This window comes from Caproicibacterium lactatifermentans (assembly GCF_013315815.1).
GTDB lineage: Bacteria > Bacillota > Clostridia > Oscillospirales > Acutalibacteraceae > Caproicibacterium > Caproicibacterium lactatifermentans.
This window is the reverse complement of record NZ_CP046051.1, coordinates 518,734-749,419: the sequence shown is the minus strand read 5'-3', so window position 1 is coordinate 749,419 and position 230,686 is coordinate 518,734. Positions and strand designations below refer to the sequence as shown.

At 49.7% G+C, this 230,686-nt stretch carries 211 protein-coding genes, 8 tRNA genes, 4 pseudogenes, 1 CRISPR repeat array and 1 riboswitch (2 of these 225 running past the window's edge); of the genes and pseudogenes, 43 read left to right on the top strand and 180 right to left on the bottom strand.

The window, feature by feature from the left end:
• The 3 genes in view from GJQ69_RS03640 to GJQ69_RS03630 are tightly spaced (at most 19 nt apart) and all read right to left on the bottom strand, a layout consistent with a single transcriptional unit that may run on beyond the window.
• Window positions 1-434 carry the 5' portion of a sugar ABC transporter ATP-binding protein gene (locus tag GJQ69_RS03640; protein ID WP_086036012.1) on the bottom strand. 1,081 nt of this gene lie to the left of the window's left edge, so the window shows 434 of its 1,515 coding nt (coding positions 1-434); it begins with the start codon at window positions 432-434; its stop codon lies beyond the left edge, outside the window.
• Between the two features lie 17 nt (window positions 435-451).
• Window positions 452-1,351, bottom strand: a complete 900-nt coding sequence (locus tag GJQ69_RS03635; RefSeq protein ID WP_086036013.1) for a ribokinase — start codon at window positions 1,349-1,351, stop codon at window positions 452-454.
• Between the two features lie 19 nt (window positions 1,352-1,370).
• On the bottom strand, window positions 1,371-2,411 hold the full coding sequence (locus tag GJQ69_RS03630; protein WP_174192960.1) for a LacI family DNA-binding transcriptional regulator: 1,041 nt from the start codon (window positions 2,409-2,411) through the stop codon (window positions 1,371-1,373).
• 317 nt (window positions 2,412-2,728) lie between these two features.
• Between GJQ69_RS03630 and rbsD the strand changes: the two genes are divergently transcribed.
• Entirely contained in the window at window positions 2,729-3,124 is a 396-nt protein-coding gene (gene rbsD, locus GJQ69_RS03625; RefSeq protein ID WP_174192958.1) for a D-ribose pyranase, read from the top strand.
• A gap of 61 nt (window positions 3,125-3,185) precedes the next feature.
• Here rbsD and GJQ69_RS03620 read toward each other — a convergent pair whose 3' ends face one another.
• The 5 genes from GJQ69_RS03620 to GJQ69_RS03600 form a co-directional block, all read right to left on the bottom strand.
• On the bottom strand, window positions 3,186-3,953 hold the full coding sequence (locus GJQ69_RS03620; protein ID WP_086036016.1) for a glycerophosphodiester phosphodiesterase: 768 nt from the start codon (window positions 3,951-3,953) through the stop codon (window positions 3,186-3,188).
• A 125-nt stretch (window positions 3,954-4,078) separates the two neighbouring features.
• Window positions 4,079-4,489, bottom strand: coding sequence for an Hsp20/alpha crystallin family protein (locus GJQ69_RS03615; RefSeq protein WP_086036017.1), 411 nt, complete (start codon window positions 4,487-4,489; stop codon window positions 4,079-4,081).
• Between the two features lie 290 nt (window positions 4,490-4,779).
• Complete coding sequence (locus tag GJQ69_RS03610; RefSeq protein WP_086036018.1) at window positions 4,780-5,355, bottom strand: nitroreductase family protein; 576 nt, start codon at window positions 5,353-5,355, stop codon at window positions 4,780-4,782.
• 45 nt (window positions 5,356-5,400) lie between these two features.
• The gene (locus GJQ69_RS03605; RefSeq protein ID WP_174192951.1) at window positions 5,401-6,891 is read right to left on the bottom strand and encodes a phytoene desaturase family protein; all 1,491 of its coding nucleotides are present in this window, start codon (window positions 6,889-6,891) and stop codon (window positions 5,401-5,403) included.
• Between the two features lie 29 nt (window positions 6,892-6,920).
• On the bottom strand, window positions 6,921-8,057 hold the full coding sequence (locus GJQ69_RS03600; protein WP_086036020.1) for an aldo/keto reductase: 1,137 nt from the start codon (window positions 8,055-8,057) through the stop codon (window positions 6,921-6,923).
• 184 nt (window positions 8,058-8,241) lie between these two features.
• Here GJQ69_RS03600 and gluQRS point away from each other — a divergent pair, with 184 nt between their 5' ends.
• A complete protein-coding gene (gene gluQRS / locus GJQ69_RS03595; RefSeq protein WP_174192949.1) occupies window positions 8,242-9,237 on the top strand; it encodes a tRNA glutamyl-Q(34) synthetase GluQRS in 996 nt (331 codons plus the stop codon).
• A 14-nt stretch (window positions 9,238-9,251) separates the two neighbouring features.
• Here gluQRS and GJQ69_RS03590 read toward each other — a convergent pair whose 3' ends face one another.
• From GJQ69_RS03590 to GJQ69_RS03580, 3 genes are all read right to left on the bottom strand, one after another.
• Complete coding sequence (locus GJQ69_RS03590; RefSeq protein ID WP_174192947.1) at window positions 9,252-10,358, bottom strand: DUF362 domain-containing protein; 1,107 nt, start codon at window positions 10,356-10,358, stop codon at window positions 9,252-9,254.
• A 104-nt stretch (window positions 10,359-10,462) separates the two neighbouring features.
• Window positions 10,463-10,552 (bottom strand) — tRNA-Ser (locus tag GJQ69_RS03585).
• Between the two features lie 48 nt (window positions 10,553-10,600).
• Window positions 10,601-10,689: transfer RNA gene (locus GJQ69_RS03580), tRNA-Ser, on the bottom strand.
• A 276-nt stretch (window positions 10,690-10,965) separates the two neighbouring features.
• Between GJQ69_RS03580 and GJQ69_RS03575 the strand changes: the two genes are divergently transcribed.
• Both GJQ69_RS03575 and GJQ69_RS03570 read left to right on the top strand, forming a co-directional pair.
• Window positions 10,966-11,541, top strand: coding sequence for a chromate transporter (locus tag GJQ69_RS03575; protein WP_086036023.1), 576 nt, complete (start codon window positions 10,966-10,968; stop codon window positions 11,539-11,541).
• A gap of 32 nt (window positions 11,542-11,573) precedes the next feature.
• Window positions 11,574-12,104 carry a chromate transporter gene (locus GJQ69_RS03570; RefSeq protein ID WP_420808735.1) on the top strand — a complete coding sequence of 177 codons (531 nt, stop codon included), beginning with the start codon at window positions 11,574-11,576 and terminating at the stop codon, window positions 12,102-12,104.
• A gap of 27 nt (window positions 12,105-12,131) precedes the next feature.
• Here GJQ69_RS03570 and GJQ69_RS03565 read toward each other — a convergent pair whose 3' ends face one another.
• A complete protein-coding gene (locus GJQ69_RS03565) occupies window positions 12,132-12,542 on the bottom strand; it encodes a peptide deformylase (protein ID WP_174192945.1) in 411 nt (136 codons plus the stop codon).
• Between the two features lie 193 nt (window positions 12,543-12,735).
• Window positions 12,736-12,811 (bottom strand) — tRNA-Pro (locus GJQ69_RS03560).
• A 174-nt stretch (window positions 12,812-12,985) separates the two neighbouring features.
• Here GJQ69_RS03560 and GJQ69_RS03555 point away from each other — a divergent pair.
• Window positions 12,986-13,420 carry a GtrA family protein gene (locus tag GJQ69_RS03555; RefSeq protein WP_157658954.1) on the top strand — a complete coding sequence of 145 codons (435 nt, stop codon included), beginning with the start codon at window positions 12,986-12,988 and terminating at the stop codon, window positions 13,418-13,420.
• 26 nt (window positions 13,421-13,446) lie between these two features.
• Window positions 13,447-14,829 (top strand): glycine--tRNA ligase, encoded by a 1,383-nt coding sequence (locus GJQ69_RS03550; protein WP_174192943.1) that lies wholly within the window; start codon window positions 13,447-13,449, stop codon window positions 14,827-14,829.
• Between the two features lie 94 nt (window positions 14,830-14,923).
• Here GJQ69_RS03550 and htpG read toward each other — a convergent pair whose 3' ends face one another.
• From htpG to GJQ69_RS03520, 6 genes are all read right to left on the bottom strand, one after another.
• A complete protein-coding gene (gene htpG / locus GJQ69_RS03545) occupies window positions 14,924-16,846 on the bottom strand; it encodes a molecular chaperone HtpG (protein WP_086036862.1) in 1,923 nt (640 codons plus the stop codon).
• A gap of 195 nt (window positions 16,847-17,041) precedes the next feature.
• On the bottom strand, window positions 17,042-17,599 hold the full coding sequence (locus GJQ69_RS03540; protein WP_174192941.1) for a GNAT family N-acetyltransferase: 558 nt from the start codon (window positions 17,597-17,599) through the stop codon (window positions 17,042-17,044).
• 16 nt (window positions 17,600-17,615) lie between these two features.
• The gene (locus tag GJQ69_RS03535) at window positions 17,616-17,759 is read right to left on the bottom strand and encodes a hypothetical protein (protein WP_157658956.1); all 144 of its coding nucleotides are present in this window, start codon (window positions 17,757-17,759) and stop codon (window positions 17,616-17,618) included.
• Between the two features lie 381 nt (window positions 17,760-18,140).
• Window positions 18,141-18,935: an ABC transporter ATP-binding protein gene (locus GJQ69_RS03530; protein ID WP_086036029.1), complete on the bottom strand. Its 795-nt coding sequence runs from the start codon at window positions 18,933-18,935 to the stop codon at window positions 18,141-18,143.
• 4 nt (window positions 18,936-18,939) lie between these two features.
• The gene (locus GJQ69_RS03525) at window positions 18,940-19,926 is read right to left on the bottom strand and encodes an ABC transporter permease (RefSeq protein ID WP_086036030.1); all 987 of its coding nucleotides are present in this window, start codon (window positions 19,924-19,926) and stop codon (window positions 18,940-18,942) included.
• Between the two features lie 93 nt (window positions 19,927-20,019).
• Window positions 20,020-21,042: an ABC transporter substrate-binding protein gene (locus GJQ69_RS03520; protein ID WP_174192939.1), complete on the bottom strand. Its 1,023-nt coding sequence runs from the start codon at window positions 21,040-21,042 to the stop codon at window positions 20,020-20,022.
• A gap of 189 nt (window positions 21,043-21,231) precedes the next feature.
• Here GJQ69_RS03520 and GJQ69_RS03515 point away from each other — a divergent pair, with 189 nt between their 5' ends.
• Window positions 21,232-21,648 carry a helix-turn-helix domain-containing protein gene (locus GJQ69_RS03515; RefSeq protein ID WP_086036032.1) on the top strand — a complete coding sequence of 139 codons (417 nt, stop codon included), beginning with the start codon at window positions 21,232-21,234 and terminating at the stop codon, window positions 21,646-21,648.
• 83 nt (window positions 21,649-21,731) lie between these two features.
• Window positions 21,732-21,808 (top strand) — tRNA-Arg (locus tag GJQ69_RS03510).
• Between the two features lie 91 nt (window positions 21,809-21,899).
• On the opposite strand, the gene GJQ69_RS09940 is transcribed toward GJQ69_RS03510, so the two are convergent.
• The 3 genes from GJQ69_RS09940 to GJQ69_RS03495 are packed head-to-tail and all read right to left on the bottom strand — an operon-like array spanning window position 21,900 to window position 25,545.
• On the bottom strand, window positions 21,900-22,244 hold the full coding sequence (locus GJQ69_RS09940; protein ID WP_433407008.1) for a hypothetical protein: 345 nt from the start codon (window positions 22,242-22,244) through the stop codon (window positions 21,900-21,902).
• A gap of 13 nt (window positions 22,245-22,257) precedes the next feature.
• A complete protein-coding gene (locus GJQ69_RS03500; RefSeq protein ID WP_174192937.1) occupies window positions 22,258-24,006 on the bottom strand; it encodes a cache domain-containing sensor histidine kinase in 1,749 nt (582 codons plus the stop codon).
• Window positions 24,007-24,024: 18 nt separating this feature from the next.
• Complete coding sequence (locus GJQ69_RS03495; protein ID WP_174192935.1) at window positions 24,025-25,545, bottom strand: response regulator; 1,521 nt, start codon at window positions 25,543-25,545, stop codon at window positions 24,025-24,027.
• Window positions 25,546-25,750: 205 nt separating this feature from the next.
• Between GJQ69_RS03495 and GJQ69_RS03490 the strand changes: the two genes are divergently transcribed.
• The 5 genes from GJQ69_RS03490 to GJQ69_RS03470 all read left to right on the top strand — a co-directional run bounded on the left by GJQ69_RS03490 (window position 25,751) and on the right by GJQ69_RS03470 (window position 33,755).
• On the top strand, window positions 25,751-27,460 hold the full coding sequence (locus tag GJQ69_RS03490) for an extracellular solute-binding protein (protein ID WP_174192933.1): 1,710 nt from the start codon (window positions 25,751-25,753) through the stop codon (window positions 27,458-27,460).
• 108 nt (window positions 27,461-27,568) lie between these two features.
• Window positions 27,569-28,453: an ABC transporter permease gene (locus GJQ69_RS03485; RefSeq protein ID WP_236849747.1), complete on the top strand. Its 885-nt coding sequence runs from the start codon at window positions 27,569-27,571 to the stop codon at window positions 28,451-28,453.
• Window positions 28,454-28,471: 18 nt separating this feature from the next.
• Entirely contained in the window at window positions 28,472-29,365 is an 894-nt protein-coding gene (locus tag GJQ69_RS03480) for a carbohydrate ABC transporter permease (protein ID WP_174192925.1), read from the top strand.
• Between the two features lie 48 nt (window positions 29,366-29,413).
• On the top strand, window positions 29,414-30,961 hold the full coding sequence (locus GJQ69_RS03475; RefSeq protein ID WP_086036038.1) for an alpha-amylase family glycosyl hydrolase: 1,548 nt from the start codon (window positions 29,414-29,416) through the stop codon (window positions 30,959-30,961).
• 445 nt (window positions 30,962-31,406) lie between these two features.
• Window positions 31,407-33,755 carry a hypothetical protein gene (locus tag GJQ69_RS03470; protein ID WP_174192923.1) on the top strand — a complete coding sequence of 783 codons (2,349 nt, stop codon included), beginning with the start codon at window positions 31,407-31,409 and terminating at the stop codon, window positions 33,753-33,755.
• Window positions 33,756-33,948: 193 nt separating this feature from the next.
• Here GJQ69_RS03470 and GJQ69_RS03465 read toward each other — a convergent pair whose 3' ends face one another.
• The 5 genes from GJQ69_RS03465 to GJQ69_RS03445 all read right to left on the bottom strand — a co-directional run bounded on the left by GJQ69_RS03465 (window position 33,949) and on the right by GJQ69_RS03445 (window position 37,123).
• On the bottom strand, window positions 33,949-34,623 hold the full coding sequence (locus GJQ69_RS03465) for a hypothetical protein (RefSeq protein WP_174192921.1): 675 nt from the start codon (window positions 34,621-34,623) through the stop codon (window positions 33,949-33,951).
• 69 nt (window positions 34,624-34,692) lie between these two features.
• The gene (locus GJQ69_RS03460; protein ID WP_236858917.1) at window positions 34,693-35,265 is read right to left on the bottom strand and encodes a TetR/AcrR family transcriptional regulator; all 573 of its coding nucleotides are present in this window, start codon (window positions 35,263-35,265) and stop codon (window positions 34,693-34,695) included.
• A 158-nt stretch (window positions 35,266-35,423) separates the two neighbouring features.
• Window positions 35,424-35,510 (bottom strand) — tRNA-Leu (locus GJQ69_RS03455).
• A gap of 69 nt (window positions 35,511-35,579) precedes the next feature.
• On the bottom strand, window positions 35,580-36,389 hold the full coding sequence (locus GJQ69_RS03450) for a polysaccharide deacetylase family protein (RefSeq protein WP_174192919.1): 810 nt from the start codon (window positions 36,387-36,389) through the stop codon (window positions 35,580-35,582).
• Window positions 36,390-36,445: 56 nt separating this feature from the next.
• Window positions 36,446-37,123 carry a sugar transferase gene (locus tag GJQ69_RS03445; RefSeq protein WP_236849730.1) on the bottom strand — a complete coding sequence of 226 codons (678 nt, stop codon included), beginning with the start codon at window positions 37,121-37,123 and terminating at the stop codon, window positions 36,446-36,448.
• 224 nt (window positions 37,124-37,347) lie between these two features.
• On the opposite strand from GJQ69_RS03445, the gene GJQ69_RS03440 reads away from it, so the two are divergent.
• Together GJQ69_RS03440 and GJQ69_RS03435 are read left to right on the top strand one after the other, a co-directional pair.
• The gene (locus tag GJQ69_RS03440; protein WP_086036043.1) at window positions 37,348-38,307 is read left to right on the top strand and encodes an ROK family protein; all 960 of its coding nucleotides are present in this window, start codon (window positions 37,348-37,350) and stop codon (window positions 38,305-38,307) included.
• Between the two features lie 33 nt (window positions 38,308-38,340).
• On the top strand, window positions 38,341-39,399 hold the full coding sequence (locus GJQ69_RS03435; protein WP_086036044.1) for an aldose epimerase family protein: 1,059 nt from the start codon (window positions 38,341-38,343) through the stop codon (window positions 39,397-39,399).
• A 91-nt stretch (window positions 39,400-39,490) separates the two neighbouring features.
• Here the strand turns inward: GJQ69_RS03435 and GJQ69_RS03430 are convergent, their stop codons facing one another.
• The 6 genes from GJQ69_RS03430 to asnS all read right to left on the bottom strand — a co-directional run bounded on the left by GJQ69_RS03430 (window position 39,491) and on the right by asnS (window position 46,307).
• The gene (locus tag GJQ69_RS03430) at window positions 39,491-40,381 is read right to left on the bottom strand and encodes an IS3 family transposase (protein ID WP_236849745.1); all 891 of its coding nucleotides are present in this window, start codon (window positions 40,379-40,381) and stop codon (window positions 39,491-39,493) included.
• Window positions 40,330-40,695, bottom strand: a complete 366-nt coding sequence (locus GJQ69_RS03425; RefSeq protein WP_086035182.1) for a helix-turn-helix domain-containing protein — start codon at window positions 40,693-40,695, stop codon at window positions 40,330-40,332. Before GJQ69_RS03425 ends, GJQ69_RS03430 begins: the two co-directional genes overlap by 52 nt.
• Before the next feature lie 122 nt (window positions 40,696-40,817).
• Entirely contained in the window at window positions 40,818-41,813 is a 996-nt protein-coding gene (secF, locus tag GJQ69_RS03420; RefSeq protein WP_174192917.1) for a protein translocase subunit SecF, read from the bottom strand.
• Window positions 41,800-43,245, bottom strand: coding sequence for a preprotein translocase subunit SecD (locus tag GJQ69_RS03415; protein WP_086036046.1), 1,446 nt, complete (start codon window positions 43,243-43,245; stop codon window positions 41,800-41,802). Before GJQ69_RS03415 ends, secF begins: the two co-directional genes overlap by 14 nt.
• A 170-nt stretch (window positions 43,246-43,415) precedes the next feature.
• Entirely contained in the window at window positions 43,416-44,693 is a 1,278-nt protein-coding gene (locus GJQ69_RS03410) for an aspartate aminotransferase type Ic (protein WP_086036047.1), read from the bottom strand.
• Window positions 44,694-44,912: 219 nt separating this feature from the next.
• The gene (gene asnS, locus GJQ69_RS03405; RefSeq protein ID WP_086036048.1) at window positions 44,913-46,307 is read right to left on the bottom strand and encodes an asparagine--tRNA ligase; all 1,395 of its coding nucleotides are present in this window, start codon (window positions 46,305-46,307) and stop codon (window positions 44,913-44,915) included.
• Window positions 46,308-46,512: 205 nt separating this feature from the next.
• Here asnS and GJQ69_RS03400 point away from each other — a divergent pair.
• A tRNA-Ser gene (locus tag GJQ69_RS03400) sits at window positions 46,513-46,599 on the top strand.
• Window positions 46,600-46,991: 392 nt separating this feature from the next.
• Here GJQ69_RS03400 and GJQ69_RS03395 read toward each other — a convergent pair.
• From GJQ69_RS03395 to GJQ69_RS03375, 5 genes and pseudogenes are all read right to left on the bottom strand, one after another.
• Window positions 46,992-47,330: a metal-dependent transcriptional regulator gene (locus GJQ69_RS03395; RefSeq protein WP_086036049.1), complete on the bottom strand. Its 339-nt coding sequence runs from the start codon at window positions 47,328-47,330 to the stop codon at window positions 46,992-46,994.
• Between the two features lie 46 nt (window positions 47,331-47,376).
• A complete protein-coding gene (locus GJQ69_RS03390; protein ID WP_174192915.1) occupies window positions 47,377-47,529 on the bottom strand; it encodes a FeoB-associated Cys-rich membrane protein in 153 nt (50 codons plus the stop codon).
• A gap of 27 nt (window positions 47,530-47,556) precedes the next feature.
• A pseudogene (feoB, locus tag GJQ69_RS03385) lies at window positions 47,557-49,721 on the bottom strand (ferrous iron transport protein B).
• An 81-nt stretch (window positions 49,722-49,802) separates the two neighbouring features.
• A complete protein-coding gene (locus tag GJQ69_RS03380) occupies window positions 49,803-50,024 on the bottom strand; it encodes a FeoA family protein (RefSeq protein WP_086036052.1) in 222 nt (73 codons plus the stop codon).
• Between the two features lie 11 nt (window positions 50,025-50,035).
• Window positions 50,036-50,248: a FeoA family protein gene (locus tag GJQ69_RS03375; RefSeq protein ID WP_086036053.1), complete on the bottom strand. Its 213-nt coding sequence runs from the start codon at window positions 50,246-50,248 to the stop codon at window positions 50,036-50,038.
• Window positions 50,249-50,754: 506 nt separating this feature from the next.
• Here GJQ69_RS03375 and GJQ69_RS03370 point away from each other — a divergent pair.
• A complete protein-coding gene (locus tag GJQ69_RS03370; RefSeq protein ID WP_174192913.1) occupies window positions 50,755-51,969 on the top strand; it encodes a YibE/F family protein in 1,215 nt (404 codons plus the stop codon).
• Window positions 51,970-52,279: 310 nt separating this feature from the next.
• On the opposite strand, the gene GJQ69_RS03365 is transcribed toward GJQ69_RS03370, so the two are convergent.
• The 16 genes and pseudogenes from GJQ69_RS03365 to GJQ69_RS03290 all read right to left on the bottom strand — a co-directional run bounded on the left by GJQ69_RS03365 (window position 52,280) and on the right by GJQ69_RS03290 (window position 63,042).
• A complete protein-coding gene (locus GJQ69_RS03365) occupies window positions 52,280-52,654 on the bottom strand; it encodes a NifB/NifX family molybdenum-iron cluster-binding protein (RefSeq protein WP_086036055.1) in 375 nt (124 codons plus the stop codon).
• 240 nt (window positions 52,655-52,894) lie between these two features.
• Window positions 52,895-53,782: an ATP-binding protein gene (locus GJQ69_RS03360; protein ID WP_086036056.1), complete on the bottom strand. Its 888-nt coding sequence runs from the start codon at window positions 53,780-53,782 to the stop codon at window positions 52,895-52,897.
• On the bottom strand, window positions 53,779-54,618 hold the full coding sequence (locus tag GJQ69_RS03355; RefSeq protein WP_086036057.1) for a nucleotide-binding protein: 840 nt from the start codon (window positions 54,616-54,618) through the stop codon (window positions 53,779-53,781). Before GJQ69_RS03355 ends, GJQ69_RS03360 begins: the two co-directional genes overlap by 4 nt.
• A complete protein-coding gene (locus tag GJQ69_RS03350) occupies window positions 54,615-54,977 on the bottom strand; it encodes a NifB/NifX family molybdenum-iron cluster-binding protein (RefSeq protein WP_086036058.1) in 363 nt (120 codons plus the stop codon). The genes GJQ69_RS03355 and GJQ69_RS03350 overlap by 4 nt, the downstream gene beginning before the upstream one ends.
• On the bottom strand, window positions 54,974-55,351 hold the full coding sequence (locus GJQ69_RS03345) for a DUF134 domain-containing protein (protein WP_086036059.1): 378 nt from the start codon (window positions 55,349-55,351) through the stop codon (window positions 54,974-54,976). The genes GJQ69_RS03350 and GJQ69_RS03345 overlap by 4 nt, the downstream gene beginning before the upstream one ends.
• A 58-nt stretch (window positions 55,352-55,409) precedes the next feature.
• The gene (locus GJQ69_RS03340; RefSeq protein ID WP_086036060.1) at window positions 55,410-55,613 is read right to left on the bottom strand and encodes a DUF5320 domain-containing protein; all 204 of its coding nucleotides are present in this window, start codon (window positions 55,611-55,613) and stop codon (window positions 55,410-55,412) included.
• 594 nt (window positions 55,614-56,207) lie between these two features.
• Complete coding sequence (locus tag GJQ69_RS03335) at window positions 56,208-56,543, bottom strand: DDE-type integrase/transposase/recombinase (RefSeq protein ID WP_236849744.1); 336 nt, start codon at window positions 56,541-56,543, stop codon at window positions 56,208-56,210.
• Window positions 56,544-56,600: 57 nt separating this feature from the next.
• Window positions 56,601-56,939 (bottom strand): IS3 family transposase, encoded by a 339-nt coding sequence (locus GJQ69_RS03330; RefSeq protein WP_157659010.1) that lies wholly within the window; start codon window positions 56,937-56,939, stop codon window positions 56,601-56,603.
• Window positions 56,940-56,998: 59 nt separating this feature from the next.
• A pseudogene (locus GJQ69_RS03325) lies at window positions 56,999-57,276 on the bottom strand (transposase).
• A 270-nt stretch (window positions 57,277-57,546) separates the two neighbouring features.
• Window positions 57,547-57,861, bottom strand: a complete 315-nt coding sequence (locus tag GJQ69_RS03320) for a hypothetical protein (RefSeq protein ID WP_086036062.1) — start codon at window positions 57,859-57,861, stop codon at window positions 57,547-57,549.
• Window positions 57,862-58,301: 440 nt separating this feature from the next.
• Complete coding sequence (locus GJQ69_RS03315) at window positions 58,302-59,192, bottom strand: IS3 family transposase (RefSeq protein ID WP_236849743.1); 891 nt, start codon at window positions 59,190-59,192, stop codon at window positions 58,302-58,304.
• Window positions 59,141-59,506, bottom strand: coding sequence for a helix-turn-helix domain-containing protein (locus GJQ69_RS03310; RefSeq protein WP_086035182.1), 366 nt, complete (start codon window positions 59,504-59,506; stop codon window positions 59,141-59,143). The genes GJQ69_RS03315 and GJQ69_RS03310 overlap by 52 nt, the downstream gene beginning before the upstream one ends.
• The gene (locus GJQ69_RS03305) at window positions 59,449-59,763 is read right to left on the bottom strand and encodes a type II toxin-antitoxin system Phd/YefM family antitoxin (RefSeq protein ID WP_086036063.1); all 315 of its coding nucleotides are present in this window, start codon (window positions 59,761-59,763) and stop codon (window positions 59,449-59,451) included. The genes GJQ69_RS03310 and GJQ69_RS03305 overlap by 58 nt, the downstream gene beginning before the upstream one ends.
• Before the next feature lie 69 nt (window positions 59,764-59,832).
• Window positions 59,833-60,399, bottom strand: coding sequence for a hypothetical protein (locus tag GJQ69_RS03300; protein ID WP_157658958.1), 567 nt, complete (start codon window positions 60,397-60,399; stop codon window positions 59,833-59,835).
• A gap of 152 nt (window positions 60,400-60,551) precedes the next feature.
• The gene (locus tag GJQ69_RS09915) at window positions 60,552-61,415 is read right to left on the bottom strand and encodes a DUF3991 domain-containing protein (RefSeq protein WP_236849729.1); all 864 of its coding nucleotides are present in this window, start codon (window positions 61,413-61,415) and stop codon (window positions 60,552-60,554) included.
• 802 nt (window positions 61,416-62,217) lie between these two features.
• The gene (locus GJQ69_RS03290) at window positions 62,218-63,042 is read right to left on the bottom strand and encodes a carbon-nitrogen hydrolase family protein (protein WP_086036066.1); all 825 of its coding nucleotides are present in this window, start codon (window positions 63,040-63,042) and stop codon (window positions 62,218-62,220) included.
• Window positions 63,043-63,309: 267 nt separating this feature from the next.
• Between GJQ69_RS03290 and GJQ69_RS03285 the strand changes: the two genes are divergently transcribed.
• Genes GJQ69_RS03285 through GJQ69_RS03270 form a run of 4 tightly spaced genes read left to right on the top strand, consistent with a single transcriptional unit; the run spans window position 63,310 to window position 68,431 of the window.
• Window positions 63,310-64,857 carry a Ppx/GppA phosphatase family protein gene (locus GJQ69_RS03285; RefSeq protein ID WP_086036067.1) on the top strand — a complete coding sequence of 516 codons (1,548 nt, stop codon included), beginning with the start codon at window positions 63,310-63,312 and terminating at the stop codon, window positions 64,855-64,857.
• Between the two features lie 33 nt (window positions 64,858-64,890).
• The gene (locus GJQ69_RS03280) at window positions 64,891-67,029 is read left to right on the top strand and encodes an RNA degradosome polyphosphate kinase (RefSeq protein ID WP_086036069.1); all 2,139 of its coding nucleotides are present in this window, start codon (window positions 64,891-64,893) and stop codon (window positions 67,027-67,029) included.
• 50 nt (window positions 67,030-67,079) lie between these two features.
• Window positions 67,080-68,153, top strand: coding sequence for a 6-phosphofructokinase (locus GJQ69_RS03275; protein WP_086036071.1), 1,074 nt, complete (start codon window positions 67,080-67,082; stop codon window positions 68,151-68,153).
• A 14-nt stretch (window positions 68,154-68,167) separates the two neighbouring features.
• The gene (locus tag GJQ69_RS03270) at window positions 68,168-68,431 is read left to right on the top strand and encodes a hypothetical protein (RefSeq protein WP_086036072.1); all 264 of its coding nucleotides are present in this window, start codon (window positions 68,168-68,170) and stop codon (window positions 68,429-68,431) included.
• A 399-nt stretch (window positions 68,432-68,830) separates the two neighbouring features.
• A CRISPR array of direct repeats spans window positions 68,831-71,765; the repeat unit is 30 nt; unit sequence ATTTACATTCCAGTATGGAGAGATTAAAAG.
• A 162-nt stretch (window positions 71,766-71,927) separates the two neighbouring features.
• Here GJQ69_RS03270 and cas2 read toward each other — a convergent pair.
• Genes cas2 through cas6 form a run of 8 tightly spaced genes read right to left on the bottom strand, consistent with a single transcriptional unit; the run spans window position 71,928 to window position 80,084 of the window.
• A complete protein-coding gene (cas2, locus tag GJQ69_RS03265) occupies window positions 71,928-72,209 on the bottom strand; it encodes a CRISPR-associated endonuclease Cas2 (protein ID WP_086036074.1) in 282 nt (93 codons plus the stop codon).
• 5 nt (window positions 72,210-72,214) lie between these two features.
• The gene (gene cas1b / locus GJQ69_RS03260; RefSeq protein WP_086036075.1) at window positions 72,215-73,207 is read right to left on the bottom strand and encodes a type I-B CRISPR-associated endonuclease Cas1b; all 993 of its coding nucleotides are present in this window, start codon (window positions 73,205-73,207) and stop codon (window positions 72,215-72,217) included.
• Window positions 73,208-73,214: 7 nt separating this feature from the next.
• Window positions 73,215-73,688, bottom strand: coding sequence for a CRISPR-associated protein Cas4 (locus GJQ69_RS03255; RefSeq protein ID WP_338031364.1), 474 nt, complete (start codon window positions 73,686-73,688; stop codon window positions 73,215-73,217).
• A 35-nt stretch (window positions 73,689-73,723) separates the two neighbouring features.
• Window positions 73,724-76,036 carry a CRISPR-associated helicase Cas3' gene (gene cas3, locus GJQ69_RS03250; protein WP_174192911.1) on the bottom strand — a complete coding sequence of 771 codons (2,313 nt, stop codon included), beginning with the start codon at window positions 76,034-76,036 and terminating at the stop codon, window positions 73,724-73,726.
• A gap of 59 nt (window positions 76,037-76,095) precedes the next feature.
• A complete protein-coding gene (gene cas5 / locus GJQ69_RS03245; RefSeq protein ID WP_157658959.1) occupies window positions 76,096-76,875 on the bottom strand; it encodes a CRISPR-associated protein Cas5 in 780 nt (259 codons plus the stop codon).
• The gene (gene cas7i / locus GJQ69_RS03240) at window positions 76,862-77,737 is read right to left on the bottom strand and encodes a type I-B CRISPR-associated protein Cas7/Cst2/DevR (protein ID WP_086036080.1); all 876 of its coding nucleotides are present in this window, start codon (window positions 77,735-77,737) and stop codon (window positions 76,862-76,864) included. Before cas7i ends, cas5 begins: the two co-directional genes overlap by 14 nt.
• Window positions 77,734-79,395, bottom strand: a complete 1,662-nt coding sequence (gene cas8a1 / locus GJQ69_RS03235; protein ID WP_174192909.1) for a type I-B CRISPR-associated protein Cas8b1/Cst1 — start codon at window positions 79,393-79,395, stop codon at window positions 77,734-77,736. Before cas8a1 ends, cas7i begins: the two co-directional genes overlap by 4 nt.
• A 17-nt stretch (window positions 79,396-79,412) precedes the next feature.
• Window positions 79,413-80,084: a CRISPR-associated endoribonuclease Cas6 gene (gene cas6 / locus GJQ69_RS03230; protein ID WP_086036083.1), complete on the bottom strand. Its 672-nt coding sequence runs from the start codon at window positions 80,082-80,084 to the stop codon at window positions 79,413-79,415.
• Between the two features lie 495 nt (window positions 80,085-80,579).
• On the opposite strand from cas6, the gene GJQ69_RS03225 reads away from it, so the two are divergent.
• Complete coding sequence (locus GJQ69_RS03225; protein ID WP_086036087.1) at window positions 80,580-80,801, top strand: hypothetical protein; 222 nt, start codon at window positions 80,580-80,582, stop codon at window positions 80,799-80,801.
• A gap of 418 nt (window positions 80,802-81,219) precedes the next feature.
• Here GJQ69_RS03225 and GJQ69_RS03220 read toward each other — a convergent pair whose 3' ends face one another.
• The 42 genes and pseudogenes from GJQ69_RS03220 to GJQ69_RS03020 form a co-directional block, all read right to left on the bottom strand.
• Window positions 81,220-82,419: a cation diffusion facilitator family transporter gene (locus GJQ69_RS03220; RefSeq protein WP_086036090.1), complete on the bottom strand. Its 1,200-nt coding sequence runs from the start codon at window positions 82,417-82,419 to the stop codon at window positions 81,220-81,222.
• Between the two features lie 134 nt (window positions 82,420-82,553).
• Window positions 82,554-83,090: a FumA C-terminus/TtdB family hydratase beta subunit gene (locus tag GJQ69_RS03215; protein WP_274379844.1), complete on the bottom strand. Its 537-nt coding sequence runs from the start codon at window positions 83,088-83,090 to the stop codon at window positions 82,554-82,556.
• 42 nt (window positions 83,091-83,132) lie between these two features.
• Window positions 83,133-84,059 (bottom strand): magnesium transporter CorA family protein, encoded by a 927-nt coding sequence (locus tag GJQ69_RS03210; RefSeq protein ID WP_086036092.1) that lies wholly within the window; start codon window positions 84,057-84,059, stop codon window positions 83,133-83,135.
• 304 nt (window positions 84,060-84,363) lie between these two features.
• Window positions 84,364-85,554 carry a cell division protein FtsZ gene (gene ftsZ / locus GJQ69_RS03205; RefSeq protein ID WP_174192907.1) on the bottom strand — a complete coding sequence of 397 codons (1,191 nt, stop codon included), beginning with the start codon at window positions 85,552-85,554 and terminating at the stop codon, window positions 84,364-84,366.
• Between the two features lie 172 nt (window positions 85,555-85,726).
• Window positions 85,727-86,641, bottom strand: coding sequence for a cell division protein FtsQ/DivIB (locus GJQ69_RS03200; protein WP_157658960.1), 915 nt, complete (start codon window positions 86,639-86,641; stop codon window positions 85,727-85,729).
• A gap of 46 nt (window positions 86,642-86,687) precedes the next feature.
• A complete protein-coding gene (murA, locus tag GJQ69_RS03195; RefSeq protein WP_086036099.1) occupies window positions 86,688-87,956 on the bottom strand; it encodes a UDP-N-acetylglucosamine 1-carboxyvinyltransferase in 1,269 nt (422 codons plus the stop codon).
• Window positions 87,957-88,026: 70 nt separating this feature from the next.
• Window positions 88,027-89,157, bottom strand: coding sequence for an undecaprenyldiphospho-muramoylpentapeptide beta-N-acetylglucosaminyltransferase (murG, locus tag GJQ69_RS03190; RefSeq protein ID WP_086036101.1), 1,131 nt, complete (start codon window positions 89,155-89,157; stop codon window positions 88,027-88,029).
• Window positions 89,158-89,240: 83 nt separating this feature from the next.
• On the bottom strand, window positions 89,241-90,566 hold the full coding sequence (locus tag GJQ69_RS03185) for an FtsW/RodA/SpoVE family cell cycle protein (RefSeq protein WP_236849728.1): 1,326 nt from the start codon (window positions 90,564-90,566) through the stop codon (window positions 89,241-89,243).
• Between the two features lie 63 nt (window positions 90,567-90,629).
• The gene (mraY, locus tag GJQ69_RS03180; protein WP_338031363.1) at window positions 90,630-91,679 is read right to left on the bottom strand and encodes a phospho-N-acetylmuramoyl-pentapeptide-transferase; all 1,050 of its coding nucleotides are present in this window, start codon (window positions 91,677-91,679) and stop codon (window positions 90,630-90,632) included.
• Between the two features lie 79 nt (window positions 91,680-91,758).
• A complete protein-coding gene (locus GJQ69_RS03175) occupies window positions 91,759-92,214 on the bottom strand; it encodes a hypothetical protein (protein ID WP_157658961.1) in 456 nt (151 codons plus the stop codon).
• A 96-nt stretch (window positions 92,215-92,310) separates the two neighbouring features.
• Window positions 92,311-94,683: a penicillin-binding transpeptidase domain-containing protein gene (locus GJQ69_RS03170; RefSeq protein WP_086036107.1), complete on the bottom strand. Its 2,373-nt coding sequence runs from the start codon at window positions 94,681-94,683 to the stop codon at window positions 92,311-92,313.
• A gap of 204 nt (window positions 94,684-94,887) precedes the next feature.
• Window positions 94,888-95,400 (bottom strand): hypothetical protein, encoded by a 513-nt coding sequence (locus GJQ69_RS03165; protein WP_086036110.1) that lies wholly within the window; start codon window positions 95,398-95,400, stop codon window positions 94,888-94,890.
• 80 nt (window positions 95,401-95,480) lie between these two features.
• Window positions 95,481-96,437 (bottom strand): 16S rRNA (cytosine(1402)-N(4))-methyltransferase RsmH, encoded by a 957-nt coding sequence (gene rsmH, locus GJQ69_RS03160; protein WP_086036113.1) that lies wholly within the window; start codon window positions 96,435-96,437, stop codon window positions 95,481-95,483.
• A gap of 20 nt (window positions 96,438-96,457) precedes the next feature.
• A complete protein-coding gene (mraZ, locus tag GJQ69_RS03155; protein ID WP_086036116.1) occupies window positions 96,458-96,877 on the bottom strand; it encodes a division/cell wall cluster transcriptional repressor MraZ in 420 nt (139 codons plus the stop codon).
• Window positions 96,878-97,130: 253 nt separating this feature from the next.
• Entirely contained in the window at window positions 97,131-98,765 is a 1,635-nt protein-coding gene (gene groL, locus GJQ69_RS03150) for a chaperonin GroEL (RefSeq protein WP_086036118.1), read from the bottom strand.
• 64 nt (window positions 98,766-98,829) lie between these two features.
• On the bottom strand, window positions 98,830-99,114 hold the full coding sequence (locus GJQ69_RS03145; RefSeq protein WP_086036120.1) for a co-chaperone GroES: 285 nt from the start codon (window positions 99,112-99,114) through the stop codon (window positions 98,830-98,832).
• Window positions 99,115-99,352: 238 nt separating this feature from the next.
• Entirely contained in the window at window positions 99,353-100,477 is a 1,125-nt protein-coding gene (locus GJQ69_RS03140) for a THUMP domain-containing class I SAM-dependent RNA methyltransferase (RefSeq protein WP_086036123.1), read from the bottom strand.
• Between the two features lie 79 nt (window positions 100,478-100,556).
• Entirely contained in the window at window positions 100,557-101,105 is a 549-nt protein-coding gene (hpf, locus tag GJQ69_RS03135) for a ribosome hibernation-promoting factor, HPF/YfiA family (RefSeq protein ID WP_086036126.1), read from the bottom strand.
• A 158-nt stretch (window positions 101,106-101,263) separates the two neighbouring features.
• Window positions 101,264-102,103, bottom strand: coding sequence for a fumarate hydratase (locus GJQ69_RS03130; RefSeq protein WP_086036128.1), 840 nt, complete (start codon window positions 102,101-102,103; stop codon window positions 101,264-101,266).
• A gap of 16 nt (window positions 102,104-102,119) precedes the next feature.
• Window positions 102,120-103,286 carry an amidohydrolase gene (locus tag GJQ69_RS03125; RefSeq protein ID WP_174192905.1) on the bottom strand — a complete coding sequence of 389 codons (1,167 nt, stop codon included), beginning with the start codon at window positions 103,284-103,286 and terminating at the stop codon, window positions 102,120-102,122.
• 112 nt (window positions 103,287-103,398) lie between these two features.
• On the bottom strand, window positions 103,399-103,893 hold the full coding sequence (locus tag GJQ69_RS03120) for a S1 RNA-binding domain-containing protein (RefSeq protein WP_086036133.1): 495 nt from the start codon (window positions 103,891-103,893) through the stop codon (window positions 103,399-103,401).
• Window positions 103,894-103,932: 39 nt separating this feature from the next.
• Complete coding sequence (locus GJQ69_RS09750; protein ID WP_086036135.1) at window positions 103,933-104,241, bottom strand: FtsB family cell division protein; 309 nt, start codon at window positions 104,239-104,241, stop codon at window positions 103,933-103,935.
• A 268-nt stretch (window positions 104,242-104,509) separates the two neighbouring features.
• Window positions 104,510-104,743 (bottom strand): annotated as a pseudogene (gene yabQ / locus GJQ69_RS09905) (spore cortex biosynthesis protein YabQ); the annotation flags it as partial.
• 23 nt (window positions 104,744-104,766) lie between these two features.
• Window positions 104,767-105,063: a sporulation protein YabP gene (yabP, locus tag GJQ69_RS03110; RefSeq protein WP_086036141.1), complete on the bottom strand. Its 297-nt coding sequence runs from the start codon at window positions 105,061-105,063 to the stop codon at window positions 104,767-104,769.
• Between the two features lie 60 nt (window positions 105,064-105,123).
• The gene (locus tag GJQ69_RS03105; RefSeq protein WP_086036143.1) at window positions 105,124-105,369 is read right to left on the bottom strand and encodes an RNA-binding S4 domain-containing protein; all 246 of its coding nucleotides are present in this window, start codon (window positions 105,367-105,369) and stop codon (window positions 105,124-105,126) included.
• 40 nt (window positions 105,370-105,409) lie between these two features.
• Window positions 105,410-105,829: a YjdF family protein gene (locus tag GJQ69_RS03100; protein ID WP_086036146.1), complete on the bottom strand. Its 420-nt coding sequence runs from the start codon at window positions 105,827-105,829 to the stop codon at window positions 105,410-105,412.
• 211 nt (window positions 105,830-106,040) lie between these two features.
• The gene (locus tag GJQ69_RS03095; protein WP_086036148.1) at window positions 106,041-106,316 is read right to left on the bottom strand and encodes an HU family DNA-binding protein; all 276 of its coding nucleotides are present in this window, start codon (window positions 106,314-106,316) and stop codon (window positions 106,041-106,043) included.
• Between the two features lie 19 nt (window positions 106,317-106,335).
• Entirely contained in the window at window positions 106,336-107,025 is a 690-nt protein-coding gene (mazG, locus tag GJQ69_RS03090) for a nucleoside triphosphate pyrophosphohydrolase (protein WP_086036150.1), read from the bottom strand.
• Window positions 107,026-107,071: 46 nt separating this feature from the next.
• Complete coding sequence (locus tag GJQ69_RS03085) at window positions 107,072-108,814, bottom strand: putative polysaccharide biosynthesis protein (protein WP_174192901.1); 1,743 nt, start codon at window positions 108,812-108,814, stop codon at window positions 107,072-107,074.
• A 128-nt stretch (window positions 108,815-108,942) separates the two neighbouring features.
• Window positions 108,943-109,446, bottom strand: a complete 504-nt coding sequence (locus GJQ69_RS03080) for a zinc ribbon domain-containing protein (protein WP_174192899.1) — start codon at window positions 109,444-109,446, stop codon at window positions 108,943-108,945.
• 97 nt (window positions 109,447-109,543) lie between these two features.
• Entirely contained in the window at window positions 109,544-110,503 is a 960-nt protein-coding gene (locus GJQ69_RS03075; protein WP_157658965.1) for a uridine kinase family protein, read from the bottom strand.
• On the bottom strand, window positions 110,481-111,956 hold the full coding sequence (hemZ, locus tag GJQ69_RS03070) for a coproporphyrinogen dehydrogenase HemZ (protein ID WP_086036158.1): 1,476 nt from the start codon (window positions 111,954-111,956) through the stop codon (window positions 110,481-110,483). The genes GJQ69_RS03075 and hemZ overlap by 23 nt, the downstream gene beginning before the upstream one ends.
• Window positions 111,940-112,575, bottom strand: a complete 636-nt coding sequence (locus GJQ69_RS03065) for an MBL fold metallo-hydrolase (protein WP_086036161.1) — start codon at window positions 112,573-112,575, stop codon at window positions 111,940-111,942. Before GJQ69_RS03065 ends, hemZ begins: the two co-directional genes overlap by 17 nt.
• A 97-nt stretch (window positions 112,576-112,672) precedes the next feature.
• A complete protein-coding gene (locus tag GJQ69_RS03060; RefSeq protein WP_086036870.1) occupies window positions 112,673-114,796 on the bottom strand; it encodes a RelA/SpoT family protein in 2,124 nt (707 codons plus the stop codon).
• 88 nt (window positions 114,797-114,884) lie between these two features.
• On the bottom strand, window positions 114,885-116,942 hold the full coding sequence (recJ, locus tag GJQ69_RS03055) for a single-stranded-DNA-specific exonuclease RecJ (RefSeq protein ID WP_157658966.1): 2,058 nt from the start codon (window positions 116,940-116,942) through the stop codon (window positions 114,885-114,887).
• Window positions 116,943-117,164: 222 nt separating this feature from the next.
• Window positions 117,165-118,484, bottom strand: coding sequence for a CdaR family protein (locus tag GJQ69_RS03050; RefSeq protein ID WP_086036166.1), 1,320 nt, complete (start codon window positions 118,482-118,484; stop codon window positions 117,165-117,167).
• The gene (gene cdaA / locus GJQ69_RS03045) at window positions 118,474-119,358 is read right to left on the bottom strand and encodes a diadenylate cyclase CdaA (RefSeq protein WP_174192897.1); all 885 of its coding nucleotides are present in this window, start codon (window positions 119,356-119,358) and stop codon (window positions 118,474-118,476) included. Before cdaA ends, GJQ69_RS03050 begins: the two co-directional genes overlap by 11 nt.
• 83 nt (window positions 119,359-119,441) lie before the next feature.
• Complete coding sequence (locus tag GJQ69_RS03040) at window positions 119,442-120,593, bottom strand: aminotransferase class V-fold PLP-dependent enzyme (protein WP_086036172.1); 1,152 nt, start codon at window positions 120,591-120,593, stop codon at window positions 119,442-119,444.
• On the bottom strand, window positions 120,590-120,823 hold the full coding sequence (locus GJQ69_RS03035) for a putative Se/S carrier protein (RefSeq protein WP_086036175.1): 234 nt from the start codon (window positions 120,821-120,823) through the stop codon (window positions 120,590-120,592). Before GJQ69_RS03035 ends, GJQ69_RS03040 begins: the two co-directional genes overlap by 4 nt.
• An 89-nt stretch (window positions 120,824-120,912) precedes the next feature.
• The gene (gene ispF / locus GJQ69_RS03030) at window positions 120,913-121,380 is read right to left on the bottom strand and encodes a 2-C-methyl-D-erythritol 2,4-cyclodiphosphate synthase (RefSeq protein ID WP_086036871.1); all 468 of its coding nucleotides are present in this window, start codon (window positions 121,378-121,380) and stop codon (window positions 120,913-120,915) included.
• A complete protein-coding gene (gene ispD, locus GJQ69_RS03025; RefSeq protein ID WP_174192893.1) occupies window positions 121,380-122,717 on the bottom strand; it encodes a 2-C-methyl-D-erythritol 4-phosphate cytidylyltransferase in 1,338 nt (445 codons plus the stop codon). Before ispD ends, ispF begins: the two co-directional genes overlap by 1 nt.
• Window positions 122,718-122,765: 48 nt before the next feature.
• Window positions 122,766-123,695: a glycoside hydrolase family 25 protein gene (locus GJQ69_RS03020; protein WP_086036177.1), complete on the bottom strand. Its 930-nt coding sequence runs from the start codon at window positions 123,693-123,695 to the stop codon at window positions 122,766-122,768.
• Window positions 123,696-123,842: 147 nt separating this feature from the next.
• Here GJQ69_RS03020 and GJQ69_RS03015 point away from each other — a divergent pair, with 147 nt between their 5' ends.
• The gene (locus tag GJQ69_RS03015; RefSeq protein ID WP_086036179.1) at window positions 123,843-124,472 is read left to right on the top strand and encodes an HAD family hydrolase; all 630 of its coding nucleotides are present in this window, start codon (window positions 123,843-123,845) and stop codon (window positions 124,470-124,472) included.
• Between the two features lie 111 nt (window positions 124,473-124,583).
• Here the strand turns inward: GJQ69_RS03015 and GJQ69_RS03010 are convergent, their stop codons facing one another.
• The 6 genes from GJQ69_RS03010 to GJQ69_RS02985 form a co-directional block, all read right to left on the bottom strand.
• Entirely contained in the window at window positions 124,584-125,204 is a 621-nt protein-coding gene (locus tag GJQ69_RS03010) for a DUF47 domain-containing protein (protein WP_236849727.1), read from the bottom strand.
• An 82-nt stretch (window positions 125,205-125,286) separates the two neighbouring features.
• Window positions 125,287-126,342 carry an inorganic phosphate transporter gene (locus GJQ69_RS03005; protein WP_086036182.1) on the bottom strand — a complete coding sequence of 352 codons (1,056 nt, stop codon included), beginning with the start codon at window positions 126,340-126,342 and terminating at the stop codon, window positions 125,287-125,289.
• 243 nt (window positions 126,343-126,585) lie between these two features.
• On the bottom strand, window positions 126,586-127,689 hold the full coding sequence (locus GJQ69_RS03000) for a polysaccharide deacetylase family protein (RefSeq protein WP_157658967.1): 1,104 nt from the start codon (window positions 127,687-127,689) through the stop codon (window positions 126,586-126,588).
• A gap of 226 nt (window positions 127,690-127,915) precedes the next feature.
• A complete protein-coding gene (locus GJQ69_RS02995; protein WP_086036188.1) occupies window positions 127,916-128,677 on the bottom strand; it encodes an NYN domain-containing protein in 762 nt (253 codons plus the stop codon).
• 32 nt (window positions 128,678-128,709) lie between these two features.
• Window positions 128,710-129,807, bottom strand: a complete 1,098-nt coding sequence (gene mutY / locus GJQ69_RS02990; protein WP_086036874.1) for an A/G-specific adenine glycosylase — start codon at window positions 129,805-129,807, stop codon at window positions 128,710-128,712.
• Window positions 129,808-129,907: 100 nt separating this feature from the next.
• Window positions 129,908-131,413, bottom strand: a complete 1,506-nt coding sequence (locus tag GJQ69_RS02985) for a 4Fe-4S dicluster domain-containing protein (RefSeq protein WP_086036875.1) — start codon at window positions 131,411-131,413, stop codon at window positions 129,908-129,910.
• Between the two features lie 312 nt (window positions 131,414-131,725).
• Between GJQ69_RS02985 and dinB the strand changes: the two genes are divergently transcribed.
• The gene (gene dinB, locus GJQ69_RS02980; protein ID WP_086036191.1) at window positions 131,726-132,973 is read left to right on the top strand and encodes a DNA polymerase IV; all 1,248 of its coding nucleotides are present in this window, start codon (window positions 131,726-131,728) and stop codon (window positions 132,971-132,973) included.
• Between the two features lie 177 nt (window positions 132,974-133,150).
• On the opposite strand, the gene GJQ69_RS02975 is transcribed toward dinB, so the two are convergent.
• From GJQ69_RS02975 to GJQ69_RS02945, 7 genes are all read right to left on the bottom strand, one after another.
• Window positions 133,151-133,903 (bottom strand): ABC transporter ATP-binding protein, encoded by a 753-nt coding sequence (locus GJQ69_RS02975; protein WP_086036193.1) that lies wholly within the window; start codon window positions 133,901-133,903, stop codon window positions 133,151-133,153.
• Complete coding sequence (locus tag GJQ69_RS02970; protein WP_086036196.1) at window positions 133,896-134,930, bottom strand: FecCD family ABC transporter permease; 1,035 nt, start codon at window positions 134,928-134,930, stop codon at window positions 133,896-133,898. The genes GJQ69_RS02975 and GJQ69_RS02970 overlap by 8 nt, the downstream gene beginning before the upstream one ends.
• Window positions 134,878-135,951: an ABC transporter substrate-binding protein gene (locus GJQ69_RS02965; protein WP_236849726.1), complete on the bottom strand. Its 1,074-nt coding sequence runs from the start codon at window positions 135,949-135,951 to the stop codon at window positions 134,878-134,880. The genes GJQ69_RS02970 and GJQ69_RS02965 overlap by 53 nt, the downstream gene beginning before the upstream one ends.
• Window positions 135,952-135,985: 34 nt before the next feature.
• Window positions 135,986-136,849: a 4Fe-4S binding protein gene (locus tag GJQ69_RS02960; RefSeq protein WP_174192891.1), complete on the bottom strand. Its 864-nt coding sequence runs from the start codon at window positions 136,847-136,849 to the stop codon at window positions 135,986-135,988.
• Between the two features lie 220 nt (window positions 136,850-137,069).
• On the bottom strand, window positions 137,070-137,933 hold the full coding sequence (locus GJQ69_RS02955; RefSeq protein ID WP_086036202.1) for an NAD(P)/FAD-dependent oxidoreductase: 864 nt from the start codon (window positions 137,931-137,933) through the stop codon (window positions 137,070-137,072).
• A gap of 95 nt (window positions 137,934-138,028) precedes the next feature.
• A complete protein-coding gene (locus GJQ69_RS02950) occupies window positions 138,029-138,511 on the bottom strand; it encodes a gamma carbonic anhydrase family protein (RefSeq protein ID WP_086036205.1) in 483 nt (160 codons plus the stop codon).
• Window positions 138,505-139,770 (bottom strand): AfsR/SARP family transcriptional regulator, encoded by a 1,266-nt coding sequence (locus GJQ69_RS02945; RefSeq protein WP_086036207.1) that lies wholly within the window; start codon window positions 139,768-139,770, stop codon window positions 138,505-138,507. The genes GJQ69_RS02950 and GJQ69_RS02945 overlap by 7 nt, the downstream gene beginning before the upstream one ends.
• 230 nt (window positions 139,771-140,000) lie before the next feature.
• On the opposite strand from GJQ69_RS02945, the gene GJQ69_RS02940 reads away from it, so the two are divergent.
• Window positions 140,001-140,087 (top strand) — tRNA-Leu (locus GJQ69_RS02940).
• Window positions 140,088-140,431: 344 nt separating this feature from the next.
• Window positions 140,432-142,525: a glutamine synthetase III family protein gene (locus tag GJQ69_RS02935; RefSeq protein ID WP_174192889.1), complete on the top strand. Its 2,094-nt coding sequence runs from the start codon at window positions 140,432-140,434 to the stop codon at window positions 142,523-142,525.
• Window positions 142,526-142,632: 107 nt separating this feature from the next.
• Here the strand turns inward: GJQ69_RS02935 and lepB are convergent, their stop codons facing one another.
• The 22 genes from lepB to GJQ69_RS02825 all read right to left on the bottom strand — a co-directional run bounded on the left by lepB (window position 142,633) and on the right by GJQ69_RS02825 (window position 160,712).
• Window positions 142,633-143,235, bottom strand: coding sequence for a signal peptidase I (gene lepB / locus GJQ69_RS02930; protein ID WP_174192887.1), 603 nt, complete (start codon window positions 143,233-143,235; stop codon window positions 142,633-142,635).
• A gap of 33 nt (window positions 143,236-143,268) precedes the next feature.
• Window positions 143,269-144,090 carry an ABC transporter permease gene (locus GJQ69_RS02925; RefSeq protein WP_086036215.1) on the bottom strand — a complete coding sequence of 274 codons (822 nt, stop codon included), beginning with the start codon at window positions 144,088-144,090 and terminating at the stop codon, window positions 143,269-143,271.
• Complete coding sequence (locus tag GJQ69_RS02920) at window positions 144,087-144,995, bottom strand: ABC transporter ATP-binding protein (protein ID WP_086036217.1); 909 nt, start codon at window positions 144,993-144,995, stop codon at window positions 144,087-144,089. The genes GJQ69_RS02925 and GJQ69_RS02920 overlap by 4 nt, the downstream gene beginning before the upstream one ends.
• 178 nt (window positions 144,996-145,173) lie before the next feature.
• Window positions 145,174-147,804, bottom strand: coding sequence for an ATP-dependent chaperone ClpB (clpB, locus tag GJQ69_RS02915; RefSeq protein WP_174192885.1), 2,631 nt, complete (start codon window positions 147,802-147,804; stop codon window positions 145,174-145,176).
• Window positions 147,805-147,995: 191 nt separating this feature from the next.
• Window positions 147,996-148,814 carry a hypothetical protein gene (locus GJQ69_RS02910; RefSeq protein ID WP_086036223.1) on the bottom strand — a complete coding sequence of 273 codons (819 nt, stop codon included), beginning with the start codon at window positions 148,812-148,814 and terminating at the stop codon, window positions 147,996-147,998.
• On the bottom strand, window positions 148,808-149,506 hold the full coding sequence (locus GJQ69_RS02905) for an ABC transporter ATP-binding protein (protein WP_086036225.1): 699 nt from the start codon (window positions 149,504-149,506) through the stop codon (window positions 148,808-148,810). Before GJQ69_RS02905 ends, GJQ69_RS02910 begins: the two co-directional genes overlap by 7 nt.
• Entirely contained in the window at window positions 149,506-149,883 is a 378-nt protein-coding gene (locus GJQ69_RS02900) for a GntR family transcriptional regulator (protein WP_086036229.1), read from the bottom strand. The genes GJQ69_RS02905 and GJQ69_RS02900 overlap by 1 nt, the downstream gene beginning before the upstream one ends.
• 154 nt (window positions 149,884-150,037) lie before the next feature.
• Window positions 150,038-150,655 (bottom strand): HD domain-containing protein, encoded by a 618-nt coding sequence (locus tag GJQ69_RS02895; RefSeq protein ID WP_086036230.1) that lies wholly within the window; start codon window positions 150,653-150,655, stop codon window positions 150,038-150,040.
• Window positions 150,656-150,897: 242 nt separating this feature from the next.
• Entirely contained in the window at window positions 150,898-151,380 is a 483-nt protein-coding gene (locus GJQ69_RS02890; protein WP_086036233.1) for a hypothetical protein, read from the bottom strand.
• The gene (locus GJQ69_RS02885) at window positions 151,367-151,975 is read right to left on the bottom strand and encodes an ATP-binding cassette domain-containing protein (protein WP_086036236.1); all 609 of its coding nucleotides are present in this window, start codon (window positions 151,973-151,975) and stop codon (window positions 151,367-151,369) included. Before GJQ69_RS02885 ends, GJQ69_RS02890 begins: the two co-directional genes overlap by 14 nt.
• On the bottom strand, window positions 151,960-152,502 hold the full coding sequence (locus GJQ69_RS02880) for a hypothetical protein (RefSeq protein ID WP_174192883.1): 543 nt from the start codon (window positions 152,500-152,502) through the stop codon (window positions 151,960-151,962). The genes GJQ69_RS02885 and GJQ69_RS02880 overlap by 16 nt, the downstream gene beginning before the upstream one ends.
• 55 nt (window positions 152,503-152,557) lie before the next feature.
• Window positions 152,558-152,794 carry a hypothetical protein gene (locus GJQ69_RS02875; protein ID WP_086036242.1) on the bottom strand — a complete coding sequence of 79 codons (237 nt, stop codon included), beginning with the start codon at window positions 152,792-152,794 and terminating at the stop codon, window positions 152,558-152,560.
• Window positions 152,791-153,531 (bottom strand): hypothetical protein, encoded by a 741-nt coding sequence (locus GJQ69_RS02870; RefSeq protein ID WP_174192881.1) that lies wholly within the window; start codon window positions 153,529-153,531, stop codon window positions 152,791-152,793. The genes GJQ69_RS02875 and GJQ69_RS02870 overlap by 4 nt, the downstream gene beginning before the upstream one ends.
• The gene (locus tag GJQ69_RS02865; protein ID WP_174192880.1) at window positions 153,528-154,406 is read right to left on the bottom strand and encodes a hypothetical protein; all 879 of its coding nucleotides are present in this window, start codon (window positions 154,404-154,406) and stop codon (window positions 153,528-153,530) included. Before GJQ69_RS02865 ends, GJQ69_RS02870 begins: the two co-directional genes overlap by 4 nt.
• A gap of 342 nt (window positions 154,407-154,748) precedes the next feature.
• On the bottom strand, window positions 154,749-154,904 hold the full coding sequence (locus tag GJQ69_RS09900; RefSeq protein WP_157658969.1) for a hypothetical protein: 156 nt from the start codon (window positions 154,902-154,904) through the stop codon (window positions 154,749-154,751).
• The gene (locus GJQ69_RS02855; protein WP_157658971.1) at window positions 154,904-155,500 is read right to left on the bottom strand and encodes a LytR/AlgR family response regulator transcription factor; all 597 of its coding nucleotides are present in this window, start codon (window positions 155,498-155,500) and stop codon (window positions 154,904-154,906) included. Before GJQ69_RS02855 ends, GJQ69_RS09900 begins: the two co-directional genes overlap by 1 nt.
• 202 nt (window positions 155,501-155,702) lie before the next feature.
• A complete protein-coding gene (gene asnB / locus GJQ69_RS02850; protein WP_086036254.1) occupies window positions 155,703-157,541 on the bottom strand; it encodes an asparagine synthase (glutamine-hydrolyzing) in 1,839 nt (612 codons plus the stop codon).
• Between the two features lie 139 nt (window positions 157,542-157,680).
• Window positions 157,681-157,953, bottom strand: a complete 273-nt coding sequence (locus GJQ69_RS02845) for a spore coat protein (protein ID WP_086036255.1) — start codon at window positions 157,951-157,953, stop codon at window positions 157,681-157,683.
• Between the two features lie 13 nt (window positions 157,954-157,966).
• Complete coding sequence (locus tag GJQ69_RS02840) at window positions 157,967-158,140, bottom strand: hypothetical protein (protein ID WP_174192878.1); 174 nt, start codon at window positions 158,138-158,140, stop codon at window positions 157,967-157,969.
• An 83-nt stretch (window positions 158,141-158,223) separates the two neighbouring features.
• Window positions 158,224-158,844: a hypothetical protein gene (locus GJQ69_RS02835; protein ID WP_086036257.1), complete on the bottom strand. Its 621-nt coding sequence runs from the start codon at window positions 158,842-158,844 to the stop codon at window positions 158,224-158,226.
• 27 nt (window positions 158,845-158,871) lie between these two features.
• The gene (locus GJQ69_RS02830; protein WP_086036259.1) at window positions 158,872-160,158 is read right to left on the bottom strand and encodes an O-acetylhomoserine aminocarboxypropyltransferase/cysteine synthase family protein; all 1,287 of its coding nucleotides are present in this window, start codon (window positions 160,156-160,158) and stop codon (window positions 158,872-158,874) included.
• A gap of 65 nt (window positions 160,159-160,223) precedes the next feature.
• Window positions 160,224-160,712 carry a hypothetical protein gene (locus GJQ69_RS02825; RefSeq protein WP_174192876.1) on the bottom strand — a complete coding sequence of 163 codons (489 nt, stop codon included), beginning with the start codon at window positions 160,710-160,712 and terminating at the stop codon, window positions 160,224-160,226.
• Window positions 160,713-160,985: 273 nt separating this feature from the next.
• Between GJQ69_RS02825 and GJQ69_RS02820 the strand changes: the two genes are divergently transcribed.
• Together GJQ69_RS02820 and GJQ69_RS02815 are read left to right on the top strand one after the other, a co-directional pair.
• Entirely contained in the window at window positions 160,986-161,369 is a 384-nt protein-coding gene (locus GJQ69_RS02820; RefSeq protein WP_174192874.1) for a helix-turn-helix domain-containing protein, read from the top strand.
• An 85-nt stretch (window positions 161,370-161,454) separates the two neighbouring features.
• On the top strand, window positions 161,455-162,033 hold the full coding sequence (locus GJQ69_RS02815) for a DUF4364 family protein (RefSeq protein WP_086036265.1): 579 nt from the start codon (window positions 161,455-161,457) through the stop codon (window positions 162,031-162,033).
• 86 nt (window positions 162,034-162,119) lie between these two features.
• On the opposite strand, the gene GJQ69_RS02810 is transcribed toward GJQ69_RS02815, so the two are convergent.
• The 15 genes from GJQ69_RS02810 to GJQ69_RS02740 all read right to left on the bottom strand — a co-directional run bounded on the left by GJQ69_RS02810 (window position 162,120) and on the right by GJQ69_RS02740 (window position 181,963).
• The gene (locus GJQ69_RS02810; RefSeq protein ID WP_236849725.1) at window positions 162,120-162,350 is read right to left on the bottom strand and encodes a pro-sigmaK processing inhibitor BofA family protein; all 231 of its coding nucleotides are present in this window, start codon (window positions 162,348-162,350) and stop codon (window positions 162,120-162,122) included.
• Window positions 162,351-162,414: 64 nt separating this feature from the next.
• Window positions 162,415-164,556 carry a ribonuclease R gene (rnr, locus tag GJQ69_RS02805; RefSeq protein WP_086036266.1) on the bottom strand — a complete coding sequence of 714 codons (2,142 nt, stop codon included), beginning with the start codon at window positions 164,554-164,556 and terminating at the stop codon, window positions 162,415-162,417.
• An 88-nt stretch (window positions 164,557-164,644) separates the two neighbouring features.
• Window positions 164,645-164,896 carry a preprotein translocase subunit SecG gene (gene secG / locus GJQ69_RS02800; RefSeq protein ID WP_086036268.1) on the bottom strand — a complete coding sequence of 84 codons (252 nt, stop codon included), beginning with the start codon at window positions 164,894-164,896 and terminating at the stop codon, window positions 164,645-164,647.
• Window positions 164,897-165,061: 165 nt separating this feature from the next.
• Complete coding sequence (locus tag GJQ69_RS02795) at window positions 165,062-165,829, bottom strand: amino acid ABC transporter ATP-binding protein (protein WP_086036269.1); 768 nt, start codon at window positions 165,827-165,829, stop codon at window positions 165,062-165,064.
• Between the two features lie 17 nt (window positions 165,830-165,846).
• Entirely contained in the window at window positions 165,847-166,497 is a 651-nt protein-coding gene (locus GJQ69_RS02790) for an amino acid ABC transporter permease (RefSeq protein WP_086036271.1), read from the bottom strand.
• Between the two features lie 36 nt (window positions 166,498-166,533).
• Window positions 166,534-167,373, bottom strand: a complete 840-nt coding sequence (locus GJQ69_RS02785) for an amino acid ABC transporter substrate-binding protein (RefSeq protein WP_174192872.1) — start codon at window positions 167,371-167,373, stop codon at window positions 166,534-166,536.
• A gap of 310 nt (window positions 167,374-167,683) precedes the next feature.
• The gene (locus GJQ69_RS02780; RefSeq protein ID WP_086036273.1) at window positions 167,684-169,927 is read right to left on the bottom strand and encodes a DNA gyrase/topoisomerase IV subunit A; all 2,244 of its coding nucleotides are present in this window, start codon (window positions 169,925-169,927) and stop codon (window positions 167,684-167,686) included.
• A gap of 32 nt (window positions 169,928-169,959) precedes the next feature.
• The gene (locus GJQ69_RS02775) at window positions 169,960-171,939 is read right to left on the bottom strand and encodes a DNA gyrase/topoisomerase IV subunit B (RefSeq protein WP_086036274.1); all 1,980 of its coding nucleotides are present in this window, start codon (window positions 171,937-171,939) and stop codon (window positions 169,960-169,962) included.
• Between the two features lie 110 nt (window positions 171,940-172,049).
• Window positions 172,050-173,954 carry an ATP-dependent zinc metalloprotease FtsH gene (gene ftsH, locus GJQ69_RS02770; protein WP_086036275.1) on the bottom strand — a complete coding sequence of 635 codons (1,905 nt, stop codon included), beginning with the start codon at window positions 173,952-173,954 and terminating at the stop codon, window positions 172,050-172,052.
• Window positions 173,955-173,968: 14 nt separating this feature from the next.
• Entirely contained in the window at window positions 173,969-174,508 is a 540-nt protein-coding gene (gene hpt, locus GJQ69_RS02765) for a hypoxanthine phosphoribosyltransferase (RefSeq protein ID WP_086036879.1), read from the bottom strand.
• Complete coding sequence (gene tilS, locus GJQ69_RS02760; RefSeq protein ID WP_086036277.1) at window positions 174,498-175,880, bottom strand: tRNA lysidine(34) synthetase TilS; 1,383 nt, start codon at window positions 175,878-175,880, stop codon at window positions 174,498-174,500. Before tilS ends, hpt begins: the two co-directional genes overlap by 11 nt.
• Window positions 175,881-175,904: 24 nt before the next feature.
• Window positions 175,905-177,281, bottom strand: a complete 1,377-nt coding sequence (gene dnaB, locus GJQ69_RS02755) for a replicative DNA helicase (protein ID WP_086036279.1) — start codon at window positions 177,279-177,281, stop codon at window positions 175,905-175,907.
• 138 nt (window positions 177,282-177,419) lie between these two features.
• Entirely contained in the window at window positions 177,420-177,866 is a 447-nt protein-coding gene (gene rplI, locus GJQ69_RS02750) for a 50S ribosomal protein L9 (protein WP_086036280.1), read from the bottom strand.
• Between the two features lie 14 nt (window positions 177,867-177,880).
• The gene (locus tag GJQ69_RS02745) at window positions 177,881-179,863 is read right to left on the bottom strand and encodes a DHH family phosphoesterase (protein ID WP_086036282.1); all 1,983 of its coding nucleotides are present in this window, start codon (window positions 179,861-179,863) and stop codon (window positions 177,881-177,883) included.
• A gap of 120 nt (window positions 179,864-179,983) precedes the next feature.
• Complete coding sequence (locus tag GJQ69_RS02740; protein WP_236849724.1) at window positions 179,984-181,963, bottom strand: ribonuclease J; 1,980 nt, start codon at window positions 181,961-181,963, stop codon at window positions 179,984-179,986.
• 764 nt (window positions 181,964-182,727) lie between these two features.
• Here GJQ69_RS02740 and rnhA point away from each other — a divergent pair.
• A complete protein-coding gene (rnhA, locus tag GJQ69_RS02735; RefSeq protein ID WP_086036881.1) occupies window positions 182,728-183,171 on the top strand; it encodes a ribonuclease HI in 444 nt (147 codons plus the stop codon).
• Window positions 183,172-183,177: 6 nt separating this feature from the next.
• On the top strand, window positions 183,178-184,323 hold the full coding sequence (locus GJQ69_RS02730; RefSeq protein WP_174192870.1) for a cysteine desulfurase family protein: 1,146 nt from the start codon (window positions 183,178-183,180) through the stop codon (window positions 184,321-184,323).
• 78 nt (window positions 184,324-184,401) lie between these two features.
• On the opposite strand, the gene GJQ69_RS02725 is transcribed toward GJQ69_RS02730, so the two are convergent.
• Window positions 184,402-186,930, bottom strand: a complete 2,529-nt coding sequence (locus GJQ69_RS02725; protein WP_174192868.1) for a L,D-transpeptidase — start codon at window positions 186,928-186,930, stop codon at window positions 184,402-184,404.
• 190 nt (window positions 186,931-187,120) lie between these two features.
• On the opposite strand from GJQ69_RS02725, the gene GJQ69_RS02720 reads away from it, so the two are divergent.
• A complete protein-coding gene (locus GJQ69_RS02720; RefSeq protein WP_157658973.1) occupies window positions 187,121-187,390 on the top strand; it encodes an acylphosphatase in 270 nt (89 codons plus the stop codon).
• Here the strand turns inward: GJQ69_RS02720 and GJQ69_RS02715 are convergent.
• Window positions 187,380-187,652 (bottom strand): hypothetical protein, encoded by a 273-nt coding sequence (locus GJQ69_RS02715; RefSeq protein ID WP_157658974.1) that lies wholly within the window; start codon window positions 187,650-187,652, stop codon window positions 187,380-187,382. The two genes, GJQ69_RS02720 and GJQ69_RS02715, sit on opposite strands and share 11 nt — an antisense overlap.
• 202 nt (window positions 187,653-187,854) lie before the next feature.
• On the opposite strand from GJQ69_RS02715, the gene GJQ69_RS02710 reads away from it, so the two are divergent.
• Entirely contained in the window at window positions 187,855-188,286 is a 432-nt protein-coding gene (locus GJQ69_RS02710) for a DMT family transporter (RefSeq protein ID WP_086036293.1), read from the top strand.
• Window positions 188,287-188,579: 293 nt separating this feature from the next.
• Window positions 188,580-189,191 (top strand): histidine phosphatase family protein, encoded by a 612-nt coding sequence (locus GJQ69_RS02705; RefSeq protein WP_086036295.1) that lies wholly within the window; start codon window positions 188,580-188,582, stop codon window positions 189,189-189,191.
• 138 nt (window positions 189,192-189,329) lie between these two features.
• Here GJQ69_RS02705 and GJQ69_RS02700 read toward each other — a convergent pair whose 3' ends face one another.
• The 6 genes from GJQ69_RS02700 to GJQ69_RS02675 all read right to left on the bottom strand — a co-directional run bounded on the left by GJQ69_RS02700 (window position 189,330) and on the right by GJQ69_RS02675 (window position 197,964).
• On the bottom strand, window positions 189,330-191,657 hold the full coding sequence (locus GJQ69_RS02700) for a glycogen/starch/alpha-glucan phosphorylase (protein ID WP_086036297.1): 2,328 nt from the start codon (window positions 191,655-191,657) through the stop codon (window positions 189,330-189,332).
• A 13-nt stretch (window positions 191,658-191,670) separates the two neighbouring features.
• On the bottom strand, window positions 191,671-193,272 hold the full coding sequence (gene malQ / locus GJQ69_RS02695) for a 4-alpha-glucanotransferase (protein ID WP_338031359.1): 1,602 nt from the start codon (window positions 193,270-193,272) through the stop codon (window positions 191,671-191,673).
• A gap of 45 nt (window positions 193,273-193,317) precedes the next feature.
• Window positions 193,318-194,190: a carbohydrate ABC transporter permease gene (locus GJQ69_RS02690; protein ID WP_086036298.1), complete on the bottom strand. Its 873-nt coding sequence runs from the start codon at window positions 194,188-194,190 to the stop codon at window positions 193,318-193,320.
• A complete protein-coding gene (locus GJQ69_RS02685) occupies window positions 194,190-195,035 on the bottom strand; it encodes a carbohydrate ABC transporter permease (RefSeq protein WP_086036300.1) in 846 nt (281 codons plus the stop codon). The genes GJQ69_RS02690 and GJQ69_RS02685 overlap by 1 nt, the downstream gene beginning before the upstream one ends.
• Before the next feature lie 177 nt (window positions 195,036-195,212).
• Entirely contained in the window at window positions 195,213-196,616 is a 1,404-nt protein-coding gene (locus tag GJQ69_RS02680) for an ABC transporter substrate-binding protein (protein ID WP_174192866.1), read from the bottom strand.
• Window positions 196,617-196,923: 307 nt separating this feature from the next.
• Window positions 196,924-197,964, bottom strand: coding sequence for a LacI family DNA-binding transcriptional regulator (locus tag GJQ69_RS02675; RefSeq protein WP_086036302.1), 1,041 nt, complete (start codon window positions 197,962-197,964; stop codon window positions 196,924-196,926).
• A 431-nt stretch (window positions 197,965-198,395) separates the two neighbouring features.
• Here GJQ69_RS02675 and pta point away from each other — a divergent pair, with 431 nt between their 5' ends.
• From pta to GJQ69_RS02650, 5 genes are all read left to right on the top strand, one after another.
• Window positions 198,396-199,370 (top strand): phosphate acetyltransferase, encoded by a 975-nt coding sequence (pta, locus tag GJQ69_RS02670; protein WP_086036304.1) that lies wholly within the window; start codon window positions 198,396-198,398, stop codon window positions 199,368-199,370.
• A gap of 170 nt (window positions 199,371-199,540) precedes the next feature.
• A riboswitch (M-box (ykoK) riboswitch) is annotated at window positions 199,541-199,700 on the top strand.
• A 310-nt stretch (window positions 199,701-200,010) separates the two neighbouring features.
• Window positions 200,011-202,713, top strand: coding sequence for a magnesium-translocating P-type ATPase (mgtA, locus tag GJQ69_RS02665; RefSeq protein ID WP_086036308.1), 2,703 nt, complete (start codon window positions 200,011-200,013; stop codon window positions 202,711-202,713).
• Window positions 202,714-202,892: 179 nt separating this feature from the next.
• On the top strand, window positions 202,893-203,447 hold the full coding sequence (locus tag GJQ69_RS02660; protein WP_086036310.1) for a helix-turn-helix domain-containing protein: 555 nt from the start codon (window positions 202,893-202,895) through the stop codon (window positions 203,445-203,447).
• Window positions 203,448-203,455: 8 nt separating this feature from the next.
• A complete protein-coding gene (locus GJQ69_RS02655) occupies window positions 203,456-204,169 on the top strand; it encodes an ABC transporter ATP-binding protein (RefSeq protein ID WP_086036884.1) in 714 nt (237 codons plus the stop codon).
• Entirely contained in the window at window positions 204,159-205,742 is a 1,584-nt protein-coding gene (locus tag GJQ69_RS02650; RefSeq protein ID WP_086036312.1) for a hypothetical protein, read from the top strand. Before GJQ69_RS02655 ends, GJQ69_RS02650 begins: the two co-directional genes overlap by 11 nt.
• Before the next feature lie 90 nt (window positions 205,743-205,832).
• On the opposite strand, the gene GJQ69_RS02645 is transcribed toward GJQ69_RS02650, so the two are convergent.
• The 4 genes from GJQ69_RS02645 to GJQ69_RS09740 form a co-directional block, all read right to left on the bottom strand.
• Window positions 205,833-207,281: a carbon starvation CstA family protein gene (locus tag GJQ69_RS02645; protein WP_086036314.1), complete on the bottom strand. Its 1,449-nt coding sequence runs from the start codon at window positions 207,279-207,281 to the stop codon at window positions 205,833-205,835.
• 230 nt (window positions 207,282-207,511) lie between these two features.
• Entirely contained in the window at window positions 207,512-208,702 is a 1,191-nt protein-coding gene (gene alr, locus GJQ69_RS02640) for an alanine racemase (protein ID WP_086036316.1), read from the bottom strand.
• The gene (locus GJQ69_RS09745) at window positions 208,695-209,681 is read right to left on the bottom strand and encodes a phosphoribosylformylglycinamidine synthase subunit PurQ (RefSeq protein ID WP_236849723.1); all 987 of its coding nucleotides are present in this window, start codon (window positions 209,679-209,681) and stop codon (window positions 208,695-208,697) included. The genes alr and GJQ69_RS09745 overlap by 8 nt, the downstream gene beginning before the upstream one ends.
• Window positions 209,665-209,889 (bottom strand): AIR synthase family protein, encoded by a 225-nt coding sequence (locus tag GJQ69_RS09740; RefSeq protein ID WP_236849722.1) that lies wholly within the window; start codon window positions 209,887-209,889, stop codon window positions 209,665-209,667. The genes GJQ69_RS09745 and GJQ69_RS09740 overlap by 17 nt, the downstream gene beginning before the upstream one ends.
• 87 nt (window positions 209,890-209,976) lie before the next feature.
• Between GJQ69_RS09740 and GJQ69_RS09735 the strand changes: the two genes are divergently transcribed.
• Window positions 209,977-210,135, top strand: a complete 159-nt coding sequence (locus GJQ69_RS09735; protein ID WP_236849721.1) for a hypothetical protein — start codon at window positions 209,977-209,979, stop codon at window positions 210,133-210,135.
• Window positions 210,136-210,233: 98 nt separating this feature from the next.
• On the opposite strand, the gene GJQ69_RS09730 is transcribed toward GJQ69_RS09735, so the two are convergent.
• The 3 genes from GJQ69_RS09730 to GJQ69_RS02630 all read right to left on the bottom strand — a co-directional run bounded on the left by GJQ69_RS09730 (window position 210,234) and on the right by GJQ69_RS02630 (window position 213,933).
• On the bottom strand, window positions 210,234-210,410 hold the full coding sequence (locus GJQ69_RS09730) for a hypothetical protein (protein WP_236849720.1): 177 nt from the start codon (window positions 210,408-210,410) through the stop codon (window positions 210,234-210,236).
• Window positions 210,411-210,734: 324 nt separating this feature from the next.
• Complete coding sequence (locus tag GJQ69_RS09725; protein ID WP_236849719.1) at window positions 210,735-212,459, bottom strand: AIR synthase-related protein; 1,725 nt, start codon at window positions 212,457-212,459, stop codon at window positions 210,735-210,737.
• A gap of 214 nt (window positions 212,460-212,673) precedes the next feature.
• Complete coding sequence (locus GJQ69_RS02630) at window positions 212,674-213,933, bottom strand: radical SAM/SPASM domain-containing protein (RefSeq protein ID WP_338031358.1); 1,260 nt, start codon at window positions 213,931-213,933, stop codon at window positions 212,674-212,676.
• Between GJQ69_RS02630 and GJQ69_RS09865 the strand changes: the two genes are divergently transcribed.
• Window positions 213,905-214,195 (top strand): hypothetical protein, encoded by a 291-nt coding sequence (locus GJQ69_RS09865; protein ID WP_338031357.1) that lies wholly within the window; start codon window positions 213,905-213,907, stop codon window positions 214,193-214,195. The two genes, GJQ69_RS02630 and GJQ69_RS09865, sit on opposite strands and share 29 nt — an antisense overlap.
• 251 nt (window positions 214,196-214,446) lie before the next feature.
• Here the strand turns inward: GJQ69_RS09865 and GJQ69_RS02625 are convergent, their stop codons facing one another.
• From GJQ69_RS02625 to GJQ69_RS02615, 3 genes are all read right to left on the bottom strand, one after another.
• A complete protein-coding gene (locus GJQ69_RS02625; protein WP_086036320.1) occupies window positions 214,447-214,722 on the bottom strand; it encodes a hypothetical protein in 276 nt (91 codons plus the stop codon).
• A gap of 17 nt (window positions 214,723-214,739) precedes the next feature.
• Window positions 214,740-215,345, bottom strand: coding sequence for an HD domain-containing protein (locus tag GJQ69_RS02620; RefSeq protein ID WP_174192864.1), 606 nt, complete (start codon window positions 215,343-215,345; stop codon window positions 214,740-214,742).
• Window positions 215,346-215,515: 170 nt separating this feature from the next.
• Window positions 215,516-215,589: transfer RNA gene (locus GJQ69_RS02615), tRNA-Gly, on the bottom strand.
• A gap of 88 nt (window positions 215,590-215,677) precedes the next feature.
• Between GJQ69_RS02615 and GJQ69_RS02610 the strand changes: the two genes are divergently transcribed.
• The 3 genes from GJQ69_RS02610 (at window position 215,678) to GJQ69_RS02600 (ending at window position 217,559) form a co-directional block, all read left to right on the top strand.
• A complete protein-coding gene (locus GJQ69_RS02610; protein WP_174192846.1) occupies window positions 215,678-215,818 on the top strand; it encodes a hypothetical protein in 141 nt (46 codons plus the stop codon).
• A 155-nt stretch (window positions 215,819-215,973) separates the two neighbouring features.
• On the top strand, window positions 215,974-216,495 hold the full coding sequence (locus tag GJQ69_RS02605) for an HTH domain-containing protein (RefSeq protein ID WP_174192708.1): 522 nt from the start codon (window positions 215,974-215,976) through the stop codon (window positions 216,493-216,495).
• A gap of 2 nt (window positions 216,496-216,497) precedes the next feature.
• Window positions 216,498-217,559: an IS3 family transposase gene (locus GJQ69_RS02600; RefSeq protein ID WP_174192710.1), complete on the top strand. Its 1,062-nt coding sequence runs from the start codon at window positions 216,498-216,500 to the stop codon at window positions 217,557-217,559.
• Window positions 217,560-217,932: 373 nt separating this feature from the next.
• On the opposite strand, the gene GJQ69_RS02595 is transcribed toward GJQ69_RS02600, so the two are convergent.
• The 8 genes and pseudogenes from GJQ69_RS02595 to GJQ69_RS02560 form a co-directional block, all read right to left on the bottom strand.
• Entirely contained in the window at window positions 217,933-219,993 is a 2,061-nt protein-coding gene (locus tag GJQ69_RS02595; protein ID WP_086036326.1) for a glycoside hydrolase family 31 protein, read from the bottom strand.
• A 104-nt stretch (window positions 219,994-220,097) separates the two neighbouring features.
• Window positions 220,098-220,958: a carbohydrate ABC transporter permease gene (locus tag GJQ69_RS02590; RefSeq protein WP_404352242.1), complete on the bottom strand. Its 861-nt coding sequence runs from the start codon at window positions 220,956-220,958 to the stop codon at window positions 220,098-220,100.
• Window positions 220,958-221,821 carry a carbohydrate ABC transporter permease gene (locus GJQ69_RS02585; RefSeq protein ID WP_086036328.1) on the bottom strand — a complete coding sequence of 288 codons (864 nt, stop codon included), beginning with the start codon at window positions 221,819-221,821 and terminating at the stop codon, window positions 220,958-220,960. Before GJQ69_RS02585 ends, GJQ69_RS02590 begins: the two co-directional genes overlap by 1 nt.
• A gap of 94 nt (window positions 221,822-221,915) precedes the next feature.
• Window positions 221,916-223,286: an ABC transporter substrate-binding protein gene (locus GJQ69_RS02580; RefSeq protein ID WP_086036330.1), complete on the bottom strand. Its 1,371-nt coding sequence runs from the start codon at window positions 223,284-223,286 to the stop codon at window positions 221,916-221,918.
• Window positions 223,287-224,438: 1,152 nt separating this feature from the next.
• Window positions 224,439-225,485, bottom strand: coding sequence for a LacI family DNA-binding transcriptional regulator (locus tag GJQ69_RS02575; RefSeq protein ID WP_086036334.1), 1,047 nt, complete (start codon window positions 225,483-225,485; stop codon window positions 224,439-224,441).
• An 899-nt stretch (window positions 225,486-226,384) separates the two neighbouring features.
• Entirely contained in the window at window positions 226,385-226,891 is a 507-nt protein-coding gene (locus tag GJQ69_RS02570; RefSeq protein WP_174192844.1) for a DUF4358 domain-containing protein, read from the bottom strand.
• Window positions 226,892-227,328: 437 nt separating this feature from the next.
• A pseudogene (locus tag GJQ69_RS02565) lies at window positions 227,329-229,208 on the bottom strand (ABC transporter ATP-binding protein).
• A protein-coding gene (locus tag GJQ69_RS02560) for an ABC transporter ATP-binding protein (RefSeq protein ID WP_174192842.1) crosses the window boundary here: on the bottom strand, window positions 229,205-230,686 show its 3' portion. The gene runs 741 nt beyond the window's last position; the window shows 1,482 of its 2,223 coding nt (coding positions 742-2,223); its start codon lies off the right edge, out of view — the gene reads right to left on this strand; its stop codon occupies window positions 229,205-229,207. The pseudogene GJQ69_RS02565 and the gene GJQ69_RS02560 overlap by 4 nt, the downstream one beginning before the upstream one ends.

Genomic DNA, 230,686 nt, shown 5'->3' with positions numbered 1-230,686 from the left:
TGCTGTCCAACGGAGAGTTCGGACATAGTCCGGTCCACCGGTATGCTGACACCCAAGCGGTCCAGCACCTGACGTGCCTTCTTGTCCATCGCCGCCTTATCCAAAATACCGAATTTGCCGTGTATTTCTTTGCCGAGGAACAAATTTTCACGCACAGTCAAGTCCGGTACGGAGTTCAGTTCCTGATAAATAAAAACAATACCGGCTTCCTCTGCCTGTTTTGGGTGCGTGTAATTCACTGGTGTGCCATTCACCAGCACTTCACCGCTGTCCCGCGTATAAACACCGGTCAGGATTTTCATCAGCGTGGACTTGCCGGCGCCGTTTTCGCCCATCAGGGCGTGAATCTCGCCTTCTGCAATATCAATCTCTGCATTTTTCAGGACCTGATTGCCGGAAAAACTTTTGTTGATGCCTGTCATTGTAATATGCACAATATCACCTCAAATCCTTACCGCTGCAGCGCAAGACGGGTATGCTGGACTTCTTCGATGGTTGGTATGGCAACCGCCGCACCCTTACGGGAAACCGCTATGGAGGAAGCCACGGAAGCCAGCCGCAGCGATTCTTCCACTGGACAGCCGCCGGTCACGCACGCCAGGAAAAAGCCCGTGAAGGTGTCCCCCGCTCCTGTGGTATCCACAACAGGGACCTTATAAACACCGTGTTTGACCGCTTTCTGGTGGTTCTGATACAGGGCACCGCCTTTGCCCAATGTCAGAACGATTTTTGCCCGCGGATACTTTTTCAGCAGCGCACCGGTTATCTTTTCCGGTTCCTTTTCGCCGGTAAGACATCCGCCTTCAATTTCATTCAAAATAAAGTAATCGACTTTGTTCAGTGGTGCCTGCAAAACAGCGTTATCAATCGGAGAAGGATTCAACGCAATTTTCATTTTTTGTTCAAACGCTTTATCAATGATGTGTGAAACAGCATTGGTTTCGTTCTGCAGCAAAAGGATGTCATCTTGACCAAAATGACTGAAAACAGAGTCAATAAATGCATCCGTCAGTTCCCCGTTCGCGCCATGACTGATAAGGATGCAGTTCTGTCCGGAGGGGTTCACCTGAATCATGGCCATGCCGGTTGCTGTACCGGTGCGGTCAATATAGTCCGTATGTATGCTGTCCTTTTCCAGCAGTTCCACAAGCCGCCCACCGTCCGGACCAATTTTGCCGGCCTGATAGACCTGTGCACCGGCCCTTGCAAGTGCCACGGACTGATTCAGTCCCTTGCCGCCCGGCAGCAGGTCCAAGTGTTTGGCCGCCAGTGTTTCGCCCGGCTGAACGAAATGGTCTACTTGGTAAACATGGTCGATATTCAGGGAACCAAAATTCAGTATTTTTCGCATATTCGACTCATTTCCTCCCTTATGTGCTTTCTTTCGGTGCCGGACCCGTACTGCTGCGGACAACCAGTTCTGGTTTAAAAATCAGGTTGTCTTGTGGCTGGTCCGGATGATCAAGCATCTGAATGAGTTTTTGTACAGCACCCGCGCCAATATCATAGGCCGGCTGTTTCATGGTGGTCAGCGGCACCCGCATAAGCTGTGAAAACTGCAGGTCATCAAAGCCAACAACTGAAAGCTGCCGCGGAATTTGAATGCCCTGTTGGTCTGCCTGCTGAAAGACACCGTACGCCATCATATCGTTGCAGGCAAAAATACCGGTTACATGCTGTTCCAACAGTGCCTTCGCAAGCTGATAGCCTGTAGAGGTATGGTAGTCGCCCACTTTCATCAGCATAGGGTCAAACGTTATACCATACTCCTGCAAAGCACGGATATAGCCAAACAGACGCTTTTGTGAGGAAAGTTCCCCCATTGGGCCGGAAATAAAGCCGATTCTCCGATGCCCAAGTTCCAGCAGGTGCCGAGTAGCCAAATAGCCGCCCAGTTCGTTGTCCACCAACACACTTGGAGCGGCAGAACCGCCCTCAGGTGCTTCCACCGTGCGGTCAACCAGCACAAACGGCTTTTCTACCTGCTGCAAAATCCGAAAGCACTGTGTGTCTTTGCTTACCTGTGAGCTGACCGACATGGTAAACAGAATGCCATCCACGCCGCGGCTGGCCAGCACATTGATGTAATCCGCATCTTTCTGTGGGTTATCGTTAGTGTTGCACAGCATCAGACTGTATCCGCTTTTTTGGCATGCCTCCTCGGCACCTTTGGCAATCTCAGCAAAAAACGTATTGGTAATGTCCGGTATAATCAGCCCCAGCGTCTTTGTTCGCCGAGTAATCAGCCCAACTGCCATTTGATTGGGGTGATAGTTCATCTCTGCCGCAACTTTCAAAACAAGGTCACGCGTTTTCTGTGAGATTCGCTCACACTTATTGTTTAGGACCAGTGAAACTGTAGAGGGCGACAGCCCCGTTTTTCGGGCAATATCCCGAATTGTAACACGCATACCCGTTGTTTCACCTCTGTTCAAAGCAGACAGCCATGCAGACATATCCGACTGTCCAACTTACACAATTTTAAAATACAGCGGAAAATATATTTGGTAATACGTTTGAATTAAGAATACAGCGTACAAGCTGTTTTGTCAACATCTTTTATAAATTTTTCTGTGGAAGTTTGTACTTTTATGCACTATGTAAAACATTGAAGTCGAAAATTTGTTATCTATGCCCTATATTCCTTTGGCTGAAAATGCTGTATAATGGTGTAAATTTATTATTAAAACGTTTTATCTTGTTTGTTGAAAGGAAAGTTTTCATTCTCATGACAAAAAACGGTATTTTAAACCCACAGCTTTGTTCGGCGATTGCTGGTGCCGGACATACTGACTATTTCGTGATTGCTGACCCTGGTCTGCCCATTCCGGAAGGCATAAATGTCATCGACCTGTCGCTGGTGCGCGGCGTTCCCTCTTTTCTGGACACTTTAAAAGCCGTTTCCGGAGAACTGGTTGTGGAATCCTACATACTGGCGGAAGAAATGAAAAATATCAGCCCTCGGCTGCACGACGAAACCTGCTCCGTTTTGCATGGGCTGCCGCACAAATACGTTCCGCATGAGGAGCTGAAACAGCTGCTGCGCCGCGCAAAAGCGGTTGTTCGCACGGGAGAAACTACTTCTTTTGCCAATGTCATTCTTGTCTGCGGCGTCAATTTCTAAAATACAACACAAAAAATCTCAGCGGATTTTACACAACTGCTGAGATTTTTTATTTCCGTATTTACTTTGAATAGGCATGTGAGGCGGCCATGGGAACCGTATCTATACGCAAATGCAGTGCCTGTTCCGGACAGTTTGTGATAACCGCATCGACCTGCTGCCGAAACAACTCCTCCATCACCGCCGGTTCATCCGCCGTCCATGGGCGCACCGCCAAACCGCGGGTATGGCACTGCGACACCAAAGCCGTATCCCGCAGCAAACTGTCTTTGGGGTGAATGGCATCTGCCACCAGCCGTGCGGCCAGCTTCCAGACGCGTGCAAGCGGCACTTTATAAAGCAACGCTGTTTTGCTCTGTGGGGAACGGCGCTTCAGCTCCCGCAGAAGAAACGGATTAAAAGAGGAATAGAAGACGCGTCCGCTCATACCGGCAGATTCCTCCAGTGCAAGCACTTTTGGGATAACCGCATAGCCGTCGCGGCTGCGTCGATTTTCTTTCAGCTCCACATTCACCAACAAATGGGTAGGCTCCAGCAGACGGTATACTTCCGCCAGTGTCGGAATGCGTACACCACCATATCCCTGCCGCCCCGCGGAAGCGTCCAGTGCGCGCAGCTGTTCCAGCGTCATTCGGTTCACCCTGCCTTGCCCGTTGGTTGTACGGTCCACAGTATCGTCGTGAATGACCACCAAGCGGCCATCGGTGGTCAAGTGTACATCCAGCTCCACGCCGTCCACGTGAAGAGCAGCGGCCTTTTCAAACGCTGGCAAAGTATTCTCCGGTGCCGCAAAGGAAGCACCTCGGTGTGCAAAAATCTGTACTGCCAAATTTGTCCCTCCTTATCCGTTTCATTTTATTATAACACGAATTGGTAAAAAAGACCGCCGCTAAGGGCTGTTGTTACCCTCGGCGGCGGAGTCTTTTATCTATCTGTCATGGCTGAAAAACAGGTTTATTCAATGGTGATTTCGGTCGGCAGCGGCTTTGCCGCTTCTTTCTTCGGCATGGTCAGTGTCAAGACGCCGTTCTCAAAGCGTGCGGAAATTTTATCTGCCTGTACGTCAGAAACATCGAACGAACGGCCCATACTGGTCACACGGCGCTCACGGCGCACATACTGGCCCTCGTTGTTTTTCTGTTCATTTTCTTCTTTGTGCTGTGCGGTCAGTGTCATGCAGTTATCCTTGACGTTGACCTTGATTTCGTCCTTGCGGAAACCAGGCAGTTCCGCTTCCAGAACATACTGGCTACCCTCGTCACGGATATCCGTGCGGCACGGCAGGACGCTGTTTGCGTGGGCGCCAAAGAAGTCGTCATCGAAAGGACGGAAGAACTGCTGCTCGAAAGGAATTAAGTCAAACATGATGAAAACCTCCAGTTTTTGCTCTGTCTGCCCGGTCTGGCGGGCGACACAAGTGATTTTGTTTTGTCTTTTGGGTCTTTCCCTTTGACAACTTCTATAATACGCAGAAACTGTGAAGTTTTTTTCTCTATTTTATGAACCGATTGTAAATATTAGCAGTCATCATTTACGAGTGCTAATATTTTGCGACTTTTCTGCGGGTCTGCCGGACCGAATTGAAAAAGGCATAAAACAAGCCGGACATACATTCTGCGGTATGTCCGGTTTGTTTTTAAGTCTTCTTTGTAAAGTCAGTTGATAATGAGGTCCTCTAAGCGGCGCTTCGGGACGTAATGCACGTCGTTTTCATCCCGATAATAATTGGTGTCATCGTTCTTGACTTCGGTAAGAATAATCGTTTCGTCCGGCTTGCCAATGGCAACAACCAGCATAGGAACCAAATTGGGTTTGAGGTCCAGTGCTTTGGCAACTTCTGCGGGGCTGAAGTTGCCAATCATACAGCCGCCCAGTCCCTTTTCCACAGCCACCAGCAGCATAGTCTGCGCAACGATTCCGACATCCCGCTGATACCGCTGCAGAGAACTGTCAACATTTGTATCCTGACAAATGATAATAAATGCCGGCGGGCAGTGACCGGGATGTGGCAGCTGTATGGGCTGCAGTGCGCGTGCCCAGTGCGTCAGCGGCTGAATCTTTGCCGTCTGCTCTGGTGTACAGGCAAGATAATAGCGCAGCGGCTGACGGTTGACACTGGAAGGAGTCAGCCGGGCGCAGTCTACCAGCTGCAGCAGCTCGTCCCGAGAAACACGGCGGCTCTGGTCATAGCCGCGGTAGCTTCTGCTTTTTTCAACCAAATCTCGAATCATGGTGCTTCCTCCTGTCTATTTGGATAGATTATCTTAAATGGATTCTCATGGTATATGTTCGTCCCGACAAATGCGCTGTACGGTAAATTTGCCCTGCAGCAGCGCTGTATGCATACCGGCTGTTGGTCCAAGCCACTGGCCCGTCAGCAGCAGGTGAGAAAGTCCCGGCAGGCGGCCGGTCAGCGGTGCTGGACGTGCCTGTGCAGTTGGAATAAATGCCGTACAGGAGCCGTGAAAATTGTGGAACCGCCGGGCATAGTCTGCCGGTGTATGGCAGCCGAGGAACTGTACCAGCCCCTGCATTTGCGGAAAATGTTTTTCCAGCGCCTGCCGTGTACTGTCTGCCAGCAGGCGGATTTCTTCCCGATAAGCCGCCTGCTGGCCAGCCAGTGCCTCCCAACGGCGGAATGCCTGCCGTCCCGCAATGGGGAAATCAACCGCCAGTTCTGCCCGGCCGTTGAATACAAAAGTCGGGTCATTGCTGAACTGTGTCACCCTCAGGCGGCTGATGCCGTCCCCCTCCGCCGGAATGACATCGGTTGGAAACGACAGCGTCCGTTCTATCGGCAGGGACTCCTCCGGCGCGGAAAAGAATAGGCGCACCAGGGAGCAGGTTGTATATTTTTCCGGCATGCAGTATCGGTCCTGCAGCTTTTTCTCCATACCGTACCGGTCCTGCAGCAGGACACGGCAGGCATAGGCCGGGTCACACGCCGCAATCACCCAATGCGTCAGCATATGTTCTCCGCCTGCCAGCACAATGCCGCGTGCCGCGCCGTTGGCCGCAATGATTTTTTTCACGGGGTCTTTACAGCGCAGCTGTCCGCCCTCTGCCAAATAGCGTTTCGCCATACGGTGTACAATACCCGCGGAGCCTCCCACCGGCACGGCCAAATCGCCGCTGAGAAAACGAGAATAGGAAAAGACCAGCTGTGCCAATGTACTGCCCGGCGGCAGCACTTCCCGAAAAGCACAGCGCAGTGCCGGATGATGAAACTGCTGCGCGTAGTCCTGCAGAGAAACTGTCCGCAGCCGCAGCAGCAGACGGCCGCTTTCAGTGCCGGCCGCACCAGCCAATGCTTTCAAAGGTGAAAGCAGATCCGGCGGGCACTCCGTTGCCGGGCGGAATGCCCCTGCCTTTTCGACCGCCGTACAAAACCGCTTCAGCTGTTCCCTGTCCTCCGGACTGCATGCCGCTGTGCTTTCCAGAAATTCATTGATGTCCCCGCAAAAGTTCACGGTGGCACCGGCCTCTTCCGCCGTGAAAAAGCTGTCCGGTGTAACAGGCAAAGTATCCTGCAAACCGCCGGTTTCCTGCCAGCAGCGGTACAGCGGCGTATCTTCCCGCACACCGTTCAAAAAACGCAGTGTCGGTTCCAGCGATACACCGGCGGTACGCAGCGGTGCACACACGCCGCCAATCTGTGGTAGCGCCTCATAAATCGTTGTACGAAATCCGTGCTTCTGGGCATAAATGCCCGTGGAAAGGCCCGCGATTCCGCCACCGATAATTGCGATTCGCTTTTGTCCCTGCAAGAGAGCTTCTCCCCTCTCTCCATATACGGTCAGTCGTTCAGAATTTTTTCAATGGTGGCACAGATTTCCTTCATCTTTGCCGGAATATCAATATGCTGCGGGCAATGCTGCGCACAGTTCCCACAGCCGATGCAGGCGGAAGCACGCTGTTTTTCTGTCAGCGCTTTGTAAGCGGTCAGAAAATCAGTTTCCCGATGAGAAACTTTATATTCGTTGTACAGTCGGAACAGTGTCGGAATTTCCACACCAGAGGGACATTCCATGCAGTATCGGCAGCCCGTACAGGGAATGGTCAAATACGCCCGATACAAATCCACCGCCTGTCCCAATGTGCGGCGCTCGTCCGCGGTCAGCGGGTGAAAATCGGACAAAAGCTGCACATTATCCCGAACCTGTTCCGCACTGTTCATGCCGCTCAGCATGGTCATCACGCCCGGCAGAGAAGCCACAAAGCGAATTGCCCAGGAAGCCAGGCTCGCCTGCGGTTCCGCCGCTTTCAGCAGTTTTTCCGCCGCCGGACACAGCGCAGCCAGCGCACCGCCGCGCACCGGCTCCATAACGACCACAGGAATGCCGCGCTCGGCCAACAGACGATACTGCTTTTCCGCGTTCTGTGCTATCCAGTCAAAATAGTTGAGCTGTATCTGGGCAAAATCCCAGTCGTAGGCCTCCAGAATCTGCTCCAATACCTCCGGCGTATCGTGAAAAGAAAATCCCAGCTGCCGGATAGTACCCTCCGCCTTTTTCTGCTTCAAATAGTCCAGAATATGAAATTTACGAAACTTTTCCAGCATATGCCGGTCCAACCCATGACAAAGGTAAAAATCAAAGTAGCTGACGCCGCAGCGCACAAGCTGTGTCTGAAAAATTTTGTCTACCTGTGACTGGTCCGTCATACTCCATGCGGGCATTTTGTCCGCCAGAAAGTAGCTTTCCCGCGGGTATTTGCGCAGGGCCTGCCCGATAAATTCCTCCGACAAGCCGTCGTGGTACATATAAGCCGTATCATAATAATTGACACCGTGGGCATAGGCGTAGTCAATCAATTCCTGTGCACGCGGCACGTCAATCTCCGGTTTGTCGGACTGCAAACGGGGTAGGCGCATAGTGCCAAAACCCAGCAGTGACGGGTGTGCGTCCGTATTTCGGTATCCTCTGGAAATCATACAATTCCTCCGTTCTCTTCAAGAACAGACAGCGGCCGACTGATGTGCCTGCCACATTCTTTTGCTGCCATTTAACTGTATTGTATCGCTCACCCGCCCTGTTTGCAAGCGGAATCCTTTGCTTTTTTAAGCAGCCGCATTATAATAATGAGCAGGAATATTAGAGATACAGGAGTGAACGATTTTGTCAAAAAATATCTGCGGGCGTTTTGCCCCTACCCCCAGCGGACGAATGCACCTTGGCAATGTGCTGTGTGCCCTGCTGGCATGGCTTTCTGTTCGGCAGCAGGGCGGGCGCATGGTGCTGCGCATAGAAGACTTAGACGCCATGCGCTGTCCCAGGCAGTACGCCGACTTGCTGGAAGAAGACATCCTCTGGCTGGGGATTGACTGGGACGAGGGTGGGAGCAAAGGCGGACCGCGTGGCCCCTATTATCAGAGTGAATGTGCACCGCTGTATGAAAAAGCGCTGCAAAAGCTGCGGGAAAAAGGGCTGCTGTACCCCTGCTTCTGTTCTCGTGCACAGTTGCACGCGGCCAGTGCTCCCCATCTTTCAGACGGACAGGTTCTTTATAACGGACACTGCCGTTCCCTTTCCGCCGAAGAAGCCGCGCAACTGTCCAAAATCCGCCGGCCGGCCGACCGTCTGCGGGTACCGGACCGAACCATTACCTTTGTGGACGGCTGTCAGGGGCCTTACACCGAAAGCCTGCCGCTGGAATGCGGCGATTTTCTGGTGCGGCGTTCAGACGGTGTATTCGCCTATCAGCTGGCAGTGGTGGCGGACGATGCACGAATGGGTGTTACGGAAGTCGTGCGTGGAAAAGATCTGCTCTCTTCCACAGCACGGCAGATATACCTGTTTGAACTGCTGGGATACCCGCCGCCGCACTACCGCCATATTCCACTGCTGCTTGCGCCGGACGGACGGCGGCTTTCCAAACGTGACCACGATTTGAGTTTGGAAGTACTGCGCCAAAGTCTGCCGGACGCTCGCCCGCTCATCGGACTGCTGGCTTTTTTGTGCGGTCAGCTGCCCCGGCCGGAGCCAATTTCTCCGCGGGAACTGCTACCGCTGTTTTGCTGGGACAACGTACCAAAGGAAAATATCCGTATTCCAGCGCAGTGGTACCAGACGCCGCCGCAAAACTGGAACATTTCTGCACTGCGAAATCGTTAGTACATCTTTATTCTTTATACACGAATTAGTTCATAGTCACTGCTGCCGAGCCCCATTTTTACGCCATGCTGAATCATCACTTTCCAGTTGGTTGTGGGGTGCAGCGCCGTAAAGTAATCGCCGCAGGAACGGTCACTCTGGTCCAGCAGGCTGCCGGGGATAACTGGCTGACTGTTGACCGCGCGGGCACAGGCGAGGTCCAGCGCCACCGGGTCGAATGATGCAAACATACCCACATTTGGCACGATAGGCAGGTCATTTTCCGCATGACAATCGCAGTTCGGCGAAACGTCCACAACCAGACTGATATGGAACTGCGGGCGGTTGTGCAGCACGGCCCATGAATATTCTACAATTTTCTTATTTAGAATATCATTGGATTCGTCTGAAGCCGGCAGAACCGCGTCCCGCGGGCAGGCACCAATGCATCGACCACAGCCAACACATTTGCTGTGGTCGATGGACGCCTTGCGGTCCGCAATGGTAATGGCACTGTGTGCGCAGTTCCGCTGGCAGGAACCGCAGCCGACACACAGGCTTTGGTCTACATGGGGCTTGCCGCTGCTGTGCATCTCCATTTTTCCCACGCGTGAACCGCAGCCCATGCCGATATTTTTCAGTGCGCCGCCAATGCCGGTAGCTTCATGTACCTTGAAGTGTGACAGTGAAATCACCACGTCTGCATCCATGACCGCGCGGCCGATTTTTGCCTCTTTGACATATTCGCCACCCTCTACCGGCACCAACTCTTCATCCGTTCCCTTCAGGCCATCCGCAATGATTAACTGGCAGCCAGTCGTCATTGGGGAAAATCCGTTTTCATTGGCCGAGTCCAAATGGTCCAGCGCATTTTTCCGGCCGCCAACATACAGGGTATTGCAGTCAGTTAAAAAAGGCTTGCCGCCCAGTTCCCGCACGGTGTCGGCCACCACTTTTGCATAGTTTGGCCGCAGGAAAGCCAAATTTCCGGGCTCGCCAAAGTGAATTTTAATCGCGGCAAACCGCTTTTCAAAGTCGATATTTCCAATGCCGGCCGTTTTCAGCAGCCGGTGCAGCTTCTGCGGCAGATTTTCCCTCAGTGTTACGCGCATATCCGTAAAATAGACTTTTGATTTTTCCATGGTGCAAAAGCTCCTTTCCTTTTCAAAGCATCTTTATATTATTTTTATGTACAAAAAGGCCCGCATAAAATCGGCAAATAGCCGGTCTTATGCGGGTTTTACTTTGGCGGAGAAAGAGGGATTTGAACCCTCGCGCCAGTTTCCCGACCTACTCCCTTAGCAGGGGAGCCCCTTCACCACTTGGGTATTTCTCCATGGGTGAAAACACTAAAAACTGTTCAATTTATAACAGAAGAATTCTATGGCGGAGAGGAAGAGATTCGAACTCTTGGTCCCTTGCGGGATCACTGGTTTTCAAGACCAGCTCCATAAACCACTCGGACACCTCTCCATAACATCACAAGTGCGTAATAAATAATACCATATCACATAGGTTTCTGTCAAGCCTTTTTTCGTTTTTTTCCGTAAAAGACTGAAAGAAGTACTTTGCCATTTCCTCCACAGAAAAACGGTGCCATCAAAAGGTCAATTCTTTGTACAGCTCAACAAAGTCACTGCAGACTCTCAATTGATATAAATGTCACATAGATAACTCATGAATTAGATGTTTTCAATATAATTGTTTTGTGTTATACTGTGAGTGAAGAAAACAACGGGAGGAATTGTTTTGAAAAGGGACTTTCATTTTTACAGGCAACTGTTTGCGGCCACTTTTTCCGTAAGCGCCTTTACATTTGGCGGCGGATATGTGATTGTGCCGCTGATGAAGCAAAAGTTCTGTGATACACTACACTGGATTGACGAAGATGAAATGCTGGACATCGTCGCTATTTCGCAGTCACTGCCCGGGCCAATGGCGGTAGATGCCTCCGCGCTGGTCGGTTATCGGCTGGCTGGAATTCCCGGCGCGCTGACCGCGCTGCTGGCAACTGCCCTGCCGCCGCTGGTGATTTTGTCAGTTGTTTCCCTGTTCTATCAGGCATTTAAGTCCAACCGAATTGTGAACGCGGTTTTGAAAGGAATGCAGGCAGGCATCGCCGCAGTCATTGCAGATGTTGTCATTTCCGGTGCAGTGAAAACGGCTCGGTCCAAAGAGACACTTTCCATTCTGATTATGGCGGCCTCTTTTATTGCCATCTATTTCTTAAACATAAATGTTATCTGGGTAATTCTCGCGTGCGGTGCTCTCGGCGGCATTTTGGCCATGGTACAGATGAAACGGAAGAAGGCGCCAAAGGCATGATTTATTGGAAACTCTTATGGAGTTTTTTGCAGGTGGGGTTGTTTAGCTTTGGCGGCGGCTATGGCATTTTGCCGGTCATTCAGCAGCAGGTGGTTACAGAGAACCACTGGCTTACGATGCAGGAATTTACGGACGTCATCACCATTTCGCAAATGACGCCGGGACCTATCGCGCTAAACGCCTCTACTTTCGTCGGTATGCGTATGGCCGGCGTTTTGGGGGCCATTCTTGCAACATTTGGGTGTATCTTCCCCACTGCCGTGCTCGCACTGATTGTCGGCCATTACTACTATAAATACCGCAGTCTAACGCTGGTGCAGGGAATATTCAGTGGGCTGCGGCCGGCCGTCGTGTCGCTCATCGCTTCCTCCGGGCTGGCCATTTTGTTCCTTGCACTGCTGGGAACCAGCACGCTGTCTCTCGGCGCTTTTTCGCATATTGACTGGCGGGCAGTCATCCTTTTTGCCGCCTCTCTGTTTGTTCTGCGCAAGTGGAAGCCGAACCCTGTGTACATCATGCTGGCTACCGGTGCAGCTGGTGTTCTGCTTTATCTGTGGAAATAAGCACACTTGACAGCACAAAGTGAAAAATTATATCAAAATTCCCTCGCAGTGGTTGATTTCATGCTGAATGATTTGCGCCGTCCATCCGGTAAAGGTCTTATAGCGCGTCTGGAACTCCGCAGTCTGATACTGTACCTTAATGGACTTCCAGCGCTTAGTTGTGCGTATGCCGGTAAGGGACAGACAGCCTTCCTCGGTTTTATATGGTTCGGATTTTTTGATAATCTTCGGATTGAACATCACCATATATGTACCGCCATTATCGAAGGCAATAATGCGCTTATTCACTCCAATCATGTTGGCCGCCATACCGACACAGATGTCCTTATGGGCTTCCAACGTTTCCAGTAAATCCGCTGCCACACCCAAATCATCTACCGCGGCCGGTTCTGCCCTTTGTGTCAAAAACGCTTCGTCTTTCATAATTTCCCGAATCATTTGTTTTCTCCTATCTGCTGTAGGGCTGCCAACAAAAAGGCAGCTTGTCGCTTTCACAATATTGCTAAGTCCGCACAGCGCAACTCCCCTGCCGGATAAATCTATTCTATCTCACACCGCCCCAAACGGCAAGAATCTTCTTGGAATCAGACAATAGGAAAGCCCCGGAATCGCATGATTCCGGGGCTTCTGTTGGTCGAGGTGACAGGACTCGAACCTGCGACATCATGGTCCCAAACCATGCGCGCTACCAACTGCGCTACACCTCGATATAACAACAACGATATCTATTATAGAAAAAAAACAGACAAATGTCAAGATATAAAATTCTTCACACACTTTTCATGCGAAAACTTATAAACTTCTTGAAAGGTGTTCACTGGAATGGTAAACTAATATTGTACGTCTGTATTCAACGTATTGGGGAAAGGAATGCTGTGCTTATGGCAACCAAAGAAAAAATCCGGGTTGTCTGGAAATATCTTACTTCCCGGGAAATGATTTTGTATATCGTTTTTGGGTTAATAACAACCGCACTGAACCTTGCCATTTACTTTGTGCTGACGGACATTGTCCTAATGGACAAGTCACTGGCCTACTTTTTCGCGTGGCTGATCGCCATGCTCTTTGCCTTTGTTACGAACAAAAAGTTTGTCTTTGAAAGCAAAGCAAGGAAGCTGAAGGCCGTTCTGTACGAATTGGGCACCTTTACCGGCGGGCGGCTCCTCACTTTCGCAATCGGCGAAATCCTCATCACCGTTTTCGTCAAACAAATGGGACAGTCCAATTTAATTTGGAAACTGATTACCAATGTTATTGAGATTGCCGGTAACTGGCTGATAAGCAAACTAATTACTTTTCGAAAAAAAACGGACTGAGGTCCGGTTTGGAGGATAAGAACATTATGAAAGCAACAGAAAAAACAATGGACACAATTGTGTCCCTGTGCAAAAACCGCGGTTTTATCTATCCGGGCAGCGAAATTTACGGAGGCCTATCCAACACCTGGGACTACGGTCCGCTGGGTGTGGAATTCAAAAACAACGTGAAAAAGGCATGGCTGAAAAAATTTGTACAGGAAAGCCCTTACAATGTCGGCCTCGACTCCGCTATTCTGATGAATCCGGAAGTTTGGGTGGCTACCGGCCATGTGGGCGGATTTTCCGACCCGCTGATGGACTGCAAAGACTGCAAAACACGCCACCGTGCGGACAAACTGATTGAGGACTTCACCGGCAAGCCGGCCGATGGCTGGAGCAACGAAAAGATGATGCAGTTCATCAAGGAAAACCACATCAAATGCCCCAACTGCGGCAGTGAAAACTTCACGGACATTCGTCAGTTTAACCTGATGTTCAAAACCTTTCAGGGCGTCACAGAGGACGCAAAGAACACCGTTTATCTGCGTCCGGAAACCGCGCAAGGTATCTTTGTGAACTTTTCCAACATTCAGCGCACCACACGCAAAAAGCTGCCTTTCGGCGTATGCCAGATTGGCAAGAGCTTCCGCAACGAAATTACCCCCGGCAACTTCACGTTCCGCACCCGTGAATTTGAGCAGATGGAATGTGAATTCTTCTGCAAGCCGGACACGGATCTCGAATGGTTCAAGTACTGGAAAGACTTCTGCGAAAACTGGCTGCATTCTCTCGGCCTGACCAAAGAGAACCTGCGTCTGCGCGACCATGAGAAAGAAGAACTCTCCTTCTACTCCAAGGCAACGACCGATATTGAGTATCTGTTCCCATTCGGCTGGGGCGAACTGTGGGGGGTTGCCGACCGCACAAACTATGACCTGACTCGTCATCAGGACCATAGTGGCAAAGACCTGACCTATTTTGACGCGGAAACAAATGAGCACTATATCCCCTATGTCATTGAGCCTTCTCTGGGTGCGGACCGTGTAGCGCTTGCTTTCCTGTGCGACGCCTACGACGAAGAAGTTGTCAACGCAGAAAAGAAGGACACCCGTGTTGTTCTGCATCTGCACCCGGCACTGGCCCCCTTTAAAGCTGCTGTGCTGCCGCTTTCCAAGAAGCTGAAGGAACCCGCACAAAAGATTTATGCGGACCTGTCCAAGCACTTCATGATGGATTACGACGAGACTGGCTCCATCGGCAAGCGCTACCGCCGTCAGGACGAAATTGGCACGCCGTACTGCATTACCTATGACTTTGATAGCGGCGATGACGGCTGCGTCACTATCCGTGACCGTGACTCCATGAATCAGGAGCGCATTTCTATCGACAAACTGACCGACTGGCTGCAGGAAAAGATTGATTTCTAAAATACAACATAAATAAGAAAGCAGAGAGGCCGCTGTACCACAAAATGTGATACGGCGACCTCTTTTATCATACTGTCTGTTTTATAAGAACGATTTATGCTTTAACCATCAAATCGCAGATGTCATTGCTGAAAGAAACCGGGTCCTCAATCTGTACGCCCTCAATCAGTAGTGCCTGTGTATACAGCAGCTTCGTATACTTTTTCAGCGTATTCTGGTCCAGCTTGTACAGCGCTGTGAGCTTCTGGAAAACCGGATGATTTGCGTTGATTTCCAGCACCCGCTGTGCCTTGACCTTTTCCCCACCATTGTTCGGCATCTGATTCAGCACCTTTTCCATCCCCATGGACAGGGCACCATTTGTGGACAGGCAGACAGGGTGGCTCTTGAGCTTTGTGGAAAGGATAACTTCCTTCACTTCACCATTCAGGGCGTCCTTCATGAAGTTAAGCATATCCTTGTTTTCTTCCACTTTCTTCTTAGCGGCCGCTTTTTCCTCTTCGGTCTGCAGGTCAAGGTCATCGTCTGAAACAGACTTGAACTCTTTGTCGTCGTACTTCATCAGAGCACGCAGAGCAAACTCGTCCACGGGGCTGGTCAGGTACAGAATCTCGTACCCCTTGTCCTTAACCGCCTCGGTCTGCGGCAGCATATCCACTTTGGCGGTCGTTTCACCGCAGGCATAGTAAATGTTCTTCTGGTCCGGCTTCATACGGTCCACATACTCCTGCAGGGTAACCAGTTTCTTTTCACTGCTGGAGTAGAACAGCAGCAAGTCCTGCAGCAGTTCTTTGTGCTGACCGAAGTCGCTGTAAACACCGTACTTCAGCTGCAGACCAAAGGCTTTATAGAACTGCTCGTACTTTTCGCGGTCGTTTTTCAGCATATTCAGCAGTTCAGACTTAATCTTCTTTTCCAGACGGCCCTCAATAATATGCAGCTGGTGGTCATGCTGCAGCGTTTCACGGGAAATGTTGAGGCTCAGGTCCTGGCTGTCGACAAGGCCGCGTACAAAGCTGAAGCAGTCCGGCAGCAGGTCGGAACATTTGTCCATAATGAGCACGCCGTTGCTGTACAGCTGCAATCCCTTTTCATAGTCACGGGTGTAGTAGTCATAGCTGGCGCGTGCCGGAATAAACAGCAGTGCTGTGTAAGTAGCTACACCTTCGTTGTAGCTGTGAATCACCTTAAGCGGGTCCTCATAGTCGCCGAACTTGTTTTTATAGAAGCTGTTGTACTCTTCCGGCTTTACCTCGTTTTTGTTCTTCCGCCATAAGGGGACCATGGAGTTCAGTGTTTCCACTTCGGTATAGTCCTCATACTCCGGCTTATAGTCCTTAGGAGCATTTTCCGGCTTTGGTTTTTGGCGGCTCTTCTGCATATCCATGCGAATAGGATAGCGGATATAGTCGCTGTATTTCTTAATGAGGTTCTTAATCGTGTACTGGTCAAGGTATGTGTCGTAATTGTCGTCGTCTGTATTGTCCTTCAGGTCCAGTGTGATTTTTGTGCCGCGCTCTGCTTTTTCACAGGGGTCCACAGTGTATCCCTCCGCACCGCTGCTCTGCCAGCACCATGCTTCATCGCTGCCGTAGGCTTTGCTTTCCACTGTAACCTGCTTTGCCACCATAAAGGCCGCATAAAAGCCAACACCGAACTGACCGATGATATCGATGTTATTATCGTTCTTTTTGTCTTTGTTTTCCTGCTTAAAGGCGAGGGAGCCGGACTTGGCGATAGTGCCGAGGTCCTTTTCCATGTCGTCCTTTGTCATGCCGCAGCCGTTATCCTCAATAATAATTTTGCGGCCCGGTTTGTCCAGTGCAATGTGAATTTTGAAATCGTCACGGGAAAGGCCCGTGTCGTTTTCCTGCAGGGACCGATAATACATCTTATCTATCGCATCACTTGCGTTGCTGATTAGTTCGCGCATGAAGATTTCCTTGTGCGTGTAAATAGAGTTAATCATCAAGTCCAAAAGACGTTTTGACTCTGCCTTAAACTGTTTCATTGCAATACCGCCTCTGATTCTTGTTTTTAGCACTCTGCTTCGTCAAGTGCTAAATCCATTGTAAACCATTCGCTGGAAAATTTCAATAAACAAATTGTGAATACTTCGTCAAAAACGATTTTTGCCTTTTTATGCCGCTGCATTTTGCTGCGGCGCGAACATTCTGCGGAACACAAAACGCACCAGCGTTCCCTTGTTATTTTATTTCTGTTCGGAAAATTTGCATACCATCTCATATTCACCGGCATAGCTGCCGTCCCGATAGCGAAATGCATTGGGCAGCATCCCATAAATTTGGAACCCAAACCTGCGGTACAGGTGAAAAGCGCGCAGGTTAGTATCCACCACACCCAGCTCCACCTGTTCCAGTCCGGCTCTCTGGGCTGCCTCCAAACACGCCTGCAGCAGCGCGGAGCCAATGCCCTCATTCCAGTATTTCTGTTTTACGGAAATGCCGAAATCACCGCGGTGACCACAGCGGGAATGCACTTTATCCGTAAAAACACTCGCACTGCCCGCCAGATTTCCGCTGACAAAAGCAGACAGCATAATGCTGTGCGGGTCTGCCTCCACGGCTTGCAGAAGGTATGCTTCCTTTTCCGGTGTATCGCATATCTCGTCCGGATAACGCGCCATAAAGTCTGTTTCTGCGGAAGTAATACGCTGATGCTCTAAAATCTCCTGTGCATCTTCTGCAACAGCGCTGCGCAGAAGGCAGTCCTGTCCGTCTTTTAAAGTAATTTCCTTTTTGTACCGCAATGGCATTTCTCCTCTCTTACAGGACCTTTTCAATTTCGTGACGAATGGGAATATCAAAGTCGCCGGTCAGTGGAATAGACGGCTTTAACCGGCATGATGCCTGCACGGCATTGCGGAAAATCTGCACCATGTCAAAGCCGCGCTTTTGATAAAAGCACATGGCATGGAGGTTGTCATTGGTTGTTATCCGCGTCAGCCGGCCGCATCGCCGAGGTCAAACAGTCTGCATCGCACCGCCATTTTGGTGGAAATTCCCCTCTCATAGCATTTCCCCTTTCGTACCTTTTACTTAATTGTCTTATAGGAATTAAAAGACGCGATGTGCGGACGGTGGCAGTTCCGGGTCGTAGCAGCGGCCGGTTAGGCGGTGACAAATGCATTTTTACTGTCTGCTTCGTTTTGCATCTTCTGCAGCACAGTCATTTCCAAAAGGAACTTTCTTTCTGCCCATGATATGTGTGATGTCAGCGCAGAAAAAAAGGCCGCTGTGACTTTTTCCCTCGTCACAGCGGCCTTTTCTATACAAGACAAGAAAGAAAAATCAGGAAAGCAGCATGCGGTCGTTGTCCAGCTCATGGCCTTCTGCTGTCTGAAAGCGTTTAAGAAGGTCATCCACTTTCAGATGCTTTTTCTCTTCCCCGCCAATATCGAACAGAATATGTCCGCTGCCCATCATGATGATACGGTTTCCCAGTTCAATGGCCTGCCGCATATTGTGCGTCACCATCATCGCTGTTAAATTCTGTTCTTCTACAATTTTTTTGGTCTGCTGCAACACCGTATCCGCCGTTTTCGGGTCCAGTGCCGCAGTGTGTTCATCCAATAGCAGCAGCTGCGGCTTCTGCAGTGTTGCCATCAACAGTGTCAGTGCCTGCCGCTGGCCGCCGGAAAGCAGTCCAACTTTACTGGTTAGGCGATTCTCTAGTCCGAGGTCCAAAACTTTCAGTCTTTCTTTATACAAAGTGCGTTCTTCACTGGTAATGCCCCAGCGCAGGGTGCGGGATTTTCCACGGCGGTAGGCCATTGCCAAATTCTCTTCAATATTCATATCTCCGGCTGTACCGCGCATAGGGTCCTGGAACACGCGCCCCAAATACTTTGCACGCTTGTGCTCCGGCAGGCGGGTAACATCGACGCTGTCCAGCACGATGCTGCCGCTGTCGCATGGGAAAGCACCTGCAATTAAGTTCAGCAGCGTACTTTTTCCAGCGCCGTTGCCGCCAATAATGGTCACAAAATCGCCGGGCTGCAGGTGCAGGGTAATATTTGTAAGCGCACGCTTTTCATTGACAGTCCCTTTGTTAAATGTCTTGCATACATTTGTCAGCTGCAGCATCTTCTCACTCCCTTTCGTCCGGTTTGTTCGCTTTGTACAGGCCGTCTGTGCCGTCCGGCACGGGTACCGGTTCCTGCTTTTCCCTGCGGATAGCATTCCAGCGGGTAACGTCCTTTTTCACTTTCGGCACAAACAGTGCCACTGCTACAATGATAGCGGTAATCAGCTTCATGTCCGTGCTGCGCAGACCAAAGAACAGAACAATGGCAATCACCGCACGGTAAATAATCGAGCCCAGCACCATACAGATCAGCCGCAGCATAAAACTGACGCGGCGCCCCAGCACCACTTCGCCGATAATGACGGACGCCAAGCCGATAACGATGGTGCCAACGCCCATATCCACAGAAGCGGAACCCTGTACCTGTGCGAACAGGCCGCCGGAAAGCGCCACCAGTCCGTTGCTGATAACCAGCGCAATCATCGTCATACTGTCAGTGTTAACACCCAGAGAGCGCACCATGTAGGGGTTGTTGCCCGTTGCACGGATGGAACTGCCCAGCTCCGTACCGAAGAACCAGTACAGAAGCACAATAATGGCTGCCGCCAGAATGCCGCCCAGAAGCAGCTGGCAGTTTTTGGGGCTTAGGCTGGGAATCCAGTGCCGCACAATGGTATCCACCGTATCTACACCGTTCAGCGGAACCATGGCACCGCCCATAACGCGGATATTGATGGAATACAACGCTGTCATTGTCAGGATACCGGCAAGAATGCCCGGTATTTTCATTTTTGTTGTTAAAAAGCCTGTAATAAAGCCGCACAGCATACCGGCACCCATCGCCGCCAGCAGTGCCACAAATGGGTTGACACCATGCAGCCCGACCAGCATGGCCGCCACGGAACCGCCTGTGGCGAAGCTGCCGTCAACGGTCATATCCGGAAAATCCAGAATTCGGAAGGTAATGTATACGCCCAGCGTCATAATGCTCCATATGACGCCCTGCGCCACTGCGCCGTGCAGTGCACCGAAGAAATTTGCAATATCCATAAAACTGGTCTCCTCATTTTGTAAAAATTCCTGTATGGCAATGGAAATACCCCGCAGCCGCAGCCGCGGGGCACCCCTATGTGACTTTCTAAGTTATGCAGCGCTGCTTACGTCCTTGCCGGTTTTCATCACGCTGTCCGGCAGAGTAATATTCAGCTGTTTTGCAACAGCGGAATTATAAGAAATATCATAGTTTTTCAGGTATTCAATCGGCATATCCGCCGGCTTGCTTTCGCCTTTCAGGATTTTGGCCGCCATGGCACCGGTCTGCTTGCCCAGCGCTTCATAGTTAATGCCAATCGTCATCAGGCCGCCGTTGGAAACCATGCCGCTTTCTCCAACGAAGACCGGCAGCTTAGCCTGTGTTGTTACGCCGGTGACCACTTTCATACCGGAAGCCAGCATATTATCAGTCGGAATATACACCGCCTGCACCTTGCCAGCCATGGACTGTGCCACCTGCTGGATTTCATTCGCCGCAGAAACAGTGAATTCCTTATACTGCAGACCATTTGCCTTACAGGCGGCTTCTGCCCAATCCGCCTGCAGCTTGGAGTTGGTTTCACTGGAGCAGTACATAATGCCGACGGTCTGCACCTTCGGAACAACCTGCTTCATCAGTTTAATCTGCTCATTAACCGGCGTTTTATCGCTGGTACCGGTGATATTGCCGCCGGGCTTTTCGTTGCTGTCCACCAATTTGGCCTCTGCTGGGTTCGTAACAGCAGTGACAACAACCGGTGTATCTGTAACAGCCTTAGCGACAGCCTGTGCAATCGGTGTTGCGATGGCGAGGATAAGGTCCGGTTTCTTGCTGGACAGGGTATTTGCCACGGTAACGCAGTTGGGCTGGTCCCCCTGTGCGTTCTGTACATCATATATAACGTTGCTGCCCTCTTTAAAACCAGCAGCCTCCATGCCCTCTTTAAAGCCTTTCAGGGAAGCGTCCATCGCCGGATGGGTCATGTACTGTGCCACACCAATGGTATACTGTTTTGCGGTGCTGCCAGATGCTGCCGTGCTGCCGGATGCGGAGCTGCTTCCACCGCAGGCTGTCATGCCTGTCAGCACTGCGGCCGCCAAAATGGCCGCAAGAACTTTTCTTCTCTTTTTCATCATGATACCTCCAGTTTTCTGCTGGCCGCGTTTTCAGGCGCTTTAACGTTTCAATGGCATAAAGTCATTTACATATTACACAACATTCCACAGAATGTCAAGCATAGGTACTTTGCTTTTTTGCCGGAATACCGATATAATAGAAACAGAATTACCGAAAATACCGTAAAAATAAGGAGTGCCTTGCTTATGACTGCCAGAATTTATATTTACGATACACAGGGACAGAACGAACCGGTGTGCTCTCTGACTCCCGAACCAAGCGGCGCTGACGATGGCGGCCGTGACTACACCCTGCCGAAGGGCTACACGCTGCAGGAAGGCCAGTTTTCCGCACCCAACGGCAGCACCTGCTACCTGCAGATGCATAACGGTGCACCGCTTCTGGTGGACAACGCAAACAAGCTTGCTTTCCTGCTGGAGCAGGAGCGAAAAATGGAGCAGCGGCGCAAAGCCGCCGGCCTGACACGCCTGCAGCTGGCGGACCAGGTGGGGCTGACCCAATACGATATTTACAGAATGGAGCACCACGAAGTGGAGCCGAGCACAGCGGCTCTTGGAAAAATTGCCGCTGTACTGCACTGTGACACAATCGACTTAATTTAAGACTTGTCACTGCTTAAAACTTGTGCTATAATAAAAAAGCTGTTCTGGCAGAGGTTTCATTCCTCTGTTGAAAACTTTTTTATGCGCTTGTAGCTCAGCTGGATAGAGCGTTGGACTCCGACTCCAAAGGCCCCCGGTTCGAATCCGGGCAGGCGCACCAAAACGAAACCCGCATGGTTAAGCCATTTTTATGGTTTGACCATGCGGGCTTTTTTGCCCATAATGCGGTTTGACTACAGTTTGACTACTTTTCAAATAAAATGCCCCCAGCAGGCAGCCGCAAAGACCGTTCCCTGGAAACAAGGGGCGTCAACAGAAAAATTGAACTGGGGAAAGATAGCCCAAACGTTTTTGAACTCGACGGCGGTTGTAAAAGACCTCAATATATTCAAATATGGCTTGGCGGGCAGCTTCTCTCGTAGGATAGACATGCCAGTGGACAATTTTCTTTTTTGAGAATAGAAAAAAGCTTCCACCCCAGGCACTACCTCCCAAAGTGCCAAGTCGTGAAAAGCTTTATTTCCAACTATAATTCCGGTATGCGCCCGTACATTCATCATGTACTTCCGTTTTGAATGCGAAACTTCATTTAACAATCCAGCATTCTTCTCAAGGTGAAATTTGTTCAAAGCCAGAAATATTCGTTAATGTTTCTTGTGCAGGGATTCGCAGTGTTACGGTTGTTCCTTTATTTTCAGTGCTTGCAAATGTCAGGCCGAAACTTTTTCCAAAATAGAGCTGAATACGGCGCTGTATGTTTTTTATGCCATATCCATTGCTCTTAGCAGTCAAAATATTTTTGAGCTTATCCGGTGCAATTCCGCATCCATTATCCTTAACTATAAATTCTATCTGGTCATTTATTACTTTACAAGAAATTTCCAGCAACCCGGGGCCGGGCATCGTCCGCTGGTCTATCCCATGAATAATGGCATTTTCCGCTAAAGGCTGCAAAATGAGATTTGGCATTTTATAATTTAAAACAGAAGGATCCAAAGTTTCAACAAACTGGAATGACCGGCTATGCATCATTATTTGTATTTTAATGTAAGAAACTGTGTTTTTCCATTCGTCCTCTACAGATATTTCAGAATTCCCCCGATTTAGTGTAGTACGATAATAAGTGGAAAGCAGCTGTGCCATTTCGCTGATATCTTCCTGCCCTGAAACAAGTGCTTTGCTGTTGATTAGTGAGAGGCTGTTATAAAAGAAGTGCGGATTTATTTGAGCCTGCAGGGCCTTAATTTCATATTTTTGCTTTTCAATGTTGGTTTTATAAATTTCATCGACCAGCCGCTGCAGCTTTCGGACCATTATGCGGAACTGCTTGGCCAGTACGCCTATTTCATCATTGCAGGGTTCGTCCGGCGGTAAATCCACAAAAAGTCCCTTGCTCCCAATCAGCTTCATATTGCGTGTCAGTGTTTCCAATGGACGTACAATTACATAGGATAAATTTCGTGTGAGCAGGTTCAGTAGGAACGCGCAGCCAAGAACTACTAACACAACCATCAGCAAAATGGGTGCTATGTTTTTCCATATGGTACTCATAGGGCGATATAAGAATAAAGTCCAGCCTTCCTCTGTCAGAACATTTCCCATGCTGTAGTTTTTCGGCAGCTTTTTGTCTTTTGCAAAGGCTTGAATTTGTTTCTCCGGTATCTGATTTCTGAAGTTTTGATAAGAATACAGAATCGTGCCGTGCTTGTCCAACAGTAAAACACCGAAATTATTGTCAAATAACGTGTTGAACTGTGAGAAAATCCCCTTATAGTTAAGGTCAAAAGCAATATAATTCTCTGATTTTAAGGATGAGGAAAAAATCGGACAGCACACAGCCATGTCTTCTTTTTCCCTTGAGATATAAAAAGATGGTTTTCTGGCATGCACCGCTGTCTGATACCAAGGTTCTTTTTTGGCGTCTTCCAGGGTTTTGACTGTGTTTCCATGCGGATATAAATTGCGGGAAATATACAGTGTTTCAGAACTGATGTCGCCATTCAGCATAGATATGGCTGCTAAAGGCGGGTCAACTTCATCTCTATAGGCAAGATACATTTCGTAATTATTGGTGTAATTGCGCGTTACTGCTTGTCTGATACTGTTGTTCCATGCAACATTTGAAACTGTGTTTCGGTATGTGTCGAGTTTGTTTTGAAAAACAATAGCGGCCTGTTTGAGGGTGTCCTGCTCTGCCTGTTTTTCACGGTTCACCAGTAGATTATCAATTTGTAGGTAGCAGAAGACACCAAGTACAAGAACCGGAATCAGTCCGGCTAAAATACATACCATATAAATTTTTTGACGAAAATTTATATTACGATACCATTTTAATAGAACTTGCTTTAACTGCCGCATAGGTATTCTCCTTTTGGCCTAGTGTGCTGACTGCCGGTAGGATTCCGGCGTTTGCCCGAAAGTTTCCCGAAAACTTCTGCAGAAGTACGAAAAGTTTGTGTAGCCGACGCTTTTGCAGATATCCTGGATTTTTTCATTTGTATTTAATAATTGTTCTTTCGCTTTTTCCATGCGCATGGTTTTTATGTACTTATTAATTCCACAGCCGGTTTCACTAATAAACAAATCACTTAAATAATGCGGGGATAGGTAAAACTGTTTTGCAAGCCGGGAAAGGCTTAATTCCTCGCCATAATGATTTTGAATAAATTGCTTAAGCATACGAATCGTATGCCCTGTGGATTCGGTATCAGCGGCAAGAGTTGCAACAACTCTTTTCGTGACGTCCAATATAAGAGCTTTGCTTTCCTCAAAGTACTGACAGAAATACAGGCGCTCAATCACTACCTGCAGGTCTTCTTTGTCAGCAGGCAGTGCACTGTATAAAATAGTAGCCAGCTGAGACAGGATATAGCTCACATTGATGTGCGACTGGTTGCGTTTGTGCTGATACTTTGTCAAAAGCATATTAACGCTTTTCTGCAAACTGTAGCTGTCCTTGAACCGAATGGCATCCGCGGCGGAACGAAGCAAGGCATCATCATCCTCATAAGATTCCAAGCTGGTTGAAATTTTATCAGGAATCGGATATACATAGCAGTTTCTAAAAAAGAATCGGTCATCCAGTGCTTTTTCTGCCTGTGCATATGCCGCTGCAATGGAATCTGCTCCTGTTAGTGGGCTGCTGATGGAAATGTAACAAGGCTCACCCGCATCCGCAGAAATTTGTTTTTGAAGAATTTGTGCCATTGCAGCAACTGATGAATCTGTTTCTGTATCTTGCAGGAATAAAACACTTTGATAAGTGTTCAGATTGAGGAAGTGATGCGGCCATCCTCTCAGCACGCCTGCAATGGATTTTTCGAAATGGTCCTGAGGGATACTTCCAAAAATAGGATTATCAAATTGAAGCAGAAGCAGCTGTTTGAATTTTTCTAAAAAAGCGAGGTCAATATCTCTATATTCACTGCAAAGCATTTCTGCCTTGGCCCCGTACAGCAGCCGGGACAAAACATGATTCTGCAGATAAGCAGCGGCAAATTGCTTCTGCATAATGATTTGCTTTCGTGCATTCAGTTTTTGAATTGCTTTTTCCAACACTTTTCTCAGTTCCTCAGGGTTAATGGGTTTCAGTATGTAATCGACAGCCCCCAAAGTAAGTGCTTTTTTAACATAGGGAAAGTCATTATAGCCACTGAAAAATATAATTTGTACATTCGGATACAATTCCCGCGTTTGAGATGCAAGTTCTGTTCCCAACAAAAAAGGCATTCGTACGTCCGTAAGCAAGATGTCAGTTCCTTGTTTTTTTGCTTTTTGTAGGGCGTCATGGCCATTTTCGGACTCCACAATGTCCAGTTCGAATTTATATTTCTTCAAAAGAAATTTTACTGCTTCCCGCTCATCCTTTTCGTCATCCGCAATCAGAATCCGGTACATAAGGGCACCTCCACTTAGAATTCAAGGTCAAATTAAGTATAATTGTTTTATTTGATGCTTTCAATAAAATTCAGGATATTTGTACAGATATCTGGATTCTTTGCTATTTACAGCAACTGTATAGATAGATTATACTAAATTTGCGTTTAAAATTCACTGAGATTGTGAATATTAGGGAACGCAAAAACAAATGGGAGGTTCAGTAATGAAAAGAAAACATATTGTCAAACGCTCTGTAGCTTTTGCTTTGGCAGCATCACTTGCGGTTGGGTTATCCGCCTGCGGCGGTTCCACTCCAAGCGCCTCATCTAAGCCAGCTACCGCATCTAAGGTAACAAACCCAATGGCTAAGTATGATCAACCAATCGTAGTCAACACGGGACGGCAAACGGCTACCAATGCACGGTTGCCAAAGGGCGATACTTATGAAAATAACGAATACACACGGATTTTAAAAGAAAAGTTGAATATTGTAATTAAAGATGCATTTGAGGCAAACGGTGCGGATTATGACCGTCAGGTTTCACTGGCGGTAGCAAGCAGTTCCTTGCCGGACATGATGCTGGTTAATCACAATGACCTAAAAGAAATGGTAGACAATGACCAGATTATGGACTTGTCAGATGTCTATAACCAATATGCCTCTGATAAAATAAAAGAAATTTATAATTCGTTCAAAGATGTTTACGATGGCGGTGCCTTTAAAAAATGCACTTTTGACGGAAAAATCATGGCAATGCCGGACGTAGGCGGCGATGCGGGTTCCAATGCGGCTTGGATTCGTCAAGATTGGGCCGACAAACTTGGTATTAAGTTGGATCCAGACGGGGATGGGTGCCTCACACCGGATGAACTGAAAAATGTAGCAAAGCAGTTCATTGCGAAGGATCCCGGTAAAACTGGGAAACCAGTTGGCATTCCCGTACAGCAATTCCCGACTGATGGCTCCAATGACGGCGGTTCCTTCACTCTAACCGGCATAGCCAATTCCTTTAATGCTTTCCCGAAACATTGGCAGAAAGATAAGGATGGGAAAATTGTGTATGGCTCCCTTACCAATGAGACAAAGGAGTTCCTTACTACCATGGCAAGTTGGTTTAAGGAAGGAATCCTTGATCCACAAACCGGCACGCGCACATGGAATGACTGCCAGGGCCTTTTGGTAAACAATCAGTCTGGTATCGCTTTTGGACCATGGCATATGCCCGACTGGTGCTTCAACCTGGTAAAAGAGAAAGACCCGAACGCAGAATTCAGATGCTATGCAATCGCCGACAAAAACGGTAAAGTTAATTTTATGCACGTTTCACCGTCGGACAAGTATTTAGTGGTACGCAAAGGGTATCAGCATCCTGAGGCTGTTATGAAAATCTTGAACTTGTTCTATGATACTCTGAATGGAAAAGATGCAGCCAAAGCCATGCCGAATATATCCAAAGCCATGCAGATGGACAATTCCACAAAACCAGTCAATATGGAAATATTGGACGCAAAATTGAATCTTCGCAGTTACGAACAGATTTCGGCAGCTGTAAAAGATCCCTCCAAAGTCAACGATATTGATATGGCGGAAGACCGTATGATTGTCACCGAGATTAACGAGTATAACAAAAACAAGAAGTCCGCGCCGGTGGAAGACTGGTCACATTATACCTCTCGAATGTTCGGTTTAGGACTGTACTATAAACTTACTGAGAAAAACCTGTTTAACTGGCAGGTGCCGGGCTTTACAGGAACAACCGATTCCATGGAATCCATGTGGACAAATCTGGATAAACTGGAGAGCGAAAATGTTATAAAGATTATAACAGGAGCAGCTCAGCCAAACTCCTTTGATAAGTTTGTTAGCGACTGGAAGGCACAGGGCGGCAGTCAAATAACGAGCGAAGTAGAATCCCAAGCTTCTGGGAAATAAGAAAAGTGGTGGGGCTGTGTCATTAAAAAACACGGTCCCATTTTATTAAGGAGGATATCGATGGAATTGCTTCATAAAACCAAAGTGCAGAATGCTGTTTCCGGCAGAATGCGCTCGCAGAATGCGATGTTTCACTTCATGATGCTGCCAGGTATGATATTCCTGATTGTTTTCAGTTATATTCCTATGGTAGGCATCATCATGGCGTTTGAAAATTTCACTGCAGCCAAGGGAATTTTCGGATCGCCGTTTGTGGGATTAAAACACTTTCAGTATATGTTTTCACTGCCGGATATTTGGGTAATCATTCGAAATACGCTGTGTATCGCTATCGGCAAAATGCTTCTTACCACACTGCTTGCCATTATATTTGCTATACTGCTCAATGAGATTCGCGTAAATTGGATGAAGAAAACCATACAAACCGTTGTTTACCTCCCACATTTCCTTTCATGGGTTATTCTTGCGACAGTTGTGGTCAATATGTTCAACCTTGACGGATCCGTAAATCAGATTCTTAATAAAATCGGTATCGGTTCAATGAACTTTTTAGGCAGCAATACGCTGTTTCAGCCACTGCTGATTATGACCGATGTTTGGAAAGAATTCGGCTATTCCTCTATTGTTTTTCTGGCAGCTATCACCTCGATTGACCCAGGGCTTTATGAGGCAGCTGCGATTGATGGAGCCAACTGGTGGCAAAAGACGTGGCACGTCACATTGCCCGGTATGCTGAGCATTATTCTGCTGATTTCGGTAATGAATATTGCCAATGTGCTCAATGCGGGTTTTGACCAAGTATATAACTTGTACAGCCCAATGGTCTATGAAACGGGCGACATTATCGATACTTACGTTTATAGGATGGGCCTGCTGAACCATCAATACAGTTTTTCAACAGCAGTCGGCCTTTTCAAGTCTTTCGTAGGCATGTTCTTGATGCTTTTCGTCAATGGACTTTCCAAGAAGTTTACAGATGCCCGTATTTTCTAGAAGGGAGGAAAATGGTATATGAAACAATGCAACAATGGATGGGCAAAAGCAGGAAAAATAATCATTTATGTAATTATTATTTTAATGGGACTTACCTGCTTGCTGCCTTTGCTTAATATCGTGGCAATTTCCTTTAGCGGCAGTGCGGCTGTTACAGGAAATCAGGTTGGATTCATTCCGGTGGACTTTACGCTTGCCCCCTACCAAAAAATGCTGGCTGATTCCCAGTTTTGGCGTTCTTTTCTCATCTCAGCCGTTCGCGTTGTCCTGCAGCTTGCGTTAAATATGGTGCTGATTGTGCTGATGGCTTATCCACTTTCTAAATCAAAGCGTGAATTCCATGCACGTGGTACATATATGAAACTTCTGATTTTTGCAATGCTGTTTAACGGCGGCATGATCCCCACTTATCTCCTTGTAAAAGATTTAGGACTTCTGAATACGATTTGGGCTCTGGTTTTACCAGGCGCGGTTCCGATTTTCAATGTAATACTGGTCATGAACTTCTTTGCCGGTGTACCGAAATCGCTGGAGGAAGCCGCGGTGATGGACGGCGCAAATCCTATGCAGGTCTTGTGGAAAGTCTATCTCCCCTGTTCAGTGCCAGTGCTTGCAACGATTGCGCTGTTCAGCATTGTTGGAAGCTGGAATGACTTTTTCAGTGGTTTGATTTATATCACCAAAGTAAACAATTTCCCGCTAATGACATATATTCAGTCTTTGAATGTCAATATTGCCGACTTGTTAAAAGCCGGAGCCAGTTCAAGTACCCTTACAAATATTGCTGAACTGACCAATAAAAATTTGAATGCTGCAAAAATTGTAGTGTCCACAATTCCGCTCATTGTAATTTATCCTTTCCTGCAAAAATATTTTGTTACCGGCATTGTAGTTGGAGCTGTAAAGGAATAAATTTATAGAAGTAATTAAGTGATTGAAAGAACAAATGGAGGAATCTCAATGCCCAAATGGCTGAATGACGCAGTATTTTATGAAATTTATCCGCAAAGTTTTTATGACACAAATGGTGATGGTATTGGAGATATAAACGGCATAACAGAAAAGCTCGATTATATCAAATCTTTGGGATGCAATGCAATCTGGATTAACCCCTGCTTTGAATCCCCCTTTATGGACGCGGGCTATGATATAAGTGATTATAAAAAGGTTGCCCCGCGTTACGGCACAAACGATGACTTAAAGCACTGCTTTAACGAAGCACACAAACGTGGAATGCATATCCTGCTTGATTTGGTGCCCGGTCACACCTCTGATAAACACCAGTGGTTTCGGGAAAGCCAGAAAGCATGCCAAAATGAATATACAAACCGGTATATTTGGACTGACTCCGTGTGGAACCGCCCCGCCGGATTCAACAGTATGTGCGGGGTCAGCGAAAAGGACGGCTGCTATTTGCTGAATTTCTTTTCGTCCCAGCCGGCGCTCAACTATGGGTTCAATAAAATAACCGCACCATGGCAAATGCATTACACCCAGCCTGACTGCGTTGCAACACGGGAAGCCCTGAAAGATGTAATGCGCTTTTGGCTGGATGCGGGCTGCGACGGTTTCCGAGTGGATATGGCGGATTCGTTGGTAAAAAACGATGATAATAAAGAGGCAACCTGCGAAGTATGGAGAAACATCCGTGGGATGCTTAACCGGGAGTATCCGGAAGCTGCCATGGTATCAGAATGGTCAGACCCTGCTAAGGCGATTGGAAAAGCCCAGTTTGATATGGACTTTTATTTGGACCATCAGGAAAATGGATACCATGCACTATTCCGCAAGACAGGCAGCGACGGCAGCCAACAGAACTTTTTCAGCAAGCAGGGCAATGGCGATATTATGGAGTTTCTGGATGATTATCTGCCGCGATATCATGTGGCGGAATCAGCAGGTTACGTCAGTATGATGACCTGCAACCATGATACCCCCCGCATGACACTTGGCTTTGATGAATTGGAATGTAAAATTGCCTATGCTTTTCTATTGACCATGCCGGGGGTTCCTTTCATTTACTACGGTGATGAAATCGGCATACAGTATTTTCGGCTTAACAGTGTTGAAGGCGGGTATCATCGTACCGGGACGCGTACGCCCATGCAGTGGACAAATGGAAAGAATCTTGGGTTTTCCACCGCAGAAAAAGAAAAACTGTATTTGCCGGTGGATGAAAGAGATTGTGCACCGACAGTGGAAAGCCAGAACAAGGATACCAATTCTCTGCTGAATACGGTTCGAAAAGTTCTAAAACTACGCCACGAAAATCCAGATTTGCAGGCACAGCCGAATTTTGAAGTCGTTTATGCAGAAAAAGGAAAATATCCATTTGTGTTCCGCCGCGGTCAGTTTTTAATAGCGGTCAATCCGTCGTGGCGGTCGGTATCAATACCGATGAAGCTGCTTGGTGAATCGATATTCCAGCTTGGTCACAGCACATTAGAAAACGGTAACCTTTCTATGAAAGGTCAGTCTTTTTCAATATTTCATATGAATTCAATTTGACAGAACTGTTGCAAACAAAAATCTACATAGCATAAAAAAGCCGGAAGATTTCCATGAGAATGGTCATCTTCCGGCTTTTATGCTGTAGGCACAACCGAAACACGCGCTCCCTCCGCCTGTTCCCCTCTCTAAGGCTCGTTTCATAAAGACATAAAAACGGGGAACACCTCCCATGGATGTCCCCCAAACAACCCCGCTCTGCACAGCATGATAGTCTCCTTTCCCATGCTGCTCCAATGAAATCCATGTTTCTTTTTTGTCAAAAAAGCAGTATAATGAGGGCGAATAGAAATTCTGCGGGAACTCATACTTTCTGCAAACGGTCCTATGTGGTCCTGCCAGTCAGCCGGTCCGGTTCCGTGTATCGGCATATACAGCGGCATCACCGGCTCCCTATGTTTCCGCATTTTTACAGGCAGAGTTCCGCCGAAAGGAGAAATACGCAATGGCGAAAAAACAAACCGTGCAGCGAATTTTTTCAGTCGTGCTTGCACTGACAGTCATAACGTCTTTATGTATCGCTGTACCCGCAAGTGCCGCAGATACAGACACTTCCCAAACCGAGCAGAGTGTTTCCTCTAATCTCTCTCTTTCTTCTACGCCGCTTGTCCGGACGGCCGGATTGGACGGCTCCTCTTATTACGGGTATTACGCAAATTCGGACCAGGTGTATTACTATGCGGACCCTGCAGGACAGCTGCGCATTGTCATCAATACACATGACCCGGCAACTGGAAATCCCCAGCTGGATATTCGCACCTGCAATTCCGCCTGTCAGCAAATCAGCCGGGAATTCGTCAGTTTGCCCCTTCCCCTTTTTGGCGGTTTCTACCATGATGAGGATACTGGTGACTTGTATGTTGTAACCGGACAAAGCAACTCCTCCGAATCACAGGCCATCACAGCGGTGGAAGTGGATAAATACAACAGCAGTTGGAAGCTGCTCTCGTCCGCGAAAATTCCGGCTTCATTCGCTAATATTTTCCAAGGTATCCGCACGCCCTTCAACGAAGGAAACTGCCGAATGACCAAAGCGGGCAGCCATACACTGGTAGTATATATGAGCGGAGAGATGTTCACTGTAGAAGGGGAACATCAGCAAAGTGACCTTACTTTCTATCTGGACACCAATACTATGAAAGCCTGTCAGTCCGAGCAGCCATACAACAGCCATTCTTTTAATCAGTTTGTTCAGTACGACAAGACAAATGGCATGCTGAAATTCGTCAGCCATGGTGACGCTTCCCCCCGCGCGATCTGTACAGAAGCACTGCGCTGGAACAATACCACCAGCCAGCCCATCTACTACTCCTCTACAAAACCTTTTACTTTTCTGGGCGATACCAGCATCAGCCGCACCGATACACAGGTAAACGGTTTTGAACTTGGCAGGAATAATGACCTGATTGTCGGCACCTCAGTTCCGCATAATCAGGCTGTCTGCGGCGTGATCGGCTGGTCCAAAAGTGGCGTAACAAATCAGAACCTGTACCTGATTAAAGTTTCCAAGGACGGCACGCAGTCCACATTCCAATGGCTCACGAACAACAACCCCAAAGCATCCGGTTTAGACATTGACGACCCGCGGCTTGTCAAAATCAACGACGATCTGTTTCTCATTCTGTATACAGAAGTACAAAATTCCGGCGGCAGTCCGTCTTATACCACAAAATATATGCTCATAAACTCCAGTGGAAAGCAGCTTGCACCGGCGTCTTCCATCGGCAGGCCGGGCAGCGCATCCAATATGTACCACGGCGGTTCACAGCCCATTCTTTATGACGGGAAAATTACATGGGCGGACGAGGAGGACGGCCAAAGCAGCAGCCGAATCTATCAGCTGCAGGGTACCGTCACCATGTCGGACAAAAAGACCGGTGTAAGCATGGTTTGGAAGTCCTTAGCGGCCCACTCCGTCCTGCAGACCAATGTGTCTTCCGCCGTGGATACTTTTCCCTCCTCTCTGTCTGCACAGGCGGTTTCCTCCAGTGCTGTCTGTTACGACGTTTCGATGATAAAAGACGGCGCACAGGAAAGCCTAAATGGTGACACGGCTGTCCTCTCCCTTCCGATTCCGTCCGGCATTTCGCCGCTGCGGACACTCTGCTGGCGCATTGCAGAAGACGGCACCGCACAGCAAATACAGAATGTCCGCATCCAAAACGGAAAGCTTACTTTCTGCACCTCCTCCCTTGGGCAGTTTTTCATTTCCGAGGCAAAGGTTTCCGCCGTCCCTTCCTCGGACCTCACGGGAACCGTGAGCGTTTGGCCCGGACAGATTATAAATTTCCGCACCTTCAGTACATTTCCTCTGCAGCAGATTGTGCAGGGAAACGGCAAAACCGCCAGCGTAAATGCACCCTTTGTAAGGTGGTCCGCAGACACGCAGACCGCCGAGCAAAGTTTGTACATTCCCTACAGCCAAAACCACGCGGGCGATAAAACCGGCATTTATGTCAGAGAAAACGGGACCGCCAGTCTGTTGTTCACGGTCAAGCTGGATTTCAATCGTCCGTTTACCTGTGACACCGGTTCGGACGTTGTGAAAGAATCCGGCCAAACCTATTTTGCCAAGCTGACGGTTCCACACGGCACCGAGGTCGGCGGCTATGCTGCCGGAAACGGCGCTGTTGCCTTGACACGGGCAAAAAATGGCGGCGCACCCACCGTCAGTAAAGACGGCAAAACAGATATTTATTATTACGGCTTTACAGCCGCAAGGCAGGGCCGTACCGGGCTGTACGCAAACATAGTGGGAACAAAATTCTGCCTATACTCTACAACCGTTCAGTAAATTATCTATTTTGAATAATCCAAAGGGAGCGTAAATCCAAGTTCTGGATTTACGCTCCCTTTTTTGTCTGTGCCAATCTTTCGCCGTATTCTTCAGAGATATCAAAAACAGGTGCATGTGTACTTTGCTAAGTACCATCGCGCCGGTAAAACACGCCGCCCACCATAGCAGCAACTGCATAATCCAAAGAAATTTAAATTTTTTCTATTTTACTCCCTTTCATTGCCTCATAACCAATAAGAACTGTCCAAACGTAGGCGCAGGTTTTCGGAATCATAAGGGCACCAATAGCCGGAACCGCATCTGCAAACAACACGACCGGAATGTAGCAGGCAAAGCTCAGCACCACAGTGAACCATAAAAAACGAAATGGACGGTCCCGCTGTTCTTTTGCACTGCGGTAGAACAGCACAACAATCAGTGCCCCCAACAGCGCAAAAGGAATGTTGCGGTAAATCCCCCAAGAAAGCGGCGCACGGGCGCTTGTCCATGCGTTTTGCGGCATCAGGCAGAGAAGAATGCGGGAAAGCGCTAGCATCCAAACCGCCGTTGTAATCCCGCCTTTGCCGGATACCTGATACCGTGCACGCCATACATAATAGAGCAGAACATAAAAAATGGTCATCGTGATGGAAGTAATGAGCTTTCCAATGCCCAGCGCAGCCGTGTAACTTGCAAGACCGGTGGTGCAGAGCGCAATGGCACGCGGCACCAAATGGAAGGCATCGCCGCAGCCGAGCGTTATCGCCATAATTCCGAAAAGCAAGAACTGCTTTTTCCCCGCGCTTCCCCGAATCATCAGAACTCCCAGGATAATAACAGTAGTTAAATAAGCAATATCAAAAAGTGTTTCAAAAATAGCCTGCATGGTACCATTCCTTTCAATTTGAACGATGTTCATATTTGTTTGTATAAAAGCCCGCCGTTTGGCGGGCACTCAGTCAGCATAAATGGTGCGGCGAATGATTGCAAGCAGCACACCGCAGTCACCTTTTTTCTGCATAAGCATTGTTAAAACATTGGTAAGCACAAAATCAATAAAGTCAGATTCGGTAAAGGCAGGCGTAAAGGCGTCTTTTCTAATGGCAGTATCCGCATTTAATGCTTCCGTCATTCCCATTTTGATGTGGGAAAAATAATGCTGCATGGTATCCTTCGCCTTGTTCTTCCCCGTGCTTGCAAAGCTGAGCGAATGTGCCGTTAAAAAATTTGGGTATTCTTTGCTGCCGCGCCGAACGCTCTCAAAAATCCAGCCGACGTATTCGGGAAACGGCAAATTCATTGTGCATTTATGGTCCATGTGGAAAATATCCTGCCAGACACTCTCAATCGTTGCGATAACCAAATCATCTTTACTGGAAAAATAGTTGTAAAGTGACCCCAGCGCCACATGACAGGCCTGTGCAACCGAGCGCATATTCAGCGCTGACAGCCCCTTTTCCGAAACCATGTCCCTACAGACTTTGAGAATGGCGGACTTGGATGTTACAGCGATATTGATTGTATGCACCTCCCAACTTGAACAATGTTCATTATAATAGACTGCCCGCCGTTTGTCAATTTGCTTCTCTTTAGATAAACAATAAATCCTTTTTTATCTTCCGCAATTCACCATGTCCGCGGCATAAAAAATCCCCGGAAAGCCTTAAAATAACTAGCTTTTCGGGGTGGTGCCGCTGACCGGGGTTGAACCGGTACGATGTTTCCATCGAGGGATTTTAAGTCCCTTGCGTCTGCCAATTCCGCCACAGCGGCAAAACAACATTTTTATTGTATCACAGAACAGCAGCAAACGCAAGTTTTTCATGGCAGCATTTCTATACTTTAGTGCAGGTCTGTAACCATGCCAAAGTGATACCCCATCTGTTCCCATTTGGTAAGGAGTTCATCTAAAATATCCGCATTTGTTTTGGAGGTGAGGTGCAGTAAAACAACCGCTCCCGGATGAGTCCGCGGCAAAATTCGCTTAAAGGCTTCTTCTTTGGTTGGCTGTTTATCTTTGTACCAATCTACATAGGCAAGGCTCCAGAAAAACGTTTTATAGCCGAGCTTCTGCGCCTGCTGCAGGTTTGCAACGCTGTAGCGGCCCTGCGGCGGCCGATACACGCGCTGCATGGGCTTTCCGGTAATCTCTTTATACTTTTCCTCCACAGAACGCAGTTCTTTTTCAAAGACAGCCGTGTCAGAAATTTTCGACATATCATAGTGGTGCCACGTATGATTGCCGACCGTATGTCCTTCCGCCGCCATACGCTTCACAAGGTCCGGCCGCGTTTGCAGGTAGTTTCCCACAACGAAAAAAGTAGCGTGCACATGATGCTTTTTCAGGGCATCCAAAATTTTTGGCGTATAACCAGCTTCGTACCCTGCGTCAAACGTCAGATACAGTGTTTTATCCTTGTCATTTCCAAGAAAATAAGCCTGATACTGCCGCAAAAACTGCGGAGAGGCATTCCCCACGGGCTGCTTTCCCGGCTGCGGAAAGGACAGGCCCCAGTTGGGATTGACCGTTTTTGTCTTTGCCGCTGCGGCCACGCTGACCTGCCGGCCGTACCATGTAAAAAGCAGGCCAGCTGCTGCCGCAACCGCAAGCAGGGCAATCACAATGTTTCGCTTTTTCCAGATGAAATACACGCCCACTCCTCCCTTTTATACAGGAACTCTATGCGGGGGAAGCAGAAAATATGCACTCAAAAAACAGCGCGCACTGTCTGAACCATGACTTTAATATCATTTCCTACCGAAATGGAATCCATATACTGCAGGTTCAGCTGCATTTTGGTCGGCAGAATCTTCTCAATATAAGTCGTTTCGGGGTCCAACGGCGACTCCGCCAAAATCTCGTCTTCATTGCGGAAGTGAATGCTGCTGGGTGCCGTCACGCCCGGCCGTACCAGCAGTGTGGACAGATAGGCCGGCTGATATGCCTTTACATACTTCGGTACTTCCGGACGGGGACCGACCAAACTCATCGTGCCGTCCAGCACATTCAGCACCTGTGCAAACTCGTCCAGACGGCATTTACGGATAACGCGGCCAACGCGCGTAATGCGCGGGTCCTGTCCAACAGTTATCTGCAATCCTTTTTTATCCGCGTCCTGCACCATGGTACGAAACTTATAGATACGGAACGGTTTTCCATAGCGGCCAACACGCTCCTGCCGATAGAACACCGGTCCTTTGGAGTCCAATTTTACCGCAGCGGCCGTTATCAACAGCAGCGGTGACAAAATCACCAGTATCAAAAAAGAAACCACAATATCAAATAAACGCTTAGCTGCAAGCGTTCCGCGGTGCTGCCGCAGCTTTTCAAAACAGGTTTTTGTGTCCGCGTTCTGCATCCATGCAGGCAGGTCTTCAAAGCGCAAAGGAACCCCTCATTTCGTTCAGTATTACTTTCTCTGGCCATATCATCTCAAAAATAAGACATTAAAATATTATAGCACACTGCGCCGCAGTGATTCAATTTTTCTGCTGCTTTTCTGATAGATATTTACTTTCATTCGCCAACGGACTATACTAGTGTAAAGTACGCGGCAGTAAATACAGCCCGCCGCAGAATATGACATGGCTGTAAGGAGGATACTTTTTTATGTATTATCTGGGAATCGACCTAGGCGGTACAAATATCGCCGTCGGCATCATTGATGAAAACTACAAAATGGTAGCCAGTGCCAAAAGCCACACACGTGTCCCCTGTCCGGAAGAAGAACTAACGGAGCAGTTGGCCAACACAGCGCTGCAGGCCCTGCGGGCCGCACACCTGACGCTGGAAGATGTACCGTGGATTGGCGTTGGCTCTCCCGGAAGCATTGACAGTATGCACGGAATTGTCGGTTTCTCCGGCAATCTGAACCTGCACAACTACCCACTGGCAAACCAGCTCAGTCAACGGCTGAACGGCCGCCGTGTCCTGCTGGAAAACGACGCCAATGCGGCGGCTTTCGGCGAATATAAAGCGGGCGCACTGCAGAATGCCGCAAATGCGCTGGCCATCACGCTGGGCACCGGCATCGGCGGCGGTATTTTGATCGACGGAAAAATTTACTCTGGCTGCAATGGTGCAGCCGGTGAACTTGGCCACCAAGTCATCAAAGCCGATGGCCGGTCCTGCACCTGCGGGCGGCATGGCTGCTGGGAAACCTACGCCTCTGCCACTGGTCTTATCCGCACGACACAGGAAATCATGCAGACTTCTTCCGACCACTCCTCCCCTATCTGGCAGCTGGCCGGAAATGACCTAAACAAAGTAAGCGGCCGCACCGCCTTTGACGCCATGCGCGCAGGCGACCCGCTGGGCCAGAAAGCTGTTGACTGCTTTATCCGTGACCTTGGCACCGGTCTTGTCAACTGCATCAATATTTTTCAGCCGGACCGTGTCTGCATCGGCGGCGGTATCTGCAACGAAAAAGACTACCTGCTGAAGCCCCTGCAGGCATTTGTGAACAAAGAAACTTTCCTGGTGCCAAACGGCCCTCACACCCAGTTGTGCATTGCACAACTAGGTAACGATGCCGGTATTATCGGTGCTGCTCTGCTTGGGACTGCCTGACAGACAGTGCAGCGAAAGGATGAAATCTTAAAAATGAGTATTACAGATATGCCTTTCGGCGTGCTGCCAGACCATACACCGGTAAAAGCCTATACCCTAAAAAATACATCCGGCGCTTCTTTGACTGTACTCACCTATGGTGCACGCATTCAGTCCCTGCAAATGCCGGGACGCAACGGTGACGCGGAAGAAATGGTGCTTGGTCACCGCACACTGGAGGAATACACACAGCCCGGTGACTACCTGGGTGCTGTGATGGGCCGCTATGCTAACCGCATTGCGGACGGCTCCTTTACCATTGCTGGAAAAGCCAGCCGTTTGGCGCAAAATGAGGGCAGCACAACGCTGCACGGTGGTCCACAGGGATTTTCAACCCGTGTATGGCGCTGCCGCCGCAAAGAAGCGAATGACGACGCACCTTCCATTACACTGACTTACGAAAGTCGCGACGGTGAGCAGGGATTTCCGGGCACCTGCAACGTCCGTGTCACCTACTGTCTGACAACCGACAACGCCGTTATGATTGATTACCGTGCGGAAAGCAGCCGTGCTACTTATCTGAATCTGACAAACCACAGCTACTTTAACCTCAGCGGCAGCTGCCAAAAAGATGTACTGAAAACCGACCTTATCATAGACGCTGACACTTGTCTGGAAGTGGACAAGGACCTGCTCCCTACCGGTCAGTTATTGCCCATAGAGGACACCGCAGAGGATTTTCGTGGCGGGAAAGCAATCGGGCAGGATATAAACCGAGAGGAGCCGCAGCTGCGTTCCTGCGGCGGCTACGACCACTGCTTTGTGCTGAACGGCACTGGTTTCCGCAGAGTCGCCGAGGCCACCGATACTTCTTCCGGTCACCGTATGCTTGTCTTTACTGATCAGCCCGGTATGCAGCTTTTTACTGCCAACTGCTTTAACGAAGGTTCGCTGAACCGCGACGGCTCGCCAATGCTTCCGCATACCGCTTTCTGTCTGGAAACACAGCATTTTCCGGACAGTCCGCATTATCCGGAGTTCCCCTCCACGCTGCTGTCGGTCGGAAAGACATTTCGCAGCCGTACCATTTATAAGTTTGAACTTATCAAATAAAACTGCTTTTCCCTAAATGATTTTACATAGAGAGATATAAAAATCCCGCCGAACAGTGAATTGACCCCAAAAAGTTAGACAATATTTTAAATCAAGCAACCGAAAGGGCTTGTTGCCTATGTAAAGCGGGCGGCAAGCCCTTAAGTTTTGCTTTGATACGGCGGTTGTTGTAGTAATCCAGATAGTTTACGAGTTCGTCCTTGAACTGGTCGATTGAGTCGAATTCCTGCAAATACAGCAGTTCACTTTTAAGCAAGCCAAAGAAATTTTCCATTACAGCGTTATCAAGGCAGTTCCCTTTGCGGCTCATGCTTTGTTGAATTCCTTTCTCGGCAAGCACTTTTCGATACCGCTTGTGTTGGTACTGCCAGCCTTGATCGGAGTGGAGAATAAGTTGTGTACCATCGGGAATTTTCTCAAATGCTTTGTCCAGCATTTCCGTTACCATCGACAAAACCGGCCTGTCCGAAATGGTGTAGCTGACAATATCCCTGCTGCACAAATCCAGAATCGGTGACAAATACACTTTCTGCCCGAACAGGCTAAATTCGGTCACATCGGTTACCCATTTCTGATTTGGTGTCGTTGCTTCAAAGTCCCGTTTCAGCAGATTTGGAGCAATTTTACCCACCTCACCCTTGTAAGAACGATATTTCTTCATTCTCACTCGGCATACGAGTCCAGGCTGCTTCATTAACCTCTGGACGGTTTTGTGATTGATGCAGTATCCTCTACTGTGCAGAACATCTGTGATACGGCGATAACCATAGCGCCCCTTGTTTTCATGGTAGATTTCAGTGATCTGTTCTTTGATTTCGCTGTATTTATCCGGTTGCATTCTACGCTTGGCATAGTAGTAATAGGTTGATCGCGGCAAACCGGATACTTCAATTAGTAGTGAAATCTTGTGTTTATGCCTTAGTTCCCAGATCACTTGCGCCTTTTGTCGCGGCGTTCCTCTTCCAAAACCAAGGCATTCAATTTTTTTAAGTAATCTACCTCTGCACGCAACCGTTGGTTTTCTGCAATCAAATCTTCTTCTACCTTTTTGTTCAGCTTTGGGTTGCGTTCTTTCTGAGTGCCGCTTGCAGCACTGGCTCGACCACGGCGTTCCACATATAGCCCTTCTGGTCCTTCTTCCAGATAAATTCGTTCCCATTGAGCAACGCTTTTATGGTCAGACACGTGAAACTGCCGTGCTGCTTCACTGTAACTGAGTTTCTCTGTTTGCATAGCTTCTACAACCTGCTGTTTGAATTCTCCTGTGTATCGTTTCTTTGCTTTACCTTTTGGCATAAAAACACCCCATTTGTTTTCAGTATATCATACTGTCTAACAAATGGGGTGCAGTTCAACAGATGCTTTTCTGTTCAGCGGGATTTTTGAGATACACGGCAAAAATGCGTTGCTGTGCTTCTTTATTCTTCTGCTTTGGCAGCCTGTGCCTTGGCAGCGTTCTCTTTTTTCCGTTTTTTGTCCTTATGCTCATTCCAGCCGACATACAGCGGACCGGCAATGCACACGGAGGAATAACAGCCGGAAATAACACCAATCATCATCGGCAGTGCAAGTGTTGTGACGCTGGCCAGCTGATAATAGGCAGCGACCACGCACAGGCATGCGATAACCATTACCGTGCACAGTGCCGTGAAGATGGAGCGCGTCAACGTTTGGTTAATGCTGAGGTCCACTAGTTCGCCAATCGGCGTCTTAGCCGGCATTTCGCTGCGATTTTCACGGATACGATCGTAGACAATAATCGTATCATTCAGTGAGTAACCGAGAATCAGCAGCACAACGGCGATAAAGTTGCCGTTAATCGGCATCTGGAAGAAAATAAAGGTGAAGTACACCATACATACATCGTGCAGCAGCGCAATGATGGCCATAACACCGGCTGATGTACCACCAATCTTTTTAAACCGAATGGTAATGTACAGCAGCAACAGCGCCATGGTAATGGCAACCGCCACCAAACATTTGACAAAGAATTTTTGTCCCATGGAGGGGTTAATGGAACTGGACTCTACCAAAGCAAACTTACTGTTTGTAAATTTGCTTTGCAGGTTCTTTGCAATCTGCTGCTGCATCTCTACGGAAATCGCCTTTGTGCCGGCAAGCTCAATGGTGATATTGTTGGTTGTTCCGGTACCGGAAGAATCCTTTACATTCTTATTCAGCAGAACGGAAGCGTCCTGCTTGACCGTATCCTTTACAACCTTCTCCACCGCCGCCTGCTGCGCCGCGCCTGAAGTATCCGTGTAGGAATACTTCAGCTGTGTACCGCCGCGGAACTCAATGTCCAGCTGGGCACCAAAAATGCAGTTGCAGATAATACCCAGCAGGATAACGCCGATGGAAATGCCGTAATAAATCCGGCGGTTTTTACTGAAATGAATCTTAAACTGCTTCATGCATCGCACCTCCGTAAAGCCACTTTTTGCGCAGGGGTTTGAATGCGGAAAGCGACCGTGTCATTGCGCGGCTGGTATACACGCCGAAGATGAAGTTGCCGATATTGCCAATCAGCAGCGTATAGCCGAAGGAGTAAATGGAACCGGTGGTGCTGGCGCCAAACAAACCAGACAAAATATTCGTCGGTCCAAACACCAGCATAAGTATGACAGCGACCAGAATGGTGGTAATGTTGCCATCGAAAATAGCCCAGAAGCTGTTTTTGTCGCCGGCGGTAATGGCGCCGTCCAGCGACTTGCCAGCGTACAGCTCCTCCTTAATACGGGTTGCCGTAATGATGTTGGCATCCACGCCCATGCCGATGGAAAGAATCATACCGGCAATACCGGGCAGTGTCATGGTAAAGCTCTTCATAAATGGGAAGAAGCCGGACACCGCGGCAAAGCATAGTGCCATCTGGCCGCACAAGGAAATGACGGCCACAAAACCGGGCAGACGGAATACCAGAATCATAAACAGAGCCACCAGCAGGAAACCGATAACGCCTGCCAGTGCCATCGCATACAGCGAAGAGGTACCCAGTGTTGGGCTGATGCTGCTGAAGCTGTTGACCGTCAGCTTAAAGGGAAGCGCACCGGAGTTAATCTGATTTGCCAGCTTAGTGGCGCTTTCCGAAGTGAAGTTGCCGGAAATCTCCGCCTTGCCGCCGGTAATACCGGTTGCGCCGAACTTGGCCTTGTCCACAGAAGCGGAAGAAATCATGGTATCGTCCATCCAGATAGACAAAGTGCTTTCTTCATTAGCGACCTTTTTGGTCGCGTCCGCAAATTTTTTGGCGCCGTCGCTGGTAAGCTCCAGCTCCACCACATAGGAGGACTGGCCGGAAGTGGAGTCCTGTGTCACGCCCGCCCGGGCGGACTTGACATCACTGCCTTTTAGGAAGATGTTTTTTGCAGTCGTTCCTTTCGGCGTTGTGTAAACCGCCTTGCCGTCACTGCCGGTTGCGGTATTTGTGTACTCACTACCCTCACGGAAAGTCAAAACCGAAGTAGCGGAAAGTTCTTTTAGTGCCGATTCCGGGTCAAAGTTCTTTTCTTCGCTCTGCCATGGGAATCGGGTAATGATGCGGTTTTGACTGTAGTCGGCGTACAGTTCATAGTCCGTAATGTTGTTCTGCACCATACGTGTTTCAATAACGGATTTTGCAGAATCCATCTGGTCCTTCGTCACCGCTTTTCCGTTGGACTCAGGGGCGAAAGTTGCTTCTACACCGCCCCGTATGTCAATACCCCATCTGATATCCCCAACGCCCTTAACGTAGGTCGTTTTGGTATCGCCTTTGTACGAATAAACGCCCGAAATGGAAACGAACGTAAAGGCCAAGATGAGGATTGCGACGATGAAAAAAATGGGTTTTCGTGCTCGCTTCATGCGCAAGTCCTCCAATTTGCTTTTTTTCTGCGAAAAAGCCAGTTTCACAGACGTAGCAAATTTATTATAGTAATTTTATATGGGAAAGTCAACGTTTTCAGTATAAAATACCCATCTACAAAAGGGGCCGCTCCAGCGGAGCGGCCCGAAAATGAGGAGAAAGAAAAATTTCAGGATTCCAGCAGCTTTTCACAAACCGCCATTTGTGCACACAAGCAGAACAGCTTTGCCGCCTGTTTGACTTCTTCCAGCGGCGGATAAGTAGGTGCCACACGAATATTGCTGTCCTGTGGGTCCTTGTGGTACGGGAACGTTGCGCCCGCACCGGTCAGGGTGACGCCCGCCTCTTTGCACAGTGCCACCGTGCGCTTTGCGCAGCCGGGCGTGACATCCACACTAATAAAGTAGCCGCCGTTCGGTTTTGTCCACGCGGCAACGCCCTTGCCCGCAAGCTCCTGCTCAAAAATCTGTTCGACTGCCTCGAACTTCGGCGCAATAATCGCACGCTGGCGGCACATCTGTGCCGGAATGCCGCCAACCTTCTTTAAGAAAAGCAGATGCCGCAGTTGGTTCAGCTTATCTGGACCAATCGTCTGATATTTATAGTGTTTCCGAAAGACCTGCAGGTTGTTGTCACTGGCGCCCATGGCTGCTACGCCCGCGCCGGGGAATGTAATTTTGCTGGTGGATGCAAAGAAGACAGGCAAGTCAGGATTGCCGGCCTTTTGGCACTCGTCCCATAGGTTCAGCAGATGATCCGGCGTATCGGTCAGGTCATGCACACAGTAGGCATTGTCCCAGAAAATACGGAAGTCCGGCGCCGCCGGCTTTAAAGCGGCAAAGCGGCGTACGGTTTCATCTGAATAAGTAATGCCCGTTGGGTTGGAATACTTCGGCACACACCAAATACCCTTGATGTCAGGGTCCGAGAAAACCAACTTTTCCACAACATCCATGTCCGGCCCGGTCGGCAGCATAGGAACTGTAATCAGTTCAAAGCCGAAATATTCGGTTACGCCGAAGTGACGGTCATATCCCGGAGAGGGGCAAAGGAACTTCCGGTGTTCCTCTAGGCACCACGGCTTACCGCCGGGCAGGCCATGCGTCATGCAGCAGGAAATCGCGTCGAACATCATGTTCAGGCTGGAGTTCCCGCCGACAATCACGTTCTCCGCCGGCAGTCCCATCATTTTGCCCAGCATACCGCGCATTTCCGGCAGGCCATCCGCAAGGCCGTAATTTCGGCAGTCGGTGCCGTCCGGCAGCACCACATTGGACCGTGAGGTAATCTGGTCCAGCATATCCAGCGAAAGGTCCAGCTGCTCTGCGCTCGGCTTGCCGCGCGCCATGTTCAGTTTGAGCCCCATCGCCTTACAGGCATCAAACTTCTTTGCAAGCTGTGCCTGCAAAGTCTTCAGTTCTGTTTTTGACAATTTCCCAAATTCCACGCAAAATGCACTCCCTACATTACAAGCTATCGCAAAAGGTACATAAACCTTTCCTATTGTAGCGAAAACGAAATAAAAATGCAAGTCTTAATCCAAATTCCTGCACAACGGTGGGAAAAGTTCGGATGTACAACCGGCAATTTTGGTCATATTGCCTGTCATTTATGCAAATCTTGGCAGCAAAAAGGACCGCCGAAGCGGTCCTTAAAAAGTTTTCCGTTAAAATTCCGCACTGCCGGGTGTACGCGGGAAAGGCAGAACGTCCCGAATATTCTGGATGCCGGTCAAGTACATGATCAGGCGCTCGAAACCAAGGCCGAAGCCGCCGTGGCAGGCACTGCCATACCGGCGCAGGTCCAAATACCACCAATATTCCTTCTCGTTCATACCGAGCTCCTGCATCTTCTCCTGCAGCACGTCCAGCCGTTCTTCACGCTGACTGCCGCCGATGATTTCACCAATGCCCGGCACCAGCAGGTCCACAGCCGCCACTGTCTTGCCATCCGGATTTGCGCGCATATAAAAAGCTTTAATGCCCGCCGGATAATCCGTGACAAAGACCGGACGCTGAAAAACTTTTTCGGTCAGATAGCGCTCGTGTTCAGTCTGCAGATCACAGCCCCACTCTACTTTGTAGTCGAAGTGGTCGTTGTTCTTTTTCAGCAGTTCCACCGCATCGGTGTAGGAAACATGCGCAAAGTCATGGTCCAGTACATTCTGCAGACGGTCCAGCAGACCCTTGTCTACAAATTTATTACAGAAATCAAGGTCCTGCGGGCAGGTATCCATGACATAGCGAATGACATACTTCATCATGGCTTCTGCCAACTGCATGACATCTTCCAAATCGGCAAAAGCAATTTCCGGTTCAATCATCCAAAACTCGGCGGCATGGCGCTGTGTGTAGGATTTTTCCGCACGGAAAGTCGGACCGAACGTATAAACCTGACCAAACGCCATGGCCATGCACTCCGCCTCCAGCTGCCCTGAAACGGTCAGAGAAGCCGGTGTGCCGAAAAAGTCCTTGCTGAAGTCGATTTTGCCGTCCGGTGTGCGCGGCGGGTTGGTCTGGTCCAGTGTTGTGACACGGAACATTTCACCCGCACCCTCTGCGTCACTGGCTGTAATCAGCGGTGTGTTCACATATACAAATCCACGCTCCTGGAAAAAGCGGTGAATGCCATACGCGGCAGCGGAACGCACGCGAAATGCCGCCGAGAACAAATTGGTACGTGGGCGCAAATGCGCAATTGTACGCAGGTACTCTACGCTGTGGCGCTTTTTCTGCAGCGGATACTCCGGTGTGGAGGCACCCTCCAGCCGAACCGATGATGCGTGCACCTCAAAAGGCTGTCGCGCCTGCGGCGTTAAAAGCAGCTGGCCGGTCACACAGACCGCCGAGCCAACATTGAATTTCGCTATTTCCGCAAAGTTGTCCACTTTGTCCGCTTCAAATACAACCTGCAGTCCTTTAAAGCAGCTGCCGTCATTCAGGTCGATAAAACCAAGTGTTTTGCTGTCCCGTACAGAGCGCACCCAACCGCAGACAGTGATGGCCTTGCCGCTGAACGCCTCCGCATTCTGATAGAGTTGTGCTGTTTTTACTCGTTCCAATTTGTGTTTCCTCCTGTACCGGCCAAAAAGGCAGGCATATAAAATCTAGTTTCTACACAAAACAGTTTACCGCAGGCGGCGCTCCGGTGCAAGTTTTCACATAAAAAAAGAAAAAATCTGTTTTTCCACGGAAAAAGTCTTGCATTCTTTAAAATGTATGCTATAATAATTGAGTCGCTGATAAAAAGCAACATTTTTACCACTTGGAGAGGTATTCTAATTGGTAAGGAGCCACATTGGAAATGTGGTGTGCCGCAAGGCATTGTGCGTTCGAGTCGCATCCTCTCCGCCACTCATATCCAAAACCCTATTTTGTTTTTGCCGAACGGAATAGTGGTTTTGGATTTTTTTATTAATAAGAGATAGCAAGAGATAGTATGAGTAAGACCACTCTTTTGAATCACGGTAGCAACCACATCAACTCGCAGGGCTTTTATCTATTTGTTTCGTCTTATTCTATTCATAGTATAATAAAAGCAGGAAAAGCTAAGAAACTTGCGGGTTCCCTAGCTTTTTGTTTGATCAGAGTGTTATTCATTTAAAGTTAATTTACATGTCATAAAGTTGTCAATGAATCAGAGAAACAAAGCTATTCTCTATGCATTTCAACTTATTTTGATTCATTAGATGGATCATACATAATGCCCGTATTTTTAAGGATTTCCTGACGGCACTGGTCTGCGCTCATCTGTTGGCGATAAGCTCCGCCAGTGCAAATGCCACCTGCTCAATTTCTTCTTCTGTCATTGGAATGCCCATTCGTGGAATACGTTCCTTGAGCAAGGTTACTTTTTTGTCCAATTCACGCGCCAGCAGAAAGCCTTTGTCTGTCAGATAAATTTTGCTGTACCGCATTTTTGCAATCAGTTTCTTCTGTGTCAGCACCCCCAGCATTCGAGAGACCGAGGGACCACTGACATTTAAAAACTGTGAAATGCTTGTGGAACAGACATCCCGCTCCAACTTAGCAATCTGATAAATTGCCAGCAGATACCGCAGATGAGTACTGGTCAGTTCTTCCATAAATCAGTTCTCTCCTAAAAAGAAAGCGGGCATAAGCCCGCTTTGGTTATTTTGTGTGACAAGCACCACCGTTTGGACAGTGGTCACAACCGCAGCCACAACCGCCTTTATGATGTTTTTTGTTCCAAACACCTGTGGCGACAATGGCAGCAACCACCGCCACGATGATTAGAATCCCGATTAGTGTAGGAAGATTCATACAAACTCCCTCCTTTGTTCTGTTGTCTTACTTTGCGGCAGCAGCAACAGAACTCATTGTTAAAACGTTATCATTATATTTATTTTTACGTGCAACCATATAAACCAAAAATACTAGGATAGCAATGGCTGCAACTGTACCAACCGAGAACCCTGCGCCAGAGAACAACATCCCAAGCTGATACACAATCAAGGAAATGGCATAGGCAAAGCCGCACATATAACCGATTGCGCCCATGGTCCATTTAGCGGAATTCATTTCACGTTTAATGGCACCCATCGCTGCAAAGCACGGCGCGCACAGCAGGTTAAAAATTAGGAAGCTGTACGCAGAAAGCTGCGTGAAATCGTGAGCTAACGCACCCCAAATGGGCTGGGTGCCATTTTCGACGTCAATGCCACCATACAGAACCCCGAATGTACCCACAACCTCTTCCTTTGCAATCAGGCCCGTGAAGGTAGCAACGGTCGCTTTCCAGGAATCAAAGCCAAGCGGTGCAAAAATAAATGCGATTGCCTGACCGATTAAAGCCAGCAGAGAAGTATTGTTGTCCTCGACCAAGCCGAACTGACCGTTTGTGAAGCCAAAACCCTGCAGGAACCAAAGCACAATGGAGGCTGCAAAAATGACCGTACCGGCACGCTTGATAAAACTCCAGCCGCGCTCCCACATGGCGTGCAAAACGTTTTTGGCACTCGGTACATGGTAGGCAGGCAGTTCCATAACAAATGGTGCCGGGTCGCCCGCGAAGGGCTTTGTCTTTTTCAGCAGAATACCGGAAATGACAACTGCAGCAACACCAATTAAGTACGCGGACATGGCAATGAATGGATTGCCGCCAAACAGTGCGCCAGCGAACAGGCCCACAATTGGCATTTTTGCGCCACACGGAATGAAGGTAGTCGTCATAATGGTCATTTTACGGTCACGGTCATTTTCAATGGTGCGGCTGGACATGATACCCGGCACACCACAGCCGGAAGCAATCAGCATCGGGATAAAGCTTTTTCCGCTTAAACCAAACTTGCGGAAAATGCGGTCCATAATGAATGCAACGCGAGACATATATCCAATATCCTCAAGAATGGCAAGCATTAAGAATAAAATCAGCATTTGCGGAACAAAGCCAAGCACCGCACCAACACCACCAATAATGCCGTCAACAATTAAACTGTTCAACCAATCAGCACAGCCAATGGAGGTAAGCCATCCCTGCACCGCTGGAGGAATGATTGTGCCAAACAGGGTATCATTTGTCCAGTCAGTAACTAGCTTGCCGACGGTACCCATCGAAATGGTATAAACAAGAAGCATGATGCCAAGGAATATCGGAATGCCAAGCACACGGTTCGTAACGATTTTATCGATTTTATCTGAAATGGTTAGGTTACCTTTGACTGGTTTTTTCTTTACCGACTTTTCAATAACGCCTTTTATGTAAGCATATCTTTGGTTTGTAATGATGCTTTCAGAGTCATCGTCCATTTCCGTTTCACAGTCTTTGATGTGCTGTTCCAGATGCTGTTTCAACTCTCCATCAAATTTCATTTCCGCCAGCACTTTTTCGTCACGTTCAAAAACTTTGATGGCGTACCAGCGCAGATTCTGGTCATTTACCATGCTCTGTATCGATTCCTCAATATGTGCAATCGCGTGTTCCACGCTGCCGGTAAAGACGTGCGGTCTTTTGTTGAAATCCGCTTTCTTCAGTGCCAGGAAAGCTGCTTTTTCAGCGGCTTCTTCTCCGCCGCGGCCTTTCAGCGCGCTGATTTCGACTACTTCACACCCAAGCTCCGCGCCAAGCTTATCTGTATCAATGGTGTCGCCCCTTTTCTCCACCAAATCCATCATGTTGACTGCAATCAGCACCGGAATTCCCAGCTCCAGCAGCTGCGTCGTCAGGTACAGGTTGCGCTCAATGTGGTTCCGTCAATGATGTTGAGAATGACATTTGGCTTTTCATTGACCAAGTAAAAACGTGCCACCACTTCTTCCAACGTGTACGGTGAAAGCGAATAGATACCTGGTAAATCCTGAATGACTACATCTTTATGCCCTTTTAGGTGCCCTTCTTTCTTTTCCACTGTTACACCCGGCCAGTTGCCGACATACTGATTGGAGCCTGTCAGGTCATTAAAAAGCGTTGTTTTGCCACAGTTCGGGTTGCCTGCCAGCGCAATTGTAACTGCCATTTACTTTCCTCCTCAAAAATATTTTAGCATAGGCTAGCTTTATTAGCTTTTGCTAACTCGTATCGCTGTTTTTACAATGCTTTACTCGACTTCAATCATCTCTGCGTCTGCTTTCCGTACGGAAAGCTCATAGCCACGCACGTGCAGTTCCATAGGATCACCAAGCGGCGCAACCTTACGAACCGTCAGCTGCGTACCCTTGGTAAGCCCCATGTCCATAATGCGACGTTTTACAGCACCCTCACCATGCAGTTTTTGCACAGTTGCGGATTCTCCTACCTTAACATCTTTTAGTGTTTTCATTTCTCTACCCCCTAAAACTGAATTCGATTTGCCATGGTTTTGTCCAGCGCAATGCGGCTGTCCTTTACCTGTAAAATCAGATTACCGCCAAGCTCATTAACCACCATCACTTCTCCGCCCACCACAAAACCAAGCTCCGCCAAATGCTGACGCACCTCGTCTTTGCCGCCAATCCGGCGGATTGTCACCGGTTCGCCCGGCTTTGCCATGGATAATGGCATCATTATTACCACACCTCCCTATGAAATTAGCGTTAGCTAACTGGAATATCAAAAATAAAGATTAGCGTACACTAACCGTTGAACATCAACAGTTTTCCACCGCTAACTGAAATTGTCAAGACTTTATTGGAATTTTTTAAAAGATTTCGGGTTTATGCTAATTTGAATATAAGCTGCTTTTATAAAGGAAATCTCTTCCTTCCTAAAATTTCTGGCATAGATGTTTTAAATCTACATAAAATCAATTTTTAAAAGTTTGTCGACAAATTCGTCATAGTATGACATATGCAAGAAAACGTCTGTGCTACCTACTGCCATTTGTCTGCGTGTACAACGTGTTACAAAACCGAGTGATCGTTGATTTACACCGTTACTACTCCTTGCTTTATCATTTTCATACGCAAACCCGATCATGACTTAAATTTGGTACTGCATATCCCCTTTCGTACAAGCATAGGATTACACGAAAAGGATGTGACGAAAATGAAGGTTAGTCAAAGTAAAGTGATGTGGATTGTTCTGTATTTTCCATACTTTTTTTATGTATTGGTAACAAATTTGCAACCTCGCATGCACTGAACATCACCGTATCAGACTCTGAATCAGAGATAAAGGATCAGGTCTTTGCAAAAGTCATAAAGCTTGATTCTATCACACCAAATCAAACAGATTCCAGCACCAATGTTGTAAAATTCACGTGTGTTATTACCTCTGGAAAAGGTAAAGGAACTTCTGTCCATGCAACTCAGTACGCTTATAAACACAATGATACAATGCCCCCACAGGTTCATCAAAATGATAAAGTAGTTCTTGGCAAACTATCTGCAGGCAGTTCTACTGAATATGCATTTGAAAATTATGACAGATTGGAACAAATTATTTGGCTATTAATCGCCTTTGTTGGCCTGATTGTTATCTTTGGAGGAAAAAAAGGATTAATGACAATCCTTTCTCTCGCACTAACCTGCCTTGCCATCTTTTTGGTGTTCATTCCATGTATTATGGCTGGATTTAATATTTACTGTTCACCAATTGTAATTTGCATTTATATTATAATCGTTTCATACATACTTACAGGTGGTATTAACAAAAAAAGTTTAGCTTCTATCATTGGTTGCTCCGGTGGTGTTGCATTCTCAGCAACCATTTATATCATCATGGAAAGAATTATGAAATTAACCGGATATTATAATGATCAGACCTCCCGTTTAAAGCAAACATTTATGGAATGTCCATTGGATTTAAAAGCCATCGTTTTCGCAATGGTTACCATTGGTGCCCTAGGCGCAACAATGGATGTTGCGATGTCAATTGCATCTTCACTGGAAGAAATACAAAATAATAAAGCTGGCATGACAAAAATTCAAATAATTCAATCTGGACTTACAATTGGCAAAGATATCATGGGAACGATGACAAACACATTGATTCTTGCGTATATTGGCAGCAGTTTAATCACCGTATTGATTTATGCCGTATCCAATTATCCTATTCTTCAACTACTTAATAAAGAAGAAATTATCGTAGAGATTCTTCAGTCTTTAATTGGAAGTCTCGGTATGCTGTTTACGATTCCATTTACAACCGTAATATCGGCTTACTTATTCAAATCATCTAATGGGAATCACCTAGAAAAAAAGGAACACTTGCAGACACAGTTAAGCACAGATGAAAAGCCAAACAAATCACATATCATTTCCACCATAAAAATAATAAATAAGTAAAATCAGCCTCCCTCTCCAGGGTAACGAAAATCTCAATATTGCATTCATTGAAGATTTCTAACCTTACTGGCTTCTGTTATAAAATCACTACTGAAATTTTAGATATTCAACATTATAAATGGAAATATTACAATATTACAGATTTCAATATTTATATGTATTGTGTAAGTTTTAAAACAAAGTAACCTCTTGGAAATACTTTTCAGAGTCATGTAGATGACAAAACAAAAAGGCTTACCATTTGCAATTTACAAACAGTAAGCCTTTTCAGTAGTTTAATGAGATATTTTCCTAAATTTTGAGTGTCGATTTATTTCTGTGATTGATGCTCTCCGCACTCGTCTGCGTACTCATGTTCATGGCAAATAGAACCAGTAGATTTCAACTCGCCTCGCAGATAACGCACCGCAGCGTCCTTTGCGTCCCCCTCTGCACCAACAATGACTTCAATATTGCGTTCATTAAAGATTTCAACGGCACCACCGCCCATACCACCGGCAATAATGACCTCTACATTCATGTCTCCAAGGAAATTCGGCAAATATCCGGGCTTGTGGCCGGGATTTGGAATGCTTTGTACCTTTGTGATTGAACCGTTTGTGCTTTCGTAGATGTTGAAATTTTCGCAGTGGCCAAAGTGACCTGCTACCATGTTACCCATACTTGCTACAGCGATTTTCATAATACATTCTCCTTAATTAATGTTATTTGTGCCGCGAATTGCGGCTTTAATTTTTATAAAATGGCAGTATGTTGTCCTCTATGCTTCTCTTATGACATGTCCTTGTCATAAATGGAATTGCCATGGGCATAATCATCATAAATCGCCTTGCCTATTTCACCCAATACTCCAGCATTTGAGAATTCGCTTAGTGCCCGCTCCGAAGCCTGCCACGAACCATGTTTTGGCAACGCGTCAGGTCTGTCAAGTATGTTTCTCATCAAAGCTTTCTAAATTCATTAAAGCCATAACATCCCTGCACATGTTTTTCAATGCCTCTCTTGCCGGGCAATCTACGGACGCAAGACTGTGTCCTGCATTAATGGCTACAGATGCACGCTCGTCGTATGGAATACGCCCCACAAAAGGCACTGAATTTTCTATGCAATACTGCTCAATCACATTTGCGTTTTCATGGCAAGTATCATATTTATTGACGCACACTGCAGTCTTTGCTCGGAGTGCGGCCGTTGTTTTCAAAATACGCTTCATATCGTGGATACCAGAAATAGAGGGTTCCGCTACGATGAGGACTAGGTCCACACCACTGACCGAGGCAATTACTGGACATCCGATACCAGGGGAACCGTCTATGACGGCAAGATCGACATCATGCGCAGATTTTGAAAGTGCCATTTTGACTTCAGTCACCAGCTTGCCAGAATTTCCCCTACCCATTTTCAGTTTTGCCGTGGAAAAAACGCGATTATCCCGATATAGCATCTGCTCTCCGGCAATGTCGTTGCTCATTATTACGGCATTTTCTGGACAAACATACTGGCAAACTCCACAGCCCTCACAGGCATACTCACTTATTCTATATTTACCGTTATTGAGTGAAATAGCATCAAAGCGACATTTGGCACGACAGGCTCCGCAGCCAATACATTTTTGTTGATCAATAGATGCTTTTTGAGAACCATAGTAATCCTTACATTCCGGAATTCCAGTTACACCTGTCACCAGATGCAGGTTTGGCGCGTCTACGTCACAATCCGCAAACGCGGCAACATGAAGGAAGTCGATGAAAGCGGCAGTAACGGTAGTTTTCCCCGTACCACCCTTTCCACTAAGAATCAGCAGTTTTTTCATAGCTTAGCCACCTCCCTCACATCAGCAAGAAGAGTGTGAAACTGTGTGGCGATTTCATCGCTGTGCAAAGAGGCAATCTTTCCCTTAGCACTAAGCTCCGCAAGCGTCTTACTGTATGGAATGCGACACAGCACCGGAATACCATTTTGTGCACAAAATTCATCCAACCTATTGAACTCGTTGTCCACCTTGTTAATAACCATTCCGCAGGGTTTATGAAGCAGCTGTACAAGCTCGTAGACCATTTTAAAATTGTGCAATCCAAAAGCTGTTGGCTCTGCAACGATTAAGCAATAGTCAGCATTTTGTACGCTCTCCATAACCGAGCAAGCACTGCCCGGAGGACAGTCAATTACGGTCAACTCGTCCATTTCCCCAACATGGGTAAGTGCAGCTTTGATAATTGGAATACCGGATGCTTCACCCAAATTCATACAACCGGTAACTACGTGAATATCGCCGAATTCTCCGCACTCCACAATACCCACTGACTTTTCCATTTCAGTGATGGCTTTAGCGGGGCATATTAATGCACATCCGCCACAGGAATGACAGACCTCAGAAAACAACAGGGGTTTGTTCTTCACGAAGGCCAGCGCATTGAAGTGACAGAATTCCACACATTTCCGGCAACCGGTACATTTTGAACCACTAAAAGCGGGCAACCGAATGTTAACGGTTTGCGTTGTCACATTCTCCGGCTTAAAAAACAGTCGCCCGTTTGGTTCCTCAACATCGCAGTCGATATAGGTGGATTTACCCGCTACTGCTGCTAGATTCACAGACACAAAGGTTTTGCCCGTACCGCCTTTCCCACTCAGAACTGCTACCTTCATTGGTTTCCATGAAAGCCCGCGTGAAACTGCGTCATGAGCGTAAGCTTTCCCTCCCAAAATGCAGCAAGATTTTCATTTAAGCCGGAGTATTCGGTCTTATAAATTTTCACATTCGCTGCCTTCAGTACATCGGCTGCATTTTGTCCACAACGAACAGTGAGCAGAATATCGGCACCGTTGTCCACCAATAGTTGAGCAGCTTTCAGTCCCGCACCGCCCTGTGCCTCGGTGGCAGTATTAATGATATAGTCCATTTGATTATTGTCAGTATCATAAAGCATAAAATACGGTGCTCTTCCAAAGGAAACACAAACAGATGTTTCCGCTTTATTTTCATCTACAGGAATTGCTATTTTCATGAATTATCTCCTTCCTCCGTTTGTCTACAACCACGACGGCTACGTTGGCAACCGCCACATCTACAATAGGGCTCGTTACCATCACAAAGTTGATATTCGCCACCTCTAATTACAAGTGGCTTGCCCTCTACTAGTAAGACGGATAGCTTCTGTCTGGCATGATTGTAAATCTGCTGTACTGTGGTGCGGGCAATCTTCATATACCCAGCACATTCCTCTTGGGTAAAGTTTTCATGGTCAATGAGACGTATTGTCTCATATTCATCCACTGTCATCACTACCGTATCGTCAGATTGAAAGTTCATTCCAACCGGCACAAACTCAGTGTTACGTGGCATACAGCAAACTTTTCGCCACTTTTTAGGTCTTGGCATTGTCTACCTCCTTGCTAACCAAGGACGAAGAAACATCCTTGTAAACCTCCAGCTTGCCTTACATCTTTGATAATTGTTCTTCAATGATTGTAAGGCTGTTTTGCAACATGGTCTTTCTCGCCAGTAGTTCCTGTTTTGTGTCTTTCACCATCGTACAATAGAAGCCCCTACCACGTTCAAAACTATGGTAGCAGCGCATTCTGCGTCCAAAACCACTTCTTGAGCCAAATCTTATGGGACCTGTTCTATCTATTCCCGGCATATTATTTACCTCCCTTACGTTATTTATGACATATGTTATTTATTAATTTTATATTAGCATAGTAAATGTCATATGTCAATAATAATATTGACATATGACAAAATAATTTTACCTACAGTAACGTAAATAGACGTTATGGCAATTGATAAGTTTTTTCATCTGAAATGAATGTGAGTTGGTGATGCAGTCTACATTTGACTATTCGTTATCCAATCAATTAGATTTAAACGCTCATTTTCTTCAACGATGGCAATTAAAAATTTCTAAAGTTTGAGCATTGCTGGTTTTTCACGTTCATTAACAGTATATAAATTCTTGATTTGCTTTCATATTTCCTTGGTAAGGATGAGGTCACGCGTTCGAATCGCGTTAACAGCTCCATCAGAAAAGCTAGGGAATCTGCGGATTTCCTAGCTTTTCTGTTTTGTAAGTGTGTTAGGCATTTGAAGCCTCTTGGAAAAGTCAAGAACTGTGCAGAGTATGAACACCCCAAAATATCTGATTAAGCAGCTACCCCTCTTGCAGCCTGACGATACATAGCAGGAGGAAGCCCGCCGGGATTGCCAGTATAAATTCGAATACGGTTGTAATATGTCATGATGTACCGGAGCACAATGCTTTGACCTGAGCCATGGACAACTGTTCCGTCTTTATTTTGTAGAGCTTTTCCTTTTTCAACGTGGCGAAAAAGCTTTCCATTCTGGCATTGTCGTAGCAACATCCGGTTCCGTTCATGCTTTGGATAGCACCATGCCGGGCCAAAACGTTTCTGAATGCGGCGCTGGTAAACTGGCTTCCCCGGTCGCTATGGAGGATCATACCGACAGCAGACTGTGATCGACAGGCAGATTCGAATGCTTTAATACACAGACCTTTTTTCATGTTGTCATCCATGGCGAGTCCTACAATCTCACCATTATAGCAATCCAGAACCTGAGCAATATACAGCTTGCCGTCTCGGCATGGAATCTGAGTAATATCGGTCAGTCACTTCCGATTTGGGGCATCAGCAGTAAAATTCCGTACAATCAGGTTGTCGGCTTTCTGCGCATCGGCGTCTGATTCGGTCAAGCTGCCGGAATGGCGCGGCGAAGTTTTAATAAGACCGCCTTTTTTCATAGCGCGCCGTACTGTGCTTTTACTCACAGAGATACCGTTTTGCTTTAGCACGAGTCGAATGCGATTCACTCCATAGTTGTCGTTATTTGGATGTCGTGTATAAACCTGTTTGATTTTGACCAAAAGCAGTTGCCATGGTCTCGGTTCGCAGACATGAAAAAGACTTTGGTAGTACCCGGACTCACTTACTTTGAGTACGCGGCACATCGCATGAACACTGAATTTTGTCCTGCGCAACGTGATATATTCATAAAGCCGTTCCGCTTTTACTCCTTCCGGTCTTTTGCGAAAAAGCCGAGTGCATCTTTGAGAATCTCATTAGCTTTGCGCAATTCAGCATTTTCTTTCATCAGCCTGCGCTCATTCTCGTTCAGCGGCGAATCCCGCTGCCAACAAAAGCATGATCACCATATGCCTTACGCTTCTGCCGCCATTCCGACAACGTGTAATATGCCACTCCCAGTTGCGCAGCCGCCTGTTTGATTCCAACCCCGTCCGAGAGTTTAACCGCTTCTTCCTTAAATTCCTTGTCGTATTTCCCCATTTTCAGATCGATACTTGTTTTGTAGAGTTCAGAAAAGAAATCCCACGTCTTAGTAAGCAGTCTCTGCTTTTCCGCCCAGACATTTCGCTTAGAAGACCAGGCCTTATATACCTCAACCCGCTCTGGGTCATCGGTGAAAAATTCCTTAAAAGTTTGATTCTCTTTATTGATGCGCTCTTGATCCGCTTCTGAGAGTTCTTCTTGAGCCTGTATCTGGTCACGAGAATGGAGAACGAATTCTTTTGTTTTAGCTTTGTAACAATAATCATTTCAGCCCTGATCCAGCCATTCTTCAAACCTGAGATCAGGTTCGGGACAGCTCTGAAATTCAGGCTTATGCACAGGCAGCAGAGTATTGGGACCAGTCTCTGAGTCCTCTTCTGCATAATCCCGATAATAAACTTTAATGTTCTCGGAATCATCAGGAAGATCGTTAATGGAATACCACCATGGATAATCAGATACCCGGAGCACTATCTTCTGCTTCAACTTATTTATTTCTTCAATGAATTTGAAGAGAGAAACAACTTTTTCCTGTTTGGTAAGTTCTTGCTTAATCTTACCGGTTGTATTCTTATCCACCAAGATTACACCTTCATTTTTACCATTCCGCTTCTTATTTTGGGCGTTGATACGACTTCAATGGTATTGCCCATTTTATAATACAATCGGCATTGTTAGATAAAGTATGTGATGTTCGCAAAAGTAAATAGACAAGCCATCAGAACTCCTGCAAAATGGGGATCTGAGCCATTGAGCCTTTCTTGATTTGATAGAGAGAAAGGCTTACTTTAAAATGTATCCATGGATCGTCACGTTTTGCAGTTTCTTATCATACAGGTACACGATCAGTTGCTGTCACGCAGCGGTAAAATATCGTTCTGCAAAATATCCAACAGCTTTTTTTCATATTCTGATGATACTTGAATTTTGAAATATCCATATGGTTCTTTTCTTTAAACTCGGCATAATTGGCCAGCTCTTTCAGTTTGAATTGACCCCAAAAAGTTAGACAATATTTTAAATCAAGCAACCGAAAGGGCTTGTTGCCTATGTAAAGCGGGCGGCAAGCCCTTAAGTTTTGCTTTGATACGGCGGTTGTTGTAGTAATCCAGATAGTTTACGAGTTCGTCCTTGAACTGGTCGATTGAGTCGAATTCCTGCAAATACAGCAGTTCACTTTTAAGCAAGCCAAAGAAATTTTCCATTACAGCGTTATCAAGGCAGTTCCCTTTGCGGCTCATGCTTTGTTGAATTCCTTTCTCGGCAAGCACTTTTCGATACCGCTTGTGTTGGTACTGCCAGCCTTGATCGGAGTGGAGAATAAGTTGTGTACCATCGGGAATTTTCTCAAATGCTTTGTCCAGCATTTCCGTTACCATCGACAAAACCGGCCTGTCCGAAATGGTGTAGCTGACAATATCCCTGCTGCACAAATCCAGAATCGGTGACAAATACACTTTCTGCCCGAACAGGCTAAATTCGGTCACATCGGTTACCCATTTCTGATTTGGTGTCGTTGCTTCAAAGTCCCGTTTCAGCAGATTTGGAGCAATTTTACCCACCTCACCCTTGTAAGAACGATATTTCTTTATTCTCACTCGGCATACGAGTCCAAGCTGCTTCATTAACCTCTGGACGGTTTTGTGATTGATGCAGTATCCTCTACTGTGCAGAACATCTGTGGTACGGCGATAACCATAGCGCCCCTTGTTTTCATGGTAGATTTCAGTGATCTGTTCTTTGATTTCGCTGTATTTATCCGGTTGCATTCTACGCTTGGCATAGTAGTAATAGGTTGATCGCGGCAAACCGGATACTTCAATTAGTAGTGAAATCTTGTGTTTATGCCTTAGTTCCCAGATCACTTGCGCCTTTTGTCGCGGCGTTCCTCTTCCAAAACCAAGGCATTCAATTTTTTTAAGTAATCTACCTCTGCACGCAACCGTTGGTTTTCTGCAATCAAATCTTCTTCTACCTTTTTGTTCAGCTTTGGGTTGCGTTCTTTCTGAGTGCCGCTTGCAGCACTGGCTCGACCACGGCGTTCCACATATAGCCCTTCTGGTCCTTCTTCCAGATAAATTCGTTCCCATTGAGCAACGCTTTTATGGTCAGACACGTGAAACTGCCGTGCTGCTTCACTGTAACTGAGTTTCTCTGTTTGCATAGCTTCTACAACCTGCTGTTTGAATTCTCCTGTGTATCGTTTCTTTGCTTTACCTTTTGGCATAAAAACACCCCATTTGTTTTCAGTATATCATACTGTCTAACAAATGGGGTGCAGTTCACTTCTCTTTCCTCTTTGGCCGATGTAAGCTGCTGTGCCAAGGCAAGCAAATCCATCATGTGCTCATAAGATTCGCTGTCCATTGCAATTAAATCATCACAGCCATTCAGGGTAACACAAATAGGTTTATGCGTTTTGTGGCAGTATTCGCTTATTTTCTGGTAACTGTTACGCAGTTCTCTTGACGGTAAGGATTTCATATATGCACCCCCGTATGCTTATTTTGCCACTATTGTATTCCTATATGTCTATTATGTCAATACAAGCATTTAACAAAAAAGATTATACACTCCCCAAAACAAATCCGAAAAATCGTTTATTGCATTTCGCAGGTCGCGGTAAATTGTGTGCCTGTCAACCATAACTGTACTGGTTTTGCTGCTGATCCTGCCAAACTCTGTCTGATACAATTTAATGATGTCCGGCATTTTAATCCGTGGAATCGTAAAGTAATACGCTTTCAGCACATTGTATTTTCTCTCTGATGTACTTTTTCCAATATAGGCACACTCGGCACCGTAAGTTTCAAGAAGTTTTTCAAGCTGCACAACAATAGAATTCCGAAGTGCAGGATCACAGTCAATTTTTGCAATTACTCTTGAAATGTCGTCTGCACTGCCTGTTTTGTTTAGGACAGATAAGCACTGCCGGTCATTTTCAAACTCAGCCGAATTGATTGTTGATATTGACTTCCATTCTGCGTATTTTTCAAGGCATTTTTTTATGAACTGCTTCCTATATGCAATATTCTTTTCAATGTTGGCACGACGTTGTTCTTTACGTTTCTGTTCGACTTTCTGCATGACTGCATCAACAAAATCTGCAAGTTCCTTCACCGATTCCGGATCATCCGGATTGATGACAATCTGCCGATTCTCCATTTCTTCACTCATAGCTTATTCACCTCATATATTTTAATTATAGACCTGTTTCTAAAAAAAACGCCCCTTTTTACGGGGGCGGCAATTAAAAACATTCATTTTTCACCTCAAAGCGACGGACTTAATGAATCAGCTTGTATGAGAAGGTTATTGCCGGGCTGTATATTTTCCTTTTCAGCTGATTTTTGTACAGGTTTTAATGTTATCACATGACAGTCTTTTTCCGGAAATGACTTTCTTATCGAATCAACTAATCCCTGTGAATTTGGCATTGATGATTCAATTTCAACTTCTTGAATCTCAGGACTCCCCATAATGACATTCACAATTTTTGACTCCTGCCTGCTGATACTGTCTGCAGGTTCGTTTTCACCGGGTTTTCCTACTGCAAGGAAATCTGCATTTTTCGCCATTTTTTCATACTGGCTCATTGCACGCATAGCTGTAACCGGTGTGTTCGTAACGAACAAGGTATGAGCATCATTTTTAACCATCCATCCCGCACTTTCATCACTGTTCTTCAACCAGCCAGTATAGCCGGAAAGTGTAGAATATTTTTTTGCTGCAACGGTATTTCCATTCAAATCATGCTGAATAAAAATTGCATGATGTACTTTATCCTCATACAACCGATTTTCTTTTATGCACCTAGTAATCACATGATCCGACACACCAAACTGTTTCAAAAATTTCCGTATATGTGTGTCCGAACCTGCATTAGGCTGATAGGTTTCATTGGCAAGGGATTGGATAATATTTTGGATCTTCTCCTCGCCGAAACCATCCGCCGTATCACTATCTACGCCTTGGGTTGACGCTCCATTGTTCGCGTACAGATTCTTGTACGCAGCATAGTACAGGTCTTTGCGAAGCATATAGCGGTATAGCCGCGTAAACACTTCGTCCTTGTTTTTGCTTGAATTCTTTCTGATATTCTCCAAAATCTCCATTGTTGGTAGCATTTCTGCCATTTGAGGTTTTCCTCCCTAATTTCTTTCAATTTTGGCTCGCCGTAACTGCCGCCCCTCGCCATGTGGCTGGCTTTCCCAACCTCGGACTACTATGGCGGCTCCGTTGCCATATCGGATATTCAACGTCATCTCTCTAAACTTTCGTCTTGAGATTTTTCGCCTTGCGGCATTACGCATAGACTTTTCAGTCGTTCCGACTTAGGCAATCCCCAGTTAGCACAGTGAGTTGGTATTGCGGGTTATCGGATAGGCTTTCGTTTCTTTACTACGGGTTCTCCCGCGTGTTACACGAGTTATTGACAACCAATCGTACCAAAAATTTATACGATTGTACTCGTGTCAGAGGTTTCAGGCACTTTCCTCCGTCAAAAACAAAACTGAAACTCGAAACTTGCCTTCAACAAACACAGTTTTATCCTTATATCCGCTTAGCATTGCGGTTCAGTCGCACCCGATTGCCTTTGGGTGACTTACCGCTTTCCTGCCGTGCTATGTTCCCGTGTCGGCTTTCGCCTTTCGGTTAGGCAGGTTGCTTCACGCGCTGTCTTGCGTGGTTTGACCTTAACTTCTCACTGCACCGCGTCTGGGCGCACTTTTTGCTTGTTTTCAATTATTGACCAACTGTAGGCATCAAAAGTATCTTTTGTAACATAGCGGAATATTTTCACCTTTTTGTTCTCATTTCCCTGCCGCAGAATACGTCCTTCCCGCTGCTGCAGATCCGCCGGCCGCCATAGTCCTCTCCGCCACGAAAAGCCGCAGGTTTTTGACCTGCGGCTTTTTTGTTGTATTTGCATATGTTTTATTGTTGGCCGGTCTGCCGCAGGGTATACAGGTCTTCCCTTCGGGCTGAAAGCAGCGGCAGCTGGCGGCGGACCGTCTCTTCCCCAGCAAAGTCAATCTCGTACAACAGCATTTCCTCCCCGCTGCCGGCACGGGCCAGCACATCGCCCCACGGTGAACAGAGAATGGAATTGCCGTAAGAAACGTACGGAGCCATTTCGTCCCGTGCAGGTGCCGCACCGGCCGTAAACAGCTGATTGTCCACGGCACGCTGACGAAACAGCAGCTCCCAATGCGCCGGGCCGGTCGTCATATTGAAGGCAGCGGGAACAATCAGCAGACGGGCACCCTGCCGCTGCATGAGGCCCGCCAGTTCCGGAAAACGAAAGTCAAAGCAGATACACACACCGATTTTTCCATACGCGGTATCAAACACGGTTATCTCGCTGCCGGGAGAAAAGGTATCGGACTCCCGAAAAGATTGCCCACCCTCCACAGCAATATCAAACAGGTGCAGCTTTCGGTGGCACGCGGCCTGCCTGCCGTCCGGCTGAAAAATAAAGCAGCTGTTGTACAGGCAACCGTCTGCTTCTCCCGGAAAACTGCCGCCCACCAGCCACAGGTGGTTTTGGGATGCCATGCGGGATAGTGTCTGCCAGATGAGGTCACCTTTTTTCTCCGCTGCTCGGACAAACGACTTGTTTTCGTATGGACAGACAAACATCTCTGGCAGCACAGCCATCTGTGCGCCGCTTTGGGCCGCCTGCTCTACCATGGCCGCCGCATGGTTTAAGTTCTTCTGTTTATCCTGCTGGACTATCATCTGTATCAGTGCCAGTTTCATTTCACTGTTCCTCCTTCTGCATAGATACTACATAGATATGAAAGTGCGCCCTTTATGCTGGCAAAAAGGGGTTAAAAAGCCGAAGATTCTTCTTGCCCCGCCGCAAAAGAATTGGTATAATCTAGCTATAGAGGAAAACCAGAAAAAGCACCGGTACACAGCAGGGTTTACAATCTTTTACATGATTTTTCTGAATCCCCATACGGATTATTATATAATATAGATAGCAGACACGCAAAACATTGTTTAAGGGCAGGCGATACAGAAATGAACAAACGCAAATATCCGAAAGCAGCGGCGGTGATTGATATTGGTTCCAGTGAGCTGCGGCTGCGTATCGCCCAGCTGTGCAAAGGGAAAATCTGCGAACTGGACCGGCTTGCCTACCCGCTGGCATTGGGCCACGAGGTTTTCACCAAAGGAAAAATCAGCTTTGAATGTTTCCGGGAAATGAGTCATGCACTGGCAGGTTTTACCTCCCTGATGAAAGAATATGGCATTACGCAGTACCGGGCAGTGGCCACCACGGCACTGCGAGAAGCGGAAAACCGCGGCTTTGTGCTGGACCAGCTGAAAGTACAGAATAATCTGCACGTAGACGTTCTGGAAGCAGACGAGGAAAAGACGCTGATTTATTCGGAGATTCTCACGGCACTGCAGAACGCCGGCGTCATGCAGCCGGGCTGTTCCCTGTTTGCCTTTATCGGCTCCGGCACCATCGGCACCGCTGTGTATGACGGCAGCGCCATGGTCTACTCCCAGAACCTGCCTATAGGTGCACTGAAACTGCACGATATGCTGGGCAGCGTACAGGAACAGGCGGAAGATTTCAGTACGGTGGTGGAAGAATATCTGAGGTCTATCTTTGTCTACCAAAACATGGCGCAGTTTGACCTGCACAATATTATTCTGACCGGCAATGACATGAAGCTGATTGCCAAACTCTGCGGTGTAGAAGAAAAGAAAGGCATTTTCATCATTCCCGTTCAAAAAATAAAGGCACTGTACGCACATGTACGCACCCTTCGCCCGGACAGAATCGCACAGGAGTTCGGCGTAACAGAGAACTCCGCCGAAATTTTATATTCTGCGCTGGCAATCTATATGCAGCTCATTCGCGGTGCCACGGCACAGCAGGTGTTTTCCCCGAAGGTCAGTCTGTGGGACGCATTGATGCGGCAGCTGCTGCAGGCAAAAAGCCGGACCGAATACACCGCCTATGTGCGTACCAACGCTATCTCCTGTGCCAGCCGCATTGCGGACAAATACCGCTGCAGCCGTGCCCATGCGGACGCCGTCCGTCAAATTGCCTGCACGATGTTTGACCGCCTGAAGCCCCTGCACGGTCTGGGAAAAGAACAGCGGCTGGAACTGGAGCTTGCCGCTATTCTGCATGAGTGCGGCCACTATGTTTCGGTCAAGGACCATTTGGAGGCAAGCTTTGACATTATTCGCCAAACTGATATCTACGGCATCACCAGCCGCGGTCTTTTGCGGACAGCATATGTGGCCTGCTACAACGAATATTCTGTACCTGATTTTCGTAAAGTGGAGTACATTTCCATGCCGGAATCCGAACGCACAGTCATTGCCAAACTGGTAGCGATTTTCCGCCTTGCCAACGCGCTGGATACTTCCCATAAGCAAAAAATACATTCTATTAAAGTGCGGTTGATGGATGACCAAATGATCGTGACCGCCGAAACCAACCAGAACATCTACCTGGAAAACTGGGCTTTCGAGCAGTGCTCCGTTTTCTTTAAAGAAGTGTTCGGCCTTTCTCCAGTACTGAAAATTAAGCAAACCCTTATTTAACCTTATAAAAGCAAACAAACGGAGGAACCAAAAATGAACGACAAATCCGCCGTAAAAACAGAATCCCAGCCAATGCCCTACTACAACCGGGAGTTAAGCTGGATGGACTTTAACGCGCGTGTTCTGGAAGAATGCTTTGAAAAGGAAAACCCCATAATGGAACGCGTACGTTTTCTGTCCATTACCGCCAGCAACCTGGATGAATTCTTCATGGTGCGTGTGGCCGGTGTCCTGGACCAAATCAACAGCAAATATCACAATCCGGACCCCAGTGGCCTGACGCCGAAGGAACTGTACCGTACGCTTTCCGAAAAAATACACACCTTCACTGACAAGCAGTATTCCTGCCTGCACCGCTCTATTCTGCCGGCCCTTAAGAAAGAGGGCATTCGCTTCCTTTCCCCCGAAGAAATGGACTCAGACCAGCTGGAGTACATTTCAGAGTATTTTCATAAAATTCTGTTTCCGGTGCTTACGCCGCTGGCAGTGGACCGCAGTCGCCCATTCCCGTTTCTCTCCAACAAAAGCCTGAACATTGCGGTGCGACTGGCGGGAAAAGAAGGCGAAGAGGACTGCTTTGCCGTTGTGCAGGTGCCGTCCATTCTTCCCCGCTATCTGGAGCTGCCCGGCAAAGAGGGACGCTGCTTTGTCCTGCTGGAAAATGCCATCATGCATGGCATGGAGCACCTGTTTGAGGCACGGGACATTCGGGCGTGCTGTCCGTTCCGCATTACACGTGACAGCGACCTCGACATTGATGAGGAATCTGACGACCTGCTGATGGAAGTACAGAAATCCATTAAGAAGCGCAAACGCGGTGCACCCGTCCGGTTGGAACTGCTGCAGAAGTGTGACCCCGCCATTCGGGATTTTCTGCTGGAAATGTTGGACGTGGACAAACACAGCATCTACGAACTGCCCGGCCCGCTGGACCTCACGTTTTTCTCTAAATTTGCAAACCTGCCCGGCTGTGAAAACCTGTGCTTCAAACCCATTGTGCCGGTCTATCCGCCGACGGATTTCTGGGGCTATACCGATATTTTTGAAGCCATTCGGGACAAGGACCGCATGGTCCATCACCCATATGAAAGCTTTGATATTGTGGTAAACTTTATCCGTGCGGCCGCCGAAGATGAAAACGTACTGGCCATTAAGCAGACGCTGTACCGTGTCAGCGGCCATTCCCCTATTATTGCGGCACTCATCAAGGCCGCCGAAAACGGCAAACAGGTAACCGTTCTGGTGGAACTGAAAGCCCGCTTTGACGAGGAAAACAACATCAACTGGGCAAAAAAGCTGGAAAAGGCCGGCTGCCATGTCATTTACGGCTTGGCAGGACTGAAAACGCACTGTAAAATCGCGCTGGTCGTCCGCCGTGAGGAAGACGGCATTCACCGCTACCTGCACATGGGCACCGGCAACTACAATGACAGCACCGCCAAAATTTATACAGATATTGGCTTGTTCACCTGCAAAGAACCTTTCGGCATTGACGCCAGCAGCCTGTTTAATGTGCTGACAGGCTACAGCCGCCCGCCGGAGTACAACAAGTTTCTGGTGGCTCCCCACGGCCTGCGCAGTTTCTTCGAGTACCGCATTCGCTGTGAAACCGAAAACGCCCGCCAGGGCCTGCCCAGCGGCATTACCGCGAAAGTGAATTCTTTGGTGGACCCTGCAATTATCTCCCTGCTGTACAAGGCAAGCCAGGCCGGTGTGCCCGTACAGTTAATTGTGCGGGGCATTTGCTGCCTGATTCCCGGCATTCCCGGCGTCAGTGACAACATTCAGGTCATCAGCATTGTTGGGCAACTGCTGGAGCACAGCCGCATTTTCCGCTTTGAAAATGCGGGTGACCCGAAAATTTATATGGGCAGTGCCGACTGGATGCCCCGTAACCTTGACCGCCGCGTGGAACTGGTCTTCCCCATCGAGGACCCGGATCTCAAACAGCGCAGCTTCGATATTCTGGACCTGATGCTGCACGACAACATCAACGCCCGCCGAATGAAGAGCAATAAGGAATATGAGCACATTGACCGGCGCGGCAAGACTGCCTGCAACTGCCAAATTGCATTCAGTCAGCTGGCACGGCAGGCTGTGCATCGGCTTGCCGAGCAGGACCGCAGCAAGCCCTTCCACCCGCTTTTAAGCCCTGCGAAAACAGATGGCTGAGAAGGCGCATCTCTGTATTTCACAGTTTTCAGAAAAGAAAGGTGTTTGGAATGTTAAAAGTAGGAGTTTTAACCAGCGGCGGGGACTGTCAGGGACTAAACGCAGCCATTCGCGGGCTGGGAAAGGCACTGCTGTGCACATTCGGCAGTGATATTACTATTTACGGAATTGAGGACGGCTACCGCGGTTTAATTGAGGGCAACTACCACAGAATGGTACCTCATGATTTTTCCGGTATCATTAACCTTGGCGGTACCATTTTGGGTACAAGTCGTCAGCCTTTCAAACAAATGCGTTCCATGGCAGGCGGCACTGACAAAGTAAAAAACATGAAAGATAACTATAATAAGATGGGGCTGGACTGTCTGGTAGTCCTTGGCGGCAACGGCACGCACAAAACCGCCAATCTATTAAGTCAGAAAGGGCTTTCGGTCATTACCCTGCCCAAAACAATTGACAACGATATCTGGGGCACGGACATCACGTTTGGCTTTCAAAGTGCCGTAGACGTTGCGGCCAACGTGCTGGACTGCATTCACACCACTGCCACTTCTCACGGACGCATCTTTATTGTGGAGGTCATGGGCCATAAGGTTGGCTGGCTGACGCTGCACGCTGGTTTGGCCGGCAGCGCGGATGCCATCCTGCTGCCGGAAATTCCGTATAAAGTAGACAATATCGTAAAGATGATTAACCACCGCAGCAAGGAAGGCAAACGCTTTTCCATTCTGGCTGTAGCAGAGGGCGCTCTGTCGCAGGAAGAAGCACAGATGAGCAAAAAAGAGCTGAAAGCAAAACGTGCTGCGGAACCGTATCCTTCTGTTTCCTACCGTTTAGCGCACGACCTGGAACAGGCAACCGGTCACGAGATTCGTGTGACTGTGCCCGGCCATATTCAGCGCGGCGGCAATCCCTGCCCCTATGACCGTGTCCTTTCCACCCGCTTCGGCGTGGCGGCCGCACAGCTGATTAAGCAGAAAAAGTACGGCTATATGGTTGCCATGCGCAACAATGTCATCGTTCCGGTGCCGCTTTGTGAGGTCGCCGGTAAACTCAAAACCGTGCCGCCCGACTGTAATGTGATTCAGACGGCGCGGGATATAGGTATCAGTTTTGGTGACTAAAGGAGGTTTTCATTATGTTCTGTCCGTATTGTGCATCTGATTTTCATGACCGTCAGCAATCCCTTCACAAGGCTGCAAAAACAGGCGGTGCACTGGCACTGGTTTTCGGCCTGCTGACACTGTGCGGCGGTATTGCATACGTTGTCAACAAAGCAAAATGCATTCATGAACTAAACCACTCGCTGCCCGTCATACGTTTGGCAGCAAAGAAGTACCTACAGAAAAATACAGGCCCCGTCCCAGAGGAATCCACAGCCAACGAAGAAGACATGGACTAAACCAAAAGCCGCTCCCGAAAAAGGGAGCGGCTTTTCATTCGATATAACCGTTCTGGCCCGAGTTTTCTTTATTGATGTCAGGGTTTCCATGAACATAATCAATCGACATGTGGATTCATCACACAGCCCGCTGGATATGATTATAATCATCAAGCGATGGAAAGTGCGAAAGCACATTTTCTGCAAAATCATAAAGATGATCCAATACCATCTAAAAATTCCTGTGAAGTTCCTATCTCTGTATCTGAACGAATGAATTGCATTTCTTTTATGCTGTACAGTATCAACCTAAGCATACTCCGGTGAGCTTACATCATCCCATAGCTTTCCACTACTAAAGTTTTTAAGATTATTGAATGACGCTTTTCCCGGTTCTATCATTTTTCCTTTTTACGCTTGCTTTACATTCCAGTATGGAGAGATTAAAAGCAAATGTCGGACATCCGAAATATCACCCAGCAGGAATTTACATTCCAGTATGGAGAGATTAAAAGAACCGGTGCGGTCAAAAGATGTTGCTTGCCGCCCGGATTTACATTCCAGTATGGAGAGATTAAAAGAAGCTCCCCGGACATCGTGACTGTGTTGAGGATATAATTTACATTCCAGTATGGAGAGATTAAAAGTCTCCGGTGTGGGTAGACGCTAAGCGGACAGTGCTTATTTACATTCCAGTATGGAGAGATTAAAAGCCCCAGCTCCATCCCACTACTTGCGGCCAAATCCAATTTACATTCCAGTATGGAGAGATTAAAAGCCGGCCGGCGGGCATAAGCGGCCCTGAACTCATCGCATTTACATTCCAGTATGGAGAGATTAAAAGCGGCAAAACCTACCCCTGTTACCTGATTACGAAAAAATTTACATTCCAGTATGGAGAGATTAAAAGTGTACTACAAAACGCAAGAAGGCACCCAACGAAAACATTTACATTCCAGTATGGAGAGATTAAAAGGAAGGTTAACCATTTTCTAATGCCCCCTTTACTTCCATTTACATTCCAGTATGGAGAGATTAAAAGGGACAACTTTCGTGTCCCCGATAGTCGCGTAGAAATATTTACATTCCAGTATGGAGAGATTAAAAGTACTGCCCCGCATTTAAATCCTGGGCGCGCACATCAATTTACATTCCAGTATGGAGAGATTAAAAGCACCGCGACAGCGGCGGCCTGCTGTGCTTCCCCATATTTACATTCCAGTATGGAGAGATTAAAAGTCACGCGCCACTGGCGCCTTCCCTCGCGGCTCGCGGATTTACATTCCAGTATGGAGAGATTAAAAGCGAATGCTCGACCGCAAAAATTTTACGTGCAGAATGGATTTACATTCCAGTATGGAGAGATTAAAAGTGATGTGGTGGTCGTACTATCAGTTGCGGTAGTTGCATTTACATTCCAGTATGGAGAGATTAAAAGAAAGTCACATCATCAGGAAAGCATTGCAAAAAAAATATTTACATTCCAGTATGGAGAGATTAAAAGGGTCGGAAGTGGGTTGAGGGTACATCGGCTGAAGAAAATTTACATTCCAGTATGGAGAGATTAAAAGACATCACATTCTTCTTCGTTGTCATAGTCTACTTTGATTTACATTCCAGTATGGAGAGATTAAAAGTGTGAGCAACGCGGCAGTTAACGCACCGGCCATTGAATTTACATTCCAGTATGGAGAGATTAAAAGGCGGTGGTCCGTAATGGCAAAAGGCAAATATCAAAAGATTTACATTCCAGTATGGAGAGATTAAAAGGCAGGTGTTGTTGATATTACATACACACATCATGAATTTACATTCCAGTATGGAGAGATTAAAAGTGTTACCCTTGAACTCGCAATGCTTGCAGTCCTCATATTTACATTCCAGTATGGAGAGATTAAAAGAAGCCAGACAATGAGGCAATGCGCCAGGGCCGTGACCATTTACATTCCAGTATGGAGAGATTAAAAGCAATCACTTTTCCAGGCATATTATTTAACCTCCTTGATTTACATTCCAGTATGGAGAGATTAAAAGACAACTAATGAAGATGTAGGGGACATCACAAAAGACATTTACATTCCAGTATGGAGAGATTAAAAGCATTATGCTGCTCCACCCGTGCGACACCTGCACGCATTTACATTCCAGTATGGAGAGATTAAAAGACCCCATCTCCAATAGTACCCACCCAGCTGTCATTAATTTACATTCCAGTATGGAGAGATTAAAAGTTACAACAGGGTTATTTATGGAAAGGGGTTATATAAATTTACATTCCAGTATGGAGAGATTAAAAGTTTTACATATTCCCGGACCCTACCTGTATTAGTCATATTTACATTCCAGTATGGAGAGATTAAAAGTGATGTTGATTATTGGGTAATAAATAGATGCTACGAAATTTACATTCCAGTATGGAGAGATTAAAAGTTTTTTAAAGCAGGGCATATCCGCGCGGTACATGATTATTTACATTCCAGTATGGAGAGATTAAAAGGGAGGAAAAATAAATGGGCTTATCCGTTTTAATTCTATTTACATTCCAGTATGGAGAGATTAAAAGGGTACCTGATAGTCGCGGTATGGTCGGTACAGGTGTAATTTACATTCCAGTATGGAGAGATTAAAAGCCAGTGTGCTGACCATTCGCCAACCGACGATCCAAGATTTACATTCCAGTATGGAGAGATTAAAAGTACCGAGGCCGGGAACGCAATGACGGAGCTTGCCAAATTTACATTCCAGTATGGAGAGATTAAAAGACACGGTGGACGGCGGCAGCTTTAGCGATTACTCGCATTTACATTCCAGTATGGAGAGATTAAAAGAATTTCTTCTTTTGTCGGTTTGAATCCCTTTCCCATATTTACATTCCAGTATGGAGAGATTAAAAGGTCTTGTCCACATTAGTTTCCTTGCTGTAGTCGTAATTTACATTCCAGTATGGAGAGATTAAAAGTACTGCTGACACCGTGCCGGACCGGGTGCCGTTTAATTTACATTCCAGTATGGAGAGATTAAAAGTTCTCACAACATAGACAAGTCATCAACAGAGAACAACATTTACATTCCAGTATGGAGAGATTAAAAGCAACTTTCAGATGCAGAACGTGAAGTTTTAATCAAATTTACATTCCAGTATGGAGAGATTAAAAGTTCAAATATTATGAACAGCGAAAGGAAGCATCTATAATTTACATTCCAGTATGGAGAGATTAAAAGCGGGGAGTGGAACGACGCTTAGAGCGGCATATGAACTATTTACATTCCAGTATGGAGAGATTAAAAGTACTGTTAACGGTTATCTTTACACAATAGAATTCAAATTTACATTCCAGTATGGAGAGATTAAAAGAGTCGATTGCAGGAAAAACGGATTACTCTAGCTCAAAACATATAAATTATTTACGTATTTTCTATAGTATAGCATCGTTTCCTTTATTATGCAAGCAATTTTCTCCTTTCCCTGCTGTCGTACCTACGCTATTTTTTCAGTATCGGTGGTCGACAGATTTTTTTACAAAAAATTAGATGTAACGTCTGACTCATCTTTTCCATAAAATTCTTTTGTCAGCCAACGTTCTTCCCTGCTTTTGAATATAATAACAGAATCCAGATTCTTATCAATCCACGGCATCAATTCTTTCTTCATACGCGCCAAATGTGATGGATTAGTATCTCCTTCAAATACAGAATTTTGTATATGGATGAGATATTTCTTGCATATTTTAAAAATGTTGCGCTGCCGTCTGGTTCCGTTTTCTTCTTCCGCTATATCGTAAACCAAAATGACATACACTTATATCACCACCACATAACAAAAGGTTTGTAAGGCTTTTCGCCCATGATATCTTTGATAAGCTTGTAGCACTCCAATCGCATTAAGTACTGATAAGACACCTTCTTTTTTAGCTCTCTATGGAAAATGGTCGTTTTCAGCCTATCGTCCAGCGCTCGTGCGATTACCTGGGATGCCCGTTTCTTTAAATGCAGGCAGTTAAGTTCCCTAGTAAAGTCCTTCTCAGTTATTTGATTCTTATTGATTAATGAAAAGAGAAGTCTGTCGCCAATAAGTGGTTTGAAAATTTCTGATACATCCAAACTGAGAGAGAAACGCCGTGTGCCAGGTTCGTGCAAAAAGCTAATTGTTGGGTTCAGCTGCGTGCGGTAAATCTCGTTTAGACATCTGCCATAAATCATACCATTGATAAAAGAAATCATGGTATTCATCATATTGTCCGGCGGGTGTCGGACACGTTTTTCAAATTCAGTTTTATTCCCGGTGATTGTTTCAAACGAAGAATAATAAGCGGTATGTATTCTTCCCTCATAACCCATCAGTTCCGAAATATCTGCCGCTGTATCGGAGCCTTCACGCAAAATCTGCACGGCATCCATAATTTCTGCAAGGTCCAGGCCGCGGTTTTTATAGTAGCGTAGATTACGCAGAATATTATCGGTAGCCCCCTGTACAAATTCTCGTGCCAGCCGCAGCCTGTGTGATTCATCCAAATATGCTTTCGCCTGCTGTACCAGAACATTTCCGGCCAAGAGATTCTCTTTGGGATAATAGGTTCCTACATAATTCGTATAATAATCGAAGAAGTGCACCATGATTCCATACTTTGAGAGCAATTCCAGTATCTTTGAGTTTAAAGTCATCTCAGTCATCAGGTAAATATCCGAGATTTCCTCAATTGGCAAACTCTTTGCGCTCCCTCCATATGGAGCAAAGGAAAGTGTATTGTCTTTACGATGCAATTCGCCATTTGTATAAATGTAAATACTCTTTTTCATATCTTCCTCATATAAAGCAAAGGTCGTAATATGCACACTTTTTACAAATTTTTTTCGTCTTACGGGGCGGTGGTGTTTTCATTCCTTGTATGGCATTGATTTCTTTCATTACATTCAAAAGATGCGCTTCATCTTCCTTTGTCAGCGCAATGCTTTCTGTATGCTTCAGCAGCGGGTAATCAATTTTTCCGGTTAGGTGCTCCACACCACGCTGTTTAAAATACCAGAGATAATATTTCAGCTGCCAGATACCCGCTTCCTCTATGGAACGGCTTTTTTTCACTTCATGCAGTATACGGCTTTTTTCAATATAATCGACCGAGATTTGGTTGTTGACCGTAATATGCTTCTCCGCATGGCTATACGCCGTTTCGTCCAGTACTTTTCCGATTGCGACATTTTCATCGTCCTGTTCCATACGCAGGTTTTTACAGAAATAATACAGCTTTCTTTGACATACAAAGTAGTAATAAACCATCATACCACTGATATTTTTGTCCGTAGTGCTGCCCCCCTTTATAGAAAATTATCAAACTCTTCTCTGCCTTTTTTGTTTTTATACTGATTGATTAATCCAATACCTTGGCCCGTTGTTTCGTCAAAATCATATTCTCCGTTATAAAGGCACACACCGCTGTGCGGATAAAAGCGCTTCTCATTAGCAGACAGATTTCTATCAATATCCAGTCCCATATCGGGCACAGCAATCGTATGGTCCATAAAGAATTCCTGTGCTTCCATTTTTCCCTTGTAACTGCCATGCTTCATTTTTTGACGAATCTGTGCAAGCTCGCCGCTTCCTTCGAGTTGCTCATAAACTCTGTAGGGCATAACTGTTACAGAATCAATATCACGAAACCGTATTTCTTGATTGTCAACTTTATACATTTCTCCACTTTCCAGCAAGTTATAATTAAATTGAATGGCCTTGCCGTAATTTGACTGCAGAATACGCGGATTTTTATCTTCATCATAAACAAGGTCCATCATATCTGTTTTATCGTCCTGCCTGTCATTTTCCTGCAGCAGGCAGCCGTCATATTTCTGCACAGCCTCCAATGTATACTGGTACAGTTGCCCGTCCACAATAGGATGCTTCGGTGAACCAATATCTTGATTTTCCAGAATATATACATTGGGGACCTTTCCAAGGTCATACTTTCTGCTGCGGTACACACGTCCCATACGCTGCAGCAAAGAATCTACAGTACACAGTTCGGTATACAGTATATCAAAGTCAATGTCCAGCGAAGCCTCTACGACCTGGGTGGAAATCCATACACCACATTGTGCTTCCCTATTTGGATTGTTCGGCGCAAAGTTCTGTATTTCTTTTTCAAGTGTTCTTCTGTCCTTTCGCAGGTAACGGCTATGCAGAACATTCGCTTCTGTTCCAAGTTCCTTCAGCTGTGCCTGCACCTGCTGTGCCCGCTTTACTCGATTCACCAATACCAGCACACGTTTTGTCTTGGCTTGTTCACATATCTGTGCCAAGGGAAACTCCCGTTCATACAGCAGTTTTATTCTGTGGCGGCAGGGCATGCTGCCATGGAAATTCGGCAGTGCGTCCTTTTCCGGACATGGAATGCCATGCTGCTTCATCAAACGGAAAAGGATTTTCGGGAAAGTGGCAGTCATGATGCAAAAATGCCCTCCCATATCGCTGATAAAATGAAGCGCGTACAAAATAGACGCAATTAGTTCAGGAGAATAAGTTTGTATTTCATCAATAACTAGATTTCCGCAGGCAAGCGCGGCGGCAGGTGCTTCCGTGCCGTTGGCTTTATACACAAAACGGAACAGCTGGTCTATGGTACAAACGGTCAGCGGTGCAGTCAGAAGTCTTGCAAGCCGATATTTCTGCAGTGCCTGTTCATCATTTGCTTCTTCATTTTCCATTTGTTCCAAATAAACCGCTCTTGCGTCACCGTGCAGGACTGCTGCTTTGTGATAACCGATATTTTCCGTTATTCTTTGATAAATAGCATTAATGCTTGCTTTTAGCGGAAGCGTGTAGAAACCTTTTTTGCCGTCAAGCCACAGCAGTGCACCTTCTGTTTTTCCGCATCCGGTGCTTGCCTGAACAATCACATTTTGGTCGCTGTGTTCTTTCAGGTATTCCTGCACCGGACGCAGTGTGAAGCCGCTCCTTTGCATAAACTGCTCTGTTTTTTCCGAGTACAGATAACCATCATCATCTTTCGGGCTCTGTTCGATGTTCACTCCTGCACTGGCACAATAGTCAATTCGGTTCATCGTGCCCTTCAGCTTCATATAGCGTTCCTGCAGTTCGTCATTGAGCCAAATCTCATCGCCATGATAGTCAATGGCTACTATATACTCTGTTTGTAAGTCTGCTGACAGTCCATCATATAAAGGAATCCCGCCCTCCGCCTGTACTTCATTCCAACGTTTCTGAAGCACATCGGCTATATATGCAGTCAATTCATTTTTATAATTTCCAATAACTGATTCCCGTGCGTGATGATAAAAAATAACTTTAACAAGCAATTCTGTTTCTAGGTTGTTAAAACCAAGTTCATCAAAAAAATAATCCGTATTGAGAAACGCAGGACTTAAGTAATTGTGCGGGAATTCAGATCCTTCCGCTGGAACAGTTGGCTTCCCAATCGCTTTTAAAATCTTATTTTGAAAATGAGCGTCCACTTTTCCAATATCGTGAAATTTAACTGCCCAATATAGGATCTTCCAGTCGCTCGCTGAAAACAAAGCCGGATAAAGTGTTTTCAGTTCTTTATATTTTTCCAAACATTTTTCCGTATGTTCCTGCAGAGTCTGACAGTCTGCACTTTTCGCATAAAGAATCAAGGTTTCATCATCCTTTCTGAAAGTAAATGCCATCCGCCGAAAAAGCGAATGGCACTTTTTTAAGCCGGAAAAACCGGTATGACTTCTCGGTCTGCGTAAGGCATATTTTTTTGCACAACTGGTGTTCTGTCCGTAAGAAGACGGCCACCCTTTCCGATAACCGTACCACATCCGGCATAACGCGCTGGAATTGTTTCTTTCCAGGAACGCAAGCCAAGGTTGGAAATTTCATATGTCTTATGCAGTCGATAGCTAGTACCAATGGACGGATATTTTAAACGCACCGTACGTTTCAGGTTCTCTTCAATATCCGCGGGAATCCATGCAGAACATGCAAGCACGATACTGTTATTCTGTACCTGCTCCTCCTGCAGGTCGGTAATACATACGTCGTCTATCCGCAGCAGGTCTTCCCATCGGCCAAGATTCAAATAATTCTTCGGATATTTTAGGCCATGCGCAATGGTTTCACACAGGGTGTTGTCCTCCGGAATGATGTGCAGTATCAACTGCACGTCTGTCAGGAGTTCCACACTGCCCAGTCCACGTGTCATGCCGTAGTTCTGGTCACCGCTCTGCATCAAAATATTCTGCCGCCCTGCCTCATAGGACATATTTTTATTAAACTCATAGCGCGTATACATTTCCTGTACACTGCTGGCAAAGTCGCCCTGAATGCTCACCTGCATCGGCATATATTCCGTAAAGCCACACGCGGCATGTACCATACCAATGACTGTAGAGTAAGGCGGCAGCGGATAGCTTTCTTTGATGATAAGACTCTGCGGCATCCGGTAGGAAGCCATATTCTGCTCAGCCAATACTCTAACAGCCCGCATAGTCATCTTTCACCTGGTCTTTCAGTTCCTTAAAGAACTCCGCAACACCGACCGGTGCAAGTTTGTCCTGAATCTCATCATTGTTGCTGAATTCACCATCTACATAACCTGCCATCGTCGGTTCACCAATGGCTTTGACTGTTTCGGCCAACATATCAACATCCAGCTTGTCGTGCGTCATCTTGATGCGATTTTCAAAGAATGGGGATTTGCGTTCATACACGCCGCCGATAGCAAACACCGGTGCAAGATTTTCCCTGCGGCCTTTAATGTCCCGGTACAGGAATTCCACACAACTAAGGAAATCTGTTACACGCTTACTGCGTTCCTCATTTGGCAGCTCGGTACCATCATTTGCATCGATTCCTACACGGTCCAAGTCAATCGTAATGGTGTAAGCATAGAACGCATGATGAATCTCACTTTGTGCAATGGCATTGCTTGTACCCTTTTCTGCACGTTTGGAAAGACCCATGTTTGTGAGGAAATCCATATCTGCCGCATAAGGCTCCAGTGAAACTGCATTGCTTAACCGAGCAACCGCAGAACGCGTATCTGCATTATTTCCCTTCGTTGTCTTCATATATCCAAATAAGTCAATCTCTGGATAATCTTTCACGGAAGTATCCGGCTGAAACTGAACAACAGTCTTGTCACCGCTTCCAGAGGCTGCCACAGGTGTTTTATCCCATTCCAGTTGCTGAATCATGCTGTACCGAAGGGCCTGACGTGAAACATAAGTATACATTTTTCCGTTTGCGCGCGTCATATGTTTCAGTGTCGTAATATTGCCGGTGCTCTCTCCGTAGTTTCCGCTTTCTGCCTCAAATATCATACTTACTGTAAGCCCGTTCTTTTTCATGCTTTATCCTCCCCTTTGTTTTCCTCATTTGTTTTATTTTCTTTCGATGCACTGTTCAGTCCCTGTACAAACGCATGGCCAATGACTTGAAAGTTTTCATCATTATGAATAGCGTAGAAAAAGATTTTCGGTATCTCAAACCCAAAAGACATATACAGCCTTTCAATGGTATCAAAAAAGAGTTTTTGATTATCGCCCTGTAAAGCATTCAACAGACGATATGTAACGCCTATCAGCCGTTTGCCATTTGCCCGCTGTTTTCCGGTATCAATATTGACTTCCCAAATTCTCGCTTTCAGAACCGCGCCGGCGCGATACGCCTGGCTCTTCAAACTCATCTGTGTTTTCACAGCTTCCTTATCCCTCTTTCTGCAAAACATTTTAATTTGTATTTCCAACAGCCAGTTGTAAATGCCGAGTCCGTAGCCTTGTTCCAGAGAATTGCGGTACCCCTGCAGCATCAATCCATAAAGTTCCTGTCCATTTAAGATATGTTCCAATGTTTGATGGAACAAGTACGGATTTGCTTTCAACAGTTTTCCAAGTGTTCCTTTCAAACCAACAAAATCTTCCAGCATATCTGCCGTCAGTGTATTAACCCGATAGGTGTCGCCGGAACGGCGGACAACCTGTACATTCTGCAGCCAATTTTCCGCCTGTGTTTCATCTGCTGTAAGAAGGAACTGATTGATGACTTCTGCGAAAGCATCTTTTTGCAGGTCTTGGCTGCTGTCCGGAAAGTTATTTGCCGTGTTCAGCGTTCGAATGCTGCGGCAGTCGTTGACAAACACACCTTCACTTGCAAATGTCGTAAATCCAAGCGGTACACAGGCATAAACAAGCATACAATAAGGGCACATCATAATATCCGGTACATAGTTCCAGAAGCTGTCTGTTTTCCGCTTAACGTCCGGCATGGTATCATTCACCCATGCCGTAGAAGAAGCCTTCGCCTGCAAAGCTCTTCCGCATTGAAAACAAGGCATTACTTTTTTCCCTTTTTTGGGTTTATATGTGGCAATCGGTACAAGGAAATAATCACTGAATGCCTGCTCAAAAGGTTCTTTATTTTTCGTTTTATGCAAGAATGAAACGCCTGTCCAGTAATTCTGCACGCGTGTATATACAATGTCTTTCAAGCAAAGCACATGGCGAACGTCTTCCTGTTTCATTTGTTCGTAAAGTTCCTGCAGCATATTCAGCTGTTTTTGCTGATTTTCCTCATTTTTGATAGACTTTACTATTCCCCAGAAGTCATATTTTGTGTTGTAATATTTTCTTAAGATTTCAAATCCTGCTGTATAAGAATTTCGCTTGAGCTTTTCACAAAGTGAACTAATGCATTTCTTCAGCTTTTTGGGAAAATCTTCTGCTTCCCGCGCATTTGGCGATAAAATCCATTCCAGTTCTTTTATTAAATTCTCATATACGGTATCGCTGCCATAGCGGTCTATTAGTTCCTCAAAATACGCTTTTGTAAATTCTTCGGAGAATGCCTCCTGCCGGACAATTAGGTTTTCACTGTCCAGCCGATAATAGGGTTCTCCGCTGCTGTCTGCCGGCATTCGATTCAGCACTCTGTAAAGTCCCAACAGCCCGGCATTATAAAGCGCATCGTTGATATGCAAATGTATTCCTTGCTTCTCTTCTTCCGCCAAATATTCTCATCTCCCTATTATCGCTGCTGCAGAATCTGCAGCAGCCCAAAACCATTTGAGCACCTACTTCCAAGTCCGTTTTCGTACAATTCAAACAGCAGTTCCGGCGCTCCGCTTATCGCGGCAGTGCCTATGCTGCATTCAATCTTCTGCCCGAAATGCAGAACGACTGTCTTTTTCATTTGGATGGGCAGAAAGTGAAATGTCTTCAACATTTCATCAGTAATGCTGTTGCTGTTCTGAAAGCGTCGCATCAGCTGTTCCCGCAGCTTTTCTTCAAAATCCGGCCGTTCCACGGAACAATACTGTTTCTGCCCGCCGTCCCTCAACCGTACGCAGATAGGTGATAATGTTTTTACAAGCATTTGTGTACCGCTGATGCAGGCTTCCGGCGGCATATACAGCCGTTTCAGCGTCATTTCATTGCCATTCGCTAAAGGTCTGCTTTTGCCTTTGACACGCTTTAAAGCATTGTAAAGTAGAATGCCAGTCTCCATATCGCCCGTACTGTATGTAATGTACACCTGATTACTTCTTTCCGGCAAAACAATCCGGTCCTTTTCAAACCGAATGCCGCGCGGAAATCCTACTGCAAAACACAAAGGCTTTGCTTTTGCGCTGCCATCGTAGAGCTTCCGGAAGAATTCGCCGCCACTGTAATCTGTCAGCCCCGTTTTTAGTTGGGACATACAAGCTCTCCGATGGTCCCGCGGAAACTGAGGACTTTTTAGTTCCAACTGTGCCGTAATTCTCACGTTTTTAATGCCTCCTTATTTTACCCTTAGATAAGTTTATTTGTATTTTATATTTCTGTATCTACAAGTATATCCTATTTCCCCCATTTGTCAAGTTTTTTGCCGATTCTTTTATTTGCATTTACTATTTGTATAGGGTATACTAAGGTTTTGAGTTAATCTCTTCTGACATGGAATGTAAATTAGATAAGTTTTATTTGAACTTTCCTTAATCTCTCCATTTTGGAACTTTGGTCTGCAAAGCTTACCTGCAGACCATTTTTATGCCTGAAACAGTTTTCATTTTTCTTGTCCCTACAGGAAATTTCCTACCTTTCCCCATTATGAAATAGGATTAGTACCAAAAATGGTACTAATCCTATTTTTTATGGCTTTTTCTTGAAATGTGTATCCAGTATGGAAATATCGGAGTTTGGAAGAGAGACTTCCATGGCGGATAAGCTGTTGGTTATCATTACCTCCCTAACCGACATTAAAAATCCAATCAATTCATACGAAATTGAGAGAATCATTCGGGTGCCCCTAAAGGATACACCTTTGCCGTTGGTCCGCCGCTGTAGCCCCAGCTCCAGTATGCGTATTCTTGGCAAATGGGCCTCCGTTCCTTTTATACTGCTGGCCTTTTTCTCTTTGCTTTCTTTTTTCTATTGATTCCAAAAATGAACCCGCAGAATCCGCTGCCAAACAAGCCCGTAACGAAAAAGGCCGCTCCGCTGACAATGCAAAATCAGCAGAGTGGCCTTCCCATAAATTGTTTTTCAGAATTTTTTATAAAGCGGTCCTTACGCACCAAAGCCATCGCGAACAAAGCCGCTGTTCAACAGATTCCGCCTATTGTTTTCCCGGAATGCAGATTGATATTCCAGTCCGTGCCCCATTCCTCATGTCCGGGAAGATGCTGCATGGTTTCCATCATTTTGAAATAGGCGTGCTTCATTTCAGCGTCTGTTTCTTTTTCGTATACTGTGCATCTCCTTCATCGTTTTTGGAAGCAAGATAAGTCTTCCTGTTCTGACTGCGCTACACTTTTGATTGAAATCCACTTTTTCTCCTTCAAGAATGTTACCCATTACGCTCTTTCACCGTGCTCTGAGGCACTGCACGGCACATAATCCCGATCCACCGTAACCACCGGATAATACGTGTCACTCAGCGCACGCACGCCCATTTTTACACGGTTACGAACCTCTTCGTCAGTCAGATTGCAGGAAAATGGCACACATACATCAAAAATCAAATTGGAGTGCGTTGGTCCCCACACCACACGGAAATCATGAATGGTGGACCGCGGTTCCACCGCCTTGACCATTTCACTGACCTGATGACAGAGTTCATTGGTGCGCGGGTCGTCCGCGATAATGGGGTCCATGTGAATCAGCAACTGGATGCCCAGTTTTTGCCCCACTGTGCGTTCAATGTTGTCAATCAAATCGTGGCTGACCAAAACATCCTGGTGTGCGTCGACTTCACAATGGACAGAAGCGAACCAGCGGTTCGGTCCGTAATTGTGTACGGTCAGGTCATGTACCCCCAGAATGCCATCATAGGATGTGATATCTTTATAAATGCTATTGACCAATTCTTTAGACGGCGCCTGCCCCAGAAGCGGATTGCTGGTTTCTTTGATAAGCTGAATCCCTGTCACGATAATCAGGACCGCAACCGCCAGCCCTACATAGCCGTCCAGGTTAAAGCCCGTCAGCTTTGTAATGATAATGCCAAACAAAATGGCTGCTGTGGAGAAGACATCGTTGCGGCTGTCTGCGGCGGTTGCGGTCAGCGTTGCGGAATCAATCTGTTTGGCAACCTTGCGGTAAAAAACAGACTGCCACAGCTTCACTGCAATCGAAATCAGCAAAATGACAATGGACAGTACACCGATTTTGGCTGCCTGCGGCGAAACAATTTTGCCGACAGCCTCCTCCACCAGTTGAATTCCCACAAACAGAACCGCAATAGAAACAATCAGGCCGCTGATATATTCAATGCGTTCATGGCCAAAGGGGTGTTCCTCATCGGCCGGCTTTTCCGCCAATTTAAAGCCCATCAGCGTCACAATGCTGGAAGCGGAATCGGACAGGTTGTTGACAGCGTCTGCCGTAATGGCCAAGCTGTGGAACAACGTACCTGCAATGAACTTCATCACGGCCAAAAGCAGGTTCGTCACTACACCAACTATGCCGGCAAATCGGCCATAAGAGGCACGTACTTGCTGTTCTTCTGTATGTTCATGATTCGGTACAAAATGACGAACCAAAAAATCAGTCATAAAAAATCCTCCTGCCGGCCGCCATGCAGAGGCCTGCCCGGCACAGCCGTGTATAAAAAATCCTCTCCGCCCGGAGAGGATAGTCCCTAGATACTGGAAGTATATCATCAGTTAGGGTAAATCACAAGTATTTTTTATCTGTCAGCAAACAGGCTGCCGCCGTGGCAGTCAATCGCCACCAGCAGCGGGAAGTTCTGCACAGTCAGCCGTTTTACCGACTCACAGCCCAGTTCTGGGAACGCAACCACTTCCAGCTGTTTGACACACTGTGCCGCCAGCGCTCCCGCGCCGCCCACCGCGCACAGATAAACCGCTTTGTTGCGGCAGATGGCCTGACAGACCTCTTCGCTGCGTCCGCCTTTGCCAATCATTCCTTTTAGTCCTGCATCCAGCAGGGCCGGTGTATAGGGGTCCATTCTGCCGGAAGTGGTAGGCCCGCAGGCACCAATGGGCAAATTCAGCGGGGTAGGTGTCGGACCCGCATAGTAAACAGTAGCACCCTGCAGCGGAAACGGCAGGACCTTGCCCGCCTGCATAAGGCTTCGTATCCGTTTGTGTGCCTGGTCCCGTGCGGTGTAAATCACACCACTTAAAAGCACCTGGTCGCCGGCATGGAGCAGGGGCGCCTGTTCCGCCATTTTTTGTGCGTCAATCGTTATCTTCTTCTGCAAAGCAGGCACCTCCCGCGCATTCCGCCGTCGGCAGAAACGCTTTTACATCATTCTTTTCTTCTTCAAAATAATTGCTGCAATCACCATACTGACACCTGTCAGCACCATAGGAAACCAAAACTGCGGCAACGGCAGGCCGGAAACGTTCATGCCGTAAATGCCCGAAATAACCGTTGGCAGGGAAAAAATCAATGTAATGGAGGCCAGCACTTTCATCACATTGTTCAGATTGTTATTGATGATAGAAGCAAAAGCGTCCATTGTTCCGGAAAGAATATTCATATAAATATTCGACATATCAATAGCCTGCCGAACTTCTATCAGTACATCTTCCAGCAGGTCCTGGTCCTCGTCGTACAGCTTAATTGCACGCCCACGCATGATTTTTTCCATAGTAATTTCATTCTGTTTGAGAGAAGAAGAAAAGTACACCAGTGATTTTTCAATATCCAGCAACTGTACCAGTTCGTTGTTTTTCATCGAGCGGCGCAGTTCTTTTTCCATGGTATCGCTGATACGCTCAATCTGTTTCAAGTACAGCAGAAATCTTGTCGCAATGCGCAGCATCAGCTGCAGGACAAACCGGGTCTTTAAGTTCGTCTGTACATTCCGCACCGCGCCGTCTGTAAACTCATCCAACACCGGGTTAGGCTGCAGGCTGACGGTAATCACATTCTTCTCTGTAATAATAATGCCCAGTGGGCGTGTTGAATAAAAGAGCTTCTCGTTTTCCGTGCTTTCTACGACCGGAATATCCACAATAATCAAGGTATTGTTATCTTCTTTATCAATACGTGGACTTTCCTCTTCGTCCATTGCAGCACGGAAAAAGTCCGGCTCCACAGAATAGTTCCGAATAAGGGCAGATACCTCTTCGTCCTGCGGGTCTATGCAGTTTATCCAGCAGCCCATCTCACTGGCAGGAAGCTGCTGCATCTGGTCGCCAACCGTTTTGTAAAAAGACAGCATGGCAATTTTACATCTCCTGTTTTCTCTGGATACGCCCGACGGGCGTTCGGCGGGTCCTGAAACGGGTCCGGTTTCACCAGTGCCACCTCCTACCTTGTATTGAACTATTTTTCATTATACCAGCAAACAAAATAGTTTACAAGCAATACGCCGGAACAGGCAAGGGATTCTCCGGTATTTCATTGCCGGACGCAATCGGAGGCGCTAAATCTCATTCTCCTGCGTTTTTCCTAATGAAAACAGAAAAGGGCCAGCTCCGCGTCTTTCGCACGGAGGCTCCAGCCCTTTAAAATACTTCTTTGTTTTATTTATTGCGGTTAAAGATGGACATAATATCCACAAAACCCTCGTCGTCATCGTCCAGCGTAGACTTTACTTCCTTCTTGAGCGTAGGTGCAGCAGCTGGTGCCTGCTGTTTCTTTGCCGGTCCGTTATGTGCCATAGACTTGCTGCCGCCAAAGGAACCGTTCAGAATGTTGATGTCTGCATCTGCATCGGAAGCCTTGCTGCCGTCATCTGCCAGTGATTCCTCACCGCCGCTGGTTTCAAAGCCAGTGGCGATAACCGTAACGCTCATCTCATCGTCCATGTTCTCATCGAACGCGGCGCCCCAAATGATGTTTGCATCATCGCTCGCCTGTTCGCTAATCATAGAAGAAGCGGTTTCAATTTCATCCAAGCCAATGTCAGGAGAAGAAGTGATATTGATAATAACACCCTTTGCCCCGGCAATGCTGGTTTCCAGCAATGGGCTGGAAATAGCCATGTTGGCGGCTGTTTCGGCTTTGTCCTTGCCGGAAGCACGGCCGACGCCCATGTGTGCGTAGCCGGCGTCCTTCATAACGGCGGTCACATCGGCGAAGTCCAAGTTGACCAGGCCAGGCAGCTTAATCAGGTCAGAAATACTCTGCACGCCCTGCCGCAGCACATCATCTGCAACGGAGAACGCGTTCAGCAGCGTAATGCGCTGTTCCGAAACCAGTTTTAAGCGCTCGTTGGGGATAACGACCAGGGAATCCACGTGCTCGCGCAGCTGTGCAATGCCCTCTTCGGCCTGCTGCATACGGCGCTTGCCCTCAAAGGCAAACGGCTTTGTCACAATGCCGACGGTCAAAATGCCGAGGTCGCGGGCAATCTCTGCCACAACTGGGGCTACACCAGTGCCGGTGCCGCCGCCCATACCTGCAGTAATAAAGACCATGTCACTGCCGCGCACCGCTTCTGTAATTGCTTCGCGGCTCTCGTCTGCAGCTTTACCACCCATTTCCGGGTTGCTGCCGGCGCCTTTGCCGTGTGTTACCTTTTCACCAATCTGAATCTTCTGGGTTGCTTTGGAACGGAACAGGGCTTGTTTATCGGTGTTAACACTGATAAACTCTACTCCCTGTACTCCCATGGTAACCATGCGGTCAATGGCGTTTCCGCCGCCGCCGCCGACGCCGACCACTTTTATCTGAACGATGTTTTCGAAGTCGTTGTCAATTTCAAAAGGCATTTGCCGGTTCCTCCTTATTGATCATCCTGCAGCAAGCGCCGCACGAATTCTGTCATTTTATCATATTGCTTCTACCATACAATCATAGAACTAATTTATCACGTTTTGCGCATAATTTCAATGATTTTTTTTGCTTTCATCAGCTTTTCACAAAAGCTGTACGAAAAAAAGCCTATTCCCCGCTGCCTGAGGAGTCTTCACCCTCACTTTTTGAAACGCTGGATGAGTTTTCCTTGCTAGACGTACTTTTGGACGAAGCCGACGAAGAGGAGGCCGACGATGCAGCTGATGCCGATGAGGCAACAGATGCTGGCGTAAACCATGTAATGGATTTCTCTTTGCTAACAGAAGAAACGTTGAAAACGCCCGCTTCACCCGAAAGGTGCTGTGCCATCGTTGCTTTCGCAAAACGGAATTTCTTTCCCAGATAAGTGGAATTGCCCAGCTTTATCTGTAAACTCTTTCCTGTCGTTGTGCGGCAGGTTACACTGAGGTCATACATATCTGATACATCAATGACGGTGACATTGGCAAAACTGTTGTCAGAAATTGCCTTTGCCACCTGCTGATACAGGCCGCTTTTCTGGCTGTCCTTAAATACAGCTGAACCGCCAACTTGTGCCGAATTGATTTCCAGCCCTTTCACGACCGGCACACTGGAAGGTTTAGAAGAAAGGACCTCCATCACCCGCCCAGTATGGTCCATCATGATATATTTGCCGTTCCACTGTACCGCACCGGAGGGTGTCCCCTCTTTTACGCTGATGACTACCTTGCACGGCAGCCGCCGGTTGACGCTTACCTCTGTCAAATAGGGGCAGGCACTTCCTACTTTCTTAGCGGCCGACGAAGTGTCCACGGAAAAAAGGTTCTGCCCCTTTTTTACCCCGCTGACAGACATAATCTGACCGGTGGGATAACGGGATTTTCCATCTACCACAACGCTTTGGATACGGAAAACAAACACAAAGCACAAAATGACGGCGGTTACAATGACCGCCAGAAACGCAATAATGTAAAACAGTACTTTCATGCGCTTGCGGTGGCGCATTCGGTTGTAAGCGCGCTGCCGCTGTCCTGCAGACATATGTCTGCAGGGTCTTCCTCTGTTATTCACGTCATTTGCCATTTTCTCAGTCCTCCGTCTCCGGAATCCGCTCAATTTCCGCGCCGAGCGCCCGCAGTATCTGCTCAATGCCCTCATAGCCCCGGTCGATATGATGAACACCCGAAAGGATGGTTGTTCCCTGTGCAGCCAGCCCGGCAATGACCAGTGCTGCACCCCCGCGCAGGTCCGCTGCCTCCACCGGTGCGCCGGAAAGAGACGGCACCCCTTCCACCACTGCTACACGGCCATTTACATGGATATTGGCTCCCATGCGCAGCAGTTCGCCTACATGCTTATAACGTTCCTCAAAGATATTTTCTATAAAGACGCTGGTTCCCTGTGCCACAGTAGTCATTGCCATAAGTGGTGCCTGCGCATCCGTTGGAAAACCGGGGTACGGCATGGTGCGAATGCAGCGTACACGCTGCAACACTTTTGGCGGTGCCAGTGTCAGTGTGTCACCGGTTGCCGTCAAGCGGCAGCCAGCTTCTTCAAAAGCCGGCAGCACTGGAACCAGATGACGTACAACCACGCCGCGCAGCGTCAGCTTGCTGCCTGTAGCCGCCGCTGCCGCCAGATAAGTTGCCGCGGCAATACGGTCCGGTATCACCCGATAAGCGCAGCCGGAAAGGCGCTGTACCCCTTCAATGGTAACTGTACTGGTGCCTGCCCCTGCAATCCGCGCGCCGCAGGCATTTAGGAAGCCCGCTAAATCTTCAATTTCCGGCTCGTGTGCCGCATTTTCCAGTACCGTTGTTCCTTTTGCCGTTGCGGCGGCAATCAGCACATTTTCGGTTGCTCCGACGCTTGGGAAGGAAAGCGTAATCTGTGCCCCCTGCAGCCCATTCGGCGCCGTACAGAGAAGCCTGCCATGGTCTTCCGTTATCTGCACCCCCAGCCGCCGCAGCGCCTGCAGGTGCAGGTCGATGGGACGCGGCCCCAGCTCGCACCCGCCGGGGAAACTGAGGGAAGCCTCCCCCATACGCCCAATGATTGCCCCCAAGAAAATAATAGAGGAGCGCATTTCTCTCATCAGGGCATCTGGGATTGTGCAGGACGACATGGTACGTGCATCCACGGAAACCGCGTCCCCTTCCGCTGATACCCGGCAGCCAAGCCGTCGCAGAATCGTAATCGCAGTATCTACATCCGAAAGATGCGGACAGTTCCGCAGCAAACACGGCTGTGTGCACAACAGAGAGGCCGCCAGCAGGGGCAGAGCGCTGTTTTTCGCACCGTGCACCTGCACCTCCCCATGCAGACGGCACGGGCCGCTGATGCGTAATTTTGACATTAACAACACCCCCACATAATCTTTGCCATACTATGCAGGGCACTGCTTATTTGGTACGAAGAAATTTCTGTTACCGCATTTTGCGCTCTTTCAAAACTTCCTGCAGAATCGCATAAATGCGCGCGTTTGTGTCTAAAATCGCCATTTTTCGCGCATTGACTGCCAAAGCAGGGATGGTATCCGGCTTCTCAAAAAGAGTGCGGACTTTCTGCACCAGTGCGGCGCCGGTCAGGTCCTTTTCTTCCAAAATGACGCCCGCGCCGCGGTTAACCATGCTCATGGCATTATAGTACTGGTGGTTCTCCGCAACATTGGGGCTGGGAATAATAATGGCGGCACGGCCTTTTGCCTGCAGTTCACTCAGCGTGATGGCACCGGCCCGGCAGATAACCAAATCCGCCGCCGCCAGACATTCCGGCATATTGTCTATGTATGGACGAATATCGAAATTCGGGTGGTCGGCCAAATGCACGCCGCGTTCCTCCAGCTTCTGTGGGAACCAGCCGCCGTACTGACCGTAAGCGTGAATGTGCTGAAAGCGGTCCGTTTTCGCCGATTCTGTTATCAGGTCCAGCACTGCCTCGTTCACTTTGCGGGCACCAAGGCTGCCACCGAACGAAAGAATCAGCGGGCGGCTGTCCAAGTGCAGGGTGCGGCGGGCGGCTGTGCGGTCCGCGCGGATAACCTCCATGCGTACCGGGTTTCCGGTCAGAACAAAGCGCGCGTTCTTCGCCATGTACTTCTGTGCATCCGCATTGGCCAGCATAACGCGGTCAGCATTTTTACTAAGCGCTTTATTCGTAACACCCGGAAAGGCGTTCTGCTCGTGAATGACCGCTGGAATATGCAGCTTCAGCGCTTCCCGAATGACCGGACCGGACACATACCCGCCTGTGCCGACACAGATATCCGGCTGGAATTTCTGTATGATTTTTTTGGACTCGGCTGTGGAGGAAAACAGGTGCACCACTGTTTTCAAGTTGCGCCCAATGTTCTGCAAAGTCACCTTGCGCTGAAAACCGGAAATCACGATGCTTTGAAAGGCAAAACCGGCCTGCGGCACCAGGCGCTCCTCCATGCCGCCCTTCGCGCCGACATATAAAATCTGTGCGTCTGGTTCCTGCTCTCTCACATATCCGGCTATGGCCAAAGCCGGGTTGATGTGTCCTGCTGTACCGCCGCCGGCAAACAGTATTCTCATACAGACATTGCTCCTTTAACCTTTTAGTCGGCAGACAGTACAGCGGCAAAAGCAGAAAAACGCCTTTGCCGCCACGGCCGCCGCTAAGATTTTTCAATATTGGATGTACGTGAAATAGACAGAATCAGCCCCATCTGTGCCAGCAGCATCACCAGCGACGTACCACCCGCGCTGAAAAATGGCAGGCTGACACCGGTGTTCGGAATGGTGTTGGTAACAACCGCAATATTCAGGACTACCTGCAGTCCGACCTGCATAATCAGGCCAATGCCCAGCAGCATGCCAAACCGGTCCTTTGCACGCAGCGCAATCATCACGCCGCGCCACACCAGCAGTGCAAACAGCACGATAATCAGCACCGCGCCAATAAAGCCCAGCTCCTCACAGACAATCGCAAAAATAAAGTCGTTTTGCGGTTCTGGCAGGTATAAATACTTCTGCCGGCTTTTGCCAAGCCCCAAACCAAGCAGCCGTCCGGAACCAATGGCATATAAGGACTGCTGCGTCTGCCACGCATCATTAGAGGAAAGCTGCGGATTCCATGGATTTTTCCACACTTCCATACGCGTGGAAACGTGTGCATAATACGGCAGGTTTGCAACAATCAGCAATGCGCCAACAACAACAATGCCGCCAATAATAAACCACTTTTTCGGCAGACCGCCGACAAACAGCATAATGGCTGCCAGCAGCAGCAGGATAATCGTGGCGGACATATGCTTTTCTGCCACAACCAACGCACAAATAACCCCAATCGCCGCCACATAAATCAGCGCGCGAAAACGCTTTGCGCTCTTGTCATGCAGGTCAGCGTCCCGGTTGGATAGCAAATGCGCCAGTAGCAAAATCAACGCGAACTTCGCAATTTCAGAGGGCTGAAACTGAAAGGAACCAATCGTAATCCAGCGGTAGGCACCATTCGTCGGACGCACCAGCGCACTGCCCTTAAAGACGACCGTTATGCCCAAAAGCAGGGCCGTGATGATATAGATGGGCAGAGCCAGCCTATGCAGGTGATGATAATCGAAGTAAGAGAGCAGGACCATGATGACCATTCCAATAACTGCATAGATGGCCTGATTGATAACGAAGTGATAAGGTGTTCCGTAACGGTAACTGGAGTTTGCATAGCTTGCCGAAAAGACCATGACAAGGCCAAAAGCAACCAGTACCAGCACCAGGAAGAAGAAGGTAAGGTCCATTCCGGAACGCACAGACAGCATTTTCAGTTTGCTTTTCCACCTACTGCGGGAAACATACGCCGATGCCTGTACCGGCGCACGTGGCGCCGCAGGTGTGCTGTCTGCATATGCCGTGGCTGTTGTAGCGGATGAACGGCGGCGCGCTGTCTTCTGCCTGGCAGACGGACGTCTGCGGTGTGCTGTCTGTCTGCTTCTGGGTGCTGCCATATTCATCTCTCCTTTCCGGCCGGACAAGCGGCCACAGCTTCTTTCTCATACGTCAATGTACTTTTACCATATGCCGTAGGCATTCATGGCTAGAAAAGTGGAGACCAGTCCTGCCAATGCCGTAATGGTGCTGAACACAGCGCATATTTTCACTTCACTCCAGCCGCTCATTTCACAGCTGTGGTGAATCGGCGTCATTTTAAACAGACGCTTGCCGTGTGTTGCCTTAAAATAGGTAACCTGCAGAACAACGGACAAAATCTCAATGAGATAGACAATACCCATCACCAGCAGCAGAATGGGAATGTCCAGCCCAAACGCCATAGCGCACACCATGCCTCCCAGGAACAGGGAGCCGGTATCCCCCATAAAGACTTTCGCCGGATTAAAGTTCCAGATGAGGAATCCGAGGCAGCCGCCCGCACACGCGGCGGACAGCACGCCCATACCTGCGGACTTCAGCATACCTGCGATAATCATAAAAAATACTGACACAAAGAATGTGACGGAACCGTTGAGTCCGTCAATGCCATCGGTAAAGTTCACGGCATTCACCATGGCTACAATGCCGAGGAATGCAATAATCCAGTACCAAATGCCAATGTCTACACGGCCGATAAATGGAACCATGGTAGCGGAGGTAGCACCGCCCACCTTTAGGGCTGCCAGATAAGCTGCCGCAACAATAAACTGCAGTAGCAGCTTCTGCTTAACGGTCAGCCCCAAATTGCGCTTTTTTACGACCTTAATATAATCATCAATAAATCCAATAGCACCAAACCCCAAAGCCATCAAATAGCCGCCGATAACCTTTGTACCAAGCATATTGCTGCCAAGGCTGCGGCTGCCGGCCAGTGTCATGGGCAGGCAGACCAGCAAAGCTACCAAAATACCAACAATAAACATGAAACCGCCCATGGTAGGGGTGCCGTTTTTCTTTTGGTGCCATTTGGGACCTACTTCGCGGATTGTCTGTCCAAAATTGATTTTATGCAGGAAGGGCACCAGCCACTTTCCCAACAGAGCGGTCACTGCGAATGCAATGCCCGCCGCTAAAACGATTGCTAAAACGTCCATTTCTTTTTCACCCTCCGCGCAGAAGGCTTCTACCACCCCCTGCTTCTCTCCTGTACAGCTGCCGCAGTCTGACCTTCGTATTATACCACAAAACGGGAAAAGCACCAAACGTTTTTTATGCCTGCAGGCAGCTCAAAACCTTGGCAAGCGGGGCACCGCAGACAACCGCCGCAGCTACAGCCGCAAGGATTCGCTCCTCTTCCCCTTCCGCGAGACTCTTCAGCCGGACACGGCCAATGCATCCGACACCAACGATTTCAAAAGCAGTATACCCCTGCGGTGTAACGTGCAGGCCGCGGGCATTGTAGTCCGCACTGTCGCTTTCCAGTGAGTATGTAAAAAGCTGCACACTGTGCAGACGCGGGTCCTCCCGCAGCGGATACGATGCCAAACAGCGCTGGAACCCGCTTACATAGCGCAGCATCGGCTCCCTGTCCGCAACCAGCAGCACTTTTTTCTTCTCCTTGCCGGGCAGCACTGCCTGCAGGTCCGTCAAGCCGCAGCTTTGCAGAAGCCGGTTCAGAAGTGATACCATAGGCTCCCCTGATACGACAATCGACCGACTTTCCATAAAAACGCACGCTCCCTTTCTGCACCGCAGCACAGGCACCAAGGCTCAGGATGCGGCTCTCCTGTCTATTCTACCGCGCACCACGCGCAAATTTCATCAACCTGAGTCGCTTTGTTCCGCAAAGGACACATTGATGACCGTACCGGGCTGTACCTTCTGCCCTGCCGCGATATTCTGTGAAACAGCCACCGCGGAGCTGGCGCTGTCGGAGCCGGAAACACCAACGACGGAGATGTTCAAACCCGCCTCAGAAGCAAGACTTTCTACGGAACTAATGGAGTTGCTGCCGTCACCCACAAGGTTTGGTACCGAAACGGTCTGGCTGCTGCTTTCCGCACTGGTGAACAGCGCTACGGTGCCGCCGCGCGGAATGCTGGAACCAGAAGCCGGCAGCTGTGACAGAACCGTACTGCCGTTGCCGTATATATGTACTTTTAATTCGCCCTCTGTACCGGCGACTGCGGACTGTGCCGCCTTGACGCTCTTGCCGACTGTATCCGGCGTTTTGACAGCCAGATTCTGCTGCTCTTCGCTGGTATACTTTGGTTCTACACCGAGGTACGGCAAAACTTCACTCATGACTTTATTAAAGATAGGACCGGATACCGCATTGCCGTAATAGCTGCTGCCGTTTGGCTCATCGCAGAACACAAGCAGCGCATACTGCGGGTCATCTGCCGGCGCGAAGCCGCAGTAAGAAGCAACATAATAATTGCCCTTGGTTCCAGTCTTTGCTTTCAGCTGATTGTCCTTATCTACCTTTTCACTGGTACCAGTCTTGCCGGCAATACGGTAACCGGGAACATAGCCGTTCTTTGCTGTGCCAGCCAGCGCATCTTTCTGCAGAATAGCGGCTACACGCTTGCTGGTGTCGGTGGAAACGACCTGCCGTTTAGTCAATGTGGAGGCCATCTTTACAATATTGCCGTCAGAATTGACAATTTCCTTCACCATATGCGGCTGTACCAAATACCCGCCGTTTGCCACTGCCGCACAGGCAGTAATCATTTGAACTGGCGTGATTTTAAAGTTCTGGCCGAAGGCTTCAACCGCCAGTGAAACTTTGTTTAAATCCTCTGCTTTATAGTAGCTGTAGCTTGTCGGTTCGCCCGGCAGGTCAATATCGGTGGGTGCCGTAAAACCAAAGCCTTCAAAATATTTAAAGAAGGTGCGGTTGCCCAGTTCCAAGCCAAGGGTTGCGAACTGGGGGTTGCAGGAATTCAGCACAGCCTGTTCAAATGTTTCCGCACCATGGCCGCCCGACTTCCAGCAGTGAATCACACGGTCCTCCACAGTAATAGCGCCGCTGCAGAAAAACGGCGTGCTCTCGGTCACAATGCCTTCCTCCATGCCCATGGAAGCAGTACACATTTTGAAAACGGAGCCTGGCATATAGGTATCACTGACGCATTTGTTACGCCACTTCTGCTGCAGTGCCTCCAGTTCGGCGGCAGCCTGCTTTTCCTTTGGCAACTTAGCAATGCGCGCCTTTTCGCTGGCGGTCAGCACACGGGGATCGTTGGGGTCAAAGGTGCCCTCTTCCGCGACACTGGAAGCCAAAATGCTGTTGGCATCAAAACCTCCGCGTGTGGCCATTCCCAAAATCTCACCTGTCTTTACATTCATCAGAATGCCGCAGGCACGGTTTCCGACCTTATTCAGCTTTGCACCCTCATCAAGATATTTTTCCAATGCGTGCTGTACCACTTCGTCAATGGTCAGCACCAGTGAGGAGCCGTTCTGTGCGTTGACCTTTTGCTGATACTGGAACGGCATATCGGTCTGGTTGGCGCTTTTAGCGGCAATAACACGGCCATTCACGCCGGCAAGCTCGCTGTTATACTCTGCCTCCAGGCCTTCCACGCCGGTGCCATCGTTGTTGGTAAAGCCCAGCACGCTGCTAGCAAAATCGCCGTACGGATAGTAGCGCTTATAATCCTCCACCAAGCTGATAACGCCGGAAATACCGATTTTCTTTTTATGGTCTGTGTAGAACTTTTCCTCATAGGAAATAATCTTATTTTTCTGGTCCGTTTCCACCTTAGTGGCAACGACCTGCCAATAAGAGTTCTTATTTTTGCGCAGAGCAGTTAAAACTGTGTTTTTGTCCAGCCCCAGCGCCTGGTGCAGGCACTCAGCTACGCCTTCCTCCTGCTCTGCAATATTTTTTTTCTGTGCATCGGTAGCCTTGGCGGAATTGGCGTAGATTTCCGCCGGCGCCAGCGCCACTTTCCACACGGTAGCGCTCTGTGCCAGCTTTTTCATATTACAGTCATAAATCGTGCCGCGTTGGGCCGCAATCGTTGTGTCTTTCAGCTGATTTTCCACTGCCTGTGACTTGAGGTCCTCCCCATGCACCAGCTGCAGTTTAACAAGGCTGAAAAGCACGGTCCCAAAACCGAAAATAATCAGGACTGCCAGCACCAGCGTGGTACGGCGCCATATTTTAGACGTTGTGCTTTTTGCCATTGTTTTTCCTCCTACACCATAAAAATACTGCCGTACAAGAAAGAAGAGTTAAAGAATATTGCTTCCTTAACTCTCCCCCGCTCCACAGCCGGACCGGCACCCGGCCATTATATGTATATCCGTTTGTTTCCTTAAAAATCATATGAATTTGGTTTTTCATCATTTCCATTGTTCATTTCTCAGTTTATTTCTGAACCGGGCATTTTATGACAGAAGCGCACAAATCTGTTCCCACAAACGGGACAATGCGCAGTCCCCCGACTTCTGTACAACCTGTGCCTTATCGCTGGCATTCATCTCGACACTTTCCATTTGGCTGGAATCGATGCGGGACATTCCCAGCTTGTTTTGGGCAATTTCTTCGACCGTAGCAAGGGATTCCTGCGCGTCACTCTTCATTTGCAGCTGTGTGTACAAACTCCGCTGTTCATTTAATGAGGTGTCCATATCACTAATCTGCACCGCCAGCATAGAAAGCTGAACTTGTCCATATACAAAAGCACCGGTAACAGCAACCAGCAGCACAATACCAATACAAAGTACCGCCACGCGCACTGGATGAGCGTGCAGGCGCTCTTTCACTGCTTTTTTTGCTTTTTCCTTTGGCAGTTCAATTATATTATCTGGAGCAGAGTCCTGCTCTTTTTCTTTCGCGGCGGACTTTTCGGCGTTCCGCCGTTCAAAGATGGAGAAATCGTATGCTTCTACACTGCGCATAGTGTCACCTTCTATAATTCCTCTTTGATATACCTTTCATTTTTCTGCAAAAGGAGCAAAAAAATGATTTTTTATCTTAATTAAAGAGCAGATTTTTTGCTTTCCGGCAGCTTGGTACATACCCGCAAACGGGCACTGCGGCTGCGCGGATTCTTCGCAAGCTCCGCTTCATTCGGTGTCAGTCCCTTGTGGTACAAAAGCTCCGCGCGCGGTTTTTTGCCGCAGACGCATACCGGAAAGTCCGGCGGGCAGGTGCAGCCCTTGCACCATTCTGCCATCTGGTGCTTTACAATACGGTCCTCCAGCGACTGAAATGTGATAACGCACAGCCTGCCGCCCGGTTCCAGCGCATCAAAAGCGGCGGTCAGGCCCGCCTGCAAAGCATCCAATTCCCCATTAACAGCGATACGCAGCGCCTGAAAAGTTTTGCGGGCCGGATGGTGTCCCGGACGGCGCCGTGCAGCGGCCGGAATGCTGTCCTTTACCAGCTGCGCAAGCTGACAGGTGGTCTGAATCGGCTGTTTCTCCCGTTCCCGCACAATATTCTGCGCGATACGGGCCGCAAAACGCTCTTCCCCATACCTGCTGAGGATTTCCGCCAGCTGCTGCCATGGCAGTGTGTTGACCAAATCCGCGGCACTCGGGCCGGACTGACTCATTCGCATATCCAGTGGTGCGTCCTGATGATAAGAAAAGCCACGCTCTGCATCGTCCAGCTGATGAGAAGAAACGCCCAAATCCAGCAAAACGCCGTTCACCGGAAGCATTTTCTCCTCTTCAGCCAGTGTCAGCATATCCGAAAAGTTTCCCTGCCGCAGAATGCTGTGGGGGTTGTCCGCAAAGCGTTCCCGGCAGGCAGCAATGGCATCTGGGTCACGGTCAATGGAAAGCAGCCGTCCGGTACCGGTCAGTTGCTTTAAAATTGCCCCGCTATGGCCGCCGCCGCCTGCTGTACCATCAATATAGCGTCCATCCGGCTGCACCGCGAGACTTTCAATCGTCTCGTGAAACAAAACCGGGATATGCTCAAATTCCATGCTGCCTCCATCTGCTTTTCTTACAGGTCCAATTCATCCATTGCCTCTGCAATGCTTTCATCGGTCAGGTTGTTGTTAAAGGCGTTCCACGCGTCTGTGTTCCAAATTTCCGCCCGGCTGGCGGCACCAATAAAGGTGACGTCTCGTGTCAAGCTGGCATGGTCACGCAGCGGCTGTGGGATAAGGATACGGCCCTGCTTGTCCGGCATGACTTCCGCCGCGCCGGAGAAGAAGAAACGCTGCAGTCCGCGGGCCTTGCTGATTGGCATGGCACAAACTTTTTCCTGCAGGCGTTCCCATTCTTTCGGTGAAAAGACGAAAAGGCAATGGTCAAGACCCTTGGCGATATAAAAATGCTCCCCCAAATCCTCCCGGAATTTGGAAGGTACAATCACACGCCCTTTGGCGTCAATATTATGTTGGTATTCACCTATCAACATAATTCTTTACCATATGGAAAGGGAACCACTTTACATAGAAAGGGAACCACTTTCCACCACCTTTCACCACTGATGCTTTTATTATAGAACAATCATACTGGGATTGCAATGATTTTTGCCTGAAAGATGCGGGCTAGAAAGGACAGGAAGCACAAAAAAGCCGCCGCAGCGCACCTTTTCGCAGGCACACTGCAGCGGCTTTCCTGCCACTGGTAAAAAATACATGACTTCTTTGCAGAGTCGTATATTTGAATTAGTACATTCCGCCGCCCATGTTCGGGTCAGCAGCCGGGGCAGCCGGAGCCTTGGGTTCCGGCTTATCAGTAATCAGAGATTCTGTTGTCAGCACGGTTTCAGCAACAGAAGCAGCATTCTGCAGAGCAGAACGGGTAACCTTTGTTGGGTCAACAACACCGAAGGAGAGCATACCGCCATATGTGCCGTCTGCAGCGTTAAAGCCATAGCCGACCTTGTTTTCCTTCTTGATGTTCTCCAGAACGACGGAGCCTTCCATGCCAGCATTCGCGACAATCTGACGAATTGGCTCTTCCAGAGCTTTCAGCACGATGGAAACGCCGGTCTTCTCATCGCCGGACTTGCTAGCCAGCAGTTTTTCAACTGCTGGCATAGCATTGACCAAAGCAGTGCCGCCGCCGGCAACGATTCCCTCTTCAACAGCTGCCTTTGTGGAATTCAAAGCATCCTCAATGCGCAGCTTCTTTTCCTTCATTTCCACTTCGGTTGCAGCACCGACCTTGATAACTGCTACGCCGCCGGCCAGTTTTGCCAGGCGCTCCTGCAGCTTCTCACGGTCAAAGTCAGAGGTGGTTTCGCTAATCTGTGCACGAATCTGGTCCTCACGGGCTTCAATGTCCTTCTTGTCGCCGCAGCCGTCGACAATGATGGTGTTCTCTTTGTCAACCTTAACCTGACGTGCACGGCCCAGCATATTCAGTTCAACGTCCTTGAACTCAACGCCCAAGTCGGAGCTGATGACCTTGCCGCCGGTCAGGGTAGCGATATCTTCCAGCATTTCCTTGCGGCGGTCGCCGAAGCCCGGTGCCTTCACAGCGCAGAAGCTCAGGGTACCGCGCAGCTTGTTGAGCAGCAGGTTCGTCAGGGCATCGCCCTCAACGTCGTCCGCAATGATGAGGAACTTCTTGCCGGTGTTGACAATCTTTTCGAGCAGCGGCAGAATCTCCTGGAATGAGGAAATCTTCTTATCGGTGATGATGATGTACGGGTCGTCCAGTTCGCAGGTCATTTTGTCGGTATCGGTGACGAGGTATGGGGAAACATAGCCGCGGTCAAACATCATGCCTTCTACGACTTCGCTGTAAGTTTCAGCAGTCTTGGACTCTTCAATGGTGATGACGCCATCGCTGGTGACCTTCTCCATTGCGTCAGCAATCAGGTTGCCGACAAAGGAGCTAGAGGAAGAAACGGTTGCAACACGCGCAATGTCATCCTTGCCCTTGACAGCCTGGCTGTTCTTCTTAATTGCCTCAACAGCTATATCAACAGCTTCCTGCATGCCGCTGCGGATTGCCATCGGGCTTGCACCGGCGGTAACATTCTTCATGCCTTCATGAATGAGAGCCTGTGCCAAAACAGTAGCAGTTGTGGTGCCGTCGCCCGCAACATCGTTTGTCTTCGTAGCGACTTCTTTAACCAGCTGTGCACCCATGTTCTCAAAGGGGTCTTCCAATTCAATCTCTTTGGCAATGGTTACACCATCATTAGTGATGAGCGGTGCACCGTACTTTTTGTCCAGCACAACGTTGCGGCCCTTCGGGCCGAGGGTAATCTTAACGGTATCAGAAAGCTTATCGACGCCTTTCATCAAAGCCTTGCGTGCGTCTTCGCCGTAAATAATCTGTTTCGACATACTTCATACCTCCAAATGTATTGTTCGGTGTCTGCAACATCCTGCAGCACCAGGTATTCAAAAATTATTCGACAACTGCCAGAACATCGGACTGACGAACAATGGTGTAATCTTCGCCGTCGACCTTCACTTCGGTGCCGGAATACTTGCTGGTCAGTACACGGTCGCCGACCTTAACAGTCATCTTAACTTCCTTGCCGTCTACCAATCCGCCAGGGCCAACTGCAACAACGTCAGCGACCTGAGGCTTCTCTTTTGCAGAGCCGGTCAGCAAAATACCACTTTTTGTGGTTTCTTCTGCGGGTTCCATTTTAATCAGGATTCTGTCGGACAAAGGTTTAATTGTCATAAAAATGCATCCTCCTTAACAGTTACATGGTAGAAATTATTTACTAGTTAGTTTAGCACTCGCTTTCCCTGAGTGCTAAACATTATTTTAGCCGATTTTTCCGAAAAATCAAGTCCTTTTTCAAAAAAAGTTCCGACTTCACAAATTATTTACAATTAAAGTGCCTTTTGGTTCTAATTTGGAATAAAAATGGCACTCTTTTTCTTAGAGTGCCAAGATTCCATACGTATATTCCCTTTTATGGATGCTTATAGAACATATAGGCACGGCATTTAATCATGCCATTATACAGTTTGCGGCTTTTATCGGCTTTCCGTCCAAAGCAGTGCTCAAAAATTTCATCGGAACAAATAACAGTATAATTCCAACCGCGGCGTGCCGGAAAAACTTGGCCCATGTTGCGGTACAAGGCTTCTGCCTGTTTAAGGTCCAGAAGGCGTTCGCCATAAGGCGGGTTGCAAATGACACAGCCATGCTCCGTCTGCGGGGCAAAATCGGCCAAATCTGCCTGCCGTGCCTGAATGCGGTCACCGACACCGGCCTTGCGGGCATTTTCCAGCGTCAGCTGAACCGCTTCCTCATTAATATCACTGCCGTAGCCGGTAAAAGCCGCGTCCCACAGGATAAGGTCCTGTGCACGTCCGCGCTCCTGCTCCCACAGTTCTTCCGGAATCTGCGGCCACTGCTGGGCCGTGAAGTGACGACGCAGACCGGGTGCCATATGCATGGCATACATAGCCGATTCAATCAAGATGGTACCGGAACCGCAGCAGGGGTCATATAGGTTTGCGTCCGTACGCACACGGGACAAGGCCGCCAGCGCCGCCGCCAGCGTTTCCTTAATCGGTGCCTGTGCCGCCTTTCTCCGGTAACCTCGCTTGTGCAGGCCAATGCCGGAAGTGTCCAGCATAACACGCACCTGGTCTTTCATAATCAGGAACTGCACCTGATACAAATTGCCGCTTTCCTTAAACCAGCTGACATGGTAACGGTTTTTCAAACGTTCCACAATCGCCTTTTTGATGATTTTCTGGCAGTCCGGCACACTGTGCAGCTGAGAAGAAAGGCAATGCCCCTTGACGGGGAACGCGTCCTCCCTGCCTATCCAGCATTCCCATGGCAGAGCACGCACGCCCTCAAAAAGCTGGTCAAACGTACAGGCAGGAAATGTACCCATTTCCACCTGTATCCGTTCCGCAAAACGGGAACATAGATTGGCCCGTACCAGCATCTGCGGGGTGCCGTCGAACAGTACATGACCATTTTGTGCCTGCACATTCTGTGCACCCATATCGCGCAGTTCCCTGCTGACAAGGCCCTCCACACCCAAAAGGCATGGGGCTGTTAACTTAAAATCTTCCATATATCCTCCTGCAGACAGCAAGAGAGGCCGGTTTGTCCCCGGCCCCGCCTTGTTTATCTGTCTTTTGTAAAAGTATGATTCATTCGTCATCTGCCGGATTTTCCGGCTCCAGAAGACCATAGTTGCCGGCCTTGCGGCGATAGACCACGTTAATCTGCTCGGTGTCCTGATTGCGGAACATAAAGAACTGATGCTCCAGCATGTTCATCTGCAGAATCGCTTCATCTACGCTCATCGGCTTCACCACAAAGTGCTTGGTACGCACAATTTTGTAGCTTTCCTCCGGCTCGGCATTGGCATTGACATACTGCTGTATGTACTGGTCCAGTGCGGCAGAGTGAATTTGCTTGTCCAGCCTGCTCTTGTTTTTGCGAATCTGCCGCCCAAGGGAGCTGATGACCTCATCCAGTGCGGTGTTCATATCGTAGTCCGTAGCTTCGCCGCGGAAAATCATGCCGTTGCTGTGAACGGTGATTTCAACGGTCTGGCGGTTGCGCTCCACGGTGACCACAATTTTTGCGGTTGCATTTTCATCAAAAATGCGGTCAAAACGAGAAAGCTTTTTACGGGCAAGCTCCTTAAAACTGTCGCGCAGGTTCACTTTTCTGCCGGTTATGGTAACATTCATACTGAAGACATCTCCTTCTGCGGGAACTTTACTTGAAAAGCAGGATTCCCTGTTTTTCTATAAATATTATAGCACATTCCCCAAAAGAATAAAAGCATTCAGAATAAATTTATTATGAATTTTACAAAAAATCTATAAATTCGCGGGTATTCCCTATTTTACAGCACTGCGTCAGCGTGTCGTGTCACATGACAGCCTACATTCACAGCCACCGGCAGCCCCGCAATGTGTGTGGGAAACTGGCAGATGGCGAGCGACAGGCAGGTAATGTCACCGCCGAAGCCCTGCGGCCCAATGTGCAGGTCATTGACAGCCTTCAGCATTTTCTCCTCCAGCTGTGCATAATACGGGTCCGGATTCTTTTCTGAAACCGGACGGCACAATGCCTCTTTGGCAAGTTCGGCGCACTTTTCAAAATCGCCGCCGATACCTACACCCAGTACCATGGGCGGGCAGGGATTGCTGCCGGCTAAACGTGCAGTTTCCACCACGAAGCCGATAATGTCCGCTTCGCTGGCGGCTGGCGTCAGCATTTTTAAGCGGCTCATATTTTCGCTGCCAAAGCCTTTCGGCGCTACGGTCAGATGCACCTTGTCGCCGGGCACCAGCCGTGTGTGCAGAATAGCTGGTGTGTTGTCACCAGTATTGCCCCGGCGGATTGGGTCCGCCGCAACGGAACAGCGCAGCAGTCCTTCGGTATAACCTTTGGCTACACCCCGATTGACCGCTTCCTCAAAGCTGCCGGTGATGTGTACCTCCTGCCCAACTTCCGCAAAGACGACCGCCATACCGGTATCCTGACACACCGGTATGGACAGTCGGCGGGCGGCTTCCATATTGTCACACAGGTCCTGAAAAACGGCTTTGCCGATAGGACTGCTTTCCTCTTGGCCTTTTTCCCGAATACAGCTTTCCAAGTCTGTCGGCAGGCTGCGGTTGGCTTTGACGCAGAGTTCTGCAATGGTGTCGGTAATGCACTGGGCATTTAATTCTCTCATGTTGGTACCTCCGTTGTCAGCCGCGTTCATAGACGATGCTGCCGTTTTCTACTACCAGCAGCGGTTTTGAATAGCTGGAAAGCGGGTCACAGTCGAACAGAGAAAAATCCGCGTCTTTGCCCTGCCGCAGGGACCCCACACGGTTATCCAGCCGGCAGATGCGCGCCGGTTCAATGGTAATCGCCCGCAGAGCGGCCTCTCGTTCCATGCCTTCCCGCACAGCCAGTCCCGCACAGAGCGGGAGGTACTGAATGGGAATGACCGAATGGTCCGTAATGATGGCCACCTGCACACCGGCTTTGGCAAGAATACCCGGGCAGGCTGGTGTCTGGCTGCGCAGTTCCGGCTTGCTGCGGTCCGCAAGGAACGGGCCGCTCAGCACACGCACGTGCTCCTTTGCCAGCCGCGGCGCAATAAGATGCCCTTCCGTTCCATGGATAATGACATAATCCAGATGAAACTCTTTGCCGATGCGAATGGCCGTAAAAATGTCGTCCGCACGGTGCGCATGGAAATGGACCTCTGTTTCGCCGCGCAGGGCTGGCAGCAGTGCCTCTGCCTTCATGTCAAATTCCGGCGGCTCCGCATCCTCGTCCTCTTCACTGCGGTGCAGTTCCTTTTCATAGCGCTGTGCTTTCAGCAGCTCTTCCCGAATAAATGCAGCGGTTGCCATACGGGTAACGGGGCCGGTGTCCTTGTCATGGTAAACATCTTTCGGGTTTTCACCCAGTGCCATTTTAATGGCAACCGGTGCCTTTAAAATGCTGTCGTCGATACAGCCGTCCGGGCAGCAGGTTTTTATGGCAGCCATTTGGCCGCCGATAGGATTGGCACTGCCCGGTCCGGTTACAACGGTTGTCACACCGGCGGCGGCGGCTTCCTGAAAGTCGCGGTCCAGCGGGTTTAAGCCATCAATGGCGCGCAGCTGCGGTGTGGTGGGGTCCGTATCCTCATTGAGGTCGTCTCCCTCAAAGGTCAGCCCATCCTCCATCATGCCGAGATGCGTGTGAGCGTCCATAAAGCCGGGGTACATATCCGCACCACAGCAGTCATACGTCTTTTCTCCCGACGGGACATCGGCCATCGGTCCCATGCCGGCGATAACGCCGCCCTTTGTCTGCAGCCACCCGCCCCCTATCGGAGTGCCTTCCATGGTATGTATGTTTGCATTGATAAACAGCATGTATGCTTATCCTCCTGTATTTTCTGCAAAGCAGCAATAAAAAAGGCCGCATCGCGGCACGCGGGAACAAAACCTGCCCCTGTGCAGATGCTGCCTTAAAAGGAACATAGAGTCAGTGGAAGCCATTGCCGCGGCGGGAATATCCGCCGTGCTTACCTTCCAGTGTCTTTTTTAAGTCCGATATTTTTTCATCGCTTGTCTGCTTAAAGTGTGTCATCATATCTTCAAAATCAGCTGGTTCATTGCGGCGCGGCTGCCACTCGAAGTTGCCTGGGCGATGCTGCTGCGGTTCCGGCTTGCGGTGGTGCTGCTGGCGCGGGCGGCCTCCCTGCTGCTGCTGTGGCGGCCGATGGTTGTTTCCGCCCAAATTCTGCCCTTCCACCTGTTTCATGGAAAGGCTGATTTTATTATTCTCACCGATATTCAGGATTTTCACCTTGACGGTCTGCCCCACCGAAACAAAATCACGAATTTCGCGCACAAACGTGGGCGCAATTTCGGAAATATGAACCATGCCGGTTTGGCCGGTAGGAAGTTCCACAAACGCACCGAAACTCGTAATTCCGGTGACCTTGCCTTCCACAACAGTACCTACCTCAAGCTGCATAAAACTCTTTGTTCCTCCTTCAAAATTTTCTGTCGGCGGTCAGTCGCCGCCCGGACAGATGAAGATTCTCTCTCCTGCTTTGGCCATGTTCAGGCTTTCGCGGGCGATACGCGCAACATATTCACTGCTGGCACCCTGGCTTTGCAGCTCATGGCGAACGTCGCTGTTTTTTATTTCTTGTACCTGTATTTCTGCCTGAATGCTCTGCAGTTTTGCTTTTTGGCTGCTTATCTGCATTCGCTGGTTGACGATAGCCGCTAGCATATACACACAGAACACGACCAGCGCCAGCGTCAGAAGGACGCTGCGCTTTTGGCGCGGCTTTTTTTGCGTGCGGTGTTTTTCCATGCAACCTCACCATCCTGCGTTCTGCAAGTTTTCTGTTTTTCACAGTTCTTTTTGCACATTTTTTATTATACACGAACCGATGGGCAGATTTCAAGGCACATTTTACCCAAAGTGCTACTTTCCTGACAAACTTTATTGGAACCTCCAGCAGTTTTGTCAGCATACGCAAAATCCAGCACAGCAGCTTTCCCAGCGGACGCAGAAGGAAGCGCACCAAAAAGCGCAGAATACCGCCCACAAGGAACGTCAGCAGCCTGCCCACTGTTTCGTAAACAGCCCAAAAGCCCAGCCCGGCCCCAATCAACAGGAATCCGCGGATTTCACCCCAATAAACGCCGAGTGCCAGCAGCTTGATGCACACCGCGCACAGCACACCGAAAGCCGCCTCCAGCACAATGCAGAATACAGCCTTTTCGCGCATTTGTATACGCACAGCACGCAGGAAACACCAGACTGCCGCCAGCGCTGCTCCCAGCAGGACAAAAAGCAAAAACGCCAGCACATTCTGGCTGCCGGTGGCATCCACTACCGGAACAGGCGCGACAAAGGCCTGCCGCGCTTTTCGTCGCCCACATAGGTCATGGAAGCGACCGTGCCGGTCAGAGTCAGCTCGCCTGTCTCCACATTCAGCTTTTCAATCTGCAGTTCTTCCCCCCGTACAACCAGCTGTCCCAGTGACGTGTAGACGACCACCGTCTGCTCATCAAAACTGTCGACATTGGAAACGCCGGTTGCACGCAGCTGATGCCGGTTTTCCAGCGTAAGAATATGCGGTGATTTTGCAGAGGAAGGACTTTTTTCTTCCCGTTTTTCGTCGTACATGGCGCATTCACCTCCTGATTCATACAAAAAGGTATATGCGCCGCGGCGACTGGCTATTCTCTATTCTTCCAGAATCCGGTACATAGAAGCTGCGCTGTCCTTGGTGGCGTGCTCGTCAACACTGAGCACTTCCGCCTTAACTGCGCGGCCGCCCAATGTGATTTCCAGCTTGTCGCCGACCTTCACATCGTAGGAAGCACGAGCCGACCGGCCGTTTGCCAACACCCGGCCGGCGTCACAGGCTTCATTTGCCACCGTACGGCGTTTAATGATACGGGATACTTTTAAAAATTTATCCAGACGCATAAAAAGATTTTCCCCTTTCCGGAACGAATTTGTTGAAAGATCACCGGCCTTTTTTCTTTTCCCGGCGTTTTTCTTGGTGCAGCAGAAACCGGCGCTCTTTTTCGGCTTCTTTCTGTGCGCGGCTCTTCACCCTGCGCGCCGCTTTGCCCTGCTCCTGTTGGAGCTTCAGTGCCTGCTGCGCTTTTGTGCTGATGCCGCGGACCTTCATCTGCCGGGCGGCTTCCCGCTGCATCCGCTTCGGGTTTCGCTTTTCGGTGCTGTCTTCGGCAGCAAGGGCTGTATGTCCGTACCGCAAACGGCAATAGCCGCAGATCACCTTGTCGTAAACCTCATAGTCCTTCGGCTCCGCGCCAAACACAACGCGGCAGACACCATAGCCGCCGCTGTCACTGTGCTCGCATACACCCACCCAAAATGGATCCTCGAAAAAAACAGTCAGCCGTGATACAATCTGTTCCATAAAACTTGCCTCCTTAAATATAGAAAGCGGAGAAAGGACAACCAAGGAGGCAGGTTACTGACGGTCACAGCCGCGCCCGGACTACCAACCGGACCGTGTTTTTATCTCTGCTGTTGTACATGATTTATAACTTTTTATATGTCCTGTTCAGAAAGCAAAAAGGCAGCCCCCGTTCAATGCCGGTAAGCTGCCCATACCATCCTGTTGGACCTTACTTATTCACAGCGTCCTTAAATGCCTTGCCAGCCTTGAATGCCGGTGCCTTGGAAGCTGGAATCTCAATGGTCGTATTGGTGCGGGGGTCACGGCCCTGCCGTGCGCTGCGGTTGCGGCACTCAAAAGTGCCGAAGCCTGCCAGCTGTACCTTTTCTTCGTCGGCGACTGTTTCGATGATGGAGCTGATAGCAGCATTGATAATATTTTCAGTATCTTTTTTAGATACAGCAGTTTTCTCTGCAACAGCATTGATAAGTTCTGTTTTATTCATTTTACGTTTCCTCCATTTGTCATTTCCTGTCTTCACTGGTCGGCTTTTGCAATGTCTGCGCTGCCTCCCATTGTGAAAAAGAGTCAATATAGGATTCGGTCGCTTCCTGCAGCACCTGCTCCGGCTCCAGCCCTGCGGCATGCACCGTACGCACCGCCTGCAAAAGCAGTTCACCTGCCTCCTGCCGAGAAACAGCCTTCTGCGGTGGCTGCTCCGGCGGGTAACCGGCTTTTTGTGCCTTTTTCTGTATTTTTGCCGCACGCATCAGCGACGGCAGCGCAGGTGAAACACTGCGCAGGACCTCTGTCTGACTGGTTTGTTTTTTGGTTTTTTCTTTAATTGCATCCCAGTTCTGCAGGAGTTGAGACATACTGCTGACCTTTACGGTTCCGAAAACATGCGGGTGGCGCACAATCATTTTTTTGGCTACGCCGTCTACAATGTCATCGAACGAAAAACGGCCAGCTTCCTGCTCCAGCTGACAGTGGAACAAAACTTGAAACAGGACATCGCCCAGTTCTTCCCGCAGAAGGGTGCTGTCCTCTCGGTCAATCGCCTCGACCGCCTCATACGTTTCCTCAATAAAATCATTGCGGATAGAGTGATGGTCTTGCGCACGGTCCCACGGACAACCGCCCGGCGCGCGCAGAATCTCGATAATGCGGCGCAGGTCTTTTAAATCATACCGGTTTTTTTGCTGAAACGCCACAGCAGGAACCCCTTCTTTCCCGTATTCAGGCCAGAACGCTATTATTTTACACGATACGGCCCTTTTTTGCAAGGCTTTTAGGGAATTTCTGCCGGAACAGCGAGCGTATATCCTCTCTTGTGACAATTTCCAATGCAAAGGCACACAAAAGGTACAGAAGAACGGCCCCCAGAATCGCTAGAAGAGTTGCTGCGGCCTGCGGCAAACGGAGCATCAGCACCCGCCACAAAAGCCTTGCGGACACCGCAGTCAGTGCCCCGGCCAGCAGCGGCCTGCCAAAGTAGGACAACAGATGCAGTTTCACCCCTGTCGCGCGGCGCAGAGCAATGAGGGACGCTGTCAGAATAAAGAAATAGCACACCAGTGTACCGACTGCTGCCCCCATAACCTGAAAGCGTGGGTCACCAACCAAAAAATAATTGAGAACGCATTTGACCGCAAGGCCCGCAAACAGGAACTTGACCGGCAGGTCCACCCTTCCCACTGCCTGCAGCATACTTTGTACCGGTGTGCACAGTGCGGAAAAAATAGACGCGATACCCAGTACAGACAGAATGCGTCCGGTAATTTCCGGTGCGTTCTGTGTACCGAACAGCAGCCGGCAGACCGGTTCCCCCATCACGGAAAGGCCCAGTCCCATGGGCAGTGTCACCATAGCCGACAGCCGCAGCACCGCATGAACGCACGTTTCCAGCTTTTTATGAGAACCGCCGGCCCATGCCGCTGTCACACTGGGCAGCGCACTCATGGCAAACGCCTGTGTCACGGTCGGCACCAGCATAAACAGCGTGTTGGCATTGGTGTAACAGCCGTACAGGAATGACGGGACACTGTGCATACGGACGACTTCCGGCGGAAGCAGTGTCCCATAAAAATTCAGCAAAGCTTCCGGCAGACGGTGCATCAGGTCATCCAGACGGCTGTTGAGAAGGGTAGCGTCCACCAGTGTGGAAAGGTTGACCGCAAGCGAGCCCAGCGCAATGGGAATGGCCGTATGCAGCAGTTCCCGGCGCAGTACCCGTTTTGTTGGCGGTTCCGGTGAGCGGCGCAGTTCTGCGTCGGTAATACCATCCCCATTTTTTCGGTAGTAAATCATCAAAAAGAAAAATGCCAGCATACTGCCAATCGTCACACCCAGCACAGCACCGGCCGCACAGGCAGGCAGTGCCGCCAGCCGCGCGTATTCGGCGGAAGGCTGCGGTACGCCCCACACTGTTTTGTGTGCGGCGTATTCCCGCGCCGCGGCAGATGCCAGCGCCGCGCAGATACCAAGGCCGAATACCAGCCGCCCCGCTGCTTCAATGATTTGCGAAACCGCTGTGGGCGTCATATTGCGCAGCCCTTCATACAGCCCGCGGTAGGTGGAAATCATGCTGCAGAAAAAGGCACACGGCGCCAGCGCCCACACTGCTGGCAGAACTGTCTGCGGACCGGTCCGCACGGCCAGCCGTGCATACGGAACAGAAAGTGCCATCATCAGTGTAAACGCACACAGACCAATGCCAGTAAACAAGCGTATGGACACACCCTGCAGCCGGCGCACGTCCTGAAAACGCCCCTGTGCGCAGCGGGCGCTGACCATGCGTGCCACCGCCGTGGGGAAGCCGGCTGCCGCCAAACTGTAAATGGGAAAATACAGCGAATAGGCACTGCCAAAGTAGGCACTGCCTACCGGCGTTAAAATCCAGCTCAGCGGTATTTTAAAAAGTGCACCCAGCACTTTCACAACCATAACTGCCCCAACCAGCACGGCGGCTCCTTTTAAAAAGCTCTGGCTTTTCCGCTTCATCCTGCCACTTCCGTTTCTCCTGTTTTTCCATTTCTATGAACGGAAGCAGGAAAATATCCGCCGGACCGAACAGGTATAAAAGAACTGCCGTGCAGATGTTTGCACGGCAGTTCCAGCATATTAAAAAATCAATCCTGCTGATTGTCTTCCCCTGCGGGCTGTTCGTCCGCGGGTTTTTCATCAGCTTGTTTTTCCTCTGTCGGCGGTGTTTCCGGCTGAGCCGGTACCGCGCTGTCCTCTGCGGGAGCATCCTGCGGTGGAACCGGTTCGTCCCGCTGCAACTTTCCGCCGCATTTGCTGCAGTACACAGCACTGGCGGGATTTTCCTGGCCACATGCGCTGCAGGTGATACGGCAGCGGTGGGCGGCCAGCTGCTCGTTGACAGCATCCAGCTGCTCATACAATTCATCAATCGCCAGCACGCATTCGCCGACCAGCTCATCAGAAGAAGTGCCCGATTTACGGGCATCGTATACAACACGTCCCAGCGCCTCGAAACGCTTGCTGATTTCATTGTTTAAATCTGCCGCACTCAAGCGCAGTCTAGAAATATCCACAACCTGATTAGCCTTTTTGCCAACTGCAGAAGCTGCTGTCTTTGCGTTGAGAACCATATCTTCGAACAGGCCCATTCTTGTCACGCTCCTTTTTATTTTTGCACATTGTATATAATTTTTTAGAAATTATAGCACGCTTTATAACCAAATAGCAAGGACAAATCGCATTTTATCAGGAATACAGCCCTCCACCGATAAATTCCCGAATCAATGAAGTCGGCGGCAGCAGTGTAGGACTGACCGGCGTGCAGAGCATCAGCGCAAAGGACAGGCGCTGTACTTCATCGGCAATCCAACCGCCCGGCTCCACCACTGTACGCAGCAGCATCAACGCCTGATTGCGCAAAGCCCCCAGCTCGTAGGCATGCAGGGAATTGATGGTGAAGTCAGCACCGGCACGGAAAGGTGCAATATACCTGCGTTCGCCCTCCATAACCGAATCCCACATTTTCAGCGTCCGCTCGGGGGAAGTGCCGCGGAAGTTATAATCCCGCACAATGCGGCGAATCATGCGTACTTCCTTTGCTTCCAGCAAAACTTCGGACCGCGTGCATATATTCTGTTTGACATTGATATACACACATTCTGTACTGCCGCGCGGCAGGTCCTTCGTTAAAATTGGGTTCAGCGCATGAAGCCCCTCGATAATGGCAATGCCGTCCGGGGAAAGGCTTAGATGCCGTGTCTGCTGGGCAGGACGATGATGCACAAAATCAAATTCCGGCACTTCGCAGCTGTTGGAGGTAGCCAAATCATGCAGGCACTTCTGAATATAGTCTACCCGAAGTGCTTCCAGACATTCAAAGTCCTGGGTGCCGTCCTCCCGCCGAGGCGCTTCCTCCTCCGGATGGTAGAAATCATCCAGAGAAATTATCTGTGTTTCATGTCCCAACTGGCACAGTGCATCCGAAAGCAGGTGGGCAGTTGTCGTTTTTCCGCTGCTGCTCGGCCCGGCCAGCAAAACGACCCGGCAGCCGCGCGCAATGGTCTTTTTGGCAACGTCCTGCACACTTTTATGAAAATGCCGGTCTGCAAGTGCCACCAAATGGGCCGGGTCCCGCTGTGCCATATGGTTGATGTCCTCTAAATTATTGTTGAATCGTACATATTCAGGTGTGCGCAAATGTTTCATAAATCTGTTCCACCTTTTCTTTCCGCTCCAGTATTTCCTTATGGCGCGTAATATACTCATAAGGATACTTGAAATTATACACACGGGTAAGCCGTCCGTCCGGTGCACAGATTTTGCTGCCTGCACCCGCACCGCAGGCCAGAATGGTTTGGCTTTCATCCATAATAACGGTATTGTAAAAATCCTCGAATCCCGGTTTGGCAAAGCCGACATTTTCCAAACCACCCAAAATGCGTGTTTGACGGTACAGATAGTACGGCTGCCAGCCGCCGGAAAGCAGTTTTTGGCCGGCATAATCCAGCATCTGTGCAACCATCGCACCGGAAGCGCGCTGCTCCCCCTGCTGAAAGATGCGGGACGCACGCTTGAGGGCCAGTGTGTGTACGGTAATGCTTTCGGGGCCAAGGGCACACACGCGGTCCACCGTATCGGCAAACGTTTCCGGTGTGTCCAGCGGCAGGCCGGCAATTAAATCCATATTGATATTGTCAAACTCTGCCTCGCGGGCCATGGCAAAGGCGTCCAGCACCTGCTGTACCGTATGACGGCGGCCAATCGCCTGCAGCACCTTTTCCTGCATGGTCTGCGGGTTGATGCTGATGCGTGTTACACCGCGGCGGCGCAGACCACGCAGCTTTTCCGGTGTAACGGTGTCCGGCCGTCCGGCTTCTACTGTCACTTCTCGGCAGGCAGATAAATCAAACGAATCTTGCACGGCTGCCAGAACCGCGTCCATCTGCTCCGCAGAAAGCGTTGTCGGTGTTCCGCCGCCCATATATACCGCCTGCAGGACAAGGCCCAGTCCTTTTGCCACCCTGCCTGCCGCACGAATTTCTCGGCACAGGCAGGTTACATAGTCGGGAATCAGCTGCATGGTTTTTTCAACGGACATCGACACAAATGAACAGTACGCACACCGGCTGGGACAAAACGGAATGCCGATATACAGACTGAAGCCGTTTGGCTTTTTCTGTGCCAAGATGCTGCTCTCTTTGTGCAGGGTAAGCAGTGCCAGGCGCGTTTTCTGACGGCTGACATGATATGCGTCCATAAAAATCTGCAGCGCTTTGTCCTGTCCCCAACGGTCTATCAGGCTGTGCAGCATTTTTACCGGCCGAATACCCGTCAGAATACCCCAGCGCGGCGTAAAGCCAGTTTTTTGAACCAGCAAGCCGTACAAAAGCTCCGCCAGCTGCCGTTCTGGATTTTGGTCACCGAAAAGGCCGGGCTCATAGGCGCGCTCCGCCCGCAAAACCGCTTTGCCTTCCGACAGGCTAGCTTTCAGCTGTACACTGTTCCCTGTTTTCTCCACACGGGCAACAGCAGTCAGCGGTGCTGGATTCGGCGGCAGTGTGCCATCCTCCATAACGCGGATAGGTTCTTCCGGATAAAACAGACGGCAGAGTTTTTCCAGTTCATAATGATAGGCGTTATTTTCAAGTATTAAATCCATTTTGACCGGCTTCCATATAGGGATTATTCTTTCGTTCCCAGCTAAGCTTTGTTTCGAACTCATGTCCGGGCAGCACCCGCCACTCGCCGGGCAGGTCGCGCAGCCGCTGTGCGGAAGCGAGAATATCCGAAAAGCTGCCTGTTGGGAAATCCGTGCGGCCCACCGTTCCGCACATAACGGTATCGCCGGAGAACAAGGCATCCCCTACTAGGAAACAGCAGCCGCCGTGTGTGTGGCCCGGTGTATGCAGTACCCGAATTGTAAGACTGCCAAGTGTCAGCGTCTGACCGTCCTTCAGCAGGACGTCCGGCTGATAGGTGGGAATGGTGCACATGGCCATACTGCTTAGACTGTTGAGCGGATTGCCGATAAAGTCCGCTTCATCTTTATACATATAGATTTTTGCACCCGTCTGCGCTGCTAGAGGACCTACCCCCAGTGTATGGTCAAAGTGGCCGTGCGTCAGCAAAATCATGGAAACATTTTTCTGCTTGACGGCATCTTTCAGCTGCGCATCATAAAAACCGGGGTCAATAATAGCGGTTTCTCCGGTGGCGTTGTCCGTCAGCAGGTAACAGTTGGTGGGAATCATACCACCGGGAATGCACTGAATCCGCATGAGGTACCTCCTCGATTTCTGGCAGCCCGCGGCTGCACTTTATATGTTATGCGAAAAATATGAAAGAATTGCAAACGAACCGTAAAAAAGCCGGGAATCATGTGCGGCGGATGGATTCTACACCCTTTACCGCCTGCAGACGACCGATGATGCTTTGTAGCTGGTCCAGTCCGTTTACGGTAATACCAGCGGAGATAACCGCACGTCCGTCCTTCAGTTCACGGGAGTTCAGCGAGTGAATAAACAAACGCATATTGTACAGCTGCTGTGTCACATCTGCCAGCAAGCCGGAACGGTCGTTGGCCAAAATCTCCAGTGTTGTCTGGAACTCCTCGCGCACATCACCGGCCCAGTGGGCAGCAACCCAGCGTTCCGGCTCGCTTGCACTGGCAATCGGGTGCGGAACATTGCGGCAGGATTTTTTATGAATGGAAACGCCGTATCCGCGTGTAATAAAGCCGATAATATCGTCCCCGGGCAGCGGGTTACAACAGCGGGCAAACTTAATAAGGCAGTCACCCATACCCTCTACAATGACGCCGCTGGCCGCCTTGCGGGCAGCAGGCTGGGCATGGCTGACCAGTTCCTTCGGTGGTTCCGGATGATGTGTCTTTAGGTATTCTTCCCGAATTCGCGGCATCATTTTCCACAGCTGAATACCACCGTATCCAATTGCTGCGTAAACGTCGTCCACCGTGGCACAGTTCTGTTTGCTGCCAAGCCGAATCAGCAGCAGCTCCTGCTCTTCCGCTGAAAGCACAACACCGTTGTGCTTCAGTTCCCGCTCCAGTTCACTGCGGCCCTCCATGATATTTTCGTCGCGCTTTTCCCGCTTAAACCATGTGCGTATTTTATTTCGCGCCTCGCTGGTCTTGACAGTTTTCAGCCAGTCACGGCTGGGACCACGTGCCTCTTTGCTGGTGATAATATCAACGATTTCGCCGGTTTTCAGCTGGGTAGTCAGCGGCGCCATGCGTTTGTCTACCTTCGCGCCGACCATACGGTTGCCGATTTCACTGTGAATGGCATAGGCAAAATCAATGACGGTGCTGCCGGAAGGCAGGTCAATGACATCTCCGCGCGGCGTAAAGACATACACCTCGTCCGGCGTCAGGTCTGACTTGATGGTGCGGATTAGGTCCGTAGCGTCCGCCGAATTTTTCTGTTCTTCCAGGATTTGCCGAATCCATTCCAAACGCTTTTCCATGCTGTCGTGAGAATGATGGCCGTCCGTCATACCCAGTTTGTACTTCCAGTGGGCGGCAATGCCGTACTCGGCAGTGTGGTGCATTTCCCATGTGCGTATCTGAATTTCAAAAGGAATGCCGTCTTTGCCGATGACCGTTGTATGCAGGGACTGATACATATTCGGTTTTGGGGTGGAAATATAGTCCTTAAAGCGGTTTGGCAGCGGCCGGAACATATCGTGTACAATGCCCAGCACGTTGTAGCAGTCATTAACGGTATCCACAATGACGCGCACCGCATAAATATCATAAATTTCGTCCATATTCTTGCCCTGTATAAACATCTTCCGGTAAATGCCGTTGATGCTCTTTACACGGCCGGAAACATAGACGTTGGGAATCGTTTCCGCAACGCGGTCCTGAACGATTTTCTTTGTCTTTTCAATAAACGCAGTCCGCTCTTCCCGCCGCAGTGCCAGACTGCTTTCAATCTCTTTATAGGCATAGGGGTCCAGTACCCGCAGGGAAAGGTCCTCCAGCTCTTCTTTAATGGCACGAATACCAAGCCGGTGCGCAATCGGCGCATAGACCTCCATGCTTTCCAGTGCTTTTTCCCGCTGTTTTTCCGGTCCCCAATAGCAGGCCGTGCGCATATTGTGCAGGCGGTCCGCCAGCTTGATGATGATAACGCGGATATCCTCGCTCATGGCAATCAGCATCTTGCGGAGATTTTCCGCCTGCTGTACCTCGCGGGATTTGTACGGGATCAGTCCCATCTTTGTGATTTTCGTAACACCGTCCACCAGACCGGCAATCTCCGGACCGAACAGGCGGCGCAGTTCCTCCAAACTGACCTTGGTGTCCTCCACCACGTCATGCAGTAAACCGGCCGCCACGCTCTCGCTGTCCATACCGAGCTGTACCAAAATGCACGCTACGGCAACCGGATGAGAAATATAGGGAGCGCCGGAAAGACGCTTCTGGTCGCCATGTGCAGAAAGGGCCAAATCATATGCTCGGCGGATAAGTTCCATATCATAGTCGTGCTCGCTCTGTGACAAAAGCGCTGTTAAATCATCGTATGTATTTTCCGTACTCTCCACAGTGTTTCTCCATCTCCTCTCAAGTCTGCGGGACCATCTGAACCTGCGCCCGCAATCCGCGCAGAAAACCGCTGTCTGATAAATCCACTTTCCCTTTGACCGTACACATGGTTACGGTATATTGTGTACCAAATGCCTGTGCCTCAACCAGCCCATGTTCCTGAAAAAGCTCCAGACAAACCAGCAGGCGGGCAAATGGCATTTTGCCAAGGGCAGACACGCCCTCCGCACCACCGCGGTAGCCGCCGCACGCACGCAGTGTGCGGTACAGACCAGCACAGGCAGCACGGTCCGGTGAAAGGCTGTCAAACTCTTCTGTCGTCAGCGGGTCACCGCGCTTGGCTTTTTCAAACAGCTCCCGTCCCTTCAGCAGTGCTTCTTCATCACAGCCGGACAGTTTCATGTCCCGCACGATAATCGAAAGCGTTTCTCGGCCGTTATATACATCACCGATGAGTTCCACTGCAAGATCCAACATGTCCCCCGGGTGATAAGGAAAAGCGGATAGTTCCATACCAAATTTCATACAGCGAAGCCGTACTCCGCCGGCCGAACAAACCAGCCGCAGATGTTTTCCGCCGCCGACCGGCTGAATTTCCTGCAGGCGCACTCCAAACAGACCGTACAGCGGCTTTGGGTTTCCAGTGCCAAACGGCTGCAATAGGTCGGCCGCGTGCGGCAGCTCCAGGGAAATACGGGCCGGTTTCAGCACGCCGTCCAGCTGCAGCACCGGCACAGGCATAGTCCCCTGTGATGCGGCGTAGGCGTTGATGCGCCGGCGGAATTCCGCCGTGTTTTCCGCCGGCATGGTCATGCCGGCGGCCATGGCGTGCCCGCCGAATTTTGTCAGCAGGTCCGCGCAGGCACTGATGGCTTGAAACAGAGAAAAGCCCTCCACACTGCGTCCGGAGCCTTTTGCTTCATGATTGCCGCACGAAAGGACAATGCTTGGCTTGCCAAATGTTTCCGTTAGGCGGCTGGCAACGATTCCGATGACACCTGTATGCCAGCCGCGTCCTTCTACAACCAACACTCGGTCCAATAGACGGTCCGGTTCCTGCTGCAGCTGCTGCAGGGCACTTTCATAAATTTCCGCCTCCAGCTGCTTGCGGTAATCATTGTCGTCACAAATATCTGCCGCCAGCAGGCAGGCTTCATCCGGGTCCTCACTTAAAAGCAGCCGGACCGCGCGGTCCGGCGAACCGATGCGTCCGCACGCGTTGATGCGCGGCACAATGCCAAAAGCAATATTTTCCGCTGTCAGCTCGCGGTCTTCCAAACCCGCTTTTTCCAGCAGTGCACGCAGACCGGGACGATCCGTCTGCGGCAGCAAACGAAGGCCAGTCCGCAAAAACGTCCGGTTTTCACCCGTCAGCGGCACAACATCTCCCACGGTTCCAATGGTCAAAAGGTCCGCATAAGTTTCCAGCAGGAGCTGCTGGTCGGAGTCCTCCCCCTCCAGTGCCTGCACCAGTTTAAAGGCCAGTCCCGCACCGCACAGACATTTGTCTTCACTGGTATCGTCCGGCCGAAACGGGTCCACTACGGCCTGTGCCTGCGGCAGCTCCGGACGTGACCGATGATGATCCGTAATGACGACGTCTATGCCCAGTTCCCGCGCGTGCTCCACTTCCGGCAGGGAAGAAATGCCGTTGTCTACGGTAATGAGCAGGTCCACCTGCCGCTCATGCAACTTGTCCACTGCGGCCATATTCAGCCCATAGCCTTCTTTTTCTCGGTCCGGAATGTAAAAAGAAACATTTGCACCGCTGGACTCCAAATAGGAATATAAAATGGCAGTGGCAGTAACACCGTCGGCATCATAGTCGCCATAAACAGTCACTTTTTCAAAGGAATCAATGGCCTTTTGAATGCGCTGAACAGCCCGGTCCATGTCTTTTAAACGAAGCGGGTCACTCAGCGGTGCCCCATTAATCTGGTCCGCGGCCTGCTGCGGTGTACTGCAGCCACGTGACTGCAGTAATGCCGCCGTCACCGCCGGAATGCCAGTCTGCTGGGAAAGCTGGCGCGCCGCACGGCGGTCGATGGAAGCAACGACCCATTTTTTGAGTGCCAAAAGAAGTTCACCCGTTCTTTCTGCCCGAAAAATCCGGGCATTTTCTCTATTCTGTAACCATTTATTCATAACGATAAATGATGTATAATATATTATTTTATCATTTCAATCCACAATAATCAATGTTTTCCGGCAAATTCGGTATGTGGCAGTATGAAAAAGGCAGCCGGTACAGGCAGAATGAAATGCCCTTATCCGGCTGCCGAAAAATTTTCTAAAAGGCTACGATTTTGTCAGCGTAACGCCTACCTGGTAAGTTCCGTAGGCCCAGCAGGTTTTGTCGCCGCCGATTTTAATGGATACCGGTGCATTCGTCGTACCGGCCTGCTGAATATTCGAAAAATCCACCGCCGCTGTGATATTGCTCGCCGTCAGGGTGGCAATATCACTTGCTTTGCCGATAATGCTGATGTTAAGCGACTTGGTTTCCACCTCTGTCTTCATTCCGGAGGGAACATTCATCTTGGTAAAGGCCGTAACGGTAAAGTCTTTGCTGGTGTACTGACTCATGTTTTTCAGTGTAACCTGCGCCGTGGCGCTGCTGCTTAGATTCGTACAGCCGCTTGGCATCTGTGAAATCTGCTGGTTAAAGCTGTTGTGGGTGGTATTAACCTGTGAAAAGTCAATCGCTTCCAAACTGACTTCTGTAATTTTAGAAATGGTATCCTTTGGCCCGGCAATCGAAATGCTGGCCGGACTGACTGTGAAGGCGCTGTCCGCGTCCAATTTCAGCCCAGCAGGCTGGTTTGTAAAAGTCGGCAGAACTTTCACTGTCTTTTTTGGCTGCACCTGAATGGTGACATTTACCTGGTTCACACTCATAGTAAGGTACTGGTCCGGCACAATGGTCTTGCCGGAAGCATCGTACAGCACCAGTGGTGCCGCAAAAGTTTTGGTATCCGTCAGCACGGTATTGCTGCCGCTGTAGTCAACGGACACGTGGTCAATTTTGGAAACCTCCGTCTGCGGGCCGGAAATGGTCACATTTTCCGTATCCGCAGTGGGACCGGGGCTGTAGTAGCCGGAAGTGTCGATTTTATACATATTGGCAGGCATGTGGATAGAGAACGTTTTCTTTGCCGCGCGGTCCACATGAATCGTCCACTCAGACGGATAAATTTTGCTGAAGCTAAAGTTGGAAAGCGCACTGATGTTCTTGCCAATCAGCATTACCCTATAGTCGCCGGGCGCGGTAATCTGTGCCACGCTGGCCGGCACTACTTCCAGGTCCTTGCTGCGCACCTGACTGACTGAAAGGGTGTTGCCAGTTATGGTGACGGAAGCGGTATCTGTTTTGCTGGGCGAATAAACTGTCAGCCCCTGCTGCTGTGCCTCATCCGGAAGGCGGACATTGATGGGAATCTCATTGATGCGCTTCGGGAAATGCTCGGTGTCATTGCAGGCCAGCACAAGCCACAGAAAAACCGCCAGTACCAGTGATAGAATCAAGACGAATTTGTTGTTGTAGAACAGGCCATTCAGCTTTTTGTATCCGTTTTTCTTCTGTGGGCGTTTTATTTTTTCTTTATTTTTATTTTTCATTTTTCGTCCTCCTAATAGAAGCAAAGAACGATCCCCGGTCCCGAGTACTTTCGGGTTCCAGCAGCAGACTGTTTAGCTCATTCTGCAGGGACTCACGCGTATAGTTGCGGGTAATAGTCCCGCCCAGGGCAATGGAAATCTGGCCTATCTCCTCGGAAACAACAATGACAACCGCGTCCGAATTTTCACTCATGCCAATCGCGGCACGGTGACGGGTGCCAAGCTCAATGGCCACATCATTGTTGCGCTTTGTCAGCGGCAAAATACAGCCGGCCGCATACAGCATTCCATCCCGAACAATCATGGCACCGTCGTGCAGGGGCGCCTTATTGAAAAAAATATTGCAGATGATGGGAACACTGGGCACTGCGTTAATGATGGTACCGGTATCTATAATGTCGCCAAGCTTGGTTTCACGCTCCATGACAATGAGGGCACCGGTTTTGCTTTTGGACATACTATCACAGGCTGCCACAACCGCGCGGATACCACGCCGCCACTGTTCCTGCACCTCTTGGTCAACCGTGCTGCGCCCGCTCATCAGCGCACGCAGGCCGCCGTGGTGACCGCGTCCCATTTTCTCCAGCGCACTGCGCAGTTCCGGCTGAAAGACCACAAACAGACATACCAGCCCATACTGGATAACATACGTGAAGAGTGTTTTCATCATATACAGCTGCAGTACATTCGCACCCACCCATACAGCCAAAATAATCAGGATGCCTTTGACCAGCTGACCGGCACGGGTTTCCCTCATGAATTTGATTGCACTGTAAATGACAAAAGTAACCAACAGAATGTCGATTATGTCCTGTACGCGGAAATTACTGAACGCATTCTGTATATTTCCCCAGAAAATCGCCAGCTGACCCACGGCGGTCCCTCCTTTCCAATCCTTCTTTTATTGTATCATATCCCGGCAGATATGCAAAATGTTTTTCTTCCCACGGCGGCTTTTCAGTGTCTGCCGCCTGCAATTTGGAGGACCGCATCCGCAAAAGCTTCCGTCTGCGCTCTGCCGGTAAAGGCGGAAGGACACATTCGTACGGCGCCGCGGTCCAACGTGCCGTAAAAAGCGTGTGCGCGCGGTGCACAGTGCAGCCCCGCACGCACGGCAAAGCCGTGCCGGTCCAGCTTGGCAGCCGTTTCCTCACTGTCCATATCGGGTAGATTAAACGATAAAAGCGGCGCAAAATATGGCGGTTCCGGCCGCGGCGTATACAACTCCACTTTGCCGGAGCGTTTGAAGCGGTCGTACACGCCGCACGCCAGCCGGCTTTCTTTTTCGTAAAGATTTTGTATGCCCATCCTCTGTACAAAGGCAATGCCCGCACCAAGGCCAAGAATGCCGGGGACATTGGCAGTTCCGCTCTCAAACCGTTCCGGCATTTCCTCCGGCTGCACCAAACTTTCCGAGGCTGTACCGGTACCGCCCTCTATCAGTGTATCCAAAGAAGCGCCGTTCAGCGCAAGCAGCAGGCCGGTCCCCATTGGCCCATACAAACCCTTATGCCCCGGCGCACAGAGGTAGTCAATACCGTTTTCCGCCATAGAAATGGGCAAAATGCCGGCGGACTGGGCACAGTCCACACAAATCGGCACCTGATAGGCGTGACACAGCGCCGCAATACGCTCCACCGGCAGGCGAATGCCCCACACATTGGAAACATGGGTGCACACACACAGACAGGTATCTTCCTGCATGGCTTTGCGGAAAGCGTCCATGGTGGCGTCATTGTCACCGGGCACGACCTGCACTTCTGTATAAGTAATGACGTTGCGGCGGCGCAGCGTTTCCAGCGGCCGCATGACCGCGTTGTGCTCCAAACAGGAAGTGACCACATGGCCGCCCTGCTTCACCGCTCCTTTGATAACCATGTTCAGTGCCTGCGTACAATTCATAACAAATGCGACATTTTCCGGACCAGGCGCACCGAAAAAGCGAGCGGCACGCTCCCGCACCTGAAACACAGCTTCCGCTGTACGCAGACTCATACGGTGTCCGGCCCGGCCGGGATTAGCTCCATACATTCGCAGGGCACGCTGCATTGCCGCAGAAACCTGTGGTGGCTTTGGGTATGTGGTAGCGGCATTGTCCAAATAAATCATTTCTGCTGCACCCGCTCTCTGCGTCCCAGTACATGAATGCCTGCTTCCTGTAAAATCTGTTCAGCTTCTTCTACCCCGTTGGGAACATATACACCATAGCCGCAGCCCGAGGTATTCGGCGTACGCGGCAGGCGCTCTACATAGGCCCGAATGCCATTATTGCGCAAAAGCTCACGGCTTTTCATCGCATATGTGACGGAACCTACATCTATAACAACTTGCTGACCCACAAGGTATCACCTCTTTGTAGTTTACATACTACAGAATATGAAGCCACCTTGCTTTCTGCCTTTTTTGTCCTTTAGAACTGCGCCGTGCGTTACCGCAGCAGACACACCGCATGGACCGCTATACCTTCCCCCGCACCGGTAAATCCAAGTCCCTCTTCCGTAGTGGCTTTGACACTAACCTGTTCCACAGGAACGGAGCAGGCCTGTGCCAAATTCTGCCGCATGGCAGTAATATACGGGCGCAGTTTCGGCCGCTGACAAAGAATGGTGGCGTCGATATTTTCTATTTCATATCGGTTCGCCCGCACATGGCGGCAGACCTCCTGCAAAAGCTGTAAACTGTTGGCACCGCTGTAAGCCGGGTCCGTGTCCGGAAACAGACAGCCGATGTCCCCCAGTGCCGCGGCACCCAGCAATGCATCCGATACAGCGTGCGCCAGCACGTCCGCGTCCGAATGGCCCAGCAGGCCCTTCTCATACGGGACCTCTTCCCCGCCCAGAATCAGGCGGCGGCCGGGCACCAGTTTATGTACATCATATCCATGTCCTATGCGCATCATTTTTCGCCCCTTTTGCGCAAAACAGCCTCCGCCGCCGGTACATCGTCCGGCGTGGTGAGTTTAAAATTGGTATAACTGCCGCGGCAGAGGTGTACCGGATATCCGGCATGCTCAAACAGCTGACAGTCATCCGTCAGGTTCTGCCCACCGCCGGAAAGCAGGCTGCGGTATGCCTTGGCACAAAAAACCTGCGGTGTCTGCACCGCCCATAAGTTCCGACGTTCCGGCGTGTCAATAATGAGGCCGTTTTCGTCCGATTTTTTAATCGTATCTTTCACTGGCACCGCCAGCGCAGACGCACCGTATTGGGCAGCATCTGCTACCGCACGGTCAATTTCTTCCGGTGTTACCAGCACACGGGCACCATCGTGAATGGCAAGCAGTCTGCACGCTCCGGCCGCTTTGGCTCCGGCCGCCGCGGACTTTTGGCGGGTATCACCACCCGGCACAATGGCCGCCAGCTTGTCTGTACAGTGATTCTTCACCGCCAGCGCGCGGAAATGTGCTTCCTGACCGGGTGGGCAGACCAATATGACACGCTGAACCGTTTTCGCCTGTTCAAAAGCAGAAAGCGTATGCACCAATGCAGGCTTACCGCCCAGTGGAATCTCCTGTTTGGGACGGCCCATTCGTGTGGAGGCGCCCGCCGCCACAATCACAGCACAGCAGGAAACTTCCGGCAGACCGTCTGCCGTTTCCCATGGAAAATAGCGGAGGTCCGGCAAATATACATCTGCCAGCTCCTGAATTTCCGGCTTTTCCGGTTTTGCTTCCGCGTCCGCCAATGCCGCGACCGGAAAACCCGCCATTTTGGCGGTCCGAATCGCATACAATGCGTCTTCAAAGACCACAGTTTCTTCAGGCGTGCCGCCCAGTCCGCGGGCCGCTGCCTGGAAAATCTCCGGACGGTCCTTGCCGCTGCCAAAGTCATTTGTTGACAAAATGAACTGAAAAAGCTGTGTAACGCCCAGCCGGTCAAATACCGCACGGATACTGCGGGCGTCCGTACTGGAAACAATACACATAGGGGTTCCCTGTTGATGAAGCCGCTGCAGGAATGCGACTGCACCCGGTTTTGGCTGTACCTCTGTGCGGTACCTCTCATAGGGGATCGTGTTTATTTCCTCCATAATAGCTTCCATACTCTCCTGTACCCCAAGCGTACGGAAATAGCGTGCCGAGTCCTCAACGGTCATGGCACGCAGACGGGTGTGCATATCTTTCTGCGCAGAAATGCCGTGCCTACTGAGAATGTCTTCCCCCAAGTTGTCCCATACATGCATGGAGTCAAGCAGAGTGCCGTCCATGTCAAAAATCGCATATTTTACCTGCATAATTCCTCCCGACGCCGCAGCGCCTGTCTGACAAAGTCGCTTTCCCACTTACGCATATTTCTGAAAAGAAATATTGAGGTCAACCGTACCGGTTATGCCGTTGATTTTTCCCTTTTGCGTATACTGCCATATGTTAAAATGATAGTAAAAGCTGGGCAGATTTTTATATTCTGCATACCAAATCTGATATGCCTCCAGTTCCTTTAGGTCAAAAACCGTATATCCCATGGTTTTGTTGCAGTAATAGGCTGGCTTGTACCCGGCTGCCTGGATGCGTTTGCAGAAAGCCGCCGTATACTGTGTAACTTCTTCCGGCGTTTCGCTGTTGGTACGCAGACCGCCGGCCTCCGAAATAGTGGAAATCGTTTCATCGTTTCCCGGCTCCCAATCAAAGACGACCGGCCATGTTACCTGATAGGGCTTTATCTGCTGTATCACATAGTCAGCTTCCTTTTCCGCTTCTGCTTTGGAAATCGCCTGTGAGTAGAAATAAACGCCGACCTTCAGCCCAGCTGACAAAGCGCCCTTCATGTTTTCCGTGAACCTGCTGTCCGCCTGAATTGTGCCGGTGGTCTGGCCACGGTATCCGACACGAATCATGACGAAATCCATGCCGGAGGCCTTCACTTCTTTCCAGTCAATACTGCCCTGCCAAGAAGAGACATCTACGCCGTTGACCGCACCTGCATAAGAGGTGATGCCATTGAGTGCGCTGAACTTACTGTCAGACAGGGTATTTTTTGCCACCGCATATTTGGGTATGATTTTTTCCCCTTCATAGCGGTCCTGTATAATCATATCCTCTACAATCGAAGACGATACTTGTTCCTCTGCATTTTTATGGGATGAACAGCTGTGCAGAATAGCCGTTAAAAGCAAAACGATGGCCAGCACAACCGCGCCGGCCGCCAGCAGCAAGCGCCTTCTCTGTTTTCGTATTCGTTTCTGTACACGGGGACTGCGGACATAGCGGCTCATAACATTCTCCTTTCCGCTCTGGATTCTGCGATTTATTTTACACGAATCCTGTTGAAAAAGCAACTTTACAGGACGGACGCCAATATGCTAAAATAGGGCGTAAAAGGCGGGGATTTCCCTGCAGCAACGGAAAGGAATCTTTTTAGAATGCCGATTCAAAACATCATTTTCGATATGGGGCAGGTCCTGCTTGATTACTGTCCAGAACGCTACACAAAGGCTTTTCTGCCCGATTCGGCAGGCACAGATGACTGTCATCTGGTGACACATGTTCTGTTCGGCGGCAAAACATGGCAGCAGCTAGATGCTGGCCAAATTACCGAAACAGAGGCTATTCATACCTTGCTTCCACAGCTGCCGCCGCATCTGCGCCGGCCGGCCCGGGAACTTTTCTACGGCTGGCAGTCCTATATTCGGCCGATACCCGAAACAAACGAACTGGCGCTGGAACTGCACCGTGCAGGTTATAAGATTTATATTCTCAGCAACACAGGCGTGCGCCTGCACGTTTACAGCTTCCGTATTCCGGCGTTTCAAATTATGGACGGTGCCGTGTATTCGGCGGACGTTCAGCAGGTAAAACCAGACCCCGCGATTTATCAAACGCTGCTTTTCCGCTACTCCCTGCAGGCGGAAGAATGTTTTTTTATCGATGACAACCCTGACAACATCGCCGCCGCCAAAGCGCTCGGTCTGCAGACGCATTGCTTCCAGCACGGATACCGTGCACTGGAAACAGACCTGCATCGGGCCGGTGTGCAGTGGAAGGAACAGTAACACGTCTTTCCGTTTCATATAAAGAAAAGGGCCGGACACTGTTTTGTGTTCGGCCCTTTTCCGCTGTTTTCCAACAAAACAGGCTCTGCCGCAGCAGAGCCTGTAAAGGATTCAGGTATTTTTCATAATGATACTTTCCAGCAGGTTTGCCACCTGTTCGCAGCCATCACAGCAATCCTCAAAGCGGTCAAAAGCCCGTACCCAGCCAATCTTCACCGCTGTCTTGCCGTCTTCACCGTACAGCTGATGAACGGTGTCAATGTACAGTTTATCGCCGCTTTCCTCCAGCGTGTTGACCTCCACCACATGTTCGTGAATATGTGTCTGCTTGCGGAAGTTGTAAAACTCCTGCATGGCAGCCAACAGGTGGTCACAGCACTGTACAATCAAATTTGCAAACTCCAGCGCTTCCGGACGGATATCGTTAATGTGGTACATATAAATACGCATGAGAACATCTTCAATCTTGTCGGTCACTTCGTCCAGTGCCTGCGCAAGGTCAATGATATCTTCCCGCTCAATCGGCGTAATGAATTCGCGGGCAAGCTGATTCATCATGGTATGCTTTTCCTGGTCCGCTGCATGCTCAATCATGTGCATTTCTTCCTGCTTCTGCGGCAGGTTTTCGATATTAAAGTGCTGCAGAATATCCTGCAGCTTTTTAGCCGCCTGACAGGCGTATTTCATCTGCGTTACGAAACTGTCATAATAAGGACTGGTTTTTTTCGACACGGCGGATAGCACTCCTTTGCTGATAATTGCCGAATTGCATCTCTAAAATAGAGCAACTATTTTTTACAGAGTAATTGAAAAATCAGAGAACTGCGATAAGCACTTTAGACACAACATAGCCAATCAGACCGCAGCCGGGGAATGTCATAATCCATGTCATGGCCATATCTTTCGCCACACCCCAGTTAACTGCTGACATTCGTTTGGCAGCACCTACACCCATGATGGCTGTTGTTTTGGTATGCGTTGTGCTGACTGGCCAGCCGGTCAGGCTGGAAATCAGCAGACACACAGCGCCGGCCATATCTGCCGCAAAGCCCTGGTAGCGTTCCAGCTTGACCATATTCATGCCCACGGACTTAATAATGCGGTAGCCGCCAGTCGCAGTACCCAGTGCCATAGCCAAAGAACAAATAACCATAATCCAAAATGGAATCTGCAGCTGTGCCCCGGCGGAAGCCGTATGGCCGTTTGCCAGCAGAAGGCCCATCAGGAACACGCTGATAAACTTCTGCCCATCCTGCGCGCCGTGCATGAAAGCCATCGTTGCACCACCGAAAATCTGTGCACCCTTAAAGAAATGTCCCGTTTTGCGGCGGTCCATATTGCGGCAGATTACTTCGGTCAGCTTGCAGATAAGCCAGCCCAGCCCAAAGCCAAGTACAGCGGACAATGCCAGCCCATACAGGACCTTCACCCACTCGTTCCAGTGGATACCATTCAGTCCATTGTGTACAGCAATCGCAGCGCCCGTCAGGCCAGCTATCAGCGAGTGACTCTGGCTGGTAGGAATACCAAAGGCCCACGCGACGCCGCCCCATACAACAATCGCAATCATAGCAGCGCACAGCGCGATAAGGGCGTTGTGTGAATCCGTGCCAAAGTCGACCATTTTATAAATGGTTTCAGCAACAGTGGGACACAGCCGAGTCATAATGATAATGCCCAATAGATTGCAGACAGCCGCCATTCCAATTGCCGCCCGCGGCGACATGGAACGTGTAGAAACGGTTGTAGCAATCGCATTCGGCGCATCTGTACCACCGTTGACCATAATTGCAGCTAAAACAAGCAGCACCGTAATAAGGAACGGCGGATTGCTGGCAATCTGCTGCAGAAAAGTGGAAAAAGTAATCATGGCAGGTCCTTTTCTCCTCGCTGCAGGTCATCTTAACCTGTTTTTAACCTATTTTTAATTAGCAGATTTATCATATCATGTTTTTCGCCAATATACAAGCAAAAGTTGCATATTCAGGTGCCCACTTCATGCATGATGCTCAGCTATATTTAGCTGCTATTTTTATTATATCTATCTTTGATTTTTCGCTGAAAAGCAGAAAAAAGCACTGTCCATCTGTGGACAGTGCCAAACTATTCTGATTCAGTTGCCTGCGCTGGAAACGCCTGCGCCGGAGACGGAAGTGCCATTGTTCAGCAGAGAGGCAAACCGTGCTTCATGCTTTGTGCTGAGCTTAAAGTTCGGATTGCCTTTCAGCAGCGGAATGAAATACTGGTTCGAGAATCCGTACATACTCGGGTCCAATGTCCCATCCAGTGGCTTAAACGTATAGCCGTTCTGCTTGCCATACTGAATGATGTTCTCCACTTCGCTGAGGGTAGCTTTTTTCACCGACGTATTGTGCATGAGGATAATGTTCCCGCCCTCCTGCATTCCGCGAATGGAGTTTGCGTAAATACCGCTGGCGTCTGCACCCTGTGCATCTTTTGAGTCGACGTCCCAGTCATAGAAGAAGAAACCGCGTCTGGTCATTTCCTGAATGATTGCCTTGCGTGTGGAAGTGGACATAATGGGGTTGTTGCTGCCGCCAGGGAAGCGGAAGAATGGTGCCACATGGTCATTGGTTGCTTTCTTCAGTATCTGGTACATATTGTTGAAATCAGAAAGGTATGCTTCCGGAGAAGCATAAATTTTCCGGTAGTTATGGCAGGCGCTGTGCACAGCACAGGTGCAGCCAGAATCATAAATTTCCTTTAGGTATTTATCATAGTTCGGGTCTTTCTGCTGTTCCGGCTGATGAGTGATGAAAAAGGCTGCTTTGACATTGTTCTTCTTCAGGACCTCCAGCAGCTGCGGGGTCAGGTCACTCGGGCCGTCATCGAAGGTGAGGTACACGGTTTTATCGGCGGCATCTTTCCACTGACCAACCTTTGTCTTTGCATACAGGTCCGGATACAGCGCCTGATATCCCGTCAGGCCAGTCTTGTTGACCTCAAAGGCCTGTGCGGAAGAAGCAGCCGCAGCAGAAGAAGCCGAGGTGGAAGAATCTTTCGCAGTGGACGCCTTGGAAACGGCAGAGGAAGACACTGCTGTTCCCGTTTTCGGGTGCACCAACAGACGGGTAATTCCATAAGTACCACCGGCAAGCGCCGCAACCAATACAATACAGATTAGAACAATTGCGGCGTGGCGTCTTGTGCGCTTTTTCTGCCGCTCGACCGCACTCACTTTTTTTCTCTCTGACATTTTCTCTACTCTACTTCCTTTTTGCGTTGTACAGCGCATCTGCCGTCAAAATGGGCAGGCTGTTTTCATCTGTCCGGAAAATGGTTGCTTTGCTTACAGGGGAATTTACCCATGAATGAACATTTTCTGGAACGTATGTGTACATACTCATTATAAAGCGGACCAGAATAAAATACCAGTTAAAGATTTGTTACTCGCGGCAATAAAAAATTTGTTTTCGCACCGGTCACACATGTATCTTCGGTTTCCGGCGGGGAATGGATTTTTCCATAACATAATAAATGCGGTTGCGGCCGTTTTCTGCCAGCACACTAACAACATCAAACATATCCAGGGAACCGATAAACTGGCTCAGCTTTTTAAAGCCGTAGTTTCGCACATCAAAATCCGGATAGCGGCGCACCAACATATTTCCTACATCGCCAATCAGCACACGGCCGTCCTCATCGGCGTTATCCCGCACCATATTATAGATGCTGTTAATAATTTTGTCCGGCGGCACCATTTCCGGTTTGGTCGGAGCATCCGAGGCTTTTTCATTCTCTTCCGCCTGCTGCTCCAGCACTTCCAAATAGCGGAATTTGTTGCACGCCGCAATAAAGGGCGCCGGTGTCTTTTTTTCGCCCATGCCGATTACAACCATTCCGCCCTCCCGCAGGCGGGCCGCCAAACGGGTAAAGTCGCTGTCGCTGGAAACCAAACAAAAACCATCCACATGACCGGAATACAGAATATCCATCGCGTCAATAATCATGGCCGAATCGGTCGAACTCTTCCCTGCTGTATAGCCGTACTGCTGAAACGGAATAATAGAATTCTCCAGCAGCACATTTTTCCAGGAAGCGAGGGAAGGCTTTGTCCAGTCCCCGTAAATGCGCTTATACGTTGCAACACCATTGTTGCTGATTTCATCCAGAATATATCGGACATATTTGCCCGAAACATTGTCCGCGTCGATAAGGACAGCGAACCTTTTTTCATCTTGCATAGCTTTCCTCCTTTTTAACACACTCTTTTATTTTATTGTTTCCGCTGTGCGGAATATGCATTTGTGTCCCCGCTCTGCTCTGTTTTTTCCAAAAAAGCGTTGAGATAGGGACGGAAAGCACTGGGAAGCGGATAGCGTTCCCGCAGTTCTTCTATACTGGCCCACACAAGGTCCGGCGCCGATACAGGCGGAGCCAGCAGGACACGCCAGCCCGTCATGTGCCACTCGATATGGGTGAAAATATGTTTAGCCGGCGGAAGCGGAAGCAGACGGACCGGCTCCAACCCCATCGCACGCACAGCCTGCACCGCCTGCCGCTGGTCCAGCGCACCATTCTCGCTGGGCAGTTCCCACATGGAAGCCAGCAGTCCCCTTGGCGGCCGGCGGCGCAGTGCCAAACGTCCCCCCTGCTGCAGCAAAAAAAGTGTCCGCTGTTCTATTCGGCGCGGCGGCTTTGGCTTCTTCACCGGATACTGCTGTTCTCCGCCGGCAGTATGTGCCGCACACAGCTCCGCCAGCGGACAGCTTTCACACTTTGGCGGCGCATTCGGTACACAAACAGTGGCACCCAGTTCCATCATTGCCTGATTAAAATCACCGCTGTGCTCTTCCGGCAGAATTGCCTGAACGCCCGCTTCTACGCAGCGCTTGACGGTGGGGTCCGAAATATCGGCACTGTCCGCTGTCAAACGCATCCACACCCGCAGGACATTGCCGTCCACCGCCGGAACCGGCAGGTGAAACGCAATGGACGCAATGGCACCGGCAGTATAGGGACCAATTCCCGGCAGTGTCAGCAGTTCCGGATAGGAAGCAGGCAATCGTCCACCGTATTTTTCGACAGCTACCTTTGCCGCTTTCTGCAGGTTACGGGCGCGGGAATAATAGCCCAGCCCTTCCCACAGCTTCAGCAGCCGTTCCTCCGGAAGTGCCGCCAGGGAAGGAATATCCGGTGCCGCCTTCAAAAAGCGCTCAAAATATCCTTTTACCGCTTCCACACGTGTCTGCTGCAGCATAATTTCGGATATCCAGACTCGGTACGGTGTGGGATGATGCCGCCACGGCAGGTCCCGTGCATTCCGCTGGAACCACCTAAGCAGCGGCTGTACAATTCGTTTCATTTTCTGCATTCTGCCGTTTTTGTCCTCCTTTGCCTCTAAAAAAGTGCCCCGCCGGCACTGCCGGACAAGGCACTTTTGTTTTTTCTTGTGTACAGATGATGCAGAAAACTCAGTCCAGCTTGTCCGCAATATCTTCGTAGGGGCTTTCCAATGCGTTCTTTTTGTCTGCCTTACTGGCATACTGCTTTACCTGTACAGAAGACTTTGCAACGGGCTGCAGTGTTCCCGCACCAGCTACACAGCCGCCGGGGCATGCCATGCCTTCCAGCAGATAGCCGTCGTATTTACCGGCCTTTGCCACGCGTAGCATCTGGCGGCATTCCCGCAGTCCCTGTGCCGCCTGTACCTTTATGTCACGGTCCGGGTCAATCTTCTTAATAACATCTACAACAGCCTTAGCCACACCGCCGCTGACAGCAAATCCACGGCCGGCCGCTGTGCCTTCGTTCAGCTGGCTGTCCGGCAGTGCCGCGACCAAATCGACGCCGCGCGCCTCGAACATACCCATGACTTCCTCAAACGTCAACACAAAGTCGACATCACTGCGGATAGAGCGGCGGCTGGCTTCCAGCTTCTTTGCGGCACAGGGGCCAACAAAGACCACCTTGCAGTTCGGATGCTCTTTTTTCAGCAGGCGTGCTGTCAGGACCATTGGCGTAAGCGCCATAGAAATGCGGGGAGCGAATTGCGGGAATTCCTTCTTTGCCATAACCGACCACGCCGGGCAGCAGGAGGTTGCGAGGAATGGCAGTTTCTCCGGAACCTTGTCGAGGAAATCATGCGCTTCCTCCAGTGTACAGAGGTCAGCGCCGACCGCAACTTCTGCCACATCGGTGAAACCAAGCTTTTGGAACGAAGCACGCAGTTTTTCCGGTGTCATTTCCGGACCAAACTGTCCGACAAAGGCCGGTGCGATTGCGGCGTAAATCTCGCCCTCTTCTTTAATAGCGTGGATAACCTGGAAAATCTGACCCTTGTCCGAAATAGCGCCGAACGGGCAGCTGACCAGGCACTGGCCGCAGGAAACACACTTGTCATAGTCGATGGTTGCATGGCCGTACTCATCGGAAGAAATAGCGTTCATGCCGCAGGCCGCCGCACACGGGCGCTCTATATGGATGATAGCATGGTACGGGCACACGTTGACGCACCGGCCGCACTTTACACAGAGTTCTTGGTCGATAACACTCTTTCCGTTTTCACCGCTGATAGCGTGACGGGGGCAGACTTCCCGGCAGGGGTGGTCCAGACAGTTCTGGCACATTTCTGTAATATGAACGGATTTTTCCGGGCAGGCGTTGCAGGCAAACTTGATCACGTTCACCAGCGGCGGGTCATAGTACTTCTCTGCAATCGCACTTTCCACAATGCCGTCCGAAATGGGGGCATGCTGGTCCGCTGGACGCAGCGGCAGGCCGATGGCAAGCCGCAGACGTTCACCGACAATGGCACGCTCCAAAAAGACACTGGTACGGTAGCTGGCATCATTTCCAGGGACAATTTTATAAGGGAGTTCTTCGATACGCGAATAATCTCCACCCTCATAAGCAAGACGTGCCACCTCAGTAAAGACCTTGCGGCGGATATCGGTAACAGGTGAGTGTATGCCTCTAATAGCCATTGATATATTCTCCTTTTTTAATAAACTTGAAAAGCTGAAAGACAGCACAGGAAAAGCCGTTTTATACAGCGAGTATGCTTCTATCACATTCCTTTGTTTTTATTATAACAAATGCAGAGGCATTTGTCTTTAAAAATTTACTTTTTTAAAAGCCGGATGATTTTGAAGGCATTCTTTATAAAAAATAACATATTTTCACCATGTTGGTCCCCACAAAAGGGATTGCCGAACCGCCCCTCTTGTGTTATGATAAGTGTGAAACGTTTGTTCTAATGTCCTTTGCTCTGAAAAAAGGAGGAACTCAGTTTGGATCGTATCATCCTGCATAGTGACTGTAACTGTTTCTATGCCTCTGTAGAAATGCTGTACCATCCGGAGCTGCGGAACCGCCCCTTTGCGGTGGGCGGCGACCCCCAGCGACGGCACGGCATCATTTTGACCAAAAACCAGCCAGCTAAGGACTGCGGCATAAAGACCGGTGAAGCACTGTGGCAGGCACGTCGAAAGTGTCCGGATCTTGCTGTGCTGCCGCCGCGTTTTGCACTGTACCGAAAATTTTCCGACCGTGCAAGGCAGCTTTACCTGCAGTATACCGATATGGTAGAACCATTTGGTCTGGATGAAGCGTGGCTGGATGTGACCGGCAGCGTTTCCTCTCCGCGGGAGGGTGTCCGGCTGGCAGACGAACTGCGGTGCCGCGTTCATCAGGAACTGGGCATTACCGTCAGCGTCGGTGTCAGCTGGAACAAAGTTTTCGCCAAGCTGGGCAGTGATTACAAGAAGCCAAATGCCACCACGGCCTTTCTGCGAGACAACTGGAAAAGCCGAATCTGGCCGCTGCCGGTCAGCAACCTGCTGTTTGTCGGCCGAGCCACCCAGCAAAAACTGCTGGAATACGGTGTGCACACCATCGGTGACCTGGCGGCCATGCCGCCGAAAGTACTGCAGGCACGCTTCGGAAAAAGCGGGCCGCTGCTGTGGAGCTATGCCAACGGACTGGACACGTCCCCTGTGGAACGCTGGGGAAGCCGTTCCGCCGTTAAATCCATCGGCAACTCCACCACAACCCCGCGTGACCTAACCTGCAATACAGACGTGAAAGTCGTTTTTCTGGTTCTCGCGGACAGCGTTGCTCATCGCCTGCGGGAACAGGGATTTTCTGCACGCACGGTTTCCATCAGCGTACGCGACACGCACCTGCACACATTTACCCGACAGCACACCTGTCCGCAGTATACCAACATCACCCGTGAAATTGCCGAAAGCGCCTACCAGCTCTTCTGCTCAAACTATCACTGGTCGCTGCCAGTGCGCAGTGTGGGCATTACGGTTTCGGATCTGCTGCCGGCAGGACAGAACATACAAACTAGCCTGTTCCGGGACGAAAAGAAACGAATGCGCGCTGAAAATCTGGACGCCACATTGGACGGCCTGAAAAAGCGCTACGGGAATGCCTGTGTACAGCCTGCGGTCCTGTTGGAAGACACACAGCTGAGCGGCACCTCCTCCGGGAGCATCTGTGCCCTGCCACCTGCCGCAGAAAAGAAGAATTGACTTTTTCTCTTCTGATCCTACTCTTTTATCATAGAGGATTACTGCTGAAATGTCAATTTTATTTTTGCCTTTTTTATGCGTTATTCATAAAAATAAAATTCCGTTATTTGCAGATAGAAAGAATTATTCTGCCGATCTCTTTACACAAAAAAGCTCCCGCCAGCGGCAGGAGCTTTTTTATAAATTCGGTGTAAAAAAATAACCGTCCCCGACCCTGCAGGTATGCACCCCAAAGACACGGTCAATCTGCCCAGACTTCACCAGTGCTTCCGGTGTATCGAAGTCTTCCAGCCGTCCATTGAACAGCAGTGCAACCTGATGACTGTACCGCAGAACCAATGACAGTTCGTGCAGAACCATAACAATCGTTTTGCCCCGTCGGTTCAGCTCTGTCAAAAGGCCCAGCAGTTCAAACTGACGGTGCAGGTCCAAATATGTGGTTGGCTCATCCAGCAGAATAATATCTGTATCCTGTGCCAGTGCCATAGCGACATACACCCGCTGCCTTTCTCCGCCGGAAAGTTCCCGCAGGTCACGGTCGGCCCACTTAAAAATGCCGGTTTCCCGCATGGCGGTATCCACTGCCTCCCGGTCTTTTTCCCGCATTCTGCGGGAAAAACCGAGGTACGGAAAGCGTCCGTGACTGACCAGCTGCCGGACCGTAATGGCAGGCAGCCTGCGCACCTGCGGCAGATAAGAAACCGTGCGGGCAAACTCGTTCCGGCTGAAGTCGGACAGCAGGCGTCCACCCAGCGTAATGCTGCCATCAAGCGGCGGCAGCTGACGGGCGATGGTCCGCAGCAAAGTGGTTTTGCCGCAGCCATTCGGCCCGATCAGTGATGTAATTTGTCCTTTCGGTATGGAAAAGGTGAGGTCGGACAAAACTGCCCGCTCCGGATACCCCACTTTTGCGTGACAAAAATCAATCATACAATCGGCCCTTTCTGTGCCGCAGCAGCAGGCTGAGAAAAAACGGACCACCCAGCAGCGACAGGATAATTCCCACTGGGAATTCAAAAGGCGCAAATATCACCCGCGCCAGTGTATCACACAGCAGCACAAACGCTGTTCCGGACAGCGCACAGGCCGGCAGCACCCAGACATTCCGGCCGCCCACCAAGCGCCGAACAATATGCGGCACCAAAAGGCCCACAAAGCTTAACAGGCCCGCGAAACTGACCGCGGCACCTGCCAGCAAAGCCGCCGCCAAGATGGCAAGAAAGCGTGTCCGCTGTACATTTAGCCCCAGGCTAGCGGCACTTTCCTCCCCCAGCTGCAGTACATCTAAATTTTCCGCAAGGAATCCGGCCAGCAGCAATCCTACCAGAATATAAAAGAAAGCGGATTGAACATTTTCCAGTGCAACACCGGAAAAGCCGCCCAGCATAAAGCTGCTGGAGCTGGCCACTGCGTTCGGTTCCAGCAGGGTAATGGTGTTAATGCCCGCTGTCAGCATACTGCCCACCGCAATGCCCGCCAATATCAGCACTGTACGGGAAAAGGCCGCACGAACAGCCAGCGCATAGATAAAAAGAGCCGTACAAAAGGCACCCAAAAAAGAGGAAATGGGCACCAGTCCCATCGCCGGCGGAGCAAATACCGCCGCCAACAGGCCAAAAAAGCCTGCGCCTGCATTGATGCCAATCACATTTGGGCTTGCCATGGCGTTGTTGAGAACTGCCTGAATGACCGCACCAGCAACCGCCAGGGCACATCCCGCCAGTCCCGCCGCAAGCGTACGCGGTACACGTACATTGACAAGGACCTGCCACACTGTGCTGTCCGTATCCCGGTGGGACACCGCGAAAATCATCTGCTGCAGGGAATAAGGCTGACTGCCGCAGCACAAGCTCAGCAGTACTGCAGCCGCGGCGGCGACAGCCATCAGCAGCAGCGCTGTTCGGTTATGAGATTTGGGACGCGAGTTTCGGGTAGAGGATTTTTGCGAGATAGGCATAGCTTTCCCCCCAGCGGTCATTTGGTTTATAGTGGAACAGGTCCTTCGGCAGCTGATAATACCGCTTATTCTTGACAGCCGAAAGGCTTGCCCAGCCGGGGTTTGACTGCAGCGTCTGCTTTAGGTGCGCCTGCGCCTTTGCGTCACTCTTCCCCATAGTTACTGTAAAAATGAAATCCGGATTGGCAGACAGAATGGACTCCATACTCAGATTTTCCAACAAGTTTTTGTGGTTCGTGGCAACGTTCACCGCGCCCAAGTCTTTCAGCATGGCGCCTGTCATGGAGTTTTCCCCTTTGACCGTTGCATTGGTTGAATAGGCTCGGATAAGAAGTGCCGTCGGCTTGGGCTGGCCCTGCACGGTGTGGATGATTTTCTGTATATGTTCCTGTACCTCCAGCCCGTTTTTGTGGTAAAGGTCCGACCGGCCGGTCATGCTGCAAAGCTGCTGCAGCATAGAAAGATAATCTGTAAAGGTTTCCACACGAAAATAAGCGTGCGGGATACCCGCTTTCGTCAAAGCAGCGTGCAGCTTAGTATGTTCCGGCAGGCTGGCCGAAAGAAGGACAAAGTCCGGTGAAGCTGCCAAAATTTTTTCAAGATTTGGCTTTTCGACCGAACCGACGACCTGCAGACCGTCCGTCTTTTGCACTCGTTTTTCTTCTATGGCATCGCTGGTCACGCCCACCACGCTGCCACCCGCCAATTTCCATGTTTCTGCAAAGCTGCCGTAAGCCGCCACCACCCGTTTCCACGACTTTACGGAAACGGTATAGCCAAGAGCGTCCTGAAACGTGACTATCCGCTGTGTGGAGCTATCCGCTGACACAGCACTTTTCACCGGTGCTGCCGAGGAAGAAACTGCAGATGAAGCAGCCGCCGTACCACATCCGGCAAGGAGCGCTGCCGCCAGCACACCGCACATGGCCCGTGTAAAGATTTTGATACGCAAAACACCCAGTCCTCTCTTTTCCCCATAAAAGGAAAGTGCCGCAAAAAGCAGCATCTGCTTTCCGTGCACTTTTCTTTCTTCTATTCTTGTCTGCAAATAGATTTTACCGCACTGCTTCCTGCAGCGTTTCAACTAAGCCGTCCGTTCCGACGCGTTCCAGCATCAGGGCAAGGCGCTCATGCGGCCGGCCGTTTTTCTGAAAATAATCGAGTGCCGCATCCGCCGCCCGAATGACCTGCTCCTCACTGTACAAAATTGGCAGCAGCTGCTGGCCCTTGCGGAAGTGGTTCCCGAATGTGCCGCCAAAGTTCAACTGGTAACCTACTTTTCCTGTCCACGCCTTTTTCGGGCAGGACCGGACGCATTTGCCGCACTTTCTGCACTTGTCCCGGTCAATCGTAACCATTTTGGCTTCCTTGTCAACCGCAATGCACTGATTAGGGCAGACCTTTGCACAGGCACCACAGTAGATACAGTCCTGCTCATTCCATGATGGAATCAAACAGCCCTTAATGCCAAGGTCATTTTCTTCCGTTTTCAGGCAGTTATTGCAGCAGCCCGTAATACCAATCTTAAATTTATGGGGCAGGTCACGGCAGTAATAGCGCTCGTCCAGTTTCTTAGCCAGTTTCTGTGTATCAATTAGGCCGTTCGGGCAAACCGTGCTGCCCTGACAGGCAGTAATGGTGCGCACACGGGGACCGCAGGCACCCTGTTCCATGCCGCCTTCCTGCAGTTCTTTGCGGACAGCCGCAATGTCCTGCAGTTTAATAAATGGAATTTCTACTCCTTGGCGGGAAGTGAGGTGAACATAGCCCTTTCCGTACCGCTCGGCAATTCCATAAATCGTTTTCATCTGCTCAATAGACAAATATCCGCCTGAGGTATGCAGCCGCATAGAAAAGCAGTCTTTCTGTTTTTGGAGCATAAAGCCGTCTTTTTTCAATGCTGCATAATCAACGTTCATTGTTTGTGTCCTCCTTCGCCATCGGTCATCCTAATATGACCAATATTATTTTTTACTGCAGAAGTCTTTGGAAAACGAACAGACTTCTGCCCTCGACAATGAAATCATAAGCCATATTGTCGAAAATAGCAAGGATGTTTTTAGCAGCCTGTTCTTCGCCTACTCATAAAAAAATCCTGCCCGCATTTGGAAAACAGGCAGGAATAAAGGCTTTTCGTAATTATCCGCGGCCGGCAAGGTCCTCCAGCACAGCGTGCAGAGCGGTGTTTCCCTCTCCTACGGCTTTTGCAATTTGGTACGGCCGGCCGGTGCAGTCACCCGCAGCAAAACAGCCTGAAACATTGGTACGCATCTGCCGGTCCACCGCAATATGTCGGTCCTGCATTTTTAGTCCCTGCAGAAGTGCCATTGGAGGAAGCGCCTGTTTTAAGAAAAAGATGCCATCCACCGGCAGGCTGCTTCCATCTGTCAGTTCCAGCCCCGTCACACGGCTGTCCCCTGTAATTTTTCGGATTTTCGCAGAAAGCCGTTCCACATTGGGCCTCTGAAACTGTGATGTCTGGAACAGCGGCAGATAGTACATCTTTCCAGCCAGCCCCGCAAGGAACTCCACTTCTGTTTCCATGGCAGGTGTATCACAAACAACGGCAATCGTTTTGCCGCGGTACAAGTTTCCGTCACAGGTTGCGCAGTAACTGACGCCGCGCCCCAAAAAATCCTTTTCTCCGGGCAGCTGTACCGCGGCATTCATGCCCATTGCTAAAATGACCGTCTTCGCCGTGTACTCTTTCTGTTCATCTGCCAGCAGCATGAAGGAATTTCCCATATTGTACACTGATGTAACACGTTCCTTTGTAACAGCAATATCCATATTCTCCAGCTGACGCGCGAATGCCTGCGTCAGCTGCTGTCCCGAAACATTCGGGAAACCGGGATAATTTTGTATCTGTTCCGACCGGGCGACTTTCCCACTGTGGTCCGGACTGCCAAACAATACAAAGGACAGTCCCCTGATTTTTGCATTGAGTGCCGCAGAAATTCCCGCAGGTCCGGCCCCAACAATGGCAGTATCCAGTTGCTCCATTTTGTCCTCCTATGCCCGGCGGCTGTTCAGCAGCGTCTGCCGGCGTGTATCCTTTATTTTATTCTATTTTATTTTATCATAAATTGTAAAGAATATCAGTCCACCGACAGCTGGATTTTCGACTGCTGTATATAATGTTCCGCATTATGGCGATTTTCTGCAATCTCTTCCTCTGTCAGCGCACGTTTTACCTTTGCCGGGCAGCCCATCAGCAAGACACCGTCCGGAAATGTGTGGTCCTGCGACACCAGTGCACCCGCCGCAACAATCGAGTTCTTTCCAACGGAGGCGCCGTTCAGCAAAACAGCACCCATGCCGATGACTGTGTTGTCACCTACAGTGCACCCGTGCAGAATAGCACCATGGCCAACGGTCACGCCGTTTCCTAGGTACAGCGGCCTTCCTTCATCCACATGCAGGACACAGCAGTCCTGAATGTTCGTTCCTTCTCCAACTGAAATGGGGGCCGTATCGCCGCGTATAACTGTATTATACCAAACTGAACAGTCTTTTCCAAATGTAACGTTTCCCGTTACAACAGCGCCCTGTGCCAAAACCGGCTTTTTTTCATTCAGCATTTCTTAGAATCTTCTCTCTCATTTGTTTCTGCCGGCTCAGATGATGCTACCTGCGGAGCAGCTTTCACCGGCATCATTTTATGAAGAACCTGCAGATATTTATTTCGGCAAAGTTTATGGTAGCTTTTCAGAATTTTTTCAACAGCCTTCCCCGCCTGCTGCAAATTGGTCTGCGGCAATAAAAGCAAAAACTGCGTATCACTGTAGGAAGTAATGACATCACCACTGCGCAGAGAAGACATCGCAGCTGACTTCAGTGCATTTTGTTCGCGGATAACACTGACCCGTTCCGGCAGCGAACCGTCCGTTTTGGCAAGCGTCATCAGTACAATGGTCGCCGGCTGATGACTAAGCATACAGACACGGGCATCGACACGGTACAGATTGCGAAATGCCTCAAAATCGCAGAAATAGGCACTTTGTATTTGGGAAGGCTCCTGCAGCTCATCGCGGATAGAGGAAATATCCATAGGCGCGTGTCGGAAATTTTTAGAAATCAGGCGGTAAAGGTCGCGCAGTTCCGGAGAAATGTCCTGTCCCTTCTCCCGGTAAAACAGAGCCGTCACCTGATTATAATAGGACAGTGCCTCAGAATATCGTTCTGCCTTTAGGTAACAGAAAATGGTCAGGCGGTGCAGCTGCAGGTTGAGGGGTGCCCGCTTCAGTGCCTCCAGGCAGAATTCCGGCAGGTTGTCCGTTTGGTTCTGCTGTTCCAGCACACCGCACATGGCAGCGGTACATTCCGCATACCGGTCCTCCAGTTTATGACGAATAGCCTGTACGTCTGTTGACCGTTCCACGCCGGGCAGAAACGGACCTGCATACAGATGCATTGCTTCTTTGCAGAGTTGGCCTTTTTCGGTGACGGAATGCGTCATGCGAATGACTTGATTTAATCGCTGAAAGTGGTCGACATCCGTGTGCGTTTCCAGTGCCGGGCTCCAGCAGTATGTGCCACAGTCAAACAAAATATATTTTCCAGCCTCACTGCCAAAGGAATGGCACAGCAGCTCCCGTGTACGGTACACCAAATTTTTCAGTGCATTCATTGTGTCCGTACCGTCTACTTCATATTTCCACAGCGCCCGTATCAGCTCATCTTCCTGTAAAGGCTTTTCATGTGAATAAAGCAAAATAGCCAGCAACAGCCATACCAGAGTAGGGCGGCGCTTTTTACAGGAAATTGTCTTTTCCCCGATTGTAAGAGAAAAATTTCCCATCAGATGTGCTTCTGCAACAATTTTATGCTGTCCTGTCATATTGGTTCCTCCTAAAATCCTGTGATATCTCAGAGGAAGCCGCCTTCTCTCCTTGAAAATTTGTCGTAATTTCCATAATTTCCTTATATTTTATCATGCTGTAAAAATTTTTTCAATTATCATTCTGCCAAAAAAATGGCGTTCTTTTCATTGCAGAATGACCGCTGTTTTTTTATTCATTTACAAAAAGCTTGCAAATTCTGTTGCTCTGCGGTATAATAAAAAACAACGCCGGTGTGTTGGAATTGGCAGACGAGACGGACTCAAAATCCGTTGTCAGCAATGACGTGTGGGTTCGACCCCCACCACCGGCACCAAAGTGGAAGAGTGTACGCGTATTGAACGTGTGCACTCTCTTTTTTATGCCGCGCGGTCAAACAGACCGGCGCGGCAGCGAATAAGCGGTGCACCTGTAGTGCCGACGCTTTTTCCCACATTTCTGCATATTCATATATACCTCCTGCATATTTGTCAGTTTTCCGCTTCATTTTTTCAAGTGCAGTAAACGAGAATGACAATCCTTAAGTCTTCTGCTGCAAAACAAGAAGATTCTATTGACAAACGCTCGGTGCAGGCCTATAATGCAAGGCATAACAGCGATGGCGCTGCGGTTTTTGAACCGCTGCGCTTTTTTTATTAACTTTTTGGAGGGATTGAAACAATGGCAGCAAGCGTACCGGAAATTTTTGGGAGTATGGTCTTTGACGAACGAACCATGCAGGAACGGCTTCCGCGTGAAACATTTAAGGCGCTGGAAAACACCATTCAGGAAGGAAAAAGCCTGAACATCAACATCGCCAACACTGTGGCCAGCGCCATGAAGGACTGGGCACTGGAAAAAGGATGCACCCACTTTACCCACTGGTTTCAGCCCATGACCGGCATTACCGCCGAAAAGCATGACAGCTTCATCTCCCCTGCCGGTGACGGCTCTGTCTTGATGGAGTTTTCCGGCAAGGAACTGGTCCGTGGTGAACCGGACGCAAGCTCCTTCCCCTCCGGCGGCCTGCGCGCAACCTTTGAGGCACGCGGCTACACCGCATGGGACCCAACCAGCTTTGCGTTTGTCAAGGACAAAACGCTGTATATTCCTACGGTCTTTTGTTCCTACACCGGTGAGGCACTGGACAAAAAGACACCGCTGCTACGCTCTATGGAAGCACTGAACAAACAGGCGCTGCGCATTCTGCGCCTGTTTGGTGACACAAAGACACAGCAGGTCAATTCCACCGTCGGTCCGGAACAGGAATATTTTCTCATCGACCGGAACCTATACAATCAACGTGAGGACCTCGTGCTGACCGGCCGCACCCTGTTTGGTGCTCGCCCGCCGCGCGGCCAGGAACTGGAGGACCACTATTTTGGCAGCATCAAGCTGAAAGTTGCCTCCTTTATGAGGGACCTCGACAATGAACTGTGGAAACTGGGCGTACTGGCCAAAACCGAACACAACGAGGTTGCCCCCGCACAGCACGAACTGGCACCCATCTTTAGCAATACCAACGTTGCGGCGGATCATAATCAGCTGACCATGGAAGCCATGAAGAAGGTGGCGGAGCGCCATGGAATGTACTGCTTGCTGCACGAAAAACCCTTCGAGGGCGTCAACGGTTCCGGCAAGCACAACAACTGGTCTCTATCCACCGATACCGGCACAAATCTGCTGGAGCCCGGTGATTCCCCGATGGAGAACGCACAGTTCCTTTTGTTCCTCGTTGCCGTCATTAAAGCAGTAGATGAGTATCAGGACCTGCTGCGCATTTCGGTTGCCAGCCCCGGAAATGACCACCGTCTGGGCGCAAACGAAGCCCCACCGGCTATCCTCAGCATCTTCCTCGGCGACGAGCTCACGGAAATTCTGAAGTGCCTGGAACAGGGCAAGCCATACAGCCAGAAGGACAAGGAAATCCTAAAAGTCGGCGTACATACCCTGCCGCGCTTCCCCAAGGACAGCACGGACCGCAACCGTACCTCTCCCTTTGCTTTTACCGGAAATAAATTCGAATTCCGTATGCTGGGTTCCGCGGTTTCCATTTCCGGCCCGAATGTCGCGCTGAATACCATCGTCGCCGAAGAACTGGAGCAGTTTGCCGACAAACTGGAAAAGAGCAAAGACTTCCGGAAGGACCTCGACACACTGGTGCGCAAAACCATTAAAGAACACAAGCGCATCGTTTTCAATGGTGATAGCTACACAGATTCCTGGGTTGCGGAAGCTGAAAAGCGCGGCCTGCTGAACCTGAAAACCACAGTTGATGCTATGCCGCATTTTCTGGACAAAAAGAATGTAAAGCTCTTTGCCAAACACCACATCTTCACGGAAAGCGAGATGCACTCCCGCTATGAAGTGTCTATGGAAAACTACAGCAAAACGCTGAACATCGAGGCACTGACCATGATTGACATGGCCAATAAGCAAATTCTACCGGCAGTTGAAAAGTACATGGATGACCTGAGCCTTGCTTTTACCCACAAAAAGGCCCTAAACCCCAAAATGAACTGTCACGTGGAATATGACCGTGTAACAAAGCTGAGTGAACTGAGCGCCAGCGTGTATGATGAAACAGAGGAGCTGAAAGAAAACGTCAGCGCCGCTGCTGCCATTACTGACTTTGAGGAAAGCGCACGCGCTTACAAAGAGACGGTTCTGCCCACTATGGACGCCCTGCGCACCGATGCGGACAAGATGGAAACCTTAACCGGCGCTTCTTACTGGCCGTTCCCCACCTACGCCGACCTCATCTATCATGTCTAATCAAATTTGCCGGCGTTCCGGAACCTCTCCGGAGTGCCGGCTTTTATTTTTCTCTGAAAAGTGAGCATTAAAAAAACCGGCACGCTGCCGGCTTTTCGCTTTCTATTCTACTGAAATGTACGAATGGCGTTAAAGGGAAAAAGGCGCACTGTCACTTTGCCGACAATGATATTGTCACTGACCGTTCCGATATAGCGGCTGTCCGCTGAATGGTTCCGGTTGTCACCCATAAGAAACATTTGTCCTTTGGGGACAGTAATATCCACATTGGGGCCGGACCACGTCTGTTCTTTCACATAGGATTCCTGCAGGCGCTGGCCGTTGCGAATAACCACGCCGTTGGAAACCACAATGTGATCACCACCCACGCCGATGACTCGTTTAATCAGGTTGTCCCCAAGCGCATTGTTGCTGTTTACCACAACAATATCCCCATGCTGCGGCTGATAGTTCAGCTCCCACAGGATAACAAAATCGCCGTCATGGCAGGTATTCTGCATACTATTGCCGATAACGCGGCCAGGCCGCGCAATAAAGGTGCAAACCAGCAGAACCGCTGCAACCGTAATGCCCATAGTCATAATCCACGACAGAACACCTGTTATTTTATGGTCAGGATGGGCTGACTCCTGTTCCGGCTGTGCGTCCGGCGTCTGCGGTACATCATCAGCGGCAGCGGAAACGGCTGTTTCTTTTTCATCGGGCTGCATTCTTTACTCTCCTTTTGTTCTGTACCAAAATTTTTAACCCAGCATTTTTTCCAGCGTAAAATGTGCCATTGTCACTTTCCATAAGATACAATCCATAACCGCGAGGAATACGCTGAGCAGGATATAGTGCCCGGCATTCATCCGGAAGAATCCGGAAAACTGCCCGACATACAACAGCGTCAGCGGCAGCAGCACATAGCCGCATATCTGCACCGATTCCCGAAAGCTATGGCTGCGCCCGGAAACCAGTACCATAAACAACACCCCAAACAGAATGAGAATCGGTGTCAGCAGGAAAAACATCACAGCCCAGCTGGGGTCCGCCCAAAATGCAGTCACGCCCAGCAGAATATCCCCCACTGACATTACAATGGCATATAAAATGAAGGAAATCAGCGAAGCAACCACGGACAGCGCCGTGCATCCCAACACTTTGGCCCGAAAAATCTCTCGTGTAGTCAGCGGTGTAAGGAACAAGGTTTCAATCGTTCCGCGCTCTTTCTCCCCGACAAAGCTGCTGGCCGCTGTGACACAGGCTGTCATCAGCACAACAATCAGGTACAGCATAGGTGCCAAGCAAAAGGAAAACACATAGAACAGCGCCTGTCGGTCGTTCATATAGCTCTGCCGTTCGGAAAGCAGTATTCGCATCTGCTGCATATCTTTGATACTAGAATCCGGTAAAATATAGGCCAGCACCATAAACAGAATCGGCAGGCAGACGACAAACAGCAGCGGAACGATTACCAGCATGGCACGCACCCCGAGGTTCTGCCACATTTCCCGAAAATCCTTTTTAATCAATACTTTTTCGCGTCTGTTTGCTGCATTTCGTATCCATTTCGGCAGTTTCAACGGGATTCCTCCTTTTCCAGCAAAGCGGTATACGCATCCGCAAGCGTCGGACGGTAAAGATGTGCCTCATAAACGTCATGACCCGCCGCTACAATTTCCCGCAGGAGGTCCGGCATATCGCTTTCCTTTTCTATTTGCTTCTGCCAGAAGCCATCTGTCCCTTTTATAAATCCAGTAAGGCTGTCCTGCTCCGGCAGACAGACGCCCGCCCGTATGGAACACTCCGCTTTCCGGCACAGCTCTTTTGTCCCGCCCGCGGCAAGGATAACACCCTCCCGCAGAATGCCAAACTGCGTACACAAAAGCTGCGCATAGGCCGGGTGATGGGTACACAGCAGAATAGTCAATCCCTCCTGCTGTTTCAGTCCGGTCAGCAGACCGAGCACTGCCTGTGTGCTTTCTGGGTCCAGCCCCTGAAAAGGCTCGTCAAGCAGCAGGACCTTCGGGTGAATCATCAGCGCACGCGCAAGGGACAGCCGCTGCATCACGCCGCTTGGAAAGTCACGCACCAGCGTTTCTCTCGCCTGCCAAATGCCCAAGTCCTTCATCAATTCCGCCGCACGGACCTGTGCGTCAGAGGCGGTCATGCCAGCGGTTTCCCCAAAGAAGGCCAGGTTTTCCCGTCCGGTCATACAGCCGTACAGGTGTGCAGAAGGCGTCACAACACCGCACACACTGTGCAGCCGAGCCGGATTCTTCTCTGGGTCTATTTCCATAACCATACAGCGTCCGCTGCTGGGCGTTATCAGCCCGCCCAGCAGTTTAACCACTGTTGTCTTGCCTGCACCGTCCGGCCCAAGCAGCGCACAGGCTTTTCCCTCCGGTACAGTGATGGTTAGTGAATCCAGCGCATTGGTTGTATGGTCATATGACTTTGTCAGTCTGTCAGTAATGATTGCATTCATGAATGTCCGCGGCCCTCCGGCTTCTGCTGTCTTTCAAAAAAGCTTTATATCATTTAAGGATACCCATTTTTCGGATTTTGTCAATGTTTTCTGTCCGGAAGTGTGACTTTCCGCTGTACCGGAACCGGCACACAAAAGGGACCGCCGCAAAAGCTGCGGCAGTCCTCAAAATAGGCAATTATGATTTTTCGGAAACAGTTTCGGCGTTTAAAACCGCTTTGGCCGTCAGCTGATGCCCATCGTAATCGACAACAATGGTCGAGCGCGGCGCAAAGTCGCCTGCAATCATCTTCTTGGCCAGCAGTGTTTCCACATTGGATTGGATAAAGCGCTTGAGCGGACGGGCGCCATATACAGGGTCATACCCCTGGTCCACAACATAGGTGCGGGCAGCGTCGGTCAGCTGCAGCCCCAGCTCTCTGCCCCGCAGACGTTTGCCAAGAGACGCAATCTGCAGATTGACAATCTGGCTGATTTCCTCTTTTGTAAGCGGCTTATAAAATACAATTTCGTCCAAACGGTTCAGGAACTCCGGACGGAACTGGTGGCGCAGCAGGCCGTGAACTTCCTCCCGTGCCTTTTCACTGATGGTGCCATCGGGCTGAATGCCCTCCAGAATCTGCTGTGAACCGAGGTTGGAAGTCAGGATGAGAATGGTGTTCTTAAAGTCCACTGTCCGGCCCTGGCTGTCCGTAATGCGGCCATCGTCCAGCACCTGCAGCAGGATATTAAAGACGTCCGGATGCGCCTTTTCCACCTCATCGAACAGCACCACACTGTATGGTTTGCGGCGCACAGCCTCGGTCAGCTGGCCGCCCTCCTCGTATCCGACATATCCGGGAGGTGCGCCAATCAGGCGCGACACACTGAATTTTTCCATATATTCGGACATATCGATACGAATCAAGTTTCGCTCATCGTCAAACAGTGCCTGTGCCAATGCTTTGGCAAGCTCTGTTTTGCCGACGCCAGTAGGACCGAGGAACAGGAACGAACCAATGGGACGGTTCGGGTCCTGAATGCCCGCACGGGAACGAAGAATGGCATCGCTGACTTTATTCACCGCTTCATCCTGTCCAATGACACGCTCATGCAGTGTCTGCGGCAGGCGCAGCAGCTTTTCGCGTTCGCCCTCCATTAGGCGGCTGACCGGAATGCCGGTCCAGCGGCCGACAATGCGGGCAATCTCTTCTTCGTCCACACGGTCACGCAGCAAATGGTGGTCGTCCTCTTTTTCCGCAATCTGTTCCTGTTCTTCCAGCTGCTTTTTCAGTTCCGGCAGTTTGCCGTACTGGAGTTCCGCTGCCTTTTCAAGGTTGTAGTTGCGGTGGGCTTCCTCTATTGCGGCATTGCACTTTTCAATTTCAGAACGAAGATTTTGGACTTTTCCAATGTCCTTCTTCTCGTTCTCCCACTGGGCTTTCATGGACTTGAACCGTTCGCGCAGTTCCGCCAACTCTTTCTGCAGGTTAGCCAAATGCTGCCGACTCAAGCGGTCGTCCTCTTTCCTCAGGGCAGCCTCTTCAATTTCCAGCTGCATGATTTTACGCGAAACATCGTCCACCTCCGCCGGCATGGAGTCAATTTCGGTTCGCACCGTAGCGCAGGCTTCATCGACAAGGTCAATGGCCTTATCCGGCAGAAACCGGTCCGTAATGTAGCGGTTAGAAAGCGTTGCGGCGGCAATCAGCGCCTGGTCGGTAATTTTTACGCCGTGGAACACTTCATAGCGCTGCTTTAAGCCGCGCAGAATAGACACGGTGTCCTCCACAGACGGTTCACTCACCATAACGGGCTGAAAACGGCGTTCCAGTGCAGCGTCCTTTTCGATATACTGGTGGAATTCATTCAGCGTCGTGGCACCAATGCAGTGCAGTTCGCCGCGGGCCAGCATGGGCTTCAGCAGGTTTCCGGCATCCATGCTGCCCTCGGTTTTACCGGCACCGACAATGGTGTGCAGCTCATCGATAAATAGAATAATGCGGCCGTTTGACTTTTTCACCTCATTGAGTACCGCCTTAAAGCGTTCCTCAAACTCGCCGCGGTACTTGGCACCGGCGATCAAAGCGCCCATGTCCAGCGAATACAGCTTATGGTCTTTCAGATTGTTCGGCACATCTCCGCGTACAATCCGCTGTGCCAGACCCTCTACAATCGCCGTCTTGCCAACACCTGGTTCACCAATTAGGACTGGATTGTTTTTCGTTTTGCGGGAAAGGATACGAATGGTATCACGAATTTCCGCATCCCGTCCGATAACCGGGTCCAGCTTTTGGTCACGGGCTGCCTGCACAAGGTCGGTCGCATATTTGGACAGCGCCGCATAGGTTTCCTCCGGGTTGTCGCTGGTGACACGGGTATTTCCGCGTACGCTGGAAAGTGCGTCCAGAAAACGGCTTTCCGTAAGATTGTATTTGTTAAACAGTGTTTTCAGTGTACCGTTGGCGCGGCGCAGCAGGCCGATAAACAGGTGCTCCACGGAAACATATTCGTCGTTCATATGCTTGGCCGCAGATTCCGATTCCGTTAAAGCAGTATCCACATCCTGTGCAATGTAGATTTTGCCCGGCTCCCGCCCCGGACCGGAAACGGCCGGCATTTTTTCAATCTCCGCGTTGACGTCCTGCAGAAATGCCTGCGGGTCTATGTTCATTTTTTTGAGCAGCTGCGGAATCAGCCCATTCTCCTGTGTGAGCAAGGCGCTTAACAAATGCAGCTGTTCAATCTGCATGTTCTCGTGCGACAAAGCGAGACTTTGCGCCCGCTGAATCGCGTCCAGTGATTTCTGTGTAAAATTCTGTGCGTTCATAGGTCTTCACACTCCTTCAAAAAACGAAGCAGCAAAAGAAAAAGCGCCCGAGGGCGCCGGTAAGGTCCCGCTGCGGGAACCTTCCTTTCACCTTACAAGCGCTAGTATATCCACAGAAGATGAACGGTATGTGAATATTCTATTTATCGTTTGTAAACATTAGCACTCTATCTTTAAGAGTGCTAATTCTCTTATTCTAGGTTCAAGTGTTTCTTCATAATGACATTGTTAATGACAAAATTAACGCCGATGAACAATACAAAATACGCCAGCACACAGCCAAGCGTCGCACACATTTCCTGTACCTCATTCAGCGAGAAACTCACTCGTTCCACAAAGTTCTGCACTTCCTGTATGTCAGAGAGCGTAGAAAGGATGCCGAGCAAAATAGTGTGCGCAATCATAAAACCAATCAGCACCAGCACGGCGACAATGCGGTGATGTCTTTGCACCAAGCTGCCGATACTCATAGAGGTATAGAAAAGCAGTTCAACAAATATCAAACCTGCAATTATCGTCAGTATTGACAGCAGGAGCACGCCAATGTATTCCGGATTTTCCGCCAGCTTATTCAGTGCCTGCTGGCAGAACTGCAGAAATTCTCTGTCATAACGAATATCTGAACGAATGCCGGGCAGAGAGGCAATCCACAGACTTACAAACGCGACGGCACAGGAAGCCAGTGTCCACACACCGCCGATGATAATCTTGCTCCAGAGCAGCTGTGCCGGCGTAACCGGCAGGGTATGCATTAGGTAGCCCTCATCTTTAAAAAGATTATCATAAAAATACTTGATGCAGAATATCAGCGTCAGCAGGAACATTGCAAACAAAGAAAGAATATACAGCCCGCAAATAATATCAAACAAAGCAGTCAGCGGGCGGGAATTCGCGTGCGGAATATGGTTCAAAATCGTGTACAGTACGGACAGCGCCAACACAACCAGATAGGTCGGCCCAAAGGCACGCCCGGTCGAGCGAAAATCATAATGAATCAGTTTACTCAGCATTTGAATACCTCCCGGAAGCAGGCGTCCACGCTCTTGCCCTCATGCTCACGAAGTTCGTCCGCCGGTGTGTGCAGCAGCACGCTGCCCTCTCGCAGGAAAATAACTTCGTCCAAAATTTTCTCCACATCTGCAATCAGGTGAGTGCTGATGATAACGGTAGCATTTTCACTGTAGTTGCTAATAATTGTATTTAAAATGTAATCTCGGGTGGCGGGGTCCACACCGCCGATGGGTTCGTCCAGCAGGTACAGCTGGGCATTGCGGCTCATCACTAAAATCAGCTGCATTTTTTCACGGGTTCCCTTGCTCATGGTACGCAGGCGGCTGGAAAGGCTGATGCCCAGCCGCTGCAGCATATCCAGTGCCTTGCTCATGTCAAAGTCCGCATAAAAATCAGAAAAAACAGTAAGCAGGTCCTTCGCGCACATCCAGTCGCTTAAGTAGCGATGTTCCGGCAGATAGGAAACAATCTTTTTTGTTTCCACACCGGGCGCCATGCCGGCAATCGAAAGAATGCCGGTGCTGGGTGTCAGCAGGCCGCTGCACAGTTTAATCAAGGTGCTTTTTCCGCTGCCGTTCGGTCCCAGCAATCCCACAATGCGGCCGCGTTCAACTTTCAAGTTTACATTCTGCAGGGCGGTCTTTCCGACATAGTTTTTGCACAGCCCGCTGCACTGTAAAATTGGTTCCATCAGGATACCTCCCTCTCTCTCTTTTCCGCCTTCTGCACCATTTGTGCAGCGTCCTCCTGGGTAAACCCAAGACTTTCCATCTTTTGCAGAAACTCCTGGATAACTTTCTGTGCAAGGGATGATTTCAAGTCCATAATGGTTTCCTCCTTATCCGTAACAAAGCGGCCGCTGGTCCGCTGGGTAAACAGCAGGCCCTCCGTTTCCAGCTGTGATAAAGCCCGCTGCATGGTATTGGGATTGACGGCGGCCTCCGCCGCCAGCTCCCGCACGCTGGGCAGCTTGCTGCCGGCAGGGTACCTGCCAGACACCACACGCAGCTTTATCTGGTCCGCCAGCTGGGTGTAGATTGGTCGGTCTGAAGAGAACTGCCAAGCCATCTTTTTTCCTCCTTCTGTACTAGTGTACTAACAACCTAATACAATAATACATTGGTACAGCTGCTTTGTCAAGTACTTTTTTGAAAAATAAAAAACTGCGCCAGAGGCTGTTGTATGCCTTCGGCGCAGAAAAAATACCATGTTTGGTTTTGAGTCAGACCTTTGGGGCCTGCTTGTTGTGCGGGTGATTGTTCGGCACAACGGACGTTCCCTTTTCATGCAGATAGGTGCTCTCGAAGTCGGCCAAATGCAGCTTTACAGCCAGCGGATACTTTTCGTATGCCTGTGAAATTGCTTTGCAGCCGCCGCGTGCCGCATCGTCAAATCCACCCATGTGCCAGCGGATAGCCATGGCCTCGCTGGTACGCAAACGCAGAAAGCGCTCGATGAGAAAGACAGACTTTTCACCGTGACCGTAGGGGAATTGGTCGTCGATGCTGTAGTAAGGGCGGCGCTCCCATTTGCCAGTTTCGTCATTTTTGACATTGCGCGTACTCTGTTTATAAAAATTCGCCTTGCAGATATCATGCAGCAGCCCGCAGATAACGTAGCTTTCCTCGCTGTCCGTTTCCGGCTCAAACCAGTTCATCATGGTCTTATAGACGCTGATACTGTGCTGTACCAAACCACTCGGGCAGGCGCAGTGATAACGGGTGCTGGCAGGTGCTGTGAAAAAGTCCGTCCGCTTCTGCAGCCATTCCAGCAGCTCAGCCGCTCCCTCACGTTTGACCTTGCTTTGAAAAATCTCTATGAACTCTTCTTTATATTCCATCCTGTTACGGCTCCTTCCTAACTTCTGGCTATGATTATACCATATCCACAAAAAAGAGGGAACCTTTTGCATACAGAACGGGCATTACACCAGATGAACATGGTTCTCTGTCATCCACCATTGATAAATTCTATAGTTGTCTTTTAACAGTTGTGTTTAAATCTGTGGCTTCAGATGTCGCTTATCAGCTCAGTAATTCAGGTCACAACTATAGAACATCATGGCTAGTTTATTAAACGTTATTAGTGTATTGCTGCAAAAACGTCAGCCTTATATGTATAATACTTGTCTAGCTGTGCCTGCTTTGAGGTATATAAGTCAAAATTCTGTAGTTCGCTAAAGTGAATTATTTCTTCTGTGGATTTTAAAATACGCGGTTGCTTTTTGTCAGACAATCGATAGATACCAAATGCAGATTCACTGACAGGATAATACTGCATGGAGTCCACAGTTTTTGATGCATCCGATGGTACATGTTTGAGCAGTAATAAATATTCAACATCTTTTTGCAATGGAATCATTGCATTTTGTGCCGCGTCATAATAAAATGCTTGCTCAGTATTTTCAATTACATTCATCTGCTGTACAACCAAAATCGTTTTTCCTACTAACGAAGCACTGCCTTTATTCACTTTTTCCACGTTTACAGGGGTATAAAGCGCATCATTGGTTGCTTTCCGCTCGCCCGACCATTTTCCCTGCACGATAATATCAGAACCTGACACAAGGTCTGCACCGGTGCGAAAACCCTTTCCCTCTAAAAATGACGTTGTTTCCTCCGCGTTCGGTTTCTTCCTGCACAACTTTTCGGATTAACGCAACGCCGTCTTCATCCAATGCGTTGGTAGGTTCATCCAATAAAATTAAATTGGGCTTTTCCATAATCGCCTGTGCAATGGCCAGCCGTTGTTTCATGCCCAGTGAGTACTTGTGATAGACCCGCCGGTCATCCGGGTCAAGTCCCACGCGTGTAATGGAATCCCGAATCTCCGGCTCCCCAATCTGCCCTTTGATGGAAGCCAGTAATTTAAGATTTTCCAGTCCCGTAAAATAAGGCCAGAAACCAACGTTTTCAATAATCAGTCCTAAGCTGTCTGGGAAAGAATTGGAATTATTCAGTTCCTTTCCAAGAACCATCACACTGCCCTCTGTAGGGCAGATTAACCCCGCAATCGCGCGCATAAGCATAGACTTGCCGCACCCATTATGACCATATAGTCCATAGCAGACACCGCTTTCCAACTGCAAAGTCACATTTGAAAGAACGGTTTGCCCCTTAATTGTTTTCGTATAATTTTTCACTTCTACTGTAACGCCCATCCTTGTTCCTCCTTCATCAATGAAATCATGTCCTGCTTGCAAAACCACTGGCGGTACAGCCAATAACAAGCAATACACCACAGGATAATTGCACAAATGCAGCCTCCCGCGGCGGCACCGGGGACTGGCACAATTCCAAATATCTCCTGACCGGGAACCGTAAACGGAAGTGTGTGCCACAAGAGCATTTGGCTGGCACCGGGCAGCAGGATATATAAGGGTACCAGTGATGCAGCTTGACCGTAAAGTATACAGCACAGAAAAATTGGCACTAAATATAAAAGCAGCACTATAAGGAATGCAGCAGCACCGCCTAGTTTGAGGGAAAAGGCATTTTGCAGAAAAGCAAAAAGGAATACAGTACCTACATTAAGCAAATACAATGTCAACAGCAAAATTACCGTGTGTATGCCGTTTTGCGGTTTTAACCCGTTAAAAACACCAATTAACAGTGTGACAGCAAAAAGCAGACCAAAGGTACTGCAGGTTCTCTCTTCAGCAAATGGAGCATCTGCCGAAACAGCCACCCCGACTTTTTCTGCGAGCGCGTAAAAACATACACATAACTAATACGGCAATCCTCTAAAAAAGGTTGGAAAGCATATAGACCGACACCACATTGGGAATCATCCATCGTAAATTGGAGATTGACAGAATATCTTCCACATCGCAAATACCGCCGTAGCAAGCCAGAAAATAGAACTCCAGACTGCCGTGCATTTGTGCAGCAACGCTTAAATTCGGAAACAGAAGCAGCAAAAAGGCAGCACCGGTAACAACGTAGCGATAGCTTTGATAGAGCAGCCTTTTCAGCGTCATTTCTGCTCCCCTTTCTCCTTGGGGAGACAATCACATCCGGGACAAACGATTGCGCCTATTACAGCAACCGCCACGATGACAGCCGCATTCCGTATCAAGTTGATTCCATATGCATTCGTATGTCCCGGAACAACAGCAATCGCTTCCATAATGCCTAGTTCACCCCAATCCAAAGCCCCCTGCAAGACGATAAAGTCATACAAAACGAGGCCATAACTGACAACACAGCCCAAAATGCAATTCGAAAATACCTGCGCGAAGAATAGGTAAACGCAGGTAATGCAGGCGTAAGCTGCACACTGCGACACAAACGCGAACAGAAAGAAAGCTGCGTTTTCCGCATAATGCGTCAGCTGCCCAAAAACGGCCGCTCGTATAAACAGCAAAAGGTACAGCAGCACAACATAAAGAACCGCACTCGCCGCGCCAATTGCAAGCCGAAGCAGCCACAGCCTTCTTTTCGAGAGCAATCTGCAGAAAACGGTTTCCTGCTCAAAAAAGTGAATCTGCGGCTGCAGCAAAATAAAATACATGGGAATGCAGAAGCTAGCGGTACTGAACCAGAAAAAATAGGATGCATAGTTAGCAAGATAAAACTTCGGATGTTGCTCCCACGCAAACTGCGCCAGCATATTCGGTCTGAAAATCCCCAAGGCTGTAAAAGCCAGCAGGACCAGCAGCACCACAGCGGTCGACCGATTGCGAAGATAGACTTTTCTAAGTGCGCGCAGCGTCATACCTCATCCCGCCTCACATGAATTTTTACAAGCAGCCCTGCTAAATCGAAGAGCAAAAGCACAGCCGCTCCGCATAGGAGATAGGACAGCTTTGTACCTGCCGCCCGGAAAGGCGGTACCATCCATGCAATAGGCATATATTTTTCGTTCCCAAGACCGCCCAGCAAGCCAGCAATGATATAGCAAATTCCCGGGACAGTCAATACTAGAAAATGATTCAGCTTGGTATGAACAGAAAGGACATAAGAAAGCAATGCAAAAAGTCCCCCCAAAAATGCTGTTATAAAATCATACAGAAAAAAATAGATATAAGGATGATTATAGAACAATGGTTTCCAATACGATAGATTATAAAACGCAGTGTAAGGATCCAATGGATAGGTGGGAGTTATTTTCAGAGAATCCAACGGAATTGCAGTCATGAATACCAGCTTTTGAATCACCAAGGGAATCCAAATAATCAATGCTCCTGCAATAAAAACAGTCAGCCATTGTGCGGTATAGTAATGGCTGCGGCCAACCCTCGCAATGACAATGCGGTCGCTCCCATATTGCTTTTCCTCGAAATTACAGTCGGAATACGCCAAGGAAACCGCAAAAGGAAAAAGCATGATAAAGAACAATCCATAACTGTCGAAAGTATGTACTACACTAACTTGTGCCTGTCCAAAGTAAACATACGCGGCTGACAACGTTGCCTGATCCGTTTTGTACATCTGCATCGATTCCACCAACGTTGGAAACAGCACATAAGCCAGAACGGCACACAGCACAATATAAAATCGCCGATTCCTAAAAAGGACTTTAAGGTTTGTCTTCTGTAAATTTCTTAACATTTTACATCTCCATGCATTTAAAATCTGCAAGTTTTTCATTCCATGCTTTCAATGCCATTTCTTGTTTTCCCTTTTTTCTCCATCACTATATCACCAATTTTTCCTTTTTCAAGTCATCTTGTTGAAACTGGTATTCAAAATGTTGAAATTGGTGAAGAATTCATTCTGTTTTCATCAAATGACACTAAAAAGTGAAAAATTCCATCTTGACATGACAAAGAAAAATAGCCATAATTCTGTGTGACCACTGTCTGCACATTGGTATGTACCGGCAAAATAGCATGGATTGCTTTTTCGGAAATTGAGCAAACATACCGTAGTGCTGCTTCCTGTTCACCCTGCTCCAAATAGCTGCGGATACTAACCACATGGCCATGAAAATCATGGGATAATCTGCAGATTGCCCGATGTTTCCGCTAAAAACAGCTTGTAAATTCTTTCTGACTCTGAAAAACATCTTCGACTAATAGGCACACTTTCACCGTTTTTCAAAAAGAAACAATTTTCTGTCATACGCTTGATTTTTCTCAAATTCACTAAGTAGCTTTTGTGGCAATGCAAAAAGTTCTTTTTTGAAGAATCATTTCATATTCTTCAAGTTTTCCATAACATTTTAATGGAAACATTTCTTTCGAATCTGCCTCCAGATGTAATTGAATCATTCGGTTGGCGCTTTCTAGGTACAGAATTTGACTTAATGGTATTTGTGAAGACTTCTTTCCATAGCAGACCTCGACCGTGTCCGACTGCAAATGGATTTGGCTGATTGCGGCATCCAAACTCTCTGCAAAATACACATCCAGCTGTGACTTTAAAATATACCGAATGGTGCTTTGATAGCCAAGCGGTGCATACTGCACGAAGCTGGAGATGAAAATTATCAGCGTATCCATACAGCGCGCTTTCAGTGCCATTGCCGCCTGCATACCATCCATGCCGGTAAACCGTACGTCCATCAGTACAATGTTATAAATTTTTTCGCTTGTAAGCAGTTTCTCTGCGCTTGCAAAAGTATCCAGCGTATAAGGTATCTGCCGTTCTGCCATAAAAGTTTCTGTTCTTTTCTGAAGCTGCTGCCGCATGGGCAGCTCATCGTCGCATATTGCCAGCCGCATAATCTTATCCTTGTCCACTCCACTCACCACCTTGTAAAGTTTTAACATAAACTGCACTATAAATGCAATTTGAAGAATGTATGGAATAAACACCGGAAAGTGTTTTCTAAAGTCATTCATCGAGTTTACAAACTTTTTAGAAACTATGCTAATACCGCAAAAAGCAGCAAAGCCTAGTTCGGTGGCTTTGCTGCTTTTTAAATATAATCGTTACGATTCTTTACTGCACAATTCGTACATGGTTTTCTGTCATCCACCAGTGTATCTGCAGCAGATAAGCAAAAATCTGCGGTACACGCATAAGCTGCCCATACCACGGCTCCGACAGGTCATCCGGATGTTCCGCAAGGTCACGCAGACGGTCAAAGTTCAGCATATCAGTAAGCGGGCTGCCCTTTTCCATAACCTGCCGGAACAGTTCCATAACACGCTGCGAATACGCCGGGCTGAATGTGCGCGGATAGGGGCTCTTTTTGCGCCATGCAATCCGCTGTGGAAGCATATCACTGAAGGCTTCACGCAGAATGCCCTTTTCCCGTCCGTGCAGGCTCTTTAACTCCCACGGCAGATTATAGGTATACTCCACCAGCCGGTGATCACAGAACGGTACACGCATTTCCACGCCGCTGTACATGGACATCCGGTCTTTGCGGGTTAACAGCGTCTGCATAAACCAGTCAGTATTCAGGCGGAACATTTCCCGCATACGCGCTTCTTTTTTGCTTTCTCCCGGCAGCTTCTCTGTGTCATTGATTGTTTTTAAATATTCCGCACGCACATAGGCAGCACTGTCCCCTTTCAGGACGCCCGGCTGCAGAATGCTGGTACGCAGGTTGACCGAACGTGACCACGGAAACGTATCCTCAAACAGGATTTCTTCCCGGTGGTACCATGGATACCCGCCGAAAATTTCATCTGCACACTCACCGGAAAGACCAACTGTGTAGTCCTTTTTAATTTCTCGGCAGAACAACAGCAGCGACGAATCAATATCCGCCATACCGGGATAGTCCCGCGCACGCACGGCGTCCAGCAGTGCGTCCGCCTGTGCCGCGTTGTCCAGCACAACATTGTGATGTTTGGAGCCAATGGCGTCCACCATTTCCCCCACGAACTCACTGTCCGGTGCAGGCTGAAACAGATTGCTCTGAAAATATTTTGCGTTATCCACATAGTCCACCGAATAGGTGTTCAGCTGTCTGCCCTGTTTCCTGTACTCCTGTGCCGCGACAGCCGAAATAATGGAACTGTCCAGCCCGCCGGAAAGCAGCGTACACAAGGGTACATCGGACACCAGCTGACGGCGAATACTGTCCGTCAGCAGGGCACGCACGTGTGCGATACTGGTTGCCTCATCTTCTGTATGTTCTTTCGCGTGCAGCTTCCACCAACGATGCAGCTTGACACCCTCCTCCGGGAGAAAGGTCAGTGACCAGCCCGGTGCCAGCTCCTCCATGCCGCAGTACACGGCACGGCCGGGGATAGCGCCCGGTCCCAGCAGGAATATCTGATTCAGACCGTCGCTGTCCACGACAGGCTCCACCATTGGATTGGCCAGCAGGGCCTTTATTTCAGACCCAAACACCAGTCCGCCGGGGTATGGATAATAATAGAACGGCTTAACGCCCATACGGTCACGCGCAGCGAACAGGCGCCGGCTGTTCTTTTCCCATACAGCAAAAGCAAAAATGCCGTTCAGCCGCTGCACACAATCCGCTCCCCATGCAACATAGGCCTGCAGCAGCACCTCGGTATCGCTGTGTGTTGAAAAATGGCAGCCGAGTGTTTCCAGCTCACTGCGCAGTTCATCGGTATTGTACAGCTCGCCGTTGTACACCAGCGCATAGGTTTCCCGCGCGGTATGTGTTACCATGGGCTGATGCCCATTCTGCGGGTCCACAACCGCCAAACGGCGGTGCAGCAGGCAAACATTCGGCTCTGTGTACTGGCCATGGTCATCCGGTCCACGGCGCTCCAATGTTCTGGACATAGCGTCCAGCGCCGTCTGCTGATCTGACAAATACTGATTTTTATCTATCCATCCGGCAATTCCACACATAAAACCTGGCTCCTTTCACTTACGCACTTGTTCTTTCTTAGAATATGCGAAAAGGAAAAAGATGTACCGTAAAAGAAAAAGGAACCGCCGAACATAAAAAATCCGCAGACTCGAAAGTCTGCGGACCGGCCAGAGGATATTAACCTTGGCTCTGACTCTGGCTCTGGCTCTGGCTGCTATATTTCTGTTTTACCTGCTGCATCTGCTGCTGCGGTGCCTGCTGTGTCGTGTACCAGCCCTTATCCGCCATCTTCTTGTACAGGTCCCCCTGCAAAGTCAGGGAATCCTGAAGTGCCTTGGTGAAAGCCTGGTTCACGTTCTGCGTACCGGATTCAATGCTGCCGTGCAGGTACAGGTCACAGGCATTTTTTTCTGCTGAAAGCAGTTCTTGCATTGTATTCTTGTCATCCATGTCCCGTACCTCCTTAAAGCAGGCCTAAAAACTGCTGAAACGTCTGCTGATGTTTGTTCGTCATCTGCTTTACGCACTGTTTCAACTGCGGGTCCGTCATGGACGACGCTGCGTTTTCGCACTGTGTCTGCAAAAACTGCTCATGTTCCAGTGCATCTTCTACATAGGACAATTCCTTTGGGCTCATAAAATTAACACCTCCGCTGTTTAATGTACCCACCGGCAGTGGGATCTATTCATTGCAGACGGGAATCCGGCGGAGGTAATTTTTTAAATTTTAAAAATAAAAATCAATCCCACAAGTCCAGCTGCAATCAGTACAATCTCCAAAATCAGCAGCGAACGGATGGGTGTTGCTTTTTCCGGGGCGGCAGCCTGCTTTTCTTTGGACGCCAGATATTCGTCCAGTGAAAGCGCGGCGTCTTCTTTCAGATGGCGCTCCCCCAAATCAATTTTTTTGCCGGAAACCGGATACAGCTCCACATAATAGCGCAGGAACTTGGAGTACTGCTTGGTACCCGGCGCAGGTTCGGGAATAATGCGTCTCAGGGCCGTGCGCGGCAGGCGATGCTCCCTTGGGATAAAGCCGCAGCTGACACCGATTAGGTCACTGCCCTCTCGACGCAGAATGGGGCGGGCCACATGAAAAACACCCATGAGAAAAACAAACGCACCCAGCCCGTAAAAGAGGAGATACAAATACCAGTACGCGTGCCCCATCGCCAGAGCCGTTACCGCACTGAACAGCAAAAGGATTCCTACCGTGATATCTGCTATCGGCATGCCGCGCTGTTCATATACCGCCGTCGGTGTTTTTTCCCAGTTGTCCTGTGCATAAACTGTTTCCTCGTATAAGTCTAAAATATCTGTTTTTTTTCCTTTTTTCTGCAAGGCTTTGATTCCTTTCCCGCCGCGGGATTATTTCTGCTGCACCTTTTCCAGTGCCTGCTGGATATCCGCAAGAATATCCTGCACATTTTCAATACCAACAGACATACGAATCATATCCGGGCTGATTCCGTTTTCTGCCAGCTGCTCATCTGTCAGCTGACGGTGTGTGGTGCTGGCCGGATGTAGCACACAGGTGCGCAGGTCTGCCACATGCACCACCATAGAGGCCAGCTGCAGAGACTCCATAAATTTTGTAGCAGCAGCTCTGCCGCCCTTTACGCCAAACGAAATAACGCCGCAGCTGCCATGCGGCAGATATTTCTGTGCCAGCGTATGGTACGGGCTGTCCTTTAGTCCCGGATAGTTCACCCAGCTGATACGGTCATCCTGGTCCAGGAACTCGGCAATCTTCTGAGCGTTGGAGCAGTGACGCTCCATACGCAGTGCCAGTGTTTCCAGCCCAAGGTTCAAAAGGAACGAATTTTCCGGTGCGGGCTGACAGCCAATATCCCGCAGCAGATGGGTGCGGGCCTTTGTAATGTACGCCGCTTTTCCGAATGCCTTGGTGTATATCAATCCATGGTAAGACTCATCCGGTTCTGTCAGCATGGGGAATTTGCCGTTTGTCCAGTCAAATTTTCCACTGTCCACAATGGCTCCGCCCATCTGCACGGCATGACCGTCCATATATTTTGTCGTGGAATGAACCACAATATCCGCGCCAAAGGTAAACGGGCGGCAGTTAATAGGCGTTGGGAAGGTGTTGTCCACAATCAGCGGCACACCATGTGCGTGTGCTACCTTTGCAAATAGCTCCAAATCCGTAACGACCAGCGACGGGTTGGAAAGCGTTTCACAATAAACTGCACGAGTGTTGGACTGCATAGCAGCCTCCAGCTGTTCTTCTGTGACATCCGGCGGAACAAAGGTAAAATCAATCCCCATATCACGCATCGTCTTATTAAACAGATTAAAGGCACCGCCGTAAACCGCACTGGAACTGACCACATGGTCACCGGCCTTGCAGATATTCAGTACCGAAAGGAAAATGGCCGCCATACCGGAGGAGGTTGCCACACAGCCAACGCCGCCCTCCAGTTCCGCTATCTTTTTTTCCACTGCTTCTGTTGTTGGGTTGGAGATACGGGTATAAAAATGTCCGCTGTCTTCTAGATTAAAAAGGCGTCCCATCGCCTCAGCGGTGGTGTAGCGGAAAGTCGTGCTCTGCACGATTGGCACAACGCGCGGTTCTCCGTTCTTTGGGGAATAGCCTGCATGGATACACAGCGTATCCGGCTGATAATTCGGTCCCATTGTATACACTCCTTGCTATTTTAAAAAGATACTGTGGCAAAAGAAAAACGGCCTATTCGGCTGTATTAGGAAAACAGGCCTTTTACCCAACCGGCCGCCTGGTCGGTGACAAAAACGACTATAAAAATGAGAAGCAGAAACAGGACAACGGAAAAAGCCCGCCAAAATATCCGCTTTTTGCGCGGCATGACTTCAAACTCCTCGCCCTTTACACGGTAAGTCCGCGGTTTGTCAGCCTTGTCCTTTTGTTCTGCATCCGGTGTGGACACCGTCGGCGTACTGGGAAAAACAACGGCAGCCGCCTGTTTTCCCTCTTCGCTCCGGCAGAAAGGCACATAAAAATTAAAGGCCTGCTGTGTTCCGGCAGAAAGCGCCGCGCGCTTTTCATAGGGAATGCTCCGCGCCTGCAGCAGCTGTTCCAGCTGACCGGCCTGCGGATTCTCCGCCGTTGCCAGACGCACAGGGTCCTCCTCCTGCGGGTCCAGAAGATACCGGTTGCCGCAAAGCGGGCACTGATCTTCACATAGAACCTGACATTTCGGACAATACAGCATTGCTTTTTCTCCTTTCCCGATGTAATGACCAAAAGAATGGATGGATTTATCATACCATGATTTTTACTGCTTCACAAGCATAAAACACAGGGGCCCGACACCAATAAGCGAAATTTTTCCACCGAGGGAAATAAGTCAGTTTATGGAAACAAATTTCTCTTATTTCCTCCCTGTATAAATTTTTTATTATGTGATATCTGTTCACAAAATCATGAATCCCAACCATTTTTATTCTACAATCAGTATACACTAATAGAAAGGGGGAACTGGAAAATGGACCTGCGCACAAGCCTGGGCAAACGTCTGCGCACTCTGCGGGCAAAATGGGGATATACCCAGCAGGACATCAGTTCTATCCTGCAAATTGACCGTTCCACCTATGCCTACTATGAAACCAGCCGCAGCACACCGCCGCTTTCCACCCTGAAAAAGCTCGCCGACGTTTACCATGTGCCGCTGTCTGATTTGTTTGGCAATGAAGAAGCGCCGCCGCAGTTTTCCGACTCTGCTCCAGGCGTATTTGCCGACCTTGACCATAATAAATCCCACATCTACGACCTCTGTCCAGAGGAACGACAGCTGATTGCCATGTACCGGCTGGCCAATCAGGAAACCCGGGGAAAAATTATGGAGCTGCTGCACACAAAGAATTCTTAGCCGTCTTTTTCAGAAAGAATACCCGGTTCAGTTGCACAGTCGCCGATATTTGTGTTAGAATGAAACAAATGGAGGTGTGGCCGGTATGGCTTATGACGCTTTTACCGCAGGCGTAGAACCCGGTGGTCTGCGCACCAGAGAAGAAATCCGAATCCTGCTGTGCTACCTACTTTCCAGTGTCAACGCGCCTCTTTCCAGGGATGATATTCTGCAGTGCGTGCAGGGCATGGGCCTTGCAAACTACTTTGAAGTAACCGATGCCCTGCAGGAACTGACCGAAAACGGCAACCTGCTGTTGCAGGACGGCTGCTATATTGCCAGCGCACAGGCACATGAGATTGCCTGCCAGCTGGACACGGCACTGCCTATTTCCGTACGGGATAAGGCCGTGAAGGCCGCCGTCAGTTTGCTTGCACAGGCGCGCCGCAAACGTGAAAACGCTGTTGAAATTACGAAATGCGGACAGGGCTATCAGGTATACTGTCACATTTCCGGCGGCAAAGGGGACCTGATGTCCTTTACTTTGGCGGTACCGGAAAAGCGGCAGGCAGAACTCATTCAGAACAACTTTCAGGCATCGCCGGAGCGGGTATATCAAATGCTGCTGGCCCTGCTGATTGATGACCATGACGCTGCGGCGACACTGGTTAAGGACTGGCACTGACAGACAAACTCTTTGCAAAATAAAAAGGTACAGCTGACAAGGCAAACGTCAGCCGTACCTTTTTCACACCTTATTTTTGCCTGCTATCAAAAAAACAGGTTCAACAGAAGCAGTGTGGTGACTCCCGGAATACCCAGGAATGCGGAAGCACCCACAACCAGCGGACTGACCGGCAGCGTAACGCCGGTCAGCCCACCCGCCAGATTGACCACTAACAGCGCCGCCAGTCCCGCTATGACACTGCCCGCGGCCCCTGCGAAGGGGTGCGGACTGTGTCCGGCGGCCAGCATCGCTGCACAGAACAAAAAAGCTGCCAAAAGAATCCCTGCAAACAGAATGTCCCTCACCCCCTGCTTACAGAATATGGGGATGAGGGACAGATTATGCTTTTTTATCTTCAACCAAATGATAGCCGGCCGGTGTAAAGTCGATGCGTCCGCTGGAAACGTCCGCGGCCACATTGACAACCCGCAGCGGGTCACCGATGGTCAGACGTTCACGGGTAGCCTCGTCCACCTGAGAAAGACGGCCGTCAAACTCAAAATGTTTGTCGGTAAAGTCCGCAACCGGCACAAAGCCCTCTACGCTGTTGGACAGTTCCACAAATACGCCGCGCATGGTCACACCGCTGATAATGCCGTCGTACTCCTCGCCCAAATGCTGAGCCATATATTCTGCCGCAAAGCAGTCGTCCGCACTGCGTTCAGAGTTCATGGCGCAGATTTCACGCTCGCTGGAATGTTTAGCGGATTCCTGCGCGAAATCCGTGTATTCCTTTTTAATCTTCGCCTTATCTTCACCGGCAAGGTAGGCACCCATGATGCGATGAATAGAAGTATCCGGATAGCGGCGGATAGGAGAAGTAAAGTGGCAGTAGTCCTGCAAAGCCAACCCGAAATGCCCCAGCGGTTTGGTATCATAGCGGGCCTTGGCCATCGTGCGCAGCAGCTGGTGTGAAACCACCTTTTCCCGCGGCGTACCGGCTGCCTGTGCCATAACCTGCGCAAAGTCCTTGGCCGTTACGTCTGCCGGATGTGACAGGCACACCGGATTCAAGCCAATGGTCACCAGCAAATCTTTCAGCGCATCCACACGGTCCGGGTCCGGATTTTCATGCACACGGTAAACAAACGGAAGCTGCTGCTCACGGCCCAGCTTAGCGGCCGCCTGATTCGCGGCAATCATCAGCTGTTCAATCATCTGCTCGGAAGGGCCGGTGTGCCGCGGCAAAACATCAATACAGTGTCCTTTTTCGTCCAGTATAAATTCCGACTCAGAACTGTCAATATCAAAGTTGCCGTTGGCACGGGCATTGGCTTTCAGGATACCAGCCAGCTCCCGTCCGGCGGCCAGGCTGTCCAGCACCGGTGCATATTTGTCCAGCAGATCCTGTCCAGCGGTGCCATCAAAAATCTGATTGACTTCGTCATATACGCCGCGGACTTTACTGTTAATGATGGATTTATGGAATTCATAATGCGTCATTTTACCGGCCTTGTCAAAGTCCATAACAGCCGAGAATGTCAGCTTGTCCGTGCCGGCATTCAAGGAACACACACCGTTGCTGATAGCTTCCGGCAGCATGGGGACAACACGGTCTGGCAGGTAAACGGAAGTGGCGCGTTTGCGTGCTTCCTCGTCCAGTGCTGTGCCGGGGCGCACATAATAGGAAACGTCCGCGATATGAACACCCAGCTGGTACCCCTGAGGTGTACGCACAATGCTGATGGCATCGTCCAAATCTTTGGCGCTGGCGCTGTCAATGCTGCAGATAGGCCAGCCCCGATAGTCCGCACGTCCCTGCATATCCGCTTCGGTAATGGGACGGGAACCAATGGCTTCTGCTTCTGCAAGAGCCTCCGGTGAAAACGGAACCTTCACGCTGTTGGCGTCCAAAATGGCATCTGCACAGATCTTGGCGCAGTCGGCATGGCCGTAATTTTTCACGACCTTCGCGGAAAAGCGAGAGGAGTGCGGCAGGCGGCTGATGTCCGCCTGCACCTTGTCCCCTACCTCGGCGCCGCAGTGTGCAAAGTCGGCAATGGGAATATCAAAGCGGATAGCCGCATCCGGGTGCAGCTCCACACCATATGGGCTGCGCACAATCGTGCCGTTCACGGTATTGCCGGCACGCTGGGTAATTTCCAGCACTTCACAGCTGGAGCCTTTGGGGCTTTGACGGACATTGCCTAAAACAACCGAGTCACCCAAAAAGGCATCGTGCAAATCTTCGCCATGCAGGAACATATCGTCACCGCCGTCGTCCGGCCGGGCAAACGCAAAGCTGCGGGACAGCGAAACGATGGTTGCCGGAATCCGCTGGGTAGGGTCACCATGAAGACGAACAATATGGCGGCTGTTCACGCTGATCTTTTTTTCGCGGCGCAGCTGATTCAGTGCGGTATAAAAAGTAGTGCTGTATTTTTCCGGGATACCGAGTTTCCGCATGAGAAAACGGGAAGACAGGTCCTCCCCCGCACTCTGCAGAGCCTCCAATATTCCTTTTTTAATATCTTCGACCATAGGAAACCTCCATCTGCCATATGACCGCTGACGCGGACAGATTCTGACGTAAAAAAGCCCCGCTGCCTTGCGGGGCTTTATCCATCTCTTACTTATTTGTCATATACATATATACATTGGTTGCAATGACTAAGACAAAAAACGCAAGTGAAATAACCTTTGTCCACCGCGCAAGGAAACTGTCGATAGAGCGGGCACTGTTCTGACTCAAAAAGGTATCTGCACCGCCGGTGACAACACCCAAGTCTTTCTCGTGTCCTTCCTGCAGCAAAACGACCACAATGATGGCCAGCGAAGCAAGAAGCAAAATAATACCCAAAACAATCTCAGAAACTGTCATGGACTGTAACCTCCGAAACAACTGCGGGAAACCGGTGCACTGATAGAAAGCGCCCTTCTTCCCTTAATAAACTTCTTCTATTCTAACACGAATATACGCGGAATGCAAGCTTTTTTACAGTCATTATCATATGCAGCTGAAAAGTTACAATACACCACAATATTGCTAATTTTCGGCCAGTGTTCCGTACCGGCCGAGGAAACTGCGGGTACGCTCGTTGTTGGAAGAAAAAACTTCATCGGGTGTGCCCTGTTCCACAATCACGCCGCCCGCCATAAAGAGAATGCGGTCACTAATATCTTTTGCAAAAGACATTTCATGGGTCACAATCACCATGGCAATATGCAGGTCCGCCAAAGATTTGATAACCTTCAGGACTTCTGCTGTCAGCTCCGGGTCCAAGGCCGAGGTGGGTTCGTCAAAGAAAAGAATACTGGGATGCAGTGCCAGCGCGCGCGCAATCGCGACCCGCTGCTGCTGCCCGCCAGACAACTGACAGGGATAAGCACCTGCCTTGTCCTCCATACCTACCTTCCGCAGCAGTTCCATTGCCGTTGCTTTGGCTTCCTCTTTTTCCCGTTTTTGTACACGCACCGGTGCATCTGTAATATTTTTAAGGACTGTCATATGCGGAAAAAGATTGTAGTTCTGAAATACGAGCCCAAACATGGAGGAAATCTGTTTTCGTTCGTTTTTCGGCGCATAAACGACTTTCCCGTTTTCGGTCCATGTCGCCCGCTGTCCATGATAGAGAATCTCACCGCCGTCAATGGTTTCCAGCATGGTGGCACACCGCAGAAGCGTTGTTTTACCGGAACCGGATGGCCCGATAATCGAAAAGACCTCGCCTTTGTCGACCGAAAGAGAGATATCCTTCAGGACACTCAGCCCCTCAAAGGATTTTTGTATATGGTTCATTTCGAGCAGTGCCATAGCCCATTTTTCCTCCCTTACTTGTAATAAGCCAGTTTCTTTTCGATAATGTCCATAACCCACGCAACCAGGAAATTAAAGATGTAGTAGAACAGGCCTGCCGCCGCAAACGGCATCATGCTGGCTGTTGCACTGGCAAGTGCTTTCGCGGTCGTAAACATCTCAACCACACTGATGGTAAAGGCAAGGGACGTATCCTTTACCAGGGTAATCACTTCATTGCTAAGCGCGGGAATAATGCACTTAAAGACCTGCGGCAGGATAATTATGGAAAATGTCTGCTGTCTGGAGTAGCCAAGGAGTTTTGCCGCCTCATACTGGCCCTGTGACATGGATTGAATGCCTGAACGGTAAATTTCCGCAAAATAAGCCGCATAGTTGATGATAAATGCAATCAGTGCCGCCGACATTCGGTACGAACCGGAAATATGTATGCCAAACAGATAATACGGCCCGAAATAAACGACCATCATCTGCAGCATCAGCGGTGTACCGCGCATAATGGAAATATAAACGCTCATAATTGCAGAAACAATTTTATTTTTGCTCATTCTTCCAAGGGCGATAAGAAGACCAAGCGGCAGGGAAAACACCAACGTAATGAAAAAGATCTCTACGCTGACACCCATACCTTGGGCAAGCTGCAATACAATAGAACTGAACGACATAACATTCTCTCCTTAACCGATAATGGGCCGTCCGTTTTAGGCCTTGCCCCATGTGGTAACGTCCTTGCCAAACCACTTTTTAGAAATTTTTGTGAGGGTTCCGTCCTTCTTCATTTCATCCATTGCCTTGGAAACCTTTGCGCAAAGTGCCGTATTGCCTTTTTTAAATCCAATGCCATACTGTTCTTTCTGAATGGATTCGCCGAGAATTTTCAGTTTCAGTTTACCGGATGTAATCTTATAGTCGGCAACGGTACTGTCCATGGCAACGGCATCAACGGCACCCATGTCCAAATCCATCAGCGCCGTATTGTAGTCTGCGGTGGTCTGCACATTGGCAAACGCGGAGCTGATATTTGTCTTTTCTTTCAAAGCCGCCTGTGCCGCGGAGTCCGTCTGCACTTCCACTGTTTTTCCTTTGAGGTCAGCAAGGGACTTCACCGCGGAATCGGCCTTTACAACAAAGACCTGGTCGTTTTCCATATAAGGTTTGGACCATGTATAATTGTTTTCACGTCCGCTGATGGTAAAGCCGTTCCAAATACAGTCAATCGTTCCACTGGTCAGCTCCGCGTCCTTCGCGTCCCACGAAATTGGCTGGTACTTTATGGCCATTCCCATGCGCTTGGCGGCCTCCGCCGCAAGATCCAGGTCAAATCCTGTAAACTTACCGTCACTGCCCTTAAACCCCATGGGCGGAAAGTTCTGGTCAAATCCAACCGTAAAGGTATTGTCAGCTGCCGAAGCCGTACTGTCCGCCGCCGAGGCACTTGCCGCACTGGCAGCGGAAGAGGAACCTGTCCCACCGCACGCCGCAAAGGAAACCGCCATAATTCCCGCCAGGAACAGTGATGCCAGCTTTCTGAACGTTTTCATAAAATATCCTCCAAATTCAAAGTGCTTTCTCCGTCAGTTTCATCGTATCATCATATTATCATACTAAATTAAACCTGTAAAGGATTTCTTTTTCTTTTCTCCCCATAAATCGAATGGTAAAACAAAAAGTGCCCCGCAGTCTTTGAGTCAGACTGCAGAGCACTCCTCTTTTTGGAAACAAAAGATGCGGCTGATGGATGTAATAGAAGCATAACTATAAGAATACCGCACAAACTATCAATCGTGCCCCCATGTTTCGCGTTTGCACACTGGGAAGCACACGCCCCGGCGCTGCAGCCCGGGGCGTTTTTTATTCGGTCAGTTTCAGCTGTTCCCCCTGCATTTCCCGTGCATCGGGCAGTGCGCCGATTGCCGGCAGCTTCTTGCGGTATCGGGAGGGCCTCTGTACGTCGCCTTCTTCATAAACTTTAACGGATTTTAGCAGCGCGTGCTTTCGCAGTGTCATAACCTGCACGCCCTGTGTGGAACGCGTTGCCTTTGCCGGAATTTCACCGGTGTTCACCAGCAGTTTACGCTCCTGTGTAGAAGTGAACAGCACATCGGTATCTTCCGGCAGAATCAGAAGTGCTGCCAGCGGAGACTTGTCGCTGTAAGCATTCACCAGCTTCCGGCGTTTCGTTTTGGTTTGATAGGCTGAAAGGTCTACCTTGGCAACTTTGCCGTTTTCAAAGCAGAAAAGCAGGAAACCGCTGTAATCCTTGGTAACCGCCATGAAAAGCACATTCTCTCCCTCGTCCATTTGCAGCTGAGCCGGAATATACTCTCCCAGCACGCTTGCTTTGGTGTCCCCAAAGTCGCTGGCAGTTGCTTTATATACCTGACATTTATCCGTAAAGAAGAGCAGCTCACTCCGGTTTGTCGCCTCAATATGGCAGGTAACACTGTCCCCCTCCTTCACCTTTTGCTCGCCGCTCATTCGCAGTGACTGCGGTGTGATTTTTTTGAAATATCCATCTTTGGTAAAGAAAAGGTGCACCGGATAATCCGGAATTTCGTCGAGTTCTTCTTCCTTCTCTGCAAGGTCGTCATGGTACAGGAGGATACTGTGCCGCGGCTGTCCATAGGTTTTTGTGACGGTTTTCAGCTCGTTTACAATAATCTGCTTAATCTTTTTTGGGTCGTCCAGCACTGCATTGAGTTCTGCAATCTCCCCCTGCAGCTTAGAGGTTTCCTGTGTGCGGTTTAGAATGTACTCTCGGTTCAGGTGACGCAGCTTAATTTCCGCTACATATTCCGCCTGTATTTCATCAATGCCAAAACCTTTCATCAGGTTCGGCACGACTTCACTTTCTTCATCTGTTTTGCGGATAATTGCCACAGCTTTGTCAATATCCAGCAAAATGGCTTCCAAGCCTTTCAGCAAATGCAGCTTGTCCATTTTTTTCTGCAGGTCAAATTCCGTACGGCGGCGCACACAATCGATACGGAACTTTGTCCACTCATCCAAAATCTCGCCGACACCCATCAGGCGCGGCACACCGTTCACCAAAATGTTAAAGTTGCAGGAAAAGCTGTCCTCTAGCGGAGTCAGCCGGAACAGCTTCGCCATCAGCTTGTGCGGGTCCGCCCCGCGCTTTAGGTCAATGGTAATTTTAAGGCCGGCAAGTCCGGTTTCGTCGCGGATATCCGCCACTTCTTTGGCCCGGCCCTGCTTGACCAGTTCAATTACTTTCTCTACAATGGCCTCTACGGTCGTGGTCGGCGGAATTTGGGTAATATCAATGCAGTTCTCTGCGGCATCATACGCATAACGGCTGCGCACACGAATGCTTCCGCGGCCGGTGCGGTAAATTTTCCGCATCTGCTCTTCATCGTACAAAATCTGTCCGCCGCCGGGGAAATCCGGCGCCTGCAGTGTTTTCAGCAGGTCATGCTTCGGGTGCATGATACGCGCCGCGGCCGTTTCACAAACTTCCCGCAGGTTAAAGGAACACACACTGCTGGCCATGCCGACCGCAATGCCGGTATTGGCATTGACCAAAACGCTGGGAAAAGTGGCGGGCAGCAGTGTTGGCTCCTGCATGGTGCCGTCGTAGTTGTCGACAAAATCGACCGTATTTTTATCAATGTCCCGAAAAAGTTCGCTGCAGATGGGGTCCAGCTTCGCTTCTGTATAACGGGAGGCGGCATATGCCATATCCCGGCTGTAGGCTTTACCGAAGTTGCCCTTGCTGTCCACATAAGGGTGCAGCAGCGATTCATTGCCGCGGGACAGCCGCACCAAGGTATCATAAATAGCCGCGTCACCGTGCGGGTTGAGCCGCATTGTCTGGCCGACAATATTGGCGCTTTTGGTACGGGCACCAGTCAGCAGTCCCATTTTATACATGGTATACAGCAGCTTGCGGTGACTCGGTTTAAAGCCATCTATCTGCGGAATGGCGCGGCTGATGATAACACTGACTGCATAGGGCATATAGTTTTTCTGCAGGGTGGAGACAATGGGCTGTTCCACAACACTGCCCGCACCGATAATTACGCCGTGTGCTTTTGGCACCGGCGCCCGGCGTTTTTCATTCTTTTTTCTTGGCATAAACTTCCCTGTCTTTCACGATATGGTCTTTCTCAGCTGACGTCCAGTTCCTCTACATATTCGCGGCCATGTTCTGAAATATACTGCTTGCGTCCGGACAGGTTGTCCCCCAGCAGCAGGTCAAACGTCTTGCCTGTCGCGGTGGCATCTGACGGCATCACTTTAATCAGCCGGCGTGTCACGGGGTTCATGGTTGTCAGGTTCATCATGTCCGGTTCGTTTTCGCCCAATCCTTTGCTGCGCTGAATGGTCAGCTTCTGGCCTTTCAGCTGCTTTAAAAAGCGCTCTTTTTCTACTTCATCATAGGCAAAGTAAGTTTCATTTTTACAGTGAATCTCATACAGCGGCGACTCAGCAATGAACACCTTTCCCTGCCGAATCAGCTCCGGCGTCAGGCGGTACAGCATGGTCAGCAGCAGGGTGCGTATCTGAAAGCCGTCCACATCGGCATCAGTACAGAGGATAATTTTATTCCAGCGCAGGTTGTCCATATCAAAAGAGCTAAGATCCTTATTGGCCTTGCTTTTGACCTGCACCCCGCAGCCCAGCACCTTGACAAGGTCCGTGATGATGTCGCTTTTAAAAATACGGTTGTAGTCTGCTTTCAGGCAGTTTAGAATCTTGCCGCGAATCGGCATAATCGCCTGGAAGTCAGGGTCACGTGCCTGTTTGCATGCGCCCAAAGCGGAATCGCCTTCCACGATAAAGATTTCCCGGCGGGAAACGTCCTTGCTGCGGCAGTCCACAAACTTTGCAACACGGCTGGTAATATCCATGTTGCTGGTCAGCTTTTTCTTTAGGTTCAGGCGTGTTTTTTCGGCATCCTCTCGGCTGCGCTTATTTATCAGCACCTGTGCGGCAATCTTATCGGCGTCCAGCGGATTTTCAATAAAATAAACTTCCAGCTGATGACGAAGCATTTCCGTCATCGCTTCCTGTATGCCCTTATTGGTAATGGCTTTTTTGGTCTGGTTTTCATAGGAAGTGCGGTTACTGAAAGAGGAGATAACCAGAATCAGGCAGTCCTCCACATCCGCATAGGTAATTTTGCTCTCGTTCTTATTGTATTTATTATTTTGCTTTAAATAGGAATCAATCTGGTACACAAAGGCGTTGCGGGCAGCCTTATCCGGCGCACCGCCATGTTCCAGCCAGCTGGAGTTATGGTAATACTCCGTTAGATGCGTTTTGTTGGAAAAAGCCAGTGCCACGTTGACTTTAACATGATATTCCGGCTTATCGGCACGGTCACGGACGGTTCGCTCCGCCTGCCATGACTGCACACTGGTCAGCGCATCATCGCCGGCCATTTCTTTCACATGGTCAGCGATACCATTTTCATACAGAAACTCCTGTGTGTCAAACTTTTTCCCATTTTGGTTTTTCAGGACGAATTTCAGGCCATTGTTGACAATTGCCTGCCGGCGCAGGGTATCCTCGTAGTATTCCACCGGAATACGAATATCGGTAAAAACCTGCAGGTCCGGTTTCCAATGGATTTTCGTACCGCTGGGCGCAGTGCTGGGCTCTTTTTTCAGGCCGCCGACATTTTCACCGTGCTGAAAGTGCAGAGTGTATTTGGTTTCGCCGGTGTGTATTTCCACGTCCATGTACTCGGCGGCATACTGCGTTGCACACAAACCAAGGCCGTTTAGTCCCAGGCTGTACTCATAGCTGGCATCTTCACCATTGTGGTATTTGCCGCCGGCGTACATTTCGCAGAAAACCAATTCCCAGTTGTAGCGTTTTTCCCGCGGATTGTAGTCCACCGGGCAGCCGCGGCCATGGTCCTCCACCTGTACGGACCAGTCACTGTAGCGTGTCACTGTAATTTCATGGCCATAGCCTTCGCGCGCTTCGTCAATGGAGTTTGACAAAATTTCAAAGACGGAGTGTTCGCACCCCTCTATTCCGTCCGAACCAAAGATAACGGCTGGACGCAGGCGCACCCGGTCGGCGCCTTTCAGCATGGAGATGCTTTCGTTTCCATAGCTTTGATTTTTTTTTGGCATTCAATTCTCTCCTGTAAAAACTGTTTATAACAAAGAAAACCGTGAAAACAAGAATCAGGGGAATGACTGCACCCCCCTGATTTTGCTGACTTGTTCAGTTTTGCCGCATTTCAGTTCTGCGGCAGCGGCTGCGGGCGGCTGCCGGGCAGTTCGTTGCCCTCGCCATCGATTTTCCCTTCCATCAGCAGACGGAAGTGTTTGCCGTCCATCTTTTCGTGCAGGAACAAGTACCGCGCCACTTCATGCAGCTGGTTCATATGCTCCCGCAAAATAGATTCGGTGCGGTCATAAGCCGTCGTCATAATATTCTTAATTTCTTTATCAATCGCCGCGGCTGTCTGTTCAGAATAGTCGCGGATGTGTCCCATATCACGGCCAAGGAACGGTTCACTGTCATCACGGCCATAGGTAATGGGGCCCAAAACAGCAGACATTCCGTACTTTGTGACCATAGACCGGGCAACTTTCGTTGCACGTTCAATATCATTGCTGGCGCCGGTCGAGATATCCCCCATTGTCAGGGACTCTGCCACACGGCCGCCCATCATAACGACCAAATCCTCTTCCATCTCTTTTTTGGAGCGGTAGGAACGATCCTCGGTCGGTACCTGCATGGTAAAACCGCCCGCCATGCCGCGCGGAATGATGCTGATTTGATGCACCGGGTCCTGTGTGGGGCAGTAATAGGTAACAACCGCATGGCCGCCTTCGTGGTAGGCCGTCAGTGTCTTTTCACGGTCACTCATCACATGGCTCTTCTTTTCGGTGCCCACGACCACTTTAATGGTCGCCTCTTCTATCTCCTGCATGGTAATTGCCTTCAGGTTTCTGCGGGCCGCCAACAAAGCGGCCTCGTTCAGCAGGTTTTCCAAGTCAGCACCGGTAAAACCAGCGGTGGAACCTGCAATCACTTTCAGGTCCACGTCCGGTGAAAGGGGCTTTCCGCGCGCGTGTACGTGCAGGATGTCCTCTCTGCCCTTAATATCCGGATAACCAACCATAATCTGCCGGTCAAAACGGCCGGGACGCATCAAAGCCGGGTCCAGAATATCCGGACGATTGGTGGCAGCAATCATAATGACGCCCTCATTGGCACCGAAACCGTCCATTTCCACCAGCAGCTGGTTCAGTGTCTGTTCCCGTTCATCGTGTCCGCCGCCCAATCCGGCGCCGCGCTGACGGCCTACTGCATCAATTTCATCAATAAAGACAATGCAGGGGCTGTTTTTCTTTGCCTGGTCGAACAGGTCACGCACACGGGAAGCGCCCACACCGACAAACATTTCCACAAAGTCGGAACCGGAAATAGAGAAGAACGGCACGCCGGCTTCACCGGCTACAGCGCGTGCCAGCAGTGTTTTACCGGTACCGGGAGGGCCCACCAGCAGCACGCCTTTGGGAATACGCGCGCCGAGGGCATTGTACTTCTGTGGATTCTTTAGGAACTCCACAATTTCCTGCAGCTCTGCCTTTTCCTCATCTGCGCCGGCCACATCGGCAAAGGTGGTCTTGCGCTTTTCATCTTCCAGCTTTTTTACTTTGGCCTTGCCAAAGTTCATCTGTTTTCCAGCATCGCCCAAACCGGTGTTGACCTTGCGCATCATCAGGTAGGTAAACAGCAACATAATGGCAACGGCTATAGCAAACGGCAGGAAAGAAAGCAGCCAGTTGTTTTCTTTGGGACGCTGCAGCTTTTGGACCATGCGGGCAGTCGGGTGCTTTTTGTTGTACTGCTCCACATATGGGTCCAAACGCTCCTGCATATACTGGGAATCCGGCGCCATAAAGGAAACTGGACTGTCCGTGCCATTCACTTTAATGCTCATTTCTCCGGTACCGAAGTCCAGTGAATACTCCGTTACTTTTTGGTCTGCAAAAAATCCTATAACATCGGAAAACGTGTAAGTTTTAGGCGGCGTTTCCATACCGCCGAACAGCGCTGCCAAGAGGATAAGCAGCATCACCGGTATGGCAATAACCAGTATCAGGTTGCGCAGCGATTTCTTGTTTTCCAACCCTGCATTCCTCCTTATCCGCCGTATACTTCCGGTTTCAGGACCCCTACAAAGGGAAGATTGCGGTATTTCTGTGCGTAATCAAGGCCATAACCAACAATGAACGCATCCGGTACCTCTGCACCCACATAGTCTGCCTTCACCGGCACCGTACGGCGTTCCGGTTTGTCAAATAGGGTACACAGGCGGATGCTGTTGGGGTTACGAGCCTGCATCATGTGCAGTATGTAGTTCAGCGTAACGCCGCTGTCAAGGATATCCTCCACGACCAGCAGGTCATACCCTTCCAGGTTGATGTCAAGGTCCTTGGTAATCTTGACAATACCGGAAGTTTTGGTGCCGTTGCCATAGCTGGAAACGGACATGAAGTCCACTTCACAGGGAATTTTAATGGCACGCATCAGGTCCGCCATAAAGACAACGGAACCTTTCAGGACGCTGGCCAACAGCAGCTTTTTGCCTTGGTAGTCCTCGCTGATTTGCTCGCCCACGCGTTCCACAATATCGGCAAGCTGTTTTTCACTAAACAATACTTCCTGAATATCACCGAGCATCTGATTTTCCATTTCCTATGCACTCCTTTATTGTAACAACCGCTGCACACCGGGTGCGGGGAGTCACCTTTGCCTGTTCACTGGGGCCACAGCCCTCTATCCAAAGAATATTCTGACCATTCGACAGAATAACAAGTCCCTGCCGCAGCGAAGGCGGAATCTTTTTTTCATTCAGCAGTTTTTTCAGGGACTTGGTCACACCCCGCCCTGCCGGTGAAAAGGAATCGCCCGCACGGCGGGACCGAACCATGGTATCAGAAGTTATTGTATCATAATCAAGACAATTAGAAAAGACACATTTGCGTATTTCTTTCGGAATTTTCTCTTTTGGAATGGTCTGTATACACAAAATCCGCCCATTCGGCAAGGATGTCTGCGGCATCTGCAGCGGCACCGCATAGCCCTCCGCCGGCTCCGGAAACAGCAAAATTCCCCGTTCCACCCGCGCAGAACAGCCGCCGGGCAGGGTACAGCCGCCGCCCTTGGCCAGCAGATGGTCCAGCATTTGCAGATGCTGACGGGAAAGCCTGCCGGTTCCGGCACTACGGGCCGCCGAATACAGTGCCCGCATCCGTACAGCTGCCGGCTGCTGCGCCAGCACGCCAGCACGCCAACCGCCCAGACATTCCGCCGTCCGCAGTGCCTGTTGTGCCAGTTCGCGCAGGCATTCGTCATCTTCCCGCAGGGCACAGGCCGCTCGGCCGGCAGCTTCCTCAAAGTTGGGGTCAATGCGGTGAAACTGCGGTACAATCTTCAGCCGTACCCAGTTGCGCATATATCGTACGTCCGCATTGGTGCGGTCCGTATGATACAGCAAGCCATGTTCCCGACAGTACTGTTCGGTTTCCGCACGCGTAACGGAAATCAGCGGACGCACTACATTTTCACGTACCGGCGGAATACCCGCCAGCCCCTTTGCACCGGCACCGCGTGCCAGATTCAACAGCATGGTTTCCGCATTGTCCGAAAGTGTGTGAGCGGTGGCGATGCGCGAGCCTGCATATTGTCTGCAGATTTTATAAAAAAATGCGTACCGCAGGCGACGGCCGCATTCTTCGAGTCCTTCTCCTGTTTTTTGCGCTTCTCCCCGTACATCTGCGTGCAGTATATGCAGTGGAATGCCAAGCTTGGCACAAAGGTCACGCACGAATGCCTCGTCGCTGTCAGCTTCCGCCCCGCGCAGCTCGTGGTTCACATGGGCTGCCGCAACTGAAATATCCAGCTGCTGTGCATGGAGGGCCAGCCAATGCAGCAGCGCCGTAGAATCCGCGCCGCCGGAAACCCCCACCAACACCGCCGTTTTCGGGGGAAGCATTTGGTACTGCCGCAGCGTACGCATTACCTTTGCGGTCATTGTTTCTTTGGCTGCCATACAGCTCTCTCCTTTCGGTCCGTGTTAAGGTTCCTGCCGAACCAGTTCCTGTGAAGTAAAGCGCATAAACTCACCCTGCCAGTGCAGCGGCACACTGCGTGTTTCGCCGTGGCGGTTTTTAGCCACAATACACTCACCGCTGTTTTGGTCTTCGTCAGGTGTAGGTGCCGGTGTATCGCCGCTGTTGGCGTAGTACCCTTCCCGATACAGGAACAGGACAATATCAGCATCCTGTTCAATAGAGCCGGAATCACGCAGATCACTTAGCATGGGCTTATGCGTTGTGCGTTTCTCGCTTTCACGGGACAGCTGGGACAGGCACAGGACCGGTACATTCAGCTCCTTGGCCATAATTTTCAGGTTTCGTGTGATAGCGGAAATTTCCTGTACACGATTGTCAATACGACCGCCGGAAGACATCAGCTGCAGGTAGTCAATAACGACTAAATCCACATCTTTCAGTCGGCGCAGCTTTGCCTTCATTTCGGGTACAGTGATGGCGGAATTGTCGTCAAAGTAAATCTCCGTATGGCTTAAAACATCGCCCGCTTCAATCAGCCGCGGCCATTCGTCATCGTCCAGCTTGCCGCTGCGCAGCTTGACACCGCTGACCTGTGCCTCGGTGGAAAGCATACGGGAGGCCAGCTGTTCCCGTGTCATTTCCAGTGAGAAAAAGGCAACCCGTTTGTGGCAGGTAACCGCGGCGTGCCGGGTAATATTCAGCGCAAAACTGGTTTTGCCCATGCCGGGGCGGGCGGCCAACAGAATAAGGTCCGTGCGGTTCAGTCCGGTAATGGTATCGTCCAACGCCCTAATGCCGGTGGGAATGCCCCGATACTGCTCGCCTTCCGGTGAAGTAATGAGGTCCAAACGGTCAAATGTTTCAATCAGTGTTTGATTGATGCGCTGCAGGCCCTGCATATTTTGGCCGCGGCGGATATCATAAATTTTCTGCTCGGCAGAGTCCAGCAGGACAGAAGAGTCCTCTGTTCCGGCGGCGGCCTCCTCCAGGATAGAACGCGCGGTCTGAATCAGTATGCGAAGTTCATACTTATCTCGTACAATATGCGCGTATGTTTCCACATTGGAGATAGAAGGAACAATCTGTGCCAGTTCCAGCAGATAGCCTTTGCCGTCATTCTCCTCAAAACCGGGTTCCCGGCGCAGATAATCCAGCAGCGTGACATAGTCCACCGGCCGGCCCTCGTTGGAAAGTGACAGCATGGCATCGTAAATGTCAGCATTGCTGCTCTGCGAGAAATAGTCCGGACTGGGCAGAATCTCCATCACGGTATCCAAACAGGAGGAATCCAGCAAAACAGCGCCCAGCACAGCCTGTTCGGCTTCCCGGTCAAACGGCTGTGTGCTGCCGGTATAAGATGCGGTTGTATTATTTGCCATAATCCGCTTTCCCCTTCCTGTTTTTTATCTGCCTTTTTCCACTGTACAGAAAAGCAACCCTGCAGCGTACTGTTCTGCGCCGGCGGGGGTTGCCTATATTCTATCGTTTATTGGAAGCATTCGTTCTGCAATGGCCTGTCAGGCTTCCGTTACCACAATGGATACTTTAGCGGAGATGCCATTGTACAGTTTTACATCACAATGGAACGTACCGAATGCTTTGATTTCCATATCCAGCGTGATTTTGCGTTTGTCGACCTGTACGCCGAACTGCTGCCGAATGGCCGCAGCAATTTCCCGCGGTGTAACAGAACCGAACAGTTTGCCGCCCTTGCCGGCCTTTGCTGTCATATTGACGCTTTTGCCCTCCAGTTTGGCTGCAGCTGCCTTTGCGGCGGCTATCTCCATCTTTGTTTTATAGGCGCGGGAGGCTTCCGCATTTTTCAGCTCATTCATTGCCTGTGCGTTTGCCTCTTTTGCAAGGCTGCGCGGCAGAAGGTAGTTGCGTGCATAGCCGTCGCTTGCATTGACAAGCTCTCCCTTTTTCCCCAATGACCTTACGTCCTGCAATAATACGACTTTCATCGAATATCCCCCTTCTAATTAGCTGTTCCGGCGCTGTCCTTTATCTGCGGCTGTCCTATGCCGGTTGCCAGCTCCTCCAGCAGTTTTTCACATACCTGCTGTACAGTCATGCCGGTAACCTGTGCACCCGCCATCGACAGGTGGCCGCCGCCGCCCATCTGCTCCATAATCAGCTGTACGTTCACATCCCCCAAGCTGCGTGCAGAAACATTCACAGTGCCGCCGGACGGAAAAATAACAAAGGAAGCCTTTACGCCCTGAATCGACAATAGTTCATCGGCAGCCTGCGCACAGCTTAGGCGAATGTCCGGAAACTCTTTTTCTACATAAGCAATGGCACAGCCGTTATGAATCTGCGCACTGGAAACAATCCTGTATTTTGCTTTATATACTTCAATATTATCGGCAAAAAGGCTCTTCACCACCACGGTATCCGCACCGCGGCGCCGTAAATAAGCGGCCGCCTCAAAGGTACGCACGCCGGTTTTCATGACGAAGTTTTTGGTATCCAGCATAATGCCTGCCAACAGGGCCTCGGCATCTGTGCGGGACAAAGCGGTATCCCCTATGTACTGCACCAGTTCCGCTACCAGCTCCGACGCCGAACTTGCGTACGGCTCATGATAGAAGACCAGCGCATTTTCAATATGCTTTACCATCATGCGGTGGTGGTCAATTACCACCACGCGCTGTGCTTTTTCCAGCAGTTCCGGACTTTCCACTACATCCGGATTATGGGTGTCCACCACCACCAGCAGTGAGTGAGAAGTCAGCATGGGTAGTGCCTCTTCCGGTGAAACAAAGATATTCGTCTCGCCCGCCTGCTCAATATGGTCCACCAAAGATCGTGCCATGCACTGACTGCGGTCCAATACAACCCTTGCCTGACGGTGCAGGGCATTGGTTGCGGCACTCCACATGCCGACCGCGGCACCCACACAGTCCAAATCGCCGAACTTGTGCCCCATAATCAGGACACAGTCGCTTTGACGGATATGGTCAGACAGCGTCGCCGCGATGACACGCGTCCGCACCTTATCGTGCTTTTCCACGCCTTTGGACAGACCGCCGAAAAATTCATAGGACTCATCTTTCTGCTTCAGGGCTACCTGGTCACCGCCGCGTCCCAGTGCCATATCCAGTGCCTTGCGGGACCACTCCTCCGCTTCCTGCAGGGAGGCAGCCCCCCGCGCAACACCCATGGAAATGGTGGCACTGCGGTTGTCGCTGGTCTTAATCTCGCGCACCTTATCCAGTATCGCAAAGCGGTGGTCCAGCGCCTCCCGCACATGGCGCTCATCTGTCATAATCAGGTAGCGCCCACCGGACAAGCGCTTGGAAAAGCCGCCCATGGACTGTGCCCAGCGGAACAGCACATCTTCCACATCCGCGGCAATGCGGCTGTCCTCGCTGCTGGCAGAGTCACGCGCCAGCTCTTCCCGGTTGTCAAACAAAGCCAGACAAACGACCGGGCGGCTTTCCGTATATTCACGGTTTACTTCTTTGTAGTACGTATCGTCTACAAAATAAAGGATACTTTCATTTTTAACCTGCGTGCCAAAGACCGAATACTGGCGGCTGTCCACCGTGACATTTGTGCCGGAAGCCGCGGTGATCTGGCTCAGCGCATTCGGATAGATGATGCGGTCGATATTCTCGCCGCGCACCTCATGCTGGGAAGAAACCTTTTTTAAAAATGCCTGATTTACCCAGATGATATCCCCGGCCTGCCCCACCAGGACAACCGGCATGGTAAACGTCTCCATTGCCTGTTCGTCCTCGGCCGTCAGCACCTGTTTGGCCGCAGCAATAGACACCGCAACATAATTTTTAAATTTCAGCACTGACAAAGCCGTCACTGCAACGGACACTCCGGAAATGCACAGTTCTATAACAAAGACAGTATGGCTATACCGCAGAGAAAGGAAAGCCATCACCAGCATAGCGCCGGACAAGACAAAAAAGACCGGTGAGGCAGCCCAGATTTTCTTTTTCACAGCTGATCTCCCTCTTCTGGCAGGCAGAGGAACGCCCGCCCCATTTCTGCCGCAGGGCTGCGGCTGCAAGCATTATACACTTTTTTGCATGGGACTGCAAATTCTGCCCACCAGAACACGTTACACTTCCATAATAATTGGCAGAATCATGGGGCTGCGGCGTGTGCGGTCATACAGCAAGTGGGACAAGGAATCCTTGATATTAGTCTTCAGCGTACCCCAGTCATGAATACCGTTATCGGCACACTGCTCCAGCACAGTATAGACCAAATCTTTGGCGTCGTCCATCAGCCGTTCACTTTCCCGCACATACACAAAGCCCCGGGAAACAACGTCCGGCCCGGAAACGACATGGCCTGTTTCGGAAGCAATCGTGCACACCACAACAATCAGGCCGTCCTCCGCCAGATGTTTGCGGTCACGCAGAACAATGCTGCCGACATCGCCGACACCAAGACCATCCACCAGCACGTTGCCTGCTGGAACGGCCTTCGGCAGATGCCGCATATGGTCCTCTGACAGCTCAATGACGTCACCGATATCTGCAATGCAGACATTCTGGCGGTTCATGCCCATGGAATAGGCCAGCGCCGCGTGCTGGTGCAGCATTTTCTGCTCACCGTGCACTGGAATAAAGTACTTCGGCTTGACAATGCCCTGCATCAGTTTCAGCTCTTCCTGACAGGCGTGTCCGGAAACGTGTACTTCGTACATGGAGCCATACTCTACTTCACAGCCGCGTTTCATCAGCTCATCAATGACATTGCCGACGCTCTTTTCGTTGCCGGGAATCGGCCGTGCGGAAATGATGATGAAGTCGTCCGGACCGACCTCCACCTTGCGGTGGTCAGCGTAGGCCATGCGGGACAGGGCACTCATTGGCTCACCCTGGCTGCCTGTTGTAATAAGGACGATTTTATCCTTCGGGTATTTTTTAATCAGGTCAATATCAATCATGACACCGTCCGGCACATGCAGATAGCCCATTTCCACACCGATGGACATCACGTTCACCATGCTGCGCCCGGAAAGCGCGACCTTGCGGTCATACTTGACCGCACAGTCTATAATCTGCTGCACACGGCTGACATTGCTGGCAAAAGTCGCAATGATAATACGTTTATGCTCCGCACGCTGGAACATGGCCTCAAAGGAATTGGCAATCATCTGTTCCGTTTTGGTAAAGCCGGGGCGTTCCGCGTTGGTTGAGTCGGACAGCAGTGCCAGCACGCCCTCTTTGCCCAACTGTGCAAAACGGCCCAGGTCAATCATTTCACCCCACTCTGGCGTACAGTCAATCTTAAAGTCACCGGTATGCACAACGGTGCCTGCCGGGGAATGAATGGCAAGACCCACGGCGTCCGGAATGGAGTGGTTGACATGGATAAGTTCCACTGCCATGCAGCCAAAGCGGATAGTATCGCCGGGGTGCACAACGTTCATTTTTACTTTATTCAGCAAACCGTGTTCCTTGAGTTTTCCCTTGACAAGGCCCAGCGTCAGCGGCGTGCCGTACAGCGGCAGATTCACTTTTTTCAGCAGATACGGCAACCCGCCGATGTGGTCCTCATGACCATGCGTCAGCACAATGCCCTGAATACGGTCCGCATATTTTTCGACCAGCGTAAAGTCCGGCAGGACCAAATCCACACCCAGCATATCGTCATCCGGAAAAGCCATGCCGCAGTCCAGCAGGAACATATCGCCTTGGCACTCAACCAGCGTGATATTCTTGCCGACTTCGTTTAGACCGCCCAAAAAGGCCATACGAATGACCGGCTTACTGGAAGCACCGCTTTTTCCGCGCGGACGGCGCGGACGGCGGCGTGGCTCATGCTCCGCCTGCGGTGCCGCAGCGGAAGCCACCGGCTGTTTTGGCTGCGGCGGACGGTGCGGGCGGCGCGGACGGCGGCGCGGCTCATTCTCCGCTTTCGGTGCCGGCTGTTTCTGTTCCGGCTGCGGTGCCGGTTCTGGCAGCAGTACACTTTCGCCGCCAATCACCTGATCGGCTGGTTTCCTGCGCGGCTGTTCCTCCTGAAAAGCAGTTTCCGCCTGTGCCGTATCCGGTATCAAATTCTTTTCTTTTTTTTCGTCTGACACAAAAAAACCTCCATTTTCCCGGGAAAAAGGCTGCCCGCTTTGGCATTCTGACAGACCTTGTCCCTTCGCATATTCTTTGAAATTTTTCGTATTCCGTTTCCGTACAATGGTACAAAATATATATTAAAAGTATAATAAAATATAAAATATAAAAAATCCCGATTTTTATCCCACAGGCACAGCATTGTCCTGTTCCTGCAGAAAAACAAAAGAGCCGCCGTTCAGCAGACAGAATACGGCCCCCTGATAAAAAGATACTGGTCCAAAATCCATACAAATATACCTATACCGAAAAACCGTACACAAAACAAAACCGGTCCTCCGGCTGCAAAAACAGCAAAGCTGCCGCACGGGCCTTTCCGCTGGGCCCCCGCATTTTTCATTTTAAAAAGGCCGTACATCTGGCAGCTGGACGCACCGGCAAAAGCCGGTTTGAAGGAAAAATCCTTTCCGTTCCGAACACAGCGCCCGTTGCTCCGCGAAAAAACGACCTGCCGTTCCGTACCGGATACACCGGCCGCAGAACCACTCCGCTCAAAAACATATATGCAGCTCTGCTTTGGCTTCTCAAAGTCAGCCACTCCCAAAGGCCAGAGCAGATATGCATATACAACTTCATTTTATTTTAGCTTGATTTTCATACCCTGTCAAGAGCGGAAACGCTTTCGCTTCTTCTGGAAACATCCGTGCCGCTGTGGTATACTAAAAATGTTTTCCAAAAGCTGATAGGATATGCCAACAAAAAAGGAGCCGCCAAAGTGCAAATGAAACATTTGGATATTTTTACGGACGGCGCGTGTTCCGGCAACCCCGGTCCTGGTGGGTGGGGTGCCGTGCTGCGCTATAAAGCTGCCGAAAAGGAACTGTGCGGCGGTGAAACGGAAACGACCAACAACCGCATGGAACTGACCGCCGTCATTAAGGCTCTCGCCTGCCTGAAGGAGCCCTGCGAAGTGACGCTGACCACAGACAGCCGCTATGTATGTGACGCGGTCAGCAAAGGCTGGCTGCGTTCGTGGCAGCGCCGCGGCTGGAAAAAAGCGGACGGCAAACCTGCCCTCAACCGCGACCTATGGCAGCAGCTGCTGCCGCAGCTGGAACGCCACAAAGTTACATTCGTCTGGGTGAAAGGCCACGCCGGCCACCCGGAAAATGAGCGCTGCGACAGGCTTGCTGTTTCGCAGTGGATGCAGATTAAGAATGGATGAAAAATCATGCAGAAAATCATTTATGCAGATAACGCGGCTACTACGCCGCTTTCACAAAAAGCACTAACAGCCATGATGCCGTATCTGACGGAGTTCTACGGCAACCCCTCTGCCCTGTACAGTCTTGGGCGCCGTGCCCGCAAAGCCGTGGAGCAGGCACGGGACAGCATTGCCGCCTGCTTGGGTGCCACACCGGAGGAAATTTATTTTACCGCCTGCGGTACGGAAAGTGATAACTGGGCGCTGCGCGGCATGGCCGCTGAACAGGCTAAATCCGGCCGCCGCCACATCATTACCTCTGTATTTGAGCACCATGCTGTCCTGCATACCTGTCAGGCGCTGGAACAAAAAGGCTTCTCCGTCACCTACCTGCCGGTAACAAAGGACGGCTATGTTCGTCCGGAAGACCTGCAGGCTGCCCTAACGCCTAAAACTGCGCTGGTCAGCATCATGTACGCCAACAATGAACTTGGCACCGTTCAGCCGGTGCGTCAGCTGGCCGATATCTGCCGCACCGCCGATGTGCCATTCCATACGGACGCTGTACAGGCTGCGGGACATTTGCCTATCAATGTACATCTGAACAATATTGACCTGCTCTCCCTTTCCGCCCACAAGTTCGGCGGGCCAAAGGGCTGCGGCGTGCTGTACATCCGCCGCGGGCTGCATCCGGCCAATCTTCTGTGCGGCGGCGCACAGGAACAGGGACGGCGCGGCGGAACCGAGAATACGGCTGGCATTGTCGGCACAGCCGCCGCTTTGCGGGAACGCACCGCTGCATTGGAGCAGGACACGAAATGCGTTTCCACCCTGCGTGACCGGCTGGAGCGGGGCCTGCTGGCCGCTGTGCCCGGCTGTTTTCGGAATGGCGGCAGTCACCGTCTGCCGGGCCACCTGAACCTGTGTTTTCCGGGAACGGACGGCGAGGCACTCCTTTTGCTGCTGGACCAGCAGGGCATTTGTGCTTCCGCCGGTTCCGCCTGTGCGGCTGGCAGTATCGAGCCCAGCCATGTACTGCAGGCAATCGGTCTGGACCGCCAAGCTGCGCGTAGTTCTCTTCGCTTCTCCTTGGGGGTGCAGAACACAGAAGAGGACGTTGACCAGTTACTGCAGGCGGTTCCTGATGCTGTCAAGCGCCTGCACAGTTTTTAAATAAGAACATACAGAAAAAGCAGCCCCTGCCGGCACAAACCTGCTGTCGGCAAAAGGCTGCTTTTTATTGTCTATTGTTTAGTAAATGACAACGGTTGTACCAAACGGCACATACATATATATCCACCTTGCATTTTCCAGCTGCAAGCGTATACAGCCGTGGGACAGTGCCTGCCCAAGGCGGCCGTCCACCACTTGGCTGGGAGAAGCGGTCTGCGCATACAAAACAGAGTGGAACATATAGCCACCGTAAATCTGTGTATAGTAGAAGCAGCGCACAGAACCGGAATCAAAGTAGTAGCCGCGGGACTGTATGTGGAAGACACCGTGAATCGTTGGTGTTGCCGAAGCGCCGGTTGTACAGGCCCAGTAATGCAGCTGGCTCCAGTTTCCGCTCTGTCCCGTATAAACACCTACCCGGTGTGTGGAGGTGTTGACAAGGAACAGATATTTTGTGGAACTGCTGTACTGCTGTGCACGCTGCCGCATCTGACTTTCATCTGTATTGACAACACTGACACTGACCGATGTTCTGGCGGCACTGCCTATGTAAGCAGAAATGGAAGCGGAACCGGTCCCCCGCGAAGTTACTCTGCACTGATAGCCCTGCTGTAAAGCATTCCACCCCAAATTCTGCACAACGGCTACATAATTGTTGGAACTAGAAAACTGCGGCGCCAAATTATGCGAGGTATGGAACAAGAATGTGTAGCTTTGCCCCAATCCATAAAACGTATGTCCCGAAGCATTTGCTGTTATGGTCAGTCGCTCGTCCGAAACCTTCACCGGAAGCACCTTTTCGCTGCTGCCGGCACGCACATGGATTTTTGTTTCCCCGCTCCGCTGGGCTACCAGTTGAATCAGCCAGCGGCCGTTCCCGTCACTTTTCAGCTGTTGAGAAACAACAGATAAATCTTCGGATGAAACGATTGCTGGTGTGTTGTCGGCTACAGTCGCCAGCACTGTATACCGCTGGCCCGGATAATAGAATGTATAAGAGCTGGTATCTATAGAAAGATTAACCGGCCGAAAGTCATTGGTAATGGTTGTTACTGCCTTGGCCCTCCCCGCCGTGATGGTAATGTCGGCGGTTCCCTCTTTTTCGCCTGCCTGTAGCTTACACAGCAGGAATCCCTGATGGCTGGGGTTAGGAACCGTGAAGACCACTTTGACAACATCGGGGTCAGAGGAAACAATCTGCGGCTGTTCGCCTGTAGAAGTGGACAGCCCCATGTGGTAGGTTTGCCCCGGCGTATGGAATGTATAGGCAAGAGTGTCGCGGCCAATGGTCGTCACAAACCGCACCGCAATCTTTTTTTCTGAGCTGCCTGCCCGAACAGCGACCTCTGCGTCGCCCTCGCCTACCGCCGTCAGCTTGCACAGATACCCTTTTGCTCCGGCATTCCACACCGGAGCCGCAGCTGTCACAACGCTTGTGTCACTGCTGACCACAATGGGTTTCACTGCCGGAGAAGTGCGAATCAATACGGTATATTGTTGGCCCGCTGTATGGAACGTATACGAAGAAGTATCTGTCCACAGTTGCACAGGCGGCATTTTCACTTCCGTTTCCATTACCTTCTGTGTATGGCCTGCCTGTACTTGAATTTGCGCATTTCCCGTGTTCACGGCAGTCAGCTTGCACAGATACCCTTTTGCTCCGGCATTCCACACCGGGGCCGCGGCTGTCACAACGCTTGTGTCACTGCTGACCACAATGGGTTTCGTTGCCGGAGAAGTGCGAATCAATACAGTATACTGTTGACCCGCTGTATGGAACGTATAGGAAGAAGTATCTGTCCACAGCTGCACAGGCGGTATTTTCACTTCCGTTTCTATTACCTTCTGCGTATGGCCTGCCTGTACCTGAATTTGCGCATTTCCCTCACCCACAGCGGTCAGCGTACACAGATACCCTTTTGCTCCGGCATTCCACACCGGAGCCGCAGTTGTCACAACGCTTGTGTCACTGCTGACCACAATGGGTTTCACTGCCGGAGAAGTGCGAATCAATACGGTATACTGTTGGCCCGCTGTATGGAACGTATAGGAAGAAGTATCTGTCCACAGCTGCACAGGCGGCACTTTCACTTCCGTTTCTAGTACCTTCTGCGTATGGCCCGCCTGTACCTGAATTTGCGCATTTCCCTCACCCACAGCGGTCAGCGTACACAGATAGCCCTGTACCTTTGCGTTCCATGTGGGATTGCTGACTGTTACCGCAGAAGGATTGCTGCTGACAACCGCCGGCCATCTATCCGGTTTTGTACGAATCAGCACGGTATAGCGTTTTCCCAGTTCCGTAAAGGTGTACGGTTCGACTGTGTCCAAAGTAACCTGTACATCGCTGGCTGTATCCGCTGTTTGTGAATCCTGCGTGTCCTGTGAGGAGGAATTTGGCTGACTGCTGTCCATGCTGTTTTCCTGCTTTGCCTGTGTCTGTCCCTGCAAAGCAGGCTGCACGGCAGAACTGCTGGCTGACGACTGTGGTGTTAGGGAGCCGCCGTCCTCGGCTGCCGCCGGCATGATGGTAAGGACAGCGGCTGCCGCAAAAGCGACCGCTGCTGTCAACAGGGTTGTAACCTGTTTCCTTCGTTTGGATTTCATGTCTCTTCTCTCCTTTCTGCTCTGCCGACAGCTGAGCAGTCGCAGGGACTGCCGGCCGTGTGCTGACCGAGCGGGTTCTCCGCCTGTCTTTTTGCAAAGAACCTTCTTCTGTACCGGAAAGTACTCGCTTGCAGGAAAGCACCGCCGCCGTTATAATAAAATAAAAAGAAAAAAGGAGACGAAAACAATCATGCGGTATGCACTACGGGTGACCGGTCTGGTACAGGGTGTTGGCTTTCGTTATACGGTCTGCCAATCCGCCGAAAAGCTCAGACTGACCGGGTGGATAAAAAATGAATGGGACACCAGTGTCTCTATAGAGGCACAAGGCAGTCCCCGTGCCCTGAAAGACTTCCTGCAGGAAGTGCAAAGCGGGAACCGCTGGGCCGAAGTAGAACACATCAAATGTCGAAAGCTGCCGGACTGTCCCGGAGAAACCACATTTCGCATTAAGGATTGAGGGACGTTTCCGTTTTCTCCTCCCCTGCTGTATCCTGCGTATCCTGTTCCTGCAATAGGTCCAAAAATTGAGCGGGGCTCATATCTGAGGAACGGATATAGGCATAAATGCGCTGCATGGCTTCTTCGTCCCGTTCCTTTTCCAGCTGTCGGCGCTGACTGCGTAGCTGTGAAACTGTTTCCTTGCACTGGGCAATGCGCCTGTCAATGTCCTGGATTCGTTCTTCATAGGTCATATTTTCCTCTTTTTTTCTGCGTGGCATAAAGTAAGGCCGCCTTTCTTTTGTTTTGCCTGTTGGGGATATAAAAGAATACCAGTTTTTTTCTGAAAACTCTGTCAAAAGAAAGGAATAGGCACATTTTTTCGGTTCCTGTGCCGGGAACCGTATTTTTTTGCTGTCCGGCGGGAACATTGTCTGTAGAAAACAGCATTTCAAAATTTAATACCAGAAAGGAGCGACCGTCATGCTGGGTTTGCTGTGCAGTGTACTGGCTGGCGCCGCCATGAGTGTTCAAGGTGTACTAAACACACGGCTGGGGGAACACATTGGCCTATACGAGGCCAATCTGCTGGTACAGGGCATTGCGTTCGCCTTTTCCCTGCTGGCTGTGCTGTTACTTGGAAAAGGAAACTTCTCTGCCTTGGCACACACCAGCCGTCTGTATTTGCTGGGCGGCGTATTGGGCATGGTGATTACCATTACCGTCATGCTCGCTATGAAAGGATTGGGTGCAACCGTTGCTGTGTGCATCATTCTCATTGCACAGCTGACGGCCGCAGCACTTATTGACGCGATGGGGTGGTTCGGCACTACCCGCATACCGTTCGGCTGGCAGAAATATGCTGGCACTGCACTGATGATTGGCGGTGTCCTGCTTTTTAAGTACAAAGGATGACTATGGTCCGACTGCCAAAAATTTGTCTAAAAGCGTATATCCTTGTTCCTTTATACAGAAATTTTTATAAAAAATGGCAGATACACTTTGTAATTTGATTATACCGGCTTTATTTGTCATTTGTCAATAAACGGATTTGTAACTATTTCCTTTTTTAATGAGAACCGCCTTCTCCACACTTTTCAGCTTTCTTTTTTCGATTTTTTTTGCTACAATAGTTACAATAGTATTGTAAAGGGAAAGTTGCAAGAAAGCGAAAGGCTGTGCAAATACAGGGCGGGAGGGCTGCTGGTATGACAATTTATCTGGTTCGTCATGGTGAAACGAACTGGAACCGCCAGCGGCGGGTTCAAGGACGGGAAAATATTCACCTGAATGCTTCCGGAAAAAGGCAGGCTGAGCTGTGCGGCAGAGCGCTTGTCCCGCTCGGAATTGACTGCATTCTGTCCAGCCCGCTGCAGCGTGCCAAAAAGACCGCTGAACTCATCGCCGCCGCTGTACACGTTTATCCAGTGCGGCTGGACCGCCGCCTGATTGAGCGTGACTTCGGCCCGCTGTCCGGCATGACACCAGTGGAGCGGCGGAAAATGTACCTTTCCGGCGCTTCTATTCCGCTGGAAAGCCGGGATAATCTGATTGACCGTATGCTTGCTGTACTGGCGGATTACAGCGGCCGCACTTTTCAAAACGTTGTTATGGTATCGCATGGTGCCGCCATCAACGCACTGCTGTATGTGCTTTCCGGCGGCAGTGCCGGCACCGGAAAAACCGTACTGAAAAACGGTGGCATCAGCCGTATCGACTGTACCAACGGAAAAATGCAGATTTGCTACTGCAACCGGTCCCCGGATGAAGTGGCACTGCCTCTCCCCGTACCTTTGGCATATCCCGCCTATACATATTAAAAGGAATATCTGCTGTCAGCTGGAAAAAAGCGGCTGGTTTCTCACAAACAAAAACAGAAGAAATAGAAAAGGCCCCTGCCGCAGGATTTTGTCCTACGGCAGGGGCCGCTTTTATTTGCGCAAAGAATGGGTACGCAATTATATATGCCAGATTTCGTCCGCGTACTGACGAATGGTGCGGTCGCTGGTAAAGGGTCCTGCCGCCGCAATATTCAGCAGGCACTTTTTCGCAAAGGCTTGCCGGTCAGCATAGTCATGGTTTGCCTGCAGACGGGCATCACAGTAAGGCAGGAAGTCCAGCAACAGGTAATAATTGTCCGGTTTGTGCCAGCTGGCGCCTTTCAGCAGAGAATCATATAGTTCCGCAAACCAGCCGGAACCGCCGTCCGTAAGTGTGCCGTCAATCAGGGTATCCACCACACGGCGGATGCGCGGTTCTTTCTCATACAGTTTAACGGGGTCATATGTATCCTTTATTTTGTCCAGGTCCTCTACCCGTGCACCGAAAATATAGTTGTTCTCTTCTCCGGCATTCTGCACAATTTCAATATTGGCGCCGTCGTAAGTACCCAATGTAACTGCGCCGTTCATCATGAACTTCATGTTACTGGTGCCGGAAGCCTCTGTTCCGGCTGTGGAAATCTGTTCACTGATATCCGCGGCGGGAATGAGCTTTTCCGCATAGGAAACATTGTAGTTGCTGGCGAAGATTACCTGCATTCTGCGGTTGACCGCATTGTCATAGTTCACAAGATTAGCTACTTCATTGATAAACTTGATAATGCCTTTGGCGCGGTAATAGCCGGGGGCTGCCTTGGCACCAAAAATAAAGGTCGTTGGATGGAAACCCTGAATGCGGCCGTCCTTAATGCCAAAATACATATCCAAAATGGAAAAAGCATTAAGCAGCTGCCGTTTATATTCGTGCAGACGCTTTACCTGAATATCAAAAATGTTGCTTGTGTTGAGGCCAAAGCGGTCTTTGCGGTACATATAATCCGCCAGCTGATTTTTCTTTTCCTGCTTGATTTCCAGGAAACGCTGCCGGGAAGATTGGTCCTCGGCATAGGGCTTCAGCCGGGACATCTGTGAAAAATCAGTTACCCAGCCGCTACCGATACGTTCGGTAATAAAGTCCGCCAGCTCCCGGTTGCACAGAGCAAGCCAGCGGCGCTGTGTAACGCCGTTTGTCTTGTTGTTAAAGCGTTCCGGATACAGCGCATACCACTCCGGCAGAGCACTGTGCTTAATGATTTCCGTATGAATCTTGGCAACACCGTTCGTGGAATGGGTAGAATAGATGGCCATGCGGGCCATATGAATCATGCCGTCCTGAATGATGTTGTATTTTCCGGTTTCCGTGATGTTCTTTTTGACCAGTTCATTGGAAAGGCGGTTCTGAATCATCACAACGTAGGGATAAACTTCCGGCAAAACGGACTGGAACAGACTGAGGTTCCATTTTTCCAGTGCCTCGGCCATGATGGTATGATTCGTGTACGCAAATGTCTTTTGTACCACCTGGAATGCCGGCTCAAACCCCATATGTCCCTGTGTCATCAGCAAACGCAGGAGTTCCGGAATCGAAACGGTCGGGTGCGTATCGTTCAGCTGAATGGCATACTGTTCCGCAAATTTGCTGTAGTCTGTCCCGCACTTAGCGGTATAGTCCGCAAAAATGCTCTGCAGAGAGGCACTGGAGAAAAAGTATTGCTGTTTTAAACGCAGACGTTTGCCCGCGTCCGTGTCATCATTGGGGTACAGAACCGCGGAAATCGCTTCAGCATCATTTTTCTGCTGAACGGCTTCCTGATATTTTTGGTCATTGAACAAACGGAAATTGAAAGGCTGAATTGCTTCTGCCTGCCACAGGCGCAGTGTATTCACTACTTTGCCGCCGTAGCCGATAATCGGCATATCATATGGCACAGCCCAAACGCTTTGGTCCCCAAAGTTCACACGAACCTTCTGGTCCTCACGGCGCACACTCCACGGGTCACCCCATGCCAGCCAGTCATCGGCATCCTCTTCCTGATAGCCGTAGGCAAAACGCTGTTTAAAGAGACCATACCGATAGCGAATGCCATACCCCATGAGCGGAATGCCCTGTGTGGCGGCGCTGTCCAAGAAGCAGGCGGCAAGTCTTCCCAAACCGCCATTGCCAAGCGCATCATCTTCCACATCTTCAAATACATTGGGGTTAATGCCGGCAGAGTTCAGCAGGTCTTCTGTTTCTTTCAGCAGTCCCAAGTTCATCAAGTTGCTGTGAATCAACCGTCCCAGTAAAAACTCCGCAGAAAGGTAACATGCTGTTTTGCCCTGCACCGGCTGCGCCCACGTGTCACGGCAGGTGTCCATAGCCGCCTGTGAGACCGCATTGTATAGCTGCTTGGTTGTGGCTGACTTCATGTCCGTATGATACATTTCCCGCAGTTTATGAACGATTGCCTCCTGAAATGGCTGCATTTCAATTCCTCCTTTAAATCTTATCATTCGAACTTTTTTGTATTTTTTCTGTTTCCGGCACTTTTTCAGCGGATGGTTCTTTTTTCGGTTGGTCTGTGCTGGCAGCTTCCGGCAAGCGGGCGTACAGCTCACACAGGTCGTGCAGCTGTACCGCAAGAGCTTCAGTAACCTGCCCCCGCTGCAAACGCCAGCGCCAGTTATTTCCGATAGTGGCCGGATAATTGGTGCGGGCCTCATTGCCAAGGCCAAGTAAGTCCTGCATTTGAATCATCGCGGTATCCGCCACACTTTCGTAGGCGGCACAAATGCAGGCCGCCGGCAGGTGCTCCCTCTTTTTAACGTGCAGATAGTCACACGCAAAGTGGAGAGCGCGCCGCGGCTGGTGGGCAAAAAAGCCCTTCAGCGTTTCATTATCGTGCGTTCCGCTGTAAACAACGCTGTTTGCCGTATAGTGGCAGGGCAGATTTCCGTTTTTGCTGGTGTCGTTAAATGCAAACTGCAAAATTTTCATGCCTGGATAGCCGGCTTCGTCGCGCAGCTGATACACTTCCGGTACGACACAGCCCAAATCCTCGGCAATAATATGGGAATCCCCCATGACACTGCTAATGGCCCTGACCAATGCTTCGCCGGGACTGTGGCGCCATTCGCCGTACATAGCGGTAGGTTCGCCATAAGGAATGGCATAATACCGCACCATGCCGATAAAGTGGTCAATACGCACAATGTCATACAGCTTTGCAGAAAAAGCCATCCGCTTTTTCCACCACGCAAAGCCGTCCTGCTCCATGTGTTCCCAATGGTAAAGCGGGTTGCCCCACAGCTGCCCGGTCGCGCTGAAATTATCCGGCGGCACACCGGACACAGCGGTGGGACGGCGCTGTTTGTCCAACTGGAATAGGGATGGATGCCGCCAGACGTCCGCACTGTCCAATGATACATAAATCGGAATGTCACCGATAATGCGAACACCGCGCACATTTGCGTATGCTTTCAGTTTATACCACTGACGGAAAAACTGATATTGGCAGAACTTCCAAAAATCAATTTCATCCTGCAGCAAAAGGCGGAAACCTTCCACAGCTTTCGGTTCATTCATGCGGATATCTTCCGGCCACTTCAGCCATTCATGAGCGCCAAAGTGCATTTTAATCGCCATATACAGGCTGTAGTCGTCCAGCCACTCCTCGTTGCTGCTGCAAAAAGTGCGGTAATCCGCGCTCTGACGAAAATTGCTGCGCTGAAATGCCTTATGCAGTACGGCGAAGCGGTTTTGATAAATTTTTGCGTAATCAACAAATTCCGGGTTATTGCCCCAGTCCGGCGCATTCACTTCTTCCGGGGTAAGCAGCCCTTCCTCGACAAAGGTGTCAAGGTCGATAAAATAGGGATTGCCGGCAAACGCCGAAAAGCTTTGGTAGGGACTGTCCCCATAGCTGGTCGGTCCCAGCGGCAGCACCTGCCAGTAGCGCTGACCAGCCGCCTGCAGGAAATCGACAAAGCGGTACGCTTCCTCACCAAACGTACCAATACCGTGTGCTGACGGCAGACTGGCCACCGGCAGCAGCACACCTGCCCCGCGCCCAAGTGGCGCCTGTTTGTGTAACATAGACATATCTTTTCCCCTTCCCCTGTCCATTCTTCATGGCAGCGGTATTTTTCAGCCTTTCACGGCACCGGCCACAACACCTTCAATAATATATTTCTGGCATAGCGCGTAGAAAATAATAATCGGAATAACAGCGAGAATCAGCATGGCCATCATGGCACCCATATCAATACTGCCGTAGCCGCCCTGCAGGTACTGAATGGCAATTGGAATGGTCGGATAATCCTTGCCCATTACAAGGTAAGGCATCAGGTAATCGTTCCACACCCACATGGTGTTCAGAATAGCGACAGTAACCGCTGTTGGCTTCATAACTGGAAATACAATCTTAAAGAAGCACTGCAGCGGATTGCAGCCGTCTATGGTGGCCGCCTCTTCTATGTCAATGGGAACTCCCTTGACAAAACCAGAGAACATAAACACGGACATACCTGCACCGAAGCCCAGATATAATACCAAAATGCCGACCGGATTGGACAGATGCAGCACATCAGCCACTTTCGTCATCGCGTACATAACCATCTGGAACGGAATCACCATAGAGAACACAAACAAATAGTACAGCGTGCTGGTATAGTGATTTTTCACACGCGTGATAAACCACGCTGTCATAGAAGTAAACAGAACAATCAAAATGACCGCAAACACCGTGATGAATACAGACCGGCCCAGTGCGTCAAAGAAGTGAATTTTTTCAACGCCATTGATATAGTTTTTAAAGCCGACAAATGTTTTTGGCTGAATGCCCGCTTCACCGAGGTCCTGCTTCGCAAAAGTTGGAAATGTAAATGGCTGGTCCGAAATGAACAGCTTTCCTTTAAAGGAGTTCATCAGGACAATCAGGATTGGCGCGATGAACATACATGAAAGGGCAATCAGCAGAATCGTAATGATTACATTTGCTGTTTTTCTTTTTTTAAGCATCAGTTCTCGACCTCCTTACTGCGGGTAGCACGCAGCTGCAGCATGGCGATGACTGCCAGAATCGCTGCAAACACCACTGCCTTTGCCTGACCAACACCTTCATAGCCCGGACGGTTATAGAAGGTTTTGTAAATATCCAGCGCAACCAGCGCGGAATCGTTGCCCGGGGCGCCGTTCGTCAGTGCGAGGTTCTGGTCAAAAAGCTTAAATGAATTGGTCAGCGTCATAAACATGCAAATCGTAATGGCTGGCATAACCATGGGGATTTTCACATGAAGCAGCGTCTGCCATGATGTGGCGCCGTCTATCTCGGCTGCCTCAATCAGGTCTGGGCTGACGTTCTGCAGACCGGCGATGTAAATAACCATCATGTAGCCGGTCATCTGCCAGCACATCAGGATAATCAGTCCGTAAATGCCGTATTTGCCGTCACTGGTCAAAGTCAGATTATAGCGGGCCAGCACGCCATTGAAAATGAGCTGCCAGATATAGCCCAGCACAATGCCGCCGATAAGGTTTGGCATGAAGAAAATGGTGCGGAACGCATTGGTGCCGCGCATCTTGCGGGTAAGAAGCAACGCAAATAGAAACGCGAACAGGTTAATCAACACGACCGTGGCAATGGTAAACAGGACTGTGCGGCCCAGTGCCGGCAGGAACGTATCATCACCGGAAAAAGCACGGATATAATTTGAGAAGCCGGCAAATTTTGCGTCTGTCACCGTTGTAAACTTGGCAAAGGAAAGCCCTAAGCCCATGACGAACGGAACGAGAAACGCAATAGCGAAGCAAATAAACGTAGGCAATGTAAAGACCGCCCAGTATTTGCGCAGCATTTTTTGCATAACTGGATTCCTCCTTCAGTATTTTTCAGTACGATTATATGATAAGTCCATATATCGGGGATAGAATGGAAGTAAAAACCTATTTGGAACAAAAAAATAGTGAGTGAGTTTTCTGCAACTGCACCCACTATTTCAATTCCGACCAGCTGCTGAGTCAGCCAGCCGCTGAAAAAAGACTCAGCTCTGCGTGGAGGCCGCCGCTTCTGTCTTCCATGTCTTTACAACGTCACTCTTCACGTCGTCCCAAGATTTCTGGCCCTGTGCATAGGAAAGCAGGTCTGCGCCGAACTTGTTCTTAAAGTTCTGGCTCGGGAAGCAGGTGAAATCCCACGGAACGGTCTTTATGCCGGACTTGTTCTGCCACTCGGAAACCTGTTTTGCCAGCGGATCATCTGGGGACTTGCCTTTAAAGGTATCGTATGGAGCAATGAAGCCGAGGCCGCCGTCAGTAGCGTTCTTGGTTACATAGTCCATGCCTTCGCCTGTGTACAGCCAGTTGAGGAAGTCCTGAGAGGCCTTCTGGTCAGCTGCGGAAGCCTTGTTGTTGATGCAGGCAAAGTTTTCTGTGCCGATGCACAAGCCCTGTTTTTCCTCACCGCTATGGCCGGTGTAGATAGGCAGGAACTTGACGTCGTTCTTATCTACCACATTGCCGTCCACCTTGCCGATGTCGCTCCATACCCAGTTGCCGTTCTGCATCATGGCTGCCTGGCCAAGTGCGAATTCACCGGTGGAATCGCCGACGCTCTTGCTGCCCAGCATTTTCTTATCTGTGACAGAGTTGTTGAGGTAGAGGTCGAAGATGTTTTTGTATTCGTTGGCATACTTAAACTGGATCTCTTTCACGCTGGAGTTCACATTGATGTTGGAATCCTGCAGTTCATGGGTAATCGGTACGTTGGCCAGATGTGTCTGCCAGCGCCAATCTTCGCCGCTCTTCAGGGAAGTGCTTGCAAACACGCCCTTAATGCCCAGCTTGCTCTTCTTCGCGGTCATGTCCTCAACCACAGCCTTGAGCTTTGCAAAGTTGTTGATTTCGTCCACGCTCTTGGCCTTGGCACCGTCAAGCTTAAAGTATTTGTCCATAATTGCCTGATTATAAATGATGCCATAGCCTTCTACTGCCAGCGGCAGGCCAACAACCTTGCTGCCGTCCTTTAGTGCAAGGGAGTTGTCGGTCAGGTGCTTTGTCATATCAGCATTGGTAAGGTCGGCACAGTAGCTGCCCCATGTTTTGTAGCCAACCGGACCGTTGCAGATGAAAATGGTCGGTGCGTCGCTCTTGGCCATTTCGGATTTCAGCGTCTGCTCATAAGTACCGGATGCTGCTGTCTGTACCTTTACCTGCACGCCGGTTTTTTCGGTGTAGGCCTTTGCAATGGCGCTGAACTGATCCGCCTGCTCCGGCTTAAAGTTTAGGTAATAAACCTGCCCTTTGCCGGCCCCCGCTGCTGTGGAGGCACCAGACGCTGCGCCGCCCGCTGCAGAGGAACTTGTGCTTTCGCCGCAACCGGCGAAGGAAACGGCTGCCAGAGAAGCCGCCAGAACCGCTGCAAAAATCCGTTTTGCACTCTTTCTCATTTTGTCACACACTCCTTTTCGCGTACAACCAATAGGTTTCCCATTTCTCCCTGCTTTCATGACTGCTTTCTTTATTTCCGCCACAATCCGGCATGTTTGTGAACTGTTTCGGAAACGTTTTCGGGATTGACTCTACTATAGCACAGCTTTTCCGCAGATGCAAGTATTTTTTGTGATTTTTTTTAAATTCTTTTCTTATTACAAATTCTTTTTGTCTGTATTGACGCTTTATTCTTCAAAAGCAACAAAGCGGCTGCCGAAGCAGTCGCCTTGTTCTGTGCAAATTGTTTTCATGGAATTTTGCCGTTTACTGATGACTTTTCACCGAATTCCCAGGAGATGCACAGGAACCTCCGGTAACGATTTCAGTTGGAAAAATGATATGGCGGTTCGGCCCTTTTTTCTCCATTAGACTAATCAGAACTTCCACCGTCTTTTTCGCAATGCTTTCTTTTGGCTGGCGCACGGTACAAATGGAAGGCTCATAGAATCGGGCCATGTCGGTGCCATCGAAGCCCATAACAGAAATATCCTGCGGTACACGCAGGCCCGCATTGAAGATTGCCTTGCAGGCACCCACTGCCAGTGAGTCCGCCACACAGAAAACAGCACTGGGCTGCCGGCTGCCGGACAGCAGTTCACAGGTGGCATCATAGCCGCGCTGCATGGTAAACAGGCCACCGTAACGCACCAGTGTCGGGTCCAGTGGAATATGGTGCTGTTTCAGAGCATCATAGTAACCGCTTAGACGTTGGCCGGAAACACCGCCGGAATCGTTCTCTATGCCGCCAAGGATTGCAATATCGCGGTGCCCGATGGAAACCAGATAATTGACTGCCTCCATGGCGGCCTGCCGGTCGTCAACGTGCACGCTGGAATAAGTGCTGTGGTCAATGCCGCTGAGGGTTGTGGTGCAGAAAACCGCTGGTACCGGCAGGCGCTTCAGCTGCTCCAGCGAATGGATAAAATAGCCGCCGCAGATAATCAAGCCCTTCAGCCGCTTTTCCATAACCAACTGTACTGCCGTATCCACCCCGCTGACGCCATTGGTTACACGATGTGGTACCAATGTGTAGCCGTGCGCATTGATTTCTGCTTCTATAATGTCGGAAAGGTCCGTAATAAATGGGGTAGCGCTGCCTTCCATCAGCAGCCCGACCGCATTGCTGTGGGTGCGTTTCAGGTTGCGGGCCGCATTGTTCGGCTGGTAGTCACATTCCGCAATGACACGCTGTACACGCCGCTTTGTTCCCTCGCTTACGTCCGGGTAATTATTTAGGACGCGGGATACAGTGGTAACTGACACACCGGCCATTTTTGCAATATCTCTGATACTCAGTGTACTCATAAGCGTTACTTCCTGTCTGCCTGTTGTCGGTACCGCCTGTTTTTTAAAGAAATCGTGCAAAAACAGCAGTATAGCATTTGTTTTTATGGTATCATCTTATACAGCACATGTCAATCTTGCCAGCAGCAGGATTTACAGGCATGCCTGCAGCTGTCCGTGACCTTGCGGGCGGCAGGCCGGCCAAAGTACCCCATAAGGCCAAAACTTTCCCTTCAATGGTCCCACCCCTTGTGGGGTTTGCAGTGCCTGTATGACATAATTTTCACACTTTTATTGAAAAAAGGACAAAAATATTCTTTATTTTTTTCGACTATTTGTTCCTTTTTCCTTTGTTTTCTTTGCTGTATGGTGTATAATAAAGTTGTATGTGATGAACCGCAGCCTGCCTTCAGTAGACTGTAAATTATCTGAAATGGAAGGACGAAAAATTCATGCTTGAAAAAATGATTGAAACGCTGAAAGCAAATCCGCGCCGCATTGTCTTTACAGAAGGCCCGGACCCCCGTATTCTGACAGCTGCCAGCCGCCTGAAAAAGGAAGGCTTCCTAACTCCGGTGCTTATCGGCAACCCGGACAAAGTAAATGCCTCCGCAAAAAAGGCCAGCCTGGACATTGACGGCATTGAAATCGTCGATATCGACACATTCCCGGACTTTGAAAAAATGGTGGCACGGATGGTCGAACTGCGCCGCGGCAAAATGGATGAGGCTACCTGCCGCGCCAATCTGAAAAAGTCCAACTACTTCGGCACCATGTACGTAAAAATGGGCTATGCGGACGCTCTGCTGGGCGGCGCAACCTATTCCACCGCTGACACCGTGCGCCCGGCCCTGCAGCTTATCAAATGCAAGCCCGGCCACAAAATCGTAACCAGCTGCTTCGTTCTGGACCGTCCGGACGGCAAAGGCGGAGAAGAAGCCTATGCCATGGGCGACTGCGCCATCAACATCGAACCGAACGCTGACGACCTGGTGGAAATTGCGCAGGGCACTGTAGAAACTGCCCGCCTGTTCGGCATTGATCCGAAGGTTGCTATGCTGTCCTACAGCACAAAGGGTTCCGGCAAGGGCGAAAGCGTTGACAAAATGCGCACTGCTACCGAAAAGCTGCTGGCTACCAACCCCGACTTCCCGGCTGACGGCGAGCTGCAGTTCGACGCCGCTGTTGTTCCGGAAGTTGCTTCCCTGAAGGCTCCCGGTTCCAAAATTTCCGGCAAAGCAAACGTTTATATCTTCCCGGACATCGACGCCGGCAATATTGCCTATAAGATGGTTCAGCGTCTTGGCGGTTTTGAAGCAATGGGCCCAATCCTCGGCGGCCTGAACGCACCAATCAACGACCTCTCCCGCGGCTGCAATGCTGAGGAAGTTTACAAAATGGCAATTATCACCGCAGCCCAGCTGTAAAAACAGACGGGGTGCCTGATTGCAAACATACATACCCTGACTTTAATCTGCAGAAACGGACAGAGCCGAAAACGGCATCTGCCCGTTTCTGCTTTTCTGCCTTTTCGACAGCTGCAGCTAAACAAAAAAGGATTGACAAAAACAGTGCATTGCCTATAATATAGTATGGATTCGATATCTGGTAGGTGAGGCTCCTACAGGGATACGGACTGCTGCCGCGGAGTGGTGGAGACACTATGAGAAGGTTTGAACAGGTTATATCGACAACAAGGTATAACATAATGCAGTTTCATCGCCCTGTAAAGCTAAAGCTCAAACATCGGTGCGGAAACAGCAGTTTTTCCCATACAGGTGCTTTGGGCTCCCGTATGGGATTTTTGCTTTTCGGGCAATTATTTTCCGGTACCGTATCCTGCTGATAAATTATTTTCGGAGGTGAGAAGAATGGACGCAGGAAGTAGCAGCGGCACAAAACCTGGCGGGCGAACCGGGTACAGAAAACCACCGCCTTGCGGTCTGTTTTTCTGCATCCGCGGAACAGGAACCGGTTGAATGGTCTTTGTTCCTTTTTGCCCAAACCAGTGTGTCATACTTCCATGCATTTTTTCAGCACTACAGAAAGAATGGAGGTACAGACCCTATGAAAAAGAAATTGGAACTCCGCACCGCATCGACAAAAACACATACCGTCAGCGAGCGGCTCCTATACGCCGTGCAGCACACCCCGGCAGAAGCCTGCTGTCAGCTGCACTCCACCCCACACGGCCTGACCGAAGAGCAGGCCGCCCAGTCCCGGGAAGATTACGGCAGCAACATTGTTACCCACGGCAAAAAGACGCCGCTGCTGCTGCGCATTGTTAAATCTTTCGCGGACCCGTTTACGGGCATCCTTTTGCTGCTGGTAATTGTTTCTGCCGTAACGGATATTATTCTGCCACCACCCGGACAGAAAAATCCGGCAACCGTCATTATTATTCTGTCCATTATCCTGCTTTCCGGCATCATCCGCTTTGTGCAGGAAACGCGCAGCGGCAACGCCGCCGAAAAACTGTCCGAAATGATTCGCACCACTACCTGTGTGGAACGTTCTGACACCGGCAGCCGTGAAATCCCGCTGGACGAAGTAGCGGTTGGTGATATTGTTCACCTGAGCGCCGGCGATATGATTCCAGCAGATATCCGCATTACTGCCGCCAAAGACCTGTTCGTCAGCCAGTCCGCTCTGACTGGTGAAAGCGAACCAGTGGAAAAATATGTGTGCCAAACAAACGAAAAGGGAACGGTTACCGACAATCCCAACGCCGCCCTAATGGGCACCACTGTCATCAGCGGTGCCGCACGCGGTATTGTGTGCGCCGTCGGCAATCAAACCATGCTGGGAAGCATGGCAAAGGAACTTTCCGCAAAACCGCCCAAAACGAGTTTTGAAAAAGGCATCGACTCGGTTTCTTGGATTCTCATTCGCTTTATGCTGGTCATGGTACCCATTGTATTGTTTATCAATGGCTTTACAAAAGGCAACTGGATGAGCGCCCTGTTGTTTGCTATCTCGGTTGCCGTGGGCCTGACACCGGAAATGCTGCCCATGCTGGTGACCACCTGCCTTGCAAGCGGCGCCTTGTCTATGTCCAAAAAGAAAGTCATCATTAAAAACCTAAATTCCATTCAGGACCTCGGCTCCATAGACATTCTCTGCACCGATAAAACCGGCACCCTGACACAGGACAAAGTCGCCCTGGAATACAATCTGAACCTGGAAGGAAAAGAGGATGCGCGCGTCCTGCGGCACGGTTTTTTAAACAGCTACTATCAGACCGGTCTGAAAAACCTAATGGACCTGGCCATCATTGACCGCACCCGTGAACTGGAAGCTACCACGCCCCTGCTGAACGGCATTTCCGACAGCTATATCAAAGTGGACGAAATTCCCTTTGACTTTGACCGCCGCCGCATGAGTGTTGTAGTTGCCAACAAAAGCGGTAAAACACAAATGATTACCAAGGGTGCCGTAGAAGAAATGCTTTCTGTTTCTTCTTATGCGGAATATAAGGGACAGGTCATTCCGCTGACCGAAGATATAAAGGAAATGGTGCGCGGCAAAGTCGGCGAATTGAACAACGCGGGAATGCGCGTGATTGCGGTTGCACAGAAAACCAACCCTTCTCCGGTCGGCGCTTTCTCTGTACAGGACGAAAGCGGCATGGTGCTGATTGGTTACCTCGCTTTTCTGGACCCGCCGAAGGAAACCGCCGCTAAAGCCATTTGTGCCCTGCAGAAATATGGTGTGCAGGTCAAGGTTCTGACCGGTGACAACGACAAAGTCACCCGCTGCATCTGCCGCAAGGTCGGAATTTCGGCAGACCGTATTCTGCTGGGTGAGGAACTGGAGCAAATGACCGATGACGACCTGAAGCGGCGTGCCGAAAACACCTCCATTTTTGCGAAGCTTTCCCCTACCCAAAAGGCCCGCATTGTGCGCGTCCTGCGGGAGGACGGCCACACCGTTGGCTATATGGGTGACGGCATCAATGATGCCGCCGCTATGAAAGCCGCAGACGTTGGCATTTCAGTCGATACCGCTGTGGATATTGCAAAAGAAAGTGCCAACGTCATTCTGCTGGAAAAAGACCTGATGATTCTGGAAGAAGGAATTCTGGAGGGCCGCCGGACCTACGGCAACATGATGAAATACATCAAGATGTCCTCCTCCTCCAACTTTGGCAATATTTTTTCCGTGCTGGCTGCCAGTGCTTTCCTTCCGTTTCTGCCCATGCGTCCGGAGCATCTGCTGCTTCTGAACCTGCTGTATGACATTACCTGTATTGCAATTCCATGGGACAATGTAGACCGTGAGTTCTTAGCAAAGCCGCGCAAATGGGACGCCTCCTCGATTGGCCGCTTTATGGTTTGGATGGGACCGACCAGCTCGGTCTTTGATATCGCGACCTACCTTGTGCTGTACTTTATCCTTTGTCCAGCGGTCTGCGGTGGGCAGTCTTACCGCGCCATTACAGACCCCGCCATGCGTGCCCTGTTTGTTTCGGTCTTTCAGACAGGCTGGTTTGTGGAATCCATGTGGACACAGACGTCCGTTATCCACATGATTCGCACACCGAAAATTCCGTTTATTCAAAGCTGTGCCTCACGTCCACTGCTGCTGATGACCGCCTGCGGCATTGGGCTGGTTACCCTGCTCCCCTTCACACCGCTGCATTCGTTTCTCGGCTTTACGCCGCTGCCGGGTGCCTATTTCCCGTGGCTGCTTTTGTTCGTCGCAGCCTATATGGTACTAGCTACCGCGGCAAAGAAACTGTATATCCGCCGGTACGGTGAACTATTATAAAAAGATATAAAAACCGCTCTGCTGCAAAGCTCCAGCAGAGCGGTTTTTTACTGTCCGAATGTCCAGGAAAGCCATATAAGTGCCTGCAAAAAGCCATCCGAAAAATCTTATATTCTCTCTTGTATTATATTATCACACATGATAATATAATGAAAATGACAATGAAAGGAACCTCTGCAATGCTGGATAAGCTCATAGCGTGCTTCACTCACCCGGCAAAAAGCCGGCTTCTGTTGGAAATATACACCAAAAAACAGGCTACCGCCAAACAGCTGCGGCCGGTACTGGGGGATATTTCACAATCCACGCTGTACCGGTATCTAAACCAAATGTGCCAGGACGGCATTCTGAAAGTCATCGCTAAAAATCCTGTACGCGGCACAGTGGAAAAAGTATATGCCCTAAAAATAGACCTGCAGGCTGAGGGGGAAACACTTCTGAAAAAAGACCCTGCCAAAGGACTTCTGTACCTATTCACGCAGTATATGGCCGGCCTGCTGCAGGAATTTCGTGAATATGCAGAGCGGGAAGACGCGGACCCCACACAGGACGCGCTGAGCTTTACAGTTTGTCCGGTATGGGCAACGCGCGAAGAGATAGTCACCGTACTGCAAAAAATCGGCGAAATTTTGACGGAAATGCAGAAAAACCAGCCCGCACCCGGACGGCAGATGCACTCGATTGGTGTGATTGCAACACCGCCGAAAAAACTGGAAGAGGGAAAACCACAATGATGAAACCAATGCTGCAAATTCAAGACCTGACAAAACGCTTTGGCACAAAAACGGCGGTGGGCCACCTGAACTTGACGGTGGAACCGGGCGATATTTATGGCTTTATCGGCCAAAACGGTGCCGGCAAAACAACGACTATCCGCGCGGTGGTGGGCGTCATGCCCTTCGATGCGGGCGAAATTCGGATTGACGGCCACTCTGTACGGGAAGAACCGGTCCTATGCAAATCCGTAACTGCCTATATTCCGGACAATCCGGACCTGTACGAGTATTTGACCGGCATTCAGTATCTGGATTTTATCGGGGATATTTTTCGTGTGCCCGCCGACCGGCGGCAGAAACGCATTCGAAAGTACAGCAGTTTACTGGGGCTGACGCCGGTACTTGGGGATCTTATCTCCTCTTATTCCCACGGCATGAAGCAAAAACTGGCCGTACTGTCCACTTTTCTGCACACACCGAAACTGCTGGTACTAGACGAACCGTTTGTCGGATTGGACCCGGAAGCCTCCTATCACCTAAAGGCCATGATGCACGAGCTGTGTGCCGGCGGCAGTGCCATTTTCTTTTCCACTCATGTACTGGAAGTTGCCGAAAAGCTCTGCAACAAAATTGCCATTCTGAAGGACGGAAAATTGATAGCCAGTGGCAAAACCGAAGACGTACGCGGAAACAGCAGTTTGGAGGATGTCTTCCTGGAGGTGGTCGGCCATGAATCATAACACCCTGACACTGCTGAAAGTACAGATGCTTGGCTTTCTGGGGTGGAACCAAATGCGGCATTCCCATGTCAAAAAAGGAATGTCATCGTTCGCTATTCTCTGCTTTCTGTCCCTGCTGCTCATTTTTTACAGTGTCATACTGGCAATGGGCCTTGTGCTGGCAAAGATGGCCGCTCTCATTGCACCGCTGACCGCTGTTATCTGCGTTGTGATTACACTGATTTCAACGCTCCAAAAAAGCAGACCGGCTTTGTTTACCTGCAGCGACTACGATTTGGTCATGGCACTGCCTGTCTCTGTTCGTGCCGTTGTGCAAAGCCGTCTGCTGAGTATTTACTGCATTAGCTTTTTGTTCAGCACTTCTTTTTTCCTGCCGGCAGGCATTGTCTGCGGTATGGCCGGCGGAAAAGACATTTCCTATTGGCTGATGCTGATTCCGGCGCTGTTTTTGCTGCCCTTGCTGCCCACCGCAGTCGGGGCTGTCCTCAGCGCCGCTATAACAGCGGCTTCTGTACGGTCCCGTCATAAAAACCTATTGTCCATTCTGCTTGGATTACTGTTGTTTATCGCTATCATGGCTGGGCTTTTCTTCTTCCTCGGCAGTGACCACCCCGGAACACAGCTGCAGGCTGCGGCGGTTTCAGTTTCGCGCGCTGCCGGAAAAATTTATCCGCCCGCGGCGTGGTACGCACTTGCAGTAAACAATGGAAACTGGGGCGCTTACCTGCTGTTCGCACTGGCATCCACGGGCATCACCGCCCTGCTTGTATCCATACTGACACACAATTACCCCGCCCTGCATGCTGCACTGGAAAACCAGCACACTGGCAGACAGCAGAATGTTTTACAGGCAGAAAAGAGAAAAATCCTTTCGCCGACCTCTGCTTTCTACCACAAGGAACTGCATCGTTACTTTTCCTGTCCGGTTTATGTTTTGAATACCATGCCCGGGCCAATTCTCATTGTTCTGTTCAGTGCTGTTTTGCTGTTCCTTTCGCCCGAAAAAGTGGCGTCTATGGCGGGTATACCAATCATTGCCGTATGGCTGCGGCGGTTGGCACCGCTGCTTCCATCCATGTTTGTCTGTATGAGCTGTACAACCGCCGCTTCCGTTTCACTGGAAGGAAAGACACGGTGGATTACCTGTTCCGCGCCGGTTTCCCAAAAGGTGGTTTTCCGTGCTAAAATAGCGGTCAATCTGACCATTTTGCTGCCGGCGGTTTTTGTCAGCGGCCTTCTGCTGCTGTTTGGTCTGCACCTGCCGCCTGTACAGGCAATTTTTACTTTTGTGCTGCCGTGTATTTATTCGCTGTTCATCGCAGTGGTCGGTCTGCTGCTGGACATTTCCCGCCCGCAGTTTGACTGGACCAGTGAAATGGTGCCGGTGAAACAAGGAATGCCGATGCTGTTTACGCTGCTGATTGGTTTTTTGGCTGTTTTCCCGCCCATTCTGCTGACATTCTCGTTTTCGGGAAGTGCTGCATTTATCTATGGTGGTACAGCTGTCCTCGTTTTGCTGCTGACCTGCCTATTATACCATCACCTGCTGCGCCTGCCGCTGCAGTGGCAGTAAGCTCTACGAAAAAGGCACCGCCGCAGAAAGGAATTCTGCGACGGTGTCTTTTTTAGCATTGCGATTCTATGTGTTTTTGTCCGCTTTGCTTTATGCCGGCGTACCGGTGAGGCGGTCAGTCGGTTTCATATTCGGAATAACACCCTTTACAATGTAAAGGATGACACAGAAAATCGCGAAGATAATTCCGGCCGGATAAGCAATCGCGGTCGAAAGATGCAGGCATTCCGGTGCCATAAACAAATAAGTAGCGGTGACCGCGGACATAAAGGTTGCCGGAATGGCTGCGACCAGAGAATACATAGTACCTGGTTTCCACTTGCACAGATACGCTGCGCCGGTCCAAAGGACAATCATGGCCAGCGTCTGGTTGGAATAGGAAAAGTAGCGCCAAATAACGGAAAAGTCCAGCTGTGTAAGCAGTGCGCCTACTGCAAACAGCGGAATGGAAATCTTCAGACGAGCCGGAATGCTCTTCTGGTCAATATGGAACCAGTCAGCGATTGTCAAACGTGCGCTGCGGAAAGCGGTATCTGCAGAAGTGATTGGGCAGATGCCAACGCCGATAACCGTCAGGATAACACCGACTGGGCCCAGCAGACCTTTGCCGATGTTATAAACCATAACGGACTGGTTGTTGTGCAGAGCCAGGCCGGCATCATACAGTCCCTTTGTGCCGCCGTAGAACGCAACACCAACAGTTGCCCAGATAAGCGCAATAACGCCCTCAGCGACCATGGCGCCGTAGAAAATTTTACGGTTTTTGCGCTCGTCGTCAATGCAGCGGCCAACGATTGGTGCCTGTGTGGAGTGGAAGCCGGAGCACGCGCCGCACGCCACAGTGACAAACATCATGGACCAGATAGGTGTTTTTGCCGGGTGCTGATTCGCCAGCGTCAATTCCTGAATTGGATAGCCGCCGGCAAAAACACCGCCCATAACGCCCACGCACATGGCAATGAGAATGGCACCAAAAATCGGGTAAATCTTCCCGATAATTTTATCTACCGGGAACATCGTCGCCAGAAAATAATAAATCAGCAGAACAACAACCCAGAACTTCGTAGTCAGTGTGTTCGGTGTCAGTTCCGCAAACAGGCCGGCTGGGCCGGTAGTAAATGTGGCACCAATGAGAACCAGCAGGATAACGGAGAACACACGCATGACCTGCAGCATTCCTTTGCCAAGGTACCGGCCGACAACTTCCGAAATGGAGGCGCCGTCCTGCCGCATAGATAGTGTGCCGCTTAAAAAGTCGTGCACACCGCCGGCGAAAATTGTGCCAAACACAATCCAAAGGTACACCACCGGTCCCCATAGGGAACCCGCCAAAGCGCCGAAAATAGGGCCAAGACCTGCTATATTCAGCAGTTCGACCAAAAACGCACGCGGGGTGCTCATAGGAACAAAATCAACACCATCCGGATGTGCTTGGCATGGAGTGGGCGATTGGTGCGGCTGAAAAACTTTATCGACAACTTTACTGTATGTAAGGTAGCCGACAACCAGCAGAGCCAGTGCCACAAAAAAAGAAACCATACTTTTTCCCTCCCTTGAATAGGAAATCTCTCTAGCGTCTTATATAAATTCTTCGACTGACTATATCTATATTTTAGTAAATGTGTGCACCATATTCAATGCTAATATTACACAAACTTCCATTTTTCGATTTGTTCATAATTTCTCCTCCAAAATATAACCTAAGCGGCAAAAAACCTGTGTAGGCACAAAGCCCACACAGGTCCTAAAATATTTTGCAGATGTTCTATTTAGTTTCCGCAGATAAGATTCATTTCTGCAACGGCACGGCCGTTTTTATAGTAAATGCGCGGTACCCGCTTACTAATGCCGCAGGTAATTTCGTAATTGATGGTACCCACCAGACTGGCCAGCTCATCCGCCGTAATGCACTCCTTGCCGTCCGAGCCAATCAGGGTAACCGGGTCCTCTTCCTGCACATTTGGAATATCCGTAACGTCCACCATCATCTGGTCCATGCAGATACGGCCCAAACTATGAGCACGTCTGCCATGAATCAGCACATCTGCCCTGCCGGAAAGCATACGCGGATAACCGTCCGCATAGCCGACTGGAACGGTAGCCACACGCATTTCCCGCTGTGTGCGGTACGTACAGCCATAGCTGACAGGCGTACCGGCAGGCAGTGTTTTTACCAGCGAAACCACGCTCTTCAGCCGCATGACACGCTGCAGGTCCAGCTGGGTGCGCACTTTATCAGAGGGCATCATGCCATACAGAATGACGCCCGGGCGGCACATATCCAGCTGAAACTGTGGATAATCCATTAAACCTGCGGAGTTGTCACAATGCCGAACAGCAAACCGAACCCCGGCCTGCTCCAGCTTATGAATGCCGTCAGTAAAGCTGGCATTCTGCCGATGTGTAAATTCTTCGCCGTCTGCCCCCTCATCTGCAGCTGCAAAATGAGTGAAAATGCCTTCCGGCTGCAGGTGTGGCAGTGCACAGACACGCACAACCTGCTGCAGGGAATCTGCATCTCGTTTCGGGTCCTGATAAAGGAAGCCGATGCGGCTCATGCCGGTGTCCAGCTTAATGTGCGCTTTCACGGTTACGCCGGCATTTTCCGCCGCCGCGTTCAGTTCCTGCGCATATTTTTCAGAAAGCACAGCCTGTGCGATGTTGAGCCGAGAAAGCTCTTTTGCCTGTGTCGGCGGCGTATAGCCTAAAATCAGGATAGGCAGTCCTACCCCGCAGGCGCGTATCTGGATAGCTTCCTCCAGATTAGAAACTGCCAGCCACTGCGCACCCAAACGCTCATACAGGTGCGCCAGCTGTTCGGCGCCGTGGCCATACGCGTCCGCCTTCACCACACAGCACATTTTTACGCCGGGGCGCATGGCTGCGCGGATAGACTGATAGTTGTGAGCCGCTGCATCCAGGTCAATTTCTGCCCAGGTACGCTTCAGGGAATTATTCAAAGTACTTTACACCCGATTCAAACAATTTTTGGTCCTTCTCGCCGGGAACATTCTTATACAGATTGGTGCCGCGGCGTTCACTATGGCCCATCTTGCCAAGGATACGGCCGTCGGGACTCGTGATGCCCTCAATGGCACAAACGGAGCCGTTGGGGTTCCACTCAATGCTGCCGCTGGGAATGCCCGTCGGCGTGACATACTGGGTTGCAACCTGGCCGTTGGCAATCAGGGTTTGCAGCACTTCATCGTTGGCGACAAAGCGGCCCTCACCGTGGGACACCGGCACCGTAAAGACCTGCCCCGGCTCCACTGCCGCAAACCACGGGGATTTGACACTGGTCACACGCGTGTACACCATGCGGGAAACATGGCGGCCCAGTGTGTTGAAGGTCAGCGTCGGTGCCTTTTCGCTTGGCGCAGTGATTTTCCCATAGGGCACCAGTCCCAGCTTAATTAGCGCCTGGAAACCGTTGCAGATGCCCAGCATCAGGCCGTCCCGCTGCTCCAGCAGGCGCTGGACTTCTTCCGCGACACGCGGGCTGCGGAACGTGGTGGCGATAAACTTGCCGGAACCGTCCGGCTCATCGCCGCCGGAGAATCCACCCGGCAGCATGATAATCTGGCACTTTGCAATCGCCTGTGCCATAGCGGCAATCGTTTCTTCAATCGCAGAAGGCGTCAGGTTCCGTACCACCAGAACGTCCACCTTGGCACCCGCCTGTTCAAAGGCTTTGGCGCTGTCATACTCGCAGTTTGTGCCCGGGAACACCGGAATGAATACACGGGGCTTCGCTGCCTTGACAGCCGACGCTGCGCCGCCGCGCTTGGTGTATAGCGGAATATCATGCGTAACTGGGACTTCCCGTGCGTTGCTCGGGAAAACCGAATTCAGCGTACCGCTCCAAACAGCCTGCAGGTTCTCCAGTGTCATATGACTGCCTGCCAGCACAATTTCCGGTGTCTCAATGGTTTTGGCCAACTGCGACTGCACCCTTCGGGAAAGCCGTGCCATTTTCCAGTTCGGCAATCAGTGTGCCACAGCGCGGTGCAAAGAGCGCCTGCGCGTCCTCCATATTGCGGTCCAGCGAAACGCCAATGCGGTTGCCAAAGGCCATCTTGGAAACTGCCGCCGCGGTGCCGCCTTCTTTGACCACAGAAGCGGACAGAATGGCACCGTCCTGCATCATTGCCAAAACATTTCGGTAGTAATCTTTTAACGCTTCCCAATCCGGCAGCAGTGTTGCCTCATCGGTCTGGCAGCGGGAACAGGACCAGTGTATGTCCCACGCCCTGCAGGGCTGCAGAAATGGTTTTTGCTTGCCTTCGTCATCGTCAGGGCAAAGCTTACCAACGTCGGCGGAACGTCCAGCGTTTCAAAGGTGCCGCTCATGCTGTCTTTGCCGCCGATTGCCGGTAGCCCCATGCCCAGCTGAGCAGACAGGGCACCCAACAGTGCCCGCTGTCGGCTTGCCCCAGCGTTTGGGGTCCTCTGTCATGCGCTCAAAATATTCCTGGAAAGTCAAGCGTGCCTTTAGGGGTTGGCACCCATTGCGCACAACCTGGAAAGGCTTTCGGTTACAGCCCATGCGGCACCGTGGAACGGGCTCCATTTGGAAATGCCGGGAATAAAGCGTAAGCCATCGCGGGTCGCGTCATCGGTTTCGCCCGCTGTCGGGATCTTGGCGGCCATGCCTTCTTCCGGCGTCATCTGATAACGTCCGGCAAACGGCGATCAGCACCGTTGCGGCGCCAAGGGACGAATCGAACCGCTCCGCAAGGCCCTTCTGTCCGCACACTTCCAGCCGGGCAAGGTTGTCGCGGAATGCTTCTGCCAGCGGTTTGCTGGCAAGGCGCCTCCGGAACCTGCTCACGGTAGTTCTGCTGCGGGTCCACCGGTTCAATCTCAACGGTCTGTTTCCTGTTGTTACACCGTTGGTGTCCAGGAAAGCGCGCGTAATGTTGACTACCTCATCGCCCCGCCAGAACATACGCAGGCGCGGCTCTTCCGTGACAACCGCCACTGCCGTTGCCGCTAGATTTCTTTATCTGCCGCCGCGATAAAGGCATCTACATCTTTTGAATCCAGCACAACAGCCATGCGTTCCTGGCTTTCGGAGATAGACAGTTCCGTGCCGTCCAGTCCTTCGTACTTCTTCGGTACTTTATCCAGATTGATAACGCAGGCCATCGGCCAGCTCGCCGATGGCGACACTGACACCGCCGGCACAAAGTCATTGCAGCGCTTAATCATATGTGCAACCGCGGCGTTGCGGAACATACGCTGAACCTTGCGTTCGGTCGGCGGATTGCCTTTCTGTACTTCGGCGCCGCACTCCTCAACGCTTTCCTCTGTATGTGCTTTGCTGGAACCGGTTGCCCCGCCGATGCCGTCACGGCCGGTCGCACCGCCCAGCAGGACAATGATATCACCGGGAACCGGCTCTTCACGCACAACGTTTGCTTTGGGAACTGCGCCGACAACCGCGCCGATTTCCATGCGTTTGGCAACATAGCCTGGGTCATACAGTTCCTGCACCTGACCGGTGGCAAGGCCAACCTGGTTGCCGTAGGAAGAATAGCCATGAGCGGCACCGGTGGTAATCTTGCGTGTCGGCAGCTTGCCCTTCAGTGTCTTTTCCACCGACACCAGCGGGTCGCCGCTGCCGGTCACACGCATGGCCTGATAGACATAAGCACGTCCGGAAAGCGGGTCACGGATAGCGCCGCCCAAGCAGGTGGCTGCGCCGCCGAACGGTTCAATTTCCGTCGGGTGGTTGTGCGTTTCATTCTTAAACTGCACCAGCCACGGTTCCGTTTTTCCGTCAATGGTAATCGGCACCTCAATGGAGCAGGCATTGATTTCTTTGCTCTGGTCAAGGTCCGGAATTTGGCCGCGCTTTTTCAGCACTTTCATGCCGATAATTGCCATATCCATCAAAGAAACCGAGCGCGTGGTGTCCTTGCCGTACACTTCGTCCCGCACATCATAATACGCCTGCAGCGCCTGTTCAAGAGCTGAACTGACCGCACCTCTGGCGACATGAATATTTTTTAGGTGGGTATTAAAGGTTGTGTGGCGGCAGTGGTCGCTCCAGTAAGTATCAATGACACGCAGCTCCGTAACAGAGGGGTCGCGGTGTTCCTGCTTCTCAAAGTAATCCCGTACAAACAGAAGGTCTTCCAGCGTCATAGCAAAACCCATTTTGCCGTAATAGGCGTGCATCTGCTGTTCATCCCATACGGTAAAGCCTTCCACCCGCTGAACGTTGGCCGGACGCTGTACTTTCATTTCCAGCGTTTCCGGCTTGTCCATGCTGGCAAGGCGGCTTTCCACCGGGTTAATCAGGTATTCCTCCATGCGCTTCATCTCATCCGCAGTCAGACCGCCCTGCACCGCAATGATTTTCGCCGTAACAACCTGCGGGCGCTCCCCCTGTGTTAAAAGCTGCATGCACTGTGCCGCGCTGTCGGCGCGCTGGTCGTACTGGCCGGGCAGGTACTCCATGGCAAAAGCCTGCCAGCCCACAAGCGGGCATTCTTCATCGTGTACCATGTCCTGATTCGGTTCCGAAAGGATTGTGCTACGTGCCTCTGCAAACTGCTCCGCAGTCAGCCCGGAAACATCGTATCGGTTAATCAGCCGCAGTGCCGTAATGCTGCCTAGACCCAGGCTGTGCACAAGATCCTCCCGAATGTGCTGTGCTTCCACGTCGAAGCCGGGCTTCTTTTCCACAAAAACTCTGCTTACGTTAGACATTTTACCCCCGTTCCGCCGGTTTCCCGGCCCGCTGCAAAAAACGCCACTATGTTTTTTCGTGTTTTTCATTTTAGCATAAATCACCCTGCAAGAAAAGGGCATATTCCTTTTCTTTTCCTTAAAAGAGCTTCCTTTTACGGGCAATTTTCTGTCTAGACCAGCAAAAAGGCCTCTGCCTGTTGCGGCAGAGACCTCTTCATTTGCGTATAATGGATTACTTTTTATCTGCGTTCTTCGCAGCAATCTTTGCGTTGTCCTCGTCAATGTCTTCCTGGATAACGTCGCGCAGCAGGCGTGTCTTGCTGTGGTCGATACGATTTTCAGGCAGAATGGTGTTTTCACAGCCCAGGCCATGCTTATTGCCTTCGCTGCTGACCCACAGACGGTCGGCGACCGGCTTCCAAGCCTTTGCCTGCGCTTCGCACTTTGCGCACAGTTCGTGTACGTCTTCCTTTTCCACCAGGTCGGTAGAATGCGCGCCGGACTTCTTGACAACATCTTCCAAACGGTAGGGGTTATCCAGCAGCGGGCAGGGGCGCAGCATGTTTTCGTTGTAAGGCTGGTTCTTGTGGTATTCCATGAACAGCGGGCTGCAGTATGCTTCCAGCAGGGACTTGTCGTGAATATTGGAGTCACTGTAGTGAATAAACACACAGGGGTCAATATCACCATTTGCGTTGATGTGCAGGTAATAGCGGCCGCCTGCAATGCAGCCGTACACATATTCGCCGTCGAGGAAGAAGTCCAGCGTAAAGAGCTGCTTCGTGTTGCGGAATTTACGTATCTGGTGGTACATCAGCTCACGTTTGTCAGCCGGAACCATCAGGTCAACCGGTGCGCCTACTCCGACAGGCATATAAGTGAAGAACCAGCTGAACAGTACGCCCTGGTCAATCATCCAGTCAAAGAACTTCTCCTGGCTGACGGTGTCTACGTTCTGGCTGGTGTAGCAGCAGGAAACACCAAAGGGCAGCTTGTGTTCACGCAGAATCTTCATAGCTTTGGCAACCTTCTGGAAGGTGCCCTTGCCGCGGCGTGCATCGGTTGTTTCTTCATCGCCCTCAACAGAAATAGCTGGCACGAAGTTGCCGACGCGCAGCATATCTTCTGCAAATTTGTCATCAATCAGTGTTGCGTTGGTGAAGCAGAGGAACACGCAGTCCTGATGTGCTTCGCAAAGCTTAATCAGGTCATCTTTGCGCACCAGCGGTTCGCCGCCTGTATAGATGTACATATAAGTACCCATTGCGGTGCCCTGATTGATAATATCGTCAATCTCATCATAGGTGAGGTTCAAGTTGTGGCCGTACTCGCTGGCCCAGCAGCCGGTGCAGTGCAGGTTGCAGGCACTGGTCGGGTCCAGCAGAATCGTAAACGGGACGTTGCAACCGTACTGTTTGCGGATTTTGTCCTGTTTCTTGCCGCCAATGAGGGTAGCGTTGACAATGAAGTTGGAAAACAGTCTGCAGAACATGAGTGTCCACCACGTCCCACAGCTTTTTGATGAGCTGGTACCAGTTGTTGTCAGGGTTGTCGACAAAGCGATGGAACATCTTGCGCTGACCAAGGTACATATTACCCGTATCGAACTTATCAATCATGTTCAAAAGTTTTGGGATGTTTTTATCGGGATCTTTTCCCAGATAACTCAAAGCTTTTTTAATACCAAACTTTTGAAGCTGTTCTTTCAGACCTGCATCTGCCATATTGATATCCTCCTAATAAAGAAAAAATAAGCAAAAAGTGCTGCATTTTCAAGACTTTTTTAACCGGGTATGCCAGCCTGCATCCCTTTGTATCTGAAAATCATTATAAGAATGAAATGGGCTTTTGTCCTTAGACAACCTGAAAATAAAGTCATAAAGTATGACACATCTGCGAAATTGTCATACTCTACCGAAGGGAAATGTTCAGTTCCTGTTATCGTTTTTGTCTCTCTGCCCACAGATATTCCTGCCGGCAGCAGACTTTTTTCTTTCGTCATCTTTTACTGCCAGCGGTCCTTTTCCGGCTCCATGTAAGACCGTTTTCCACATTTGGGACAGGTCAGCATCTTTCCGGCGGAGGCGGTATTTGTTGCGCCGGAGCCAAGGAAATTCAGCAGCGTCGGTTTAAAAACGTGTTTGCACTCCGGACAGATAAAATGCATCTTTCGGCGGTAAAACACAAAACGAATCAGTTCCGCCGCCAGCGTGACCAAAAGGATAATTCCAATCAGTATGGCAATATGTGCCGCTGAAAAAGAAACCGAAAGCTGTATCATATGTTCTCTCCCTTATTTTATAAAGCGTATTCAATGCCAATGTTTGCCCGCACCAGCTGATAAATATTCTGATTTGTCTTTCTTTCAAAGTATCCTTTCAGCTGATAAGTAGCCAGCCATTTCTGCCGGGTAAACCGGCTGCATCCGCGGCGCAGGACCACGTCCACCAGCCGTGTTTCCAGCAGCGTTGGTCCCGTCGGGTAGGCCAGTGCGTCACACAGCTGAATAAGGCGGTCATAGTCATTATACTGGGTTTTGGAAAGTGCTGCCGTCAGCTCGTCCTTTTGGGCATCAGTAATATCCATCTTCCCCATAAAAGAATCCAAACTTTGATACATAAAAGAATGTGTCAGACAGACGCGTGCCACATCCGGGTACCCCATTTGATTCATATCCTGCCAGCCGTCATAAACGTGCCGAATTCCCGAAATGCCGTGTCCTCTGCCAATGTCGTGCAGCAGGCCCAGAATATGTGAATCATCCGCATTTAGGTCCGGACAGGCAGCGGCAATGCGCTGTGCGCAGTCCGCCGTCACTTTGCTGTGGGCAATCCATGGGCCAGGATTGCTGTTTCGTGCCTGTCCCAGCAGTGCCTCTGCCTGCTGCAAAGAAGGAATCTGCATAAAAAACAGTCCACCTTTCTGTCGTTCTTTTTCTTCTATATAATAGTATCGCAGTATCGTACAATTCGACAGCATCCGGCATTTTGTATTTTCTGCCGGAGATGTGCTGATTCGATAAACAGCAAGCTCCCGAAAGCCACATTGACACCGGCCTTCGGGGAGCTTTATTTTGGAGCAGAAGACGGGAATCGAACCCGCATTCTCAGCTTGGGAAGCTGATGTTCTGCCACTGAACTACTTCTGCATGAAGTAATTATTATTATAACATATTCTGTTTTTTCCTGCAAGTAATTTATTTGAGGAGTTTATGGAACATAGCGGAGGTAAAGAATATGCGTGCCAGCTTTATCAATAGCCTGTTTGATCCCTTTGATTTTATGATAGCGCAAATTATCCATCACGACGATGCCGCCTTCATGGAGAGTCGGCGCGGGATTGATCCGTACCCCGAAATTTGGACAGTCATTGATTGAAATTCGAGAGTGTGAAATCAAAATCATCACACAAATCGCAGAGTTGGAAATCAAGTTTTCGGACAGATAATATAGTTTGCATCCACAGACCGGACAGATAATGCTATAATATCTGTATTTGAAATCATTTCTCTCTGCAAAAGGAGGAATTATCAATGGCAAACAGCAGTAATCGTGGGGGTTCACGTCCTGGTGCAGGCCGTAAGAAAAAGAATCCTGACGGCACATATGAGCATGCTGCGTTCTCTGCAGAACAACTCAAGGAACTCACGGACTCGCCTCATGTGGCATATGTCTCAAGCAAAACAGTGTCATACACAAAAGCTTTTAAAGATGCAGCTTGGCAACGGTACTGCGATGGGGTCGATCCGATACAGATTTTTTCTGAGGTCGGCCTCAACCCGGAGACATTAGGACGTGCACGCATTCTCGGCTTTTTTAAGCTTCTGCGGCAAGCAAAAGGACGTGGCCTCGAGTTTACCGAAGGAAATGATCCTTATCCGGATGACAACGAGGATGCACCTCCACTGCCAGCGCCGCCTCGTAGGGCAAACAAAGGGCATCCTCCATTGATGAGCGAGTCAGAAATAAACCATCTCGCTGCGAAGGTTGCCTACATGTCCCAAGAGATTGAGTTTATAAAAAAAATTATATTTGCGGAGAAGAAAGGGAAATAGCCATGTATATGAATGGTTCCCCAGAAGTCCGCTACCGCATCATAAATGAAACCATTAGCCAGGATGACAATCTTCTGAATATTTCTTATCTTTGTGAAATAGCAGGCGTATCTCGTTCGGGATTTTATTACTGGCGTGGACATCAGACCGAGCGGACAGCATCCGATGAGGCCGATCAAAGAGACTTTGACCTCATTGTGGCTGCATACAATTTCCGCGGATATTCAAAAGGCGCACGCGGTATACACATGAGACTGCGGCATCAGGATCCCCCGGTGCTTATGAACACAAAGAAGATTCGCAGACTGATGAAAAAGTATCACCTCGTATGTCCGGTACGAAAGGTAAATCCGTACCGCAAGCTCGGCAAGCGTCTACAGGAAAACAGGACAGCTCCGAACATACTAAACAGACAGTTTAAGTCATTTGGACCGCGCACTGTTCTGCTGACGGACATTACATATATTCCGAGACCGGTACACCGAGATAGCAGCCAACGAGCTTACTATTATTCATACGTCTGTGTGATCATGGACGCATTCACAAAAGAAGTTTTGGCCTGTACCTGCAGTAACTCCTGTGATACAGATTTCGTCTTGGACACCGTAAATCAACTGATGGAAAAGCATGGGTCTGAACTTCACACGGACGCCCTGATCCATTCAGATCAAGGATGCCAATACACCAGTTCTAAATTCGTTGCCATTCTGAATGATTACAACCTCCGTCAATCCATGTCCCGCAGAGGAAATTGTTGGGACAATGCACCGCAGGAAAGCCTATTTGGACACATGAAGGATGAACTGCCACCGGTTGGATCTTATGGACATGCAGTAATTGCTGAACGTGTTTACGCTTGGATTGAGTATTATAACAACGACCGGTATCAATGGAGCCTTGCCAAGCTCTCGCCGTGTGAGTACTACAAGTTTGTCATGACGGGAATTTATCCGTTGGATACATTTGGGGGCGCTGCCCCCAACCCCCCGGAGTTTAACGCTTTTGTTTCCGGGAAAGGCAAAGAAAAAGACGAAGCCAAAGCTCCGCCTTCCCCGCAAACCTGACAGCCCGCTCGGGTCGCTCTCCAGCGTTGCCCTATCCTGTCTGTCAGTAAAGCAGGAACATTATATCACGGATTCAGCTTTCGGATTTCAAGTTTGATTATTTTGTCCGAACAACGGGGTACACTTCAGGATGCTGCTCAATGTAGTTTTTGAAGGGCTCTCCATCTCCCCATTCAGTGAACTAGACAAGAACATAGGAACTGCACATTCGGACGGTCGCGTTCACTGGCTTGTATCATCTTTTTTATAACGGTAGTGAAGCTTGCCTCTGATGATTTTACTATTATGAACGTATCAACTTAAAAAACGGCCTCACTCCGTTTAAAAACCGGAGCAAGGCCGCTTAAATCACAGCTATTCTGCGTCAGGGCTTTTATCTCTTTACATCAAGTTTTACTGGGAGCTGTCCCTCTGCGGAAACCGTACCATCGGCTTTCATCGTAATGCAGGTGCGATTTTTTGGGTTATCATAATCTTTGCTGCAGCCGTCATCGCTGTAATATTGATAAGCGGCACAGTGCTGCACATTGACAAGCAGCGTCAAGTCACCAAAATCGACTTCCGGTACACTTTCTCCGCCCTTTGCAAGAGGAATCATCCGGTCTGAACGCAGGAAAAAGACAATCTCATCCAGAGCGATTGGAATATAGTGGTATCCCTTTTCCATCTGCTCCGTCTGAATTTCCTGTGCGGAATGCATCCGAACCAGTTTCATCGGCTCCGGCAGATAGACCGTCCTGCCCACGGCATTCTGTGTGTAAACCGGTGTCACCATCAGTTCGTCGCCCAGCATGAGCTGGTCCTGCACCCGTGCGGCGTCCTCGTCCTGCGGGTAAACGAATGCCAGCGGTTTAAAGTACATAGTGTCCTGTAGTGTGGCTTTCATATATTCACTGTAAAGATACGGCAGCAGTGCATAGCGAATGCCAATCAGGTTCCGGAATACCGGCAGTACCTCCGGGAAGCGGTAGACTTCCTGACAGCGGGTACCCAGTGCGGAGTGGTTTCGCATAAGCGGTGTAAAGACGCCAAATGCAGTCCAGCGCAGAAGCAGGTCAGCCGTGGCGTTGTCCCCAAAGCCTCCAATGTCCGCACCTGAATACAGGAAACCGCACATATTCAGGGATGGCATCATCTGAATTTCCAGCAGCAAATGACTCCACCATGAGCAGTTATCACCTGTCCAGACACCGCCGTAACGGTGCATTCCCACCATAGAGGAACGGGAGAACATCAGTACCCGTTTATTCGGACAGTATTTTTCAAAGGCTTCCCCGGCGGAACGCGTCATATTATAGCCATAAAGGTTATGAATCTTGTCGTGACGCACCCGCTTTCCGCCGCAATTATGGTAGAAACTCTCATAGTCCTTCGGGTTGTTTGACAAACCGGTGACCAGCTCGCGGAAATAGTTGACCTTATCCATATCCAAATTTTTGCCTTCCAGCTTTTTCATCTCCGCAAAGGCGGCTTTCAGTCCGTCCTCCGAATAGAATAGCGCCGGTTCATTCATATCATTCCAAAATCCGTCAATGCCTTTATCCAGCAGGAAGCGGTACTTTCCGCCGAACCACGCGCGCACCTCCGGATTTAAAAAGTCCGGAAAATAAGCTTTGCCCGGCCAGACCGCGCCCACAAAAGGAGTGCCGTCCTCTTTTTTGCAGAAATAGCCGTTTTCCAGCCCCTCGTCACAAACATCATAGCCTCTTTCCTGCTTAACACCGGCATCAATAATCGGCACAAGGTGGATATTCTGCCGCCGCATTTCCTGCACAAACTCGGCAAAATCCGGAAAGGTTTTGTCATTCAGGGTAAAGTCCTTGTAATGGTCCATATAATCAATATCAAGGTATACCATATCGAGCGGTACATGATTTTCCCGATGTTTCTGCACCACTTCGCGTACTTCATCTTCGCTGTAATAGCTCCAGCGGCTCTGTCCATAGCCAAAAGCCCACTTTGGCGCAATATAGCTTCTGCCAATCAGCCCACGGAACTGATGCACAATCTCCTCTGCACTTTTGCCTTCTATGATATAAAGGTCATAGTCGGCATTCCCCACAGTCACCGCCATATGGTTCATATTGGTGTAACCAATGTCATAATCGACTTTCCCGGGATAATCCAGAAATACGCCGAACATCTGCCCTTTCCCCGCCAGCAGCAGAAAATTGTCCGACGCATACAGGGACTGTTTGCCCTCTGTGTGCTGCGGTTCGTCTGAGCAGTTGCTGCAGTAATGCCAGCCGCGTTTATTGATACCGCGCACGGTTTCACCTAAGCCATAAACAATCGTGTCGCTGCTAAGTGGGCAGGCAAGTGTGCAGTCATCATTTTCCACTGTAAAATACGGCACCGGCCCATGTATGGGCGGCAGGTCTTTCACCACCGCATCGGTCTGAAACGGATGCCCGAATGAATAGCGTCTAATCATAGTAATGTCCTCCTGTAATCTTCTGTTTCATAAATTCCCTGCTTTTCAGCAAAAAGGCCGGATGCACAGCGCAATCCGGTCTTTCGCACATTTCATTCAATATTTTATTTAATTGCTCCTTCTGTCACACCTTTGACGATGTACTTCTGGCAGGCAAGATAGAAAATAACGATTGGGATGATGCACAGCATCAGTCCAGCAGACGCCAAATCCCAGCGCTTGGAGAACTGCCCAAAGAACAGATAGGTCTTCAGCGGCAGAGTCTGCCAGCCGGGTTTGTTAATCACCAGGGATGGCAGCAGATAATCGTTCCAAATCCACATCACATTCAGGATGGCGACTGTAATCATAATGGTTTTGAGCAGCGGCACCACAATGATGAAGAAAAGCTGAATGGAATTGCAACCGTCAATCGTGGCGGCCTCCTCCAGTTCTTCCGGCACATTTTTAATGAAACCATGGAACATGATGATGGACATACTGGTACCGAAGCCAACATACATGATAACCAATCCAACGCGGTTAATCATGTGTAGAGCGGAGCCAAGGCTCATCAGCGGCAGCATCACACACTGAAAGGGAATCAGCATGGCAGCGGCGAACAGCATGAAAATGACAGAACTCACCTTTGTCTTGTATCGCACCAGCACCCATGCTGCCATGGAGGATACCAGCATAATCAGCGCCGTGGACACGACCGTGATGACCAGTGAATTCATAAACGACGTCACATAATCCAAAGACTGAAAAGCCTGCACATAGTTCTTTAGTGTAAAGGTCTTTGCATCCGGAAAGCCCAGCACATTCATAAAGATTCCACGCTGATTCTTAAAGGAATTCAGCATCAGAATAAAGATTGGGAATAAAAACAGAATGCCCAGTAAAATGCCGATGACAACGAATGTCGCCTTCTTGGTTTTATTTTTGCGGTGCATTCCGGTTTTTGCTGTTTGGGTGTTTTCCATTACATCTCAACCTCCTTCCGCTTGGTAAGCATCAGTTGGGTAATGCCAATGGCGGCAACGACAATCAGGAAAATGATACCCTTTGCCTGTGCAATGCCCAAGCGATTTTCCGCAAAGGCGGAGTTGTAAATATTCAGCGCCAGCATCTCGGTTGCGCGGTAAGGGCCGCCGGCTGTCAATGCCAGGTTCTGGTCAAACATTTTGAAGGAATTGGAGATAGTCATGAACAAACCGATTGTGAAGGCAGGCATCATCAGCGGCATCGTAATGTGAACCAGCATACTGCCCGCACCGGCGCCGTCAATGCGTGCTGCCTCCTTGATAGATTCTGGTATCTGCTGGATTTGCGCAATATAAATAATCATCATGTAGCCGGAAAGCTGCCAGACGGTTAAAATCAGCAGCCCCCAGAAGCCGGTCTGCGGATTGGACAGCCAGCCTATCAGAAAATGCATTCCGGTTGCTTTGCCAATTGCCGTAAAGACAGATGTAAATATAAACTGCCATGTAAAGCCGAGCAGCAGCCCGCCAATCAGGTTTGGCATGAAGAAAATGCCGCGCAGGGCAGTTGCGCCGGGAAAAGTCTGTGTCACCAGAAGCGCCAGAGCAAAGCCTACGACATTGACTAGTACCATTGCGCACAAGGCAAACAAAGCCGTGAATCCAAAAGCGTGCAGAAAAGTCTGGTCCTGAAAAATGGTTACGAAATTACGAGCTCCCACAAAGTTGGCACGCTCTGAGATTCCGTTCCAGTCTGTGAAGGCATACCAGAATCCCATGATTGTGGGAATAAGCACAACGAGCACAAAAGCAATCAGCGCAGGCGCCAAAAACAGCCAAAACCGTGTTTTGCTCTTTTGCATCCGTGATTCCCCCTTAGACTTGATTTCATTTAGCACAGGAGCCGCCGTTTGAAAGCGGCGACTCCCGATTCAGGCACTTTCAGTTTTTATCTGCTCAGGAAGCTCTCATGGATTTCCACTGGTCCTTGCAGTTCTTCACGACCTGGTCCCATGTTTCCTCACCGCTCAGGTATTTCTGCACATTGGCGCCTGCCACTTTCTGTGTCCAGGTTGCCGGTGCGCCGTTGTAAACCCAGCCAGGAATTGTCTTCTTTTCTTCCACGGCCTTCATAATACGCTGGTTTAGCGGGTCTGACGGCTTCAGGCTGCCATAGTTGTCAAATGCGACCGCGAACTTCGCGTCATTGATAATAATTTGCTTGCCTTCATCGGACTGATACATAAAGTTCAGAAAATCTTTTGCAGCAGCTTTCTTGTCAGCATCCGCATCTTTATTCACAGCCCAGTACATCGGCACGCCAACCGGCCATTTGCCGTCAGAGAAGCCCGGCACCGGAAGCGGCAGCACATCCAGTTTCTGCAGCACGTTAGCATCCACATTGGTAACAGACGGTGCAATCCAGTTGCCCTGCTCAATGGCAGCAACACGCTCGATAGCAAGGCCGCCCTCCAAAGAAGTGCTATAATCGATAGAATTCAGAGTGCCGCGGTTCTTTGCGTTGGTGGTGTAGCTTGCCTGAAAATCGATCATCTTCTTGTAGCCGTCCGCCGCCTTAAATGGAAGCTCCTTGGCGTTAAATGCTTCGGCTGCATTCTTAAAGTCCTGCCCCAAAGCCGGGTTGATGTCATGGTCACCGATAACCCATGTTTCCTTGGCCGGATACTCCATAACCGCCTCCAACTGCGGATATTTGGATTTCATGTCGCCCTTTTCAATCTTGGCTTTTAGGGTATCAAAGCCTTTCTTCATGCCATCAAAGGTCAGCATTGAATCATAAGACACACCGGCATCCTCAAACATTTTGCGGTTAATGACAATGCCATAGCCCTCAAGGTCAAACGGCATTCCCAAAACTTTGCTGCCATCCTTGACATCGGCTAGGGAATCCTCCGGCAAATGAGAAATCCATTGCTGGTCGGAAAGGTCTTCCAGCTTGCTGTTCCAGTCTTTCACGTCCTGCGGACCGCCGATGTTAAAGATGACCGGCGGGTCAGACTTCATCTTTGTTTTCAGCGCGGCGCCATAATCGTCTCCGCCGCCGACGGTTTCCATGTTAATCTTAACATTCGGGTGCTTCTTCTGGTAAGCGTCAATGGCTTTTTGAAAGGCATCCTTTGCCTCAACTTTGAACTGGAAAATATTAATGCTCACATTTTTATCACTGGGCACTCCGCCTGCAGAGGTGTCCGCCGCAGTGGAACCAGCAGCTCCGGAAGAAGCTCCTGGGTTTCCGCCGCATCCTGTTAATGCAACCGCACACATTGCACCAGCCGTTACTAATGCCAGCAACTTTTTACCTTTCATTTTTAAACAACTCCTTTTCCTCCAAAAGATTGTGAATCAGCATTTCCCAATATGCCACAATTATCACTTTGTCGCAAAAGTTTATCTGGTATAAGCTGATTTTATGTGATTTTTATATATCATATATTTTCGTTTTGCAATACTTTTGCGCATAAGTTTTAATATTTTTGATTTTCTACGCATAAAATCGCCGAAACTGGGAACTGCTCTTTTTGGTGCCCAAAGCGGTGCGTACGGCCCACACCGGGAATCGTTTTTTCCGGTTTATAGCAATCTAACAAATTGATCCGTATAAACATACGAAAACTAATTGTATCAGCACACACAAATACGACATTCGTTTTGCGTTAGGAATGTAGGTAATGTCCGTAACCCAGAAGTAATTGGGCAGCGGCTGCTCAAAAGTCCTTTTTAACAGGTTCGGATATTTATATACCGCCTGTTTGTAATGTACAATGGCCAATGCCGACGTATTGGCGAAAGCAAATCATATTTTCGCATTACGCCTGGCGGCATCCGTAGGTCTGCTTTCCACGCCGCTGACAATCCGTAATCGGCCCTATCAGCCACTGGTCTTTATCCCCTTTTGCCTGTTGGTTTCGCCAACCCTTTAATTTGTTGTTTGCTCAATTCATAACTTTCTGCTATTTCCCGATTGGTTTCTTTCCGGCTGTTTTGCACCGAAGTACCTCTTCGTTCAGTAACTCAACTTTTGTATATTTTCTGGGCATAAAAAGATCTCTTTTTTTACTGTCCGTTTTATCGGGTATAGTCCAATCGTGCAGAACAGAGCATTGCCTTATTTTCAGGGAAGCGGTTACAATGGATTTTAGCAGAGGAAATAAGCAAAGCAAAGGAGCCTGCGGAAACCGGTTTTCACGGTAGTGTGATGGCTGCCATAAAAGCTGCACAGACGGGGCAAAGTCAGTGTGACAACAAAAGAAAGGCTGTGGAGAAATTCTCCGCAGCCTTTCTTTTTTGTCTTTATTCTAAATTCACACCCATAAATTACGGTAATTCGCGGAATGTATTCATCATGAAAGCCGATATTTTTATTTCCCGGTGAAACCCAAAAGTGCCCGTAGGCCCTGTAAACTCCATATTTGTGAACTGAGTTTGCCTCTCCGGATAGCCCATTTCGTTTTTCACCTTTCATTGTGCAAGTCCTTTTTCCTTGTTTTCAACAGTTTCATCTGTGATGGTGCGCACGCTGCCGCGCTCAACCAGGTGTGTAGGCAAGTGGATATTTCGTTGCTTCGGCGGATGTCCCTGCATGATGTTTAGGAGCAGCTCCACTGCCAGCCGGCCTTTCTCTGCTGGTTCCTGGTGCATGGTGGTCAGCGACGGGCGGGTATTCTGTGCCAGTATATTATCGTCAAAGCCGACGACGGAAAGGTCTTCCGGTATGCGCACGCCGTTATCTTGTAAATAATTCATGGCAAGCATCGCATAATAATCAGAGACAAAGAAAACAGCTGTGAAATCATTTCTCCGGCGCAGCAGTTCTGCCGGTGCTTTGGTTTTATCCTCATGGGAGGAGGGAATCATCCAGCCTTTTTCACAGCGGATGCCATGCTCCTCCAATGCAGTTTTATAACCCAGATAGCGCTCATGGTCAACGCCGATGAGGTTATCTGAGGAAAAGGCAATGCGTGTGTGCCCGTGCGCAATCAGGTAAGAGGTAATCTGGTAGCCGCCGAATCGGTCTTCCAGCCCGATATTTGCATAATCTTTTCTGCCATCAAAATAAGAATCGATGAAAACCACGGGTTTATGCGTAACTTCTTCAATCCGGCACCACTGATCCTTGTGCATGCTGCAGATGATAAGTCCGTCTACATTCCATGAAAGGGCAAGCTGAATGGCTTCATCCTCCGCATTGGTGATGTGCACCATCATATAAAACTGCCTCTCCTCAATGGCAGCGGCAATCGCACCGACCAACTCGCCATTAAAAGGGTCTGCCAGTGCCTGTGCACCACTTCCTTTTTCAAAGCAGAGGATAATGCCGATGATATGTGTCTGATTGCTGGCAAGATTGCGTGCAGTCATATTGGGAATGTAATGAGATTCCCGAATGACCTGACGAACTTTCTGGATCGTGGAATGGGAAACTTCCCGGGTATTTCCGTGAATGACATTGGAAACAGTAGTGGGGCTGACACCGATTTTTTCGGCCATTTGCTTAATGGTGACCATAACGAAGTTTCCTTTCTGGAGTAAAAGTGAACCTATAGTGATTTAACAAATTGAGTGGAAAGTAATGGTATCGGCACGCAAAAACAGAATGGGGATTCAGGAGATTCTAGGCACATTTCAGGTATAAAAAAGATAGCTGTATATGATTTGTTTCAAAATCGGTTAGAATTTAAGTTACTTCATCTCATTCAACCGAAAGGAAGTACCCATTTCTGCATGAACAGTGTAACACAAGATATGAAATACAAGCAATCCCTAATGCGAATTTAGTGTCGGCCGAGCGGGTCGGAAATATAACCACAGCCGTTCCTATGTTTATTTTTGGAAAAGGCGGTACGATGGTACTCTCCGTTGTCAGTCACGCAGGCCTCACAGTCATCCGAATCAGCATACAGAAGAAGAACTAAAGTTAATTCAGAATATGCGGCGCAGAAACCCGAAGCTTGGCCTTATTAAGTTGTGGCACCGCCTGTGAAAATACGGATATCGACGCTGGCCGGAATTTCTGTTTCGTGTCATGAGAAAAATGGGAACGCGTCTAAATAGATGTAAAGATAGTCCCCATGCGCTGTATTGCTGGTCCAGAGCTGCACTTGTTTCAATATATAGCTGGCGATTGACGAATACTCTCACCTGCGTTTTCTTGGCGCTTACCCGGAACATAATACATATTCTTCCGCCGATTTTTTAAAAAATCCGTTCAGTGGTTTGCACGCCGTGGGGTGCGAATGGAATGCATCCAGACAGATAATAATTTTAGATTTACCAACCGCTTTTTTCCATCAAAAAAAGGGCCATCCTGCGCTCTTGGAAGCAACTGCTGCCAAACTGCTTCATTGGCTCTCTTTTGCTGAATTTTTCCACTTCTTCACTGTCCAATATGTTTGACAAACTTACATTTATTTGAGGAGCTTATGGAATAAATGCACCTCTCCGGAAGGGTCACTGGAAATGGCCACCAGCACATATCGGTCCTGTTGATAAACAGCGGCCTTTTGCACCTGCTGATACTGGTCACTGTTCAGGCCGTGAAATGCCTTTGCCTTCTGCTCCAAACGGTCCGCAATAACCGCCTTCATTTTCTCTGCATCTGCGGCACGGTAAAGCTGGAAGCAGCACAGCTCATCGGCACTACCCCCTGTCTTGGCAATCCACATGCCCTGGCTTTCCACCATGCCCGCTGCTATCGGATAATATTTTTGTATAGACGCGGATGGCACCTGCGTATACTGATTTTGATATCCCAGCTGATTCACTATTTCTTCCGCCAGTACATCTGCCCGGAGCTGATGCTGCGCTTTATGCAGAGACTGAAGTGCATGCACGCCGGCCAGCACGATGACCACAGCCAGCGCTACAGCTAAAACTGAAAGGATAATCCATTTTGGTTTCACGTGATTTCTCACAGGCACTCCCTCCGCCCACACAATATTTTTCCATTCTAATGCTTTTTGTACAATTTATTATTCTAAATTGGAAAATCCGTTGTTATATTTTTTCTTCCCATCTTTTTTGCCCGCCTTGTTAGTTTACATAATATATGTTAAAAAAGTTTGTAAATCTTTACCTGTTAAAAAGTCTTCAACATTTTCAACCGTGTTTTCAACTAAATCGTGCGCAAAATCAGCCATTTTCCGGTTTTGGCGTTGAATTTTCCACATTTTCAACAGTACGGTAGTTAAAAAATCGGTATGGCCTTACGTTTGTTCTTCTGCAAAATTCTCACAAACAGGGCGGAAAATCCATCTATTTTGTCCGTTCTGTCTATTCCTCTACAAACGAGAATAAAAAATGGGCCACCGCAGGTTTTATCCTGCAAGCGGTCCAAAAAGCATGCCGTTTTTCAGTCCGTAAACTGGCTGTTGTAAAGTTTGGCATAGAAGCCGCCCTTAGCCATCAGGGAAGTGTGCGTGCCCTGTTCCACAATGTCGCCGTGGTCCATGACCAAAATCAAATCAGCGCCACGGATAGTGGACAGTCGGTGCGCAATGATGAATGAAGTACGGCCTTTCATCAGTTCGCCCATTGCCTTCTGTATCATAATCTCTGTACGGGTATCCACGCTGGAAGTAGCTTCATCCAAAATCAAAATCTGCGGGTCCGCAAGGAATGCGCGTGCAATCGTCAGCAGCTGTTTTTGGCCCTGACTGACATTGCTGGCATCCTCATTCAGCACCATGTCATATCCGCCGGGCAATGTACGGACAAAGTGGTCCACCTGCGCACATTTTGCCGCGGTAAGCACCTGTTCATCTGTAGCGTCCTGCCGGCCGTAGCGGATATTTTCCCGAATGGTCGCGTTGTACAGCCATGTATCCTGCAGTACCATGCCGAACAGCGTCCGCAAATTGCTGCGCTTAAAGTCACGAATATCGTAGCCGTCCACCAGAATGGCACCGCTGCCGACATCATAGAAGCGCATCAGCAGCTTAACCATAGTGGTCTTTCCTGCACCGGTCGGGCCGACGATTGCCACCCGCTACCAGGCTCTACCTGGGCACAGAAGTCATGGATAATGGTTTTCTGCGGTGTATAGCCAAAGCTGACGTGCGCGAACTGCACACTGCCGCGGATATGAACATTCAGCTCAGTGTCCGGCTTATCCGTTATATTCAGCGTGATGGCATTTGGGCTGTCCTTCGGTTCCTCTTTTTCCTCTAAGAAATCAAAAACACGCTCCGCCGCAGCCGCTGTGGACTGCATGACGTTGGAAATGTTGGCCACCTGCTGAATAGGCTGCGTAAACTGACGTACATACTGCGTGAACGCCTGAATATCGCCGACCGTGATAAACCCTTTGATCGCGTACCAGCCGCCCAGAATGCAGACGACCACAAATCCGACATTGCCGATAAAAATCATAATCGGCTGCAGCAGGCTGGAAAAGAACTGACTTTTCCATGCCGAATGGTACAGGTTTTCATTATAGCCGGAAAATGTTTTTTCGTTTCTTTCCTGTCCGTTAAAGGCCTGCACAACGACATGGCTGCCATACATTTCCTCGATATGACCGTTTACATGGCCAAGGTAGTCCTGCTGCTGTTTAAAGTATTTCTGTGAATGCTTGACAACAAACAGAATAACCAAACCGGACAGCGGAATAATGCACAGCGCCACCAGCGACATCTGCCAGTTGATGGAGAACATCATAATCAAAATACCAATTAGCTGCGTCACACTGGTGATAATCTGTGTCATGGACTGGTTGAGACTCTGCGAGATGGTATCCACATCGTTGGTCAGGCGGGAAAGGACTTCGCCGTTGGTTGTCGTATCATAGTAGGAAAATGGCAGCCGCTGAATCTTGCCGGCAATATCCCTGCGCAGCTGATAGGTCACGTTCATGGTAACGCCGGTCATAATCCAGCCCTGCGCATAATTAAAGGCAGAACTGACCAGATACAGTGCCAGCAGGAACAATAGAATCTGCCCAATACGGGTAAAATTGATACCCTGCCCTGTACCGGAAATCTGGTTCATGAGGCCGGTAAAAACCTCCGTAGTGGCCTTGCCAAGAACTTTCGGCCCGACAATCATAAAAGCGGCGGAACATACGGCAAACAGGAGAACCAGCAGAATCTGCAGTTTATACCTGCCAAGATAATGGGCAAGTTTTTTCAGCGTACCGAAAAAGTCGTTTGCTTTTTCGCCGGGTACACCCACGGGCGGGCCGCCCATGGGACCGTGATGCCTTTGTGGACGGGAGGGCTTCTCTGTATTCATGCTAATTCCTCCTTTGTCAGCTGGCTGGAGGCAATCTCGTAATAGGTTGGGCAGGTATTCAGCAGTTCGCGGTGTGTTCCGCGCCCCACAATTTTCCCTTCATCCAGTACAATAATCTGGTCCGCGTCCATAATGGTGGAAACACGCTGTGCCACCAGCAGCACTGTCGCGCCGGAAATCTGTGTTTTCAGGGCAGCGCGCAGCGCAGCGTCCGTCTTAAAGTCCAGCGCAGAAAAGCTGTCATCAAACAGATAAATCTGCGCGCCGGTTGCCAAAGCGCGGGCAATGGACAACCGCTGCTTTTGGCCGCCGGAAACGTTGCTGCCACCCTGTGAGATAGATGTCTGCATACCGTCCGGCATGGTACTGATAAATTCCGTAGCCTGTGCCACCTGTGCCGCGGCATTGAGTTCTTCATCAGTAGCGTCCGCCTTGCCGTAACGCAGGTTGGATGCAATGGTGCCGGAAAGCAGCACGCCTTTCTGCGGGACATAGCCAATGCGTGCGCGCAGGTCCTTCTGGGAAGCCTGCCGAACGTCCAGTCCGTCTACATAAACCGCACCTTCCGTTACATCATAAAAACGAGGAATTAAATTGATAAGCGTGCTTTTTCCGGAGCCGGTCGAACCAATAAAGGCCGTTGTCTGTCCCGGTTCCGCGGTAAAGCTGATGTTGTGCAGAACATCTTCCTGTGCCCCCTGATACCGGAAAGAAACTTGGCGGAACTCCACGCAGCCCTTCTTTTCCGGACGAAACGCTTTTGGCTCCGGCGGGTCCTGCACAGCAGGTTCGGTTTCAATAATATCGGCAATACGGCCCGCTGATACAGAAGCACGCGGCAGGAAAATGAAAATAGCGGAAATGAACAGGAAGCTGATGATAATCTGTATGGCGTACTGCATATAGGCCATCATATCGCCCACCTGAATCCGGCTCTGTGCTACCTGATGAGCGCCTACCCAGACAATGAGCAGAGAAATGCCGTTCATAACCAGCATCATAACCGGCATCATAATCGCCATCAGGCGGTTGACAAAGCGCTGGTTGTCCGTCAGGTTACGGTTAGCCTTATCAAAGCGCTTTTCTTCAAAGTTCTGGTTGCTGAAGGCGCGCGTCACCATCAAACCAGTTAGGTTTTCGCGGGCCACAAGGTTCATGCGGTCAATCAGACTCTGCATTTTCTTAAAGCGCGGCAGCGCAATGGAGAAAATCACGCCTACCAAACCAATCAGCACAATGACCGCCAGCGCAATAATCCATGTCATAGAAACGCTCTTGCGCACGGCCATGGTAATGCCGCCGAGGGCCATCATGGGTGCGTAGAACAGCATGCGGATTCCCATGAGCACGACCATCTGCACCTGTGTGATATCGTTGGTCGTGCGCGTGATGAGGGACGCCGTGCTGAATTTATCAAATTCGGTATTTGAAAAAGCATTGACACGGTTAAAGACGTCACGGCGCAGGTCACGGCTCAT

Excerpts from the sequence above, each read along its gene's own strand:
- GJQ69_RS03635 (WP_086036013.1), bottom strand. The coding sequence starts at position 1,351 with ATGCGAAAAATACTGAATTTTGGTTCCCTGAATATCGACCATGTTTAC.
- GJQ69_RS03630 (WP_174192960.1), bottom strand. The coding sequence starts at position 2,411 with ATGCGTGTTACAATTCGGGATATTGCCCGAAAAACGGGGCTGTCGCCC.
- rbsD (WP_174192958.1), top strand. The coding sequence starts at position 2,729 with ATGACAAAAAACGGTATTTTAAACCCACAGCTTTGTTCGGCGATTGCT.
- GJQ69_RS03615 (WP_086036017.1), bottom strand. The coding sequence starts at position 4,489 with ATGTTTGACTTAATTCCTTTCGAGCAGCAGTTCTTCCGTCCTTTCGAT.
- GJQ69_RS03610 (WP_086036018.1), bottom strand. The coding sequence starts at position 5,355 with ATGATTCGAGATTTGGTTGAAAAAAGCAGAAGCTACCGCGGCTATGAC.
- GJQ69_RS03600 (WP_086036020.1), bottom strand. The coding sequence starts at position 8,057 with ATGATTTCCAGAGGATACCGAAATACGGACGCACACCCGTCACTGCTG.
- GJQ69_RS03590 (WP_174192947.1), bottom strand. The coding sequence starts at position 10,358 with ATGGAAAAATCAAAAGTCTATTTTACGGATATGCGCGTAACACTGAGG.
- GJQ69_RS03565 (WP_174192945.1), bottom strand. The coding sequence starts at position 12,542 with ATGATTCGGGAAATTATGAAAGACGAAGCGTTTTTGACACAAAGGGCA.
- GJQ69_RS03555 (WP_157658954.1), top strand. The coding sequence starts at position 12,986 with ATGGCAACCAAAGAAAAAATCCGGGTTGTCTGGAAATATCTTACTTCC.
- GJQ69_RS03550 (WP_174192943.1), top strand. The coding sequence starts at position 13,447 with ATGAAAGCAACAGAAAAAACAATGGACACAATTGTGTCCCTGTGCAAA.
- GJQ69_RS03535 (WP_157658956.1), bottom strand. The coding sequence starts at position 17,759 with ATGTGCTTTTATCAAAAGCGCGGCTTTGACATGGTGCAGATTTTCCGC.
- GJQ69_RS03530 (WP_086036029.1), bottom strand. The coding sequence starts at position 18,935 with ATGCTGCAGCTGACAAATGTATGCAAGACATTTAACAAAGGGACTGTC.
- GJQ69_RS03525 (WP_086036030.1), bottom strand. The coding sequence starts at position 19,926 with ATGGATATTGCAAATTTCTTCGGTGCACTGCACGGCGCAGTGGCGCAG.
- GJQ69_RS03520 (WP_174192939.1), bottom strand. The coding sequence starts at position 21,042 with ATGAAAAAGAGAAGAAAAGTTCTTGCGGCCATTTTGGCGGCCGCAGTG.
- GJQ69_RS03515 (WP_086036032.1), top strand. The coding sequence starts at position 21,232 with ATGACTGCCAGAATTTATATTTACGATACACAGGGACAGAACGAACCG.
- GJQ69_RS03500 (WP_174192937.1), bottom strand. The coding sequence starts at position 24,006 with ATGCGGCAGTTAAAGCAAGTTCTATTAAAATGGTATCGTAATATAAAT.
- GJQ69_RS03495 (WP_174192935.1), bottom strand. The coding sequence starts at position 25,545 with ATGTACCGGATTCTGATTGCGGATGACGAAAAGGATGAGCGGGAAGCA.
- GJQ69_RS03490 (WP_174192933.1), top strand. The coding sequence starts at position 25,751 with ATGAAAAGAAAACATATTGTCAAACGCTCTGTAGCTTTTGCTTTGGCA.
- GJQ69_RS03485 (WP_236849747.1), top strand. The coding sequence starts at position 27,569 with ATGCGCTCGCAGAATGCGATGTTTCACTTCATGATGCTGCCAGGTATG.
- GJQ69_RS03480 (WP_174192925.1), top strand. The coding sequence starts at position 28,472 with ATGAAACAATGCAACAATGGATGGGCAAAAGCAGGAAAAATAATCATT.
- GJQ69_RS03475 (WP_086036038.1), top strand. The coding sequence starts at position 29,414 with ATGCCCAAATGGCTGAATGACGCAGTATTTTATGAAATTTATCCGCAA.
- GJQ69_RS03470 (WP_174192923.1), top strand. The coding sequence starts at position 31,407 with ATGGCGAAAAAACAAACCGTGCAGCGAATTTTTTCAGTCGTGCTTGCA.
- GJQ69_RS03465 (WP_174192921.1), bottom strand. The coding sequence starts at position 34,623 with ATGCAGGCTATTTTTGAAACACTTTTTGATATTGCTTATTTAACTACT.
- GJQ69_RS03440 (WP_086036043.1), top strand. The coding sequence starts at position 37,348 with ATGTATTATCTGGGAATCGACCTAGGCGGTACAAATATCGCCGTCGGC.
- GJQ69_RS03435 (WP_086036044.1), top strand. The coding sequence starts at position 38,341 with ATGAGTATTACAGATATGCCTTTCGGCGTGCTGCCAGACCATACACCG.
- GJQ69_RS03425 (WP_086035182.1), bottom strand. The coding sequence starts at position 40,695 with ATGCCAAAAGGTAAAGCAAAGAAACGATACACAGGAGAATTCAAACAG.
- secF (WP_174192917.1), bottom strand. The coding sequence starts at position 41,813 with ATGAAGCAGTTTAAGATTCATTTCAGTAAAAACCGCCGGATTTATTAC.
- GJQ69_RS03415 (WP_086036046.1), bottom strand. The coding sequence starts at position 43,245 with ATGAAGCGAGCACGAAAACCCATTTTTTTCATCGTCGCAATCCTCATC.
- GJQ69_RS03395 (WP_086036049.1), bottom strand. The coding sequence starts at position 47,330 with ATGGAAGAACTGACCAGTACTCATCTGCGGTATCTGCTGGCAATTTAT.
- GJQ69_RS03390 (WP_174192915.1), bottom strand. The coding sequence starts at position 47,529 with ATGAATCTTCCTACACTAATCGGGATTCTAATCATCGTGGCGGTGGTT.
- GJQ69_RS03380 (WP_086036052.1), bottom strand. The coding sequence starts at position 50,024 with ATGAAAACACTAAAAGATGTTAAGGTAGGAGAATCCGCAACTGTGCAA.
- GJQ69_RS03375 (WP_086036053.1), bottom strand. The coding sequence starts at position 50,248 with ATGATGCCATTATCCATGGCAAAGCCGGGCGAACCGGTGACAATCCGC.
- GJQ69_RS03360 (WP_086036056.1), bottom strand. The coding sequence starts at position 53,782 with ATGAAAAAACTGCTGATTCTTAGTGGAAAGGGTGGTACGGGGAAAACT.
- GJQ69_RS03355 (WP_086036057.1), bottom strand. The coding sequence starts at position 54,618 with ATGAAGGTAGCAGTTCTGAGTGGGAAAGGCGGTACGGGCAAAACCTTT.
- GJQ69_RS03350 (WP_086036058.1), bottom strand. The coding sequence starts at position 54,977 with ATGAAAATAGCAATTCCTGTAGATGAAAATAAAGCGGAAACATCTGTT.
- GJQ69_RS03345 (WP_086036059.1), bottom strand. The coding sequence starts at position 55,351 with ATGCCAAGACCTAAAAAGTGGCGAAAAGTTTGCTGTATGCCACGTAAC.
- GJQ69_RS03340 (WP_086036060.1), bottom strand. The coding sequence starts at position 55,613 with ATGCCGGGAATAGATAGAACAGGTCCCATAAGATTTGGCTCAAGAAGT.
- GJQ69_RS03330 (WP_157659010.1), bottom strand. The coding sequence starts at position 56,939 with ATGTGCCGCGTACTCAAAGTAAGTGAGTCCGGGTACTACCAAAGTCTT.
- GJQ69_RS03310 (WP_086035182.1), bottom strand. The coding sequence starts at position 59,506 with ATGCCAAAAGGTAAAGCAAAGAAACGATACACAGGAGAATTCAAACAG.
- GJQ69_RS03305 (WP_086036063.1), bottom strand. The coding sequence starts at position 59,763 with ATGAAATCCTTACCGTCAAGAGAACTGCGTAACAGTTACCAGAAAATA.
- GJQ69_RS09915 (WP_236849729.1), bottom strand. The coding sequence starts at position 61,415 with ATGGCAGAAATGCTACCAACAATGGAGATTTTGGAGAATATCAGAAAG.
- GJQ69_RS03290 (WP_086036066.1), bottom strand. The coding sequence starts at position 63,042 with ATGAAACTGGCACTGATACAGATGATAGTCCAGCAGGATAAACAGAAG.
- GJQ69_RS03285 (WP_086036067.1), top strand. The coding sequence starts at position 63,310 with ATGAACAAACGCAAATATCCGAAAGCAGCGGCGGTGATTGATATTGGT.
- GJQ69_RS03280 (WP_086036069.1), top strand. The coding sequence starts at position 64,891 with ATGAACGACAAATCCGCCGTAAAAACAGAATCCCAGCCAATGCCCTAC.
- GJQ69_RS03275 (WP_086036071.1), top strand. The coding sequence starts at position 67,080 with ATGTTAAAAGTAGGAGTTTTAACCAGCGGCGGGGACTGTCAGGGACTA.
- GJQ69_RS03270 (WP_086036072.1), top strand. The coding sequence starts at position 68,168 with ATGTTCTGTCCGTATTGTGCATCTGATTTTCATGACCGTCAGCAATCC.
- cas1b (WP_086036075.1), bottom strand. The coding sequence starts at position 73,207 with ATGAAAAAGAGTATTTACATTTATACAAATGGCGAATTGCATCGTAAA.
- GJQ69_RS03255 (WP_338031364.1), bottom strand. The coding sequence starts at position 73,688 with ATGATGGTTTATTACTACTTTGTATGTCAAAGAAAGCTGTATTATTTC.
- cas5 (WP_157658959.1), bottom strand. The coding sequence starts at position 76,875 with ATGCGGGCTGTTAGAGTATTGGCTGAGCAGAATATGGCTTCCTACCGG.
- cas7i (WP_086036080.1), bottom strand. The coding sequence starts at position 77,737 with ATGAAAAAGAACGGGCTTACAGTAAGTATGATATTTGAGGCAGAAAGC.
- cas6 (WP_086036083.1), bottom strand. The coding sequence starts at position 80,084 with ATGTCCCAACTAAAAACGGGGCTGACAGATTACAGTGGCGGCGAATTC.
- GJQ69_RS03225 (WP_086036087.1), top strand. The coding sequence starts at position 80,580 with ATGGCGGATAAGCTGTTGGTTATCATTACCTCCCTAACCGACATTAAA.
- GJQ69_RS03220 (WP_086036090.1), bottom strand. The coding sequence starts at position 82,419 with ATGACTGATTTTTTGGTTCGTCATTTTGTACCGAATCATGAACATACA.
- GJQ69_RS03210 (WP_086036092.1), bottom strand. The coding sequence starts at position 84,059 with ATGCTGTCTTTTTACAAAACGGTTGGCGACCAGATGCAGCAGCTTCCT.
- ftsZ (WP_174192907.1), bottom strand. The coding sequence starts at position 85,554 with ATGCCTTTTGAAATTGACAACGACTTCGAAAACATCGTTCAGATAAAA.
- GJQ69_RS03200 (WP_157658960.1), bottom strand. The coding sequence starts at position 86,641 with ATGTCTGCAGGACAGCGGCAGCGCGCTTACAACCGAATGCGCCACCGC.
- murA (WP_086036099.1), bottom strand. The coding sequence starts at position 87,956 with ATGTCAAAATTACGCATCAGCGGCCCGTGCCGTCTGCATGGGGAGGTG.
- murG (WP_086036101.1), bottom strand. The coding sequence starts at position 89,157 with ATGAGAATACTGTTTGCCGGCGGCGGTACAGCAGGACACATCAACCCG.
- GJQ69_RS03185 (WP_236849728.1), bottom strand. The coding sequence starts at position 90,566 with ATGGCAGCACCCAGAAGCAGACAGACAGCACACCGCAGACGTCCGTCT.
- GJQ69_RS03175 (WP_157658961.1), bottom strand. The coding sequence starts at position 92,214 with ATGGAAAGTCGGTCGATTGTCGTATCAGGGGAGCCTATGGTATCACTT.
- GJQ69_RS03170 (WP_086036107.1), bottom strand. The coding sequence starts at position 94,683 with ATGGCAAAAAGCACAACGTCTAAAATATGGCGCCGTACCACGCTGGTG.
- GJQ69_RS03165 (WP_086036110.1), bottom strand. The coding sequence starts at position 95,400 with ATGCGCAGTGTAGAAGCATACGATTTCTCCATCTTTGAACGGCGGAAC.
- rsmH (WP_086036113.1), bottom strand. The coding sequence starts at position 96,437 with ATGGAATTTGAGCATATCCCGGTTTTGTTTCACGAGACGATTGAAAGT.
- mraZ (WP_086036116.1), bottom strand. The coding sequence starts at position 96,877 with ATGTTGATAGGTGAATACCAACATAATATTGACGCCAAAGGGCGTGTG.
- groL (WP_086036118.1), bottom strand. The coding sequence starts at position 98,765 with ATGTCGAAACAGATTATTTACGGCGAAGACGCACGCAAGGCTTTGATG.
- GJQ69_RS03145 (WP_086036120.1), bottom strand. The coding sequence starts at position 99,114 with ATGACAATTAAACCTTTGTCCGACAGAATCCTGATTAAAATGGAACCC.
- GJQ69_RS03140 (WP_086036123.1), bottom strand. The coding sequence starts at position 100,477 with ATGGAAGATTTTAAGTTAACAGCCCCATGCCTTTTGGGTGTGGAGGGC.
- hpf (WP_086036126.1), bottom strand. The coding sequence starts at position 101,105 with ATGAATGTTACCATAACCGGCAGAAAAGTGAACCTGCGCGACAGTTTT.
- GJQ69_RS03130 (WP_086036128.1), bottom strand. The coding sequence starts at position 102,103 with ATGAGAGAATTAAATGCCCAGTGCATTACCGACACCATTGCAGAACTC.
- GJQ69_RS03125 (WP_174192905.1), bottom strand. The coding sequence starts at position 103,286 with ATGCTGTTTATCAATGCAAACATACATACCATGGAAGGCACTCCGATA.
- GJQ69_RS03120 (WP_086036133.1), bottom strand. The coding sequence starts at position 103,893 with ATGCAGCTTGAGGTAGGTACTGTTGTGGAAGGCAAGGTCACCGGAATT.
- GJQ69_RS09750 (WP_086036135.1), bottom strand. The coding sequence starts at position 104,241 with ATGGAAAAACACCGCACGCAAAAAAAGCCGCGCCAAAAGCGCAGCGTC.
- yabP (WP_086036141.1), bottom strand. The coding sequence starts at position 105,063 with ATGTACGACGAAAAACGGGAAGAAAAAAGTCCTTCCTCTGCAAAATCA.
- GJQ69_RS03105 (WP_086036143.1), bottom strand. The coding sequence starts at position 105,369 with ATGCGTCTGGATAAATTTTTAAAAGTATCCCGTATCATTAAACGCCGT.
- GJQ69_RS03100 (WP_086036146.1), bottom strand. The coding sequence starts at position 105,829 with ATGGAACAGATTGTATCACGGCTGACTGTTTTTTTCGAGGATCCATTT.
- GJQ69_RS03095 (WP_086036148.1), bottom strand. The coding sequence starts at position 106,316 with ATGAATAAAACAGAACTTATCAATGCTGTTGCAGAGAAAACTGCTGTA.
- GJQ69_RS03085 (WP_174192901.1), bottom strand. The coding sequence starts at position 108,814 with ATGAAGCGGAAAAGCCAGAGCTTTTTAAAAGGAGCCGCCGTGCTGGTT.
- GJQ69_RS03080 (WP_174192899.1), bottom strand. The coding sequence starts at position 109,446 with ATGGGCCTGTTCGAAGATATGGTTCTCAACGCAAAGACAGCAGCTTCT.
- GJQ69_RS03075 (WP_157658965.1), bottom strand. The coding sequence starts at position 110,503 with ATGAAACATTTGCGCACACCTGAATATGTACGATTCAACAATAATTTA.
- hemZ (WP_086036158.1), bottom strand. The coding sequence starts at position 111,956 with ATGGATTTAATACTTGAAAATAACGCCTATCATTATGAACTGGAAAAA.
- GJQ69_RS03065 (WP_086036161.1), bottom strand. The coding sequence starts at position 112,575 with ATGCGGATTCAGTGCATTCCCGGTGGTATGATTCCCACCAACTGTTAC.
- GJQ69_RS03060 (WP_086036870.1), bottom strand. The coding sequence starts at position 114,796 with ATGGAACTTATCCGCCGAGCATATGATTTGGCCCTTTCTGCACATGGC.
- GJQ69_RS03050 (WP_086036166.1), bottom strand. The coding sequence starts at position 118,484 with ATGAAAAATAAAAATAAAGAAAAAATAAAACGCCCACAGAAGAAAAAC.
- GJQ69_RS03040 (WP_086036172.1), bottom strand. The coding sequence starts at position 120,593 with ATGATTTATTTGGACAATGCCGCTACCACATACCCAAAGCCACCACAG.
- ispF (WP_086036871.1), bottom strand. The coding sequence starts at position 121,380 with ATGCGCATAGGACATGGATATGATGTACATAAACTGGTGCCCGGCCGC.
- ispD (WP_174192893.1), bottom strand. The coding sequence starts at position 122,717 with ATGCAGGTAAAATATGCGATTTTTGACATGGACGGCACTCTGCTTGAC.
- GJQ69_RS03020 (WP_086036177.1), bottom strand. The coding sequence starts at position 123,695 with ATGAGCCGCTATGTCCGCAGTCCCCGTGTACAGAAACGAATACGAAAA.
- GJQ69_RS03015 (WP_086036179.1), top strand. The coding sequence starts at position 123,843 with ATGCCGATTCAAAACATCATTTTCGATATGGGGCAGGTCCTGCTTGAT.
- GJQ69_RS03005 (WP_086036182.1), bottom strand. The coding sequence starts at position 126,342 with ATGATTACTTTTTCCACTTTTCTGCAGCAGATTGCCAGCAATCCGCCG.
- GJQ69_RS03000 (WP_157658967.1), bottom strand. The coding sequence starts at position 127,689 with ATGTCAGAGAGAAAAAAAGTGAGTGCGGTCGAGCGGCAGAAAAAGCGC.
- GJQ69_RS02995 (WP_086036188.1), bottom strand. The coding sequence starts at position 128,677 with ATGCAAGATGAAAAAAGGTTCGCTGTCCTTATCGACGCGGACAATGTT.
- mutY (WP_086036874.1), bottom strand. The coding sequence starts at position 129,807 with ATGCAGAAAATGAAACGAATTGTACAGCCGCTGCTTAGGTGGTTCCAG.
- GJQ69_RS02975 (WP_086036193.1), bottom strand. The coding sequence starts at position 133,903 with ATGATTGATTTTTGTCACGCAAAAGTGGGGTATCCGGAGCGGGCAGTT.
- GJQ69_RS02970 (WP_086036196.1), bottom strand. The coding sequence starts at position 134,930 with ATGCCTATCTCGCAAAAATCCTCTACCCGAAACTCGCGTCCCAAATCT.
- GJQ69_RS02960 (WP_174192891.1), bottom strand. The coding sequence starts at position 136,849 with ATGAACGTTGATTATGCAGCATTGAAAAAAGACGGCTTTATGCTCCAA.
- GJQ69_RS02955 (WP_086036202.1), bottom strand. The coding sequence starts at position 137,933 with ATGGAGCAACTGGATACTGCCATTGTTGGGGCCGGACCTGCGGGAATT.
- GJQ69_RS02950 (WP_086036205.1), bottom strand. The coding sequence starts at position 138,511 with ATGCTGAATGAAAAAAAGCCGGTTTTGGCACAGGGCGCTGTTGTAACG.
- GJQ69_RS02945 (WP_086036207.1), bottom strand. The coding sequence starts at position 139,770 with ATGACAGGACAGCATAAAATTGTTGCAGAAGCACATCTGATGGGAAAT.
- GJQ69_RS02935 (WP_174192889.1), top strand. The coding sequence starts at position 140,432 with ATGGCAGCAAGCGTACCGGAAATTTTTGGGAGTATGGTCTTTGACGAA.
- lepB (WP_174192887.1), bottom strand. The coding sequence starts at position 143,235 with ATGCAGCCCGATGAAAAAGAAACAGCCGTTTCCGCTGCCGCTGATGAT.
- GJQ69_RS02920 (WP_086036217.1), bottom strand. The coding sequence starts at position 144,995 with ATGAATGCAATCATTACTGACAGACTGACAAAGTCATATGACCATACA.
- clpB (WP_174192885.1), bottom strand. The coding sequence starts at position 147,804 with ATGAACGCACAGAATTTTACACAGAAATCACTGGACGCGATTCAGCGG.
- GJQ69_RS02910 (WP_086036223.1), bottom strand. The coding sequence starts at position 148,814 with ATGCTGAGTAAACTGATTCATTATGATTTTCGCTCGACCGGGCGTGCC.
- GJQ69_RS02905 (WP_086036225.1), bottom strand. The coding sequence starts at position 149,506 with ATGGAACCAATTTTACAGTGCAGCGGGCTGTGCAAAAACTATGTCGGA.
- GJQ69_RS02900 (WP_086036229.1), bottom strand. The coding sequence starts at position 149,883 with ATGGCTTGGCAGTTCTCTTCAGACCGACCAATCTACACCCAGCTGGCG.
- GJQ69_RS02895 (WP_086036230.1), bottom strand. The coding sequence starts at position 150,655 with ATGGAATATAAAGAAGAGTTCATAGAGATTTTTCAAAGCAAGGTCAAA.
- GJQ69_RS02885 (WP_086036236.1), bottom strand. The coding sequence starts at position 151,975 with ATGGGCGTTACAGTAGAAGTGAAAAATTATACGAAAACAATTAAGGGG.
- GJQ69_RS02875 (WP_086036242.1), bottom strand. The coding sequence starts at position 152,794 with ATGACGCTGAAAAGGCTGCTCTATCAAAGCTATCGCTACGTTGTTACC.
- GJQ69_RS02870 (WP_174192881.1), bottom strand. The coding sequence starts at position 153,531 with ATGACGCTGCGCGCACTTAGAAAAGTCTATCTTCGCAATCGGTCGACC.
- GJQ69_RS02865 (WP_174192880.1), bottom strand. The coding sequence starts at position 154,406 with ATGAAAAACTTGCAGATTTTAAATGCATGGAGATGTAAAATGTTAAGA.
- asnB (WP_086036254.1), bottom strand. The coding sequence starts at position 157,541 with ATGTGTGGAATTGCCGGATGGATAGATAAAAATCAGTATTTGTCAGAT.
- GJQ69_RS02845 (WP_086036255.1), bottom strand. The coding sequence starts at position 157,953 with ATGGATGACAAGAATACAATGCAAGAACTGCTTTCAGCAGAAAAAAAT.
- GJQ69_RS02840 (WP_174192878.1), bottom strand. The coding sequence starts at position 158,140 with ATGAGCCCAAAGGAATTGTCCTATGTAGAAGATGCACTGGAACATGAG.
- GJQ69_RS02830 (WP_086036259.1), bottom strand. The coding sequence starts at position 160,158 with ATGGGACCGAATTATCAGCCGGATACGCTGTGTATCCATGCAGGCTAT.
- GJQ69_RS02825 (WP_174192876.1), bottom strand. The coding sequence starts at position 160,712 with ATGCTGTATTGTCCGAAATGTCAGGTTCTATGTGAAGATCAGTGCCCG.
- GJQ69_RS02820 (WP_174192874.1), top strand. The coding sequence starts at position 160,986 with ATGGACCTGCGCACAAGCCTGGGCAAACGTCTGCGCACTCTGCGGGCA.
- GJQ69_RS02815 (WP_086036265.1), top strand. The coding sequence starts at position 161,455 with ATGGCTTATGACGCTTTTACCGCAGGCGTAGAACCCGGTGGTCTGCGC.
- rnr (WP_086036266.1), bottom strand. The coding sequence starts at position 164,556 with ATGGTCGAAGATATTAAAAAAGGAATATTGGAGGCTCTGCAGAGTGCG.
- secG (WP_086036268.1), bottom strand. The coding sequence starts at position 164,896 with ATGACAGTTTCTGAGATTGTTTTGGGTATTATTTTGCTTCTTGCTTCG.
- GJQ69_RS02795 (WP_086036269.1), bottom strand. The coding sequence starts at position 165,829 with ATGGCACTGCTCGAAATGAACCATATACAAAAATCCTTTGAGGGGCTG.
- GJQ69_RS02790 (WP_086036271.1), bottom strand. The coding sequence starts at position 166,497 with ATGTCGTTCAGTTCTATTGTATTGCAGCTTGCCCAAGGTATGGGTGTC.
- GJQ69_RS02785 (WP_174192872.1), bottom strand. The coding sequence starts at position 167,373 with ATGAAAACGTTCAGAAAGCTGGCATCACTGTTCCTGGCGGGAATTATG.
- GJQ69_RS02780 (WP_086036273.1), bottom strand. The coding sequence starts at position 169,927 with ATGCCAAGAAAAAAGAATGAAAAACGCCGGGCGCCGGTGCCAAAAGCA.
- GJQ69_RS02775 (WP_086036274.1), bottom strand. The coding sequence starts at position 171,939 with ATGCCAAAAAAAAATCAAAGCTATGGAAACGAAAGCATCTCCATGCTG.
- hpt (WP_086036879.1), bottom strand. The coding sequence starts at position 174,508 with ATGCTCGGTGATATTCAGGAAGTATTGTTTAGTGAAAAACAGCTTGCC.
- tilS (WP_086036277.1), bottom strand. The coding sequence starts at position 175,880 with ATGGCAGCCAAAGAAACAATGACCGCAAAGGTAATGCGTACGCTGCGG.
- dnaB (WP_086036279.1), bottom strand. The coding sequence starts at position 177,281 with ATGGCAAATAATACAACCGCATCTTATACCGGCAGCACACAGCCGTTT.
- rplI (WP_086036280.1), bottom strand. The coding sequence starts at position 177,866 with ATGAAAGTCGTATTATTGCAGGACGTAAGGTCATTGGGGAAAAAGGGA.
- rnhA (WP_086036881.1), top strand. The coding sequence starts at position 182,728 with ATGAAACATTTGGATATTTTTACGGACGGCGCGTGTTCCGGCAACCCC.
- GJQ69_RS02730 (WP_174192870.1), top strand. The coding sequence starts at position 183,178 with ATGCAGAAAATCATTTATGCAGATAACGCGGCTACTACGCCGCTTTCA.
- GJQ69_RS02725 (WP_174192868.1), bottom strand. The coding sequence starts at position 186,930 with ATGAAATCCAAACGAAGGAAACAGGTTACAACCCTGTTGACAGCAGCG.
- GJQ69_RS02720 (WP_157658973.1), top strand. The coding sequence starts at position 187,121 with ATGCGGTATGCACTACGGGTGACCGGTCTGGTACAGGGTGTTGGCTTT.
- GJQ69_RS02715 (WP_157658974.1), bottom strand. The coding sequence starts at position 187,652 with ATGCCACGCAGAAAAAAAGAGGAAAATATGACCTATGAAGAACGAATC.
- GJQ69_RS02710 (WP_086036293.1), top strand. The coding sequence starts at position 187,855 with ATGCTGGGTTTGCTGTGCAGTGTACTGGCTGGCGCCGCCATGAGTGTT.
- GJQ69_RS02705 (WP_086036295.1), top strand. The coding sequence starts at position 188,580 with ATGACAATTTATCTGGTTCGTCATGGTGAAACGAACTGGAACCGCCAG.
- GJQ69_RS02700 (WP_086036297.1), bottom strand. The coding sequence starts at position 191,657 with ATGCAGCCATTTCAGGAGGCAATCGTTCATAAACTGCGGGAAATGTAT.
- malQ (WP_338031359.1), bottom strand. The coding sequence starts at position 193,272 with ATGTCTATGTTACACAAACAGGCGCCACTTGGGCGCGGGGCAGGTGTG.
- GJQ69_RS02690 (WP_086036298.1), bottom strand. The coding sequence starts at position 194,190 with ATGCTTAAAAAAAGAAAAACAGCAAATGTAATCATTACGATTCTGCTG.
- GJQ69_RS02685 (WP_086036300.1), bottom strand. The coding sequence starts at position 195,035 with ATGCAAAAAATGCTGCGCAAATACTGGGCGGTCTTTACATTGCCTACG.
- GJQ69_RS02680 (WP_174192866.1), bottom strand. The coding sequence starts at position 196,616 with ATGAGAAAGAGTGCAAAACGGATTTTTGCAGCGGTTCTGGCGGCTTCT.
- GJQ69_RS02675 (WP_086036302.1), bottom strand. The coding sequence starts at position 197,964 with ATGAGTACACTGAGTATCAGAGATATTGCAAAAATGGCCGGTGTGTCA.
- pta (WP_086036304.1), top strand. The coding sequence starts at position 198,396 with ATGCTTGAAAAAATGATTGAAACGCTGAAAGCAAATCCGCGCCGCATT.
- mgtA (WP_086036308.1), top strand. The coding sequence starts at position 200,011 with ATGAAAAAGAAATTGGAACTCCGCACCGCATCGACAAAAACACATACC.
- GJQ69_RS02660 (WP_086036310.1), top strand. The coding sequence starts at position 202,893 with ATGCTGGATAAGCTCATAGCGTGCTTCACTCACCCGGCAAAAAGCCGG.
- GJQ69_RS02655 (WP_086036884.1), top strand. The coding sequence starts at position 203,456 with ATGCTGCAAATTCAAGACCTGACAAAACGCTTTGGCACAAAAACGGCG.
- GJQ69_RS02650 (WP_086036312.1), top strand. The coding sequence starts at position 204,159 with ATGAATCATAACACCCTGACACTGCTGAAAGTACAGATGCTTGGCTTT.
- GJQ69_RS02645 (WP_086036314.1), bottom strand. The coding sequence starts at position 207,281 with ATGGTTTCTTTTTTTGTGGCACTGGCTCTGCTGGTTGTCGGCTACCTT.
- GJQ69_RS09740 (WP_236849722.1), bottom strand. The coding sequence starts at position 209,889 with ATGATGCAGGACGGTGCCATTCTGTCCGCTTCTGTGGTCAAAGAAGGC.
- GJQ69_RS09730 (WP_236849720.1), bottom strand. The coding sequence starts at position 210,410 with ATGACGCCGGAAGAAGGCATGGCCGCCAAGATCCCGACAGCGGGCGAA.
- GJQ69_RS09725 (WP_236849719.1), bottom strand. The coding sequence starts at position 212,459 with ATGTCTAACGTAAGCAGAGTTTTTGTGGAAAAGAAGCCCGGCTTCGAC.
- GJQ69_RS09865 (WP_338031357.1), top strand. The coding sequence starts at position 213,905 with ATGAAGTTGGAAAACAGTCTGCAGAACATGAGTGTCCACCACGTCCCA.
- GJQ69_RS02630 (WP_338031358.1), bottom strand. The coding sequence starts at position 213,933 with ATGTTCTGCAGACTGTTTTCCAACTTCATTGTCAACGCTACCCTCATT.
- GJQ69_RS02625 (WP_086036320.1), bottom strand. The coding sequence starts at position 214,722 with ATGATACAGCTTTCGGTTTCTTTTTCAGCGGCACATATTGCCATACTG.
- GJQ69_RS02620 (WP_174192864.1), bottom strand. The coding sequence starts at position 215,345 with ATGCAGATTCCTTCTTTGCAGCAGGCAGAGGCACTGCTGGGACAGGCA.
- GJQ69_RS02610 (WP_174192846.1), top strand. The coding sequence starts at position 215,678 with ATGCGTGCCAGCTTTATCAATAGCCTGTTTGATCCCTTTGATTTTATG.
- GJQ69_RS02605 (WP_174192708.1), top strand. The coding sequence starts at position 215,974 with ATGGCAAACAGCAGTAATCGTGGGGGTTCACGTCCTGGTGCAGGCCGT.
- GJQ69_RS02600 (WP_174192710.1), top strand. The coding sequence starts at position 216,498 with ATGTATATGAATGGTTCCCCAGAAGTCCGCTACCGCATCATAAATGAA.
- GJQ69_RS02595 (WP_086036326.1), bottom strand. The coding sequence starts at position 219,993 with ATGATTAGACGCTATTCATTCGGGCATCCGTTTCAGACCGATGCGGTG.
- GJQ69_RS02590 (WP_404352242.1), bottom strand. The coding sequence starts at position 220,958 with ATGGAAAACACCCAAACAGCAAAAACCGGAATGCACCGCAAAAATAAA.
- GJQ69_RS02585 (WP_086036328.1), bottom strand. The coding sequence starts at position 221,821 with ATGCAAAAGAGCAAAACACGGTTTTGGCTGTTTTTGGCGCCTGCGCTG.
- GJQ69_RS02580 (WP_086036330.1), bottom strand. The coding sequence starts at position 223,286 with ATGAAAGGTAAAAAGTTGCTGGCATTAGTAACGGCTGGTGCAATGTGT.
- GJQ69_RS02575 (WP_086036334.1), bottom strand. The coding sequence starts at position 225,485 with ATGGTCACCATTAAGCAAATGGCCGAAAAAATCGGTGTCAGCCCCACT.